Below are 214,363 nucleotides of genomic sequence, written 5' to 3'. Positions count from 1 at the left end.
CTTTCCCGATTCACCAGGACCAACCCTGATCCGTATTCAGTTTTCGCTTTCCGTCAGCCTATCCGACTCGTTTTTCCGCTGTCAAATCGGCTCCAGTGAACCGGATTCGCCCAGCAGAAAACCCCACCGTTTCGGCTTTTGGTTTTACGCTGTTGTGATCCGAGAACCCGCGACAAGCCGACTCCGTCGGAGTCCTTGCTGCTGGGGATCTCGCATCAGCGGACACCCACTCTACCACATCGTGGGAGCTTGGTTCGTGTCCATCGCCAGGCAGCGTCCCCGGTGGCCTTCCGGCCGGTGGGCCCGCTCCGCGCTGGCAGAGAGAAAGGTACGCAGCACCGCGCCCAAAGTCAAATCACCTGGTCAGCGGCTTGCGCAAGATCCGATGACGGTGCCGGGCCCGGCTGGGCGGACGGCGACTGACCCGATTGCGGCTGGGTGGGCCTGGTCCTCGGGCGCAGCCACAGCGTTGTCGACCGGGTCGGACCGACCAGTTCCATCACCTGCTCGGGCGTGGCCGGCTGCCGGGCCCCCAACGGCACCAGGTCGTAGCCCCAGGTGCGGAACTCGCGCAGCACGGTGATCGGGTCGTCGCCGAACGACTCCGTCGCCGCCGCGGCGAACTCCAGCAGCACGTGCGGGCGGTCCCGGCGCAGCAGCCGGACCAGTCCGGCCAGCGCGCGGTGGCCGCGGCCGGGCACGTCGATCCGCACCACGGACAGCCGCAGGTCGCGCGTGCTCGCCAGGTTCTCCAGCTCGCGGTCCAGCCGGATGGCCACGACCTCGGTCCCGGCAGCGCCGGCCGGTGGGGGCGTGCCCGGCTCGGCGTGCACGGGTTCGCTCGCCTCGATGTGCGCCGGTGTTTCCCGTGCTTCGGATACTTCGAACACTTCGGGCGCTTCGGGGGTGGCGTTCGGCGCCGGGTCGGCGGGTGGAGCGGACGGATCACCCGGGTCGCCGAGATCACCGAGATCACCGGGGTCACTGGGGCCACCGCTGCCCTGTCCCGGCCGGACCGCCACTCCGCCGGTCAGTGCCGGTTCCACCAGCAGCCGGCCCGGGCTGTCCCAGGCCGCCGCCCGCAGCACCACCAACCGGCGCGCGATCGCGGCCGACACGTTCACCTCGACGTTGTGGTGCAGCAGCAGCGCCGCGGGCGCGCTCGGCTCCACCGCGACCACGGCACCGGAGGTGCCGAGTCGGCTGAGCACCCGGATCGTGTGGTAGCCGACGTAGGCGCCCACGTCCAGGAAGATCCCGTCCGGCTCCACCAGGGCGTCGATCAGCTCGGACAGCTCCGGTTCCCAGACACCGTGGCTGGACAGCAGCGGCAGCATCACCGAGTCCTCGGCGGGCAGCCGCAACAGGCCGGCATCGCTGAGCACCAGGGAACTGCGCACCCCCTCCACCGGTGGGCTGTGCCGCTCGTGTTCCCGCACCACGACCCGGCGCAGCGCGTCGGCCGTCTGCAACGCCTGGGTTGCCGCGCGCACCCCGCCGTCCAGCCGGGTGTCGCGTTCCCGCAGCACGTCGACGAGCTGGGACTCCAGGCCGTCGATCCGGTCCAGGGTGCGGTCCAGCGCCGTGGTGAGCCGGTCGATCCGCTCGGCCAGGGTGTCCACCTGCTTGGCGCGCTTGGCCGCCTCACCGACCACCGCGTCCTCCACCTCCCGCATCCGCCGACCCTGGCCGGCCAGGTCCGCGCGCACCCGGATCACGCCGTCGTCGATGCCGACGAGCTGGTCGTCGAGCTGGTTCTGGCGCTCGACCAGCTGCTCCAGTTGCGCCCGCAGTTGGTCCAGTTCGCCGATGCCGACGCCGACGCGCACGTCGTCCTGGCGGCGCAGCAGCTCCTCGGCGGTGCGCTCCACGCTGTCCACCAGGGTGGTCAACACGTCGCGCATGTGGTTGTCGTAGTGGCTGAGCACCCGCAGCACGGCCTTGCGCAGTGCCGGTGCCATCGGGGTTCGGCTGGCCACGCCGACGTCGGGGCGCCGCAGCAGGGCGTGCCTGGCCGCGTGCATCGCGTGCAGCGGATCGGGCACCTGGTCCGGCCGGCTCACCGCGCGCCGGGCCCGCCAGCCGCGGTAGACCTGCTCCACCCGTTCGCGCAGCGCGGCACCGACGCGGCTCACCGCCCTGGTGTCGAGCAGGTGTTGCCGGCCGGCGAGCCCGACCTCGTCGGCACCGCCCAGGTCGTCGGCGACGCCGCGCATGAGCAGCGCCGCGGCCTGCACGTCCGGTTCGGTTCCGGCGGCGTGGCAGGGCACCAGCAGCGCCGAGGACGCGTCGAACATCTCGGCCACCGCTCCGTGACCGCTGGCCAGCACCGGGACGCCGCGCATCGCGTACCTGGCCAGTGCCACGGCCGCGTGCTCCGAGCCCGCTGCCCGGTGCAGGGAGACCATGCAGTCCGCCGCGTCCAGCACGGCCTGACCGACCTCCGTGGACGGTTCCTCGATCAGCCGGATCCGCTGGTCGGCCACGGTGCCCAGGCGCAGCCGCTCGGCTGCCTCCGGGTGCGCGCGGACCCCGCTGACCGCCACCAGCAGCACCACGTCGGAGCGGTCGGCGAAGGCGGTCAGGAAGGCGGACACCGCGCCGAGCGCGTTGACCGCGCGTTCCCGCGAGTAGTCGGTCGAGTACTCGGCGACGCAGGCGAAGACCACGGCGTCGGCCCGCCGCTCCGGCAGGTCCAGCAGGGCGCGCGCGGCCTTCCTGGCCTCGTCGGTGCGCACCCCCTCGTCCGGCACGGGCAGCGGGAACACCCGCACCGGCTGGTCGGACTGCGCTAACCCGGCGCTGGAACTCTCCGAGGGCACCCAGATCTCGTTGGCCTGGGCCAGGTCGGCGTGGCCGGCGAGGTCCAGGCCGGTGTCCGGGTCGGTGGGCTGGCTGGCGTCGAAGGCCACCGAGATCAGGTACCGGTCGGCTGGCGCTGGTGCGCCCGGCGAGCAGCGCAGCACCACCGGGTAGCCGGTGCCGGTCGAGGTGGGCAGGCCGGATGCCACGGCGGCCGCGCGCATCAGGTCGGCGACCGGGCCGTCGCCGACGACGGACACGCCGAGCTGGTCGCGCAGGGCCTCCTCGGTGGCCCGCGCCCCGGGCACGGCGGCGACGGGCAGTCGGGCGGCGGCCACCCCCGGCCCGGCGCACCAGTCGCGGAAGGCGGCGAAGTCCGCGCCGAACGGGTCGGGGTAGTCGCGGCGCAGGCCGGGGTCGTCCCGCCACACCGCGGCGGCCCAGCGGGTGCTGCCCGGCAGGTCGGGGTCTGGCTGGCAGGCCCACTCCAGGAAACCGGCGGGACCGGCTGGGCTGAACGCCGACGGTGGCGCGGCCTGCTCGGCGCGTTCGGCCGCCACGCACTCCTCGTGGTAGGCGGCGCGCAGGGCGGGGGGCAGGAGGGTGCCGTCGGCGAGGCGGTCGAACCGGTAGTCCACCTCCTGCAGGCTGTGCCCGGCCTCGACCAGTGCGGCGCGGTAGGCCGCGCACAACTCGGCGACCAGCGGGTACTCCGACAGCAGCACCCTGGGTCGGTCGGTGATCCGGGCGGTCAGCAGCCAGGGCCGACGCGGGTCGAACCCGGTGAAGTGGATCGTGCGCAGTGGTTCGCCGAGCAGGGTGAGCTGGCCGTCGGGGCCGCGGAACAGCTCGCGTTGGGCGATGTTCCAGTAGGACAGGCCGAAGCAGGTGTGGCGCAGCAGGTGGTGGGCGACCAGGGCCGGTGCCACGTCCAGGAAGTTGTCGGCCTCGGCTGGCACGCGGCGGGCCTGCTCGGCCCAGGACCGCACGAACTCCTCGGCGCCGGGTGCCACCGCGAGCAGGCCGGGTTCGTAGATGCCGGCCTGGAACAGTTCGGCCTGGGTGGGGCGCAGGCCGTCGTCCGGCAGTGGCCGCAGCACCCTGGGCAGCAGCACCAGCGGGCCGTTGGCCAGTCCGGCGAACACGTCGGTGGTGATGGGGCTGAGCACGTAGACCGAGGGGTCGAGGTAGAGCACCGGCCGGCCGGTGATCAGCAGCCACTCCAGCAGTCGTGGGCGCAGCACCGCGCAGAGCTGGCTGGCCGTGCAGGCGGTGGCGAGCTGGCCGAGTTCCTCCTCGGACAGGCCGATGTCGTGGGGGGTGAGCACGCCGCGTTCGGCGTGGCCGGGTTCGGCGTCGACGATGAGGGCGACGAAGCGCGAGTCGGCGTGGTGGGCCAGGAACGACGACTCCAGCACGCGCACGGCGGGCAGCTCGGCGCGGGTGGCGACGGTGCAGACCGTGGGCACCACGGGCAGCGGCACCGAGGCGGTGGGCCCGCTGGGGTCGACCAGGATCTGCTGGCCGGTGTTCGACTGGCTGGCCGACTGGTCATCTGTCACGGGTGCAGAACCTAGTGCCGCGCCCGGACACGTTCACGCGTGGAGTGCGAAACCGCTGGTGGGGTGCTTGTGGAGGAGAGGAGCCCAGCCCCCACCCTCTCCGGGGGGCGTCCCCTGGACCAGCCTACCGGTGGGTGGGGGGATGGCCAGGGTGGTGGGCGGCGGGTGTGGACAGGTGGGGGTGCTGTGGACAGGTGGGCACCCGGACGGGTGGTTTTCGGGCAGCTGGGGTGGTGGGGGTGTATAGGGCCGGGGGCGGTCGCAGGTGGTTGGGCGGTGTGGGGTGCGGGCCGTCCAAGCGCAGCGGGTGGCGCGGCGGTGGGGGCACGGGCTGGGCGGTGTGCGGGTGGTTGGGGGTGGGCTAGTTGGGGAGGGTGGGCTAGTTGGGGAGGGTGGGCTAGTTGGGGAGGGTGGGCAGGTAGGTGGGGGCGCGGCGGGCCGGGTGGGTGTGTTCGAAGGCGGCGGCCAGGGACAGCAGTTGGTGGTCGGCCCAGCGGGGGCCGAGGAAGGACACGCCGATGGGGAGCGCGCCGACGAATCCGGCGGGGACGGTGACGGCTGGGTAGCCGGCGACGGCGGTGGGGGTGGCCGAGCCCAGGGTGTCGCCGTCGCCGGCGGTGTAGTCGGTCAGCCAGGCCGGGCCGTTGGTGGGTGCGACGATCGCGTCGAGGTCGTACCTGGTCAGCGGGTCCTCAAGGCTGTAGCGGGCGAGGGCGCGCGCGACCGCGCGCTGTTCGACGTATTCGGGGTCGTCGGTGGTGGGCGCGCGCAGCGCGTACTCGAACAGCTGCTGGCCGAACAGGGACAGCTCGACCTCGTCGTCCCAGTTGAACCTGATCAGCTCGGTCAGGTTCTGCGGGCAGTCCGGCCGGGTCTTCAGGTAGGTGTGCAGGTCCCGGCGGAACTCGCTGAGCAGGGCCGGCAGTTCGCGGTCGGTGATCTCGTCCTGGTGTTCCAGGTCCACGTCGACCACGGTGGCCCCGGCGGCCACGAGCGCGGCCACGGCGGACTGGAACACCTCGGCCACCCGGCTGTCGACCTCGGGCAGGTGCCACACCCCGATGCGGGCGCCGCGCAGTGCGGTGGTGGACAGCTCGGTGGCGGGATCGTCCGGCCGTTCGAAGGTGATCGGGTCGTCCGGGTCGCGGCCGCCGAGCGCGGCCAGGGTGAGGGCGGCGTCGACCACGTGCCTGGCCAGTGGGCCGGGGGTGTCCTGGTCGCGGGACACCGGCACCAGGCCGGACCGGCTGACCATGCCGACCGTGGGTTTGTGGCCGACCACGCCGTTGACGCCGGCCGGCACCAGGATCGACCCGTCGGTCTCGGTGCCGATGGCGACCTGCGCCAGTGCGGCGGCCACCGCCACGGCCGAGCCCGAGGACGAGCCGCACGGGTTGCGGTCCAGCACGTGGGGGTTGCGGGTCTGGCCGCCCAGCGCCGACCACCCGGAGGTGGACCGGGTGGACCGGAAGTTGCCCCACTCGCTGATGTTGGTCTTGCCCAGCAGCACCGCGCCCTCGGCGCGCAGCCGCCGCACCAGCCAGGCGTCCCTGGCCGGGCGCCGGCCGGCCAGGGCGCGCGACCCGGCGGTGGTGGCCAGTTCGCTGGTGTCGATGTTGTCGTTGAGCAGCACGGGGATCCCGTCGAGCAGGCCGCGCCTGCGGCCGGCCGCGCGCTGCCGGTCCTGGTTCTCGGCTTCGGCCAGTGCGTTGGGGTTGACCGTGAGCACGGCCCGCAGCAGCGGGTCCACCGCGCTGATGCGGTCGAGGTAGTGCCTGGTCAGGGCCACTGCGGTGAGGTCGCCGGCGGCCATGCGCGCGTGCAGTTCGGGGATGGTGGCGCGGTCGAGGTCGAAGCCCAGATCGCTGGGTAACCGCGCCGGGTGGGGTGCCGCGCCCGCCGTGGGGGGATGGTGGGTGGCGGCGGTGGTGTCGCGGGCGGCTGGGCTCTCATTGGGCACCGGGTGACCCCGTTCGGGAATGCAGGTGGGGAGGGGGTTGATCGGGCTCGGCGGGGTGGTCGCCGGCCCGTCGTGGAACAGATCGCTGGTTGGGCCGCCAGGGTTTCAGCACGTGGCGGCTGGGATCTGGGATTTCGCGAGTTCCGGCCGGGCGGGGGGGGCGGTCTGCCGGCTGGCGGGGCCGGGATGGGCATCGGCCACGGACGGCTGGGCGCGGGGTCGCGCGGGTGGTGGGGCGGGGTGCCTGGGTGACTCGGTGGGTGGGTTGTCGTGCGGTCCCGGGCGACAGCGACGCGGCAGTGCCTGCGGCAGTGCCTGCGGCAGCGACTGCGGGGGTGGCCGCGGCGGTGCCGCGAACGGCTGTCGCCCGGGGCGGGTGGCACGGGACGGGGCGGGCTGGCGCCCCGCTACCGGGGCGGCTGGGACCGGGTGGAGCGGCCGGTCACAGCACGGGCAGCAGGGTGCGCAGCTCGTAGGGGGTGACGCTGCGCCGGTAGGCGTCCCACTCGGAGTGCTTGTTGCGCAGGAAGAAGTCGTAGACGTGTTCGCCGAGGGCTTCGGCGAGCAGTTCCGAGTTCTCCATCTCCACCAGTGCCTCGCCGAGGTTCTGCGGCAGGCTCTCGTAGCCGGCGGCCTTGCGCTCCTGCTCGGTCAGCGACCACACGTCGTCCTCGGCGGCCGGGGGCAGCTCGTAGCCCTCGGCCACGCCCTTCAGGCCGGCGGCCAGGATCACCGAGTAGGCCAGGTAGGGGTTGCACGCCGAGTCGAGGCTGCGGACCTCGATGCGGCGCGAGGACGCCTTGCCCGGTGAGTACATCGGCACCCGGACCAGGGCGGACCGGTTGGCGTGGCCCCAGCACACGGTGGTGGGGGCCTCCGCGCCGACGATGAGTCGTTTGTAGGAGTTGACCCACTGGTTGGTGACCGCGGAGATCTCCCTGGCGTGCCGCAGGATGCCGGCCACGAACGCCTTGCCGGTGCTGGACAGCTCGAACGGGTTCTCGTCGTCGTAGAAGGCGTTGCGGTCGCCCTCGAACAGGCTGAGGTGGGTGTGCATGCCCGAGCCGGGCTGGTCGCTGAACGGCTTGGGCATGAACGAGGCGCGCACGCCCTGGGTGATGGCCACTTCCTTGATCACGTACCGGAAGGTCATCACGTTGTCCGCCATGGTGAGCGCGTCCGCGTAGCGCAGGTCGATCTCCTGCTGGCCGGGGGCGCCCTCGTGGTGGCTGAACTCCACGGAGATGCCCATGGCCTCCAGCGCGTCGATGGCGTGCCGGCGGAAGTGGGTGGCCGTCTCGTGGCTGGCCTGGTCGAAGTAGCCGCCGTTGTCGGCGGGCTCCGGTTCGCTCCCGTCCGAGGGCAGGTTGCGGAGCAGGAAGAACTCCATCTCCGGGTGCACGTAGCAGGTGAAGCCGGCCTCGCTGGCCTTGGACAGCGAGCGGCGCAGCACGTGCCGGGGGTCGGCCCAGGAGGGTGACCCGTCGGGCATGGCGATGTCGCAGAACATGCGGGCGGAGTAGTGCGAGCCGTCGGGCGTCTCCCAGGGCAGCACCTGGAAGGTGGCCGGGTCGGGCTTGGCCACCATGTCCGACTCGTAGACGCGGGCGAAGCCCTCGATGGCCGAGCCGTCGAACCCGATGCCCTCGCTGAACGCCCCCTCCAACTCGGCCGGTGCGATCGCCACGGACTTGAGAAAGCCGAGCACGTCGGTGAACCACAGCCGGACGAACCGGATGTGGCGTTCCTCAAGCGTGCGCAGCACGAACTCCTGCTGGCGGTCCATACCCGGAAGCCTAAGCAGAACGGGTCGTCCGCACACCGCCGGGCAGGGCCACTGCCGAGAAGATGACAGTGGGTGCCGGCGGTGTGACGCGCGATGACCGGGCCGGGTCGGCCGCCCCTCCTGGTTAGCCGCGTTCGGGCTGGTGCCAGCCGGCCCAGGACTCCAGCATGCGGCCGGCGATGGACACCCCGCCGGGCAGGATCAGCCCGGGCAGTTGGCCGCCGGCGGCCAGTGCCTGGCGCACCTGGGCCCTGGACACCCACTTGGCGTCCTCGATCTCGCCGTCGGCGAGCTTGAGCGGCGCCCTGGGGTCGGCGACCGCGGTGAAGCCGATCATGATCGAGCGCGGGAACGGCCACGGCTGGCTGCCCAGGTAGCGCACGGAGTGCACGGCCAGGCCGACCTCTTCGGCGACCTCCCTGGCCACGCACGCCTCCAGGGACTCACCGGCCTCAAGGAAGCCGGCCAGGATCGAGTACCGCTCGGCCGGCCAGAGGGGTTGGCGGGCCAGCAGCACCAGGTCGCCGCCGTCGTGGACCAGGCAGATCATGGCCGCGTCGGTGCGCGGGTACTCCTCCCGACCACAGCCGGTGCAGTGCCTGGCCCAGCCGGACCGCACCTGCTCGGTGGGGGCGCCGCAGACCGCGCAGAACCCGGCGTGCCGGTGCCAGTTGAACAGGGACACGGCCGTGGTGAGCAGGCCGGCCTCGGTGTCGCCGAGCAGGCTGCCGACCGCGCGTAAGTCGAACCAGGTGGGGCTGGTGGTCCGGGCCGGGTCGGGGCCCTGACCCCAGCCGGGGTTGGCGGTGGCGGCGTCGTCCGGGGCGGTGCCGGGCACCGCCCACCACATCACCCCGTCCTGTTCACCGAGCAGCACGGCGGTGGCCGGGGGCCGGTCGCCGAAGTCGGTGGCCGGCCGGTGGCGCAGCGCGCTGCCGCCCGGTGCCACCTCGGTGCGGCCCCGCTCGTCCACCACGATCACGCGCGCGGTGGGCCAGGTCTCCAGCAGCCGGTGGGTGTCGTCGCGCAGCGGCTCCTGCCGGTCCACTGTGGACCGGGACAGGGCGGGCAGCGCGGCGAGCTGGAAGCCGGCCGCGCCGCCCCTGGTTGTGTCGGCGTCGGTGGAGTCGGTCACGGCAGGGTGACACCGCCCAACGCGTGGAACTGCGGTGCGAGCCGGCCGGCGTCGCCGACCACGACCCCGGTGAACGCGCTGGGCGCGAAGAACTCCAGTGCGGCCTGGGCCACCTGCTCGGCGGTGACCTCGGCCAGCCGGGTCGGGTAGCCGCGCAGCCAGTCCACGCCCAGTCCGGCCACGGCCAGGTTGGCCAGGAACGAGGCGAGCCCGGCCTGCGAGGAGGTGGCGGTGAGCAGCGAGCCCACCGCGTAGCGGCGCGCTGTCTCCAGTTCCTCGCCGGCGGGCGGCACCAGGCCGAGCCGGCCGAGTTCGTAGCGGGTCTCCAGCACGGCCGCGGCGGTGACCTCGCTGGCGGTGTCCGCGTCCACCAGCAGGGTGGCGCCGCTGGGGGTGAACTCCAGGTAGGAGCGGGCGCTGTAGGTGTAACCCTTGTCCTCGCGGATGTTCTCCACCAGCCGGGAGGAGAAGAACCCGCCGAAGACCATGTTCGCCAGTTGCAGCGCCGGGTAGCGCGGGTCGGTGCGGGCGATGGCCTGGCTGGACAGCCGGATCTGCGACTGCACCGCGCCGGGCCGGTCCACCAGCAGCAGGTCGCCGCCGACCACCGGGGGCAGCGGGGACAGTTCCCTGGCCGCGTCCTGGCCGGCCCAGCCGGACAGCGCGCCGCCGACCTGGGCCACCACCCGCTCCGGGTCCACGTCGCCGACCAGCACCAGCACCGAGCCGCGCGGCAGGACCGAGCCGCGGTGCAGGTCGCGCACCTGCTCGGCGGTGACCTGGGCGACCAGCGCGGCCTCGGGCACCTCCACGCTGAACGGGTGGTCGCCGTAGCGGCGGCGCTGCAGTGCCTCGCGTGCGATCACGCTGGGCTGGGAGCGGGCCAGGGTGATCCGCTCGACCAGCCGGTCGCGTTCCCTGGCGGTCTCCTCGTCGGAGTGCACCGCGCCGGTGAGCACGTCGGCCAGCACGTCGAGCAGCGTGTCCAGGCCGCTGGCCAGGGCGCTGCCGCCGATGCTCAGCCGCTCCGGGTCGACGACCGTGCCCAGATCGCCCCCGACCAGGGCCAGGTCGGTGTCCAGCTGCACGCGGTCGCGCCGGGCCGTGCCGGTGAGCAGGGTGTTGGCCAGCACCTCGGCGCGGGCGGCGTGTCCTGGCGCGTCGGCCGCGCTCGGGCTGCCGAACGGGATGCGCAGCCGCACCTCGACGATGGGCACGGCGGCGCGGCGCACCGCGATGACGCGCAGCCCGTTGGGCAGCACGGTGTCCACAGAGGACAGTTCGCCGGCCGGCCGCTGCTCACCCAGTGGCGGGAGCGGGCGCGGGCCCAGCGGGGTCCGGCCGATCTCCTCGGCGGTGCGGTGCGGCGGCACGGGTTGGGTCGTGACGGTGTCGGTCACGCGGCACCCCCAGGCAGGTCGGTGGTGGAGTCGGCGGAGGCGGCGGGCGCGACCGTGAGCACGGCCCTGGCGTCGGGCCGGAGGGCCTTGGCGGCGGTGACCACGTCGGACTCGGAGACCGCGGCGATCCGCTCGGGCAGTTCGTAGAGCAGTTCGGGTGAGCCGAAGAGCAGTTCGGTGGAGCCGAGCCCGAGGGTGCGGCTGACCATCCGGTCGTGCTCCTTGTGCAGGCTGGCCGCCCAGCGGGCGGTGACCTTGGCCAGTTCCTCGGCGCTGGGGCCGGCCTGGGCGAGCTTGTCCAGTTCCTCGTCCAGCGCGGCCAGCACCCGGTCCGGCTCGACCTGGTCGGAGTGGATGGCGGTGACCGTGAACGTGTCCGGGTCCCTGGCCTCCAGCGGGCCGAACAGGCCGCAGCCGGAGCCCACGTCGGTGACCAGCGCGTCGCGGTGCACCAGGCGCTGCTGCAGCCGGGCCCCGTCACCGTCGGTGAGCAGCCCGGACAGCACCAGGTAGGCGAGGTAGCCGTCGAGGTCGGTGGCCGGGTCGGGCAGCCGGTAGCCCACGGCCAGCGCGGGCAGTGGCGCGTGCGGGTCCTTGTGCACGCCGCGCAGCTCGCTGGTGGGCGGCGCCTCGGCGAACGACGGGCGGGGCGCGACCTGCCTGGCCGGCACGTCACCGAAGTGCCGCTCGACCAGTTCCCTGGCCTGCTCCGGGGCGAAGTCCCCGGCCACGGTCAGCACGGCGTTGCTCGGCGCGTAGTAGGTGTCGAAGAAGGCCGCGCAGTCGTCGACGGTGGCCTGTTCGAGGTCGGTGAAGTCGCCGTAGCCGTTGTGGGCGTTGGGGAAGCTCTTGTAGAGCACCGGCGGCAGCCAGATCCACGGGAACCCGCCGTAGGGCCGGTTCAGCACGTTGAGCCGGATCTCCTCCTTGACCACGTCGATCTGGTTGCGGAGGTTCTCCTGGGTGAGCTTGGGCGCGCGCATCCGGTCGGCTTCCAGGAACAGCGCCCGCTCCAGCGCGGCCGAGGGCAGCACCTGGTAGTAGTCGGTGTAGTCCGGGTGGGTTGACCCGTTGAAGGTGCCCCCCGAGGACTGCACGTGGCGGAAGTGCGCGAGCTTCTCCAGGCTCTCGCTGCCCTGGAACATCAGGTGTTCGAACAGGTGGGCGAAGCCGGTGCGGCCCTCCGGTTCGGATCGAAAGCCCACGTCGTAGTGCACGCTCACCCCGACGACCGGGGCGCTGCGGTCCGGCGCGAGCACCACCCGCAGGCCGTTGGGGAGCGTGAACCTGTGCAGTTCAGGTGCGGCCATACCAGCAGCCTACGGCGTCTGGGCCAGTGCCCGACCGGGTGTGCGGCGATCAGGAACGCAGGGAGCGGAGGTGGCCGGCCTCGGCGAGTACGCCGTCCAGGGTGCGCAGGAAGATCGGGAACCGGGCGGCGAACCGGCGCAGGTCGTGCCGGCCGTCCTGGCCGGTCCCGTCCTGTTCGCCGAACCAGTACAGGCCGGGCGCGCCGTCGGCGTCGGCGTCCAGTTCGGCCCAGGCGGCCAGCCAGTGCTCGGCCGCGCCGAGCACCACGGCGTAGGGCAGTGACCGGGAGAACACCAGTTCCCGGTCGGGTTCGGGGATGTCGGTCGGGGACACCACGTGCAGGTGCTCGCGCAGCCCGCGCACCTGTTCCAGCAGGGCGCTGCCGCGCCGGGTGCGCGCCGGCATCCACCGGGCGCCCACGGCGAGCGCGGCGCCGGCCACCACCACGGCCAGCCCGAACAGGGCGTGCCCCGCGGTGAGGGCGAGCACGGTGGTCAGCGCGGCACCGGCCACCCCGAGGCCGATGCCGGCCCACCACCACAGGCTGCGCTCGGCGTCCGGCCGGCGGGCGAACCACTGCCTGGCCACCACGTCCTGGTACAGCTCGGTGCGCACCTCGGCCAGGTCCAGCCGGCGGCCCCGCAGTTCGGACAGCAGCACCTGGTCGGTGCCGTCGGGCAGCAGGGCCCGGTAGACCGCGCGCTCGTAGCCGGTCAGCGCGTCGTCGGCGGGGTTGCGCCGGACCACGCGCCAGTCCAGCGGCTCGCCGACCTCCTCGATCCACAGGTAGTTGCGCACGGCCAGGTCGATGACGGTGGCGGTCACGTCCACCACGTCCACGTGTTCGTCGACGACCGTGCCGACCTGGCCGGGCAGCACGCCGTCCGGGGAGGCGAAGGCCACCCGGGGCGCGCCGCCGGGCTGGTCGGCCGGCAGGTCCACGAGCAGCCGCACCGGGGCCACGTCACCGGCCATGGCCCGCACGTCCCGGCCGCGCGCGTACCAGAGCAGCACCACGCCGCCGAGCAGCACGACCAGCAGGACGGCCAGGCCCACCCCGGTGAGCGGGGTCAGCGCGAACGCGGCGGCCAGGCTGAGCGCCTGCTCGACGCGGGCGTTGGCCGGGACGGTGTCCTGGGGCAGGGCCACGGCCAGGTCCACCCGCTCACCCTCGGCCAGGCTGATCTCCCGCGCCCTGGCGTCCTGTCCCTCGGTCAGCTGCGCCGCGGTGCACGGCTGGCTGGAGTTGGGCGGGCCGGCCAGGCAGGTGACCGCCTTGGGCGGGTTGGGCGCGATGAGCGAGGCGGTCACCGAGTCCAGTGGCACGTCCCAGCCGCTGGCGACCTGCCAGCGCACCTCCTGGCTGTCGGGGAACTGGGCGACCGCGCCGTCCACCGTGTAGACCAGGGTGGACCGGCCGGCGGGCAGGCTGACGGTGAACTCGTCGTCGCCGGCCCGCGCGCTGCCCCCGCCGTCGACGGAGCCGACCTGGACGCGGTAGACGCGGTCCAGGTCCTGGCCGGCGGCGATGCGCAGCGGCACCCTGCGGTGCGCGGTGCGCCCCTCGGGCACGGACACGGTCTCGGTGACGGTGAGCAGGCCGTCGCGCTCCAGCTTGAGCCGGACGTCGGTGCTGACCGTGCCGGGCAGGCCGGTCTGGCTGGTGGGGGCGGCCGGTTCGCTGGACGGCGGCGGGGGTGGGGGTGGCGCGGCGTGGGCCAGGGGATCGGCCCAGCCGATGGCGGGCAGCGCGGCAGTGACAACGGCCGTGGCCACGGCCACTCCCCACTTTGTCAACACGGCCGCGGAGAATAGCGGAGCGGCCCTATGCTCTTGTGCCGATTGAAGAAGCGTTCGCGTTCTGGACGCCGTGTTCTCGACGTGCAGGGGGATTCGGGCAGATGACGCAGCCACCGCCGGCGGGTGGGCCCCACCAAGGCTGGCCGCCACCCCGGCCGGTCGCCCCTCCCCCGGCGGCCCAGCCGCTTCGACCCAACCCCGCCCAGCGGCCACCGGCGGGCATGCCGCCGCCCGGTCCGCGTCCGGGACACGCCGGTCCCGGTCCCGGGCCTGGTTCCGGTCCTCGTCCGGTCGGCCAGCCGGGCGGGCCCGCTGGGTATCCCGCCGGCCCGCAGCCCCGGCCGGTGATGCCGCCACCGCAACCCCTGCCGGCGCAACCCGTGCCGGGCCCCGGCGGACCGCGGTTCGGGCCGGGACCGGCCGCGGGATGGCCGCAGGGCGGGCCGCAGCAGGGTGGGCCACAGCAGGGTGGGCCACAGCAGGGTGGGCCACAGCCGCAGGTGGCGCCGTGGGCCCAGCCGCCCGGCGGCTACCAGCGTCCGCCCGTGGTGCCGCGGCGCCGGTCGAACACCGGGCTGATCGTGGCGGGCGTGCTGGTCGTGGTCGCCGTGCTGAGCATCGGCGGGATCGGCCTGGTGGCGTCGATGAACAGCGCCAACCGGGTCGCGGACAGCGGCTACACCGCCATCCCCAGCTACACCAACACCCACACCACCAGCGCCCGCCCCAGCACCACGACGACCACCACCACGACCACGACCCCCAGCCGCGCCACCAGCAGCGCCCGGCCCACGACGTCCACGCCGAACACGCCGGCCGGGCCGCGCGCGGTGATCGCGCTGGGCGACAACCCGATGAACGCCGAGGGCCTCGGCGCCATGGCGGCCACCTGCGACCTGCCCAAGTTCAACACCTCGCCGCAGGGCCAGGACGCGTTCTACCGGGCCGCGCTGCCCTGCCTGGAACAGGCGTGGGCGCCGATGCTGCAACGGGCGAACCTGCCCTACCAGCCGGTCCAGCTGCAGACGATCACCTCGGACGTGTCCACCCCGTGCGGCAACCGCAGTGCCCTGCAGGAGACCGCGCTGTTCTGCGACGGCGTGATCTACATGACCGCGCGGTACTACAGCGAGACCGAGGGGCTGGGCGCGCACCCGGGCAAGTACCTCGGGGTGCTGGCGCACGAGTACGGGCACCACGTCCAGTGGCTCAGCGGCACGCTCAAGGCCTCGGTGCAGGCCCAGTACGACGCGGGCGGCTGGGACACCGAGAAGGGGCTGGAGATCAACCGCCGCAAGGAGTTGCAGGCGAGCTGCCTGGGCGCGATGTTCATCGCCGCCGCGGTCGGCCGGGGCTCGGTCAACCAGACCATCGCCCAGGAGGCGATCGAGGACGAGAGCCAGCGCGGTGACTGGCCCAAGTACCCGTACCGCGACCACGGCAGCCCCGAGCTGAACAAGGCCTGGGTGCAGCAGGGCTACCAGACCAACCGGACCTCGGCGTGCAACACCTGGCTGGCCAGTTCCGCTGACGTGGCCTGAGCGCCGGCCGGCCCGGGTCGCCTCAGCCGGCGGCCGGCGCCAGTGGGGTCGCCGGCTGCTGGTCCTTCTTGCCGCGCTTGCGGGGTGCCTTGGGGGTCCTGGGTGGTTTCGGCGTCCGGGGGGTCGTCCGGCGCGCACTGGCCCGGCCGGGGCGCCAGCGCACCAGGAACGCGTACACCGCGCCGGCCAGCGCGCTGAGGAAGAACAGCAGCACGGTCAGTGGGCGCAGCAGCCCCGACCCGCCCGGGGTGACGCCGGAGACGCTGACCACGATCTCGCCGTCGGTCCTGGTCGGCACCTGGACCTCGACGATCTCGCCCTGGCTGTGGCCGCAGCCGTCCAGCTGCGCGTTGAGGGTCCGGTCGTTGACCTTGAGTTCCACGCCGTCCCTGGCGTTGGCCTGGTTGCACGGCGCCGAGCTGGTCACCGTGGCCTCGACCTTGGCGCCGCTGTCGGTGCTGGCCGCCTGCGGGGCGAGCACGTCGGGCAGCCGCCACACCACCGCGATCGCCGCCGCCACCGTGGCCAGCCCGATGCCCAGCACCAGCAGCGCCCACCGGCTCGGACGGGAGACCCGCTTGGCCGGTTTGGCCGGCTTGGCCGGTTTGGGTGGCTTGGCCGCCTGGACGGCTGTCGCGGGCGCGCCGGTGGGGCTGATCGGTGCGGCGGGATCCCACGCGGGGGGCGGCGCTGGCATTGGTGCTGGTGCTGGCGCTGGCGGGAACGTCGGCACCGGGGTCACGGCGGTGGCCGTGGACGGCACCGGAGCGACCAGCGTCCCGGAGCCGGGAGCGGCGGCCGGGGGCACCGGCTGGTCGGTGCTGACTGGCTCGGCCGGCGCCACCGGCACGGCCGGCAGCACCGGCTCGGCGGGCGCGATCGGCTCCGCCGGGTTGGCCGGGTTGGCCGGGTCGACCTCGGTGGGCACGGCCTGACCAGCACCGGTGCGGTCGACGGCCGGCGGCTCGGGCGCCACCTGGTCGGCCTGCGGTGCTGGGGAATCCAGCCCGGCCGCGTTGGCGGCGGCGGGCTCGCCCTCGTTGTTGTCGCCCTCGCGAGCAGATCTTCGGAGCCGAACAGCCACGGATGGATGGTGACAGACGAACGCGGCGCGTGTCGCGCACACCACCCGTGGCCTACGGCACGCTCAAGATCGACTGTCCGCCCGCGACGGGCACAGCGGCGGCCACGACCTCCGTGAACGTCGCGAAGCCCTTGGGGCTGAAGGCGAGGACGACCTCCGACCCGATCCCGCTGACCGTCAGCTCAGCGCTGCCGTCCTCCCGGCTGACCATGGCCTTGAACCAGGTGTCCTCGGTGGTGTTCACCCAGACCTCAACCGACCCCTGCCTGCTTCCCTCCGCACCGGATAGACCCTGACCAGGGAGAACACGCCAGGAGTAGATCGGTTTCAGCGCGCTGCGGCCCTTTGTGGCGCCTGCACCTACTACCACCACCCCGTGGGCACAGGACTCATGACGCGAGCGTACGAACAAGTGGAGAACTTGCTCTACCTCTGTTGACCGCCGCCAAGATCGATCCAAGATCGGCCCAAGAATCGCCGACTACGGTCGCCGCACCGGGGTCGGGGGGCGATCGAGGACGACAGCCGTGGTGTGCCGCTTCCCGCTGTCCGGCCCCGGCAGATGGCCGACGCGCACGGACATTGGGGGCGTTGTGGAGGACTGGGGCTGCCAACATGTGAATCCAACCGCGGGTGACCGACTCGCCACCCACCCGGCCGGACCGCTGGAACTCGGTGCGGTGTGGGTTTCCCCGCTGGTGCACCAGTCGTTCCGGCCGCGGCGGGCAGCGCGGTCGCGGCCCGGGGTGGACACCGACTGCTACACGGTGGCGTTGACGCTGCACCAGGCGGTGCGGGTCGACCAGGTGGACCGGGAGGGCGTGCTCGGTTCGGTGGATCTGGTGCTGCTGAACGGGTTCCGCCCGGGGATGGTGGCCGACGGCGCGGGCAGCGGGCTGATCGACGGGGTCGCGGCCCGCGTGCCCAAGGGTGTGCTGGCGCTGCCGCCCAGCCAGGTCGACCGGCTGGTGGCCAGGCGGCTGCCGGGTCGGACCGGGGTGGGCGCGCTGCTCAGCCAGTTCCTGCTGTGCCTGGCCACCGGCGCCAGCCAGTACCGGTCCTCGGACGCCACCCGGCTGGGCACGGTCCTGCTCGACCTGCTGACCGCGGTGCTCGCCCACGAACTGGACACCGACGCCGCGCGGTCGCCGCAGAACCAGCGGCAGAGCCTGATCACCCGCATTCTCGCGTTCGTCCAGGACCACCTGGCCGACGCGGGGCTGTCGCCGGCCAGCATCGCCGCCGCGCACCACATCTCCACCCGCTACCTGCACAAGCTGTTCCACAGCCAGGGGTTGAGCGTGGCCGGGTGGATCCGGCAGCGCCGGCTGGAGGCGTGCCGCCGCGACCTGTCCGATCCGGCGCAGCGCGGCCGGTCCACCCGGGCGATCGCGGCGCGCTGGGGGTTCACCAACCCCGCGCACTTCAGCCGGGCCTACCGCGCCGCGTACGGGGTGGCGCCCAGCGACCACCGGCGGCTGGTGGCCAGGACCGAGAGTGTGCGCGGATCGTCAACCGCTGGGCACGCGAGGCCAACGACATCCCGGCCGGTCGCCGGCACAGTGGGCGTCGTCCACTGAATCCCGTTGCCGGCGGGGGGGTGTTCCGGAGGTCTCTTCCGCGTCAGGTCCCGGACTCCCCACTGCCGTCGACGGGGTGGACCCGTGGCGCCCGGCCGGATCCGGCCGGGACAGCTGGGCGCGGGTTTCCCCAGTTCCCCACCGCGCCCAGCGGGCCCTTCACATCTGGCCGGGAAGGACGGCCGCGAACGCGGAACGCGGTGGACGAGCCGGCATGAGCGACGAGCCGCTGTCGGGTTCAGTCGCGCGGCGCGACCAGCGACCGCGCCACCCCCTCGCTCGCCACGGCCAGCCCGAACGGGTTGGTGGCGATGGGCAGCGAGGTGGCGGCCAGGTTGCCCAGCACGTGCCAGGTCGGGTCGGGCACCCCGGCCGAGGTGAGCCGGCCGGTGAGCGGCTCGGCGCACAGCCCGCCGGCCTGGTCCAGTTCGGCGCGGCCGTCGACGAGCAGCGCGCTGACCAGGGCGCTGGCTTGCTGGGGCGTGGCGAACGGGGCCGGGTTGACCGCGTTGACCACGTGGTCGGCCCGCCACCGGGACCTGGTGTCGGTGATGTGGAAACCCGGCTGGCCCGGCTCGATCTTGGTGACGCCCGGCACCAGGCGCAGTTGCCCGGAGTCGAGCAGCCGCAGCAGGGTCCGGGCGTTGCCCGGCACCATCGGCGAACTCAGGCCGCTGAACGCGCGGAACCAGGACTCGCGCAGCAGGGTCCGGTCCCGCTCCGGCAGCAGCCGCCACGCGGTCGGCCCGGCGACGCGGATGGCCAGCGTCAGCAGTCGGCGACCCAGGTGCGGTGAGTCGACGGCGGCGAGCTGGCGGCGCAGCCAGTCCGCGGAGTGCCCGGTCTCGGTGATCTCCTCGACGAACGAGTCGAAGTCCTGCCCCAGGTCGCGCAGTTCCGCGCGGATCAGCTCGACGAGCCGGTCGAGGGTGAGTTCCCCGGCCAGGGCCAGCACCCGGTCCCGGGTGAGGTGCCGGAGCTGGAGCGGGACCGGCCGCTGCTGGACGGGCGGCAGCATGCCGCTGCGGGACAGCAGGCTGATCGGTCCGGTGTGGCCGGTGGCGGCGAGCCCCACGGCCACGTCGACGGCGGTCAGGCCGCTGCCGATCACGGCGACGTGCCGGTCGGCGGGGATGTCGGTGAGGGTGCGCGCCAGCGGGTACGGCTCCAGCACGAACCCCGGGGCGCCGCTCAGCCCGTAGTGGTCGGCCGGGTAGCCGCCGCCGACGCACAGCACGGCGCGGTCCACCCGGTGCCGGCCGCCCTGGTCGGTGTGCAGCACCGCGTCGGCCCGGGAGTAGCCGGTGACCCGGGCGTTCACCACGTTCACCCGCCAGCCGGCGTGCCGCAGCCGGGTGCTGGCCGCGCGCGCGGTGTGTTCGAGGTACTCGCCGAAGACCGCTCTGGGCACGATCGGCTGGTCGAGCCCGGGGTCGTGGTGTTCCGCCAGGTCGGCGCGGTCCCGCAGCCACCCCGCGTAGTGGCGCGGGTCGTCGGCGCGGACGGACATGCTCTCCGGCGGCGCGTTGACCCGCACCGCGGGCAGGTCGGGCTGGTAGGGCCGGCCCCGCCAGAGCAGTGGCGTCGCCTCGAACACGGTGAGCCCACCCGGTGCCGCGTCCAGCCGGGACAGGGTGTCCAGCAGGGCGACTGCCGCCGCCCCACCCCCGATGATGCCGATCTCCACAGCTGCTCCCTCCGCCTCGCTCGGGTTCGTCGCCACTCACCCTCCGGGCCTGGCCAGCCGTTTCCCACCCCTCGTTTGCGGGGAATTCGCCGACCGGACCCCCGCAATCAGGGGGATTGCCAGCCGGACCGGGCCGGCGTGAGGATGGCGGCCATGCCCCGGACCGCCGCACGCCGCTCTCGGGACCTGGTGCCCAACGCCACCAGCCCGGACGCGCTGACCCTGTTCACCGACACGTCCGCGCGGCTGCGGCGGCTGGTCCCGTTCGACGCGGCCATCTGGCGCGCCACGGATCCGCTCACCGGACTGATCACCGCGCCCGTGCTGGTGGAGAACCTCACCGAGGGCGGCTGCACCGCGTACTGGGAGTGCGAGCTGCTCGGCGAGAACGTCAACCTGTTCCGCGATCTCACCAGCGCCCCGGTCCCCGTGGCCGGCCTGCGGGAGAGCACCGGGGACCGGCGGTCCCAGGGCGCGCTCTACCAGAAGTTCATGCGGCCCCGGGGTTTCGACGACGAACTCCGCGCGGTGTTCCGCGTGTCCGGGCGGCCGTGGGGACTGGTGAGCCTGTTCCGCGAACGGGGCCGCCCGCCGTTCGACCCCCAGGACATCGGCCTGGTCACCGCGCTGTCCGAACTGCTGGCGCGGCGGCTGCGCGGCTACGCCCAGCCGCCGTCCGCGCCGGTGTCCACCCCGGGCGGTGGCCCGGGCCTGCTGCTGTTCGACGCCGCCGGGACGCTCGTGTCGGTCAACGACGACGCCCGGCGGCTGCTGGCGGAGATGCCGCCAGGGCCGGCCGTGCAGACCCCGTTCGGGGTCGCGCTGCCCGCGTGGGTGCTCAACACCGCCGCGCACGCCCGGCTGGGCGGCGACAGCGTCACCGCCCGCGTCCGGGTCCGCTCCCGGACCGGCCGCTGGCTGATCTGCCACGGGTCCTGCCTGCGCGACCAGGACGGCCGGTCCAGCTCGACCGCGATCGTGATCGAGCCGGCCACGGGCTCGGAGATGGCCGCGCTGGTGACCGTGGCCTACGAGCTGTCCCCGCGCGAACTGGAGGTCACCCAGCTGATCGCGAGTGGACTGTCCACCCGGGAGATCGCCGCCCGGCTGCACCTGTCCCCGCACACCGTGCGCGACTACGTGAAGGCCGTCTTCGACAAGGTCGAGGTCACCAGCCGGGGCGAACTCGTGGCGAAGCTGTTCACCGAGCACTGCGCGCCGCTGCTGGCCGACCGCACCGTCCGGCGCCTCACCGGGTGATGTGGGCGGCGGTCAGTCGCTGCTGGCCGGGGTGACCTTGCGGACGTAGAGCAGCCGGTCGCCGGCCTCGATGGCGTCGGCCTCGGGCGCGTCCACCCGGTAGAGCCGGCCGCCGCGCACCAGGCCGAGCACGATGTCGGGCAGGTGCCGGGGCGAGCCGCCGATCTCGTTCGGCTCGACCTCGCGCTCGGCGATGGCCAGGCCGGTGTCCGGGGTGAGCAGGTCCTCGACCATGTCCACCACCAGCGGGGTGGCCGTGGCCATGCCGAGCAGCCGGCCGGCGGTCTCGCTGGAGACCACCACCGAGTCCGCGCCGGACTGGCGCAGCAGGTGCACGTTCTCGGCCTCGCGCACGGCCGCCACGATCCGGGCCTTGGGCGCCAGCTCCCGCGCGGTGAGGGTGACCAGCACGGCCGTGTCGTCCCGGTTGGCGGCGACGACCACCGCCCTGGCGCGTTCCACCCCGGCCACGCGCAGCACGTCGTTGCGGGTGCCCGAGCCCTGCACGGTGACCAGGCCGGCCGAGGAGGCCGCCTCCAGCGCGGTCTGGCTGGTGTCCACCACCGCGATGCGGCTGGGCTCGACACCGTCACCGAGTAACGCGCTGACCGCGGAGCGGCCCTTCGTGCCGTACCCGACGACGACCACGTGCTCGCGCACCTTGGCCCTCCACTTCTGAATCCGGAACGCCTGGCGGGAACGTTCGGTGAGCACTTCCAGTGTGGTTCCGACCAGGACGATCAGGAACAGCACCCGCAGCGGGGTGATCACCAGGACGTTGACCAGCCTGGCCGCGTCGCTGGCCGGCGCGATGTCGCCGTAGCCGGTGGTGGACAGCGACACCGTGGCGTAGTAGACGCAGTCCAGCAGCGTCAGGCCGTCGCCGTTGGCGTCCCGGTAGCCGTCGCGTCCGATGTAGACGATGGCGACGGCGGCGGCCAGCGCCAGCGCCGCGCCGATCACCCGGCGCACGATCGCGTTGACCGGGCTGACCGAGACGTCGGGCATCCGGATCACGCCGACCAGGGTGTGGTCCGGCCGGTCGGTGAGCCGGGCGTTCGGGCTTGACCAGCGTCCGATCATGCTCGGTTCGCCTCCTGTTCCCGCCCGGGTTCGGGCCGCGCCGAACCGGCCAGCCCCAGCTCCGCGGTGATCCCGGCGGGTTCGGCGGCCGGGGTGCGCAGCCGGTCGGGCAGCAGCCGCCACAGCCTGGCGAGCGCCTCGGCACCACGCAGCAGCACGGGCAGCACCACCCGTTCGTTGGGGGCGTGAATCCGGTCATCCGGCAGGGTCGCACCGAAGTAGACGACCGGCACGTCCAGCCAGGCGTGCAGCAGCGCGGCCGGCCCGGACCCGCCGGTGCGGCTGAACAGCACCTCCTGGTCGAACGCGGCGGCCAGGGCGTCGCGCACCGCCAGGGTGGCCGGGTGGTCGATGTCCACCGCGTAGGGCGGCACGCCCGAGCCGTGGAAGACCACCTCGGCGGTGACGCCGGGTGGGGTGTGCTCGGCCACGAACCGGCGGATCAGCTCCTGGACCCGGTCCAGCTGCTGGTCGGGCACGAGCCGGCAGGTCAGGGCGGTGCTGGCCTGTCTGGGCACGATGGTCTTCACGCCCGGCCCGGTGTAGCCGCCGTGGATGCCGGTGATCTCGGCGGTGGGCCGCACCCAGGTGCGTTCCAGGGTGGTCCAGCCGGCCTCGCCGGTGGCCGCGGTGACCCCGTCGGCCGGGCCGGCCAGCCAGGCCGCCTCGTCAAAGGGCAGCCGGGCGAAGTGCTCGCGCTCCAGTGCGCTGGGTTCGCGCACGTCGTCGTAGAAGCCGGGGATGGCGATCCGGCCCTGCTCGTCGTGCACGGCCGCGACCAGCCGGGCCAGCGCGATGGCCGCGTTGGGCACGCCACCGCCGAAGCGACCGGAGTGCAGGTCGGAGTTTCCGCTGGTCATGGTGATGGTGGCGGTGATGTGGCCGCGCTGGCCGGTGCACACGGTGGGTGCGGAGCGGTCGAACAGCGGGGTGTCGGTGAACACCACCAGGTCGGCGCCGAGTTTGGTGCGGTGCTCGGCCAGCAGCGTGGCGATGTGCGGCGAGCCGGACTCCTCCTCGCCCTCCACCAGCAGCTTGAGCGTGACCGACGGCGCGGTCTGCCCGGTGGCGGCCAGGTGGGCGCGCAGCCCGAGCAGGTGCATGGCCACCTGCCCCTTGTCGTCGCTGGCGCCCCGGCCGAACAGCTCCTCGCCGCGCACCACCGCCTCGAACGGCGGGTGCTGCCAGTGCTCCACCGGGTCGACCGGCTGCACGTCGTGGTGGCCGTAGACCAGCACGACCGGCGCGGCCGGGTCCTCGGCGGGCCAGCAGGCGTAGACCGCGGGCAGGGCCGGACCGGTGTCCCAGACCTCGACGGTGGGCCAGCCGTCCCGGCGCAGGGCGGTGGCCAGCCACTCGGCCGAGCGGGCCACGTCCGCGTGGTGGGCGGGGTCGGCCCCGATCGAGGGAATGGCGATCCACTCGCACAGCTCGGCCACGAAGTCGTCGGCGAGCCCGTGCACGGCGCTGCGCTCCGGACTGGCCGGCTCCGAACTGGTCTGTTCTGGGCCGCTGGTCGGTTCTGGGCCGGCCTGCTCTGGGCTGACGGTCACGCAGGAGCAGGGTAATCGAACGGACCCGCGCTGACACCAGCGCGACACCGGCCACATCCCGGAAAACTGTACCGTCCAGACGGTATAGTTTCGGGCATGGCAACGACCAACGCGGTGATCCCGCACGTCCAACGCCGGTGGGCCGCCCTGGCCGTGCTGGTGGGCTCGGTCCTGCTGCTCGCGATCGACGGCACCGTGCTCCACCTGGCGGTGCCGGCCCTCACCCGGGACCTGGCGCCCACGGCGACCGAGGTCCTGTGGATCGGCGACGTCTACTCGCTCACCCTGGCCGGGCTGCTGGTGCCGGCCGGCACCATCGCCGACCGCTTCGGCCGGAAGAAGGTGCTGCTCATCGGCACCGCCGCGTTCGGGATGGCCTCGGCGCTGGCGGCCTTCTCCCCCAGCGCCGGCACGCTGATCGCCGCCCGCGTGCTGCTCGGCGTGGCCGGCGCGACGATCATGCCCTCGACGCTGTCGATCATCCGCAACCTGTTCCCCGACGCCCGCGAGCGCACCAGGGCCATCGCCATCTGGTCGGCCGGCTCTGGCGGCGGCCTGGCGCTGGGGCCGCTGGTCGGCGGCGCGCTGCTGGAGCACTTCTGGTGGGGCTCGGTGTTCCTGGTCAACGTGCCGGTGGTGGCCGTGTTCCTGGTCGCGGGCACCCTGCTGCTGCCGGAGTCGCGCGACCCGGCACCGGGCCGGTTCGACCCGCTCTCGGCCGGCTTGTCGATCGCGACCGTCACCCCGCTGGTCTACGCGGTCAAGCACGCGACCGGTTCCGGCCTGGACGGCTGGACGCTGGGGACCGCGCTGGTCGGCCTGGCCGCCGGCACGCTGTTCGTCCGGCGGCAGCGCCGGCTGGCCACCCCGATGCTCGACATCGGGCTGTTCCGCAACAGCGCGTTCAGCGGCGCGGTGCTGGCGGACTTCATCGCCGTCTTCGCCCTCACCGGCCTGCTGTTCTTCTTCTCCCAGTACCTCCAGCTGGTGCGCGGTCTCGACCCGCTGGCGGCCGGGCTCACCGAGCTGCCGGCGATGATCGCCGCGATGCTGGTCGTCGCCGTGGTCGGCGTGGTCGTCACCCGGCTGGGCACCGGTCGCGCGGTGGCCACCGGCCTGGCGCTGGCCACGACCGGCCTGGTCCTGGTCTCCCTCGCCGAGGGCGCCCAGGGCTACCTGTGGCTGGTCCTGGCCCTCGTACCGGTCGGACTGGGCGTGGGGCTGGCGATGACGCTGACCGCCGACGCGGTGGTCTCGGCGCTGCCGCCGCGCCGCGCCGGCGCCGGCTCGGCCATCCACGAGACCGCCTACGAACTCGGCACCGCGCTCGGCATCGCGGTGCTGGGCTCGGTGCTGACCCTGTTCTACCGGGCGGGACTGGACGTGCCCGACGCGGTGCGCCCCGAACTGGCCGACTCGGCGGCCTCGGCGCTGGCCGTGCTCGACCCGACCTCCGAGCTGGCCGAGGCGGTGCGCACGGCGTTCACCTCGGCCATGCAGACCACCGCGCTGATCGGCGCGGTGATCACCGCCGCGGCGGCCCTCGTCGCCTGGCGCGCCATCCCGTCGGGTAGGAAAGGGCCCTCGGCGGGCGGTGGGAGCGCGCCAGAAGAGGAGTGAGACATGGCGCGCAAGGCCGGGCGCACACCGGAGGAGACCCGCCGGGCGCTGCTGAACGCGGCCAGCGCCGTGATCCGCACCCGGGGGATCTCCGCCAGCCTGGACGAGATCGCCCGCGCGGCCGGGGTGTCCAAGGGCGGGCTGCTCTACCACTTCGCGACCAAGGACGACCTGGTGCGCGCCCTCGCCGAGGACCTGATGGAGTCGTTCCGGGCCGACGTGGTCGCCGCCGTCGACCCGGCCGACCAGGCCCCCGGCCGGCTCACCCGCGCCTACATCAGGGTCTCCCTGGCCGGCCAGCACGACGAGACCGCGGTGCGGGAGAGCGTCGCCCTGGTCACCCAGCTGCACAACTGGCCGGAGATCGTGGACCTCGCGCGCGCCGACGCCCGCCGCTGGACCGAGGACCTGCGCGCCGACGGCCTGCCCGACCACGTGCTGTCCCTGGTCATCGCCGCCGCCGACGGCGCGAGCGCCACCCCGCTGTGGGGCGGTGCCATCCCCGAGGGCGCGGCTCACCTGCTGGAGCGCCAGCTCCTCCGGCTCACCCGGGACCAGCGGCTCTGGCAGCACCTGGAGCTGGACCCCGCGGCGGGGTAGCCCGCGCCGGCGGCGACGCCCCCCGGGGGACGGGATCGGGCGGCGGGTGCGCGGATGCGCCGGTGCCGGTGCGGCTGAGCAGCGAGCACTCGGCAAAGTCCGATTTTTACGCGACTCTGAGTTGCCCAGGGACCACTCGAACGAGTGGGTCACTACACGGTGGGCTGAGTTCTGCAAACGATCGGCCGGCGAGCACCGAAATCCTCATGTGCGGACACCGTCGATCCCGGTCCGGAACCGGGCCACCCAGCACCCCCGCCAACGTCCCTGCCGGCGACCGCCCCGGCATGGCCGAACAAGGAGGACGCCAGCATGACCACCGGCCATGTGTGGTGGTGTTCAGCCATGGACGGGCTGGCCCACGCGATCCCCGCCGACCAGACAGCCGGCACCGAGGACGGGTTCTACCAGACCGCGTGCGCCCTGCTGCTCACCGAGACAACGGTGATGAAGGGGGGCGGCCAGAGCGTGTGCCCGGCCTGCCGGGCCGCCGTGGCCGGTGACCCGGCCGGTGCCGGCGGCTAGTCCCGGCCGGTAGGCCCGACTCAGCAACCCGACTCAGCAGGCCGGCCCGGTAGGCCCGGTCCAGCAGTCCGATTCAGCAGGCCGGCCCGGTAGGCCCGGCTCAGCAGCCCGGCCCAGCAGTCCCGGCTCAGTAGTAGAGAACGTCCCAGTGGTTGCCCTCGTCGCAGTACAGGTTGCCGGACAGCGCCTGCCACTGCCCGTAGCCGTCGGCGCGCCGGCCCACGTAGCTGAAGCTGCCGCGGATGTAGTTGTCCAGGCAGGGGTTCTTGCTGAGGTCGAGCTTGTAGCCGGCCCAGTGGCTGTGCGGGTTGGCCAACGAGTGGCCGGCCTCGGTGCCGCCGCTGACGTTGACCGGACAGCCGCTGGCCTCCTTCAACGTGATCACGCCGTCGATCGTGCCGGAGTTGACCTGGTCGAACGAGGTGCACGCCGGGTTGTCGCGGTCGGTGCAGCCGCCGGTGGAGTTCCAGGTGACGCCGGCGTCGAGGAGCCGCTCGACCGCCTCCTCGTGGGTCAGCTTGTCGCCGCTGGCGCTCGCGGCGGGTGCCAGCGCGAGCACGGTGCCCAGCCAGGTGGCGGCGGTCAGGCAGCTGGCGGCGGTCAGGGCGGGGGTGGCGGGAATCGCGTGCGCGCTCATCCGATCTCCGTCCGTTCTCCGTGGTTCGGCGGGTCAGCGGCACGGAGACCCGGAAACCGGGTACCGGCGCAACCGCGGCGCGGATTTCACTCCTCCGGCGGTCACCGCATCAGGCGGGTTGACCAGCCGGATGGGAAAGATCACAGGCCGACCGCACCGCAGGAAAGGCGTGCACGTGACAGCGGTTCCTCCCGGCATCGGCCCCGCTCAGCCGGGTCGGACGGGCCCCGGAGCCGCCCCGGGGCGGCACTCGTCGCAATCGCGGCGATGCAGGGACTTATTCGTAATCTGCATATGAGGTATCCAGCGCGACCACTACGCTGAGCACCGGCAGGAACACGTACCGCCCGTTCGTTGTTCAGCAAGCGTCGTTGAATCTGCAACAAAATTAGGATGCCGAGTGCAACCGCTCCTGAAGCAGGCCGTCGCAGCCCTTGGCTGGCGCGGGCTCCTCGTGCCCGACGTCGCCGTGCTCGGCCAGCAGGTGTCCGCCGTGGTGCGGCTTCGCCGGGACGTGCACACCTGGCGCAGCCGCAACGGCTGGCCGCCCCAGGCTGACCCGTCCTGGTTCCGCTCCTGGTTCGAGCCCGACCGGCACCGCCACCTGCCGGTCGCCGCCGTCGAACTGGTCGGTGTGCTGGTCAACGCGCCCGCCGCGGACCGCGCGTTACAGTCCTGCGGCACGCTGATGACGCTCGCCCCGTGCGTCGTGGTGCTGCCGGAGACCCCGCCGGTCGGCTCGTGGTCGGTGATCGAACTGGACTACTACGGGGTGGGTGTGGTGGCCGCGGACCGCGCGCGGCGCTCGGCCAACCTGGTGGTGCCACCCGAGGACCGGTCGGCCGAGTTCGGCCCGTCGCTGTTCGGCCGGTGGCTGCTGGAGGTGCTCTACGACCGGGTGGTCGAGGCGCAGCCCACCGACGTGACCACGCTGGCCAGGGAACTCCGCGCGCGCCTGACGGCCGAGGTCAACGGCCCCGAGGTCACCGCGCAGGGGACCAGCGCGCCCGGAGTCGACGCCTCAGGGGTCAACGCTCCGGAGGTTCCGGCCCCGGGCGGCGGCGCGCCCGGGGTCAACCGGCAGGCCGAGGCCGGTCACAGCTCCGGCTGGGTCGGGTAGGTCAGCCGGTAGGCGTCCCAGCGCAGTTCCTCGGCGTCCCACTCCACGCCCTCGCCGGGTTGCAGCGCCCGCACCACGCCGAACGAGTGCGGCCAGCGCCGCACCGCGTCGGCCAGTCGCACCAGCACGTACGCGTCCACCGACAGCTCGTCCTCGCCCGGGCCGACGAACGAGAAGCCCTCGTCGTCCCGCTGCACGTCGGTGAGCAGCGCCTCGCCGGTGACCACCGCCCGCTCGACCACGGCCGGGTCCTCGGCCGGCAGGTCCTCCGGCCAGGCGCTGTCCGCCAGGTCCGCGCAGCTCAGCTCGGCCTGGTTGGACAGCGGCGCGATGTGCCAGCCGTTCTCCGCCCAGTTCCACACCGCGGTCTCCCCCGGCTGGACCATCCGCAACACGGCCACGTGCGGCCAGGCCCGCACCACGTCGCCGAGGGTGATCTCCTCCACCAGCTCGCGGGCCTCGCCCGGCCCGTCGAAGCACCAGTCCCCGGCCTCGGTGCGGGTGACCCGGACCAGTGGTTCGCGCAGTTCGACGAGGTCCACGGCAATGCTGGCCGGGGTCTCCGGCGGACTGGCCAGCTTCCAGCTTGCAGGGCTGTGCATCGCCCGATCCTTGCACAGCCGCGCCGATCGCGGACCCCACCAGCCGTTCCCAGTCCACGCCTTGCCCGGCACCCCCGGCCTCCGCCCCCGCCGGCCTCAGTCCACGGTGGGCACGCCCCGGATCAGCGCACGCAACCCGTCCGCGTCGAGCAGGTCGGCCGGCCGCAGCGTGCGGTTGTGCCGCACGTAGTGGAACGCCGCCCGCACCGAGGACACCGGTGCCCCGGACAGCGCCGCCCAGGCCAGCCGGTAGGCGGCCAGCTGCACCGACAGCGCGGGCAGCCGGTCCCGGTCGGGCAGCGCGCCGGTCTTCCAGTCGACCACGGTCCACCCGCCGTCCGGGTCGGCGAACACCGCGTCCATCCGGCCCCGCACGGCGATGCCGTCCACCTCGGTCTCGAACGGCACCTCCACGTCGTGCGGCATCCGCTCGGCCCAGTCGCTGGCCAGGAACGCGGCGCGCAACCGGTCCAGCTCGCTGTCCGGGGCCGCGCCCTCGTCGGCCGCGCCGGGCAGCTCGTCGATGTCCAGCAACCGGTTGGCGCCGAAGCGCTTCTCCAGCCAGGTGTGGAACGCGGTGCCGCGCCGCGCCAGCGGGTTGGGTGGGAACGGCAGTGGCCGCCGCAGCCGGCGGGCCAGCGCGGCCGGGTCGGCGGCCAGCTCCACCAGTTGGCTCACGGACAGCTGGTCGGGCAGGGCCACCCGTTCCCGCCGACCCGCGCCGGCCCGCTCGGCCAGCAGCACGTCCACGTCCCTGGCCCAGCCCTCGGGGTCGTCCTCGGGCAGGTCGAGCCCCGGCGAGGTGAACTCCTCGGCCAGGACGGAGTCCCCGGGCGGGACGTCCCCGAGTGAGAGGTCCCCGAGTGAGAGGTCCCCAGCCACCACGTCGTCCGGGGGCAGGCCGTCGTCGGGCGGCTCGTCCGGGGGGAAGTCCTCGGGTGGCTCGGGCGGCAAGTCGGCTTCGGGCGGGTAGTCAGCTTGGTAGTCGTCCTCCGGCGGGTAGTCGTCGAACGGCTCCGGCGGGAAGTCCTCGGGCGGCTCCGGTGGTTCCGGCGGTTCCGGCGGCTCGGCCGCTGCGGTTTCAGCCAAGCTGGCGTCGGCCAAGCCGGCGGCGGGCCGGTCTGCGTCAGGCGGCTCGGCGTCAGGCGGCTCGGCGTCAGGCGGCTCGGCGTCAGGCGGCTCGGCACCGGGCGGCTCGGCGTCGGGCAGCTCCGCCAGGGCGGCCAGCACCAGGTCGGCGCCCTCGGCCACGGCGGCCCGGCGCGAGCCCAGCGGGTCCACCGGCCAGCGCGCGGACGTGGTCACCTCGGCCAGCGGGTTGGGCTCGCCCTCGACCGGCGCGTCGGCCCACACGTCGACCACGCCGATGTCGGCGGTGAGCGCGCCCCTGATCTCGGTGAGGAACGGGGACGGGCCGCGCGGGTGCTCGCCGGTCTCGCCCCACCAGTGGCCGGACATCAGCAGGGTGCGCTCGGACCGGGTCAGCGCGACGTACAGCAGCCGGCGCTCCTCGACCAGCCGGCGCTGCTCGAACTCCTCGGCGTGCGCGGTGAGCGCGTCCTCCAGCTCCTTGCGGTTCTCCGCGCCGGTGAGCCGCAGCTGGGGCAGGTCCTCGGCGTCGCCGTGCAGCTCCGCGGGCAGCTCGGTGACCGAGCGCAGCCAGCAGGAGGACTTGCGCCGCCCCGGGAACACGTCCTTGACCAGGTGCGGCACGGCCACCACCTGCCACTCCAGGCCCTTGGCCGCGTGCATGGTGAGCACCTGCACCCGGTCCTCGGCCACCTCGACCTCGCCCGGCTCCAGGCCGTCCTCGGCGCGCTCGGCCGTGGTCAGGTAGTCCAACAGGGACGGCAGGGTGGCGGACGGGCTGGCCGCGGCGTACTCGGCGACCACGTCGGCGAACGCGTCCAGGTGGGCGCGGCCAACGCCGCCCGGCCGGGCCATCGCCTCGATGTCCAGCAGCAGGGTGCGTTCCACGTCGGCGACCAGCTCGGGCAGCGGCTGGTCCAGCCGGCGGCGCAGCGCGGCCAGCTCCCAGCCCAGCCGGCGGATGCGCCGGTAGCCCTGGGCGGAGTAGCGCTCCGGCTCGCCCGGGTCGTCCAGGGCGTCCACCAGGCCGGCCTGTTCGGCGTGTTCGCCGGGCAGCGCCTGGGTCAGCGCCACCAGCGGATCGTCCACTCCGGACTCGTCCACTGTGGACCCGGTGCTGGTTCGGCCGCCGCGCCCGGCCAGTTCGCCGGCGCGCTGCCACAGCGCGGCCAGGTCGGCGGCGGACAGCCGCCAGCGCGACCCGGTGAGCAGCCGGGCCGCCGCCGTGCCGGCCAGCGGTTCCACCAGCACCCGCAGCGCGCTGACCAGGTCGCGCACCTCGGGCTCGTCCAGCAGGCCGCCCAGCCCGACCACCTCGACGGGCAGGCCGCGGTCGCGCAGCACCGCGGCGATGCCGGCCATGTCGGCGCGGCGGCGCACCAGCACGGCCGCGGTGGGTGGGCTGCCCTCGGCCGCGACCGCGGCGTGCCACCGGCTGGCCACGGCGTCGCCCAGCCAGTCCAGTTCGGCGCGCACGTCCGGCAGCAGCGCGCAGTGCACGTCACCGGGGCCGGCGCCGTCGCGGGCGCGCAGCTCGTCCACTTCCAGGCCGGCCGAGCGCAGCGGCCCGGACACGGCGTTGGCCAGCGCCAGCACCTCGGGCGGGTTGCGGAAGCTGGTGAGCAGCCCGTACCGGCGGGCCGGCACCACCTCGCCGGCCCTGGCCACCGGGAAGTCGGTGGTGAACCGGGGCAGGTTGGCGGCGCTGGCCCCGCGCCAGCCGTAGATCGCCTGCGCCGGGTCACCCACGGAGGTGACCGGCAGCGGCGGGTCGTCGGCGCCGCCGAACAGCGAGCGCAGCAGCACCCGCTGGGCGTGCCCGGTGTCCTGGTACTCGTCCAGCAGCACCGCGCCGAACCGGTCCCGCTCGCCGCGCACCACCTCGGGGTGTTCGCTGGCCAGCCGCGCGGCCAGGGACATCTGGTCGGCGAAGTCCATGGCGGCCTCGCGCCGCTTGCGCTGCGCGTAGGCGTCCAGCAGCGGCAGCAGCGCCGCCCGCAGCCGCTGCGCCGCGATGATCTCGCGCAGCCCCACCGGCAGGTCCGCGCGCTGGCGGGGGGCCCTGGGCGCGTTCTCGATCGTCTGGCACAGCCAGCTGGCGTGCGCGCGCAGCCGGTCCGGGTCGACCAGGTGCTCGCCCAGCTCACCGGCCAGCGCGAGCAGGTAGTTGGTGATGGTGGCCGGCACCTTGTCGGTGTCCAGGTCCTCGGTCCAGGTGCTCACCACCCGGTGCGCCAGCTGCCAGGACGCGGTCTCGGTGAGCAGCCGCACGCCGGGCTCCACCGGCAGGCGCAGCCCGTGTTCGGCGACCAGCCGGCCGGCGTAGGCGTGGTAGGTGAGCACGGTGGGTTCGCTGGTCAGCACGGCCGCGCGGCGCTCACCGCTGGGGTCGAGCCGGTCCAGCAGGCCGGAGCCGGCCAGCCGGCGCAGCCGGGCCCGCACCCGCTCGGCCAGCTGCCTGGCCGCCTTGCGGGTGAACGTCAGGCCCAGCACCCGGTCCGGGGTGACCAGGCCGTTGGCCACCAGCCACACCACCCGGGCGGCCATGGTCTCGGTCTTGCCGGCGCCGGCCCCGGCCACCACCAGGGCGGGTTCGGCCGGCGCGGCGATCACCGCCGCCTGTTCCGGGGTGGGCGGGTGCAGGCCGAGGGCCGCGGCCACCTCGGCCGGGCTGACCAGGGCGGGTTCGTCGCGCTCGTGGTGTTCATCGCGCTTGTCGGCGAGCAGTGTCACTGCGGCACCTGTCTCCCGGACGGGTGCAGCGGGCAGCTGGTGCGGGCCGGGCAGCGCGGGCAGTCGGGGTTCTCCACCGCGCTGTACTCCGGGCCGACGCACGCCGAGCCGGCCTGGCGGACCGTGGCCAGCCAGGTCTGGGTGCTGGCCTCGTCCAGTGCCGGTTGGACGCGCTCGGCCGCGCCGGTCCGGCGGTCGGCCTTGGCCACGTACAGCAGTCGGGCGCCACCCGGTTCCGGCGCCAGGCCCAGGCCGGTGAACGCGCCGAGCGCGGCGGCCAGCTGGTAGACGGCCAGCTGCGGGTGCGCCTCGGCCTCACCCTTGGTGACCGGGGTCTTGGCGGTCTTGATGTCCACCACCACCGGCCGGCCGGCCGCGTCGGTCTCCAGCCGGTCGACCCGGCCCTTGACCCGCAGCCACGGCCCGCCCGGCCGGCCGTCGGGCGTGGTCTCCGGCGGGATGTCCACGGACAGTTCCTGCTCCACCGCGACCTGGTCGAGTTCGCCCCGGCTGCGGTCCTGCCAGTCGAGGAAGGTGTCCAGCATCCGCTCCACCCGCTGGCGCTCCCGGCGGGAGAACCACGGCGCGCCCGCGTCCACCGCCGCCCACGCCTCGTCCAGCTTGGCGCGCAGCGCGTCCCGGTCGGCGCCGCTGGCCGCGGCCTGGGCCAGGGCGTGCACCAGGGTGCCGGTGATCGAGGCCAGTTCGGCCGGGTCCTGTCCGCCGTGCCGCTCCACCATCCAGCGCAGCGGGCACTTGGTCAGCACGTCGATGGTGGACGGGGACACGTTGACCCGCTGCCCGCGTGTCCACAGTGGAGTGTTGCTGGACGCGGCCGGCAGTCCGTACCAGGAGTTGGGGTGCGCGCCGGGCACGCCGGCCTTGGCCAGCCGGGCCAGCTGGGTGGCCGCGCGCCGCCGCCGGTCGGTGGGCTCGCCCGCGTCGCACACCACCCGGCGCAGCTCCCCGACGAGTTCGGCCAGCACCAGGCCGCGTTGCGGGGTGAACACCGGTCGGGGCGTGGCCTGCGGGTCGGCGGCCAGCCCGTCCAGCTCGTCCAGGAACCGCGACGGCTGTTCCTCGTCCCCGCGCACCGCGCTGACCAGCAGGGTGCGCCGGGCCCGGCTGGCCGCGACCAGCAGCAGCCGGCGTTCCTCGGCCAGCAGCGGCGCCGTGGCCGACACCGGCGTGGTCGCCGGGTCCACACCGGACAGCAGGTCCACCATGCGTTCGACGCCCAGCAGCGAGCCGCGCAGCCGCAGGTCCGGCCAGGTGCCCTCCTGCACGCCGGGCACGGCCACCACCGTCCACTCGCGACCGGCGGCGGCGTGCGCGGTGAGCACCGCCACCGCCTCGCCGATCGGCGCGGCCGGCGCCAGGGTGTCGCCCACGATGTCCTGCGCGGCCAGGTAGTCGGCGAACTCGGTGACGCCCGCGCCGGGCAGCCGGTCCGCGTACTTGGCGGCGGCGTCGAACAGCGCGACCACCGAGTCCAGGTCCCGGTCGGCCTGGGCGCCGCCCACCCCGCCCCGGCCGGCTTGGGCCACCCAGCGCGGTTCCAGGCCACTGGCCTGCCACACCCGCCACAGCACCATTTCCACGCCAAGGCCCTCGGCCAGCGCCTGCCTGGCCACCGCCAGCAGCCCGGCGATCCGGCGGGCCGGCTCGGCCTCGGCGTCCTCCAGCGCGGCCAGCACGTCCACCGAGGTCAGCACCTCGACCAGCAGGTCACCGCTGGCCCGGTCGCCGCCGGCGGCCAACTCCAGCCGGCGCAGGCCGCGCCGCAGCCGGCGCAGCGCCAGCGGGTCGGCGCCGCCGAACGGCGAGGCCAGCAGCATGGCCGCGGTGTCCTCGTCCAGCGCCTCGGGTTCGGCGGCGCAGCGCAGGATCGCCAGCAGCGGGCGCACCGCGGCCTGCTGGGCCAGCGGCAGTTCGTCGGCGGGCACCGCCACCGGCACGCCCGCGGCCAGCATGGCCCGGCGCAGCACCGGCAGGGTGTTCGCGGTGGACCGGACCAGCACGGCCATCTCCGACCACGGCACGCCCTCCAGCAGGTGCGCGCGGCGCAGCTGGTCCGCGATCCAGCTGGCCTCCTGCGCGGTCGAGGACAGCAACCGCACCTGCACGCTGCCGGTTCCAGTCTCCTGTGGACTGTCCGGGGTGGACTCCCGGGTGGGCGAGACACCGGGCAGCCGGGCGGCCAGCCGGCGCACCGCCGTGGCCACGTTCGGCGCCATCCGGTGGTTCTCGGCGAGCACCACCGTGCGGCCCGCGCCCGGGTCGGCCTCGACCAGCAGCCGGGGATCGGCGCCCCGGAAGGAGAAGATCGCCTGGTCCGGGTCGCCGGCCAGAACCAGTTCGCCGGTCCTGCCCTCGTCCCCGGCCAGGGTCCGGATCAGCGCGAACTGGAGCGGGTCGAGGTGCTGGGCGTCGTCCACCAGCAGGTGCCGCACCCGGGCCCGCTCGGCCGCCAGCAGCTCCTCGTCGTTGTCGAACGCCAGCAGCGCGCTGGTCACCAGCTCGGCCGCGTCCAGCGCCGGCCCGCTCTCCCGGCCGGCCTCGAACCCGGCGAGCAGCGTGACCTCCTCGTACTGCACGCCGAACGTGCCGGCCGCCACCCACTCGGGCACCCCGTGCCGCTCGCCGAGTTCCCGCAGGTCCTCCGGCCCGAGCCCGCGTTCGGCGGCCCGCAGCAGCAGGTCCCGCAGTTCCGCGGCGAAGCCGGGCAGCCCCAGCGCCGGCCGCAGCCGCTCCGGCCAGTGCGGGGCCCCCGCCTCGATGTCACCGGCGAGCAGTTCGCGGATCATGGCCTGCTGCTCGGGCGCGGCCAGCAGCCGGGGTGGCGCGGTGTCGCGCAGCACGGCCTGGGCGCGCAGCACCGCGAACGCGTACGAGTGGACGGTCCGCACCAGGGGTTGCCGGACGGTGCGCAGCGTGTCGCCGTGCTCGCCGTCCGCGTCCCCGGTCAGCAGCCGGGTGATCCGGGCGCGCATGGCGTTGGCCGCGCGCCGGCTGGCCGTGAGCACCAGCACGTTCTCCGGGTCGGCCCCACCCCGCAGCACCCGGTCGGCGGCCACCTCGGCCAGCAGCGTGGTCTTGCCGCTGCCGGGCCCGCCGAGCACCTTGAGGAACCCGCCCGGGCTGTCCAGCACCTGGCGGGCAGCCGCCGACCAGCGCGGCCGGGGCGAAGCGCCCACCGGCCGGCGGACCAGGAGCGGCGCCACAGTGGGCGCGGAAGCGGTGGGTGGCACGCGTGCGATAGAACCACGCTGCTCCGACAGCCCAGCGCCCGGGCACACCGCCCGACCCTCGTCGCGGGTTACCCGAGGGGTCCGCAAGGCCGCACCCGGACGGGCGCTACCCAGGTCCTAGCCAACGAATCGACCGATCAGGTAACGCACCACATCGCGAACCGGAACCTCGTCCTCAAAACGACCAGCCCGGTCCTCGAACAACATTTTCCCCAGATCTTCGGAAACAACCGCCGAGATCTCGCGGTCCCCGCACGAAAACGTCATCCACCAGTTCCACAACGCACCGGCCGGCGGCTCAGTCGCCGGTTCCACCTCGACGGTCACCCTGTTCTCGCCCATTTCGCGGACGGTGACCGAGGACAACCACTCGTCGCACAGCGCGGAGATCTCCGGGAGCTGCCGCCGCCACCTACCTAGCCCTGCCATGCCCGCCACACCTGGGCCCTGAGTTCCTCCGTGTAGAACTCCACCTCAAGGGCGGTGGTGTCAACGGTGAACCCCTCGCGTCCACTGTCCTGGTTCTTCCAGTACAGCAAACTGGAAAGCAGCGCGTTTCCGTACGTGGGTTCAACTCCCGTCGGCAGATAATATCCAATCTTGTCCAGCTCAACAGCGCAGAACTCAAGAGTTATCATCACGGGGATGCTGTCGTGTCGAAAGTCAAAGAATATCGACATGTGCTGCTTGCCCGGGAGGAACCGGATAGCCGTCACCGAGGCGTCATTCCGCAGATCGACGTCTCCCAACTCATCGAGTGTCACGTCGATGAGTGATGTTCCGCTCCGCAGTGGACTGATCCCCGAGAATCTCACCGGGCGCCACGTCTCAGCCAATGTTCGCTCCCTCACCCGCGTCAGAAGTTGGCATGCCGCCAGGGCAGCTCGTCCTCGCTGAACAGCACGGTGAAGACCGACGCGGGAACCTCTCCGTGCCAGGGACGGAACTCGGCCACCGTCGCCTCGACATCCGCGGCGCGCAACAGCGTCACCCCCGCATCCCGCAGGATCGCGAAGACGCGGGCGGCTTCCGGCGGGTTACCAGGCCACGGTCCGGTCCGCACGTGCGCGCGCTCGGCCAACTCACGATCGGGCGGAACGTAGATGAGCAAGGCGAACGGCCCGACCCCGGACAGCCACAACAACCACGTCCCCCCGCCGGGTCGCGGCGTTGTCAACGTGTAGGCGTAGCTGACGTCGTCGGGGCCGGTCCAGTCCTCCGCGCGCAGGAAACTCCGCAGCTGATCGATCGCGACACACCACGGCGGGAGGGCCGGCGTTTCGGCGTCGGCATCCTCGGGGTCAGTCCGCACGCCCAGCAGTGCCCACAGCCAGTCAAAGCAAGACCGATCACGCGGCGGGTCAACGAAGAAGCCGTAGTCGGGATTCTGGAGATCGCCGTAGGCGCGCCGCGCGTGCACCAGGATCTCCGCCAGGTCAACGCCCCCGGTCACCGGTGCCTCCACCGCCGAGGAGAGCGACGACGTCAGCCGCCATCCCCTGCTTCCACGCGATCAGGTCGCTCCGCCCCGGTTCGATCCGGGCCAGCCGAGCACGCAGCTTCCGGAGCCCGCTCCGGTCGAGCCCGCCCCCGTGCAATGCGGTGTGCTGGATGCCCGCCAGGTCGGCGTCCACTTCCACCAGTCGCGCCCAGTTCTCGAACTCGACATCGTCATCCGGTTGCGGCGGTGACGGCGCCCGCGTACCGCCGAACACGGCGGCCAGGACATCCACCCGATCGCTCATCAGAGCTACCTCGTCTCCAGTTCCGCCAGCAGTTCGCGGGCGTTCATGTCGCCCCAGGTGGCGCCGTGCTCCAGCACTGCTCGCGCCTCGTCGATCCGCCCCCGGTCGACGAGGAAGTAGCCGAGCGCATAGCTCCAGCCCTCCTCGTCGTTGTCGAACGCCGCCCAGAACTCGCGCTCGCACGCGGCCAGGTCCTCTTCGTGGTCCCAGAGGAACCACGCGTACTTCTGGTGCGCCCGTGGCGCGTCCAACTCGATCGCTCGCTGGAACAACTCGCCGGCTTCGCCTGTCCGACCCACCGCCGCGTAGGCGGCAGCGAGTGCCGTGTACACGGCGGGTTTGTCCGGAGCCAGGTACTTCTCGCCGACCTCGATCGCGGTTTCCGGGTCGTCCAGGTCGTCCTCGTAGAGGTGGATCAGGTTGCTGGGGGCCAGCACGTCACCGAAATCCGCGGACCTGCGCAGCACCTCGGCCGCCTCAACGAACCGCTTCTCGTCGCGGAGGAACACGCCGTAGTCGTTCAACGCGGACAGGTCACCGTGGCCGAGGGCTTTGCGATACGCGTCCTCGGCTGCTCTCGACTCATCGAGTTCCGACGCGATCGAGCCGAGCAGGCTGTACAGATCGGTCCGCCCGCGCCTGATCGCCCGCTTCACGACCTCCAACGCCTCACGCGGCTGGTCGCTACCGAGCAGGGCGTAGGCGAGTTCCCGAGGCGCCGAGCACTCACCGGCTGCGACCGCCGCGCGGAGCACCTCAATCGCCTCAGCGTGCCGGTCCGCGTGACGCAGGTCTTCGGCTCGACTCGTCAGCGGCTCATCCTCGTGCACGGCTGCCCCTGTTCCCCAGACTGACGCCCTGGGAATCATCGACGCCGATGCCCCGCCGCTCCAAGCGATTTCCCGCCGACCTGACCAGGGGCGATCCCGGGCGCCGGGACAGCGGGGCACGTGCCGGGTGGGAACCGGAGCTACCTAGGCGCCGGCGCGCGCCTTCTTGAGGACCTCGAACACGGCGAAGTAGTTCTTGTCGCCGTGGCCCTCGGCGATCGCCTGTTCCGCGATCTGCTGCGCCAGCCTCGGCAGGTCCACGTGCACGCCCTGTTCCACGCTGGTGCGCGTGATGTGCTCCAGCGCGGTGCGGTTCATCTCCAGCGAGCCGAGGTCGCCCGGGTAGTTGCTCCGGTCGAGTTCCTCGGCCTGCGCGAGCAGGGTGGCGTCCACGACCGTGGGCAGGAACCAGTTGACCGCCAGGTCGGCGAACGTGGCCGCGGGCACACCCGCCGAGCCGACCAGGGCGGCGGCGTGCAGGAACCCGTTGATGCTGGTGTACATCAGGTCGAGCAGGGCCGTGTTGTACAGCACCGCCCGGCCCGGGTCGGCGCCGAGGAAGCGCGGGTCACCCAGGGACGCCAGCGTCGGCCGGTGGGTGGTGAAGACGCCTTCGGGGCCGCTGTAGAGGAAGACCGCACCGGGGGTCCCGACCAGCGGCGGCGGCACCATGATCGCCCCGTCGAGGTAGTCGAAGCCGGTCCGCGTCGCCCACTCGTCAGCCGCGTGCGCCTCGGTGGGGGTGCCGGAGTTGAGGTTGATCAGGGCGCGGCCCCGCAGTGCCTCCTCGGCGCCGGCGAAGACCTGGTACATGGTGTCGTAGTCGTTGAGGCACGTGATCGTCAGCGGGCTGGCCAGCACGGCGTCCGCCACGCTCGCCGCCCGGTGGGCGCCCTTGGCGACCAGTGCGTCGGCCTTGGCCGCGGTGCGGTTCCACACGGTCAGCGGGTGTCCCTGGGCCAGCAGGGCCTCGGCGAGCGCCAGCCCCATCGGGCCGAGTCCGACGACGGTGACGGCGGCACGTTCGGTTGTCGACTGTGTTGTGGTCATGCTGGGACGCTAAGTTCTCACATCGATGTGAGAGTCAAACCTCGTCCTCATGGTGGTCGTCACATGCGCATCGGGCTGCTGTCCCAACGAACCGGAGTGAGTCAGCGCCTGCTGCGCTACTACGAGGAGCAGGGGCTGCTCAACCCCACGCGCCGGCCCAGCGGCTACCGCGAGTACGACGAGGAGGACGTGCGGCGGGTGCAGAACATCCGCACGCTGCTCGCGGCGGGGCTGGGCACCGAGAGGATCGCCGACCTGCTGCCGTGCATGACCGACGTGAACAAGCGGCTGGCGCCGGCGTGCCTGGGCGTGCTTCCCGGCCTGGAGGAGGAGCGGGACCGGCTCACCAACGCGGTGGCCGAACTCATCGCCGCCCGCACCGCGCTGGACGCCCTGATCACGGCCGCGCCCGAGGAACCGGACACGTGCCTGCTCGACGGGGACGAGCCGGGCGGCGCGACCGCGGACGAGCCGTTCGACGTGGACACGCCCGCCACGACCACCACCACGCCCAGGTCGGCGCTCCGCCTCCGCCGCTGATCCCCGGCCCCGGGCTACCTCGCCTCACTGCTCAGTGGGCCGCCAGCGACTGAACTGAACCGGGGGCAACTGATGTCCAGGTTGATCCAGCGCAGTTCCGCGGTGGCACCGAATCCAGGAATGCGAAGCTCCTCGTGGAGGGGCACACGCAGGAACCGGTATCCGGCGAGCAGAAAGCCGACCACGTGGTTGACGAGATCCACTTCTGACAGCGGGCTGCGCTTACCTGTTGACCGGCGCCCGGATTCGGCGTACCGCCGAGCAGGGCTCTCCGGATTGGCCTCGAACTCGTAAAGAACGCTGATCCCGCGCACTCGGTCGATGGACAGGAACCCCTGACTCTCTTCGCACGTGACGGTCAGCGTGGACGTCCTGCTGCCTGGCGGCTGGCCCCGCAGCTCCCGCTGTAGGACGGCTGGCGGATGTACAACGACGGTCAGCCGGCACTCGCGTGACAAACCGGCCATCGTGGCGTTGACGGTGGCAGCGAACGCCTCAACCCAGTGCCGCGACTGTTCGGCATTTGTTCGCTCCCGACAGCCCATCGGTTACCCATCGCTCCTGCAACGATGTGGCAGGAAGGCTTCCCATTCAATCACGCACGCCGCCGGAAGCCGGACTTCAACCGTGACCAGAGCAGCCTGAACCCCGGGCACAGCTCTGGCTCTCCCCACGGATCGGCGAATTCCTGCTCCCGGATCACTTCAGCTGCTTCGTCTGGCGGCAACCACCGAAGCCGCAGCCATTCGCCGTACCACTCCAGTTCTCCGGTAACTAATTCCGAGTAGGCATCTTCGCCCTCCGGGTATTCGACCTCGACGTGTTCCCACTGGTCATCGGCACCCTCCACCCGGCGAGCCAAGACCAAGTTCGCAACCTGCCCAGTGGGGCGGATATCTCCCACTTTCCTTACCAGAAGAGTCAAGCGCGGAACATCTCATATATCCCGAACATGAGCCCTGACCTCTTCCGCATAGAATTCAACTTCGAGCGTGGTCGTATAGAACGAGAAGCCTTCCCGACCCGTCTCGCTATGAGCCCAGTAGTCCAACGCCATAAGCACCGCATATCCACCTATCGGATCAACACCCCTTGGCAGGTAATACTCGACATCGGTCAGTTCAACGTCAACAAACTCAAGCGTTATTGACTTGGGGGCAGTTGCATACCGGAAATCCAGAAAGATCGACATGTGATCAAGGCCCGGAACAAAGCGGATGCCAACCACCCGAGCTTCGTTCTTCAGATCAACTTCCCCCAACTCATCCAGAGTGAAGTCGATATGTCCTGGCCTTTTCTGCAGAGCCTCCAGTCCAGAAAATATCACCAAACACACCTCATCCCCTGTTGACCGTGGCGGTACACACGATAGATATCGCACCACCCCACAGACGCGACCGGCCCGTCGTTACAGCAGAAACACCCGGTGGTCACGTTCGCGACAAATCGGGAAATGTGCTCGATTTCGCCCCGACGCCTGTCCACCGGGACCGCCACCCACCCCAGCGATTTCCCGAGCCCGTGACCCGGGTTGATCAGGTGTGTCAGGATCAGTGGGTCACTGCTCACGTCGTTGGTCTGCCACAACGGCCGGGAACCCACCGGCTGCCCGACCGCTGTCGGCGGATGCTGGGGAGGCGGCCATGACCGAGGCCAACCCGAGGGAAGTGTCCACTCCGGTCCCGGGCAGTCCGTGCTGGGTGGAGTTGGCGACCGAGAACCCCGCCGTGGCCCAGGACTTCTACCGCACGCTGTTCGGCTGGGAGTACGAGACCCGAACGGACGGCTGGGGCCGGCCGTACACCGTGGCCACGCTGTTCGGTGATCCGGTCGCCGGGCTGCGCCACCACTGGGGGCCGGTGCTGGACTGGACGCCCTACCTGGCCACCGGTGATCTGGCCGGGCGCGCGAAGACCGCGCAGCAGCACGGCGGCACGGTGCTGGAGAGCGAGCACGTGGTGCCGGGGGTGGGCACGAAGACGCTGATCGAGGACGCCAGCGGGGCCACGGCCGGGCTGTGCCAGCCCCACCGGGACTGGCGGTTCGCCGCGGGCATGCCGGGCATGCTGGTGTGGCTGGAGTTCGTGATCCGCCGGGCCACCCTGGCCGACCGGTTCTTCGGCGCGCTGTTCGACTACGGGCAGAAGCAGTTCGGTGACGGCCGGTACGTGGACTACATGGTCTGGTACGCGGGCGAGGACTCGGTGATCGGCCGGGTGCGGATGCCCGAGGACGCGCCGGCCAACACGCGGCCGCGGTGGATCGCGCACTTCGCGGTCGATCCCGACGTGGGCTTCGACCAGACCCTGGACCTGGCCCGGATCAACGGCGGGCGGCTGCGGTTCAAGCCGTACGTGTCCACCCTGGGCAAGGTGGCCGTGCTGGCCGATCCGCTGGGCACCCGGTTCGCCATCATCGATCCGAGCCAGGCCGCTGACTGGGACTACGCCTCCGCGGCCGACGACCCCTACGACGACTGAGCCGTCAGCGTCATCCGGGCCCGCCGGCGACGAACCGCGCTCAGCCGGTGTAGGTGGCGAAGATCCTGGCGAAGTCGTACGGCTGCTGGCTGATGTTGGTGCACTGGTAGAGCGCGCCGGTGCAGGCGTTGCGGTCCCGGGTGGCCTCCCAGAACGACAGCATGCCGATGTGCTGCTGCTTGGCGAAGTTCACCAGCTGCTGCGCGTCCTCCTGGTAGAAGATCTCGTTGCGCGAGTCGTTCACGCCGATCATCGGGGTGACGCCGACCATGGCCCACGCCTGCGCGTCGGTCAGTCCGGTGTAGACGGTCTTGATCTGGTTCTTGGTGCTGGTGGCCGCCTGGATGGCCTTGGCGCCCTGGTCGCCGGGGCCCTGGTAGTAGTCCATCGCCATCACGTTGACCTTGTCCAGGGTGATGCCGGCGTTCTTGGCCGAGCGCACCACGCTCAGGCCGCCGTCGGTCAACCCGCTGGGCAGCACCGGCAGGGTCACCGAGATCTTCAGGTTGGGGTGGCTGCGCTGCACCGCGGCCAGCGCCTGGGAGCGGCGTTCGATGGACGCGCTGTCCTGGCTGGCCGCGCCCTCGATGTCCAGGTCGATGTAGTTGGCCTGGTAGGCGTCGATCACCGCGTTGTACTCGGTGGTCAGCGCGCTGACCGAGCCGCACGCGAGGGCCAGTTCGATGCCGCTGGCGCCGCCGAAGGAGATCTTCACGTCCCCGCCGGCCGCGCGGAGCTTGGCGATCTCCTCCTTCTGCCAGCCGCTGCGCGGGTCGTAGGCGTTGAACCAGCTGGCCTTGCAGCCCGCGCCGGTGACAAAGCCCAGCGTGTAGCTCTTGACCCCGCTCGCCGCGGACATCGCGGACAGCGACGGGGTGGGCCACGCGCCCATGTCCACGTACGGGGCGACCGGCACGGCCGCGGCGGTCGTGGCCGGGGATCCAGCCGCGTCGGCGGCGGTGGCGGTGGCCGACGGGGCGGCCAGGGCGAACACCGCGGCGGCCAGGGCGGCCATCGGGGCGAGCCGGCGGGACAGTGGTGCCATTGCTGGGTTCCTCCTGTGGGGACTGGGGGTTCCTCGGGAGGCGGCGGCGGATCACCCATTGGTATAGACCAAATTTGGCAGCGGCGGACAGGGCCGTTCGGAGCAACGCGCACCTGCGCTGGCACCCTTGGCGTTGTGGAGGAACAGATACACGAGAAGATCCGCGCGGTCGTCAGGGCGATTCCCGCTGGTCGGGTCGCCACCTACGGCGACGTCGCCGACCTGGCCAAGGCGCCGTCGCCCCGGATCGTGGGCCGCGTGCTGGCCGAGGACGGCCACGACCTGCCGTGGCACCGGGTGTTGCGGGCCAACGGCAGCTGCGCGCCGCACCTGGAGCAGGAGCAGCTGGCCCGGTTGCGCGAGGAGGGCGTGCCCGTCACCGACGGCAGGGTCGACCTGCGCACCCACCGCTGGGAGGTGGCCCGACCGGACGAGGCCGACGAGCCGCCCGGCCTGTGGTGACGCTCGACCGCTCGCCCAGCGGTTGATCCAGCCGTCATCCTCCGGGGGCAGTCGTGATCACCCGGAGGGACCAGGAAATCGCTTGCCAGATCGGCGTTCGCGCTGACGCGCCACCGAGTGGTCCGCCCCTACCGTCATCGCCACCTCAATCCGGAGAATCTGGAGGAATCAGGCAGATGACAGGGAGAACACGAGCGGTGGCCGTGGCCGTGGTGGTCGCCGGCCTCACCGGCGGTGTGCTCGCGGGAGGTGCCACCGCCGCCGGGGCTTCCCCTGGCGGCGGACTGGCGTGGACGGAGTGCGCCGGCACGGACGTCCCGGCGGGCATGGAGTGCGCCACCCTGCGGGTGCCGGTGGACTGGGCCAAGCCCACCGGCCGACGGATCACCCTCGACCTGGCGCGGCTGCCCGGCACGAACCCGGCCGCGCGGATCGGCTCGGTCGTGGTCAACCCAGGCGGCCCCGGTGCCGACGGCATCGACGCGTTGAAGAGGTCCGCCGCCCGCTTCACCGCGCTGCGCGACCGGTTCGACGTGGTCACCTGGGAACCGCGCGGCTCCTGGTACACCTGGGGTGACGCGCTCACGCAGTGCGCCATGACCGGACCGGTGTTCGCCCTGCCCCACACCGAAGCGGAGTACCAGGCCAGGGCCGAGGCGAACCGGGCCGCCGTCGAGCAGTGCCGCGGCAGGGACCCGGAACTGTTCGACCACCTGGACTCGGCAGCGCACGCCAGGGATCTGAACGCGATCCGCGCGGCCGTGGGTGACCGGAGGCTGAACTTCCTGGCCAACTCCTACGGCGGGGTGATCGCGGCCAGCTACGCCCGGCTGTTCCCGGACCGGGTCCGCACCGTGGTCCTGGACAGCATCCCCGACCACGTCAGCACCGACCGGCTGCCCGAGGAGATCGACCGGTACCGCGACAAGGAGGAGGTGTTCGCCCGCTGGATCGCCTGGTGCCAGGCCGCCACCACCTGTTCGCTGCGCGGCCAGGACATCCCGGCCGTCTGGCAGCGGCTGCTCGCCGACGCCGACGCCGCCCCCATCCCGGTCGGCTCGACCGGGGTCAGCTACGACGGGTTCGACGTGCAGATGGCGATCGGCCCGTTCCTGTCCAGTGCGGAGCGCTGGCAGCAGCTCAGCGACGCGCTGGACGAGGCACTGCGCGGCGACGCCACCGGGTTGAGCGCGCCCGCCGCCGGCATGCCCGGCCGCAAGCCCGTGGCGCCCAACGCCGGCCTGGCCACGTCGTGTGCGGACGGCATGCGGGGTTTCGCCTCCTACGCCGACTACCAGGCGGAGGTGCACCGCGGTCGGGAGCTGTCCCCGAACTTCCCCGGCTACCAGGCCGCCATGCGGATGCCCTGCGTCGGCTACCCCGGGCCGGTCAGCAACCCGCCGAGCCCGATCAACCCACGCGGGCTGCCGCCGCTGCTGGGCGTCGCCGACCTGCCCAGCCTGAACGCCACCAGGAACGTGGCTGACCAGGTGCCTGGCTCAGTCACCATCGCCATCGACGGGCTGGAACACGGCGCCTACCTGAACTTCGGCAACCCGTGCGTGGTGGCCCACGCCAACCGGTACTTCGTCGACCGGGTGCTGCCGCCGGCCGGCGCCACCTGCCCGACGAGCTGACCACCGCCCGGGGACGCCCAGCCGCACGGCGTCCCCGGGCTATCACCGTCTACTGACGACAGTCCACACGGGAACGCCGTACCGGCCGGCGCCCGGGCTCAGCCCAGCACGCCCAGGTGGGTGCGGTGGTGCTGGGGCGTGTCCACCTCGTCCAGCACGGCGATGGCGAAGTCGGCGTAGGAGATCCGGTTGGCCATGTCCGCGCGCTCGCCCACCCGGTAGCCGCCGGTGCGCGCGCCGTCGTGGTCGAAGTCGCCGCACGGGCTCAGGTACAGCCAGTCAACGGCGTCGCCCTCGGCCCGCAACACGTCCAGCCCGGCCGCGTGCGCCAGGCAGAACTCGCGCGCCTCGGCCGGCAGGTCCATCGCGTCCACGAACCGCGTGCCCGTGTCGTCGGGCAGCAGCGCGCCGAGGCCACCCACCACCAGCCGACCGATCCCGGCCCGCGCCACCCCGGCCAGCAGGGCCCGCGTCGAGTCCACGAAGAACGCCGGCGGGTTGGTTCCCGGCCCGTACACCGCGGCCATGGACACCACCGCGTCGTGCCCGGCCACCAGGTCGGCGACGGCCGCGCCGTCGGTCACATCGCCCGCCTCGACCCGCACCCCGGCGCCGGCCAGCTCCGCGTACTTGGCCGGGTCGCGCACCACGGCGGTGACCTGGTGGCCCCGGCCGCGCGCCTCGGCCACCACCTGCCGACCGGCCCGGCCACCCGCGCCGAACACCACGATCCCGCTCATCGCGAACACCCCTCTCCGCCTCCGGTCGGGACGTGTTCCCGGCCGGTGGCCGGACCATAGGCGGCGGGGTGGTTTCCGATCGGATACCGCGATCACGGTTATCGTGGCGGGCGTGCGCAAGCCGCTTGCCCCCGACATGTTCGACGAACTGTGCCCGTCGGCGCTCTCCCCGTTCCGGTTGGTCGACAAGTGGGCGCCGCTGATCATCATGTGCCTGGAGGACGGCCCGCGCCGCTTCTCCGAACTGCGCGTCCCCCTGCACGGCATCACCGCGAAGACGCTCACCCAGTCGCTGCGCGGTCTGCAACGCGACGGCCTGGTCACCCGCACCGCCTACACCGAGGCCAGCCCGCGCGTGGAGTACGAACTCACCCCGCTGGGCCGCAGCGTGATCAAGCCGATGCTGACCATGTGCGCGTGGGTGAGCGAGCACTGGGACGAACTGCTGGATGCCCGCGAGGCGTACGAGCGGAACACGTCCCAGCTCGACCAGGCGGGCTGATCAGCCCAGGGACGGGAACAGGGCGAGCGCGTTGCCCCGGTTGATCCGGGCCCGCTGCGCCGAGGTCAGCGCCGGGTCGCTGTCCAGCGCCGCCGCCATGTCCAGCATCTGCTCGCTCGTGGAGTAGGGCCAGTCGGTGCCGTAGAGCAGGCTGGGCGCGCCCGCCGTGGCCAGCAGCGTCGGCGTGGCGTGCGGCGACATCGGCGCGGCCGTGTCGTAGTGGAACCGGCGCAGGTCCTCGGGCAGCAGCGCGGCGTCCATCGGCGGGGTCATGCTCGCGCCGGCCCGCGCCACCCGCGCGCTGATGTAGGGCAGGAACCCGCCGCCCTGCACCAGCACGAACGACAGCTGGCCGAACCGGTCCAGCGTGCGGTGCATCATCATGTTGATGGCGGCGCGGGTGGTCGCCAACAGGTAGTCGCACACCGAGCTGGGCAGTCCGGGCACGTCGGGGTTCTGCTCGCTGGCCCTGGTCAACGCGACCGGGTGCACCATCGCCACCGTGCGTTCGGCGTCGAGCTGGGTCAACAGCGGGTCGAAGACCGGGTCACCGAGGTAGCGGCCCTGCCCGTCGTGCGTGGGCAGTTCCACCCCGACCGCGCCGGCTTCCCGCCCGTACTGGGCCGACCAGCTCGCCCGGTCCAGGTTGTCCAGGTACGCCTGGGCGAGGAAGGCGAACCTGCCGGGGTGCGCCTCGGCCAGTTCGGCCAGGGCGTCGTAGGCCACCCGCAGGCTCTCCTGGTACTGCGCGTCGTCCGCGTAGGGCGCGTTCTGCGGCAGGCGCAGCGACACCACCGCGGTGGCGATCCCGGCTTCGTCCATCGTGGACAGTGTGGTGTTCGCGTCCCAGTGCGCCCACCACGGCACCTTGTTCCGGTCGGCCAGCCCCCGCGACTCCGCCCAGTCCAGCCAGGTGGGCGGGGTGCAGTGCTGGTGCACGTCGATCCGGCGGTCGCGGTTGTCCCGGTTGTCCCGGCCGGTCACGTCGTCGAGTGGGGCGGCCTGGCCGCCCGGGGTGGCGGCGAGCACGCCGGCCGCGGCAGCGGTGACCACGACCGCGCCCCTGGCCACGTCCCGTCGAGTCAGTGTTCGTTGCGTCGTCACCCATCCCAGTCTTCTGTCCCATGTGGACAGCCGCGACCGCAGGCCGGGATTTACCGCCGTTCGTGCGCCCGGGCCCGGCTCAGCCCAGGGACGGGAACAGGGCGAGCGCGTTGCCCCGGTTGATCCGCGCCCGCTGCACCGGGGTCAGCGCGGGATCGGTGTCCAGGGCGGTGGCCGCCGCCAGCACCTGCTCCCGGGTCAGCGCCGGCCAGTCCGAGCCGTACAGCAGGCGCGCCGATCCGACCGTGGCCAGCAGCGTCGGCGTGGCGTCGGGCGACATGGGCGCGGCCGTGTCGTAGTGGAACCGGCACAGGTAGTCCCGCAGCAGACCGGGGTCCACCGCCGGGGACAGCTGCCCGCCCAGCGTCCTGACCCGCGCGGCGATGTAGGGCAGGAACCCGCCACCGTGCGGCAGCACGAACGACAACCGGGGAAACCGGTCCAGCGTGCGGTGCATGGTCATGCTGAGACCGACCCGGGTCGTGGCCAACAGGTAGTCGCACATGAAGTTGGGCACGCCGGGGACCGCGGGCTGCTGCCTGGTGGTGCCGGGCAGATCAGCGGGGTGCACCACCGCCACCGCCGTCTCCGCGCTGAGTTCGGCCAACAGCGGGTCGAATGCCGGGTCACCGAGATAGCGTCCGCACAGGTCGTGGGTGTGGAACTGCACCCCGACCGCGCCCGCGCGCAGCGCGTACCGGGCCGACCACCGGGCCAGCTCCAGGTTGTCCAGGCGCACCTGGGCCAGGAACGCGAACCTGCCGGGATGCGCCGCCACCACCTCGGCCACCGACTGGTAGGCCACCCGCAGGCTCTCCCGGTGCAACGCGTCGTCCACCTGCGGATGAACGATCGGGGTGCGCACCGACATCACCGCCGTGGCGATGCCGGCGGCGTCCATCATGGACAGCGTGTCGGCCACGTCCCAGTACACCCACCAGCGCAGCTCGTCCCGGTCGAGCACGCCGCGCGCCTCGGCCCAGGCCAGCCAGGCCGGGGTGAGGCAGTGGTGGTGCACGTCGACGCGGCGATCCCGGTCGTCGTCGCCGGCGGCGGTCGCGCTCCCGTCACCGGCCAGGCTGAACACACCCGCCGTCGCGGCGGTGACCACGGCCGCGCCCTTGGCCGCCATCCGCCGACTCAGCACTCGTCTCATGATCACCCGAGACAGTTTTGGGTCGCGTGTGGACGGTCGCCACCGGAGGCCGGGAATTCCACCGATCGCGGAACCCGACCTCACCATGCGTGCGCACCGGGGATCCAGCGGTTTGACCGCACTGGCCACAAGGGATGAACAGCGGCTGTTCGGTGACGCTTTCCCAGTCGTGGGCGGGTTTTCCGCTCGCCCGATCGTGCGGTGATCTTCCTACCCCAACGGGTAGATGACCGGATACCTTGTCGGCTCATATGATTCTGCGACCAACGCGCATCTCGCGGGGCGGGGACATGATGCGCATCCGTGGCCGTTCGGGCGGGGTGTGTGGCACATGAGCCGTGACGAGATCAACGACCCACTGCTGTATCCCTTCGCCGACGGGCAGCAGCTGCGCCTGTCACCGCGCTACGCGGAACTGCGCCAGACCCCGGGACTGCCCAGGGTCCGGTTGCCGCACGGCGCCCCCGCCTGGTTGGTCACGCGCTACGAGGACGCCAGGTTCGTGCTCACCGACCGCCGGTTCCGCGCCAGGGTTCCCGGCCAGACCCCGGACACCCCGCGGATGACCCCCGATCCGCCGCCGCCCGAGGGCGACATCGTCCAGCACACCGGCGCCGCGCACATGCGGCTGCGCAAGGTGCTGGCCAAGGCGTTCACCGTCCGCCGGGTCGAGGCGCTGCGCTCGCGCACCACCGGGATCGTGGTCGAACTGATCGACGACATGGAGCAGCTGGGCCCGCCCGCCGACCTGGTCGCGCACTTCGCCCTGCCGCTGCCCATGTCCGTGCTCAGCGAGCTGATCGGCATCCCGCCCGAACACCACGACCAGGTCATGACCTGGTCCGGTGCCCTGCTCGGCCGGGAACTGACCACCGTGCCGCCGCACCAGACCGCCGAGCACGTCGCCGCGTTCACCGACTACCTCACCAACCAGATCCGCCACCGCCGCGCCACCGCCAGCGGCGGTGTGATCAGCGAACTGGCCCTGGCCTGCACCCGTGGCACGCTCAACGCCAGGGAGGCCGCGGTGCTCGCGCTCAGCCTGGTGCGCTCCGGCCGGGAGGCCACCACGGTCGCGCTCACCAACTTCGTCCACCTGCTGTCCTCCACCAGGCAGTGGAAGCGGCTGGTGGACGACCCCGCGCTGGTGTCCACCGCCGTGGAGGAACTGCTCCGGTTCACTCCGCTGAGCGCCGGTGCCCTGATCCCGCGCTGTGCCGTGGCCGACGCCGAGGTCGGCGGCCACCTGGTCCGCGCCGGCGAGTTCGTCATCGTCCCGTTCACCGCCGCCAACTGGGACGAGACCGCGTTCACCGATCCCGGCGACCTCGACCTGTCCCGCCGGCGCAACTCGCACATCGCGTTCGGGTTCGGGCCGCACCGGTGCATCGCGGCGGAACTGTCCAGAATGGTGCTCCAGGTCGCGCTGACCCAACTGGTGGAGCGCATGCCCGAACTGTGCGTGGCCGTGCGCACCGACGAGCTGCCCTGGCTGACCACCGGTCAGTTCCGGGGGTTCGCCAGACTGCCCGTGTCCTGGTAGGACCGCGGCAGGGGGAACGCGCAGCCGGCCGGGCTGGCCGGACAGGTGAAGTGCATCGACTCCAGGCGCGGGATCATGGCCATCGGCTGTCCTGCCGGGAAGACGGTTCCGGCGACGACGCCGTAGTACTCGCCCTCCATGGGCAGCCGTTCCCCGAACACGAGCTGGCTGGTCCAGCGCGCGCCGACCCGGTCGAGCCGTGGCGCACCCATGAAGTTGGGTCCGCACGTGGCGTCCGGCAGGAAGTCAACGGCCTGCCCGCAGTTGACCCAGATCTCGTTGAACTGCAGGGCCGGCCCCCGGTCCAGGATCACCGTCACCTGCCAGCGCGGCTGCCGGCCGTTGAGGTTGATCCGCAGGATGATGTCGAAGTCACCGATGAAGCCCTGCTCGAAACTGAAGTAGGTGGCGTTGCCCTTGCTCTCCGCGATGTAGCCGTTGATCCTGCGGTGACAGACCTCGACGTTCTCGCACCAGACGTCGTAGTCGTCCCCCTGGCGCAGCCCGTCCGCCACGGCGGGCGGGGCGCCACCCAACAGCACCGCCGCCAGCGCCGTCAGCGCCGTCAGCGCCACGCACACCGCTCGCCGCATCCGCGCCACCCCGGCGCGCCGCACACCGCCGTGATTCCGCTTTCCCATGAACCGAGTTTCCGTTCCCCGCCCACGGGAAGATCGGACTACCGAGTGGTTATCGCTGGAACGTGTGAGACGTGGTGGAGTCCGGAAAGCCACGGGAACTCCACCACACTCCTGTCTCAGGACACCGGGTTCATCACGGGAAGTAGCAGTTGTCCGTGCTGCCGTAGCAGTTGAAGCGCGGCGTCTCCACCATGCCCATGACGTACTGCGAGTAGCCGCTCGGCGTGAACCGCGCGGTGACCGCGCCGTAGTACTCGTCCGAGTTGTTCAACCGGTTCCCGAACAGCAGCTGGCTGTTGAAGTACGGGGACACCCCGTTCACCACGGGCGCGCCCGCGTAGTGGTTGCCGCAGTTGATGCCGGGAGTCATCGTGGTCTCCTCCCAGCAGTTCACCCACACCTCGTTGAACTGGATGGCCGGGCCGGTGTCCAGGATCAGGCTCTGCCGCCACTGCGCCTGCCGGCCGACCAGGTCGGTGCGCAGGATGACATCGTAGGTGCCGATCAGGCCGTCCTGGTTGCCGTAGGCGACGTTGCCCTTGGTCTCCTGCGTGTAGTTGCTGACGATCCGGTGGCAGGCACTGCCCGTCTCACACCAGTTGTCGTGGTCGTCCTGGGTGATCCCGGGTGTTCGCTCAGTGCTCGGCGCGACCGTCGGCGCGATCGGGACGAACCCGACTCCACTCGTGTTCTGAATGGTCAGCCCACTGGGCGTGCACACCCAGTTGGGCGCGTCAATGCGCAGCGCCGTGTCAATGCACGGCCGGAGGACCTGACTGGTCTGGTCGATCTTTCCAGCGTCCGGGTCGGCTGGCTGCGCCAGTGCCTGCGTGGTGCTGAGCGCCATCGCCGCCAGCGCCACGCCGGCTACCCGCCAAACCCGAGATGAACTGATCCGCTGTCCCATGACTGGCCTTTCCCCGTCGAGTGGTTCGGACGCCTGACGCCCCGGCTCGGTCATGTCCAGTTGAGCCGGGACGCCACGCTCGTGTCCTTCTCGCCGAGTTTCCGTCGGTCGCACACGGTCAGGCCGACTTACCCGTTGGTTATCGCCAGAACGTGTCACGTCGACGGATCATCCAGTCCACAGTAGACAAATCGATCACGTTCGGTTGGTGATCACTCCGCCGAGGCAGCATGGGTCGGGTGATCAACGATCACGGTCGGCGCGGACCGGCTCGACCCCGGCACGTAGACGATCGCGCATGCGGTTGAGCACGTGACGCATGGACCGCCCGGGCACGCTCGGCTTCACTGAAACCATGACCGACCAACAGATCCTGGTACTGGCCGCGACCGGCAAGACCGGACGCCGGGTGGTGTCCCGGCTGCGCGCCACCGGCACCCCGGTCCGCGCCGCGTCCCGGTCCAGCGACCTGCGCTTCGACTGGACCGACGAGTCCACCTGGGCACCCTGCCTGACCGGGGCGACCGGCCTGTACCTGGTCGTGCCGGACGAGCCCGCCCCCTTCGCCGACTTCATCGGCCAGGCCGTGGCCGCGGGCGTGCGCCGCATCGTCCTGCTGTCCGCCCGGGGCATCGTCCACTACCCGCCGAACACCATGTACGTTGCCGAACAGGCGCTCCGAGCGTCCGATGTGGACTGGACAGTGCTCCAGCCCAACTGGTTCAACCAGAACTTCGACGAGTACTTCCTGCGCGATCCCCTGCTCGCCGGGGAACTCGCGCTACCGGTGGGCAGCACGCCCGAACCGTTCATCGACGCGGACGACATCGCCGACGTCGCCGTCGCCGCACTCACCCAGGACGGCCACGCCGGCCAGACCTACGAGCTGTCCGGCCCCCGCGCGCTCAGCTTCGCCGAGGCCACCGAGATCATCGCCACCGCGAGCGGCCGGCGCATCCGATTCACCGACGTGTCGGGCGAGCAGTACGTGGCCGCCATGACCGACCAGGGCGCACCACCCGAACTCGCCACCTACCTCGCCGGCCTGTTCGACGTGGTGCGCCAGGGCCACATCACCACCGTCACCGACGACGTCGAACGCGTGCTCGGCCGTGAGCCACGCACCTTCGAGTCGTACGTGGCCACAGCCGTGCCCGCCTGGCGCTGAGCGGCGGTCAGTCGGTAGTCAGTGGGTCGGCTGCTCGGCCACAGCGGCGGCGAGGAACGCCCGCCAGTTCGCCGCGCTGAAGCCGAGCACCGGCCCATCTACGTTCTTGGAGTCCCGAACCGCGACAGCGGCCGGCCCGAAGGCCACCTCGACGCAGTTCTCCTTCTCGCTGTAGCTACTCTTCCTCCACCTCGAAGATCGGCAGGTCATCAGGTGCCCTCCCGGATGCGCTCGGCCCGGCCAGCTTCGCCAGGAACTCCCGCGATTCTGCCTCACTCAGGGCCAGTTCGGCGAGCCACTTGAACTCATCCCGGAAGCGGTCGATGTCGACCTTCTGCTCCAGGAACAGGCTGGCGACCGTGCACTCCTGATACGCCACCGGACTCCTTTCCGGAAAGTCCATCAGCACGAGGGGTTCATTGGGCGCGGCCAGGCCAGCCTGCTGAGGCACCACCCGGAGGGTCAGGCTCGGCCGGGGGCTCATGAACAACAGGTGCAGCAGCTGGTTTCGCATGGTCACGGGGTTTCTGGTCTGCCGCCGCAGCGCTACTTCAGAGACGTAGAAGAACGTGCGCGTCGGGTACGCGCCGGACAGGATGCGCTGCCGCTCCTGCTTGAGCTGCACCATCTGCTCCAGCCCATCCCCCTGGCTGTGCCCCCGGGCAAGTCCCAACTCCCGGGTGTACTCCGGAATCTGGAGCAGTCCGGGAACGAGCAGGGGTTCGTAGGTGTAGATGGTGTCGGCCTCCCACTCGTGCCGGATCAACACCTTGAGGTTCTCCCGCAGTTCGCCCCGGTACCGGTTCAGCATGTCGGGCTGGTTCGCCCCGGGCACCATCGCGAGTAGCCGCTCCCGCTCCTCACCCGTCACACCGCACACGGCCAGCCAGGCGATCACGTCCGTCTCGCGGAACCGGATCTTGCCCGACTCGAAGCGGGACACCTTGCTCATGTCCCAGCCGAGCTTCTGCATCACCTGCCTGCGGCACAACTTGGCGGCTTCCCGCCGTGCGCGGAGTTCGAGCGCGAGGTCTCGGCCCTGGACCGTTGCCGGCACTTCGCCCATGACGTGTCTCCCCCTTTCGGGTACTGACCTCTGGATCACGCAAACGGTAGGCCCGAAAAGGGGCGAGTTTGACCGGTAGACATGGATTTCGCCCGAAAGGTGGCGGGTGTGCACCACCGGCAAATGTGTTATCTACTCTCGGTGCAGAGTGCGCCGCCCACTCGGTTTCGATGCCGTTGTCGGCCGCCGGCGGATGGGTGGGTTGCGTTGGGGAAATGATTGATAAGTGTGGTCCCGTTGACTGCTGTTCCGACTGCAGCCAAGACTTCCGCATATGCAGGTCCGGTCGATCCCGGGTTGCCCTTCTGCCGTCAAGTCGCAGGGATAGAACACCCGTTCGAGTGATGAAAAGGGTGGGTGGGCTGCCTAACCTGGACATATGCAGGGGGAAACCGGGGGGCTGCTCGACACCATCGTCGAGTACACCAAAATGATCAACATCATCGAGGGCCTACGCATACAGGCCCTCGCCGAATACAAACACACCCACGAACAGCCGGAATTCGCCGCCGCCGAACTCGCCGTGGCCGCGCGGTGGACCCAACACCACGCCAACGCACAGTTGTCGTTGGCGACGGATCTGGTCACGCGGTTGCCGGCGACCCTGGCGGCGTTGCAGGCCGGGACCATCGACACCTACAAGGCCAAGGTGATCTCCGAACTCACCCTGCCCCTCGATCCTGAACAGGCTCGGCAGGTGGAGGCCGAGATCCTGGCCAGGGCGGCCGAGCAGAACAGCGCCACCCTGCGCCGCCGCACCCGCGAGGCCGTTCAGCGGGTGGACCCCGAGGGCGCGGAGCGGCGGCACCGCCACTGTGCCCAGGACCGGGCGGTGCGGTTGCAGACCGGCGACAACGGCATGGCCGAACTGTCCGCCTACCTGCCCGCCCACCTGGCGTTGGCCGTCTACGACCGGATCAGCACCGCCGCCTGCCAGGCCCGCACGCCCGACGACCAGCGCACCGCCGACCAGCGGCGGGCGGACGCGTTCGTGGACCTGTGCCTGGGCGAGGCCGGCTACCAGGCGCAGATCCAGGTGACCGTGGCGGCCAGCACCCTGCTCGGCGTGGACAACCAGCCCGGTGAGCTGGCCGGATACGGGCCGATCCCCGCCAGCGTGGCACGCGAGATCGCCGCCGAGGGCACCTGGCGGCGACTGCTCACCGACCCGGTCAAGGACACCCTGCTCGACTACGGCCGCCGGACCTACCGGCCACCCGCCGCGTTGGCCGACTTCGTGCGGGCCCGGGACAAGACCTGCCGGTTCCCCGGCTGCCTCCGCCCGGCCAACAAGTCAGACCTCGACCACCACGTGCCGTTTCCGCACGGCGACACCTCAGCACACAACCTGACCACGTTGTGTCGGCACCATCATCGGGTCAAGCACAGTGGCCGGTGGCAGTCCAAGCGCCGCGACGACGGCACGGTGATCTGGACCAGTCCGAGTGGCCGCCAGTATTCCCGGGAACCCGAACGCATTATCGGCAGTCAACCGGTAGCCGCCGACGATTCCCCACCACCCTTCTAAGTAAATCTCTGCAAAATGACAGCAGAAGGGCAAGCGGGCAGTCAACCGGCGGCCGATGCTGGCCAGTCTGGGATGCGGCCGGAACAGCAGCCAACCGGACCACACTACTCAATCATTTTTCCCAAGCCGACCACCCACGAACCGGTGTCCGCGTCGCCACCGCTCACTTTCGCACGCCGCCGATCGGAAATGCGGCGCGCATCTCGGACCGGTTGACGATGACCGCGGCTGGCACGAGGGCGAGCGCGCCCGCGATCTGCACCGCCACGAACCACGGCGGCAGGGCACCGGGAATGCCGCTGATGGCGATGATCGCGATCGGCACGACAACCGAGATGATCCGCACGCGCACGTACGCCCACCGCGCTCCCCGGGCGGCGAGCACGGTGAACCAGTAGGCCGCCGCCGCACTCCCGAGCATTCCGCCGGCGCGGCCCCACATGAACGATGTCACCTCGTGGCCCGCCACCGCGAGCGCGACGACCACGACGAACACCGCGACACCGACCACACCGTATGCGGTGACGAACTTCCGCACCCTGCCGAAGGCCTGTTGAACGTGCGGGTGATCGACGTGACCGGCCCCGGCACCCCCGGCACCCCCGCCAAGCCCGCCAGCCTCGGCACCCCCGCCGACCTCGGCAACCCCGGCACCGCCGGCACCGCCGGCAACCCCGGCCCCCTCGGCACCCCCGCCAACCTCGACCGTCTTCCGCGTACTGGTTTCCATGATCTCGACGCTAGGGAGCACCCACGGCGTGCGGTATCGGTCTGGACGCACAGGATGGTGGGGCTAGCCCCACTTCACCGCCGATCCGGCGCTGACCAGGCTCGACACGGTGCACAGTGGACGGCGGACACACCAAACCGTGCCGGCCGGATCGGAGGATCATGCGACAGCTGAGGTCGTGGGTGGTGGGCGCCTGCGTGGGATTCGGGCGAGCGTGCGTTGTGCTGCTCGTCAGCATGCTGGTGCCGGCCGTGTGGGCCGCTGCCGTGGGGCTGTGGCTCTGGTGGGGCGGCAACCCGTGGTCGTGGATCGCGCCCTTCGTGTGGGCGATTATCGGCACGCTCGCCCTGGCTCGTCCGGTGTGCCGGATGTTCCGTTCCCTCGTCGCGAAGTGGACGGGCCACACCATCCCCGCCGGCTACCGCGAACCAGGGCCGATCGTCCGGATGGCCAACGGGTACTGGTGGAACGGGTACTCCTACGAGCGCACCAGTCGGGACGCCCACCGGGACCAGCGGCTGCGCACCTGGTGGCACGATCCGGCTACCTGGCGTGATCTGCGGTTCGTCGCGCTCGCCCCGGTCACCGTGGGTGTGGTCGCGGCCATTCCGCCGGCCGGGGTCGTGGCGGCGGTCCTCGGGTTCAGCCAGCCAACCCTCGCCGCGCGCCTGGTCGGGGTGCTCGGCGTGGTCGTGGCGATCCGCAGTGCGCCGCACGCCTGGCGGCCCGTCGCGCCGGTGGCCGCCCGCTTCCTGGGCGCGTCCGCCGCCGTGGCGCTGGCGGACCGGGTGGACGAGCTGACCACGCAACGCGCTGACCTGACCGTGGCCCAGGCCGCCGAGATCCGCCGGATCGAGCGGGACCTGCACGACGGCGCACAGGCCCGGCTGGTCGCGCTCGGGCTGTCCCTGGCGACCGCCGAGAAGCTGATGGACACCAACCCCGAGCAGGCCAAGGCGCTGCTGCGGGATGCGCGTGTCGGCGCGGCGACCTCCCTGACCGAGCTTCGCGAACTGGTGCGGGGGATCAACCCGCCGGTGCTGACCGAGCGAGGACTCGTCGACGCCGTGCGCGTGCTCGCGCTGGACAGCCCGCTGGAAACAGAGGTCAGCGCCGACCTCCAGGTGCGCCTGGACCCGCCGATCGAGTCCGCCGTCTACTTCGGAGTTTCCGAACTGCTCGCCAACGCCGTCAAGCATGCCAGGGCGACCCACGCGCGGATCTCCATCACCCAGGACGACACCGGGCTCGTCGTGGTGGTCGAGGACAACGGCCGGGGCGGTGCCGAGGTGCGCCCCGGCGGTGGGCTCGCCGGGCTGCGCCGCCGCCTGGCCGTCTTCGACGGCACGTGCGAGGTCACCAGCCCGGCGGGCGGTCCGACCCGCGCGAGAATGGTGGTGCCATGCGCATCGTTGTAGCCGAAGACCTCTACCTGCTGCGTGACGGACTGGTCCGCCTCATCGAGGCGTACGGGCACCAGGTGGTGGCCACGCCGACCACCGGACCGGAGACGCTGGACGCGCTGCTGACCTGGCGACCGGATGTCTCCGTCGTCGACGTCCGCATGCCGCCGACCCAGTCGGACGAGGGCCTGCGGGCCGCGCTCGCCGCGCGCCGCGAACTGCCCGGCCTGCCGATCCTGATCCTCTCCCAGCACGTGCAACAGCTGTACGCCCGGGAACTGCTGGCCGACGGCGTCGGTGGCGTCGGCTACCTGCTCAAGGAGAGCGTGTTCGACGCCGACCAGTTCATCGACGCGCTGGAGCGGGTTGCCGGCGGCGGCACCGCGATGGACCCGGCCGTGATCAGCAAGTTGCTGTCCAGCGGGTCCGCCAGCCGCCGGCTCGACCGGCTCGACCGGCTCACCGAACGCGAGCACTCGGTGCTCGGCCTGATGGCCGAGGGCCTGTCCAACCAGGCCATCGCCCAGCGGCTGTTCCTCAGCGAGAGCGCCATCAGCAAGTACACCACCTCGCTGTTCGGCAAGCTCGGCCTCGGCGACGACGACAACAGCAACCGCCGCGTCCTCGCCGTGCTCGCCTACCTGAACAACGCCTGAGGCGCGTCCCGACCCGATGTGAGCAGCTCCAGACCAATCGGACAAAAAAATTTTTGTCCGGGCACGCAACTCCTGGCCGCGCCGCGCATCTTTTAGGGGGCAAGCGGTCAACAACAGCGACCGCAAGACCTGATGGGGGCAAAGAAATGTTCAGCACCATTGTTCGCAGAGGCCGTTCCCTCGCCGTGGCCGCCGGGATTTCCGCCGTCGTCGTGGCGCTCGCGGGTGGCACCGCACTCGCCCAGGATTCAGCCAGCCCGGCCACCGGGACGCAGGCGCAGGTGCTCGGCCCGAACGGGTACGGCAACCTCCAGTTGGGCATGAACCCGATGGCGGCACTGGCCACCGGGCAGCTCACCGACTACAAGGTCGGCTGGCCGGAGTGCAGCTTCGCCAAGCTGAAGGACCAGCCGGCCGCGCCGGACAGCATCGCGCAGAACTTCGTCGCGGTCGCGCTTGACCAGGGCGTTTCCGGCATCTCGGTGAGTGACCCGGCCGTGCGCACGCCCGAGGGCATCGGCCTCGGCTCCACCGTCGACCAGGTCAAGGCCGCCTACCCCGACAGCGCCGACCAGCTCCAGGAGGGCCTGGACAACCTCGGCCGCGGCTACGTCACCGTGCCGGGCAGCTCGCGGCCCGCCGTGTACCGCATCCACGCGACCAACAACACCGTCGACCAGCTCGCGCTGCAGCTGACCAACCAGAACTGCTACGAGTGAGCTGAGCAGAGCGCAGTTCTTTCTACCCGGTAAACGGGATTCTCCACCTCATTTTCGGTCAATTTTCACCTGGTTCCGCGCTGCCCAAAAACCGGCGCGCCAGATACGGGGGTAATCAGAATGTTCAAGTCAACTCTCCACAAGGGACGCTCGATCGCGCTGGCGCTGGGGGCGTCGGCCGTGGTGCTGGCGGTCGCGGGCGGCACGGCGGCCGCGGCGGACGACCCGGACGAGCCCATGCCGGGCGGGCCGGTGCACTCCTTCAACCCGGACGGCTACGGGCCGCTGCAGCTGGGCATGGACCCCAGCTCCGCCCTGGCGACCGACCTGCTGGCCGACTACAGCGACCCGGGCCCGGGCCTGTGCAAGTCGGCCGAGCTGAACGACCAGTACGCCAACGTGCCCGGCTTCCCCTCGCAGACCTACGTGCTCATCTCGCCGAACTACGGTGTCGTCGCGATCGCGGTGAACCGGGCGAGCGTGCACACGCCGGAGGGGATTCGGCTCGGCTCCACCGTCGACGAGGTCAAGGCCGCCTACCCGGCCAGCGCCGAGCAGTTCCAGGAGGCCGTGGACAACATCGGCCGCGGCTACATCCCGGTGCCCAACAGCTCGCGGCCCAGCGTGTTCCGGATCGGCGTGGACGAGAACACCCACGTGGTGGACCAGCTCGCCATCGAGCTGACCTACCAGGACTGCTACGAGTGATCGACGGGAGCTGAACGGAACAGCTCTCCCCCTCAAACCGCCACGCGCGACTTCCCACCCCACCCGAGCAACGAACTCGGTCCAGCTTCGCGCTGCCCGAAAACCAGCGCACCCGACCAGAACAACTCCACGACCACAGTCGGTCGTCAGAAACCAAGAGAGCTAACCAGAATGATCAAGTCCACTGTTCGCGCCGGCCGCACCCTCGCCCTCGCCCTGGGCGTCTCCGCCATGGTCGCCGGACTCGCCGGCGGCACCGCCGCGGCCGACACCGTTGACGAGCCCATGCCCGGCGGCCCGGTCCAGTTCCTCGGCCCCGACGGCTACGGCGACCTCAAGCTCGGCATGGCCCCCAGCACCGCCCTGCAGACCGGCATGCTCGTCAGCTACACCAACCCCGGCGAGGGCCAGTGCAAGTGGGCGGAACTCAACGACCAGTACACCGACGGCTCCTACCGGGAGAACTACGTCGCCATCTCCCCCATGTTCGGCGTCTCCGCCATCTCGGTGAACCGCTGGAACGTCCGCACCCCCGAAGGCGTCGGCCTCGGCTCCACCGTCGACCAGGTCAAGGCCGCCTACCCCGACAGCGCCCAGCAACTCCAGGACGGCCTGGACAACCTCGGCCACGGCTACGTCAACGTCCCCGACAGCACCCGCCCCACCGTCTACCGCATCCACGCCACCAACAACACCGTCGACCAGATCGCCATCCAGCTCGCCTACCAGGACTGCTACGAGTGATCGACGGGAACTGAGCCCGTGGCCAGGCGGTAGCGGCTGGCCACGGTGTTGATCAACGAGGGGTGGGCTCCGATGGGGGCCGCGACGAGGTCGGCGCCCGCCTCAGCCAGCGACGTGTGGAACACCCCGGGGGCGAGCAGCCAGGTCGCCAGCGCCACCCGGGCACCGGGCCGCTGTTCGCGGCAGGCGGCCACCACCTCACCCACCTTGGGCCGGGCCGTGCTCACGTAGCCGACGGGCACGGCCGCGCCGATCCGCTCGGCCAGCAGTTGGGCCGCGGTGTCCACATCGGACAGCGCGCGGGCGTCGGACGAGCCGGCGGCGGCCAGCACCACGGAGTCGCCGGGTCGCCAGCCGGCCTGGGCCAGCCGCTCGTGCACGGCGGTCACCAGCCCGGGGTCCGGGCCCAGCGGCGTGGTCAGCACCACGTCCTGGCGGCCGCTGGCGCTGATCTGCGCGGGCAGGTCGACCCGCACGTGGTAGCCGCTGGCCAGGAACGCGGGCACCACCACGGCCGGGCCGGTCACCTCGGCCAGCACCTCGGTCACGTTGGGTTGGCGCACATCCGCGTAGGCCACCCGAACGGGCACGGAGGGTAACCGCTCGCGCAGTGCGTCGGCCATCCGGTCCACTTCGACGACACCGGCGGGATCACGGGTGCCGTGCGCGGCCAACACCAGCATCAGGCAGTGCTCCTCGAATCGTCGGCCGGCCGGTGACCCCGCTCCATCCTGGCCAGCACAGTCAACACCAGCACAACACCAGCATCAGGCGGTGCCCCTCGGATCAACCGCCAGCCGGTAACCCCGCTTCACCACAGTGTGCACCAGCCTGGGTTCGCCGAGCGCCGTGCGCAGTCGGCCGACCGCGGTCTCCACGGCGTGTTCTTCACCACCCGAGGGCAGCGCGGCCAGCAGGTCGCGCCGGGACACCACCCGGCCACCGGCCGCGACCAGCGCGTGCAGGATGGCCATCGGTGCGGGCGCGACCGCCCGCGGTTCCCCGTCCACCAGCACGGCCTGGCCGCGCACCTCGATGTGCCTGCCGCCGATGCGCAGCCGGGTGGCGCGCTGCGGCAGCGTCACGGCGATCTGCCTGGCCAGCGCGCCGATCCTGGCCCGGTCCGGCAGGACCACGGGAACACCCTCGGCCACCAGCGGCCCGGCCGCGATCGAGCCGACGGCGGCGACCAGCACCCGTTCGCGCAGCGCCCTGGCCAGTGCCGGCCAGCGGCCGGTGTCCCGGGCGGTGCGCAGCACGGTGAGCGCGGCCGGCGCGCTGGTGAAGGCCAGCGCGTCCACCTGGCCGGCCAGCACCGCGTCCAGCAGTCGGTGCAGCGGGCCCGGGTCCTCCGGCCCGGTCCACCGGTAGACGGGCACCTCGACCACGTCCGCCCCGGCCGCGCGCAGCGCGCGCACGAACTCGGGCAGTGGCTCGCCGTGCAGTTGCAGGGCGACCCGCCGGCCGCGCACGCCCTCGGCGAGCAGCCGGTCCAGCAGTTCGGCGTTGGCCTCGGACGGCGGCGACCACGACTCGACCAGGCCGGCGGCCCGGACCGCGCCGGTGGCCTTGGGGCCCCGGGAGAGCACGGCCGCGCCGCGCAGCCGGTCCAGCAGCGGGCCGGCCAGGCCCCAGCCCTCGGCCGCCTCGATCCAGCCGCGGAACCCGATGCCGGTGGTGGCGACCACGTAGTCAACGGGTTCCTCGGCCAGTCGTTGGGTGGCGGCCAGCAGTTCGGCGTCGTCGGACAGCGGCACGATCCGGATGGCCGGGCCGTGCAGCACCGCGGCGCCCTTGCGGGCCAGCAGCGTGCCCAGTTCGTCGGCCCGCCGGGCAGCGGTCAGGCCGACGGTGAACCCGGCGAGCGGCGGAATCTCGGGGACCGTGCCGGTCCGCTCGTCCACCGGGGTGCCGGTCACGCCAACCCCACCTGCACCATTCCGTCGACCACCCGGACCGGGTAGGTGTCGAGCACGACGTTCTGGTCGTCCAGGCACACCCCGGTGCTCAGGTCGAAGGCCTGCTTGTGCAGCGGGGACACCAGCACCGGCACCCCGCCCCGGTCGCCGACGATGCCCCTGGCCAGCACCCCGGCCCCGGTGAACGGGTCGATGTTGGACACCGCGTACAGCTCACCGGTGAAGGTGCGCACCACCGCCACCTGGGTGAGGTCGGGCAGCAGCGCGGCCACCCCCTGTTCGGGCACCAGGTCGTCGGCCCGGCACACCGGCACCCACTGGGCGACGTCCTGGGCCGTGCGGGCCGGCTGGGCCGGCCCCGTGATCGTCGCTGTCATGGTCGTCGCTGTCATGGTCGTCGCTGTCATGGCCGTCGCTGTCATGGCCGTCCCTGTCATCGACGCTGTCATCATCGTGCCACCACCTCCGGGGTGCCGAGGGAGACCGGAACCCGCTGCCCGCGTTCCTCGCGGAAGGAGATGGTGGGGTCCGGCGTGCCCGGCGCGTTGACGAACGAACTGAACCTCGCGAGCTTCCTGGGATCGTCGAGCACACCGCGCCATTCGTCCGAATAGGACTCGATGTGCCTGGCCATGGCCTCCTCCAGCTCGGCGCAGATGCCGAGGCTGTCGTCGACGATCACGGCGCGCAGCTGGTCGAGGCCGCCGGCCAGGTTCTCGATCCAGGCCGAGGTGCGCTGGAGCCGGTCGGCGGTGCGGATGTAGAACATCAGGAACCGGTCGATCAACCGGATCAGCGTCTCATCGTCCACATCGGACGCGAGCAGGTCGGCGTGCCGCGGGGTGAACCCGCCGTTGCCGCCCACGTAGAGGTTCCAGCCCTTGTCCGTGGCGATCACGCCGAAGTCCTTGCCGCGCGCCTCGGCGCACTCCCTGGCGCAGCCGGACACCCCGGCCTTGATCTTGTGCGGCGAGCGCAGGCCCCGGTAGCGCAGTTCCAGCCTGATGGCCATGCTGACCGAGTCCTGCACGCCGTAGCGGCACCAGGTGCTGCCCACGCAGGACTTCACCGTCCGCAACGCCTTGCCGTAGGCGTGGCCGGACTCGAAACCGGCGTCCACCAGGCGCTTCCAGATCTGCGGCAGCTGGTCCACGGTGGCGCCGAGCAGGTCGATGCGCTGCCCGCCGGTGATCTTGGTGTAGAGGCCGAAGTCCTTGGCCACCTCGGCGATCACCATGAGCTTCTCCGGGGTGATCTCGCCGCCGGGGATGCGCGGCACCACCGAGTAGGTGCCGTTGCGCTGCATGTTGGCCAGGAACTGGTCGTTGGTGTCCTGCAGGCCGGCGCGCTCGCCCTCCAGCACGTGGCCGCGGCCAAGCGAGGCCAGGATCGAGGCCACGGCTGGCTTGCAGATGTCGCAGCCCCGGCCCCGGCCGTGCGCCTCGATGAGCGCGCTGAACGTGCTGATGCCGTTGGTGCGGATGATCTCGAACAGCTCGGCGCGGGACTGGCTGAAGTGCTCGCACAGCGCGGTGGACTGCTCCACACCGCAGTTGGCCAGCAGCTGCTTGAGCATGGGCACGCACGAGCCGCAGCCGGTGCCGGCCTTGGTGCACGACTTGATCGCGGCCACGTCCGTTGCCGCGCCCGAGGTGATCGCCTCGGTGATGGTGGCCTTGGTGACCGCGTGGCAGGAGCAGACCTGGGCGTCGTCGGGCAGCGCGCCCACGCCCACGCCGGTGCCGGCGCCGCCGGCCGGGGCGACCAGGGTGCCGGGGTCGGCGGGCAGGGGCCGGCCGACCAGCGGGCGCAGCGTGGCGTAGCCGCTGGCGTCACCTACCAGCACGCCGCCGAGCAGGGTCTTGGCGTCGTCGGAGATGACCAGTTTCTTGTAGGCGCCGGACACCGGGTCGTTGTGCACGACCTCCAGCGCACCCGGTGTGCTGGCGTGCGCGTCGCCGAAGCTGGCCACGTCCACGCCGAGCAGCTTGAGCTTGGTGGAGGTGTCCGCGCCCGGGAAGCTGGCCCGGCCGCCGAGCAGCTGGTCGGCCACCACCTCGGCCATGGCGTTGCCCGGCCCGACCAGGCCGTAGACCCGGCCGCCGACGCAGGCGCACTCGCCGACCGCCCAGATGTGCTCGTCGCTGGTGCGCATGGTGTCGTCGACGACAACGCCGCCGCGTTCGCCCACGGCCAGCCCGGCCGCCCTGGCCAACTCGTCGCGGGGCCGCACGCCGGCGGAGAACACCACCAGGCCGGTGTCGATCACGGTGTCGTCGGAGAGCACCACGCGGTGCACCGCGCCGTCCGGCCCGGCCTCGATCCGACTGGTTGACACTCCACAGTGGACGCTCAGGCCGAGGCGCTGGATCTGCCGGCTCAGCAGGGCGCCGCCGCCCTCGTCCACCTGCAGCGGCATCAGCCGGGGCGCCATCTCCACCACGTGCGCGGTCAGTCCGAGCAGCCGCAGCGCGTTGGCCGCCTCCAGGCCGAGCAGGCCACCGCCGACCACCACGCCCACCGGGCTGGTGGCCGCGCCGGCCCGGATGCCGTCCAGGTCCTCGATGGTGCGGTAGACGTGGCAGCCGGGCAGGTCGTGACCGGGCACCGGCGGCACGAACGGCCGCGACCCGGTGGCCAGCACCAGCGCGTCGTAGCCGTGCTCGACACCGGACGCGGTGCGCACCACGCGCCGCTCCCGGTCGATGGCCGCGACCGGGTCGCCCAGGTTCAGCTCGACCAGGTCGTCACCGGTGAAGTCCACGCCGGGCAGGGTGAGCGTGCCAGGGTCCCAGGTGTCCACATAGGAGGAAAGAGCCACCCGGTCGTAGGCCGGCCTGGCCTCCTCGCCGAGCACCACCACGCGCCACTCGCCCGCGGTGTCCCGGTCGCGCAGGGCCTGGACCAGGCGATGGCCCACCATGCCGTGGCCGACCACGACCAGTCTCCGTGTCATCGGCAATCCTCCTGATCGTTGATCTGAGGGAGTGTTCCGGTCCCCGGCGTCGGCCGCGTTCACCGTTGACGTTCCTGCCGAGCGTGTGTTTCATGCTCACCAGCGGCCGTGTCCGAGCCGGGTCGATCGCGTTGCGCGGACGTAACAGGATGCTCTCTGCGCAGGTCAGAACCTGTGCGGATGGTTTTCCCGCCGCACTGGCCGGTCAGCCGCCCGCGCCGGCCAGCCTGGCCGCTCCCGTCCCGGCCGGTGCCGACCGCAGGTACACCGCCCAGGTCAGCGCGAAGCAGACCGCGTAGAACACCAGGAATCCGACGAACGCCGGCACCCCGCTGCTCGCCGTGGCGAACGAGGACCGGAACGCCAGGTTGATGAACAGCCCGCCGAGCGCGCCGACCGCGCCGGCGATGCCGATCACCGCGCCGGACAGCCGCCGCGCCCGCGCCACGGCCTCGGCGCGGTCCTGGCCCGCCGCCACGGCCGCGGCCGCCTTGTCCTGGAAGATCGCGGGAATCATCTTGTAGGTGGACCCGTTGCCCACCCCGGAGAACACGAACAGCGCCACGAAGCAGGCCACGAACACGGCCAGCGAGTCGGCCGAGGACGCCACGATCGCGCCCACCGTGCCCAGCGCCATCAGCGCGAACGTGGCCAGGGTGACCCGGGCGCCGCCGAGCCGGTCGGACAGCCAGCCGCCCAGCGGCCGGGACACCGAACCCAGCAGCGGCCCCAGGAACGTCAACGCCGCGGCCTGCAACGGGGTGCGGCCGAACTGGGTCTGCAACACCAGGCCGAAGGCGAACCCGTAGCCGATGAACGAGCCGAACGTGCCGATGTAGAGGAACGACATCACCCAGCAGTGCGGGTCGCGGACCACCTCGCGCATGGCCCTGGTGTCGCTGCGGCCGGTGGCCAGGTTGTCCATGAAGAACACCGAGCACAGCGCGGCCACCACGATCAGCGGCAGGTAGACCCACAGCACCAGGCGGGGTGTTGCCGCGCCGGCCGTGCCCAGCACCAGCAGGCCGACCAGCTGCACCACGGCCACGCCCAGGTTGCCGCCGCCCGCGTTCAGGCCCAGCGCCCAGCCCTTGCGGTGCTCCGGGAAGAACATGTTGATGTTGGTCATGGACGAGGCGAAGTTGCCGCCTCCCACCCCGGCCACCGCCGCCACCAGCACGAACGTGCCCAGTGACGTGCCCGGCTGGATGACCAGCGCGGCCAGCGCGGCGGGCACCAGCAGCAGGGCCGCGCTGAACACCGTCCAGTTGCGCCCGCCGAACCGGCTCACCGCCAGCGTGTAGGGCAGCCGCAGCACCGCGCCGACCACCGTGGGCGTGGACACCAGCAGGAACTTGTCCGCCGCGGTCAACCCGTACTCCGGGCCCATGAACAGCACCATCACCGACCACAGGCTCCAGATGGAGAACCCGATGTGCTCGGCCAGGATGGAGAAGACCAGGTTGCGCCGGGCGATCCGGGCGCCGGTGCGGGCCCAGAACTCCGGGTCCTCCGGGTCCCAGTGCTCGATCCACCGCCCGCGCCGGGCCACTGCCCGGCCGCCGCCGGCCTCCTCCGCTACCGCCGTGCTCACTGGCGCCTCCTCGGCACGTTGTTCCAGGTGGTTGTCGGGCCACAGGAACGCCCTTGTTCCGCGCCACGGCCCGCGTCCGCCGCGGGGTAGAACGGCCCCGCGCGCACACGGGGGTCACGCTCAGGCCAGCACCGGCACCGGGTTCTGCTGGCTGCTCTCGTCGCTCTCGTCGCTCTCGCCCGCCGGCACCCCCGGGCTCTCCGGGCTCTCCGGGCCGCCGGCCGGCGCGGGCTGGTCCGGGGACTCCTGCGCGCTCAGCCAGTCGACCAGCCCGCACACCGCGTCCCGGCAGCCACCGCAGCCGGTGGTCGCCCGGGTGGCCGTGGCCAGCGCGTCGGCCGTGCGCGCGCCCTCGCGCCACGCGCTCACCAGCCGGCCCTTGCTGACCGTGTTGCACCGGCAGATCACCGCGCTGGCCGGCAGGTCACCGGCACTGGCCGCGGCACCGCCGGCCGCCGGCAGGGCACCGCCCAGCAGCAGCGCCAGCCGGTCCGCCGGGGCGGGCAGGCCCCGGTCGTAGAGGTGGGTGACGGTGGCGGCCGCGTCCGGCACGCCCAGCATGATCGCGCCGGCCACCCGGTCCTCGCGCAGCACGAGCTTGGCGTACCGGCCGCGCGCCGGGTCCTGCAAGCACAGCACCTCGGCGTCGGGCGCGTCCACGTCCACGTGCACCTCGCCCAGCGCGGCCAGGTCGATGTCCCGCGCCTTGAGCCGGGTGACCACGGAGGTGCCCCGGTAGCCGGCGTCCGGCGCGGCCTCGGTGAGCAGGTCGGCCACCACCTCGGCCTGCTCCCACGCCGGCTGCACCAGGCCGCTGACCGTGCCCGGGTGCTGGGCGCAGTCGCCGATCGCGTACACGTTGGGGTCGCTGGTGCGCAGCCGGTCGTCCACCACGATGCCGCGGTCCACGGCCAGGCCGGCGGCCACGGCCAGCCCGGTCTCGGCCCGCACCCCGGCGGAGACCACCACCAGCTCGGCCGGCACCGTGCTGCCGTCCGCCAGCTCCAGGCCGACGCCGGGCACGTGCCTGGCCGCGCCCACGCCCAGCCGGAACTCCACGCCGTGGCTGCTCAACACCTTGGCCAGCACCCGGCCGGCACCCGCGTCCAACTGGCGTTCCATCACGTGGCCCATCGGGTGCACCACGGTCACCCGCCGGCCCCGGCCGGCCAGGCCGCGCGCGGCCTCCAGCCCGAGCAGGCCGCCGCCGAGCACGGCCACCCGCCCGCCGATCCCGGTCGCCGCGGTGATCCGGGCGCAGTCGTCCAGCGTGCGGAACACGGCCACGCCCGGCTGGAGGCCGCCGTCCTCGGTGCACAGCCCCTCGATCGGCGGCAGCCAGGCGCGGCTGCCGGTGGCCAGCACCAGCGCGTCGTAGCCGACGCTGCTGCCGTCGGCCAGGCCGACCGTGCGGGCGGCCCGGTCGATGCCGGTGACGGCCAGCCCGGTGCGCAGGTCAACGTGGTGGTCGGCGGCCCAGCCGTCGTCGTGCAGGCGCACCGCCCACTCGCTCATGGTGCCGGCGAGCACGTTGGACAGCAGCACCCGGTTGTAGGCGGCGTGGGGTTCCGCGCCGACCACGGTCAGGTGCACCCGGTGCGCGTGCGGGTCGCGCGCGCGGATCTGCTCGGCCAGGCGCGCGCCGGCCATGCCGTAGCCGACGACGACCACCCGGAGGGCACCGGTCGTGGTGGGGGGCGGGAGAACTTCCGCGGTCCGAGTCATCAACCGCTTCCTTTCGGCACGGTCGGCGCGGAAGCCGGGGTGAGCCGCACCGCGCAGACCTTGAACTCGGGCATCCGGCTGGTCGGGTCGAGCGCCGGATTGGTGAGCAGGTTCGCCCGCTGCGCTGCGGGAAAGTGGAACGGGAGGAACACCACGTCCGGGCGGATGCTGGCGACGCACCGCACCCGGGCCTCGGTCTGCCCGCGCCGGGAGGCCACCACGGCGAGGTCGCCGTCGACCAGGCCGGCCCTGGCCGCGGTGTCCGGGTGCACCTCCACGTGCGCCTCGGGCGCGGCCTCGACGAGTTCGGGCACCAGCCGGGTCTGCGCGCCGGACTGGTAGTGCTGGAGCACCCGGCCGGTGGTGGCCAGCAGCGGGTAGTCCGCGTCGGGCCGCTCGGCCGGCCCCCGGTGGTCCACGGCCACGAACCGCGCGCGGCCGTCGGCGTGGGCGAAGCGGTCCAGGAACATCCGGGGCGTACCGGGGTGGTCGGCCTCGGGCACCGGCCAGTGCAGTGCCTCCCCGGCGCGCAGCCGCTGGTAGGTGACGCCGGAGTAGTCGGCGGGCCCGCCGGCCGAGGCGCGGCGCAGCTCGGTGAACACCGTCTCCGGGTCGGTGGGGAACCGCTCGGCCGGCTGGCCCAGCCGGGTGGCCAGGCCGTGCAGCACGTCCAGGTCGCTGCGCGCGCCCTCGGGCGGGGTGATGGCGCGCTGCCGCAGCAGCACCCGGCCCTCCAGGTTGGTCAGCGTGCCGTCCTCCTCGGCCCACTGGGTGACCGGCAGGACCACGTCGGCGGTCGCCGCGGTGTCCGACAGCACGAAGTCGGCCACGACCAGCAGGTCCAGCGCGGCCAGCCGGTCGGCCACCCGGCCGGCGTGCGGCGCGGACACCAGCACGTTGGACCCGAACACCAGCAGGGCGCGCGGCCCGTTCGGCTGGCCGAGCGCGTCCAGCAGCTCCACGGCCGAGCGCCCCGGGCCGGGCAGCGACTCGGCGGGCACGCCCCACACCGAGGACACGTGCGCGCGGGCCGCCGGGTCGTCGATCCGGCGGTAGCCGGGCAGCTGGTCGGCCTTCTGCCCGTGCTCCCGGCCGCCCTGGCCGTTGCCCTGGCCGGTGAGGCAGCCGAACCCGGAACCGACCCGGCCGGGCAGGCCCAGGGCCAGCGCCAGGTTGATCCAGCCGGACACGGTGTCCGCGCCGCTGGCGTGCTGTTCGGTGCCGCGCCCGGTGAGCAGGTAGGCGCTGCCGGCCTCGGCCAGCAGGCGCACGGCCCGCCGCTGGTCGGCCGCTGCCACCCCGGTCACCCGCTCGGTGCGCTCCGGCCACCAGTTCGCCGCGACCTGCCAGGCCGAGGTGAACCCGGTGGTGCGCTCGGCCAGGTAGTCCTCGGCCAGGTACCCCTCGGCCACGGCCACGTGCAGCAGGCCCAGGGCCAGCGCCAGGTCGGTGCCGGGTGCCGGCCGCAGGTGCAGCGCGGCCAGTTCCGCGGTGGGCGTGCGGCGCGGGTCCACCACGATCAGCCCGCCCGCGTCCGCGGCGTGCCGCAGGTGCTGGGTGAACGGGGGCATGGTCTCGGCCACGTTGGCCCCGGCCAGCAGCACGGCGTCCGCGGTGTCCAGGTCGGTGACCGGGAACGGCAGGCCCCGGTCCAGGCCGAACGCCCGGGTACCGGCGGCGGCCGCCGAGGACATGCAGAACCGGCCGTTGTAGTCGATCTGCGCGGTGCCCAGCGCCACCCGCGCGAACTTGCCGAGCAGGTAGGCCTTCTCGTTGGTCAGCCCGCCCCCGCCGAACACGGCGACCGCGTCCGCGCCGTGCGCGGCCTGGATGCCGCGCAGCCGCTCGGCGACCAGGTCCAGTGCCTGCGCCCAGCTGGCCGGCCGCAGCGGCTCGTCGCGGTGCCGGCGGACCAGCGGCGTGGTGAGCCGGGCCGGGGTGTTCAGCAGCGTCGCCGACGTCCAGCCCTTCTGGCACAGCCCACCCCGGTTGGTGGGGAACTCCCTGGGCCGCACGCTGGCCTCGCGCACCGCGCTGACCTGCTCGGATCCCAGGTCTGCCCGGTCGCTGCCCCGCGCGTCCGGGTCCCGCGCGTCCGGACCGGTCACGACCATCCCGCACTGGAGTGCGCAGTAGGGGCAGTGTGTCGCCGCCTCCCGCCGCTCTCGCCGCGGCCGGGTCACTGGCTCCGGCACGGTCAGCACGTGATCACCTCCTCGCGACAAAGGGTGCTCGCTTGACTCCGGGCAGCTACTGAATCGAGACCTGAATCACCGCGCGCATACATCACAGATCGGGCAAAGGGGTCCCAACCGCCGCCGATTCCACTCGTTCAGCCGACATTGGCGGACACTATGAAGCCCCTGTTACCCCGGCGTGGCCGCATGTTGCGGACAGGGGAAATTGCCTGCGCAGAGCCGGTGTCACCGCGGTGAACCGGGCGCGCCAAGCACGGCGAAGACCCAGGTCACCACCGGGTTCCCGCTGCTCGTGAGGCAGCCGGGCCGGGTGACCTTGGACGCGACTTCGTTCCGGGGGCTTACAAGAGGCGGGTGATCTGGTGCGCCGCCCGGTCCAGGCCGCGCAGGGACTGCGCGGTCGAACTGGGGTGCAGCGCGTGCACGGCGAGCCGGAACAGCAGGGCCCGCAACAGCGCCTGCGGCCACTCGGGCAGGTGCGTCCAGCGCAGCAGGATGCCCTGGTCGGCGCCGCCCCAGGCGAGCGCGTCCACCACGATCACGGCCGCGGCCCACTCGGCCGGCCGCCAGTAGGGCACGAAGTCGATGATGGCCGGCGGCGCCGACCCGGAGAACAGCACGTTGCCGAACAGGTCACCGTGCACGACCTGGGGTTTCAGCGAGATGGGCCGGCGGGCGGCGGCCAGCACGTCGAACAGCCGGCCACCCCGGTCGTGGTCGAGCGGCACGCTGGTCTCACCCCACGCGCACCGGTCGGCCAGCGCGAACACGTCGGTGCGGGCGGCCAGGAACCGGGGTCTGGGCAGGTCGGCGGTGGCCTGGTGGAGCCGAACGGACACGGCGACCACCTCGTCGTGCCTCGGCTCGGCGCGGCCGGACACGTACTTCATGGCCGCCCAGCCACCCACCACCCAGCGCCCGTCGGTGGACCGCACCGGGCGGCCGAGACGCAGGTCGGGCACGTTCAGGGTGTCCAGCGTGGTGGCCACCCAGGCGGCCTCGGCCGGACTACCGGCGGGCTTGAGCGCCACGTCACCGCACCGCCAGGCCGGCCCGCCGTCGATCAGCTCGGGCTCGGCCGCCCTGGCCCCGAACGCGGCCCGGACATGCGCCGGGGGCGGCACCGCAGCATCACTCACGCCCTCACCTCACTCGCCCGCGTCTTCGCGCGCGATCAGTGTCAGGGCGAGATCGCGCGCACCAGCCTCTCACGAGCGGGCACGCTACCGTGACCAGCGCCGCCACGGGTGGAGGACAACCCCAACCCCCCGCGAGTCGACTTTGCAAACCCCGCGAGTTGACACTTCACGCAGGCCCGAACGGGTGACACCACCCCGCCGCGGCCCGCCCCCGGGCGTCCAGGAGCGGGCCGGCGATCAGGGCGTGACCAGGCCGGGGATCAGCAGCCGGGGATCAGTACGTGGGCAGGCTGGGGTCGACCTCGCGGGCCCAGGCGAGCACACCACCGCCCACGTGCACCGCGTCCCGGAACCCGGCCCGGTGCAGCGCGGCCAGCGCCTCGGCCGAGCGCGCCCCGGACTTGCAGTGCAGCACCAGCGGCTTGTCCTGCGGCAGCTCGGCCAGTGCCTCACCGGACAGGATGCGGTCCTTGGGGATCAGCACCGAGCCGGGGATGCGCACGATCTCGTACTCGTGCGGCTCGCGCACGTCCACCAGCAGGAAGTTCTCCCCGGCGTCCTGCTTGTGCTTGAGTTCCAGCGGCGTGATCGTGTGGCCGGCCGCGGCCTGCTGGGCGTCCTCGGACACCACACCGCAGAACGCGTCGTAGTCGATCAGCTCCTTGATCGGCTCGCCGGCCGGGTCCTTGCGGATCTTGATCGTCCGGTAGGTCATCTCCAGCGCGTCGTAGACCATCAGCCGGCCGAGCAGCGGCTCACCAATGCCGGTGATCAGCTTGATCGCCTCGGTGACCATGATCGAGCCGATCGACGCGCACAGCACGCCGAGCACGCCGCCCTCGGCGCAGGAGGGCACCATCCCGGGGGGCGGGGGCTCCGGGTAGAGGTCGCGGTACTGCGGCCCGTGCTCCTCCCAGAACACGCTGACCTGGCCCTCGAACCGGAAGATCGAACCCCACACGTACGGCTTGCCCAGCAGCACGGCGGCGTCGTTGACCAGGTAGCGGGTGGCGAAGTTGTCGGTGCCGTCCAGGATCAGGTCGTAGTCCCGGAACACGTCGAGCGCGTTCTCCGAGGACAGGTGCACCTGGTGCAGGTTGACCTTGACGAACGGGTTGATCTCGGCGATCGAGTCCCTGGCGGACTCCGCCTTGGGCCGGCCGACGTCGGACTGGCCGTGGATGACCTGGCGCTGCAGGTTGGACTCGTCGACCACGTCGAACTCGACGATGCCCAGCGTGCCAACGCCCGCGGCGGCCAGGTACAGCAGGGCTGGGCTGCCGAGACCGCCCGCGCCGACCACGAGCACCTTGGCGTTCTTCAGCCGCTTCTGCCCGTCCATCCCGACGTCCGGGATGATCAGATGGCGGCTGTAGCGCGCGACCTCCTCCTTGGACAGCTCCGCGGCGGGTTCCACGAGCGGCGGAAGCGGCATCCCTGCTCCTTCTCGAAGTGGGCGGATCAGCCGGGCCTCCGGCTGGGAGCCCTCACCTGCTGGTGAGGTCCGTCGGTGGCCGACAGAACTTACCTATGGCAACGCCAGCGTGGCCGAACGTCTTCCGCCCGGAAAAACCGTCCCAGCAAGTGGACACACCCGGGGGTGTGGGCCGCCTCGGCTCAGTTCTGGCCCTGCGGCACCGGCCAGGCGTTCACCCGGCACGTCTTGCCGTCGTTGGGCACCGCGCCGGAGTTGGACGGATCCACCTGGTTGAGCAGGTACACGTAGTCGTTGGCCACGCCGAAGGTCTGCTGCATCATCACCGGCGCCAGGTCGCCGTCCTTCTTGCACGCCTCGTGGTAGTGGTTGAGCGCGTGCCCCACCTCGTGGTTGATGGCGTACCGGCGGTAGGTGTCCATGTCGCCGTTGAACGCCTTGGCGCCGCGCACCCACCGGGCCAGGTTGATGATCACCCGGCCGGTCTCCCGGGAGTTGCACGAGGCCGGGTACTTGATGTTGAACCCGCACAGGTCGGGCCGCTTGGTGGTCTCCGGCGTGGTCAGGCTGACCCGGAAGTCCGGCCGTTCCACGTTCGGGTCCACCCGCTCCAGCGACACGTCACCCGACGCGGTCCAGCCACGCGCCGGGTCGGACAGGGTCTGGTCGATCAGCAGGGCCAGGGCGTCGTCCCCGCCGTACTCGCCGGGGTTGATCCCGTCCTCCACCTCGATGGTGTACTTCTTCACCGGCCCGCCCGTGCCGTACTTGGCCTTGGTGCCGGGAATCACCCGCCAGGTGCTGTTGCCCTTCTGGGTGAAGTCGAAGCCGTCGGGCAGCTCCGCCGTGGGGATGTCCGGGCCGACCGGGGTGGCCGGGATCTCCGCGCCCAGCGGCGGCCCGCTGGTGGCCGGCTGATCGCCGCTCGCGATCGACCCGCCCAGCGTGCCGCTGCCCGGATCGCTGGACGTGCCGGTGGTGTCCATCACGACCAGCGCGGTCAACGCGACCAGCACCGGCACCGCGTACACCCGCCAGCCGTAGTGGGCCAGCAGCGCGCCGATGCCCCGGCGCCGCCGCTCCTCCTTGTCGCGCTTGGCCTGCCCGGCCGGCCGCCGGCCCGACCCGGTGTCGCGCTCCTGGTCCTCCAGCGGCCGCCAGGACGCGGCCAGCGGCTCCGCGCTGGTGCGCCGCGCGCCACGGCGGTAGCGGTCGGGGCCGCCGCGCGCGGTCGCGGGCCGCCGGGAGGTGCCGGAATCCTCGGCCGAGGAGCCGCGCCGCACCGCCGCGCCGCGCCCTCCCTGTCCTGATCCAGCTGAACCGCTCCGAGGACCACTCACGGATTCAGAGTGCCATCGCTGCTACTCACCGCACAAAACGGAGTGCGTCCCACGAATGTGGCCACCGGGTGTGCTCCACCGGACGCGGTCACCAGGCGCGCTCGGCCACGGCACCCCACATGCCCAGCACGGCACGCGCCACCGACACCGGCTGCTCCATCTGGGCGCAGTGGCCGGTGCCGGGCAGCACCAGCAGGCGGCCCCGGGGCAGCAGCTCGGCGGTGCGCGCCGCCTTGCGCACGCTGACCAGCCGGTCCCGGTCGCCCCAGACGACCAGCGCGGGCACGGACACCCTGGGCGCCACCTGCCACAGCGACCGCGCCCTCGGCACCAGCCACGCCCGGATCAGCCCGAGGGTGCTGCGGTTGATCGCGTCCGCCGCCCACGGCAGGCCCAGCCGGCCGGCGATCTCCTGGGCCGACTCCGCCACCCGGTGCTCGGGCACCCGGCCGGGGTCGGCGAAGCACAGCCGGATCATCTGCTCGGCCCGCTGCCTGGGGGTGAGGCTGGCCAGCTGGCGCCGCACCGGGCCGCCCAGCACCGGCAGGTAGGCCAGTGGCATCCGCGGGTCGGCCATCCGCCGCAGGTCCGGGCGCAGGTCGGGGACGGCCGGGGACACCAGGGTGAGGGTGCGCACCAGCTCGGGCCGCTCGGCCGCGACGAGCATGGCGATCGCCCCGCCCATGGAGTTGCCGAGCAGGTGCACCGGCCCCCGGTCCAGCCCGGCCAGGTAGTCGGCCACCACGGCGGCGTGCGAGGTCAGCGCGAAGTCGAAGCCGGCGGGCGGCTCGCTCTGGCCGAACCCGGGCAGGTCCACGGCCACGCCGTGGGCGCTGCCGGCGAGCAGGTTGGCCAGGTCGGTCCAGTTGGTGGCGGACCCGCCGAGCCCGTGCACGTACACGGCGGTCGGCGCGTCCGGGTGCGGGCCGGGGGTCTCCCGCACGTGCAGGGTGGCGCCGGCGAGGGGCACCTGCCGGCCGGGCCACGGCGGGATGCTGGTGTCCAGTTCCAGCGGTGCGGTGGACAGCGGCACGAACGTCAGCGGCACCCGAGCGGGCCGGGCCTGGCCGCCTCCGGTGGCGTGGGTCGAGTGGGCGTCCGTCACCGTTCCAGGATGCGCCCGCCCGCGCGGACCGCACCCGTCAGCGTCCGCGACCCCGCCGGCACGGACGCGCCGGTCGGGTGGACTCGCCGGTCGGGCGCCACCGAGAATTCTCGGTTCCCGACTACCGACGAGTAAGGTCAGGTGGTGGTGACCCGAGCCGACGGCCCGAGTGCAGGCGCGGCCGAGGCAGCACCACACGGCCACCGTTCGACCTGGCTGGAGGCACCATGACGGAAACGGCGGAACCGAGCACCACACAGGCCGGACGCGGCGTCCGGCTGCCCCGCACCGCCCGGCGCGCCCAGTTGCTCGCCGCGGCGCAGGACGTGTTCGTGGCCAACGGCTACCACGCCGCCGCCATGGACGAGATCGCCGAACGCGCCGGTGTCAGCAAGCCAGTCCTCTACCAGCACTTCCCCGGCAAGCTCGAACTGTATCTGGCGGTGCTGGAGACCCACGTGGACGAGCTGATCGCCCGGGTGCGCGACGCGCTGGAGTCCACCACCGACAACAAGCAGCGGGTGCAGGCCGCCGTGGGCGTGTTCTACGACTTCGTGGACCGCGAGGGCCAGGCGTACCGGATGGTGTTCGAGTCGGACCTGCGCGGTGAGCCGGCCGTGGCCGAGGCCGTGCAGCGGGCCACCTCGGACAGCGTCGACGCGATCACCGACACCATCACCGCGGACGCCGGCCTGGACGCCGACCGCGCCCGGCTGCTGGCCGTGGGCCTGGTCGGGTTGAGCCAGGTCACCGCCAGGGCCTGGCTGGACGGTGAGCGCAAGGTGAGCAAGGAGGAGGCGGTGGCGCTGATCTCCAACCTCGCCTGGAAGGGCATCGGCGGCGGGTTCCCACTGCAACACCCCTGAGTCAGACGCGGAATGAGCCCCGCGGGCGGTGCCGAACACCGGCCGCGGGCTCGATCCGCCTGGTCCTGCCGGTCAGGTCCTTCTTGCAGGTCCTACTCGCAGGTCCTACTTGCTGTCGAACGCGAAACCCACGCGCCGTGCGTCGCTGGGGCCGATCTCCACGTAGGCCACCCGCGACGAGGGGACGACGTAGCGCCTGCCCTTCTCGTCGACCAGGGTGAGCAGGCCCTTGGGGTTCTGCAGGGCGTCGGCGACCAGCGCCTCGACCTCGTCCGGGGTCCGGTCGCTGGACACGACGAGTTCCCGCGGGCTCTCCGCGACGCCGATCTTGACCTCCACGCTGACCTCCGCCTCACAACCAACGAAACGTACGAGGCAACCCTAGTCGAACCGAGGGTATTCCGAGGGGCTGGCGGGTCAGCCCAGGCCGAGCGCGGTCATCCGGCGGCTGTGCGACTGTTGCAACCGGCGGAACAGCCCGGCGATGCCGGCCAGGTCACCGGTGCCGCGCACGATCAGCTCGGCCAGCCCGTCCCGCTCCGCCACCACGTACTGCGCCTGGGTGAGCGCCTCTCCCAGCAGCCGGCGCCCCCACAGGGTCAGCCGGTCCCGCAGGGTGGGGTCGCTCTCACAGCCCGCGCGCACTTCGCGCTCGGCGAACGCCGAGTGGCCGGTGTCGGCCAGCACCTCCAGCACGATCTCCTTGGTCGGCTCGTCCAGCCAGGCGGCGATCTCCCGGTAGAAGTCGGCCGCCAGCCCGTCGCCGACATTGGCCTTGACCAGCGACTCCAGCCAGGAGCGGGGCGCGGTGGACTCGTGGAAGGCGTTGAACGAGCGCACGAACGGGCGCATCGCGTCCTCGACCGCGACCCCCCGTTCGGCCAGGCACTGCTCCAGCAGCTTGTAGTGGCCGATCTCGGCGGCGGCCATGGCGGACAGGGCGGCGCGGCCGGGCAGGGTGGGGGCGATCCGGGCGTCCTCGGCCAGCCGGTCGAAGGCGGACAGCTCCCCGTAGGCGAGTACGCCGAGCAGGTCGATAACGCCCGCCTCGATGCCTGGTGTGGTCGCCGTGGTTCGCTGGTCAGCCTCGCTCATGACAGCGAGCGTAGTGGGCGGGGACAACCTGCTGACAAGGTCGAAGCGGCCACTACCTGGCCGGTCCGGGTAGACTTGCGTGTTGACGCCTGGCGCTTGCCGTTGCGCGGCTGCCCTTCCCACCCGCTGGCCGGCCTCGCGGCAGCGACAGCGCTGGCGCACGACGCATGCGGCACCGTGCCGCTACATGGAGGGTGCGCGCCAACCTCGCCGGCCCTCCCGCGCGCTGCCTGGCCCCACGGCCCGGGCGTGGAAGCGCGGTCGAGCGGCCTGTCCAGGGCCGGGCGCGCTGGTACGAGAGAGGCGATCACCCTGACCGTCAGCAATCACGACACCGACACCGACACACCACGTGCGGCGGACGTCATCCACGAGCACGGCACCCACGAGCACGGCACCCACGAGCACAGCTCCCCGGCACCGGACTCCCCCGGGCTGGACTCCCCTGGGTTGGATTCCCCTGGGTTGGACCCGGTCGCGCTGGAGCACAGCGAGGCCGGCATCGACGACGCCGACACCTCCCACCCGCTGCACCCGCTCACCGCGAACGCGCCGGCCCACGCCGACTCCCCCCGGTTCGCCGACTTCAACGTGCGGCCGGAGATCATCCAGGCGCTGGCCGAGGCCGGCATCGAGCGGACCTTCGCCATCCAGGAGCTGACCCTGCCGCTGGCACTGGCCGGCGACGACGTGATCGGCCAGGCGCGCACCGGCACCGGCAAGACCCTGGCGTTCGGCGTGCCGCTGCTGGAGCGGATCACCACGCCGGGCGACGGCACCCCGCAGGCGCTGGTCGTGGTGCCGACCAGGGAGCTGTGCCTGCAGGTCACCCACGACCTCACCGACGCGGGCAAGTACCTGGGCATCCGGGTGCTGGCCGTGTACGGCGGCCGGCCCTACGAGCCGCAGATCCAGGCCCTGCGCAAGGGCGTCGACCTGGTGATCGGCACCCCGGGCCGCCTGCTCGACCTGGCCGAACAGCGCCACCTGGTGCTCGGCAAGGTGCGCGGGCTGGTGCTGGACGAGGCCGACGAAATGCTCGACCTCGGCTTCCTGCCGGACATCGAGCGGATCATGGACATGGTGCCCGAGCAGCGGCAGACCATGCTGTTCTCCGCCACCATGCCGGGTCCGATCATCACCCTGGCCCGCACGTTCCTGAACCGGCCGACGCACGTCCGGGCCGAGGAGACCGACGCCGGCGCGGTGCACGAGCGCACCAAGCAGTTCGTCTACCGGGCGCACGCGCTGGACAAGGTGGAGCTGGTCGCCCGCGCCCTGCAGATCGAGGACCGCGGTCTGGCCATGGTCTTCATGCGCACCAAGCGCACCGCCCAGAAGGTCGCCGACGAGCTGACCGAGCGCGGTTTCGCGGTCGCGGCCGTGCACGGCGACCTCGGCCAGGGCGCGCGGGAGCAGGCGCTGCGCGCGTTCCGCTCCGGCAAGGTCGACGTGCTGGTCGCCACGGACGTGGCGGCCAGGGGCATTGACGTGGACGGCGTCACCCACGTGATCAACTACCAGTGCCCGGAGGACGAGAAGACCTACGTGCACCGGATCGGCCGCACCGGCCGGGCCGGCCGCACCGGCGTGGCCATCACCCTGGTCGACTGGGACGAGGAGCCCCGCTGGCAGGCCATTGACCAGGCGCTGAACCTGGGCATCCCGGAACCGGTGGAGACCTACTCCACCTCCGAGCACCTGCGGACCGACCTGGGCATCCCCGAGGACGCCACCGGCCGGCTGCCGCTGAGCAAGCGGACCCGCTCCGGACTGGCCTCCGAGCCGTCCGACGAGCCGGACGCGCGGCAGCGCAAGCGCCGGCGGACCAGGCGCGGTGGCGGTGACGGGGCCGCGGAACCGACCGCGTCGACCGAGTCCGGTGCGACCGGTGCGACCGGTGAGACCGCCGCCAGCGAGTCCCGCCCCCGTCGCCGGCGGCGCCGCCGCGGCGAGGTGGTGTCCGGTGGCGAGGGTGCCGCTGAGGCGGCGACCGCCCGGCCGGAGACCACCGCGGACGAGGGCGAGGAACGGCCCCGGCGGCAGCGGCGTCGGCGGCGCGCCGGTGTGGAGGTGTCCAAGGCTGAGGTCGGCCAGGAGCGCCCGGGCGACGAGACCAGCCAGTGATCTGGGCCGAACCGGTGGGCACACCGGCAGCTCACCGGCGGCCGGCACACTAGACACCCAGGGACGAGGGGCGTGCTCACCGGATGTCGTGGTCGGCACGTCGTCGACGCGAGCACCAGGAGCAGGCCAGTGGGACGACCCGACCAGCCCGACCAGCCGGGGCAGGCGGATCAGCAGCGGCACGAGGCCGGCACGCCCGCGCAGTCACCCGAGGCGTCCGGCGAGGTGGACGGGCCGACACCCGACAGCCCGGCCGAGGCGGCGGCCAGCCCGGCCGCTGCCGGCGAGCCCGAGCCGGACAGCGCTGGCGAACCCGAGCCGGGGGCGGACGGGGCTCACCCGGACCACGACGTGGTGATCGGCGCCGAGGACGTGCTGGCCGCGCCCGCTGCCCCGGTGCCACCCGCTGCCGGCTCGGCCGACCCGACCCCGTCCTCCACGCCGCCACCAGCGGCTTTACCTCGCAGCTGGCGCCGACCAGCCGACTACGCCGCGGTGGCCGTGATCCTGGTGGCCGTGCTGGTCGCCGGCCTGACCGTGTGGTGGTTCAGCGACGCCAGGGCCACCACCCTGGTCACCGCCAGCGGGCCGGCCCCCACCCTGGCCCAGCCCGGCGAGGTGCCCGAGGCGCTGCACGAGGTGTGGCGGGCGGCCAGCGCCACCACCACCGCGCCGGTGGTGATCAGCTCCACCGTGGTCACCGCGGACAGCGGCCAGGTGGCGGATCGCGACCCGCTGACCGGACAGGTGCGCTGGTCCTACACGCGTGACCTGGAGCTGTGCACGGTCGCGCCGGCCTGGGGCCGGGTGCTGGCGGTGTACCGCAAGGAGACCAACTGCAGCGAGGTGACCGCGCTGGACGCCGGCACCGGGCAGCGCGGTGCGCAGCGCAACGGCAACGCCGAACTGGGCACCCGGCTGCTCTCCGACGGGGTGCACGTCACCGCCACCGGCCGGGAACTGGCCGAGGTGTGGCGATCGGACCTGGTCAAGTCGCTGGAGTACGGCAGGGTGCCGGCCATCGTCAACCCGGGCAAACAGCCGAGGACCGGCTGCGTCTTCGGGTCGTTCGCGGTCACCTCGGGCCGGGTCGCCGTGGTCGAGCGGTGCCCGGACCAGGACCCGAGCGACCGGCTCAGCGTGCTCAAGCCGAACCCGGAGGAGTCGGACAAGCCCGAGGTGATCTCCACGACCCTGCTGCCGACGAAGGGCGGGCGGGTGATCGCGGTGTCCAACACGCTGGTGGCCTCGGTCGTGCCCAACCCGGCGCGGCTGGTGGTGACCGAGGTCGAGAACGGCAACCAGGTCGCGGAGTACCCGCTGGACCTGGGCGCCGACGACCTGACCGGTGACCCGGCCGGCTGGACCGTCCCGGTCACCGCGGGCGCGGGCACGGCCTACTGGTTCACCGGCTCGCGCACGGTCGCGCTGTCCCTGGAGGACTTCCGCCCGCTGTGGACGGTGGAGAACACCCTCGGACCGGGCACGCTGCTCGCCGGGCGCCTGCTGCTGCCGGTCGCCGAGGGCGTGCGGGTGATCGACCAGGCCACCGGCGCCACCGAGCGGACCATCGCCGTGGACCGCCAGGGCTACCAGGGGCAGGTCGCGCTCGGCGTGGCCGGCCCGGTGGTGCTGGAGCAGCGGGGCGGCACGCTGGTGGCACTCGACTCGGGGGCGAGATAACACTCTCGTTGTCGGAACAAGCAGCGTGCTGACCGGTGCGGCAAACTCGAAATGTGACAGCGCAGCCAGAAACACCGCCGGTGCCGTCCCAACTGAGTCCACACCGAGCCGTCCGCACCGACCTGCCCGGACGGTACGGGCCGGTGGCCGCCCTGCACGCCCCGGCCTCGGCCACCTGCCCGGACCTGGGCGCGACCGCGCTGCTGGTGCCCGGCTACACCGGGTCCAAAGAGGACTTCGCGCCGCTGATCGACCCGATCTCCGACGCCGGCATCGAGGTCTTCGCCATCGACCTGCCCGGCCAGTACGAGTCGCCCGGCCCGGTCGCCGAGGCCGAGTACCGGCCGGCGCCACTGGGCGCGGCCCTGGCCGAACTGGTGGAGAAGCTGGCCTCGGAGGGCCGGACCGTGCTGCTGCTCGGCCACTCCTACGGCGGCCTGGTGGCCAGGGGCGCCGTGCTGGCGGGCGCGCCGATCGCCGGCCTGACCCTGCTCAGCTCGGGCCCGGCGGAACTGCCCGTTGGCGAGCGCCGGACCGCGCTGGACGTGGGCGAGTCCATGCTGCGGCAGCAGGGCATGGCCGCGGCGCAGCGGGTGCGGGAGTCGCTCGACGCGGCCAGCCCGCAGTGGGCCAGGCAGCCCAGGGCGGTGAAGGCGCTGTTCCGGGACCGCTTCCTGCGCTCGTCCCCGTCCGCGCTGCTGGGCATGGCCGACGGGCTGCGCTACGAGCCCGACCTGGTGCCCACCCTGGCCAGGGCGCTGCGCACGGCCGGCGTGCCCTGCCTGGTGGTGTGCGGCGAGGACGACGACGCCTGGCCGGTGGGGCGGCAGCGGGACATGGCCGAGCGGCTGGACGCGGACTTCGCCGTGCTGCCCGGCGCCAAGCACAACCCCAACATCGAGAACCCCGAGGCGCTGCTGGCCACCCTGCTGCCCACCTGGCGCGCCTGGCTGTCCAGCTAGCGCTCTCCCACCACCGGCTAGTTCTCGCTGGTCAGGCCCACCAGAAGAACCACAGCGCGGCGCCGCTGGCGGCCAGCACGACCAGGGCGCCCAGCGCGGCGGGCAGCCCACGGCGCCGGTCGGCCACCCGCTGCCCGACCACCGCGACCACGGCGGCCACCACGTGCGCGCCCACGTCCCACAGGCCGGGGCCGGGCTGGCCGTTGTTGCCGGCGTACACCTGCATGGCGATGAGGCCCAGGGCGAGCAGCACCATGCCCGCGGCCAGCGCGCCGGTCAGGTTGCGCCAGGTCGACGCCCCGCCCCTGGCCGCCGCGGGCGAGGCCGCACCGGCCGGTGCCGGCTCGCTCGGCCCGGACTCGGACAGCGCCACCGTCTCCGGCTCGGCCGGGCCCACCGCGTTCAGCGCCCCAACGCCCGACCCCACCGCGTCCGATCCCACCGCGTCCGACCCCTCCGCGTCCGACCCCGGCAGCTCCTCGTCGGCCAGCGGCTCACCCGGCTGCGGCCGCGGTCGCGCAGTCTCGGCCGGCTGTCCCGATGTCTGTCCCGGTGCCTGCCCCTTGGCCGGTGCCTGGTGTGGCTGACGCAGTGGTGCTGTCGGCGGTGTCCTCGGTGTCGCGAACCGCGCCTGTGGCACCTGCCGTGCCTGTTCCGCCCGGCGCTCCGACGGCAGCAGCACCGGTGTCGTGTTGGGGTCCGGTTCGCCGCCCTGATGCGGGCGCACCGGGGTCGTGTTCTGGTCCGGCTCGCCCGGCTGGGGCATCGGCCGGGTGGTCCCTCGGTCCACCTACAACTCCCTGTTGGATTGCTCGGCTCCGGTTTCACCGGGCTCTCGTCCGGCTCCGTGCGCCGATCCGCGCTCGCTCCGCTCGGTTCACCAGGTCACGCCTGGCGGCCCAGCGATGCTCACTCGCTGCCCGAACGGTTGTCATGCCACCCGCTTGTCCCGCCAGCCGTCCCACCGCCGCCGGGAATCCCACCACCCCAGATCCTGCCGTCCGGGATCCGGTCGGCCAAGGTCCGGATCCCGGACCCGGTTCCGCTGCCCGGCGTCACGGTGCGAGCATGGCCCACGGTTCGAGGTCGGGTGCGGCTGCCCTCCCCTCGGCGCAGCCGCGGCGGAAGTCGCACCACGAGCAATGCCTACCAGGGCTGGCGGGAAACAGCACGTCCGGATCACCGCCCGCGGCCAGCGTGTCCGTGGCCAGGCCGAGTTCCTCGGCCGCCTGCTCGGCCCTGGCCACGTGCCGGGCCAACGACTCGTCGGTGTGCTCCCAGGCCGCGACCGTACCGGTGGGCAGGTGGTGCAGCTCGACCCGGCGGCACCGGCGGCGCAGCGTCCGCCTGGCGGCCAGGGCGTACAGGGCCAGCGCCTGGGACCCGCGGGCGTCGTCAACGGTGAGCGCGTGCCGGCCGGTCTTGTAGTCGACGATCACCAGCTCGCCGTCCCGCTGGTCGATCCGGTCGACCCGGCCCTCGGCCACGATCCGCGCGGTCGGCGCGGACACCCACCGCTCCAGACCAATCGGGTCCGCGGTGGGGTCGATCTCGGCGACGTAGTCGGCGACCCAGTCCCGGGCCCGCTCCCGGTACCGCGCGGCCTGGTCGCCGTCCCGGAACCCGTCGGACTTCCAGTACCTGGTCACCAGCGCCGCTGCCGCTTCCGGCGTGCGCTCGGCCGCCGGCAGGTCGAACAGGGCACGCAGCGCGTTGTGCACCACCGCGCCCAGCGTGTTGTGCGCCCACGCGCCGCCCCGAGCGGGCGTTGGCCGGTCCAGGTAGGCCATCCGGTACCGCCGGGGGCAGTCGGTCCAGGTCGACAGCTTCGCCGGAGTAACCCGCACCAACTTCTGCGGCATGTTGTCAAAGCCGAGCTGCCCGGTCACGCGGTCAACGTTACGCACTCGGTCGGATACTCCCGTCGCCTCCCCCTGGCCGGCGGACCGCCCGCCCGAGCGCACCTCAACCGACCAGAACACTGCCACCGGTGGCCCGGTCCACCAGGTCCTCCAGCACCTCCGGCGCGGTCCGCTCCTGGCCGAGCCGAACCGTCTTGTTGGTGCCGTGGTAGTCGCTGGACCCGGTGGTCACCAGGCCGAGTTCGGCGGCCAGCCCCCGTAACCGGGCGCGTGTCGGCTCGTCGTGGTCGGGGTGGTCGACCTCGACGCCGGCCAGGCCGAGCAGGGCCAGGTCGGCGATCACGTCCTCGGTGACGATCCGGCCCCTGGACACGGCGAACGGGTGCGCGAGCACGGTCACCCCGCCGGCCGCGGCGATCATGGCGACGGCGTCGCGCACCGGGGTGTCCGCCCTGGGCAGGTGGTAGGGCCCGGCGTTGCCGAGGAACCTGGCGAACGCCTCGTTCACGCTGGCCACCACGCCGGCGTTGACCAGGGCCCTGGCCAGGTGCGGCCGACCGCCGGGCGAGTCCGGCGGCAGGCCGGCCATCAGGGCGTCCGGATCGACCGGAAACCCGTCATCGGCCATGCGCACCGCCATCTGCCGCAACCGGCTCCGCCGCTCCGCGCGCAGCCGCGACTGCTCGGCGATCAGCGCGGGCGAGGTCGGGTCGAACAGGTAGGCCAACAGGTGCACGGTGAGCCGGCCGCCCCGGCCGTCCGGACAGTCGCAGGACAGCTCGGCGCCGGGCACCAGCCGCATGCCGGCCGGCAGTGCCTGGGCTGCCTCGGCCCAGCCGGCCGTGGTGTCGTGGTCGGTCAGCGCGATCACGTCCAGGCCGGCGGCCGCGGCCGCCGCCACCAGTTCGGTCGGCGTGTCCGTGCCGTCGGATTCGGTCGAGTGGGTGTGCAGGTCGATGCGCACCCAACCAGTGTGACCGATCACCGCGCCAGCACCGGCGCGGCCATCAGCACCAGGGGAAGCACACCGAACGGGGTATCAGTACCAGCAGGACCGGGCCGAGCGGTCGGGCCGCCCGCGCGGCGGTGTGGTCAGGGCACCATCTTCTTGCCCCGGGCCGCCCGCTGCGCCTTGATCATCGAGAACCGCTCGGCCTGCGCCTTCTTGTCGCCAAAGACCAGCTCGGAGATCGCGTCGTAGACCTCCTCGGGATTGGGCAAGAACTCGATCTTGTTCAGGGCCTGGATCTGCCCCGCGGACTCCACCACGAGGGTGCCGTAACCGAACATGCGACCGAAGAACGACCGGTGGTAGGTCAGGTCGGTGACCTTGCCGATCGGCATCATGGCCACGTTGCTGGTGAACACACCCGAGGTGAGCATGAACCGCTTGTCGGTCACCACGATGCGCTCCACCCACCAGTCCATGACCAGGTAGGTGAAGCGCAGCAGCACCGCGAGCGCGCCGTACCAGAGGATCGTCTGGAGCAGCCACGCCGACTGGGGTATCACCTGGGAGATCAGGATGGCGCCGGCCAGCAGACCACACGCCTCGATGATCTCCCACGCCAGGTACGTCCAGTGCCGGCGCACACGGATGACCCGCCGTTCGGTTTCGAGCAGGTACTCGTCGGGATCCCTTGGTGCGAACACGGCTTCCCCGTCCCCTCGGCGTCCTCGCGACGGCGACTAGAACAAGTTCTGCACGAAGGTGATGAGCGCCTCGGCCGCGCTCTGCAGGGTGGTCAGGATGTTGGTGACCAGGCCCGCTGACGCGTTGGGCTGCGCGATCAGGAAGTACAGCAACAACGCGATCCCGGCCCAAGTGAGGATCTTCTTCAGGTTCACGTCGATCAACCCCGTCTGCTCGCACTCGATCAGGCGCCAGTGAGAACCGTTGTACCGCACTCTGCGGCACTAGAGGAGATTTGTACCGCACATGGGCCAGTCGGACGCACCGCCAATCCGGTGTGACTACGCTCCGTGCTTGTGACGGCAAGCAGCGCGGGGACGATCCGGTGTGTCGGCGCGGTTGTGCATGACTCCAATGGGCGACTCCTGCTCGTGCGGCGGGCCAACGAGCCAGGTCGCGGCCTGTGGTCGCTGCCCGGCGGCCGGGTCGAGCCGGGCGAGACCGACGCGGTCGCGCTGGCCAGGGAGGTGCACGAGGAGACCGGACTGAGCGTTGCCGTGGGCGAACTGGTCGGCTGGGTGACGCGCCCGGCCGCACGCGGCGTTTACGCCATTTACGACTACCGCTGCCAGGTGACCAGCGGAGATCTCCGTCCGGGTGACGACGCCTCCGATGCCGCCTGGGTGAGCGGTGCGATCTTCGACACACTTAACCGGGACAATATGGTTACGGAGCGTCTAGCACAGACTCTCGCGGAGTGGGACTGCCTGCCGAGGCCCTGATCCAGCCCAACCGGTGAACCCCCGCCGGAGCGGACCAATCCCCAACTACCCGGTGATACTGGACCGGTTCAGAACCCCGGGTCCGAGCGGGCCGAGCGCTGCCGTCACTGGGCCATCTTCACCCGCACGTTCACCCATTCATTCACTGTCATTCACCCGTATTCACCCGTTCGTGCCCCAAGTTGTCCACAGCCCCGCGAGTTGTCCACAGGCTGCCGTCACCGGCTATCTCCCACCGGGGTGCGCCAATAGGCTGGACCTGGGGTCGCCCCCCTGGGAGGGCGGGGGGTGCCCTGGGGCCGGTCGAACACCACCCGCCACCCGGGCCGGCCGACACCGCAGGGCTTCACCCAAGCCCAAGCCCAAGCCCCGCCACCCGCACCCCGCGCCCGGCCACGCCGCGCTCGCCGCCCCGCGCCCGCGCCTGTGTCCGTGTCCGGTGGGAGCCGACCGGACGGGAGCCGACTCGGCCCGCCGACCCCCACCCCACCCCACCCACATCCCCGTCCCCGGACACCGGTCGCGTGCCTCAGCCAGCCGGCTGCGGCAGCCAGGTCAGCCGCTGGCCGTGCGGCGCGGTGGTGGCCAGGGCCCGAGCCACCGGTTCACCGCGCTCCCAGCGGGTCAGCACCAGCACCCCGGAGTACTGCGCCTCGTCCGCGTCCGCCAGGTCGGCGCGGCCGGGCAGGACCAGGTGCGGGCCGGCCCGGTACCCCTCGTTGCACACCCACCACAGCGGCCGGCGCTCGGCCAGCCTGGCCAGCTCCTGGACGTAGGCCACCCGGCGTGGCTCGGACAGGTAGCACACGGCGTGGCTGTTGATCACCACCAGTGGCAGCTCCGCCGGCACCCGGTCGGCAGCCCGTGCCAGGTCGTCCACGGCGTCCCCGGCCAGCAGCTCCGGCGGGTGCTTGCGCCGCACCGCGGCGGCGGCACCGAGCAGCCGCAGCCGCTCGGGCTGGTCCGCCCAGACACACGCCTCCAGCCAGGCGAACTGGTCCTCGTCGCCCAGGTCGATCGGCCGGCGGTCCAGCCCCACCCTGGCGCGGACGGTCAGCTTCTTGGGCAGCACCGGCAGTTCGGCCCCGGGCGCCAGGGCCAGCGCGGCGTGCAGGCCCACCGCCGCCTTGGCCGGACCCACGCCGATCTGCCCGGCCTGCTCGGTCTGGTACCAGTACGCGTACCGGTCCAGGTTGAGCAGCAGCCCGGCGCTGGTCCCCACTTCGAGCAGCCCGACCGCGCCACCGGCCTGCTTGGCGGCCAGTGCCACGGCCGGGTAGATCATGGCGGCCCGGCGCACCTCGTTGGTCTGCGTGGTGTGCGTGCCGATCAGCTTGCGCGCCTGGTCGGCCCGACCGAGCAGGAACTCCCGGAACACCGGCCAGGTCTGCCCGTCCACCCCGTAGGTGCCGCCCAACGAGGGGTAGTAGTTGGCCAGCGGGTGGAACGGCTCCGCCTGGATCAGCCGGTGCGCCGCGGCGAACAGCAGCGTGGGCACGCGGAACTCGGGTTCGGCCGCGGCGAGCAGCCCGGCCACCTCCTGGTCCTCGGCGGCGTGCCGGGCCAGGTGCTCGTACAGCGGGGACGCGCCGGCCGCCTCGTCGGCGAAGGCGCGCAGCTTCTGCAGCAGTGGTGCTGTGTCGGTGTCGTCGCCCATGGTCAGCTGCCCGATCCGGTCGACTCGGGCACGGGCCGGCCGGGCTGGTCGCCGCCGCGCGCATCGCCGTAGGACCGCTTGGGCACCATGACCTTGCGGCGGAACACGCACACCACGGTGCCGTCCTGCTTGTAGCCCCTGGTCTCCACGTGCACCACGCCCCGGTCGTCCTTGGACTTCGACGGTGTCTTGGCCAGCACCTCGGTCTCCCCGTAGATGGTGTCACCGTGGAAGGTCGGCCTGATGTGCCGCAGCGACTCGACCTCCAGGTTGGCGATGGCCTTGCCGGAGACGTCCGCCACGGACATGCCCAGCAGCAGCGAGTAGACGTAGTTGCCGACCACCACGTTCTTGCCGAACTCGGTGGTCTCCGCCGCGTAGTGCGCGTCCAGGTGCAGCGGGTGGTGGTTCATGGTGAGCAGGCAGAACAGGTGGTCGTCGTACTCGGTCACGGTCTTGCCCGGCCAGTGCTTGTAGACCGCGCCGACCTCGAACTCCTCGAAGTAGCGTCCGAACTGCACGCGCGCCTCCTTGCGCCACCCCGGTGTGTGATCCGACCCTCGCCGGCCGGGACGCCAGTCTGGACTGTCAAGGAGTATTCTCGGCAACCGGTGTGTGAGCGAATCCACCGCTCAGCCACACCGCTGACCCGAGGAGGTGAGGACGCCATGAGTCGTGGGACTGACAAACCCCACCCATGCAGTACCACCGGCGTCCCCACCGGATGGGTCCATCTTTCCCGGTAGACCCAGTGGTACTGGTTGGGACGCTCCAGTGCCGGAGCAGCTGAACCCGCTCCGGTGCGTCGTCATTGCTCGCGACGTGATCCCTGGAGGCCCAGATGCCCGCTCTGCCCTCGCTCGGCGGTCTGCGTGACCGTTCCCGGCGGCGCAACACCACCGCCGGACAGCCCGGGATCGCACCCATTCCGGTGCCGGTGTCGGCGTACGTCGTGGACTGTGGCGTGTACGTCGAGGGCAAGCGCCTGCCCGGCCGGTGGACGCACGCCGAGGCCGTGGAAGAGGTGCGGCGGCGGCGCGAGGGTTTCGTCTGGATCGGACTGCACGAGCCGGACGAGGAACAGATCCAGAGCATCGCCGAGATCTTCGGCCTGCACGAGCTGGCCGTGGAGGACGCGGTCCACGCGCACCAGCGCCCCAAGCTGGAGCGCTACGACGAGAACCTGTTCATGGTGCTCAAGACCGTGCGCTACGTGGACCACGACTCGCCGGACACGGCCAACGAGATCGTGGAGACCGGCGAGATCATGGCGTTCCTCGGCCGCGACTTCGTGGTCACCGTGCGGCACGGCAACCACTCCGGGCTGGCCGTGGTGCGCCGCGAACTGGAGACCGACCCCGAACGGCTGGCGGTGGGTCCGGCCGCGGTGCTGTGGGCGATCTCCGACCACATCGTCGACAACTACCTCGAAGTCACCGAGAACATCGAGGACGACATCGACGAGATGGAGGGCAAGGTCTTCGCCCCGCGCGGGCGGGTCAGCGCCGAGCAGATCTACCTGCTCAAGCGGGAAGTCCTGGAACTGCGCCGCGCGGTGATGCCGCTGGCGCTGCCGCTGCGCCGGCTCGCCGAGGGCTACACGCCCATGGTTCCCGAGGAGGTGCGCTCGTACTTCCGGGATGTCGACGACCACCTCACCACCGTGTCCGAACGCGTCGCCAGCTACGACGAACTGCTGAACACCCTGGTCGACGCCACCCTGGCGAAGATCACGCTCCAGCAGAACACCGACATGCGCAAGATCACCTCGTGGGCGGCGATCGTGGCCGTGCCGACCGCGGTCGCCGGGATCTACGGCATGAACTTCGACAACATGCCCGAGACCCACTGGAAGTACGGCTATCCCATGGTGATCGCCGCGATCCTGGTGCTCTGCCTGATCCTGTACCGAATATTCCGCCGGAACGAGTGGCTGTAGCCGGCTGACCGCCGTCCTCGGCGCCCGGCCGGTGGCTCCGGCTCCGCTGGGCCGCCCCGGCCACCGGCACCGCCACCCCGCCGCTCGCCTGACCCGCTGTTCCCGCCTGTTGCTGACTGTCTTGTTGCTGACTGCCCTGCCTGCTTGACCGCTCTGCCTGTTCCGCTCTGTCCTGCCTGTTTTCCGCGCGACTCACTCGGGGGTAACCGAGATGCCTCGACTCCTGTCCAACCCACGGTTCTGGATCGTCGCCAGCATGCTTGGTTGGCTGGCCACGGTGACGCTGCTGATCGCCCAGCAGCCCTGACGACACGGGCCCGCCGCGTGCCCGATCAGTTCCAGGGCCGGCAGTCCCAGTGGAACGGGATGCCGTGCCCGCTGCCGGTGCCCAGGCGCAGGCTCACCCCGACCGGCCACAGCTTGAGCAGGAGGTAGAACCGGTAGGGAAAGCCGTTGTCGCTGTGGACAACGGAATTCCGGCTCGCGGGTTCCTCGCGGCCGGACCGCGAGTCGCCGGACCGCTGGTCGCCGGGCTGCTGGTCGCCGAACCGCTGGTTGGTGGACCGCTGGTTGGTGGACCGCTCGCCGCCGCTCCTGCGCGGTTCGTACACCAGCAGCGCCAGCGGGGACTGCGGGGTGGCCCTGGCCGCGGCCTCGGCGAGCACGGCCCGCCCCCTGGCCCGGTCGGCCGGTGACACGTACTGCCACACCACGGAATGCGAGACCACGGTGAGCACGTCCCGCTCGGCGTGGGCGAGCTGCTGTTCCAACCACTCCGGTCCGGAGGCCCTGGCCACCCGGACCGGGTCGCTGGCGGCCAGGTCCAGCGCGGCCCGCAGCCGGTGCCAGCGGTCCAGCTGGTCCGCCCAGACGAACGAGGACAGGTGCAGCTGACCGTCCTGTGTGGACACGTCCACCGGGTTGAGGTCGCAGCCCGCCCTGGCCACCACGCGCAGGTTCCGGCTCAGGTCGGCCTCGGGCAGCCCGGTCCACTCCGGGTCGAGCACGAACGGGCTGTTCGGGTCGCCGAGCACCACGTCGTGCCCGTTTCCCGCCATCCGGTAGGCGATCCGGTGCGGCCGCAGGTTCAGTCCGCCGCTGGCGCCCACCTCCAGCAGCCGCACCGGAAACGGGGTGCGCCGGCCAGCCGCCTCGGCCGCCTGCTGCGCGGCCGTGAGCAGCCCGCCGTACAGCGGCCCGTTGCGGCCGGGCTCATTGGTCTGCACCACGGTGGCGCGCACCCGGTGCCGCAGCTCGGCTGCGTTGTCCCGCAGTGCCGGCAGCGCGTCCGACCACAGCGTGTCCAGGTCCGGGCTGCCGCCCACGCTGGGGTAGTGCTTGGCCAGCGCGGGTGCCTTGCCCTCCAACACCATCCGGTGCACCGCACCGGCGAAGCGCAGCCCCGGCACGCTGCCCTGCCGGTCGCGTTCACACCCGGCCATGATCTCGCTGGTCACCCCGCCGGCTGTCAGATCGGCGGCGGCCCCGACCAACAACGCGTGAGTGAGTGGACTCAGGTTCCGGCAACCCAGCGCCGTGTCACTGAACAGCTTGGCCAGCACGCCACTGACGCTAGCTCTGGGAACCGAACTGGGACAGGGCCCTGCGAGTCTTTTCACCCGGTCCAGCCGCGCGTGATCGACGACAACCGGGCATCGGTCGCGTTTGGCTGACCTGTTCGGCGGGCTCCCGGGTCGCTGCGGATGCCGGGTGCAACGCCTAGCCTCGAAGCCGTGATCAGGGTGCTGGCCGTGGCCGACGAGGTCGTCGAGGAACTGTGGACCGACCAGGTCCGCCGACACCGGGTCGATCTCGTGGTGGCCGCCGGTGATCTGCCGTTCGACTACCTGGAGTACCTGACCTCCGCGTTGGACCGACCTTGCGTGTTCGTGCCGGGCAACCACGATCCCGACCTGTCCGGGTACTCCCGGAGGTGGGGGCTGTGGACCAAGGCCGGACTGCCGGTGCGGTGGCCAGGTCCGGCCGGCGCGGTCAACGCGGACGCCAGGGTGGTGGACGTGGCCGGGCTGCGCATCGCCGGGCTGGGCGGGTCGATCCGCTACCGCAACGGCCCCAACCAGTGGACCGAGCGGCAGCAGGCGCGCCGGTTGCGCCGGGTGATCCGGTTGGCCGCGTGGCGGCGACTGCGCGACGGTCGGGGCGTGGACGTGCTGCTCACCCACGCGCCACCAGCCGGCTGCGGGGACGAACCCGACCGGCCGCACCAGGGGTTCGCCTGCCTGCACCGGGCCGTGGCCCGGCTGCGCCCGGCCCTGCTGCTGCACGGCCACATCCATCCACATGGGACGGTCCGCCCGGACCGCCGGCTGGCCGGCACCGGGGTGGTCAACGTGGTCGGCTACCGGGTGTTGGACATTCCCACCAGTGGTGACCAGGGTGACCAGGGTGACCAGGAGGAGGTTCTGCGTGCGCCGTGACACCGGCTTTCCCGTGGCCGACTCGGAGAACGACTTTCTCAAGGTCCGGCGCAGCCAGGTGCTCTCCCGGCTGGCCGCGTGGCTGCGGCGGGTGCCCGACGACGTGAACATCATGCTGCCCTTCGACGAGGTGGTCGCCGCCCTGGGCTGGCAGGGTGAGCGCGTCCTCGGCCTGCGCGTGATCAGGCTCGCGTCGATCGTCGGCAGCGTGGACCGGACCAGGGACTTCGACCGCCGGTTCCGGCCGACCTCGGCGCGGGTGCGGGAACGCTGGCAGCGGATCGCGCTGGCCCAGCGGCGCGGGGAGGCCGTGCCACCGATCGACGTGTACCGGGTCGGGGAACTGCACTTCGTCCGGGACGGCCACCACCGGGTGTCCGTGGCCCTGGCGCTCGGCTCGGAGACCATCGAGGCCAACGTGACCGAGGTGCGCACCAGGCTGTCCGCCGAGGGCATCCGCCACCGGGGCGATTTGATCGTCAAGGGCTATCGGCGGCTGTTCCTGGAGCGGGTGCCGCTCACCGGTGCGGCCAGGGCGGCCGTGCTGGTCACCGACGCGTGGGACTACGCGCAGCTCGGCGAGCACGTGGAGGCGTGGGGTTTCCGGCTGATGCAGGACGAGGGCGTGTTCCTGGACCGGGCCACGATCGCGCGGCGCTGGTACGAGGAGGAGTACCAGCCGGTGGTGGGCATGCTGCGACAGGCCGACCTGATCGGCGACCGCACCGAGACCGAGGCGTACCTGTGGGTGGCCGCCGAGCGCTACCGGCTGATCCGCACCCACCACTGGACCGACGAGGTGATCGCCGCCCTGCGCGACAAGCACGACCGGGGCCGCCGCGCCGGCTGACCCCAACCCGCGAGTCGACTTTGCAAACCCCGCGAGTTGCACGTTCACGCAGGCCCAAACGGGTGAAGACCAAAGACCCACCAGGGCATTCGCCGTTTCCGCCGCCGGCCAGCCTGAACCCACGACAGGCACGACGGACCGGCCCACTGCGCGACCACCTGGTCGACGTCCACAACGGTGCGATCCTCGCCGGCTCCGCCGAGCCGACTCCGCCGAGCCGGCCCCATCGAGCCGACTCCGCCGACGCGCCGGCCCCACCGAGCCGGCGCCGACAACGCGCCGCAACAGCCCTCGCGACAGGCGCGCGTTGCGATCCTCGCCGGCTCTGGCGAGCCGGCGCCGCGCTGGACGGCCAGGGGTTGGTGCTCACCGACCAGGGGCTGGCCGGGCCGTGCTCGCAAGCCCCGGGACGACACACCACACCGCGGCTCGGAACGTCCCGCACCACGCTCGGGGCCACACCGGTGGACGCCGTGCCACGTCGTCCACAACGGACTCGGCCGCCCCTGTCAACCCCCACCTCGCCACGGCCACTGACCTAGCCGGCGAAATCCCCGGTGGGGCTTGGGGATTCACCCGTTTGGGCCTGCGTGAAATGTCAACTCGGGGGGTTTGCAAAGTCGACTCGCGGGGTGGGGAGGGGTTAGGGGAGCAGGCCGGTGGTGTGGAGGTGGTCGAAGAGGAGTTGGGCGACGGGTGAGAGGCGGTCGCGGTCGGCGTAGGTGAGCCAGACGACCTCGTCGATCTCGCTGGCGGGGGCGATCTCGCCGGTGTGGTCGGCGGTGTAGCAGGCCATCCGGACGAGCACGCCCTCGGCGCGGCCGTGGGCCTGGGCTTCGAAGGTGCCCACGTGGTGTGCCGTGGCCGGGTCGATGGTGACGGTGAGTTCTTCGGCGATCTCCCGCACCAGGGTGTCCACGTCGGTCTCGCCGGGCTCGCGCTTGCCGCCGGGGAGGTAGGCGGTGTCCTTGCCGCGCGAGCGGGCGCCGAGGACTCTGCCGTCCCGCACCAGCACCCAGGCGACCTTGTCGATCAGGCTCGGATTAACTGACACCCGGGCAGGATAGGTCGGGCGATCGGGTCAGCGGGTGTCGGCGCCTTCGGGCAGCGGGCGGGCGTGGTTCATGACCTGGTCGGCGTAGTTGTCCAGCAGCCGGGTGCCGACCTGCTGGGAGTAGCCGAGCAGCACCGCCCACAACTGCAGGCCGGACTGGGTGCTGATGCCGATCAGGCCCTGGGTGACGCCGGCGGCGATGGCCATCACGCCCACTGTGGCCAGGGCCGCGCCGAGCAGCACCTTGATCATCGCCTGGTAGCCGACCAGCACGTACGGGGACAGGCTGGGGCGCCGGCGCAGCAGCAGCACCACGGCGGCGATCACCGCGCCGAACCCGCCGAGCAGCTGGATCAGCCAGGCGTCGCCGCTGGGCGCGGCCTGGCCGGACGGGCACACGTCGGGCAGGTCGCGGATCGGCTGCTGCACGCACAGCGGGATCAGGTTGGGCCAGTTCAGCGAGAGCACGCCGAGCGCGGTGTTCACCACCACCAGCACGAACGCGGTGACCACCAGCTTGTTGCGCAGTGCACGGGCGGCGGCGTGGGCGTCGTCGGAGACGTCGAAGGCCGCGCGCAGGGTGTCCACCACCACGGCGCGCTCGGCCGAGGTGGCCGGGTAGTTGGGCCGCAGCTCCTCCAACGCGCGCCTGCGGTTGTCCTCCTCGGGCAGGTAGTTGGCGATGCGCTCGCGCAGCGCGGGCAGCCGGCCGGCCAGGTCGGGGTCGGCGGCGACCGTGGCGACCTCGGCCTCGTGCAGGGCCCGCCAGGCGCGCTCGATGCGCCAGCCCGACCACCACGCGGCCGGGCCGTGCCACCAGCTCAGCGGTTCGTCGAGGATCGCGTCCACCACGTCCAGGGACCGCAGCGCGGCGCGGCGGTCCTGCTCGGCCTGGTCGGACTCGGTGGGGTGGGTGGCGGCGAGCACCGCGAGGTCGGCGCGCACCCGGCGGGCCCTGGACTCCACCGCCAACTGCCAGTCGGTCACCCTCGGCCGGTGTGCCCTGGCGCTCGCCGGTGTGGCGTCCTTGGCGTTGTTCCGCTCCAACATCGCTGACCACCCCCTTGTGCCTGTCCTCGATGGTCCCACCGAGGTCCGACAAAAACCGCCGACCAAAAGGGGGGTGCGGGCGCAGGTCGCCCGTTGGGGTGACGCGGGTGTCGCGGCCGGGTCATTGTCCACTCAGGACGGAGGGAGTCCGGCCACCACCGAGGGGTGGCCGGCTCACCCGGGGTTGCGGGCCGTCAGACCCGCGGACCGTCAGACCCGCAGGCCGTCAGACCCGCAAGCCGTCAGATCCTCGGGCCGTCAGGCGGGCGCCGTCAGATCCTTGGGCCGTCAGGCGGGCAGCGAGGGTTCCATCAGTTCCTGCAGGCGCGGTGGCACCCGCTTCTCCAGCCCGAACGGCTCCAGGTGTGCCTGGAACACCCCGTAGAAGGCCCGCTCGACGCTGTGCGGGTCCCAGTTCTCCCGCTCCAGCACCGGCTGCTTGAAGTAGGGCTGACCGACCAGGTGCAGCTGGCGCCCCTTCATCCGGACGATCTGGCCGGTGATGCCCTCGGCGGAGTCGCTGAGCAGGAACAGCACCAGCGGGGCCACCCGGCTCGGCGACAGCTCGGCCGGGATCGAGCGCAGGGACCGCTCCGAGGCCCACACCATGCGGGTGTGCGCCACCGGGCAGACCGCGTTGACCCGGATGCCGCTGGTCTCCAGGTCCAGCGCCCAGGACAGGGTCAGCGAGGCGACCGCGCCCTTGGTTGCCGAGTACGTGGCCAGCTTGCGCTGGCCGAAGAAGGCCCCCGAGCTGATGTTGACGATCGACCCGCCGGTGCCCTGCTCCCGCATGGCGCGCATGGCCGCGGTCCCGCAGTAGATGGTGCCGAGCAGGTTGACCTCGACGGTGGCGCGGATGCGCGCCACGTCGTCGTCCCACGGTGCTGTCTCGTAGTTCAGCCCGGCGTTGTTGACCAGGCCGTCGATCCGCCCGAACTCGGTCACGCACACCTCGGTGAGCTGCGCGGCCTGCTCGGGGTCGGCCACGTTGTGCCCGCTGGCCACGGCCGTGCCGCCGAACGTGCGGATGCGCTCGGCCACCTGTTCGGCCAGTTCCACGTCGATGTCGTTCACCACGACCGAGGCGCCGGCCTGCGCGCTGTGCATGGCGTACGCCTCGCCGAGCCCTCGGCCGGCGCCGGTGATGACGACGGCCCTTCCCTGCAGAAGCCCCATGGGGCAAGTCCTCCCTGCCTTGCGGTTGGTGCTGCCCGGCACCCGACGTGGTGCGGGTTCCCCTTCCGCCACAAGCCTGCGGCGGGCCGGGACAGCGGTAGTGGTGTCAGTCGTCAAAGGGTCTGGTTGTTGCGCTGAACGGGGTAAGAAGTTCGTTCGCCAGGATGGGTTTCACCGATCAGGCGCCACCCCCGGTAGCACGCATCCGTGCGGCCGGTCGGATCGCGGGGGTTTGCCCCGACCTGGTCGCCGAACGCCTCGCCGAGCGCGTCACCGTTCACCGCCGCTCGGTGCCGCCGCCTCCGCGCACGTGTGCTCACCACCCTCCACGGGCATCGCGATCCGGAATGGGAATGACCGTCCCGACGCCCTGCTGCCGGGTGAGTGGTGGGACGGCACCGCCGCCAGCACGACGCGACACCGGACCGGTAACGCCCACTGGGGGATCGGGTACCGCCAGGTCACGCCGCCGAGCCGCGGCTGAGTGGGAGAGATGTAATCACAAAAGGATATGGGGCGACACTGATCCGGTAATGGGTCAACCCGATCCGGGAAATTGCGTACCCGTTTCGGGGCGGAAATCAGGTCAGCGAGTCAGATCCACTACGCAGCGCTGAAAAAAGCTCGGCCGTGCCCCGAATCGAGTGACACTGATTCGAGGCACGGCCGAGACGAGCAACCAGGGGGCGGCAACCCCGGTCAGGCGACCACGTGGGGGCGCTGCTCCGCGAAGTGGCAGGCGCTGGGGTGGCCGGCGGCCCGGTCCACCAGGGCGGGCTCCTCCTCCGCGCAGATGTCCTGCGCCTTCCAGCACCGGGTGCGGAACCGGCAGCCCGAGGGCGGGTCCACCGGGCTGGGCACGTCACCGGTCAACCGGATGACCTCCCGCTGGCCGCGCAGCTCCGGGTCGGGCACGGGCACCGCGGACAGCAGCGCCTGGGTGTAGGGGTGGGTCGGGTGCTGGTAGATCTGCTCCTCGGTGCCGATCTCCACGATCTTGCCCAGGTACATCACGGCGACCCGGTCGGACAGGTGCCGCACCACGGACAGGTCGTGCGCGATGAACACGTAGGACAGGCCGAACTCGCTCTGCAGCTCGCCGAGCAGGTTCATCACCTGGGCCTGGATGGACACGTCCAGCGCGGACACCGGCTCGTCGCAGACGATCACCTTCGGCCGCAGGGCCAGCGCCCTGGCGATGCCGATCCGCTGCCGCTGGCCGCCGGAGAACTGGTGCGGGTAGCGGTTGATGTGCTCGGGGTTGAGCCCGACCACGTCCAGCAGCTCCTGCACCCGCTGGCGCCGGCTGCCCTTGGGCGCGACCTCGGGGTGGATCTCGAACGGCTCGCCCACGATGTCGCCCACGGTCATCCTGGGGTTGAGCGAGGTGTACGGGTCCTGCAGCACGATCTGGATGCTGCGGCGCAGCCGGCGCAGTTCGGCGCCGCGCATCTGGAAGATGTCGCGCCCCTCGAACCGGGCCGTGCCCGAGGTGGGCGGCTCCAGCCGCATCAACACCTGCGCCAGGGTGGACTTGCCGCAGCCGGACTCGCCGACCACGCCCAGGGTCTCGCCCTGGTGCAGGTCGAAGGAGACGCCGTCCACCGCCTTGACGTGTCCGATGGTGCGCTTGACCAGCACGCCGACCGTGACCGGGAAGTGCTTGACCAGGTCGCGCACCTCCAGGATCGGCTCACCAGGGGACGTGGGGGTCGCGTCAGCCACGGCTGATCAACTCCTCGGCGAAGTGGCAGGCGCTGGTCCGCTCCGGGCCGAGCCGCACCGGCGCGGGCAGGTCGGTGCGGCACCGCTCGGCGGCCATCGGGCAGCGGGGGTGGAACGGGCAGCCGCTGGGGATGCGCAGCAGGTTGGGCGGCAGGCCCTTGATGGTGGTGAGCGTGCTGCCCTTGAGGTCCAGCCGGGGCAGCGACTCCATCAGTGCGCGGGTGTAGGGGTGGCCGGGCTCGCGGAACAGGGTGCGCACGTCGGCCTGCTCCACGATCCGGCCCGCGTACATCACCACGATCCGGTCGGCCACCTCGGCGACCACGCCCAGGTCGTGGGTGATCAGCACCAGGCCCATGTGTCGGTCCCGCTGGATCTCCGCGAGCAGGTCCATGATCTGCGCCTGCACGGTGACGTCCAGCGCGGTGGTCGGCTCGTCGGCGATCAGCACGTCCGGGTCCAGCGCCAGCGACATGGCGATCATGGCGCGCTGGCGCATGCCGCCGGAGAACTCGTGCGGGTACTCCCGCACCCGGCGCTTGGCGTTGGGGATCTTCACCAGGTCCAGCAGTTCGACGGCGCGCTTGCGGGCCTCGGCGCGGCTGACACCCCGGCGCACCCGCAGCTGCTCCTCGATCTGGAAGCCCACGGTGAACACCGGGTTCAGCGCGGACAGCGCGTCCTGGAAGATCATGGCCACGTTGTCGCCGCGCACCGCGCGCCGCCGCTCCGGTGACGCGGTGAGCAGTTCCTCGCCGCGGAAGCGCACCGACCCGCCGGTGACGAACGCGGGCGGGCTGTCCAGGATGCCCATGACGGTCTGCGCGGTCACGCTCTTGCCCGAGCCGGACTCGCCCAGCACGGCCAGGGTCTCGCCGGCCTGGATGTGGTAGCTGACGCCGTTGAGCACCTTGGCCACGCCGTCGCGGGTGCGGAACTCCACGTGCAGGTCGGCCACTTCCAGCAGCGGTGCCGCCGACGCCGGGGCCGGGTCCGCCCCGCCGGCCTTCTTGTCCACAGTGGACATCGTTTCCTCGGTTTCCCTGCGCCGCAACGGGTGTCAGCGCAACTTCGGGTCAAGGGCCTCACGGACGGCGTCGCCGAGCATCACGAAGGCGAGCACGGTCACGGTGAGGAAGCCGGCCGGGAACAGCAGCGCGTGCGGCGCCACCCGGATGTAGTCCTTGGCCGCGTTGATCATCACGCCCCAGGACACCACCGGCTGGCGCAGGCCCACCCCCAGGTAGGACAGGGTCGCCTCCAGGCCGATGAACGCGCCCAGCGCGATGGTCGAGTACACCAGCACCGGCGCCAGGCAGTTGGGCAGCAGGTGGCGCAGGATGATCCGGCGGGGGCTGGCGCCCAGGCCGCGCGCGGCCTTGACGTAGTCCTGCTGCTTGGCGGTGATCGCGGCGGAGCGCATGATCCGCATGGACACCGGCCAGGACAGCGCCATGATGGACAGCACCACCTGGGCCACGATCCGCACGGGTCCGGCGCCGCCCTCGGCGTTGAGCGTGGTCAGGATGACGATCGAGCCCAGCACGAAGGGCAGGCCGGCGAACACGTCGGCGCCCCGGGACAGGATCGCGTCCAGCCAGCCGCCGAAGTAGCCGGCCAGGATGCCGAAGGTGGAGCCGAGCAGCACGGCGCCGACGGTGGCCAGCACACCGACCACGATGGACGCCCTGGCCCCGTAGATCACCCTGGCGTAGATGTCGTAGCCCTGGTTGTCGTAGCCGAACCAGGCCTGCGCGGACGGCCCCTGGCGGCTGCGCGACAGGTCGCCGAAGGTGGGGTCGGCCGAGGTGAACAGCTGCGGGAACGCCGCCATCACCACCACCAGCAGGATCACCAGGGCGGAGATCCAGAACAGCGGGCGGTGCCGCAGTTCCACCCAGGCGTCGGAGAACAGCCCCCTGGGCTTGTCCGGCTGGCCCGCGCCACCACCGCTCGGGCCGGCGTGTTCGGCGGCGGTCACCTGGTCGGCCGCGCCCGCGGTCAGGGCCGCGCCAGCGGCGGCCACACTCGGGTCACTCATAGCGAATCCTCGGGTCCAGCACGGCGTAGAGCAGGTCGACCAGCAGGGTCATCACCAGGTAGGCGAGCACCAGCAGGGTGACCAGGCCGGTCACCAGCGCGCCCTCCTTGGTCTGGATGGACCGGAAGATCAGCCCGCCAACACCGGGCACGTTGAAGATGCCCTCGGTGACGATGGCGCCGCCCAGGAACGAGCCCAGGTCGGTGCCCAGGAAGGTGATCACCGGGATCAGCGAGTTGCGCAGCAGGTGCACGCCCACCACCCGGCGCTGCGGCAGGCCCTTGGCCAGCGCGGTGCGCACGTAGTCGGCGCGGCGGTTCTCCGCGATGCTGGACCGGGTCAGCCGGGCCACGTAGGCCATGGACAGGCTGGCCAGCACGAAGCCGGGCACGATCAGTTCGCCGAAGGTGGCCTTGGAGCTGACCGTGGGCGGGATGACGCCCCACTGGATGCCGAACACCAGTTGGATCACCGAGCCGGTGACGAACACCGGGATGGAGATCAGGAACAGCGTGGACACCAGCACCAGGCTGTCCAGGAACCCGCGGTTGCGCAGCCCGCTGACGATGCCGGCGGTGATGCCGATGACCGCCTCGATCACCAGGGCGACCAGGGCCAGCCGCAGGGTGACCGGGAAGGTGTCGGCGATCCGGTCGATCACCTGCACGCCCGACGAGGTCTCGCCGAAGTCGCCGCTGAGCAGGTTGAGCATGTACTTGCCGTACTGCACGATCACCGGGTCGTCGAGGTTGAACCGCTCGCGCATCTCGGTGATGTAGGCGTCCGGGCAGGCGCGCTCACCGCACTTGCCGGCGAACGGGTCGCCGGGCACCGCCCACACCATGACGTAGATCAGGAACGTGGTCCCCAGCAGCACCGGGACCATCTGCAGCAGCCGACGCAACACGTAACGGCCCACGAGAAACTCCCATCAGCGAGGCCGGCCCACGGGGTGCGTCCCACGTGGGCCGGCCGTGCCAGTCAGCTCATCAGCCGATCTCGACGCTGGACAGGACGAGGTTGCGCTGCGGGTCGGACTGGGCGTTCTTCAGCCGCTCGGACCGGCCGGCCACGTTCTTCTGCGTCCACAGTGGAATCGCCGGCATGTCCTCGGCGATCAGCTTCTCGGCCTCCCGGTACAGCGCGTTGGCCGCCTCCTTGCTCGGCGCCTGGTCGGCCTCGGCCAGCTTGGCGTCCACCGCCGGGTTGGAGTACAGGCCGTCGTTGGACGACGCGCCGGTGCGGTAGAGCGGGGTCAGCCAGTTCTCGATCGACGGGTAGTCGGCCAGCCACCCCGACCGGTAGATGCCGGTCATCTCGTGCGCGTTCACCTTCTGCCGGTGCTCGGCGAAGCTGGTCAGCGGCTCGAACACGCAGTCGACGCCCAGCGCGTTCTTCACGCTGTTGCACACCGCCTCGGCCCACTCCTGGTGCCCGCCGTCGGTGTTGGACTGCAGCTTGAGCTGGCCGGTGAAGCCGGACTTGGCCAGGTACTCCTTGGCCTTGGTCGGGTTGTAGGTGCAGTACTCGCCGCAGGCGCCCTTCTGGTAGCCGTCGGTCAGCGGGTGCACGAACGCGTCGGCCGGGGTGCGGGTGCCCTCGAAGATCCGCTGGGTGATCTCCTCGCGGTTGATCGCCATGGAGACCGCCTTGTGCAGGTCGGTGTTGTCGTAGGGCTTGACGTAGTACGGGAAGGTGACGCTCTGCAGCTGCAGGGTGTCCCGCACGATCGCCCGGTCACCCAGGTCGGCCTCGTACTTCTTGCCGGCCAGCGCGTTGGCCGGCAGCTCCTCCAGGTAGTCCAGGCTGCCGCTGACCAGGTCGGCGTAGGCGGACTCGCGGCTCTGGTAGACCTTGAGCACCAGGTCCTTGAACTTGACCTTGTCCTCGCCCTGGTAGTCGTCGAACCGGGTCAGCCTGATCTCGGTGCCCACCTGGCGGGACACGAACTTCATCGGCCCGTTGCCGATCGGGTGCGCCTCGAACGCCTTCTGGTCGGCGAAGAACGAGTCGGGCATCGGCGAGAACACCTCGTAGCCGAGGGTCACCGGGAACACCGAGAACGGCGCGGCCAGGGTGATCTCGAAGGTGTGGTCGTCGATCACCTTCAGCCCGGACATCTCCTTGGCGGTGGGCTCGGGTGCCGGCTGCGGCCCGTCCGCGCCGTCCGGGTCGTCCGGGTGCACGTCGCTGTAGCCCTGGATCTTGCTGAAGAAGCTGGCGCCCTGGGTGGCGTTGGGGCCGTAGGCGGTCCAGTTCCAGGCGTCGACGAAGTTCTTGGCCTTGACCTCGGTGCCGTCGTGGAACTTCCAGCCCTTCTTGAGCTTGACCGTGAACACCTTCGAGTCGGTGGTGTCGATCGACTCGGCCATGGCGTTGGACGCCGCGTAGGTCTGCGGGTCGTACTCGACCAGCCCGGTGAACATCGGGTCGAGCACGCGGCTGCCGCCCGCCTCGGTGGTGTTGCCGGGAACCAGCGGGTTCTCCGGCTCGGTCTCGTTGATCGTGATGGTGGCGTCCGCCGTGGCGGCGGCGTCACCGCCGGCGTTGTCGCCGCCACCACCGCCGCACCCGGTCGCGACCAGGGCCAGCGCAACGGGCATTGCCGACAGCGAGATCCAACGTGATCTCCGCATGGGTCCCCTCCCACAAGTACAGACCCACGGCCGAGCCGACAAGGCGGGCCGAGCGGGCCGGGGCGAGCCCGCCCCCAGAAGTGTGAGAGGACGTTAACTGGATGCAGTAACAGCGATCACGTGCTAATGGGTCACAAAGTCGTCACGATCGGTCACATGTCGTCCGTCTAGCCCCTTTTTTTCGTCCGCCTGATGCGGTATGGGCGGACACCAAGCCGTAACCGTCCGTTAGCGAGCGGAGGTTACTGCTGGGCGATCGAGAACGCGATGCCGTCCAGGATGTCGTGCTCACTGGTGACCAGTTCGGTGATCCGCGCCCGCCGCGCCAACTGCTCGGCCAGCACCCGCACGACGATCGCCCCACCGTTGATCACGTCCACCCGCCCCGGGTGGATGGTGGGGATCGCGGCCCGCTGCGCGTGCGTGGACCCCAGCAGATCGGACACTGTTTTCCGCAGGTCGTCGAGGGGAAGCCGGGCCAGGTGGGTCTGCTCGGGGTCGTAGGCGGGCAGGTCGCGGGCCACCGCGGTGAGCGTGGTGACCGTGCCGGCCACCCCGATCCAGGTGCGCGCCCGCTCCACCGGCACCGCGGCGAACGCCTCGGCCAGCGCGGCCTCGGCCACCTCGACCGCCTCGGCCACCTCGGCCTCAGCCGGCGGGTCGGAGTGCAGGCAACGCTCCGTGAGCCGCACGCACCCCACGTCCACCGAGCGCGCCGCGCTCACCGCCGCGGTGGTCCCGTCCCACGTGCCGAGAACCAGTTCGGTGGAACCACCGCCGATGTCGGTCACCAGGAACGGCCCGTCCTCGGGCGCGCAGTCGGCCACCGCGCCGACGAACGACAGCCTGGCCTCCTCGTCCCCGGTGATCACCTCGGCGGGCGCGCCGAGCACCGCCTCGGTCATGGCGAAGAACTCGTCGCGGTTGGCCGCGTCCCTGGTGGCCGAGGTGGCCACCATGCGCACCCGCTCGGCACCCCTGCGGCGCAGCACCGCCGCGTAGTCGACCAGCGCCGCCCTGGTCCGGGCCAGTGCCTCGGGCGCGAGCACACCGGTCGCGTCCACGCCCTGGCCCAGCCGGACGATCCGCATCTCCCGGTGCACGTCCCGCAGCCAGAACCCGCCGTCCTCGCGACCGGTGACGTCGGCGACCAACAGCCGGATGGAGTTGGTCCCACAGTCGATCGCGGCCACCCTGGCCATGCACGTCCTCCCACACTGCAACGACAAGCCGACACCGCAACGGTAGTCGCCGCAGCCGAGGTCAGGACGTGCCGGGCTGGACGCCCCCCGGTCGCTAGGACGCGACCGTGCCATTCAACCGCTCTCGCCCGGCTGCGCCGGCCGATCCGCGCGGTCGCTAGGACGCGACCGGGGACGAAGTCCTGGGCAGCTGGGTGGACGAGGACGGCACCGCGCTGCCGCTGACCGAGGTCTCCGGTGCGCACGGGTCGTCCGGCGCGGGCAAGCTGGGCGTGGTCTCGCCGGTGGGCGTGGTGCTCGGCGCGCTGGAGTCGGTCGGGTCGGGGCAGCTGGGCGAGGTGCTGGTGGACGGGCTCGAACTGGACGAGCTGCTCGGCGGCAGGGTGATCGTGGTGGTGATCGTCGACGGCGTGGTCGTCGTGGACGGGGTGCTGCCGGTGGTGGACGGCGTGGACGACGTGGACGACGTGCTGCTGGGCGGCGCCGACGTGGTCTGGCCCGGCTGCGACGTGGTGGTCGGCTGGGTGGTGCCGGCCGGCACCTCGGTGCCGGGCTGGGCCGGGGCCACCGGGTCGCCGTTGGACACCGGCAGGCCCGGGTTGGTCAGGTCGCCGGGCGCCTGGCCGTAGTCGCCGGGCAGCGGGGTCACCCCGGCCGCGTAGGCGTCGGCCCACACCAGCACGGTCCGCACGTAGCTGTCCGAGTGGTTGTAGCGGAACACCGCCCTGGCCCGCTGGGCCGGATCGCTCAGGTCGCCGCCGCCCGCGCACAGGTAGTAGCCGGCGGCCAGCGAGGCGTCGTAGATGTTGTGCGGGTTCTGCACGCCGTCGCCGTTGCCGTCGCTGGCGTAGCGGGCCCAGGTGGACGGGATGAACTGCATCGGGCCGACCGCGCGGTCCCAGGCGGTGTCCCGGTCGTAGCGACCGCCGTCGGTGTCCCGGATCGCCGCGAACTTGGGGCCACCGGACAGCTGCGGCCCGAGGATCGCCTGCACGGTGGTGCCGTTGGCGTCCACCCGACCGCCGCGGGCGTGGCCCGACTCGATGCGGCCGATGCCGGCCAGCAGCGACCAGCGCAGGTGGCAGGTGGGCACGTCGACGGCCATCCGCTGCTCGGCCCGGCGGTAGGCGTCCAGCACCACACCGGGGATGCCCAGCGGGCCGGCCGGCAGGTCGGCGGCGCCGGCGGCCAGCGCCGGGGGGTTCTGGGCCAGGTCCAACAGTTCCTGGCTGAGCTGGCCGACCTCGGGCAGGCTGCCGTTGGCGGCCAGCTCCGGGTCCTGCGCGCTCTTGGTGCGCAGCAGCCCCAGGATGTCGCCGGGCCCCGGCGGGTAGGCGTTGAGCGCGGTGCTGTCCGCGAGGTTGACCCAGTCCATCACGCCGGTGCCGAACATGGCCGGCGGCGCGAGCAGCGCGGTGGCCGCGGTGGCCGCGAGCCCCCACTGGCGGGGCGAGAGCCCACGCCGGCGCGCGGTGGCGCCGGGCGGCTGGGTCTGCGCTCCTGGCGACTGCGATGACTGCCCCGACCTGGTGGACTTGCGGTGCTTCCCGCTTCTCCCTCTCGGCACTGCCACGTCAGACCCACTCCTCACGCCGGTCGCCGCTGCCCACGCGCGACCCGGCCGCGTCCCGCTGCGCCGTATTCACTGCTGGTTGACCACGATGCCCTACTCGCGGCCGTCATGCCATACGCAACCGCACAGCAGGCTAAATCTTTGTGTGCTGGCAATCATTGCGTTGACCGGCGCGCGTGATGAATTCTCAGTGAATTCACAGGAAGCTACGCGCAGTCACCCTGGGGCCAACTGTCGGCCAACAATTCCAGGGTTTCGTCCCCGATTGGATTAATGCCGGGTCCGCACGCCAACGAATGCGCAACGTGAACATGCAGGCATTTCACCCGTCCAGGCATTCCGCCCGCGCTGACCTCGGTGCCCAGCGACTCGATGGCGTTGCGCTGCGCCAGGTACGAGCGGTGCGCGTCCAGGTAGGCCCGACCCAGGTCCGGGTCGGTGGCCAGCCGCTCGGTCATCTCCCGCATCACCCCGGTCGACTCCAGCCGGCTCACCAGCGAGCACAACCGGGGGCAGGTCAGGTAGTACAGCGTGGGGAACGGGGTGCCGTCCTCCAACCGGGGGTTGGTCTGCACCACGCCCGGGTGCCCGCTGGGGCAGCGGTAGGCGATGGCCCGGATGCCCCGGGGCGGCCGACCCAGCTGCTCGGTCACCACGGCGCGGTCGTGCTCGCTGACCGGCTCCAGCCCGCGCGACCCGGGCGGCTCGGCCGGCACCCGGGGCTCGCGCGGCCCGCGCGACCCGTCCTGCGGTCCGTGCGGTTCCCGCGGCTCGGCGGACTCCGGTGACTCGTTCACTGGCCGCTCCCGGTCACCGACGCCCACAGCTGCTCGTACCACGCCTTCTCCTCGGCCGGCTGCTGACTCGCCGGCTGCTGCTGGTTGTTCTGGTTGGCCTGGTCGGGGAACTGCACCACGTACGGGGTCTCCCCCGGCCGCACGTAGTGCAGCTTGTCCCTGATCTCGGCCTCGGCCTTCGCCGGGTCGGACAGCTGCTGCTTGCGCTGCTCCAACGCGGCCACGTCGTCACGCAGCTGCTGCTGGCGCTCGGTCTCCTCGCGCAGCTCGGCCCGCTGCGCGAAGTAGGTGCGCAGCGGCACCGCGATGCTCAGCACGAGCGCGCAGGCGACCATGGCGATCACGGCGGCCTGCCGGGTGCCCGACATGCCGAACGCGCCACCCGTGCCCACGCCGCCGCGTCCGGCCGGCCGGACCCGCGCCGCCAGCCGACCCGTCCGGGTGGGGGTGCGCCGGGCGCGCCTGGGCCGGCGCGTCGAGGAACCAGTCGACGAACCCGTGGTTCCCCGACGACGCCGATCCCGATCGTGCTCGCGTGCGGGCACCGTGGCTCAACTCTCCCGAATCGCCTGCTGCTGCGTCACTGCTGGGCGCCGGTCAGCTGCTGGCCTGCTCGGCCTCCGGGGTGAACCGGGGGAAGGCCAGCTCACCGGCGTAGCGCGCGGCGTCGCCCAGTGCCTCCTCGATGCGCAGCAGCTGGTTGTACTTGGCCACCCGGTCGGTGCGGGCCGGCGCGCCGGTCTTGATCTGCCCGGCGCCGGTGGCCACGGCCAGGTCGGCGATGGTGGTGTCCTCGGTCTCGCCGGACCGGTGGCTGATCATGCTCTTGTAGCCGTAGGAGGTGGCCAGGCTGACCGCGTCCAGCGTCTCGGACAGCGTGCCGATCTGGTTCACCTTGACCAGCAGGGCGTTGGCCGCGCGCCGGGAGATGCCCTCCTCCAGCCGCTCCGGGTTGGTGACGAACAGGTCGTCGCCGACCAGCTGCACCCGCTGGCCCACCTCGGCGGTCATCCGCACCCAGCCGTCCCAGTCGTCCTCGGCCAGCGGGTCCTCGATGGACACCAGCGGGTAGGCGTTGATCAGCTCGGTGTAGTAGCCGATCATCTGCTCGGCGCTGCGCTTGCTGCCCTCGAACGTGTAGGCGCCGTCCGCGAAGAACTCGGTGGCGGCCACGTCCATGGCCAGCGCGATGTCCCGGCCCGGGGTGTAGCCGGCCTTCTGGATCGCGGTGATGATCAGGTCCAGCGCGTCCCGGTTGCTGGACAGGTTCGGCGCGAACCCGCCCTCGTCACCCAGGCCGGTGGCCAGGCCCTTGCTCTTGAGCACCGACTTGAGCGCGTGGTAGACCTCCGCGCCCCAGCGCACCGCCTCGCGGAAGGACTCCGCGCCGATCGGGGCGATCATGAACTCCTGCACGTCCACGTCGGTGTCGGCGTGCGCACCGCCGTTGAGGATGTTCATCATCGGCACCGGCAGGATGTGCGCGTTCGGGCCGCCGATGTAGCGGAACAGCTCCAGTCCGCTGGACTCGGCCGCGGCCTTGGCCACGGCCAGGGACACGCCCAGGATGGCGTTGGCGCCCAGCCGCCCCTTGTCCGGGGTGCCGTCCAGGTCGACCAGCTTCTGGTCGACCACGCGCTGCTCAACGGCCTCGATGCCGGTCAGCTCCGGCCCGATCTCGTCCAGCACGGCGGTGACGGCCTTCTCCACACCCTTGCCGTTGTACCGGCCGGTGTCGCCGTCCCGAAGCTCAACCGCCTCGTGCTCCCCGGTCGAGGCCCCGGACGGGACCGCCGCCCTGCCCAGGGTGCCGTCGTCCAGCGCCACCTCCACCTCGACGGTGGGGTTGCCGCGCGAGTCCAGAATCTCGCGGGCGCCGACCTGCTCGATGACCGCCACGTGCGCTCCCTATCCAGCGTGGACAACCAGTCTTCCGGCACGAGCCTAGCCCGGCCGCCCGGAGTGCCGGGGCAGGTGGCGGCCTGTGGCGGGCGCGGCAGCGGGCGCGCGCTGAATCGAGGCAGTTGCCCCTGACCCGATCGGGGCAGCGGTTGCCGGCCATTCGGCGCCCCCGTCAGACGCCACGACAGCTGTGACACGCACCACTCAAAGGGGTGGACTGCCCTGCTTGGCGCACGACCGCGGCACCCGGTCGGTGGGGGTCAGCACGGCTGCGGCCCGCTCCGGCGGCGAGGATGGAGGACGGATCGAGCGAAGGGAGCCCCGTTGTGAGCATGGGACCGTCCTCGAACTCCGAGATCGGTGGCCAGCCGATGCCGGAGCAGCCCGAGGTGATCATCCCGGACCAGGCGCTGATCAGGGATCTGCTGGAGGAGAACGAGATCGACTACGTCGTCGACGAGGACGGCGACGTGTGCATGGCCCGGAAGGACTTCCGGATCTACTACCTGTTCCAGGACGACGAGCTGTACACGATCCGCACCTTCTACAACCGGCCCTACCCGATCGAGCGCAAGGCCGAGTTGCTGATGGCGGTGGACGAGTGGAACCGGGACACGCTGTGGCCCAAGGTGTACACCCGCACCCTGGACGACGGCACCGTCCGGGTGGTGGGCGAGGCCGCGCTGATCATCAGCGTCGGGGTGACCTACGACCACTTCGTGGGGACCACCGCCAACTGGGTGCAGGCGTCCATGGACTTTGACGAGTGGCTGGTGCAGCGGCTGAACATGCAGGCGAGCGCGGAGAACGACGAGGAGTGAGCCGCGCGCCGGGGTGTGGGCGGGTCCCGCCGTCCACACCCGGCCCGTTTCCGGCAACCGTTCGCTCTCGCCCCCGGTCACCGCACCGGTCGTCCCATTTCGACGGGTCGCAGTGGACGGTCCGCAGTGCACCGGCGAACCGCACCGAACGGTTACCCAGCGTTCGAGCCGGTCATTGTCGCTGGTCGTCCCGCCATCCAGACGGCGGTCGAAAAACCGGGAATGCGTGCGTAGCGTGGAAACAATGAATTCCGACGGCACGTTCGAAGCATTCCGTCGGGCCGAGGCCCTGCTGGCCCAGCGGCGTCCGTTGGACGCACTGCGCGAACTGGGCCCGGTGCTCGACGCGGAGCCCGACGCGAAGAGCGTGCTGCTCCTCGCCGGGCGCGCCTACCTGGGCTCGGCCCAGTTGCGGCGGGCCGAGCAGACGTTCCGGAAACTGCTCGACCGCGACCCCAGCGACCACTACGCCCGGTTCGCGCTCGGCCGAACCCTGCAACGCCAGGGCCGGCTGCCCGAGGCGCAGGCCCAGCTCCGGCTGGCGGCCACCATGCGCCCGTCCCCCGAGTACCAGGAAGCGCTCAACGAGATCACCGTCCGCATCGCGGTGCGCCGCGACCGCTGACCGGCTCCGCCGACCCCCCGGGGGGTGCCGGGCGCTGGGCCGGCGCTCCCGCCCGGCCGCCCCGCCCGTGCTGTGCCGGGCCGGCATCCGGCTGGATCCGGCGCGGCGCCAGGTGGTTCGCGACGGCAGTCCAATTCGACTGTCCAAAGAGGAGTTCGCGGTGCTGGAGGAGCTGCTGCTGGCCGACGGCGCCGTGGTCAGCACCGAGCAGCTGCTGGAACGGGCGTGGGACGAGAACGTCAACCCGTTCAGCAACGTGCTGCGGGTGACCGTCACCGGGCTGCGCCGCCGCCTGGGTGACCCGCCGGTCATCGAGACCGTCACCGGCGTGGGCTACCGCATCCCATGACCGGCCGGCCCCTGCGCGCCCGGCCCGACGCCGGGCAGGCCGGCCAGGAAGCTCCGCACCGCCGCGGCCAGCTGGTCGGGGTGGGTGAGGTACAGGTCGTGGCCGGCGTCGTCGATGGTGACCAGGCGGGTGTTGGGGCGGCGCGCGACCAGGGCCTCGGCCTGGTCGGGTGGGACCACCGGGCTGGCCCCGCCGCGCACCAGCAGCGCCGGCTGGCCGCTGCCGGTCCAGTCGTCCCACCACCGGCCGCACACGGCCCGCTTGGTCTGGTGCACCTCGGCGGCGTCCCAGAGGAAGCCCCAGCCGTGCTCGTCCTCGACCGCGCTCTCGGTGAAGTGCGCCACCTCGCCGAAGACCACGGCTGACGCGATCGCCGCGCGCAGCGCGGCCAGGGTGGGGAACCGCCTGGGCAGGTTGCGGATGGCGGTGTCCTCGGGCACGTCGATCTCCGCCCCGATGTCCACCACGACCACGGCGGCGATCAGGTCCGGCCGCCGGGCCGCCAGTTGGTAGGCGTTGATGCCGCCGAGGGAGTGGCCGAGCACGACGGCCGGTGCGAGCCCCAGCCGCTCGATGGCGCTCGCGGTGTCGTCCAGGTGGGCGTCGCGGCCGTAGTCGCCGGGGTGGTCGGACCGGCCGTGGCCGCGCTGGTCGACCGCGATCACCCGGTGGTCCGGGCCCAACCGGTCGGCGAGCGCGGCGAACGCCCGCGCCCGTCCGTAGGCGCCGTGCAGGGCGAGGATCGGCCGCCCCGGACCGCCGAAGTCCACATAGGACAGCCGGTGTCCCGCCGGCGTGCTCAGGTAGCTGGTCCGCGCTGGCTGGGCTGTGGTCATCACGTGCTCCTCCCGTTGGCCGTGCCGGGTGACTCTAATCGAGTGCACTCGATTAGAGGTAGCTACCATCACCGGTGACACAGAACGGCAGGAGGGTTCGTGCTGACGTTGTGCATCCTCGGGTTCCTCTACGAGCACCCGCTGCACGCCTACGACCTGCGGCAACGCCTCTCCGGGTTGAGCGGGCACATCCGGCCGGTCAGCGACGGCGCGCTGTACCCGGCGCTGAACCGGCTCCAGGCCGCCGGGCACCTCACCAAGCACACCGAACCAGGCGCGGGAGCCACCCCGAGGAACGTGCTGACGCTGACCGACAGCGGCCGGGCCGAACTGCTGCGCCGCCTGCGCGATCCAGCACCGGTCGAGATCACCGACCGGAACTCGTTCCTGACCCTGCTGGCCTTCCTCGGCCACCTGCCCGACCCGGCCGACCAGATCCGGGTGCTGCGGCGGCGACTGGAGTTCATGGACCAGCCGGCGAGCTACTTCTACGAGCAGGGCCGACCACTGCGGGCCCGGGACATGACCGACCGGTTCCGCCGGGGCATGCTGACCCTGGCCGGCGCCACCAGCCGGGCCGACCGGGCCTGGCTGGTGCGCACCATCGCCGAACTGGAGGCCGAACTGGCGGCCACCCCGGACCCGCCGACGCGATGACCGCGAGCGGGCACTGACGCCGGTCAGGCGGCCGGGTCGGCGGTGTAGTGGCCCTTGTCCAGGTCGTCGAGCAGGCCGGGGCCGGTGGGCTGCCAGTCCAGCAGCTCGCGGGTCAGCGCGTTCGAGGCCGGGCTGTCCACCCCGAGGAAGACGCCGAGCCAGCCGAAGTGCCCGCCCGCGTCCTCGGCGGCGACGGACACCACCGGGACGTCGAGCTGCCGGCCGATCACCTCGGCCACGGCACGGATCGCCACGCCCTCCTCGGCGGCCCCGTGCAGCACCGAACCCGCCGGCGCCCGCTCCACGGCCAGACGGAACAGGCGCGCGGCGTCCGACACGTGCACGGCCGGCCAGCGGCTGGCCCCGTCGCCGACGTAACCGGACACGCCCTTGGCGCGGGCGACGCCGGCCAGCTCCGCGATGAAGCCCCGGTCGCCCTCGCCGTGCACGGTCGGCGCGAGGCGCACCACGGACGAGCGGACCCCGCGCTCGGCGAGGGCGACCACCTGCTGAGCCACGCCGTGCCGGCCGCCCGCCGCCTCGGCCAGCTCGGGGCTGGGCTCGGTCCGTTCGGTCGCCACCTGCCCCGGCGCCAGCCCGAGCAGGCCGGAGGCGATGACCAGCGGCCGGTCAGAACCGGCCAGCACCTCACCGAACAGCTCCACGGCGCGCCGGTCCGCGGCCACGGCGCCGGGGAAGTCGCCGGAGAAGGCGATGTCGTGCTTGAACGCCAGGTGGATCACGCCGTCCGAGGCGGCGGCGGCATCGCGCAGGACGTCGAGGTCGTCGAGGCTGCCTCGGCGCACCTCGGCGCCGGCGGCGGTGAGGGCGGCGGCCGAGGCGTCCGAGCGGGCCAGGCCGATGACCTGGTGGCCGGCGCCGATCAGCTCGGGCACCAGGGCGGAACCAATCCAACCGGACGCACCGGTGACGAAAACACGCATGGGAAGAACTCCCGGTGATCGAGGTCGTCCCCGGCGCGGGGAAGCGGGCCGGGCGACTGATGTCAGTAACTGTCATCGCCGAGCCTAGCAGGGCATGTCAGTCGCTGTCATCAACTAGGATCGAACCATGGGTCGATGGGAACCGAACGCGCGGGACCGCCTCGCGCTGGCGGCGCTGGAGCTGTTCGGCGAACGCGGCTACGAACAGACCACGGTGGCCGAGATCGCCGGTCGGGCCGGCCTCACCGAGCGCACGTTCTTCCGGCACTTCGCGGACAAGCGCGAGGTGCTCTTCTCCGGCGGCGTCGACCTGCGGGGCCTGCTGGAGCGCGGCGTCGCCGAGGCGCCGGACACCGCCGGGCCGATCGACGCGGTGGCCGCGGCCCTGACCGCCATCAGCGCCGTCTTCGCGGAGCGCCCCGACTTCGTCCGGCAACGCCATGCCGTGGTCGAGGCCACCCCGGAGCTGCGCGAGCGGGAACTGATCAAGCTCGCCTCGTTCGCCTCGGCCCTCACCGACGCGTTGCGCCAGCGCGGCGTCCCCGCCCTGGCCGCGAGCCTGGCCGCCGAGACGGGCATGGCCGTCTTCCGGATCGCGTTCCAGCGCTGGGCCCAGCAGACCGACCAGAAGACGGACCTGGCCCGGCTCATCCACGACTCACTGGACGAACTCAGGGCCATGACCGCGGGCGCGGCGACCGAGGACCGGGTGGGCCACCGCCCGGGCCGGTAGCGCGATCCACCACGGCGGCACCGCCCCGGCGCCGAGTGGGGCGCTCCCGCCCGGGCCACCCCGGCTACTTCTGGGCGTAGTACCCCTCGACCGGGACCTTCGCCTCCTCGTACAGGTACGGCCCCTCGGTGGGCACCGGGCGGAACCGGCTGGACGTCATCGGCAGCGCGAACACCACGTGCCCGATCCCCGACCGCGCCAACGCACCCGCGCACATCCCGCACGGCTCGCAACTGGTGTACATCGTGGTCCCCGCCGCCGTGGCGGCGTCCAGCTCACGGGCCGCCCAGCGGGCCAGCTTCAGCTCCGGGTGCGCGGTGATGTCGTTGTCGGTGATGCTGGAGTTGCGCTCCTCCGCCAGCACGGTCCCGTCCGGGCCGACCAGCAGCGACCCGAACGGCGGGTTGCCGCCCGCCCGTGCCTCGGCCGCCAGCGCGATCGCCCGCCGCAGGTGTTCCTCGTTCATCCCAATTCCTTTCCAACCCATGCCTCGCGCACCGCGGCCAGCGCGCGCCAGGCGATCTCCGGGTGCGCGGTCCGCTCCGGAGCACCGGCGAACGGGTCCAGCACCACGGCCCGCGCCCCGTCCGCCCGCAACCGCTCCAGGTCGCCGACGACCTGTTCGAGGGTGCCCTCGCCGAGTCTGCGGTCCACGAGCGGCTCGGCGGTCAGCCGCAGCAGCACGCGCGGCGTCAGCTCGGGCAGGGGGCGTGCACGCGCGGTGGCGGCCGCCCGCAGGCGCGCCAGGGACTCCCGCCACCCCTCGGGCGTCAGCCACAGCGGGTGCCAGGCGTCGCCGAGCCGGACCGCGCGCCGCAGCGCGCCGTCGCTGTGCCCGCCCACCCAGATCGGGATGTGCCCCGCGCGGTAACCCGCGTCCCGCCACTCCTCGCGCACCGCGGTGATCAGCTCGTCGGTCAGCTTCCCCCGCTGGTGGAACTCCACGCCCAGCGCCGCGAACTCCTGGCGTGCCCAGCCGACCCCCACCCCGAGCACGAACCGGCCCCCGCTCAGCTCGCTCAGGTTCGCCGCCATCCGCGCGACCAGCAGCGGGTGCCGGTACGGCGCGATCAGCACGGTCGTGCCCAACGTGACCCGCTCGGTCACCCCGGCCAGCCAGGACAGCGTGGTGAACGGCTCGTAGAAGGGCGCCGGATACCGTTCGGCCACGTCGGGCGTCACCACGACGTGGTCGGACACCATCAGCAGGTCGAATCTCAGGCCCTCCACCGTCCGCGCCCAGTCGCGCAGCACGGCCGGGTTGGTACCAGGACCGAAGTTCGGGACGTTCACGCCAAGCAACACGTGATCAAGACTATGACGGCGATTCAGTCAACAGAAGAGAACATTCGCGGCGTTCAGTATCTCCAGCCGTGAATCCCACGGTATTTTCAGGCGATGGCCGAGACTTTGGATACCACCGACTGGGCGATCCTCGCCGAGCTGCAACAGGACGGCCGCGTTCCCATCACCGAACTGGGGCGCCGGGTCAACCTCAGCGCCTCGGCCACCGCCGAACGCGTCAGGCGCCTGGAGAACGCCGGGATCATCACCGGCTACCGCGCCACCGTCGACCTCGACGGAGTGGGCTACGGCGTGCTGGCCGTGGTGCGCCTGAAGTACCCCGGCAACCAGCACCAGCCGCTGCACCGGCTGCTCGCGGAACGCACCGAGATCCTGGAGTGCCTGCGCACCACCGGCGAGGACTGCTACACGCTCAAGGTCGCCGCCACCTCGATGCGGCACCTGGAACAGGTGATCGACGAGCTGACCGCGTTCGGCACCACCACGACCAACATCGTCTACCGCCAGACCCTGCCCTACCGGGGCGTGGGCACCCCGCCAGCCGAGCGCCCCTGCTGACCCGCACCCCGGGCACCCGCTCACCACCCGGGCGGCGCGAGCCGCACCGAGGGGCCAGCCCACCTCGGCTCAGTTGCTGCCGGTGCTGGCCTTGGCGTAGGCGTCGGCGCCGCTGAACACCTTCTGGCCGTACTCCACCGACCGGTTGTACGCCAGCACCGCGTCCCACCAGCCCTGGGGCGTGGTCATGTCGCCACCGCCGGCCGCGCACAGGTAGCGGGCGGCGGTCAGCGCGGCGTCGTCGATGTTCTGCGGGTCGGGCGGGGCGCCGTCGCCACTGGCCCGCGCGCCCCAGCGCTGCCAGGTCGAGGGCAGGAACTGCATCGGGCCGACCGCCCGGTCCCAGGTGGTGTCGCCGTCCAGGGCGCCGCCGTCGGTGTCGGGGATCGCCTTCACCCCGGGCGAACCGTCCAGCGGCACCCCCACGATCGGCGTGGACTCCCGGCCGTCCGCGCCGAGGCTGGCCCCGCCGTACTGGCCGTGGATCGACTCCACCCGGCCGATGCCGGCCAGGGTGCTCCAGCCGATCCGGCAGGCCGGGTCGCGGGCGCGCATCAGCAGTTCGGCCGTGGCGTAGGCGCGGACCGCCCGCACCGGGATGTCCGTGGCGTCGGCCACCCGGTTCACCCACGTGGTGAACGGGTCCGCTGTGGACAGTGGCTGGACCGCGCTTGCCTGCGGCTGGACCCCGCTGGCCCGGGGCTGGGCACTGGTCGAGGCCAGCGGGTCGGGCACGCCGCCCGCCCCGCCCGGCACCACCGATCTCGGCTCGACCTGCTGCTCCGGCACCACGAACCGGGGTTTGCCGGATCCGGCCCGGTCCGCGCCCGGCCGGCTGGCCAGCAGCAGCCCCCAGGCCGCGCCGGCCGCCACCACCAGCAGCACGGCCACCAGCGCCAACCGGCCGACCAGCCGGACCGCCCGCCGCGGTCGACGGGGCGGCCGGTCGGGTGCCGGGTCGGCCGCGGGCACGGCCGCTGGCCCGGACTCGGCGGACGGATCCGCGTCCGGCGTCGGGGTCGGCGACGATGCTGCTGTGGTCCCTGCCACGCCGTCCAGGCTACGGGCTTGATCGGATCGCCCCGGGCGGGGTAACGGTCCTGGTCCGCGCCCGTCCACTCAGGACTCCAGCGGGGGCAGCGGCGGCGGCACCGCGGCCGGGCGCTCGGCCAGCGCCTCCAGCGCCAGCCGCACGGCCGTGTCCAACTGCGGGTCGCGGCCGGCCGCCCGGTCCTGCGGCGTGATCACCACCTCCACGTCCGGCTCGACGCCGTGGTTCTCCATGCTCCAGCCGATGCCCTCGAACCACGGCGCGTACCGCGGCTGGGTGACCGAGGTTCCGTCGATCAGGTGGTAGCGGTTGTCGATGCCGATCACCCCGCCCCAGGTGCGCACCCCCACCACCGGGCCGATGCCCAGCACCTTGATGGCCGCGTTCACCATGTCGCCGTCCGAACCGGAGAACTCGTCGGCCACGGTGATCACCGGGCCGCGCGGCGCGTTCTGCGGGTAGCTGTTCAGCGCGGAGTAGCCGCGCGAGACGTCCCAGCCGATCACCCGCCTGGCCAGCTTCTCCAGCACCAGCTCGGAGGTGTGGCCGCCGCTGTTCTCCCGCACGTCGAACACCAGCGCCTCGCGCTGCAGCTCCACCCGCAGGTCGCGGTGCAGCTGCGCCCAGCCGGCCGCCATCATGTCGGGCACGTGCAGGTAGCCCACCCGGCCCTCGGACAGCCGGTGCACGTGCTCCCGCCGCCCGGCCACCCAGTCGTGGTAGCGCAGCGTCCGCTCACTGGACAGCGGCACGACCACCACCCGGCGCGCCGCGCCCCCGTCGGCCGGCCGCACGGTCAGCTCCACCGGCTTGCCGGCCGTGCCGACCAGCAGCGGCGCCGGCCCGGCCAGCGGGTCCACCGGCCGGCCGTCCACGGCCAGCAGCGCGTCCCCGGCGCGCACCGCCACGCCCGGGGCGGCCAGCGGCGAGCGGGCCGCCGGGTCGGAGGTCTCCCCGGCGATCACCCGGCCGATCCGCCAGGTGCCGTCCGCGTCCCGGATGATGTCCGCGCCGAGCAGGCCCTGCCGGTGGCTGGAGTCCCACCCGGAGTGCGGCGGGCGCACGTACGCGTGCGAGGTGCCCAGCTCGCCCTGCACCTCCCAGAGCAGGTCGATCAGGTCGTCGTGGGTGCCCAGCCGGTCCAGCAGCGGCCGGTAGGCGTCCAGCACGCCGGCCCAGTCCACGCCGCCCATGTCCGGCCGCCAGAAGTTGTCCCGCATCAGCCGGCCGGCCTCGTTGTAGGCCTGGCGCCACTCGGCCAGCGGCTCGACCGTGACCCGCACCCGGGACAGGTCCACGTCCACCCGGTCCTGCGAGTCGTCGCCGTCACCGGAGGCCCGGTCGGCCGGCAGCACCCGCAGCGAACCGCGGTCGCGCACCACCATGCGCTTGCCCTCGCCGGTCACCCACACCTCGTCCACGCCGTCCACCAGCGTTTCCGCCCGCAGCTTGACCAGGTCGAAGCGCTCCAGCACGGACCGGGGGCGGCTGGCGTCCGGGGAGGCCAGGGCGTCCCCGAGCACGCCGGTGGCCGGGTCGCGCAGCCACAGCAGCCCGTCCTTGGCCGCGCGCAGCGACGAGTAGCGGGCCGCGGGCACGGGCAGCGCGATCACCCGGTCGGCCAGCCCGTCCAGGTCGACCACGGTGGCCGAGTCGCCGTCCTTGCCCGATCCGCCGCCCTCGCCGTCGCCGTCGTCCAGGTCCTCGCCGATCGGCCGGCCAAGGCGCAGCGGCGCGAACGGCGACGGGGTGGTCGCGGCCAGCGGCACCAGGTGCGGCCGGCCGCCGGCGGGAAAGGCCAGGTCCAGCACGTAGGCGTCGTAGATCGGGTCGAAGCTGCGCACCGACAGGAACGCCAGGTACTTGCCGTCCAGGGTGAACACCGGGTCGGTGTCGGTGAACCGCAGCTGGGTGACGTCCACCGTGGACAGGCTGCTGACGTTGGCCATCCGGATCTGGCGCAGCGGCTGCGGCCCCGGGTGCGACCAGGCCAGCCAGGCCGAGTCCGGGGAGAAGGCCAGCCCGGACACCTCGGCGTTGTCGCTGCGCACCACCTGGCGGATCTCCCCCGAGTCGATCTCCACCAGCAGCAGCCGGCCGTCGTGGCTGGCCACGGCCACCCGCCGGCCGTCGGGCGAGGCGGCCAGCTCCAGCACCCGGCCCAACTGCCCCACGGCCAGCCGGCGCGGGGTGGCGCCCGCCTCCAGCCCGCCGATCGGGGCCACCTCGATGCCCTCCTCCCCCTCGGCGTCGGTCACCCAGGCGACCTGGTTGGTGTCGCCGAGCACCTGCGGCAGCCGGGCCCGCACTCCGGGCGTCACGGTCAGCGCGCGCACCGGGCCGTCCCGGTGGGTCACCCAGTGGATGGTGCCGCGCACCGCCACCGCGCTGGCCCGGCCGGTCTGGTCGGGTGCCACGTCGTCCAGGTTGCCGCGCACCCACAGCGGGTAGGGCTGCCGGTCGGTGCTCGGCCCGCACAGCCGGACGTCCAGCCGGCGCGGCGCCGCGTCCAACGAGTCGAGCAGCCACAGCTCGCCCCCGCTGTGGTAGACCACGCGGCGGCCGTCGGTGCTCGGGTTGCGCACGTAGAAGCGCTCCTGGCTGGTGTGTTTGCGCAGGTCACTGCCGTCCGGCAGGACCGAGTAGAGGTCACCGGTGCCCTCGTGGTCGGACACGAACACGATCCGGCCGTCGATCCACATCGGCGAGCTGAGCGAGGTGGTCAGGTGCTCCAGGATGCGGTGGAACTCGCCGTCGCCGGTCAGGTCCACCCACAGCTTGATGGCCTGGCCCCCGCGGTAGCGCTTCCACCAGGCCGGGTCGCGGTGGTGGGAGCTGGCCGCGACCACCTCGCCGTCCGGACCGAACGCCACCGAGCTGACCAGCCCGTAGGGCAACCGCTCGGCCGGGCCGCCCGTGGTCGACACGGCATACGCCCAGCTCCGGTCGGTCGCCGCCTGGTTGACCGAGGACACGGCGAGCACCCGCCCGTCCGGCGTCCAGCCGCGCACGGTCGTGACGGAGTCACCCCAGTAGGTGAGCCGACGGCTCGGGCCGCCCTCGGTGGGGGCCACCAGCACCTCGGGTGCCCCGTCCCTGGTGCTCGTCCAGGCGATCTGGCTGCCGTCCGGCGCGAACCTGGGAAAGCGCACCGGAACGTTGTCAGCGGAGACCCGCCAAGCGCGGCCACCATCGAGCGGCGCCAACCAGACGTCGTCCTCGGCGACGAAGGTGACGAGGTCGTCGTGCAGATGGGGAAACCGAAGATAAGCGGATGCGGTCACCCCTCTGACGTTACCGACAATCCGCTGACCCTCTGTACGTCTTGGATCGCTGCGTGCGACACACCGGGTCACGGTTTGGCCGGCACCGCCCCAATGGGCGCAAACCGGCCCTGCTGGGGCTAGCGGGGCCAGAAGCGGCGCCAGTCCGCCGCGGTCATCCCGGCCGGGTCCACCCCGGACCGCCGGGCGGCGGTCTCGGCGGCCCGCACGTTCGCGGCGAACGCGTTGGCCACCGCGCGCAGCTCGTCCTCCGGGTCCTGGCCGGCCAGCTTGGCGGTGGCGGCCAGGTGGAACAGGGCGGCGCCGAGGTCCGCCTCGCCCACCGAGGCGGGCAGCAGGTCGGCGGGCAGGCCGGCGCGGCTGGCCCGCTGCACCAGCTTGGCGGCCAGCGCCACGGCCGGCTGGCCGAGCGCCACACCGTCCACACAGGACTCGCGCTGCTTCTCGACCTGCTTGAGCTGTTCCCAGCGGTGCTCCTGGGTGGCGGCGTCGCGCACGGCCGCGTCGTCGGCGAACACGTGCGGGTGCCGGCCGACCAGCTTGGCCACCAGCCCCTCGGCCACCTCGTCCACGGTGAACGGGTCGTGCTCGTCCTCGGCGGCCACCCGGGCGTGGAACAGCACCTGCAGCAGCACGTCGCCCAGCTCCTCGCGGATGGCCGTGCGGTCGCCCTGCTCGATGGCGTCGAGCAGTTCGTAGGTCTCCTCGACCAGGTACTGGCGCAGCGACTGGTGGGTCTGCTCGGCGTCCCACGGGCAGCCGCCCGGCGAGCGCAGCCGGTCCATCACCGCGACCGCGTCCAGCAGCCGGGTGCCCGGCGGGTCGATCACCCGCAGCACCCGGGCGCCCGCCTTGACCAGCCGGGCCGCGGTCGGCTCGGCCTCATCGGCCGCGATCAGCACCACCGGCACCACGCCGGCCGCGTCCAGCAGCCGGTCGGTGTCCTCGGGCAGCGGCCGCACCCCCAGCGGCAGCCAGGTCTCCTCGGGCAGGTCGCCGGCCAGGAACACCGCGCCGGCCGCGCGCAGCAGCCGCAGCGCGGACGCGGGCAGCACCGGCTCGGTCAGCCGGGTGCCGACCAGCACCACGGCGCAGCCCGCCGCCAGGGGTTCGGTCCGTTCGGTCATGCGCCCGACTTCTCCCGCACCCGGGTCAGGTAGCCGTACTTCTCGTCCTTGCTCGGCGCGGTCTGCAGGAACACCTCGTCCCACACGCCGTAGCGGGGGTTGACCCGCACCCCGAGTTCGTCGGCGATCGGCTGCACCGCGCGCAGGCCGAGCCAGTACAGGACGTTGCTGTTCAACTGGTCGCCGGAGGCACCGGTGCCGGCCGTGATCTCGCGGGACCGCACGTGGGCCACCACCCAGGCGCCGCTGTCCTGGCCCGCCTGGAAGGCCACCACCGAACCGGCGCGCACGCCGTAGATCGGGCTGCCGAGGAACTGCTGGTCCTGCGCGGCGGTCATGGTGACGTCGGTGGCCGAGGGGACGTTCTGCCTGCGGTCCGCCTCGAACACGTCGGCGGCGTGCTCCGGGTCGGCCGCGATCCGGTCGGCCTTGGCCTTCGCCTCCTCCGGACCGTTGGCGATGGTGTAGTCGTAGGTGACGGTGAGCCGGTCCGCGTACCTGCGGCCCAGCTCGGTCAGCAGCAGCTGGTCGGTGGCCTGCTCGTCGCGGAACGCCTGCGCGTCCAGGAACGAGTTCTGCGACTGGATCATCGCCTCGGCGCCGCCGCCCGCCGCGATCAGCTCGTTGAGCTGCTGCTCGTCCACCTTGACGCCGTCGCGCTGGGCGGCCACCGCGACCAGCTCGTGCCGCACCCGGTAGCTCAGGATCTGCTCGGCCACCTGGCCCAACTTGTTCTGCTGCTGCAACTGCTGGCCCTGCTCGGGTTCCCTGGCCAGGTAGTTGTCCAGCCGCTGCTGGACCAGCTCCAGCGGGATGGCCACGTCACCGACGATGGCGGCGGCACCGGGCTGGGACGGGCCGGAACCGCAGCCGGCCAGCAGCAGCGCGGCGGTCACGCCGAGCGCGCCCAGCGCGCCGCGCCGCCGTGTCACCGCGGACGATGTCGAGGAATCCGGCCCGCAGGAATCGGATCCAGTGGAGTCCAGTCCAGAAGAATCCAGTCCAGAAGAGTCCAGTCCAGGAGATTCCAGCCCAGGAGATTCCAACTCAGTCCGCACGGCTGCCTACCCTCTCACGACTTCGTGGCCAAGGACACAGGTGTACCGGTCAGCGAATCAAGGAGTTTGGCACACCAGTCCAACAACTCACGGTCGCGCAGCAGCGGTGCGCCCATTCGGCCCCCGGCCGCTCCTTCGGTCGGGCGAGGCACGGACACGGTGTTGGTGGTGGACTTGTAGACCGCCTTCGGGTAGAGCCGGCGCATCCGCACCAGCTGCGAGTCCTGCAACGGCATGGGCGCGAACCGGATGGTGTTGCCCTGGGTGGCCACCTCGGTGACCCCGTGCCGCCGGCAGCTCTGCCGGAACGCGGCCACCGCCAGCAGGTGGTCCACCGGCCGGGGCGGCTGGCCGTAGCGGTCGACCAGTTCCTCGCGCACCGCGGCCAGCGCGTCCGCGTCCGGTGCCGCCGCGATCTTGCGGTAGGCCTCCAGCCGCAGCCGCTCGCCGGGCACGTAGTCGTGCGGGATGTGCGCGTCGATGGGCAGGTCCACCCGGACCTCGGCCAGTTCCTCGATCTCCTCGGTGGGTGCCATGCCCGGCTTGCCGAACGCCGCCCGGTAGGACTCCACGGCCTCGCCGACCAGCCGCACGTACAGGTCGAAGCCCACGCCGGCGATGTGCCCGGACTGCTCGGCGCCCAGGATGTTGCCGGCGCCCCGGATCTCCAGGTCCTTCATGGCCACGGCCATGCCCGCGCCCAGCTCGGTGTTCTGCGCGATGGTGGCCAGCCGGTCGTGCGCGGTCTCGGTGAGCGGCGCGTCCGGCGGGTACAGGAAGTAGGCGTAGCCGCGTTCCCGGCCCCGGCCCACCCGGCCGCGCAGCTGGTGCAGCTGGGCCAGGCCGAGCAGGTCGCCGCGCTCCACGATCAGCGTGTTGGCGTTGGAGATGTCCAGCCCGGTCTCCACGATCGTGGTGCACACCAGCACGTCGTGCTCGCGTTCCCAGAAGCCCTGGATGATCTTCTCCAGCCGGTCCTCGTTCATCTGGCCGTGCGCGGTGACCACGCGCGCCTCGGGCACCAGCTCGCGGATGCGCCGGGCCGCCTTCTCGATCGAGGACACCCGGTTGTGCACGTAGAACACCTGGCCGTCGCGCAGCAGCTCGCGCCGGATGGCCGCGGCCACCTGCTTGTCGTCGTAGGCGCCGACGTAGGTCAGGATCGGGTGGCGCTCCTCCGGCGGGGTGAGGATGGTGGACATCTCGCGGATGCCGGCCATGCTCATCTCCAGGGTGCGCGGGATCGGCGTCGCCGACATGGTGAGCACGTCCACGTGCGTGCGCAGCGACTTGATGTGCTCCTTGTGCTCCACGCCGAAGCGCTGTTCCTCGTCCACGATGACCAGGCCGAGGTCCTTGTAGCGGATGCCGGTCTGCAGCAGCCGGTGCGTGCCGATCACCACGTCCACCTCGCCGTCGGCGAGCCCGGCGATCACCTGCTCGGACTCACCCGGGTCGGTGAACCGGGACAGGCCCTTGACGGTCACCGGGAACGCCCGCATCCGCTCGGTGAACGTGTTCAGGTGCTGCTGGGCCAGCAGCGTGGTCGGCACCAGCACGGCCACCTGCTTGCCGTCCTGCACCGCCTTGAACGCGGCGCGCACCGCGATCTCGGTCTTGCCGTAGCCGACGTCACCGCAGATCACCCGGTCCATCGGCACCGGGCGTTCCATGTCCCGCTTGACCTCGTCGATGGCGCCGAGCTGGTCGGGTGTCTCGGCGAACGGGAAGGCGTCCTCCAGTTCCCGCTGCCACGGGGTGTCCGGCGCGAACGCGTGACCGGGCGCGGCCTGGCGGGCGGCGTAGAGCTGGACCAGTTCGGCGGCGATCTGCTTGACCGCCTTGCGCGCCTTGGCCTTGGTGTTCTTCCAGTCCGACCCGCCCAGCTTGTTCAGCGTGGGCAGCTCGCCGCCCACGTACCGGGAGACCTCGTCGAGCTGGTCGGTGGGCACGAACAGCCGGTCGCCCGGCTGGCCGCGCTTGCTGGCCGCGTACTCCAGCACCAGGTACTCGCGGGTGGCACCGGCCACGGTGCGCTGCACCATCTCCACGTACTTGCCGATGCCGTGCTGCTCGTGCACCACGTAGTCGCCGGGCTTGAGCGCCAGCGGGTCCACGGCGTTGCGCCGGCGCGAGGGCAGGTTGCGCCGGTCCCGCAGGGACACCGTGGACGTGCCGCCCCGGCCGCCGGTCAGGTCGGTCTCGGTGAGCACCACCAGGGCCAGCCCGGGCAGGGCGAAGCCGTCCTCCAGCGCGCCGCGGACCACGGTGACCAGGCCGGCCTCGGGTGGCTCCGCCAGGCCGCGCTCGGCCAGCCTGGCCGGCACCTCGGCCTCGCGCAGCTGCTCGGCGGCCCGGGAGGCGGTGCCCGCGCCGGGCACCACCAGCACGGCGGCGCCGCCGGCCGCGGTGTGCGCGCGCAGGTCGGTGAAGGCCCTGGCGATGTCGCCCCGGTAGGCCTCGACCGGCTTGAGGTCCAGGCCGATGCTGTCGCCGCCCTCGGCGGTCAGCTGGCTGAGCGTCCACCACGGGTGGTCGCCGGCCTGGGCCGCCTCGGCCACCTCGGCCAGGTCGCGGTAGGCGGACGCGCCCAGGTCGATCGGGGCGTTGCCGCCGCCGGCCGCGGCCATCCAGGACGCCTCAAGGAACTCCTGGCCGGTGCGCACCAGGTCGGCGGCCCTGGCCTGGATCTTCTCCGGCTCGGCCAGCAGCACGTGCGCGCCGGCCGGCAACGCGTCGGTGAGCAGTTGCAGCTCGTCCTCGCACAGCGCGGGGATCAGCGCCTCCATGCCCTCGCACGGCACGCCGCCGGCCAGCTTGTCCAGCATCTCGGCCAGCTGCGCGTCGGCCTGGTGCTGCGGGGCCAGCTCGGCCGCCCTGGCCTTGACCGACTCGGTGAGCAGCAGTTCCCGGCACGGCGGGGCCACGAACCCGGCCACCTCGCCGGGCAGTGAGCGCTGGTCGGCCACGGCGAACGCGCGGATCTCGCTGACCTCGTCGCCCCAGAACTCCACCCGCAGCGGGTGTTCCTCGGTGGGCGGGAACACGTCCAGGATGCCGCCGCGCACGGCGAACTCGCCGCGCTTCTCGACCATGTCCACCCGGGTGTAGGCCAGCTCGACCAGCCGGTCCAGCAGCTCGGCGAAGTCGTGCTCGCCGCCGACGGCCAGCCGCAGCGGGGCCAGCTCGCCCAGGTGCGGCGCCATCGGCTGGATCAGGCTGCGCACGGTGGCCACCACCACGCGCAGCGCGCCGGCCGGGTGCTCCTCGGGGTGGGCCAGCCGGCGCAGCACGGCCAGCCGCCGGCCCACGGTGTCGGCGCGCGGGGACAGCCGCTCGTGCGGCAGCGTCTCCCAGGACGGGAAGGTGGCCACCAGGTCCGGCCCGAGCAGGTCACCGAGCACCGCGCCCAGTTCCTCGGCCTCCCGCCCGGTGGCGGTGACCAGCAGCACCGGCCGGTCCGCGCCCCTGGGATCGGCGAGCGCGGCGGTGACCAGCGCTCTGGCCGCGGGCGGCCCCTGGAGCCGCAGGCTCGTGGTTCCGGCCGCGCTGACCACCCGCCGCAGTGCCGGGTCGGCCAGCGCGGCGCTGAGCAGACCGCCGAGCGGACCGGCGGCGGCGCGGTCGACATCAAGGCCGTGGGTCACGGTTAACCCCCTGGGAGAACGCGGATCACCTGGCGCGGCCAGGTGAGAGCCCTGGTGTTGCGGATCACCTGGCGGCCAGGTGAGCGCCCTTCTGTAGCCGATCACCAGGCATCGCCTGGTGGAGCCCCTTGGTAACGCAGGCACACCCCTGCCCGGGACGAGTCGCGCCAGCAGGGGTTCTCGCCTGTCAGCTTACGACCGGACAACACCGGTTTTTCGGTGACATCGCGCATGCCCACCCGCCACGGCCCGCTCGCCACCCCCGGTCAGTGTTGTCCCGGTGCTGTTCCGGTCAGCGGCGGATGCCCAGCTTGGGCTTGTGCTCCAGGTGGGACAGCCCCTTCCAGGCCAGGTTGACCAGGTGCGCGGCCACCTCGTCCTTCTTGGGCTTGCGGGCCTCCAGCCACCACTGGCCGGTCAGCGCGACCATGCCGACCAGCGCCTGGCTGTACAGGGCGGCCAGCTTGGCGTCGTAGCCGCTGGCGCTGAAGTGCAGGCCGAGGATGTGCTCCACCTGGCTGGCGATGTCGTTGAGCAGGCTGGAGAAGGTGCCGCTGGTGCTGGCCACCGGGGAGTCGCGGACCAGGATGCGGAACCCGTCGGTGGAGTCCTCGATGTAGTCCAGCAGCGCGCACGCGGCCTGTTCCAGCAGTTCACGGGGGTGGCCGCCGGACAGCGCCGAGACGATCCGGTCCAGCAGCCGCTGCATCTCCCGGTCCACCACGACCGCGTAGATGCCCTCCTTGCCGCCGAAGTGCTCGTAGACGATGGGCTTGCTGACGCCGGCCCGGTGGGCGATCTCCTCGATGGAGGTGCCGTCGAAGCCCTTCTCCGCGAACAGCGCCCTGGCCACGTCCAACAGCTGTTGCCGCCGTTCCTTGCCGGTCATCCGCACCCGGACCGCCGTTGTTCGGCGCGGGGTAGGGACGTCCTCCCTGGCCGTGCGCGCTCGCCGTCGTGCCATTCGGGTCAGCCTACTGTTCCGCGCCGGCCGGTGCTGGCAGGTGTGTTCCGGCAACCGCTTGGACACGCTGCGTCGCGTTCGGGTTACAGTGTGCGGGTCGCTGCCGAGGGGACTTCCCCGGAGTGCGCTCCGGTTAGGGTGGTCGTGGTGAACATGGGCGGTAGTCCATGCCATCATGTGCCGGCCCCTGAGGTGGCGGCACCGCCGCTCGATCCGCCGTGGTGTAAAGGCAGCACCTTGGATTTTGGTTCCAATGGTCCAGGTTCGAATCCTGGCGGCGGAGCGGAAGGGCCGATCGGTCGCCGGTCGGTCCCATGACGACCCGCTGGTGGCAGCTGGCCCGGGCGGGCCTGGCATCCGGGACGGGGGTGTGACGGCTGGGCGAGGAGCGTTCTCCCAGGTCACCAGCGCTTTCCGAGGTGTCCGACGCCTGGCTGGTCGGCCGGTCCCGTGAGCTGCTGGCGCAGGCGCAGAGCCAGACACCCGACCCGGACTACCTGCTCGCCACCAGCGACGACCTGCTCGCCGAGGCACGGCGGCGGGGCGAGCCCAGGATCGTGGCGCACCTGCTGCGCGCCGCGGCCGTGGTCCGGCTGGTCATCCCGGAACTGGCCGATCTGGCCGACCCCAAGCTCGACGAGATGCTCACCTACACCCGCCGGCACGGGCTGACCGTGCTGGAGGCGGACGCCCGGGCACTGCGGGCCCGCCGGGCACTGGCCACCGGGGCCGAGGACACCGCGCTCACCGAGGCCGCCTGCGCCCTGGCCATGTTCGACGAGGAACTGACGCCGGACAGCATGAGCGACCACCGGACCTACCAGCGCACCCTGGCCTTCGCGCTGGCCGACATCGGCCTGGTGCTCACCCAGCTGGGCGTGTACGAGCTGGCCGACCAGGTGCTGGCCAGGGCGCACGTGGCGGTGCGCGAGGGCGGCGGGCCGCACGAGATCGCCGTGCACATGCTCAACCGGGTCCGCCTGCTGCTGGGCTGGGGGCTGCGGCTGGAGCGGGTCGGCAAGTACGACCTGGCCAACCGGCAGTTCCGGGTGGCCGCGGACCTGGCCACCGCCTTCGAGGGCCCGTTCCGGGAGTCGCTGTTCCCCCGGGTGGAGGGTGTGCCAGCCGCCGACCAGGACCCGGTGGTGGGCGCGGCGCACGCGCTGGCCGAGCCGGGCCCCGGGCACATCGCCCGGCTGACCACCCTGCTCGACCACGCCAAGTACGCCCGCCAGCTGATCATCGTGGCCATCGCGCTGGCCCGCTGCCTTGAGCGGGCCGACCAGCCCGCCGAGGCACTGGCCGTGCTGCACCGGGCCAGGACCGAGGTGGACGGCGACACCTCCGAGCCCACCCTGATGCTGTGCCTGGTCCGCGAGTACGCCCGGCTGTCCGGTCCGAACGGGGGCGTGCGCACCTCGGGCGCGCTGGCCGAGTACGCCGCCGCGCTGGAGTCCGAGCTGTGGACCATGCGGGAAACCAAGATCACCACGTTGAACGCGCGGCGCCAGCACGAGCGGATGGCCAGGGCGCACGGCGCCATCGCCCAGCAGGCGCTGCAGGACCCGCTGACCGGCCTGCCCAACCGGCGCGCCCTGGACGCCCGGCTGGCCGCCCTGGTCAGCGCGCGGGACAGCGACCCGCTGTCGGTGGCGCTGGTGGACCTGGACGGGTTCAAGACCGTGAACGACCGGGGCTCGCACGCCGAGGGCGACAACGTGCTGCGGGTGGTCGCCGGCACCCTGCGCAACGCCGTGCGCACCGACGACCTGGTGGCCCGCTACGGCGGCGACGAGTTCGTGGTGCTGTTACCCGGCGCCACCCTGCCCGCGGCCGAGGCCGCGCTGGACCGGGCGGTGGAGGCGGTCGTGGACTTACCCGCGGTGCTCTCCAGGGGGGTCACCCTCTCGGTCGGGGTGGTGTCGCTGCGCCCCCACGAGTCGCCCAGCGAAGTGCTCTCCCGCGCTGACGCCGCCATGTACCAGGCCAAGCGCCAGGGCGGCTGCCGGGTGATCGCGGTGGCCGGGGACCGGCAGGAGACCAGCGCCGACGCGACCGGCACCACCAGCACCCCACGTCCCACGACCCGGGCGCTGCCCCGCTCGTCCCGCGGTGCCACCGCCCGCGCCACCCCCGATCCCGATTCCGGTACCGACACCGCCCCCGGCACCAACCCCGCGCCAGCGTCAGCGCCACCGGCCGGGCCCGCGCCCGCCCCGGCAGCCGAGCCCACCGCCGGGCCCACCGCCACCGGGCCAACCACCGCCGACCAGCCGGACCGCCCCAGCGAACCGGACCACGCCGGTGAACCGGACCACACCGGCGGTGTCCACCAGCCGGACCACGCCGAGGCCCCGGTCGACGCCACCGAACTGCTCGAACTGGGCGACAGCGCCGAGCCGACCCGGTTGCTCAGGCCGGTCGAGGTCGCCGATCCCACCGAACTGCTCACCGCGGTCGCCCCGGCTTCCCCGGGGGAACCGCCGCACGCGGGCGACCCGGCTGACGACGGCGCGGCCGACAACGGCGCGGCCGACGACGGCGCGGCTGATGACGGCGCGGCTGATGACGGCCCGGCTGATGACGGCCCGGCCGACGACGGCGGCGACGCCCTGTCCCGGTGTGGCCAAGATCGCCCAACTGCGCAGGTCACCGGCTGGAAAGGGCACTAGCCGAGAAGCACGTAGGATCGGCTTCCGGCGGGAGCCGGGACTCCCCGCTGCCGGCTTAGTGATCACCGGCCAGCCTTTGTTGAGCAGCCTAGGGAGAGCGCTGATGCTTGAGGGTGGCAACACCCCAACTCCTGCCAGCCACGCCACCTCCGATGGGTCGACCGCCTCGGGGCCCGCCGCCCCCACCGGTTCGGTCAGCACCATCGTCCTCGCCGCTGGCGAGGGCACCCGCATGCGCTCAGCGACACCCAAGGTGCTGCACCGGGTCGCTGGCCGCTCACTGGTGGAGCACGCGGTGCGCGCGGCAGCGGGAACCGGACCAGAGCACCTGGCTGTGGTGGTCGGGCACGGCAGGGAGCAGGTGGCCGAGCACCTGGACGAGGTGGCCGGGCGACTGGGCCGCAAGATCACCGTGGCCGTGCAGGAGCAGCAGCACGGCACCGGCCACGCCGTGGGGTGCGCGCTGGCCGCGCTGCCCGCCGACCTGACCGGAACGGTGCTGGTCAGCTACGGGGACGTGCCGCTGCTGGACGCGGCGACGCTGACCGCGCTGCTGGCCGAGCACAGCCAGGCCGGCAACGCCGTGACCGTGCTCACCGCCGTGGTGACCGACCCCACCGGGTACGGCCGGGTGCTGCGCGACCCACAGAGCGGCGCGGTGCGGGAGATCGTCGAGCAGAAGGACGCCACCCCGGAGCAGCTGGCCGTCACCGAGATCAACTCGGGGGTGTACGCGTTCGACGCGGCCGTGCTGGCCGCCGGCCTGACCCAGCTGTCCACCGACAACGCCCAGGGCGAGCTGTACCTCACCGACGTGCTCGGCATCGCGCGCGCCGCCGGCCACCGGGTGGGCGCGCTGATCTGCGGCGACCCCTGGCTGGTCGAGGGCGTCAACGACCGGGTGCAGCTGGCCAGGCTCGGCGCGGAGCTGAACCGCCGGCTGGTGGAGCGCTGGATGCGCGACGGGGTGACCGTCGTCGACCCGGCCACCACCTGGCTGGACGTGGACGTGGAGCTGGCCCGCGACGTGCTGGTCGAGCCGGGTGTGCAGCTGCGCGGCGGCACCGTGGTCGGCGAGGGCGCGGTGATCGGCCCGGACACCACGCTGACCGACTGCCGGATCGGCGCGGGCGCCAGCGTGGTGCGCACGCACGGCTCGGGCGCGGTGATCGGCGAGCGCGCGTCCGTTGGCCCGTTCGCCTACCTGCGGCCCGGCACGGTGCTCGGCGAGCGGGGCAAGATCGGCACGTTCGTCGAGGTAAAGAACTCCGAGATCGGCACGGCCAGCAAGGTCCCGCACCTGAGCTACGTGGGTGACGCCACCATCGGCGAGCACACGAACATCGGCGCGGCCAGCGTGTTCGTCAACTACGACGGGGTCGCCAAGCACCGCAGCGTGGTCGGCTCGCACTGCCGCACCGGCTCGGACAACATGTTCGTCGCCCCGGTGACCGTGGGCGACGGCGCCTACACCGGCGCCGGCACCGTGCTGCGCCGCGACGTGCCACCGGGCGCGCTGGCCGTGTCCGGCGGACCACAGCGCAACCTGGAGGGCTGGGTGATCAACCGCCGCCCGGGTACCCCTGCGGCTGAGGCCGCCCAACGAGCACTCGCCGTCGAGGGCCAACCGGCCGTCGGCGAGGTCGCCAACGACGGAAAGGGACGGTAACCGTGGCCCCGAAATCCGGTACCCCGAAGAAGAACCTGATGCTCTTCTCCGGGCGCGCTTACCCCCAACTGGCCGAAGAGGTGGCCAGCCACCTCGGTGTGTCGGTGACCCCGCAGGACGCCTACGCCTACGCCAACGGCGAGATCTTCGTGCGGTTCAAGGAGTCGGTGCGCGGCACCGACGCGTTCGTGATCCAGAGCCACACCAACCCGATCAACGACTGGCTGGTCGAGCAGCTGATCATGGTGGACGCGCTCAAGCGGGCCAGCGCCAAGCGGATCACCGTGGTCATGCCGTTCTACCCGTACGCGCGGCAGGACAAGAAGCACGGCGGCCGGGAACCCATCTCGGCGCGGCTGGTCGCCGACCTGTTCAAGACCGCGGGCGCGGACCGGATCATGACGGTCGACCTGCACACCGGGCAGATCCAGGGCTTCTTCGACGGGCCGGTGGACCACCTGTTCGCGCAGACCCTGCTGGCCGAGCACATCATGGCCACCTACCAGGACGCGGAGATCACCGTGGTGTCCCCGGACACCGGCCGCGTGCGGCTGGCCGAGAAGTGGGCCGAGCAGCTGGGTGGCCGGCCCATCGCGTTCGTGCACAAGACCCGCGACCCGAACAAGCCGAACCAGGCCGTGGCCAAGCGGGTGGTCGGCGAGGTCAAGGGCCGGCTGTGCGTGCTGATCGACGACATGATCGACACCGGTGGCACCATCACCAAGGCGGCCGACGTGCTGATGGCCGCGGGCGCCTCGGACGTGGTGATCGCCGCCACGCACGGCGTGCTGTCCGAGCCGGCCACCAAGCGCCTGGTCGAGTGCGACGTGCGCGAGGTGGTGCTGACCAACACCCTGCCCATCCCCGAGGAGAAGCGCTTCCCCGGTCTGACCGTGCTCTCCATCGCCCCGCTGCTGGCCAGGGCGATCCAGGAGGTCTTCGAGGACGGCTCGGTGACCAGCCTGTTCGACGGCAACACCTGAGCCGGCTCGGTCGCGGTCCGGCGGCGGCGCCCGTGGGTGCCGCCGCCGGCGTTTTTCCACCCTGTCCACCAGCGTTCCACCCGGTCCCGGCAACCCGGTTGACCCGACCGGTCACCGGTTTCACCCGATCGCCGCGACCCGCGCGGCCACCCCGATGGCAGGTAGATCCAACAGCGGCCTACACTGGTTGGGTTGCCTCGGCGAGGGCGGGCATCGCGCCTGGCGTGATCGACGCGGCGGCTGGGATGCCGCGCGTGTTCGCGTCTCTCGCGCCCGCCGCCGCAAGGTGTACCGCACCACGAGCCTTTCGCCTGTTTGATGCCGGATGTGTAACCATCCCGCCCGACGTAACAAGGAGAGCACCACCGTGTCCGAGGTCCGTCTCGCCGCCGAGCCGCGTACCGAGTTCGGCAAGGGCGCTGCCCGCCGCACCCGACGTGCCGGCAAGATCCCCGCGGTGCTCTACGGCCACGGTTCCGACCCGAAGCACCTGGCCCTGCCGGCGCTCGAGTTCGCCCGTGTCGTCCGGGAGCACGGCCAGAACGCAGTGCTGACGCTGGACATCGACAGCGCCGGCAGTGAGCTGGCCCTGACCAAGACCGTCACCACCCACCCGATCAAGAACTACATCGAGCACGTTGACCTGCTGCTGGTCAAGCGCGGCGAGAAGGTCACCGTGGACGTGCCGGTCGTGCTGACCGGTGAGGCCGCTCCCGGCACCCTGGTCACCCAGGAGGCCGACAGCGTCCAGGTCGAGGCCGACGCCCTGAACATCCCCGAGCAGTTCGAGGTGTCGGTGGCCGGTGTCCAGGCCGGTGCCCAGATCCACGCCAGCGACCTCAGCCTGCCCTCGGGCGTGACCCTGGTGACCCCCGCCGACCACCTGCTGGTCGTCGTGGCCGCCGCCCCGACCGCCGCGCAGATGGAGTCCACCATCGACGTCGAGGGCGCCGGTGTGGTGGAGCAGGCCTCCGAGAGCGGCGAGGCCGCTGCCCAAGGCTGAGCCAATCACGTCGGGTGAGCCTGACGGCACGCCGCCCCGGGACACCGGGGCCGGCGTGCCGTTTCGTTTTCCGGACGGGACGGCGGATCCGCGATTACCCGGGCCCGCGCCCGGGCCGGACACGTTTCCCCGGCACCTGTCCGGCAGCCTGGACGAGGTCGAGCCGCTGGACCCGGCCCAGGTGCGCCGGCTCCGGTTCGGCCGCCCCGGGCGCGGTGATCCCGGTTACGACCGGGACGAGGTGGCGGCCTTCCTGCACCGGATCGCCGACACCCTGGCCGGCCGCGACCAGCTGAGCGCCGCCGAGGTGCGCGCGGCGCGGTTCCACCGGGCCGCGGACGCCCGCCGGGCCTGGTCGGCCCGGGAGGTGGACGCGTTCCTGGCCAGGGCCGAGCAGGCCCTGGCGTCCGGCCGGGTCAGCCCGACCCGGCTGCGCACCGGCGCCGACCTGCGCGCGGTGCGGCTGCCCAGGGCCGGGCACGGATACGATCCCCTCGAAGTCGACGCCCTGCTCGCCCGCGCGGCGGCCACCCTGGACGGCCGGGGCACGGTGACCGCGTTCGAGGTGGCCAGCACCAGGTTCGGCACCACCTCGGGGCTGCGCCGGGGCTACCAGGTCAGGGCCGTTGACGAGTTGTTGGACGAGTTGGAGCAGGAGTTGCGGTCACGTGGTCGGTGAGGCGGGAGCGACCGGGGTCGGCGGCGGCATCGAGCACAGCGACCTGGCCCTGGTGGTCGGTCTGGGCAATCCGGGGCCGCAGTACGCCGGCAACCGGCACAACGCCGGTTTCCTGGTGGTTGACGAGCTGGCTGCCCGGCTGGGCGGGAAGTTCAAGGCGCACAAGGGCGGCGCCGAGGTGGTCGAGGGCCGGCTGGCCGGCCACCGGGCGGTGCTGGCCAAGCCGCGCTCGTTCATGAACCTCGCCGGTGGGCCGGTGGCCGGCACGGCCCGGTTCTACAAGATCACCCCGCAGGCCCTGGTGGTGGTGCACGACGAACTCGACCTGCCGTTCGGCACGGTCCGGCTGAAGTTCGGCGGCGGCGAGGGCGGGCACAACGGGCTGCGCTCGATCAGCAAGTCACTGGGCACCAGGGACTACTACCGGGTGCGCTTCGGCGTCGGCCGGCCGCCCGGTCGGATGGATCCGGCCGACTACGTGCTGCGCGACTTCGCCACGGCCGAGCGCAGGGAGCTGGCGCTGCTGGTGGACCAGTGCGCGGACGCGGTGGAGTCGCTGCTCACCAAGGGCCTGGAAGCCAGCCAGAACACGTTCCACTGAACACCGCCGTGATCAGCGCGTGATCGGTGTCCCCGGTTGGGGGTACACCAATCTTGTGAGCCGTCCCCAACACTTCCGGGGCGGTGACGGAATTACCGGCGCACTGGCCGGTCGCACGCAATTTCCCCCTTTTCCGGGGTACCGCTGAACACCCCCCGAATTGCTACGATGCGTTGATTTCGTTAAGGGGGACACAATGTCAGTGGACATTTCCGGCGTGCGGGCACTGCTCGGCGCGGTAACCGAAATCCTGCCGCTCGCCCTGGTGGAACAGCACCGGGAGAATGTGCACGAGGCGCTGGCGGTGATATCGCACGCGCTCCAGTCCACCGCCGATGCCGACGCCACCACGGCCATTCTCTTGATGGCACAATCACTCGACCGAATACGTGACGTCCTCGACCGGCTCACCGCCGCCATCGACCACCTCAACGCCTATGCCAGCACGATCTAGGCACCCGACATGGCGTCGCTCGGCGAGGTCATCGCCCGCGTTCGGGCCGCACTCGACCTGGTCCACCCCGACGACCTGACCGGCGTCGCCGACCAGCTGCGCGTCGACACCCTGCCCCTGCTCGGCCAACTGGCCCGGGAGAGCAACCGGCCGGAACTGGGCGACGCGGTCACCGCGCTGGCCCCGGTGCCCGACGAGATGGACCGGGTCGCCGCGGACCTGCGCACGGCCACCGCCCTGCTGCACGACTACCTCGCCCGCCTGGCCGGCACCACATCACCGGCCGACCCGCCACCCGCCGGCCCACCACCGGGCGTTCCACCCCGAACCGCGATCAGTCCGGCCCTGATCGATCCGGCCCCGGTCGATCCGGCCCTGATCGCCGAGGTGCAGCGCGCCGGGCACAAGATCACCCCGGAACGGGTGATCCGCATCGGCCGGGACCAGCGCGGCCGGATCGTCTGGCTGGAGGAGGGCACCCCGAAGTCGGGCGCCAGGCACATCCTGGCGGAGGACCGCGTTGGCGACTTCGAGAGGTGCGGTGTCCGTCAGGAGGACATCCTCGACGTGGTGTTCCGGGCGGTGACGGTCGGCAGACCGGTGGGTGTGCGCGGTCGGGGCCGAGTCGTCCACGCCCTCACCCACCAGGGCCGGTCCATCATGGTGGCGGTCAGCGTCGGTGACAACGGCTACCTCGTTGGCGCGAACCCGTTCAACAGGGGGAAGTTGAAGCCCCTGCCATGAGCACGGTCCACTCGAAGAGATTCCCGGCCAGCACACGCAGAAGGTGGAGATGACCGCGCCGCACCGCCTGGTGGTGAAGATTCGAAGCGACTGGCAAATCGGCCCGTTCTGGGTGTACCGCGACGAGGAGGCGGTTCCCGAACCGTATCTGCCGGAGGAGATCAGCGAGGTTCTTCCACTCGAACCGGAACTCATCGCCGAGATCGAGGCGTGGGACGTCAGCTTCCAGAACACCTTCCGACCGGACGATCCCGCGGAATCCGGCTTCCAGGACGCGCGGCAGATCCAGGAGTTCGACGCGCGGGGCCGCCTGCTCGCCCACAAGGTCAAGGCCGCGATTCCGGCCGACGTGACCGTGCGGTACGTGCCCCTGGCCGGCGACGGGACCGAGGAGATCACCGGCTAGCGGTGTTCGCGGGGCAGGGCGCGGCGCACGGCCGGCCCCGCCCCGCTGCTCGGGTCAGCTGCTCGGGTCAGCTGGTCGGGATCAGGTCGGCGGCGGCGGCGCGGCGCAGCTTGCCGGACGGGGTCTTGGGCAGGCTGCCCGGGGGCAGCACGGCCACGGCGTAGGGGCGCGCGCCCACCGCGTCCATGATCCGCGCGGTGACCGCCTTGCGCAGCGCGCCCTCGGCCTCGGCGTCACCGGCCAGCCGGGACTCCAGGGCCACGGCGAACCGCTCCCGGCGGGTGCCCGCGTCCAGCCGCACGGCCACGGCGTTGCCGGCGCGCACGCCCTCGACCGAGTCGGCGGCCCGCTCGATGTCGGTCGGGTAGATGTTGCGGCCACCCATGATGATCACGTCCTTGCGCCGGCCGCACACCACCACCTGGCCGTCGGCCAGGTAGCCCTCGTCCCCGCTGTCCAGCCAGCCCTGCTCGTCCTGGGTGGGCACCGGGCCGGCGGTGGTGAGGTAGCCGGGCGTGACCGAGCTGCCGCGCAGTTGCAGTGCGCCCACCTGGCGCTCGCCCAGCTCGTTGCCGTGCTCGTCGAGCACGCGCACCTCGATGCCAGGCAGCGGCGGCCCCAGTAACGGGAACGCCCTGGTCGCGGCACCGGCGCGGGCCGGAACGGCCCGGCGCGCCGACTCCAGCTGCTCGGCGTCCACCTCGTCCACGGCCAGCCCGGTGAACAGCGGCGCGAACGACACCGCCAGGGTGGCCTCGGCCATGCCGTAGGCGCACAGCACGCACTCCGGCGGCAGGCCGAACCGGGCGCCCGCGTCGGTGAACGCGGCCACCGCCTTGGGGTCGATCGGCTCGGCGCCGTTGAGCGCCACCCGCAGGGTGGACAGGTCGAACGCGTCGTCCTCGTCCACCCGGGCCATCCGGCGACCGGCGATGGCGTAGGCGAAGTTGGGCGCGGCGGTGAGCGTGCCCCGGTGCTTGCTGATCAGCTCGGGCCACAGCAGCGGGCGGGCCAGGAAGTCGGCCGGGGTGACCTTGACCAGTTCCACGCCGAACACCATCGGCAGGGTCAGGAAGCCGACCATGCCCATGTCGTGGAACAGCGGCAGCCAGGACACCATCACGTCCCGGCCCGGGTCGAGCTTGGCCATCTCGGCCATGGCGCTGATGTTGGCGATCAGGTTGCCGTGGGTGATCCGCACCGCCTTGGGGTCGGCGGTGGAGCCGCTGGTCAGTTGGAGCAGCGCGGTGGCGTCCTCGGCGACCTCGACCGGCGCGCCGATCGGCTGCTGGTCCGCGTCCAGCCCGTCCAGGGCGAGGTGGGCGATGCCGTTCTCGTCCAGCACCCCGGCCAGCCCGTCGAACGGGGCGCCCAGCAGCACCAGCCCGGCGTCGATCATCGCGAGGGTGCGCAGGGTGTCCTGGGCCCAGTGGGCCAGATCGGTGCGCGGGGTGGGCTGGTGCAGCATGGTGACGCTGCCGCCGGCCAGCCACACGGCCTGGATGGCCGGGGCGATCAGCGCGGGATCACCGGCCAGCACGGCGACCGCCTGCCCGGGGGTGACCCCGGCCGCGACCAGGGCGCCGGCCATGCGCCGGCCCACCTCGTGCACCTGCGCCCAGGTGCGCCGCATCGGCTGACCGGGTTCCCCGGTCGTCATCCCACTGATGGTGCCGCCCCCAGCAGCGGTGCTGAGCAGCGTGTCCACGAACCGACTCATGGGGTGAGCTTAGGACGTGCGGCACAGCCGTCCGTCCGGCTCTCGATCACTCCGACACCCGCCCCAGGACTCACCCTTTCTGGCCGTGCGGGATCCAGGCGGACGGGCGAGGATACAGGCGCCGGCACCGGCCAGCACTGGAGGAGTCATGGGCCTCGGTCCCGACGACGTGCACGAAGTGGTGTTCGCCAGGTCCGCCCCGGGGACACGCGGGTACCACATGGGGGAGGTCGACGCGTTCCTCGACCTCGTGGAGTCGACCCTGCGCGGTGGCACCGCGATCACCGCCGCGCAGGTCCAGCAGGTCACCTTCAGCCGCGCCCCGCTGCTCAGCCGCGGCTACCGGGAGGAGGAGGTGGACGCGTTCCTCGACCTGGTCACCGCCGAACTGGTGGAGCGGGAGGCCCAGGCCGGCGGCTCGACACCGGGCAACGGCCTGAGCGGCATCCCGCGGCCGGTGGGCCCGGACGACGTGCACAACGTGACGTTCTCCCGCCCCCGCGACGACCACGACTGCTACCAGGAGGACGAGGTGGACGCCTTCCTGGACCGCGTCGAGGCCACCCTGCGCGGCACCGACGAGCTGACCGCGGACGAGGTGCGGCACGTGCTGTTCAACCGCCCGGCCGACAACCGGCGCGGCTACGACGCCGACGAGGTGGACCAGTTCCTCGACCTGGTGGAGGCCACCCTGCGGTTCCACCAGCACAACGGGTACCACGCGGCAACGCACGGCTGGTGAGCAGAACCCCGAGCGGGGAGTCGGTTCAGCCGTCCACGAGTTCGGCCGCGGCCATCCACTGCTCCTCGACCGCGGCGGTCTCGGCGAGCACGGCCCGCAGCTCGGCGTCCAGGGCGAGCAGCCGGTCCGGGTCGGTGGCGGCCTCGGCCAGCGCGGTGTGCAGCTCGCTCTCCCGCTTGTGCAGGACGTCCAGCCGCCGCTCCAGCTTGGCCAGCTCCTTGCGGGCGGCCCGCTGCTCCGCGGCACTGGGCTGGCTGGCCGCCTCGGTGGTCACCGCGTCCTGGCCGCCGGTCTCCCGGGACTCCCGCTGCCGGCCCTGGCCCTGGGTCTGCTCGCGCTGGGCGTCCCGGCGGCGCAGGTACTCCTCGATCCCGCCGGGCAGGTTGGTCACCCGCCCGTCCCCGAACAGCGCCACCACCTGGTCGCACACGCGTTCCACCAGGTAGCGGTCGTGCGAGACGACCACCAGGGTGCCCGGCCAGGAGTCGAGCAGGTCCTCCAGCTGCTGGAGGGTGTCGATGTCCAGGTCGTTGGTGGGCTCGTCGAGCAGCAGCACGTTCGGTTCGGCCATCAGCAGCCGGGCCAGTTGCAGCCGCCGCCGCTCGCCGCCGGACAGGTCACCCACCGGCGTCCACTGCCGGTTGCCGGGGAAACCGAACCGCTCGGCCAGCTGCGAGGCGGTGAGTTCGTACTTGCCGAGCACCATCCGCCGGGCGACCTCCTCGACCGCCTCCAGCACCCGCAGGTCCGGTGGCAGGTCGTGCAGCTCCTGGGTCAGGTGGGCCAGCTTCACGGTCTGGCCCTGCACGCGGCGGCCGGCGTCCGGTTGCTGCTCACCGGCCAAGGCGCGCAGCAGCGTGGTCTTGCCCGAGCCGTTCACGCCGACCAGGCCGATCCGGTCACCGGGCCCGATCCGCCAGGTCACGTTGTCCAGCAGCACCTTCTCGCCGGCGGTGAGGGTGACGTCCTCCAGCTCGATCACGGTCCGGCCGAGCCGCCGCTTGGCGAACGCCAGCAGCTCCACGGTGTCGCGGGGCGAGGGCACGTCCTCGATCAGCGCCTCGGCCGCCTCGATCCGGTACCGGGGCTTGGAGGTCCTGGCCGGGGCGCCTCGGCGCAGCCAGGCCAGTTCCTTGCGGGCCAGGTTGCGCCGCTTCTCCTCCAGCGTCTCGGCCAGCCGGGCGCGCTCGGCGCGGGCGAACACCCAGTCCGCGTAGCCGCCCTCGTACTGCTCGACCCGGCCGCCGACCACCTCCCAGGTGCGGGTGCACACGGTGTCCAGGAACCACCGGTCGTGGGTGACCACCACCAGGGCGCAGCGCCGGGCGATCAGGTGCTCGGCCAGCCAGCGCACGCCCTCCACGTCCAGGTGGTTGGTCGGCTCGTCCAGCACGACCAGGTCCAGTTCGCGGACCAGGGCCGCGGCCAGCGACACCCGCCGCCGCTCACCCCCGGACATGCTGCCCACCACCGAGTCCAGGCCGAGCGCGGTGATGCCCAGGCCGTCCAGGATGGACCGGACCCGGGGGTCGGCGGCCCACTCGTGCTCGGCGGTGAACCCCAGCGGGTCGATCACCAGCTGGCGCACGGTCGCGTCCTCGGGCAGTTCGCTGCGCTGGGTGACCACGGCCATGCGCAGGTCGCGGATGCGGCTGACCCGCCCGCTGTCGGCCGGTTCGACGCCGGCGAGCACTTCGAGCAGGGTCGTCTTGCCGCCGCCGTTGAGGCCGACAACCCCGATCCGGTCCCCGTCACCGACGCCGAGGGACACCTCGTCCAGCAGGGCTCGAACCCCGAAGGACTTCGACACCGATTCCAGATTGACCAGGTTGGCCATCTACCCGCACTTTCGTCGTGATCATCGATGGTCGTGGCGGGCTGGTGGACCAGCCGCGACGACCAGGCGTTTCTACCAGGCGGCCAGGCGCGGCGGATCAGCCGCTCGCCCGGGCCGGCCCGGCGGCCGCCGCAGCCCGGCCGGCCGCGGTCAGGCGTGCACCTGCGGTGGCGTTGACCGGGGCAGGTCGTCGCCGGTGACCAGCTTGGCGCCGGGGACCGGCCCCTGGGCCACCCGCACGGTCCGGCACACGCCGGCGCCGGACAGCTCGGCGGCCACCCGCACCGCCGAGTCGGCGTCGCTGCACAGGAACGCGCAGGTCGGGCCGGACCCGGACACGATGCCGGCGAGCGCGCCGGCGTTCACCCCGGCGCGCAGGGTGCGCCGCAGCCCCGGACGCAGCGACACGGCCGCGGCCTGCAGGTCGTTGCCGAGCAGCAGGGCGAGCTGGTTGGGGTCGCCGGAGGCCAGCGCCTCCAGCACCGGTTCGGTGGACCCCAGTCGGGGCGGGTCGCCCTCGGCGCGCAGCCGGTCCAGTTCGGCGAACACCGCCGGGGTGGACAGGCCCTGCCGGTCGAAGGCCAGCACCCAGTGGAAGGTGTGCCTGGTCAGCACCGGCACCAGCTCCTCGCCCCGGCCGGTGCCCAGCGCGGTGCCCCCGTGCAGGGCGAACGGCACGTCGCTGCCCAGGGTGGCGGCCACCTCGGCGAGTTCGTCCCGGCCGATCTCCAGCCGCCACAGCGCGGCCAGGCCGACCAGCACGGCAGCGGCGTCCGCGCTGCCGCCGGCCATGCCACCGGCGACCGGGATGTTCTTCTTGATGATGACCCGGATCTTGGCGTCGTCGGGGTCGCGACCGACGTGGCTGGCCAGCGCGGTGACCGCGCGCCAGGCCAGGTTGCTCTGGTCGGTGGGCACGCTGTCGGCGCCCTCACCAGTGACCTCGATGCCGCTCTCCTCCGCCGAGGCGACGGTGACCTCGTCGGTCAGGGACAGCGCCTGGAAGACGGTGGCCAACTCGTGGTAGCCATCAGCACGGACGTCCCGCACGGCCAGGTGAAGGTTCACCTTGGCGGGGACACGGACGGTGACCGGGGGCGGTACAACGGCGAGCACACCATGCAGCCTACGGGCGTTACCGCTGAATGTGTTCTCCTCCCAGGTCAGCAGGGCGAAAACGGGCCTCGGACACAGCGGAACGGTCCGGCCGCCACCATCGCGACAGCCGGACCGTTCCGCGGTGCGCCCGGGGTCGGCTCAGGCCGGAATCACCGAGCCGTCGGTGAACCGCTGCTTGATGAAGTCCTTGACCTGCTGCGAGGAGAGCAGCTCGGCCAGGTTCTTGATCCGCGGGTCGTCCTTGAGTTCGGTGCGGGTCACCAGGCCGTTGGCGTACGGGTTGTGCTCCGCCTTCTCCAGGGCCAGTGCCTTCTCCGACGGCTTGAGGCCGGCCTCGATCGCGTAGTTGCCGTTGATCACCGACGCCTGGGTGTCGTCCAGGCTGCGCGGCAGCTGGGCCGCTTCCAGCTCGGTGAACTGCAGGTTCTTCGGGTTCTCCGCGATGTCCCGGATGGTGGCCTTCTCCTCGACCCCGTCCTTGAGCTTGAGCACGCCGTTGTCCTGCAGCAGCTTGAGCGCCCTGGCCTCGTTGGCCGCGTCGTTGGGCACGGCCACGGTCGCGCCGTCGGACAGCTGGTCCAGGCTGGTGATCTTGTTCGAGTACAGGCCGAGCGGCTCGATGTGCACCGGGCTGACCCAGGCCAGCTGGTTGCCGCTGTCCTGCTGGTACTGCTCCAGGAACGGGATGTGCTGGAAGTAGTTGGCGTCGAGGTCGCCGGCCACCAGCGCCGGGTTCAGCGTGGTGTAGTCGCTGAACTCGGTGATCTGCAGGTTCAGCCCCTTGTCCTTGGCCAGGTTGTCGGCCACGTACTTGAGGATCTCGCCGTGCGGCGTGGGGTTCACCCCGATCTTGAGCGGGGCGGACGGGTCGGCGGAGGCCCCGGCCGCGCCGGTGTCGCCCCCGCCGCAGCCGGCCAGGCCGACCACGCTGAGCAGGGCGCCAAGCACGATGGGCACGGCAGCACGGAGTCGCATCGGGCATTCCTTTCGATATCCACCCGCTGGTCGCGGGTGCTGGCGTCACAGCGGGTCCGCCCGCCCGTGACAGCGGTCACGCGCCACCGGCCGGTCAGCCGGGGGCGCTGGTCTGGGGTTGGCGCGCGGTTCGCGCGGTGGTCAGGCGCGGTGGCCGGGCGCGGTGGTCGGGTGCCGCGGCCGGGCGCGGTGGTCGGGTGCCTCGGCCGGACGCGGTGGCCAGGCGCCGCGGTCAGGTGGTGCCGCGGTCAGGTGCTGGCGTGGCGCCGGCGGTCGACCAGGCGCGCGGCCAGGTCGAACAGCAGCTGGATCACCGTGGTGAGCACGGCGAGCAGCACCACCGTGCTCCACAGCACCCGGTCGTCGAACCGCTGGTAGCCGATGCGCACAGCCACGTCACCGAGGCCACCGCCGCCGATCACCCCGGCCATCGCCGAGTAGCCGAGCAGCGCGATGGTGGTCACGCCGATGGCGTTGATCAGCGCCGGCGCCGACTCCCGCAGCAGCACGCTGCGCACGATCCGCAGGGTGGAAGCGCCCGTGGTCACGGCCGCCTCCACCACGGACACGTGCACCTCGCGGAGCACGTTCTGCACGAGCCGGCCGACAAAGGGCACCGCGCCGACGGCCAGCGGCACGATCGCCGCGGTCGGCCCGATGGACGTGCGCACCAGCAGCCGGGTCACCGAGGTCAGCGCGACCAGCAGCACCAGGAACGGCATGGCCCGGCCCAGGTCCACGACGGTGCCGAGGATCTTGTGCAGGACGACGTTGGGCCGCAGCCCGCTGGGCGCGCTCAGGTGCAGCAGCACGCCCAGCGGGATGCCCAGCAGGGTGGCGATCAGCGTGGACACGCCCACCATGTACAGCGTCTCGCCGGTCCCCACGCTGAGCAGTTCGAACACCTCGGACCAGGGGGTGGCCGCCCTCACTTCGCCTCCGCCCCGCCGCGGCCCGCGTCGGCGACCGCTCCGGCCGCCACCGCGCTGACCCGCACCTCGGTGAGTCCACTCCACCCCAGCTGGCAGGCCCGGCCGTTCCGGCCGACCTCCGCCTGACACCGCACTTGCTGTCCCGTCCCCACTGCTGCGTCACTGCCGCGAGCCCCCTGGGTGACCCCTGGGGGCTCAGTTCCGGCTCGTCCTGTTAGCACTGTCCTCAGTGGACCAGGTGCTGCCACCCGGTCCCGCTTTCCGTTGTCCCGCCCGACCTTGGTCCCGTCCTGTCTGTTCCTGTGCTGTCGTTCTCTGTCCTGTCGATCAGGCGGCCACGCCCTGCGGCCCCTTGGGCGTGCGCACGACCACCGCGCCGGTGTCGGAGATCCACTCCAGCGCGGAGTCGGCCCGCTCGCCGGTGAGGCCGACCCGGAACCGGGCGACCGGCGTCTCACCGAGCCGGGTCAGGCCGCCGCCGAGCAGGGCCAGTTGCACGTCGAACCGGCTGGCCGCCTCCGGCAGCAGCGCACCGACCGCGGCGAACCCGACCAGCACCACGTCGGCGACCCGGTCGTGGTTACCGGCCACGCCCGCCGACTGGTCCACCTCGGGCAGCAGCGTGGCCGCGGTGCGGCTGTTGGCGTCGGACACCAGGTCGAGCACGCGACCGTGCTCCACCACCCGGCCGTGTTCCAGCACGGCCACGTCGTCGCAGATGCGCCGCACCACGGCCATGTCGTGGGTGACCACCAGCACGGTGACCCCGAGTTCGGCGCGGGCCCGGTCCAGCACGGTGAGCACCGACCCGGTGGTCTCCGGGTCCAGTGCCGAGGTGGGCTCGTCCGCCAGCAGCACCGAGGGGTTCGCGGCCAGTGCCCTGGCCACCGCCACCCGCTGCCGCTGGCCGCCGGAGAGCTGGTCCGGGTAGTTGCCGGCCTTGTCGGTCAGGCCGACCAGGTCGAGCAGTTCCGCGACCCGGCTGCGCCGCTGCGGCGCGGGCATCCCGGCCGACTCCAGCGGGAGCGCCACGTTGCCGGCGGCGGTGCGCTGCCGCAGCAGGGAGTCGCCCTGGGGCACCACCCCGATCTGCCGGCGCGCGGCGCGCAGCCGGCTGCCGTCCAATCCGACCAGGTCGGTGCCGTCCACCCGGATCGAGCCGCTGTCCGGCCGCTCCAGCAGCGCGACGCAGCGCGCGAGCGTGGACTTGCCGGCACCGCTGGGGCCGACCACACCGCAGACCGTGCCGGCGCGCACGTCCAGCGTCACACCGGCCAGCGCGGTGACCGGACCACCTTGGCTGGGGAATGTCTTGGTCAGATTCTCGACAGTGATCACGTTTGCTCCACAGCAGCACACGGCGCGACGCCGGTGGGCGCGCGACAGTCCTCTTCGGACTCATCCGGGTGGGGTCGGCTCGGGGAAGTGCTTCGGTCAGAGGGGACGGCACGAACCCGGTTCACGGGTTCGGCACTTCACACGTGGCTCAGACAGCCAGTGGCGGTACGCCGACACTGGTCCACGCAGATCCTTCTGACCAGCCTCGGCCAGCCTGTGGGCATTCGTTCGGAGTGCACAAGTCCTCCATCGATCCTGGCGGTAGCACCTGCCCGTTGGCGGGTGGTTGCTGCGGCGTCAAAGAGCCAGGTCTCTCGGCCGCTCGGGATGGATGCCTAGGCAGTACACCTGACACGACCGGATGAACGCAAGTAGCTGGCGCCCGAAACGGAGGAACGTTCGGGATGTCACACTTTCGGCCGCACGACCAGCACTAATGACGGCGGCCAGTCGGCCCATTGCCCGGGGCGACACCCACCGCTAGCCACCCCACCAACCGCCCGATCGGGTGACACGCATCACCCCCGCCCCCGCGAGTCGTGTTTTCACGCACCGCGAGTCGACCTTGCAAACCCCCCGAGTTCGCTTTTCACGCACCGCCGTCCGAGTGACACCCCGCGCCGTTCACCCGTTCGGGTGGCAAGCCGCACACCTGGTGTTTCGCCAACCCTCAGTGCTCTCCATACGTCCTGTGGGTGACACACGACGGGGTGTTGCACCCGCCGACCCACGCCCCGGCCACTGGCCAGTTGCGGACACCGGCCGCCACGTCCGCCGCGCCGCCACAGCCGGGCGGGCCCAGATCCTTCACCTGTTTGGCGGTGCGCGAACGTGCAACTCGCGGGGTTTGCAAAGTCAACTCGCGCGGGTGCGGAGGTGATCAGGGGGTGGCGGCCTGGGCGATGCGGGCGAAGTCGGCGACGCTGAGCTGTTCGCCCCGGGCGGTGGCCGGCACGCCGGCGGCGGCCAGCACGCGCTCGGCCTCGGCCGGCGAGCCCGCCCAGCCGGCCAGTGCCGCGCGCAGGGTTTTCCGCCGCTGCGCGAAGGCCGCGTCGACCACGGCGAACACCGCGCCGCGGTCCACGTCGGCGGGCGCGGGCCGGCGGGTGAACGCCACCAGCGCCGAGTCCACGTTGGGCACCGGCCAGAACACCGACCTGGGCACGGTGCCGGCGCGGCGCATCTCCGCGAACCACGCGGCCTTGACGCTGGGCACCCCGTAGACCTTGTTGCCAGGGCCGGCCGCCATCCGGTCGGCGACCTCGGCCTGCACCATCACCAGGCCGTGGGCCAGCGAGGGCAGCTCGGCCAGCAGGTGCAGGACCACGGGCACGGCCACGTTGTAGGGCAGGTTGGCGACCAGCGCCGTGGGGGGCGGGCCGGCGACGCGCAACTGCTCCGCGCTGATCCGCATGGCGTCCGCGCCCACCACCGTCAGCCGGTCCGCCAGGCCCGGCGCCCGCTCCCCCACCGTGCGGGGCAGCCGCGCGGCCAGCACCGGGTCGATCTCCACCGCGACCACGGCGCGGCAGGCGGGCAGCAGCGCCAGCGTCAACGAGCCCAGCCCCGGGCCCACCTCCAGGACCACGTCGGACTCGGCAAGGCCGGCGCTGGCCACGATGCGGCGCACGGTGTTCGGGTCGTGCACGAAGTTCTGCCCCAGCTTCTTGGTGGGGCGCACGTCCAGTTCGGCGGCGAGCCGACGAACGTCGGCCGGACCGAGGAGCGCGCTCCCTGGTCCGGCCGAGGTGGGTTGGTCAGTCACAAGACGCCATCATCGCGGAACACGGCAGGTGGGGTGGGCGTGGGCTGCCCGACCAGGACCACGACGGCTCAGGCCAGGCCCAGCTTGGCGCGGCAGCCCGGCCAGGCCGAGTAGGTGCCGCCGCGGGCGTCGCGGACCTTGGTGGCGATGGCGATCTGCTCCTCGCGGCTGGCCTGGTGCGGGTAGGCGGCGTACTGGCCACCGCCGTAGGCGTCCCAGGTGCGCTTGTCGAACTGCAGGCCGCCGTAGTAGCCGTTGCCGTTGTTGATGGCCCAGTTGCCGGACGCCTCGCACTGGGCGAGCCGGTCCCACACCGCGCCGCCCTCCACCGTCGGGAGCTTGGTGCCGACCCGGACGATCTTGGGCTTGGCCTCGGTCTTGACGCTGACGCCCAGCTTCTCCCTGGCGGTCTCCACGCCGTTGCGCTGGGTGACCCGGTAGGTGACGATCTGCTCGCCGGGCGTGCCCTCGTCCTCGACCTTCTCCTCGCCCCGCATCATGTTCGGGTCCTGGATCTTCTGGACCGGGGGCTCGATCTTCTCCGGCTCGTTGATCACCATCGTGCCGGTGCGGCTGATGTGGATCTCGGAGCCGCTGACCAGCTTGACGTCCAGCCCCGGGTCGATGGAGTCCTCGGGGCCGAGGGTGATCCCCTGCGCCTGCAGCATCTCGCCGACGGTCAGCGCGGTCGTCTGGACCTGCTGGGCGGCACCGCCGCCGTCGAAGAGGGTGATCGTCTTGTTGCTCTTGACGTCAACGCTCATGCCCTCCAGCGGGATCTGCGCGTTGGCGTCGGAGGAGACCCAGGCGCCGTCGGTCTGCACGCCGAGCTGCTTGAGCGCCTCGCCGACGGTGTGCGCGCGGGTCCACGCCTCGCGCTGCTCGCCGTCCACGCTGACCTTGACCTGCCGGCCACGCTCCAGGGTGATCTTGCCGCCGTCGCCGATGGCGGCCTGGGGCGACGGGCTGAGCGCGTCGTGCGCGCCGACCTGGATGCCCTGGTCGGCCAGGACCTCGCCCACGGTCGACTCGTAGGTGCTGATGGTCTGCAGCTGACCGTCCACGTCCACGGTGACGGTCTTGTCCATGGCCAGCGCGGTGGCGCCACCGCCGGACAGGGTGACCAGGGCCGCCGCCACAGCGGCCTTGACGAACTTGCGCTTCCAGGAGGTGACGGCCTCCATCACCTCGGCCGGCGGCGCAGCCTGCGGCTGGTCGGCGGCCGGTGCCGCGGCGGGCTGCCCCTCGGCGGACTCCTCCTGGAAGAGGACCGCGGGCATCGGCGGCAACACCGTGGTCTCGGCGTTGACCATCCGGATCAGTTCGTCGATCTCGACGTTGACCGAGGCCAACAGCTCGTCGGCGTCCGGGCCGAGCACGTCGAGGACGTCCTGGGGGGTGACGCTCAGCGCGCTGAGCGGAAAGCCCCCTGGCGGGAAGCTGGGGTGGTCGGCCGGCGGGAAACCGTGGGGGCCACCAGCGGGGGCCGGGTGGTCGAGCACCCCGACGGCCGTTGCCGGCTGGTCACCGACCGGTCTGAACCAGTCCGTGGACTCGTCGAACGAGTGGCCGGCGCTGTCGTCAGGCCTACCGCGTCCAGTCACAGGGCCGATACCTCCCGAAGGCGGAAGTCACTCGCGCGGCGCGGTCGGTGTGGACGCGCGTGACGGCTGCCCGTGGTCCAGGCATCGACACCCATCCTCGTCTCCACTCCCGCGCGCGGGGCGCGTGACCTTCGTTCCGTGGCGTTCCGACTCCCGTAGCCAGCGCCATCCCGATCGGCTTCCTGCCCCGTCCACCGACCGGCCCCGACATGCACTGGATCTGACTTCGGGCGTTTCCCGGACTTCCTTGATCCGGGTACGGTCACGGGACCATAACGGAGCGCGGAGGGGTGGGCAAACACCCCGGTGAATGAAGTGATGTCGATCACAGCACGACTGGAGTAGTGCGGTGACTCGATCATCCCAACTTCGTCACGTCGTGCAATCGGAATACTCGCTCGGCATTGGAATTGACCACGCCAGCGAGGTCCTCGACCGCCATTCCACGGAGGGACGCCAAATCACGCACCGTGTACGCGGTGCAGTACGGCTCGTTCGGGCGTCCCCGGAACGGGTGCGGTGTGAGAAACGGTGCGTCGGTCTCCACCAGCACCTGGTCGAGCGGCACCAGCGCCGCGGCCTCCCGCAGCGCGCGAGCGTTGCGGAAGGTCACCGTACCGGCGAAGGACAGCACGTACCCCTCGTCCACGCAGCGCCTGGCGAAGTCGGCGTCACCGGAGAAGCAGTGGAAGACCACTGTGGACGGTGGCCCCTCCTCGCGCAGAATCCGCAGCACGTCGTCGTGGGCATCCCGGTCGTGGATCATCAGCGGCTTGCCCACGCGCTTGGAAAGCTCGATGTGCCAACGGAAAGCGTCCTGCTGCGCGGCTGGCGGCGAGTAGTCCCAGTAGTAGTCCAGCCCGGTCTCACCGATCGCCACCACGCGCGGCGCCTCGGCCAGCCGGCTCAGTTCGTCCATTTCGGACTGACCGAATTCCGCCGTCCTGGTGGGATGCAGCGCCACCGCGGCGAACAACCGATCGTCCCAAGTGGACGCCTCTACCACCCACCGCGCCGACACCAGGTCGTCGGCGACGGTGACCACCCGGCCCACCCCCACCGAGGCGGCCCGGTCCACCATCGCGGTCACCTGTTCGGCGTCCTTGGCGCCGCAGGCGTCCAGGTGGGTGTGCGCGTCGACCACCGCCGCCGGAAGGGGTTCCGGCAGCGGTGGTACCTCGTCGCGTCGACGACTCACCGTCGGTGACTCACTTCTGCTTCTCGTGGTTCCCGGTCCCGACGGCTCACTTCTGGACCGGCTGGATCGGCGCCCAGGACGGCCCGGTCTCCCCCAGCTCCGGGTCGAGCTTGGGGAACAGCGGGGTCGGCTTGTGCAGCGGACGGCCGACCGGGATCGGCGTGGACTCCCAGCGCGCCTGCTCCACGGTGTAGTCCCCGGTCAGGATCGGGTACTGCCGGTCGGGGATGTCCAGGTCGGTGACCTCGCGCAGCTCCGGCTGGGCCGCCCACACCCCGGTGCCGCCCAGCAGCTCGTGCACCTTCTGCGCGGCGTGCGGCAGGAACGGCGTCAGCAGCGTGTTGGCGTCCTGCACCACCTGCAGCGCGGTGTGCAGGATGGTGTCCCGGCGCTCCGGGTCGTCCTTGCGCTTCCACGGCTCCTGGTCGGACAGGTACCGGTTGGCCGCCGACACCACCCGCATGGCCTCGCCCATGGCCGCCTTGAACCTCGACCGCTGCAGGTGCCCGCCGACCACGGCGAACGCGTTGCGCGCCAGGGTCTTCAGCTCCTCGTCGGCCGGCTCGGGACGGGTCGGCTCGGGCACCGCGCCCACGTTCTTGGCGGCCATGGACACCGCCCGGTTGACCAGGTTGCCCCACTCGTTGGCCAGCTCGAAGTTGACCCGGCGGACGAACTCGTCCCAGGTGAAGTCGGTGTCCTGGTTCTCCGGCCCGGCCACCGCGATGAAGTAGCGCAGGGTGTCCGGCCCGAACTCGCGCAGGAAGTCGCGGATGTAGATGACCGTGCCGCGCGAGGTGGAGAACTTGGACCCGCTCATGGTGAGGAACTCGCTGGAGACGATCTCCCCCGGCAGGTTCAGCACGCCGTACTGGCCGGGCTGGCCGTCCTTGTCGCCCTGACCGTTGTGACCGAGCAGCAGCGCCGGCCAGATCTGGGTGTGGAAGGTGATGTTGTCCTTGCCCATGAAGTGGAAGCTGGGCGAGGCCGGGTCGTTCCACCACGCCTGCCACGCGTCCGGGTCACCGGACCGGCGGGCCCACTCCACGCTGGCCGAGAAGTACCCGATCACCGCGTCGAACCACACGTACAGCCGCTTCATCGGCTGGTCCCGCCAGCCGTCCAGCGGGACCGGCACCCCCCAGTCCAGGTCGCGGGTGATCGGCCGCGGCCGCATGTCCTCGACCAGGTTCTGGGTGAACTTCAGCACGTTGGGCCGCCACTCGGTCTTGGTGGACAGCCACTTGCCCAGGCTCTGGGTGAACGCGGGCAGGTCGAGGAACAGGTGCTCGGTCTCGATGAACTTCGGGGTCTCGCCGTTGATCCGGGACTTCGGGTTGATCAGGTCGGCGGGGTCGAGCTGGTTGCCGCAGTTGTCGCACTGGTCACCGCGGGCGCCGTCGTAGCCGCAGATCGGGCAGGTGCCCTCGATGTAGCGGTCGGGCAGGGTGCGGCCGGTGGTCGGGCTGACCGCGCCCGTGGTCGTCTTCGGGATGATGTAGCCGTTGCGGTGCAGGGCCAGGAAGAACTGCTGGACCACCTGGTAGTGGTTGCCGGTGGTGGTCCGGGTGTACATGTCGTAGCCGAGTCCCAGGCCCTGCAGGTCCTCGGCGATCACCCGGTGGTACTTGTCCGCGGTCTGCTGCGGGGTCGCCCCCTCGTTCTCGGCCTGCACCATGATCGGCGTGCCGTGCTCGTCCGTGCCGCTGACCATGAGCACCCGGTTGCCCAACATTCGCTGGTAGCGGGAGAAGACATCGGACGGCACACCAAAGCCGGAGACGTGTCCGATGTGCCGAGGTCCGTTGGCATATGGCCAGGTCGGCGCGGTAAGGACATGGGCGCTCATAACCGCATAGCCTACGGCCGGAAAGCTGGGACAACCGACCCGGCTCCGGGAAGGGGAATGCCAGGTGTCAGCGACGCGGTTGCTCGTGCTCGGCGTGGTCCGGATGCACGGACAGACGCACGGCTACCAGGTGCGTCGGGAACTGCTGTCGTGGTCGGCGGACAAGTGGGCGAACGTGCAGCGCGGCTCGATCTACCACGCGTTGAAGAAGCTGGCCAAGGACGGCCTGCTGCGCGCGGTGACCACCGAGGAGAGCGAGACCGGCCCGGAGCGGACCGTGTACGAGCTGACCCAGGACGGCGAGACCGAGTTCCAGGTGCTGCTCGCCAGGGGCCTCGCCGAAGCCGACGAGCGCGGCACGGACTGGTTGAGCGCGGCCATCGCGTTCATGACCGCGCTGCCGAGGCAGGAGGCGATCCGGCTGCTGCGGCACCGGCTGCTGGCGGTGGAGGCGCGACTGCCCGGCATCCGGCACTCGGTGGCCACGCTGTCCGGGGCGAGCGCGCCCGAGCACACCGGAGAGCTGGCCCGGCTGTGGCTGACGCACGCCGAAGCCATGCGGGACTGGGTGCGGGGCGTGCTGGACCGGCTGGAGGCCGGCCAGTACCGGATGGCCGACGACCCCGGCGAGCACTTCGGCCACCCCGGCGAGCACTTCGGCCACCCCGCCGCGCCCGTGCGGTCAGAAGACCCCGTGTAGTCAGGAGACCCCGTGCGGTCGGACGGCCCCTCGTAGTCAAGGGCCCCGTGCGGTCGGACGGCCCCGCGTGGCCAGAGGGCCCCGCGGTCAGAGGGCCCCGTGCGGTCGGAGAGGCCCGCATGCGGTCGGAGGGGCCCGCGCCGACGGGCGCAGCCGGGTGGACGATGACGCCGAATCGCGCCGCGCTCAGCCGAACGGGACCACGGGCTGGCGGCGCCGAGCCTCGGCAGGCAGCCCACGGGTCGCCCCAGATCTCGCCGTGGTTTCACTCCCGCCCCAACCCATCCCCCACCCTCTCCGGGGGGACGGCCCCTGGCCAGCCTATCCGTGCGGTGGTGGTGGGGACAGGGTTGTGGCGTGGGCTGTGGACAACTCCGGGGGGTGTGGACAACTGCGCGCCCGGTCGGGCGAAACCGCCCTGTAGTCAAATTTGACTCTGCTACGCGCAGCCCCCATGCTTCCGGTAGTCAAATTTGACTCATCCACCTGTCCCAGCAGTGCCCACGGAGGGAGCACACGTGATCAAGGCACGGGCGCTTGCCCGGCGGTTCGACACGCCAGCCGGACCGGTCGAGGCCGTGCGCGGTGTGGATCTCGACATCGCAGCCGGAGAGCTGGTCGGATTCCTCGGACCCAACGGCGCCGGCAAGACCACCACCCTGCGCATGCTCACCACGCTGCTCCGCCCCACCCAGGGCTCAGCCGTGGTGGCCGGTTGCGACCTGCGCGCCGACCCCGTGGGCGTGCGCCGCCGCATCGGCTACGTCGCCCAGGGCGGCGGCACCGGGCCGGACTACCCGGTCGACACGGAACTGCGCATGCAGGCCAGGTTCTACGGGCTGCCCCCGGCCCAGGCCGCCAGCCGGGCAGCCGAACTCGCCGAGTGGTTCGACCTCACCGACCTCATGGCGCTGCCGACCGCCGCGCTGTCCGGCGGCCAGCGCCGGCGCCTGGACCTGGCCATGGGTTTGGTGCACCGGCCAGCCGTGCTGTTCCTCGACGAGCCGACCGCCGGGCTCGACCCGCACAGCCGCGCCAACCTGTGGGAACGCATCCGCGACCTGCGCGCCGACCTGGGCACCACGGTCTTCCTCACCACCCACTACCTCGACGAGGCCGACGTGCTGTGCGATCGCGTGCTCGTGATCGACCAGGGCCGGATCGTGGCCCAGGGCAGCCCGGACGACCTCAAGCGGCAGGTGTCCGGTGACACCGTTGTGTTGACCAGCGCGCAGGCGGCCGCGGCCGCCGAGGTGGCCGGCCGGCTGCCCGGCGCGCACCAGGTCAGCGTGGCCGACACGGCCGTGCGGTTCCACGTGCCCGCCGGCGACACCGCCCTGCCCACCCTGCTGCGCGAACTGGACCAGGCCGAGGTCGAGCTGACCTCGGTCCAGGTGCACCGGCCGACCCTGGACGACGTGTTCCGCGCGCTCACCGGCCGGTCCCTCGGCCAGGACTGATCCCGGCCGTCCACGGCAGGAAGAGCACAAAGCACAGAGCACAGAGCACAGAGCACAGAGAGAAAACTGGAAGCAGAAGGAGAGCCGCTGTTGCGCCTCGTGTCCGACACCTGGTTGGTGTTCCTGCGCTCGATCAACCAGGTCATCCGCAATCCACTGTCGATCCTGATCGGCATGGCCCAGCCAGCGCTGTACCTGGTGCTGTTCGGCCCGATGCTGACCAGCCTGGCCGGGGTCGCCGGTTTCCCCGCCGGCAGCGGCTGGCAGGTCTACGTGCCCGGCCTGCTCGTGCAGCTCGCCCTGATGGGCAGCGGCATGGCCGGGTTCACCGTGCTGCCGGACATCCACACCGGCGTTGCCGAACGCATCCGGGTCACCCCGCTGAGCCGGTCCGCGCTGCTGCTCGGCCGGGTCGGCCAGCAGGTCGCCGTGTTCACCGCGCAGGCGGTGGTGCTGGTGCTGGCCGGCGTGCTGTTCGGGCTGCGCGCGCCGGTCGGCGGGGTGCTGCTGGGCGTCCTGCTCGCGGTCCTGCTCAGTTCGGCGCTGGCCGCCGCCTCGTTCAGCATCGCGCTGCGACTGCCCAACGAGTACCTGTTCGCCCCGGTGTCCACGCTGCTGACCCTGCTGCTGTTGCTGCTGTCCGGCGCGCTGCTGCCGCTCGACCTGGCCCCGGGTTGGCTGCGCGCGCTGGCCGCGGCCAACCCGGTCAGCCACGTGGTCGACGCGGAACGCGCCCTGTTCCTCGGTCACCTCGTCAGCTCGCGGACGCTGGTGGGAACGCTGGTCACGGTCGCGCTGGTGGCGCTGTGCTGGTTGTGGGGCATCCGCACGTTCCGCCGCGAGCACCGGTGAGCCACTGCCCTCGGCGACCCGACCGGTTCGTCTGATCAGACGTTGACCCTGGACATCTCCGTCTCGTCGTAGCGCGCGCCGGAGACCGCGTCGACGGGCACCGCCCGGTCGAGAGCGGCGAGCTGGTCCTCGGTCAACTCGATCGCGGCGGCGCCGGCGTTCTCCTCCAGGTAGCGCACCCGCTTGGTGCCGGGGATCGGCGCGATGTGCGGGTCCCTGGCCAGCAGCCAGGCCAGTGCCACCTGCGCCGGCGTCGCGTCGATCGTCTCGCCGACCTGTTCGACCCGCTTGACCAGCGCCAGGTTGCGGCGCAGGTTCAAGTGCTGGAAGCGGGGGTCGTGGCGCCGGTAGTCGTCCTCGGCCAACTGCTCCAGGTCGCGGACGCCACCGGTCAGCAAGCCCCGCCCGACCGGGGAGTACGGCACCACGCCGATGCCGAGTTCCTGGCAGGTCGGCAGCAGGTCGTCCTCGAAGTACCTGGCGAACAACGAGTACTCGCTCTGCAGCGCGGTGATCGGGTGCACCGCGTGCGCTCGCCGCAGGGTTCGTGAGTTCACTTCGGACAGTCCAATGTGGCGGATCTTGCCCTGCTCGACCAACTCGGCCATGGCTCCGACGGTGTCCTCGATCGGCACCCGGGGGTCGCGCCGGTGCAGGTAGTACAGGTCGATCACGTCCACGCCGAGCCGGCGCAACGACGCTTCGCACGCGGTGCGCGCGTACTCCGGGGTGGAGTTGACGACCCGTCTGCCGTCCGTGCCGGGCCGGCTGATCCCGAACTTGGTGGCCAGCACCACCTGGTCGCGCCGGCCCGCGATCGCCCGACCGACCAGTTCCTCGTTGTGGCCGTCCCCGTACACGTCCGCGGTGTCCAGGAAGGTGATGCCGAGGTCGAGCGCGCGGTGCAGGGTGCTGGTCGACTCGGTGTCGTCGGCCGCCCCGTAGACCGGGGACATGCCCATGCAGCCAAGACCAAGAGCCGACACCTCCAGGGTGCCCAGTGCCCGGGTGCGCATGGCGTTCTCCTCGCTGTTCGCCGCGCTGTTCGCCGCGGCCGTGGTGCTGGCCCCGGGCAGTCAAGCCGCTGGAGCGCGGTCCAGGTCAAGTACGGCGTTCGAGGCGCGACCCCGACCACATGGCCCAGTCGTGCTCACCGTGCGTGCCGAACGGCGTCGGCGGCGGAGCGATGGTGCCCGAATCGCGTGAACAATGAATTCACGATTCGGTGGAACATCACTGAAAAGCATTTTGCACCCCGACGGGCAGCAGGGGGTGGCACAGCTGCCGGCAATTACCCTGATGGGTACGTGACCGCGCTCGCCGTCCGCCATATGATGCCCTGACCAGGCACATCGTGCCTCCGGATGCGATGTGCACCCATACCGTTGCCGCGCGGGGTGTGTGACGAATGAGCACCGACACGGTCGTACTCGAATCGACCGAACCAATTGCCTATCCGTTCGGAAACGGGCGGCGGTTGATCCTTGAACCACATTACGAACAGGTTCGTGCCGCGCCCGGGCTGACCAGGGTGCGCATGCCGCACGGTGCGCCCGCCTGGCTGATCGCCCGTTACCGGGACGCCCGGGTGGTGCTCACCGACCGCCGCTTCGTCACCAGGGTCCCCGGCATGGACGCGGACGCCCCGCGCATGGCGGCCGCCCCGCCGAAGATCGAGGTGAACATCGCCCGCTACAACGGGCCGGAGCACCTGCGGCTGCGCAAGGTGATGGCCAAGGCGTTCACCGTGCGCCGCACCGAGGCGCAGCGGCCCCGCACCGCGCGGACCGTGGCCAGGCTGGTCGACGCCCTGCGCGCCGAGGGACCACCGGCGGACCTGGTGCGGCACTTCGCCCTGCCGCTGCCGCTCTACGTGATCAGCGACCTGCTCGGGGTGCGGCGCGAGCACGTCGACACGGTGATGACCTGGTCGAACGCGTTCCTCAGCAGTGGCGTGGCCAAGCTGACGCCGCAGCAGGTCAACGAGTACGCGACCGCGTTCACCGACTACATGACCGAGCAGATCCGCACCCGGCGGGGCGAGCCGGGCACGGTCATCGGCGAGTTGGCCGAGGCCGCCGCCAACGGTGTGGTCAGCGAGCACGAGGCCGCGCTGCTGGCCATCAGCCTGCTGCTCAGCGGGCGCGAGGGCACCACGGTCGAGCTGACCAACTTCGTCTACCTGCTCGACCACTTCGGACAGTGGCGGCGGCTGGCCGAGGACCCCGGTCTGGTGCGCTCCGCCGTGGAGGAGCTGCTGCGGTTCACACCGCTGAGCGCCGGCACGGCCGTGTCCCGCTGTGCCGTGGCGGATGTCGAGATCAACGGGCAGCTGGTCCGCGCGGGCGACCTGCTCATCGTGCCGTTCGCCGCGGCCAACTGGGACGCCAGCGTGTTCGACCGGCCCGGCGAACTGGACCTGACCCGCGAGCGCAACCCGCACCTCGCGTTCGGCTTCGGACCGCACCGGTGCGTGGCCGCCGAGCTGGCCCGGATGACGCTGCAGGAGGCGTTGTCGCAGCTGACCCGTGCGCTGCCGAACCTGCGGGTGGTGGTGCCGCCCGACGGCCTGGCCTGGTTGACCACGCGGCAGTTCCGCGGTTTCGCCGAACTGCCGGTGGGTTGGTGACGCCCCGATGGACGACGACATGAACTCAACCGGTGACCTGAACTCAACCGGCGACATGGACTCGGCCGGCGGCATGAACTCAACCGGCGACATGGACTCGGCCAGCGGCATGAACTCAACCGGCTCCACGGGCGCGGACAGCGGCATGGGCACGGCGCGCAGCGCCCTGTCTCCGGTGCGCTGGCGGGTTCACCTCGACCGGGACAGGTGCATCGGCAGCGGTCTGTGCCTCGGTGCCGCTCCCGAGCACTTCGACCTGGTGCGCGGCGAGACCCGGCCCCGGCTCGTCGAGATCACCCCCGACCCCACCGTGCTGGACGCGGCGCAGTGCTGCCCGTCCGAGGCGATCCGGGTGACCAGAGTGGACACCGGCGAGGTGCTCACCACCGAGTGAGCCGGGTCGGTCGGGCACCGCGCTCCGGAGACGCGCGGTGCGGCGCCACCGCGCGGTGCGGTGCCCACCTCGGCGTCCCGGATGCCGCCCGGTGCGACGTCGGCAACAGGACGGCAACCACTGACGGCCGGCTGAGCTACGAGCTGGACGCCGGAAAAGTTGCCCCAGCACAGCGGCAACTTCCCCCTGCCCCAGGTGCCTATCCAGGGGCATGGGTAGAGCGAACGCGCTGCTGGTTGGGCTCGCCGTGGGCGCGCTCATCGCACTGAGCTTCAGCTGTGTGGTCCTGACCGGCCTGTGGAACACCACTCCCAGCGCGGCCGGACCGCTGTCGAACCCGGCCCTCACGGTGTCGGCCATGGCCTCGGCCACCGCACTGTCCGATTCGGACGAGTCCAGTTCGGATCAGTCCAGTTCGGACCCGTCCGGTTCGGACAGTCAACAGCCCGACACCTCCGGTGCTGACCCGGCCACCCTCGGCAACGGGGCGACCCCCCAGCCCCGGTCCGCCCAACAGGACCTGGACCTGGACCTGGGCGCGGTCGCGGCCGGCGCCGAGTTCGGTGTGGCCGTGTGGGACCGCCGCACGTCCGGGATGGTCGTCGACCACCACGCCGAGGCGACCTTCACCTCGGCGTCGCTGGTCAAACTGTTGATCGCGCTGGAGGCACTCGACCACGCGAGCCCGGAAACCGCCAGAATCAGGCAGATGCTCTCGGCCAGTGACGACGCCATCGCCAGTGCGCTGTGGACCAAGTACGGCAGCACCGCGATCGTCACCAGGTGGGCGCAGCGGCTCCAGCTGGCCGACACCCGGCCGCCCAAGAGCCCCGGCCGGTGGGGCGACACCCTGGTCAGCGCCAGGGACGTGGTGCTGGTCTACCGCTACATCCTGGAGCAGGCCAGCGCGTCGACCCGGCAGCTCATCCTCGGTGCGCTCACCCGGTTCACCGCGGCCGGTTCGGACGGTTTCTCCCAGGAGTTCGGCCTGGCCGGCCTGGCCGGGTCAACACCGGTCGCGGTGAAGCAGGGCTGGGCGTGCTGCCTGCCCGACCGGGTCCTGCACACCAGCGGCGTGGCCGGCGCGGACGACCGGTTCATCGTGGTGGTGCTCAGTTCCCGGGCGCAGTCCGTGGGGTGGCCGATGGCGCGCAAGCAGGTGAACGCGATGGTGAGCGCACTGCGGCCGGTGCTGGTCGAGCAGCGGTGACGGCCGACGCGCGCCCCGCCCGGCGCGGCGGTCAGCCAACGGACACCGGCACGGCCCGGCGGGCACGTGGCTCACCCTCGGGCGGCGAGCACCGCGTCGTAGAGCGTCTTCTTGCTGATCCCGGCGGTGGCGGCGACCTCGGCGGCGGCCTGCTTCAACCGCTCGCCCGCGGCTACCCGATCGTTGACCTCGGCGACCAGTTCGTCCAGGTCCGGCGCGAGCTGCGCGGCACTCGCCCCGGCCAGCACCACGGTGATCTCCCCCCGCACGCCCTGCGCGGCCCACTCGGCCAGCTCGCCCAGTCCGCCGCGGCGCACCTCCTCGTAGGTCTTGGTCAGTTCCCGGCACACCGCGGCCTGGCGGTCCGGGCCGAGCACGTCCGCGGCGTCGGCGAGGGTGGCGGCCAGCCGGTGCGGTGCCTCGAAGAACACGCAGGTGCGCGGCTCGGTGGCGAGCGCGGCCAACCAACGCCGCCGCTCCCCCGGTTTGCGCGGCGGGAACCCCTCGAAGCAGAACCGGTCACACGGCAACCCGGACACGGCCAGTGCCGTGGTCACCGCGGACGGCCCCGGCAGGCAGGTCACGGTCAGGCCCTCGGCCACGCACGCGGCCACCAGCCGGTAGCCGGGGTCGGACACACTCGGCATGCCCGCGTCGGTGACCAGCACCACGGTGGCCCCGTCGTGCAGCGCGGACACCAGGCCGGGCAGTCGGGCGGTCTCCACCGAATCGTAGAAGCTGACCACCCGGCCGGAGAGGGTCACGCCCAGCGCGGTGGCCAGTGACCGCAGTCTCCTGGTGTCCTCGGCGGCCACCACGTCGGCGGTGGCCAGCGCCTCGGCCAGGCGGGGCGAGGCGTCCCCTGGGTCGCCGAGCGGTGTGCCGGCCAGGACCAGCCGGCCCGATCCAGATTCGGGATTCACATCACCCACCCTACGATCGGGGCCGTGAGTGTCCTCGTGCCGCAGTCCCCCGAGGCGACCCCGTCCGACTCGAACGCGGTGGTCGGCGTGGGTGAGCTGCCTCCGGTCAACCGGCCGCCCGGCGGCGGTCCGGAGGAGCGCGCGGCCAAGCTGACCGTGCCGCTGCCCCCGGACCGGGTGCGCGGCTGGTACATCACGCTCACCGTCACCCTGATCGGCGCCCTGGTCCGGTTCTGGAACCTGGGCATCCCCACCGACCGGGGCACCCCGGTCTTCGACGAGAAGCACTACGTGCCGCAGGCCGCGCAGGTGCTGCGCAACGGCGGGTACGAGGACAACGTCGGCTACGAACTGGTCGTGCACCCACCGCTGGCCAAGCAGCTCATCGCGATCGGCGAGTGGCTGTTCGGCTACAACGCGTGGGGCTGGCGGTTCGCCTCGGCCGTGGCCGGCACGGTGTCCATCCTGCTGGTGGTGCGGATCGCCCGCCGGCTGACCCGGTCCGACCTGCTCGGCGCGATCGCCGGGGTGCTGTTGATCTGCGACGGCGTCAGCCACGTGCAGTCCCGCATGGGCATGCTGGACATCTTCATGGCCGTGTTCGTGCTGGCCGCGTTCGCCTGCCTGCTGGTTGACCGGGACCAGATGCGGTCCCGCCTGGCCGTGGCCGTGCGCGAGGGGTGGGTCAACGTCTCGCCGTTCGGCCCGAGCCTCGGGTTCCGCTGGTGGCGCTTTGCCGCGGGTGTCTGCGTTGGACTGATGTGCGCGGTCAAGTGGTCCGGCTCGTGGTACCTGATGGCCTTCGGCCTGCTGTGCGTGTTCTGGGACGTCACGGCCAGGCGCACGGCTGGTGTGGCGCGGCCGTGGCTGGGCACGATCGTGCGGGACGTGGCGCCCGCGCTGTGGTCGCTGGCGGTCATCCCGATCCTGGTGTACCTGGGCACCTGGTGGGCCTGGTTCGCCAGCGAGACCGGGGTGGACCGGCACGCCGTGGACATGGTGGGCGCCAAGATCGGCCGCGACTCCTGGATCCCGGACGCGCTGCGGGCGCTGTGGTTCTACAGCGGCAACGTGCTGGAGTTCCACGAGCAGCTGGTCACCTCGGCGACCAACCGGCACCCGTGGGAGTCCAAGCCGTGGACCTGGCCGATGGGGCTGCGGCCGATGCTCTACTACTACGAGGGCAGCATCACCGGCTGCGGCGAGTCCAAGTGCGTTGGCGCGCAGATGCTGATCGGCACGCCAGCGATGTGGTGGTTGGCGTTCCCCATGCTCGGCTGGGGCCTGTGGCGGGTGATCGCCCGACTGGACTGGCGCTACGCCGCCGTGCTGGTCGGCTACTTCGCCGGGCTGCTGCCGTGGTTCCTGAACGTGGACCGGCAGATGTACTTCTTCTACACCACGCCGATGGCGCCGTTCCTGGTGCTCGGCCTGACCCTGGTGCTCGGCCAGATCCTCGGGCGGCTGGGCCAGGGCCGGGAGCGGCGCGGCACCGGGCTGCTGGTGGTGGCGCTGTACGTGGGTCTGGTGGTGGCCAACTTCGTGTGGCTGTGGCCGGTGCTCAACGGGGAACCGATCACCCCGGAGCGCTGGCAGGCGGAACTGTGGCTGCCGTCCTGGCGGTGACCACACCGCCGGCCAGCACGGCTGCTGCCGTCCACATCGGCGGGGGCTGGTCCTTGTCTGCCCGCCAGATCACACCCCCGCCCTCCCAGGGGGGCGTCCCCTGGACCAGCCTACCCAGTCCACCCCGCCGGTAGCGGCTCGCTGATGACGCCTGTGGACAACCAGCGGGGGTGTGGACAACCCCATCCACGATCGGGTGATCTCCGGTCGGGCCGGTGAACCTGTGCTAGAGGCCGCGCCAGGTGGTCCGGCTGAACGTGGATGGGGTCGCCCTACCTCGCTGTCACCGCGTCACGGCTCGTACTTGCGGGTCGGCGGGTGTTGCGGCGGCTCGTAGTGCCGGGTCGGGTTGGGCTGGCGCGGGTCGAACTGCTTGGTCGGGTTGGGGCGGTGCGGCGCGGGCGGGGTGTTCGGCCCGACCCGCTTGGTGGGGTCCGCCACCTGCGGGTCGCGCTGCCTGCCCGACTGCCCGAGCTGACCGGGCTGCCCAACCTGGCCTGGTTGGCTCGGCGGGCCAACGTGGCCCGACTGACCCGACTGACTCGGCTGCCCAACCTGCCCCGGCTGACCAACCTGGCCCGACTGACCCGGTTGACCCGGTTGGCCGGCAGGTCCCGAGTGGCCCGCCTGCCCGGTCTGGCCGGCCAGCACCGTCGGGCCAGCCGCACCGGTCGGGCCAGCGCCACCAGCCGGCGCCTGGCCAGCGGATGACGGGCCGGCGGCCACGGTGGTGTCGCCCGAGCCCAGCTTGGTGGTCTGCCGGTTGATCAACTTCGTGACCGGGCCGTTCTGCCGCTCGCCCGCCCTGGCCAGCCAGCCGTGCAGCTCGTCGCGGACCGTGGGCAGGGTGGGCCGCCGCCCCGGCTCCGGGCCGAGCGCGGCCACCAGCAGCCGGTGGTGGGCGCTGTGCTGCGGCAGCTGGGTGCACGGCTCACCTCGGGCCGCCGCCATCAGCGCGGCGATCGGGTTCTCCCGCTCCCCGCGCGGGGCGTGCCCGGTGAGCGCGTAGCTGACCGTGGCGGCCAGCTGCCAGGAGTCCGAGGACGGGCTGGCCTGCTCACCCCTGGCCACTTCGGGGGCCAGGTAGTCGGGGGTGCCCACCATCATGCCGGTGGCGGTCAGGCTGGTGTCGCCCTTGGCCCTGGCGATGCCGAAGTCGAGCAGGTGGGCGTTGCCCTCCTCGTCCACCACGATGTTGGACGGCTTCACGTCGCGGTGCAGCACGCCCTTGGCGTGCGCGGCGGCCAGCGCGTCGGCCATGGTCGCCCACAGCCGGGCGGCGTGCACGTCGGGCAGCGGGCCGGACTCGCGCACCACCTCGGACAGGGTGCGGCCCTCGATGTACTCCATGACGATGGCCAGGCCGTCGTCGTCCTGCACGATGTCGTACACCCGCACGCAGTTGGGGTGCCGGACCACGGCCAGCGCCCTGGCCTCGCGCAGCATCCGCTCCTCGGTCTCCTCGTCGGGAGCGTGCGCGAGCTTCACCGCGACCGTGCGGTCCAGCTGGGTGTCCCTGGCCAGCCACACCGTGCCGAACCCACCCCGGCCGAGCTGGCGAATCCGCTCGAACCGGCCCTGGCCGGGCAGTCGACCGGACGACTGGGTGCGCTGGGTGGTGCCACCCGTGCTGCCCGGGGTGTTCCCGGTCGCGCCCGCGGCGGCCGCACCGGCCAGCGCGCCCAGGCCGAACGGCAGCGGTCCTGGCGTGTCCGCCAGGTTGCCCTGCCCGGTGGGCGGGCCACCGGCCATGGACTGCTGGTCGGCCAGCAGGGTCCTGGGGTACTCGCGGCGGACCGGCGGCGGCTCGTAGGGCGGCGGCTGGTACGGCGGGATGTGCTGCGGCGGCTGGTAGGGCGGCGGGTTCTGCTGCTGCTGGGCCACCTGCCGGCGCTGCTGCTCTTCCCGCTCGGCCGCGAGGCGGCGCTGCTCTTCCCGCTCGGCGGCGAGGCGGCGCTGCTCTTCACGGCGCTGTTCCTCGCGTTCGGCGGCGCGGCGCTGCTCGTCGCGTTGGGCGGCTTCCAGGGCACGCCGCTGCTGTTCGGCGGCGAGCGCCTGGGCGGACTGCCGCTGCTCCTCGGCCGAGTCGGCGCCGGAGCGGTTGAGCGCTGCCGTGCTCACCCCGAACAGCCGGACCACCAGCGAGCCGACCACGGTCGCGGGCAGCATGCCCAGCAGCAGGTGGCTGAGCAGGGTGGCCGGCAGGCTGACGAAGCTCACCGCCAGGAACACCACGAACGCGGGCCAGAACACCCGGCGGGGCCAGTGCGGCCCGGTGCGGAAGGCCGAGCCGGCCTGCATCATCTGGAACAGCAGGCACAGCAGGCCCAGCACCAGGGCGATTCCGGCGGAGAGCACCGACAGCCAGCCGAGGCCCGACGTGGAACCGGACGCCAGCTCCGCCGTGGTTGGCGAGTACACGAGGTAGTCGGCCTGCTCGATGACCCCGCAGGTCGGCCCGAGCAGCGACCGGCCCTCCGGGCCAAGAGCGGCGCCACCGTGGCTGCCGGAGCTGAGCGCGGCCCGGATGCCCTCGAACAGCCACCAGGGCAGGGCGAGCCAGGTGCCCAGGCCGAGCACCACGAAGACCAGGCCGGCGCCGAGCCCGTAGTCGTTGCCGCTGATCCGGCGCACCACCAGCGCGGCGAGCGCGCCGAACATCGGGATCAGGCCGATGACCGCGCCTGCCGCGGTGGCCGTCCACGCCCAGTCTCCCGGGCACAGGGTGATCCCGAAGAAGCTGTGCAGCGACGACAGCAGGGAACCTGCCAGCCGCTCGAAGTCCACAACCACTCCTCACAGATCGGGTTGGTCCAGCCTATGTCGCCGCCCAGGATCCCGGTCGCGGTGTTCCGGCGAACCTCGCGGGTCCCGCCGAAACCCGGCGAATCCACTCCTCCGGCAGATTCTGTCCTGCCGGTGACAGCGGCGGCGGCAAGCCCCGGGAGTGTTGACCGGGGTGGCCTGCCCGAAGGACGGTCCAGTCCACGTCGTGGTTGCGTGAACGGGCTGTGAACCAGGTGGGAGGTCCCTGTGCGGCGCCGACGCGCGAGCACCACGGCGAGCGCGGAGCCGACCAGTCGACACCGGGTGCGCGGGGCCGGACCGGTGGTCGGCGTGGTCGTGGCGCCGCCACCCCACCGGTCCGGCCGTCCCGTCGCCCCGCCGGCCCGACCTGGGCTGATCTGCTGCCGCGTGGTCCGCGGCGCGGGGTCAGCCGACGCGGTCGGCGTAGAGCACGCCGCGGCCGTTGGTGCCCAGGTACACCCGGCCGTACACGCGCGGGTCGCCGGTGATGGCGTCCCCCATGTTGCCGTACTGGTGCTGGTCGTCGTTGATGCGCACCCAGCTGGCGCCGGTGTCGTCGGACCGGTACACGCCCCGGGTGCCGCCGACCGTGGCCACCGCGTACAGCGCCGGGTAGGTCCTGCCGGTGGCGGCCTTGCCGAAACCGATGTTGGTGGCGCCCTGCACGCTGGTCACCCTGGTGAAGCTGGCCCCGGAGTTGGTGGAGCGCCACAGGCCGGAGTCGCCGCCGGCCAGCCAGATGTCGCCCTCCCGACCGGCCACCGCCTTGAACTTGCCCGAGGTGGGCAGGCCGGTGGCGGCGGACGCGGTGAAGGTGGCGCCGCCGTCGGTGCTGACGTAGAACCTGCCGCCGGACAGGCCGTAGAACTTCTTCGGGTTGACCCGGTCGGCCTCCACCACCGCGCCGGCCGGGATGCCCGAGGAGGCCGTCCACGAACTGCCGTAGCCGACCGAGTAGTGCACGCCGGTGCCCTCGGGGCTCCACACGAACCGGCTGGCGTCCGCGGCCGCCGCCACCGTGCCGCCGCCGGTCACCCCGCTGGGCTCGGCGCCCTGCCACCAGTTCTGGCCGCCGTTGGTGGAGAAGGCCACGCGGTTGTCGTTGGGTCGGGCCGACTTGTCGAAGCTGCCGACCCGGACCAGGGACGCCGGATTGAGTTCGGCGTAGTCCAGGCTGGTCGTGCTGGTGAACACGGGCTGGGTGAACATGCTGGCCGGGACCTTGGTCAGGTCGTCGTGGCGGAACCCGCCGATGTCACCGAGCGCGCTGACCAGGGGCGGGCCCGACGGCGGGCTGACCAGGTCGAGCACGGCGGTCTCCTCCAGCCCGGCCACGGTCGGCCTGATGGTGATCTTGCCGCCGGTGTCCCACTGGGTGAGGTTGGTGGTGCCGTAGATGGTCGCGCCGGTGCCGTAGAGCATGCGGTTGGAGTTGAACGGGTCGATCTCCAGCGCCTCGGTCATCCAGCCCAGCTTGGGCGTGGTCTCCGGGGGCTGCGGGTTGGCGCCGAAGGTCAGCCACGGCACGGACGTGATGTCCTGGGTGTAGCGGGTGGTGCGGTTGGGGTAGCCGTTCCAGTCCCAGATCCGGGTCCAGGTGGCGCCGCTGTCGGTGCTGCGGAAGATGATGATGTCCGGCCACCAGGAGACCTGGGTGGCGACCATGAGGGTGCCCGGCTTCTGCCGGTCCACGGTCAGCCCGCTGTACCCGAAGTAGTCGTCGGAGCTGCTCGACGGGATCGGGCTGACCTGGGTCCACGCGCCGGTCGCGGTGTTGTACCTCCACACGTCGCCCTTGCCGCCGTCGTAGGGGCCGCCGGTGTCGCTGGTGGCCAGGTAGAGCAGGCCGTTGGTCTCGTCCAGCACGCCCTTGTGCGCGATGTAGCCGGTGGGCTGGCCGGCCAGCCGCTCCCAGCTGGTGCCGCCGTTGGTGCTGCGGTAGACGGTGTTCTGCTTGTCGGCCACGCCCACGTAGATGGTCTGGGTGGTGGACCCGGCGCGGCCGGTGCGCGGGTCGAAGGTCACCCACACCACGCCCTGGTTGTCGCTGTTGTAGCCGGAGCTGTCCCCGGGGTCGGCCACGTGGTTGCCCGGGTTGGGGAACGCGGTGACCTTCGACCAGGTGACGCCGGAGTCGGTGCTGCGCCACAGTCCGTTGCCGCTGGGCGCGCCCAGGTAGAGGACCTTGTTGTTGTTCGGGTCGACGGCCAGCCGCTCGCCCATGCCCCGGCCGGGCATGTTGCCGCCGAGCTTGAACGGCAGGCTGGTGCTCTGCCAGGTCCTGCCCCGGTCGGCCGAGCGCAGGACCGCGCCGTTGTTGGGGTCCCAGCTGTTGGTGTACATGCCGGCGGCCACGTAGACCCGGTTGGCGTCGACCGGGTCGGTGGCCAGGCTGACCACCCCGTTCCAGCCCCACTGGTTCCACCCCACCCAGTCGAGCAGTGGAATCCACCGGCTGGTGGCCTTGTCCCACCGGTAGGCGCCGCCGATGTCGGTGCGCGCGTAGCTGAGGTCGGCTTCCTTGCGGTTGAAGATGATGCCCGGGACGAAACCGCCGCCGGCGATCTCCACGTTGCGCCACGAATAGGTTTCCGCGGCGGCGGCCGGCGCGGCCAGCGGTTGGGCCCCGGCCGCGTTCGACGTCACCGCGCCCTGCGTCACCGCCACCGCGCCGGCCACGACCACGGCCGCCAGCGCGCTGGCCAACACTCTTCGCATCACGGCTTCCCTTCCGGTAATCCGGGCAGGCGCGCTTTTTCCCGACAGAACCGCGAATGCGCGGAATTTCAGAACAATTCCGCCGCCACACTTCGGGCAGCATTCATCCGCGCTCTGTCGTTGCTGGAAAAGCAACCTGAGGATCTGCCGCGCCCAGCTGAGATTCACATACCCGCAACAGCGGTGTCAACGATTCGACTTCGTATCGACTGGAATTCGACACGGCGACCGGAATTCGCAAGGCGGGTGCCGGGTTGGGGGTGGCGCGGCGGCCGGAAGGGGCTGTCGTGGCCGGCAGGGGGTGCGGTTGACGGGGCTGGACACCGCCGACGGGGCGGGTCACCGCCGACGGGGCTGGACACCGCGGCGCGCGAGCACCGGGGTGGTGGCAGCCCCGCCGGAGCAGTGGTTCACTTCATGGCCGACAGCTTCCGGTACGGCAGCACCTCGTCGATGATGCCGTACTCGCGGGCCTCCTCGGCGGTGAGGATCTTGTCCCGCTCGATGTCCTTGCGGATCTCCTCGACCGACCGCTTGGTGTGCTTGGCCAGCGTGTTCTCCATCTGGCGACGGACCCGCTGGATCTCGGTGGCCTGGATCTCCAGGTCGGACACCTGGCCGTAGACGCCCTCCATGGCGGGCTGGTGGATGAGCACCCGCGCGTTGGGCAGGGCCTGCCGCTTGCCCGGCGTGCCCGCGGCCAGCAGCACGGCGGCCGCGGAGTTGGCCTGGCCGAGGCAGACCGTGGTGATGTCCGGGCGGACGTACTGCATGGTGTCGTAGATGGCCATCAGCGCGGTGAACGAGCCACCGGGCGAGTTGATGTACATCTGGATCTCGCGGTCGGGGTCGACCGACTCCAGGTACAGGATCTGCGCCATCACGTCGTTGGCCGACGCGTCGTCGATCTGCACGCCGAGGAAGACGATGCGCTCCTCGAACAGCTTGTTGTAGGGGTTGGACTCCTTGACCCCGTAGCTGGTGCGCTCCACGAAGGAGGGCAGCACGTACCGGGACTGCGGGAGGTGAAGATGGCTCACTGTTGACTCCTGTGGTTCTGCGGACTCTGTCCCGGTCAGGCTCCCGGCCTCTGGTTGACCCGGGTGACGACGTGGTCGACGAAGCCGTACTCGCGGGCCTCCTCGGCGGTGAACCACCGGTCCCGGTCGGCGTCCTCGGTGATCCGCTCGATGGTCTGGCCGGTCCGCTCCGCGGTGATCCTGGCCAACTCCTGCTTCATCTTGCTGTAGGCGGCGGCCTGGATCAGGATGTCCGACGCCTGACCGCGCACACCGGCCGACGGCTGGTGCATCAGGATGCGGGTGTGCGGCAGCGCGTACCGCTTGCCCGGCGTGCCCGCGGTCAGCAGGAACTGGCCCATCGACGCCGCAAACCCCAACGCCCAGGTGGACACGTCCGGCTCGATCAGCTGCATGGTGTCGTAGATCGCCAGACCGGCCGTGACCGAACCACCCGGCGAATTGATGTAAAACGTGATGTCCTTCGTCGGGTCCTCGGCCTGCAACAGCAGCAGCTGCGCGGTGATCCGGTTGGCGACATCGTCGTCCACCTCGGACCCGAGGAAGACGATCCGCTCCCGGAGCAGCCGCTCGTACACCGAGTCGTTCAAGTTCAGCCCAGCGGTCGCCGACCGCATGAGCGGCATAGGGTGCTGCGTCACGTCCTGCCTTCCTTACTTACTCCCAAAAGACTTGAGTTGTCTCAAGACTTGAGCTTCTCACCCGCGACCCTAACGAAGCCCGAACCACGCTGACCGGCCACTGGTCCGCTGGGTCACGGGCCAACCGGGGTCTGGTCCACCCGGGTGACGACGTGGTCGACCAGGCCGTACTCGCGGGCCTCCTCGGCGGTGAACCACCGGTCCCGGTCGGCGTCGGCGGTGATCCGCTCGACGGTCTGGCCGGTCCGCTCCGCGGTGATCCTGGCGATCTCCTGCTTCATCTTCACCAGCGCCTCGGCCCGGATCACGATGTCCGACGCCTGGCCGCCGATGCCGCCGGAGGGCTGGTGCATCAGGATGCGGGTGTGCGGCAGCGCGTACCGCTTGCCCGGCGTGCCCGCGGTCAGCAGGAACTGGCCCATCGACGCCGAGAAGCCCAGCGCCCAGGTGGACACGTCCGGCTCGATCAGCTGCATGGTGTCGTAGATCGCCAGACCGGCGGTGACCGAGCCACCCGGCGAGTTGATGTAGAACGTGATGTCCTTGGTCGGGTCCTCCGCGGCGAGCAGCAGCAGCTGCGCGGTGATCCGGTTGGCGACATCGTCGTCCACCTCGGAGCCGAGGAAGACGATCCGCTCCCGGAGCAGCCGCTCGTACACCGAGTCGTTCAAGTTCAGCCCAGCGCCCGCCGACCGCATCTGGGGCATGGAACCCTGCGTCACGCCTGCCTCCTTCGTCGTCGTCTTCCGCGTTCGAGTGCTCGGTTCGCGCTCGGTGCGCTCCTCGGGCGGTCGTGCCCCACGATGCTCCCTCGCTTGACCTCGCTGGCCCGCCCGCCCGGTCCGGTGTTGTGCCCGCGCCCCGCCGCGGTGCTCCCCGCCGTCACCGTGCGGTGCGGATCTCAACATCGACCCTAACGAAGCCGGCCGACTCAGACTTCCCGAGAAGCACCGCGTTCGCTCATAGCGTCACCTTGTGATCGCGGTCTCGACTTTCCTCGCCGGGACGCCCGGCACCAGGGGGAATCCCACCTTCTCGGCGCTAGTTAGGTGAGCCTAAGCTTCGTTCATGCGAGTTCTGTCCGCGCGCCCCACCCGCGCCCGCCGCGCCCGTTCGGCGCTCACCGCCGCCACCCTGGCCGCCCTGCTGGTGACCACCGGCTGCGCCAGCGGCTCCGGCGATCCCGCCGCGCCGTCCGCACCGGCCGGTTCCAGCTCCTCGGGCGGCTTCCCCACCCAGGTGGCGCACCGCTACGGCAGCACCGAGATCAGCCAGGCCCCGCAGCGGATCGTCACCCTGGGCTTCACCGACCAGGACTTCGTGCTGGCCTTCGGCGTCGCCCCGGTCGCGGTCACCGACTGGTACGGCGGCTACGAGTTCGCCACCTGGCCGTGGGCCCAGGACGAACTCGGCGCGGCCCGGCCGGAGGTGCTGAACAAGGGCGAGTTCACCGGCTCGCAGAACTTCGACTACGAGCGCATCGCCGCCCTGGACCCGGACCTGATCATCGGCCTGAACACCGGGATGACCCAGCAGGAGTACGACACGCTGTCGCGGATCGCGCCGACCGTGGCGTCCTCGGCCGACTACCCCGAGTACGGCATGCCCTGGCAGGCGAGCACCCGCGTGGTCGGCCAGGCGCTCGGCCAGCCGCAGCGGGCCGAGGAACTGATCGCCGACGTGGCGGCCAGGTTCACCAAGGCGGCCGGCGAGCACCCCGAGTTCGCCGGCAAGCAGGCGCTGGTGGCCGAGGTGTTCGAGCCGGGCTCGTCGTTCACGCGCAGCGCCACCGACGCGCGCACGGTGTTCCTGACCTCGCTGGGGTTCAGCTACCCGGCCGACATCGGCGCGCTCGCCGGCGCCCAGGACGGCGCCAAGATCAGCGACGAGCAGATGAGCCTGCTCGACCGGGACCTGCTGATCTGGAACATCGGCGACAACCCGGCGCTGCGCGGCCAGATCGAGGCCAAGCCGCTCTACCCGCAGCTGAAGGCGGTCACCGAGGGCCGGGTGCTGTTCCTCGACGACCCGCTGGTGTCGGGCGCGCTGACCTGGGGCACGGTGCTGAGCCTGCCCTACGCGCTGGACCACCTGGTGCCCCAGCTGGCCGACACCCTCAACAACTGACCCACGGACGCCCCGGCGACGCGGGACGAGTGCGCAACACCTGGAAATAAGTCACGAATCTTGACTATCATGCTTCTTGACTAATTTCCCTCGGTCAGGAGCGCCCATGTCCCACCCCACCGCCGCCCAGCAGACCACCGCCGCCGCCGCCGGCCCGGGCCGGACCGTCACCCTGTCCGCCCGGCCCGAGCCGGTGCGGCTCGACCTGGCGCGGACCGCCGTGCTCGTGGTGGACATGCAGAACGACTTCTGCTCGCCAGGAGGCGCGGTCGACCTGCTCGGCCTGGACATCTCCGCGGTCCGGCGCACCATCGAGCCGGTCAGCCGGGTGCTGTCGGCCGCGCGCGGCGCCGGGGTCCGGGTGATCTACCTGCAGCACGGCTACCGCCCCGACCTGTCCGACCTCGGGCCGACCCACAGCAAGAACTTCCTGGTCCACACCACGGTCGGCACCACGGTGCCGACGCCGGACGGCGGCACCGGCCGGGTGCTCGTGCGCGACACCTGGAACACCGAGATCATTCCCGAGCTGGCCGTCCAGCCGGAGGACATCGTGATCGGCAAGAACCGGTTCAGCGGGTTCTTCAACACCACCCTCGACGCCACCCTGCGCGACCTGGACGTGCAGAACCTGGTCGTGACCGGCGTGACCACCAGCGTGTGCGTGGAGTCGACCATCCGGGACGCCATGTTCCGCGACTACGTGCCGGTGCTGCTGGCCGACTGCACGGCCGAGCCGCAGGGCCAGGCCAACCACGACGCGTCCCTGGCGCTGATCGAGAGCACCCTGGGCTGGGTGTCCGACTCGGCAGACCTGCTCGCCGCCCTGGCCGACACCGCCCAGCCGACCAACACCCAGCCAGGCAGCACCCAGCCAGCCGACACCCAGTCAGCCAACACCCAGTCAGGCAGCACCCAGCCGGCCAACGCCTAGGGCCGCAGCCCGGCGCAGGCGATGCGCAGGTAGCGGCGCCAGTCGCCGGAGCCGGTCCGGATGATGGCGGCCAGCCCGCAGGCGATCATGTTGAGGTCGGTCACCTCGACGTCCGCGCGGACCGCGCCCTGCGCCTTGGCCCGCGCGAGCAGGTCACCCGCGACGCGCAGCCCCTCGGCCTGGACCTCGCCGGTCGGCTCGGTGGAGCCGAACGCGGCCTCGACCGGCGCGGACAGCCCGCGGTCGGCGGCCAGCACCTCGCCGATGCGGTGCAGGTAGGCGGCCAGGCCCTCGGCCGCGTCGGACCGGGTGAGGCATTCGGCCCGGGCGAACTCGACGATCTCGGCGTGCCGCTGTTCGCCGGCGGCGGCGATGAGCGCGGTGCGGCTGGGGAAGTGCCGGTAGACGGTGCCGATGCCGACGCCGGCCGCCCTGGCCACGTCAGGCATCTGCACCTCGTCACCCCGGGCGGTGAACAGTTCGCGGGCCGCCGCCAGCACCCGGGCGCGGTTGCGCTCGGCGTCGGCGCGCGGTTTGCGGCTGGCCCCCCGGGCCGGGGCGCCGGATTCCGCTGACGGTGGTGGCACGGCACCGATCCTACTGCTACGGTGAACCGGAATCGGATTCCGATTCCAATTCCGTTCGACCGCCTCCCCACCGGAAGGATCCCCATGTCCACCGACCGCTTCCTGCTGCTCGACGCCACCCAGACGCGGCCGACCCGGGTGCCCCTGCCGCCCGGATTCGGCGTGAAGGCCGGCAGCGCCGACACCGAGGGGCGGTTCTCCGCCCTGGTGAACCAACTGGACATCGCCACCCCCATGCACGTGCACGAGCAGGCCGACGAGTGGGTCTACGTGCTGGACGGCGAGATGGAGATCGACTTCGACGGCCGGACCCACCGGCTGACCAGGGGCATGTCCGCGTTGCTGCCGCGCGGTGTCCCGCACGCCATGCGCAACGTGTCCCAGCCGCCGGTGCGCGCGATCCAGGTGTCCTCGCCGGGCGGGTGGGAGTGCTTCATGGCGGACGTGTTCGCCGCGGGTGACGCCGTGCGCACCGCGGACGGCCGGATGGACATGGCCAAGGTCAACGAGATCGGCGCCGCGTACGGCATGCGCTACACCGAGACGACCATGGGCATGCCCAGGCCAGCCTGAGCCGCTGCCCGAACAGCAGCGGCACCAACCGGCCCGGGTGGTCCACTGTGGACCCCGAGTTGGTGGCGATCGGCCGCGCCAGCACGTGGTCCACACCGGCAATGAACCGGAGACGTTCTCCGATCAGCCCCGGGCTACCATGAGGAGCCACGCTCCGGTTGACCGTCCGGCGGGAAGGTGCGCATGACCGACACGGCGCCAACGCGGCCGATGCGGGCCGATGCCCGGCGCAACTACCAACGCCTGCTCGACCAGGCGCGGACCGCCTTCGCCGAGCGCGGCACGGACGCGTCCCTGGACGAGATCGCCCGGCGGGCCGGCGTCGGCATCGGCACGCTGTACCGGCACTTCCCCACCCGCGACGCCCTGCTGGAGGCACTGCTGCGGGAGCGGTTCACCGGGCTGGCCACCCTGGCCGAGGACCTGCTCACCAGCGCCACGCCGCGGGACGCGCTGACCGCGTGGCTGCGCGCGTTCATCACCGGCGCCAGCACCTACCGCGGCCTGACCAGCACGCTGATGGCCACGCTGCGCGACGAGACCTCCGAACTGCACGCCGCCTGCCTGGCCATGCGCCAGGCCGGGGAACGCGTGCTCACCCGCGCGCAGCAGGACGGCCAGGTCCGCGCGGACGTCACCGCGCTGGAGCTGTTCACCCTCGCCAGCGGCATCGCCTGGGCCAACGAGCAGACCACCACCTCGGCCGAGGGCACGGTGGACCGGCTGCTCACCCTGGTGCTGTCGGGCCTGCTGCTCGACTGACCGCCCGCTTGCCCCGGGTCCGCCCCGCCGGACGTGCTCGGCGACGCCACCGGCCCGCTGCGCACGTCACACGGCCGGCTCCAGCTCCACGTCCGGCTGCCGGTTGGCGCGCACCACGTCGAGGTACTCGTTGATGGCGTCCCGGTTGCGGGTCAGGAACTCGATCCGCTCGGTCATCCGGTCGCGCTCGCGTTCCAGCGTGGCGAGCATCTCCGGGGTGGCGTCGGGGAAGTAGATCGTCCTGGGCTTGTCCAGGCAGGGCAGGATCTGCTTGATGATCCGGGTGGGCAGGCCGGCGTCGAGCAGTCCGCGGATCTGCTTGACCCGGTCGACGAACCGGTCGTCGTACTCCCGGTAGCCGTTGGCCGCCCGGGTCGCCACGATCAGCCCCTGTTCCTCGTAGTAGCGCAGCAGTCGCCGGGATGTGCCGGTGCGCGCCGCCAACTCGCCGATCCGCATTCGCCTGCCCTCACCGCCGTCACGACAACCATCACACCTGTGTGATGGTTGGAGCATAGCGCGGCTTGCCCCGCCCAGCGGTCTCTGCCTGGCGGTGTCCAGCGTCGCGTGCCGGTGACGGGCAGCGTCAGGCATGGGCTGGTCGAGGACCACCAGATGATCGCCGGCATCCTGGCCTCGGTCCACGACCTGGCCACCGAGGCGAGCACCGCGAGCCCCGAACGCCGCGAGTGGATCCGCGGTGAACTGGACGGGCTGTCCGCGATCGTGGAGTCCCACTTCGGCTACGAGGAACGACCGCGGTGTTGGCCGTTGTGACTTCCGCCACCCCTTGACTACACTGAGTGATCATCTGGTCGGCGGCCTCCGTCTGCCGCCAGTGCGGCGAGGTGGTGGACGCCGCCGCCGACCGTGCATCGCGACGTCCGGTTGAGCACGACCGATCCCCGGGGAGCGGACGAGGAAGCGGAGGGGAAGGACAGGGCGATGAGCCTCGATATCACCGAGGAGAACAAGTTCAGGGGCAGCGGGATCGTCGAGGCGTTCACCGGCCTGAACCAGGCCATCTCACAGGACACCGAGTCCGAGACCGAGCAGGTCCTGAACATCACGTTCGCCTCGATCGGTGCCGCCGGGATGACCGTGGCGTTCGCGGTGGATCCCTTCGGCACCCTGTTGGCCGCCGGAATCGGCTGGCTGATCGAGCACGTCTCGATCCTGCGCGAACCGCTGGACCAGCTCATGGGTGATCCGGACGAGATCCAGGCGCACACCGACGGCCTGAAGGAGTACGCCGCGCAGATCAGGGCCATCGCCGACGAACACCGCGCGGCGGTGGACGAGTTCCAGGGCTGGAGCGGGCAGGCCGCCGACGCCTACCGGGAGAGCATGCGGCAGTTCGCCGACGAGGTCGGCCAGCTCGCGGACACCACCGACACCACGGCGAAGATCGCGGCGGTCAACGGCGTGCTGGTGACCACCCTGCGGGACATCGTCCGGGACATGATCGCCATGTTGTTCGCCGAGCTGATCAAGGGCGCGCTGGTCGCGGCGGCGGCAGCGGTCGTGACCCTCGGCGCGTCGATCGCCGGATTCATCGGCTACACGGTCGGCCGGGTGGCGGCCCTCGGCGCGCAGATCGGCAGCAGGATCGCGGCCCTGCTCGCCGCCTTCGGCCGGCAGAGCGGGCGGCTGGCCCAGCTCAGCGGCGAAATGGGAAAACTGGCCAAGAACTTCGGCCGGTTCGCGACCGCCGGTGATGTCGGCGGGGTGGGACACGAGATGGCCAAGGCAGCCGACGCCTACAAGTAGGCACCGCGCGATTCGGACGAGGTCGCGGGGATCTGTGTGACGGGGAGGGAGCGGGCAGGCCATGCCACCGAGGTCGAAGCACGGGTCTGCGGGCGGGACCGGCAGACCCAGCCACCCGGATCTGAACGGGCCACCACGCACCGGGCAGCCCCCGGTGACCCCCACGGAGGGTCCCGGAGCCGCGATGAGCCTGGCTTCGATGCAGGCCAGGGCGGAACACCACGACCAGCTCGCCACCGCCGCCGACCACACCGCACAGGGACTGAGCAACCTGCGCGCCCCCGGAGCGCCGATCGCGGCGGCGATGAACGCCAGGGTAACCGAAACGACGACCCAGATCGGCCAGCAGGTGCGTGCGGTGGCCTCGGGACTGCGGGACAGCGGAGCAGGCGTGCGGGCCAGCAGCGAGACCCTGAGCCAAACCGACGACTCGGTCAGGTTGGCCTTCGAGAGGTTCCAGATCGACAGCGATCCGCCCCACGTCGGCTCCACCCCCGTGCCAACCACGACGGCCGGCGCCGGCCCGCGCAGTTCCCCTCCGGTGACCAGGCCCATCGCCCTGCCGGACGCACCGAGCTTCAGCCGGACCCGGGTGTCACCGCCGCCCAGCTCGCCGTCCTCGACCGAGTTGAGTTCCGTGGACTCGCTTTCACACGAGGTGGGCGACCTGCACCTGTCGGACGCCGCTGGGCCCTCGGATGCGGGGCGGAAACGGCCACGGGACGACGACGGTGATGACTCGCAGACGCAGCCGCTCTCCAAGCGCAGGCCGAGGCGCGAGGCGGCGCAACACCCACCGGGGTTCTACAACGTGGATGGCGCTCGTCCGACGCGTCGTTCCCACTACAGCGGTCCGATCAGCCGGAGCAACTTCACCGCGGCCACCCAGCAGGCTGTGCCCATCAACCCCGGCCAGCACCGCCGGCACGTCATCCCCAACCACCACATCGTCGACGCCTTCAACAGCTGGTACAGAAGCCAGGCCGAATCCAGCACGCCTGCGCAACAGCGGGATCTGGCGAGGTGGTTGCAGGAGTCGGAAAGGCAGATGAACAACCACACCGCGAACCTGTGGGCGGGCGACGGGCGGGACAACAGCGCGGCCGGAAGCCTGTCCGGCAACCTCGACGACGCGGCGACCCAGATCGAGCGGGGCGGCCTGACCGGCGGCCTGGCCTACGTGACGGCCGTGCCGCGTGGGGGATTCGAGCTGCAACGCCAGCAGGAGCTGGCCGAACCGGGACTGGACGCGATGCGGAACAATCCCGATCCCGTGGACGCGGCCGCCACCACCAGGGACATGGCCGACAGTGCCGACATCGACTGGCCGGGCGGGACCACCCAGCAGTTCCAGCAGTACATGGACGTGTACCACCGGCTCTCCAGCATCCGGAACACGCCGGACCAGTACAGCCGAGCGGAGGTGCAGCAGCTCATCAACGACTTCATGAACCTCCCGCGTCCCGGCACCGGTCCGGGTCCCTCGGGAAGCTGATCCGCTCCACACTGGACAGTCGGACTCCGGCCACCGCGCGCTCGATGCGCGGTGGCCGGGAAGGCTCACGCGAAACGCACCAACCGGTGGGGGTCCGGGGGCGAAGCCCACCGGGCGGGGTCCGGGGGTTGCACCCCCGGAAAACACGACGAGCGAGGCGGTTCGCGCTTTCCGCGAACAAACCTCGCTCACTCGTGAGTGGAGCTGAGGGGAATCGAACCCCTGACCTTCTCGATGCGAACGAGACGCGCTACCAACTGCGCTACAGCCCCGTGCCTCTCACTGGACCGGGTGGCCCGGTGATCGGTACGACAGGAAGCATAGCAGGCCTGCCGGAGGGGTCCTAAACGGACCCCTCACTCACCGACCACACGACGATAAGGCCTGGTCACGTGGGCTTCGAGTTCGTCGAAGATGGGGTCCTCGTCCTCGCGATCGACCACCACGGCGTTGGGCCGGACGGGACGGTGGTCGACCGGCGCCACGCGGCGGGTGGGCGGCTGGTCCGGCTGGTCGCGGTCGACCGGCTGCGGGGTGGGCCGCTGGCGGCCGGCGGCGGCCAGTCGGGCGGCGCGGCGTTCGCGGATCTCCGCCTCGATCCGCACCTGCCGGCGCAGGTAGACCAGGTAGCTGACCAGGATCAGGTCGATCACGCCGTGCGCCCACCACAGCAGCGGGCTGACCAGGGCGGCGGTCACCGCGCTCGCCACCGCGAGCAGCAGCATGAGCAGCACCACGCGCTGCCGGAAGGCGTACTTGGCCCGGGCCTGCCTTGCGGCGCTCTCCGGGTCGAAGCCGCCCCGGCCGGGCCGGTACGGCCGGGCCTCGCGCGGGGCGTTGGCCGGGTAGTCCTCGGGCTCGTCGGTCTCGTCGGTGTCGTCCACCCCGTCGGCGTCGACGCCCTCGTCGTAGTCCTGGTCGTAGTCGTCGTCGAACTCGTCGTCGGCCGCGAAACCGCCGTGCTGGTCGCTGGGCCGAGTGCGCGTCGGCGGGTCTTCGGGAGTCAGTTCCGGATCGGTGTTGTCCGTGCCAGCCATGGCGAACTCCTCCTCCCCCCTGCTCGTGCTGCCACTCCGTACCACTCTCGCGGCCAGGGCCGAGTCCGCCGTCCTGGCGACCTCCTGGCGCTTGCGCGCGACCATGGGGACGAGGACGACCAGCCAGGCGACCACCAGCGCGACGATGATTAACGAACTGGGCATGTCCTCGTCACCTCCCCCTAGCCGCGAGTCGCACGTCTGCTGCCGTCGCAACGCTAGTCACAACAGTCACACGAGTGTCGGAGGCACGCCGACCCGATCGGGTACGCGAATGTGCGCTACACCCCAATTTTCCCGGTCAACTTCCCGGGATGTGGGCGGCACCGGCCGCGACCAGCCGGTTGACCACGCCGTCGGCGACCTCTTCCTCGGTCAGCGCCAGGCACAGGTGGTCCCGCCAGTCCCCGGCGACGTCCAGGTAGCGGCGGAACAGTCCCTCCTCGCGGAACCCCGCCTTGGCCAGCACCCGCCGGCTGGCCGCGTTCTCCGGGCGGACCGTCGCCTCCAGCCGGTGCAGGCCGGCCCGGCCGAAGCAGTGGTCGACCAGCAGGGCCAGGGCGGCCGTGGCCACGCCGCGCCGGACCAGGTGGCTGTCCACCCAGTACCCGACCCACGCCGAGCGCAGCGCCCCGCGCACGATGTTGCCCACGGTGATCTGCCCGCCGAACTGTCCGTCCACCGTGATCACGAAGGGCAGTGCCTGACCGCGGCGGGCCATGGAGCGCAGCGTCGACCACTGGGCCGGCCACGCCAGCAGGGCGTTGCGCTCGGCCCAGCCGCTCGTGGTCGTCGGCTCCCAGTTCTCCAGGTGGTCGCGGTCCCGCAGGCGGATGCGGCTCCACGCGCTCGCGTCGCGCAGCCGGGGTGGCCGCAGCACCACCTGGCCCGCCGCGACCGTCAGCGGACCGAGGCGGGCCGGCCATCCCGGGTGCCGACTGGCCACCTCCCTGGCCAGACCTTCCCGGGACGGGCCGGTGCCGTAGCCAGGTCGGTTCATCGCACCCTCGTTCCCGCCGCCGTCCACCGCCGCACGGTCCCCACCGCCGCACCACGAGTTCATCCTGGCCGATCATGCCGGGCGGTCAACCGGTGCGGTTCTGGAAGCTCAGCCGGTTCAACCGCGTTGCGCCAGGAAGCTCACGGGCACCTGTTCGCCCGCGGCCACCTCGCTGACGTCGTCGTCGACCACGATGAGGCAGTTGGCCTCGGCCAGTGAGACGAGCAGGTGCGAACCGGAGGTGCCCAGCGGCTGCACCAGGTACTCGCCGGTGTCGGTGTCCCGCAGCAGCTGGCCGCGCAGGAAGCCGCGCCGCCCCTTGGTGGAGCTGAGCGGGGCCAGCAGCCGGGCGTTGACCACCCGGCGGAACGGGTTGGGCTTGCCGAGCGCGGTTCGGATCAGCGGCCGGATCAGCACCTCGAACACGACCAGGGCGCTGCTCGGGTTGCCGGGCAGCAGGAAGGTGGGCACCGCGTCCGGGCCCAGCCGGCCGAAGCCCTGCACCGACCCGGGGTGCATGGCGACCCTGGTCGTGTCGATCTCACCGAGGTCGGCCAGGGCGGCCCGGACCTGGTCCCCGGCCGAACCGCCCACCCCACCGGCCACCACCACGATCTCGGACAGCAGCAGCCGCCCCTCCACGACCTCGCGCAGCCGCCGCTTCTCGCTGCCGAGGATGCCGACCCGGCTCACCTCGGCACCGGCGTCGCGGGCGGCGGCGGCCAGCGCGTAGGAGTTGACGTCGTAGACCTGCCCCTGGCCCGGGTTGCGCTCGATGTCCACCAGTTCGACACCGACGGAGATCACCGAGACGCGCGGCCGGGGGTGGGCCAGCACCTTGGTCCGGCCCACCGCGGCGAGCAGGCCGACGTGGGCCGGACCGATCACCGTGCCCCGCCGCACGGCCACCTCACCGACCTGCACGTCCTCGCCGGTGCGCCGGACGAAGGCGGCCGAGGGCACCGGCTGGCGCACGGTGACCTTGGTCGTGTCCTGGGTGTCGCTGTCGGTGTGGCTGAGCGGCACCACGGCGTCGGCCAGTGTCGGCAGCGGGGCTCCGGTGACCACGCGCACGGCCTGGCCGGGCTGCAGCCGCCTCGGCTGCCGCGAGCCCGGGGTGATCTCGCCGACCACCGGCAGCACCACGGACTGCTCACCGGCCCCCTGCACATCCACGCTGCGCACCGCGTACCCGTCGACCGCCGCCTGGTCGAACCCGGGCAGCGCCCGTTCCGCGACGACCTCCTCGGCGCACAACAGCCCCTGTGCCTCGGCGATGGCGACCCGCACCGGGGCCGGTCGGACCGCCGTGGCGATCACGCGGGAAAGCTGCTCGTCCACTGACTTCATGGTGCTGACCTCGTTGCCGTTCAGGCGTTCCGGACGCGGTCCCGCAGCCACTCCGCCAAATCGGGACCGTAGTCAGGATGATCGAGGGCGAAGTCCACGGCAGCGCGGAGGAACCCGCCGGGATTGCCCAGATCGTGGCGTCCGCCACGGTGCACCACCACGTGCACCGGGTGACCCTCGGCGATCAGCAGCGCGATCGCGTCGGTGATCTGGAGTTCGCCGCCGGCGCCCGGGGTGATGCGCTTGATGGCGTCGAAGATGGCCCGGTCCAACAGGTACCGGCCGGCTGCGGCAAAGGTGGACGGCGCCTGATCGGCGGGTGGTTTCTCCACCATGCCGACGACCTTTTTCACGTCCTCGTCGCCGGTGTCGGCAACGTCGAAAACGCCGTAGGCGGAAATCTGCTCGCGCGGAATGTCGAATGCGCACAGCACGGTGCCGCCGTACTGCTGGCGCACCGCGGCCATCTTGGTCAGTACTCCGGTCGGCAGCACCAGATCGTCCGGCAGCAGTACCGCGACCGCTTCGTCCGCGTCGGTCAGATTCGGTTCGGCGCAGCCGATCGCGTGGCCGAGCCCCAATGCCTTGTGCTGCAGCGCGATCTCCACCTTGATCAGGTCGGGCGCGCGGCGCACCTTGGCCAGCAGGTCGGTCTTTCCGCGCTCACGCAGCGTGTTCTCCAGCTCCGGCTGCGGCTTGAAGTACTCGCCAACCGACTCCTTGTCCGGTGAGGTCACGATCACCAAACGGTCCGCGCCAGCCTCGGCCGCTTCGGCGGCGACGAGTTCGATTCCCGGGGTGTCCACCACCGGAAGCAGTTCCTTGGGCACTGCCTTGGTGGTGGGCAGGAAACGGGTACCCAGCCCGGCGGCTGGCACGATTGCTGTGTGGAAGGCGCTCGTCGAGCTCATGGTTTGCGAGCCTAACGGCGAGCGCTCAACCGGTCGCCTTGACGCCGGCTGGGAAATCGCTGTGACTGGAAAACCCGTGCCCGCGCCGGCCGGTTTGGTGAGTCCGGTGGAACGCGTCACGTGGACCAGACCACGATGGACACCGTGGTGAACAACGGGTCCGATGCGGACAACGGCGCTCGGGCGGACAAGGCGCGGCTGCGCGCCCGGTTGCTGGCCGCGCGGCGCGCCGTGCCGGACGGGGTGCGCGCGGCCGACGCGGCGCGGCTGGCCGACGGTGTGCTCGACGCGCTGGCCGCGCTGGGCGTGCCCGCCACCGGGGAGCCGGTGGTGTGCGCGTACGTGCCGGTGGGCGCCGAGCCGGGTTCCCTGGACCTGCTCGACCGGCTGGCCGGCGCCGGCTACCGGGTGCTGCTGCCGGTGGTGGTGGGCGCGGCACCGCTGGAGTGGTCGGTGTTCACCGGTGCGGCGGGGTTGGCGCCCGGCCGGCACGGGCTGCGCGAGCCAGCGGGCGTCCGGCTCGGCGCGGCCGCGGTCACCGAGGCGCGGGCGGTGCTGGTGCCGGCGCTGGCCGTGGACCGCGCCGGCGTGCGGCTGGGTCGGGGTGGCGGGCACTACGACCGCTCGCTGGCCCTGGCGCGTCCGGCCTCCCCGCTGGTGGCCGTGGTCCGCGACGACGAGGTGGTGGCCGAGTTGCCGGCCGAGCCGCACGACGTGCGGATGACCGCGGCGCTGACCCCGGGGCGGGGCCTGGTCCGGCTGTTGCCGTCCGCCCGCTGAGCCCGGCACGGCCGCGGCGCTGGCGACCGCGGGGCCGGCCCTGGACGGGCCTGGTCCGGCTCCGGCGGCTGGGCGCCGTGGCCTGGAAATGTGGCGTTGTGCAGGAATGTTGCGCGTGGTGTCCAGCGTGCCGCATCATCTCATTGGCACTCTCGGGTCGAGAGTGCCAATGCCGAGGGATTCCCTGTGGAGGGAGCGACCGTGCCCACCTACCAGTACGCCTGCACCGAGTGCGATCACCGCTTCGAGGCGGTGCAGTCCTTCTCCGACGCGTCGCTGACCGAGTGCCCCGAGTGCTCCGGGCGGCTGCGCAAGCTCTACGGAGCGGTGGGCATCGTGTTCAAGGGCAGCGGCTTCTACCGCAACGACAGCCGCTCGGACAGCAAGGGCGGCGCCAGCAAGTCGAGCAGCACCAGCAGCTCGGGTGAGGCCAAGAAGTCCAGCGACTCCTCGGGCTCGTCCAGCGACAGCTCCTCGACCAAGAGTTCCTCCGACAGCGGTTCCTCGTCGGCGAGCAAGCCGGCCGCCGCGAGCGCGGCCAGCTCCTGACCGGAGTTATCCACAGGCCACGGAAGTTATCCACAGGCCGACAACACCCTCTCGCCACCAGCGTCGAACCTGCCTAGCGTCGATTCCGACACCACGTGATCCGCCTCACCAGCGGATCACCACCGTGAAGGAGAAGACGTGACGAACACCACGAGCACGCCGCTGGCGCCCCTGTTCCACGACCGGTTCCGCCGACTGGGCGCCGGTTGGCTGGCTCGGCTGACGCTGCCCCGTCGACTGGTCGCGGCACTGCTCGCGCTGCTGGCCGTCGGCCTGGCGTTGTTCCCACCGGCCACCGCGTCCGAGGCGGCGGCCACCACGCTGGTCACGGCCAGGGATCTCGCCCCGGGCCAGACGCTGACCCGCGACGACGTCCGCCCGGTCGCCATGCCAACGCACCTGGTGCCGGCCGGCGCGCTCACCGAACCGGCCACCGCCGTGGGTCGGGTGCTGGCCGGCGCGGCCCGCGCGGGCGAACCGCTCACGGACGCACGCCTGGTCGGCGCGGACAGCGCCCTGCCCAGCGGCGCCGATCCCAACGCCGTGGCCGTGGCCGTTCGGCTGGCCGATCCCGCCGTCGCCGACCTGCTGCACCCGGGCAGCCGGGTGGACGTGGTGGCTGGCGACTCGGTCGGCACAGCCGGCGAGATCCTGGCCGACGGCGCCACCGTGGTCACCGTGCGTCCCGTCGACCGGTCGGAGCGCGACCACGGACAGCTGGTCGTGCTGGCCGTGGCCAGGGACGACTCCGCCGCGGTGGCGGGCGCCTCACTCCAGCACCCGGTGACAGTTACGCTCCGCTAACACTGTTCGTCGGGCGGCCACGGTCGGACCGTCCCCGGGGAGGCAAGGGACAAGGGATCGCACCATGCTGAGGGGCTTCAAGGACTTCCTGATGCGCGGCAACGTGATCGACCTGGCTGTGGCCGTGGTCGTCGGTACCGCGTTCACGGCGATCGTCAGCGCCATCACCACGCACCTGATCCAACCGATCGTCGACGCGATCGGGCCGGCGAGCACCGGGCAGCTCGGGCCGAGGATCGGCACCAAGCCGGACGGCACCCCGATCGTCATCGACTTCGGCGGCGTGATCACCGCGGCGGTCAACTTCGTGATCGTGGCGGCCGTCGTCTACTTCATCTTCGTGCTGCCCATGCGGGCGATCCAGGAGCGCCGCAAGCGCGGCAAGGAGGCTGGGCCGGCCGAACCGACCGACGTCGAGTTGCTGACCGAGATCCGCGACCTGCTCCGCGCGCAGCAGGCCGCCGCCGGGCACGGGCAGCAGCACGGGCAGGTCCAGCAGGCGACTCGGCCCCCGCGGGGAGGTGAGGCCCCGCCGCTGGTCTGACGACCGATCGCCGGTTCGCCCTTGTCCCGGGGAGCGCGCACCAGTAGCCAGATGTCGGTGCCATGACCGACGACGACAGGAGCGCTGCCATGACGAACCCACCAGCTGCCGGAACAGTCCTGGTCACCGGGGCTTCCCGGGGAATCGGGCGAGCCACCGCCCTGCTGTTCGAGGAACGCGGCTGGAACGTGGTCGCCACGATGCGCCGGCCCGAGGACGAGCAGGAGTTGGGCGACCTCGACCGCGTCCTGGTCACCCGCCTGGACGTCACCGACTCGGGTTCCATCACCGCGGCGGTGCGGGCCGGTGTCGAGCGGTTCGGCGGGATCGACGTGCTGGTCAACAACGCCGGCTACGGCGTGTACGGGCCGTTGGAAGCGACCCCGATGGACACGGTGCGGCGCCTGTTCGACACCAACGTCATCGGCCTGCTGGAGACCACGAAGGCGGTGTTGCCGCTGTTCCGCGCCAGGCGCTCCGGCGTGATCGTCAACCTGTCCTCGGTCGGCGGGCGGATGACCTTTCCGCTCGGCACCCTCTACCACGGCAGCAAGTTCGCCATCGAGGGCGCGAGCGAGGCACTGAGCTTCGAACTGGCCGAGGTCGGTGTCCGGGTGAAGATCGTCGAGCCCGGCGTCGTCCGCACCGACTTCGGCCGCACCATGGACATTCCCAACGACGAGAGGCTGGTGGAGTTCCAGGAGATCATCAGGAACGTGTTCACCGCTTTCGCCCCGATCACCGAACAGGCCGCCGAGCCGGCGCTGGTGGCTGAGGTGATCTACCGGGCGGCCACCGACGGCACCGACCAGCTGCGCTACCTCGCGGGACCGGATGCCGAGGAGACCATCGCCCGGCGCGAGGCCCAGGACGACCAGACCTTCCTGGCCGGGATCCGCGACCAGTTCGTCCGGGGCGACGACCCGGCCTGACCCGGCCGGGCCGGTCTCGGGGCCGGGGCGGGGTGGGGTGGTTCCGGGCGCGGCTGGACGGGCGTGTCAGCGGTCCTCGTGGTGCGGCGGCCGGTTCTCCCGGTACCAGGCTTCCCGGTCGGGGGTCTGCTCCCCCGGGTCGCGCTCGTCCCGGGTGGTGTCCGGCAGCACGTCACCGAACACCTCGGCGACCCGCCGCCGGTGCCGAGGCCGGCGGGACGGCTCCTGCTGTTGCTCACCCATGGCTCCATGGTGCCGCGTGCGCGCGACCACCGGGGCCAGGGGTGGGCCGGGAAGCACCACGAGCCCGGGGTGGAACGCGCGTCGAGCGCCCGAGGGGCGGGGGCGGGTGGGGACGAGGGCGTGACGGGGGCGGGGTGGGGGGGTGGGGGGGGGAGGGGCCCCCAGGCGGTCGCGGAGTGATCGGCGCTGCTGAGCCCGCGCGGGTGGGAGTGGCGCGGGCTCAGCGAGCTGGGCGGCTGCCGGGTGTTGGGGGCCCGCCGGTGCCGGGTGGCCGGTCAGGGGCCGGCCAGAGGTCGGACAGGGGCCGGTCAGGGGTGGGCAGCGGTCGGCTGGAGGCTGGTTGGCGCCGGTCAGAGGCCGGACAGTTCCTCGATGATGTAGGGCACCAGCGTGGACAGGGTGGCCATGCCGTCGCGCACGGCCGTGCGGGAGCCCGCGAGGTTGACGACCAGGGTGCTGCCGGACACGCCGACCAGGCCGCGCGAGATGCCGGCGTCCACCGCGCCCGCGGCCAGGCCCGAGGCGCGCAGGGCCTCGGCCACGCCCGGGATCGGCCGGTCGAGCACGCCCAGTGTGGCGTCGGGTGTCACGTCGCGGGGTGACACGCCCGTGCCGCCCACGGTGATCACCAGGTCCACACCGCCGATGACCGCGGTGTTGAGCGCGTTGCGGATCTCCACCGTCTCTCCGGCGACGGCCACGGTGCCGTCCACGATGAAGCCGGCCTCTTCCAGCAGCTCGGTGACCAGGGGGCCGGTGGTGTCCTCGTTCTCACCATGCACGACCCGGTCGTTGACGATCACGACCAGGGCACGCCCGAGGCGCTGCGCACTGCGTTCCATACGGCTCACCGTAGTCGTTTGGTCAGACGCGCCGGGCGGTGGCGGCCGGCTGGCGCGTTGTGCCACGTGTCGCGTCACCTCCAGCACCCGGGCCGGCGGCGCCGGGGGCCAGGGGTGACGCCACGTCAGCAGGGGTGGGCAGGCGCGATCACTGTGGTGTCACCCACCAGTACGGCGGATTAGCATCGGCCTGACCGCTTGTCCGGCTCAATCCGACCGATCAGATTCCGAACAGGAGCGGCCCCGTGCGCGACATCGCCGTCTTCAGCGGCAGTGCCCACCCAGAACTGGCCACGGAAATCTGCGCTCACCTCGGCGTTCCCCTGCATCCGGCGCGGGTCCAGCGGTTCGCCAACGACTGCCTGGAAGTCCAGTTGCAGGCCAACTGCCGGGAACGGGACGTGTTCCTGATCCAGCCGCTGGTCCGTCCGGTGCAGGAGAACCTGGTCGAGCTGCTGCTCATGCTGGACGCGGCCCGGGGCGCGTCGGCGGCGCGGACCACGGTGGTGATGCCGCACTACGCGTACGCGCGCTCGGACAAGAAGGACGCGCCGCGGATTTCCCTCGGCGGCCGGCTCGTGGCCGACCTGCTGGTCGCGGCCGGGGCCAGCCGGGTGCTGGCGATGACCCTGCACTCGCCGCAGGTGCACGGTTTCTTCGGGGTGCCGGTCGACCACCTGCACGCGCTGCGCGAACTGGCCGCCCACTTCCGCCAGTACGACCTGAGCAACACCACGGTGGTGTCGCCGGATCTGGGCAACGCCAAGGAGGCCTCGCACTTCGCCCGGCTGCTCGGTGTTCGGGTGGCGGCCGGCGCCAAGCAGCGGTTCGCCGAAGACCGGGTGAGCATCAGCTCGGTGATCGGCGACGTGGCCGACCGGGACGTGATCGTGCTGGACGACGAGATCGCCAGGGGCAGCACGGTCATCGAGCTGCTCGACCGGTTGCGCGAGCTGAACGTGCGGTCCATCCGGGTCGCCTGCACGCACGGGCTGTTCTCCGGCGGGGCGCTCAAGCGGATCGGCGACCAGCCCGACGTGCTGGAGATCGTCTGCACCAACACGGTGCCGATCCCGGTCGAGGAGCGCGTGCCCAAGCTGCGGATCCTGTCGATCGCGCCGGCGCTCGCCGAGGCCATGCGCCGCATCCACGACGGGGAGTCGGTCAGCGCGCTGTTCGAGCCCACCGGCCCCGGTCTGTCCGGTTAGGACGTTCCTGGCCAGGACAACCCGAGCCGGGAAGAGGCCCGACCCGAAGAAGTCCGGTTAGGACGGTGGCGGGACGGGAACAACAACCGGGACCGCACTCCAACGAGTGAGGGGGAACTCGTTGGTGTGCGGTCCCGGTCAAACCCGGCCCGGGGGCAACGGGCCGGGTGGCTCACGAGCGTCCACTGTAGACGTTATCGGCAGGTTCGCCCGGCTACTTGACGGTCACCGGTTGACTCCCCAGGGTGACTTCGACGGTCCTGTTCGTGCCGATCGTCATCTTCACCTTGTCGCCGGGTGCGTGCGAGCGCACCGCGGCGATCAACGCGTCCGCGCTGTCGATCCGGCGGTCGTCGACTTTGGTGATCACGTCACCGGCCTTGATGCCGGCCTTCTCACCGGCACCGCCGGAGCTGACGTCCACGATCTCCGCGCCGCTGTTGCCCTGGGTGTCGCGCACGCTCACGCCGAGCACGGTCTGGGTGGCCTTGCCGGTGTCGATGATCTCCTGGGCGGTGCGCCGCGCCTGGTTGATCGGGATGGCGAAGCCGATGCCGACCGACCCGCCCTGCGCCTCCTGGCCGGGCATGCCGCTGCTGGGGGTGTAGATGGCGGAGTTGATGCCGATCACCTGGCCCTGCATGTTCACCAGCGGACCGCCGGAGTTGCCGGGGTTGATGGCGGCGTCGGTCTGGATGGCGTCGAGCACCGTGGTCTGGTCGCCGCTCTCCCCGCCGGCCCGGACCGGCCGGTGCAGCGAGCTGACGATGCCGGAGGTCACCGTGCCGGTCAGCTCGTAGGGCGAGCCGATCGCCACCAGGCCCTCGCCGACCTGCAGGTTGTCCGAGTTGCCCAGCTCGACCACGGGCAGGTTGGACACGTTCTGCGCCTTGACCACGGCCACGTCCGAGGTCGGGTCCCGGCCGACGATCGTCGCGGGCACGCTGGTGCCGTCCTGGAACACGGCCTTGATCTCGCCACCACCGGTCGCGGCCGACTCGACCACGTGGTTGTTGGTGACGATCTGGCCGTCCGAGCTGATCACGAAGCCGGAGCCCTCACCGGAGCCGGTGCGGCTGGTCACCTGGAGCTGCACCACGCTCGGCAGCAGCTTCTGGGCCACCGCCTGCACGCTGCCGGCCGGGGCGTTCGCGGTCTGCTTGCCCGAGGTGGGCTGGCTGAGCGCGTTGCTGACCGACTGGTTGTCGCTGGCCGCCTGGTAACCGACGTAGCCGCCGATGCCGCCGGCCACCCCGCCGACCAGCAGCGTCAGCACCGCGACTCCGGCGACGATCCGGCCCCGGCCGCGCCCCCTGGGCCGGTGTCCGGCAAAGCCCGGCATGCCCGGCTGGCCGAACAACCCCGGCTGGCCAGGCTGCGCCCCCGGCTGGCCCGGATGTCCCGGCTGGCCAGGCTGCGCACCCGGCTGACCCGGCTCGCCCGGCTGGCCGTACTGGCCCGGCTGGCCGTACTGGCTCTGCTGCTGGCCCGGCTGCTGGCCGGGGCCCGGCACGGCGGACGGGTCGTAGCCCGGGCCGCCCGCAAGCGTGCCGCCCGGCTGGCCGCTCACCTGGCCGGCGCCGACCGCGGTGGCCCCGGCCGGGGTGGTGGCACCGTGGCCGGTGGGGCCGGCCGGCTCGGCCGGGCCGGACTGGTGGCTGCCGAGAAAGGGCTGGTGCTCCCCCGCGGCCGGCTGGGGCCGGGCCCAGGGGCTCACTGGTTCGGGTGAATTCCCCGCCGACTGGCCAGTGCCGCCGTCGACTGGCTGCTGGTGGCGCTCCGGCTCATCCCCTGGAGCCGCCGGGTGATTCTCGGTCATGTCACCACTGTGCGCCGTGGTCCTGAGAACAGCCTTAGATGTGCCTGGGCATCCTGTGTGGAATCCACCCGCGCGGGGGAAAACCGCAGCGGCGCGGTGACCAGGAACCTCACTCTGGGTTATTGTCGCTGGTCACCGCCTTGCGCGCATCAGCCGCGCAGCCGCTCGGCGATCTGCTCCGGGGTGACGTCGTTGATCCACACCGCCATGCCCGACTCCGAGCCGGCCAGGTACTTCAGCTTGTCGGCGGTGCGCAGGATCGAGAACACCTCCAGGTGCAGCCAGGCCAGGTCGCGGCCGGTGCGCACCGGCGCCTGGTGCCAGGCGGCGATGTAGGGCAGCGGCCGGTCGTAGAGCGCGTCGAGCCGGTGCAGCACCTCCAGGTAGAGGTGGGCGAACTCGTCGCGCTCCGCCGGGGTGAGCGCGGGCAGGTCGGGCACCTGGCGGTGCGGCACCACGTGCACCTCCACCGGCCAGCGCGCCGCGGCCGGCACGTAGGCGGTCCAGTGCTCGCCGCTGGCCACCACCCTGGTGCCGGCGGCTCGTTCGGCCGCGAGCACGTCGCCGAGCAGGGGCCGGCCGTGTTCGGCCTGGTACTCGCCGGCCACCTCCAGCATGCGGGCGGTCTTGGGGGTGACGAACGGGTAGCCGTAGATCTGGCCGTGCGGGTGGTGCAGGGTGACGCCGATCTCCTCGCCCCGGTTCTCGAACGGGAAGACCTGCTCCACCCCGGGCAGCGAGCTGAGCGCGGTGGTGCGGTCGGCCCAGGCGTCCACCACGGTGCGCACCCGGGCGGGGCTGAGCTGGCCGAACGAGGTGTTGTGGTCGGAGGTGAAGCAGACCACCTCGCACCGGCCCCGCCCCGGCGCGCGCGCCACCATGGACAGCCCGGGCACGGTGTCGCTGGTGTCGGGCACGGCCGTGGCGAACGACGGGAAGCGGTTCTCGAACACCACCACGTCGTAGCTGGACTCGGGGATCTCGGTGGGTCGGCCCGGCGCGCTGGGGCACAGCGGGCACAGGTCGGCCGGGGGCTTGTAGGTGCGGGTCTGCCGGTGCGCGGCCATGGCCACCCACTCGCCGGTCAGCGGGTCGCGCCGGACCTCGGAGTGCGGGGCCTGCGCGGGCAGGTCCCTGGTGTCCTCGGCGGTGCGGGGCGGCGGGTCGGCGCTGTCGTCGAAGTAGATGATCTCCCGACCGTCCGCCAACGTCCTGCTGGTTCGTCTCATGCCAGTTCCTCGCGACGGCCCGACGTGCTGGCCAGGACCAGCTCACCGACGTGTTCGGTGAGCACGCTCCTGGCTTCGCCGGGCAGGTTCTCGTCGGTCACCAGCACGTCGGCCTCGTCCAGGTCGGCGATGGTGGAGATGCCGACGGTGCCCCACTTGGTGTGGTCGGCGACCACGACCACGCGGCCGGCGGCGTCCACCAGCGCGCGGTTGGTCTCGCTCTCGTTCAGGTTGGGCGTGGTGAACCCGGAGCGCTCGGCCATGCCGTGCACGCCGAGGAACACCACGTCCAGGTGCAGCGACCGCAGTGCCTGCACGGCGACCGGCCCGACCAGCGCGTCCGACGGGGTGCGCACGCCGCCGGTGAGCACCACGGTCCGGTCGGTGCGCGCGCTCTGCTGGAGCACGTCGGCGACCCGGATCGAGTTGGTGACCACGGTCAGGTCGGGCACGTCGTCGAGGAACCGGGCCAGTGTCCAGGTGGTGGTGCCGGCGGACAGCCCGATCGCGGTGCCGGGCCGCACCAGGGCCGCGGCCATGCCGGCGATGGCCTCCTTCTCCGGCAGCTGGCGCACGGACTTGGCTTCGAAGCCGGGTTCGTCGGTGCTGCGGCCGGCCACCGAGGTGGCCCCGCCGTACACCTTCTCGACCAGGCCCCTGGCGGCCAGCACGTCCAGGTCCCGGCGCACGGTCATGTCCGACACGCCGAGGCGGACCACCAGGTCGCTGACGCGCACCGCCCCGGTGCGCCGCACCTCCTCCAGGATCACCGCCTGCCGCTGCCGCGCCAGCACTGTCACACCTCTTCTTCCCTGGGGTCTTCCCTGAGCACCACGACGTCGCCGGCCGGGACGGTCAGTTCGCCGGAGACCCGGGCCGAGGACAGCACGTCGACCCCGGACACCGGCACCTGGACGTCGCCGGCCGAGTGGTTGATCACCACCAGCCACGATACGGGCTGCCCGGCGTGTTCACCCCGGCGGCGCACCACCTCCACCCCTGTGGGGGCCGCCACCACCGGTTCGACGCCGGCCTCGGTGAGCAGGGTGTCCACCAGTTCGCGCAGCCCGTCCCGGTCCAGGCCGCAGGCCAGGTACCAGGCCACGCCTCGGCCGTGGGTGTTGCGGGTGAGCGCGGGCACCCCGGGCAGGGCGCCGTCGGTGTAGCTGGCCACGGCCTGGGCGCCGCGCAGGTGCACCCACTCGGTCCACACCGCGGCGGTGTGCCCGTTGTCCAGGTGCACGGTGTCCCCGCCGGCCAGCGGGAAGAACTCCTCGGTCCACACGCCGAGCAGGTCGCGGAACGCGCCGGGGTAGCCGCCGAGCCGGATGTGGCCGCGTTCGTCGCTGATCCCGGACATCCAGGTGATCAGGGCGTGCCCGCCGGCGGCCACGTAGTCGGCGATGCGCGCGGCGGTCTGGTCGGTGGCCGCGTACAGCGCGGGCACCAGCAGCAGCGGGTAGCGGCCCAGGGTGTCGGCGTCGGCGGTGGGCGGCACGAAGTCCGCGGTGACGCCGGCCTGCCACAGCGCGCGGTAGAGGCCGAACACGGTGGCCAGGTAGGAGAAGTCCTTGGTGGGGTGGGTTTCCTGCTCGGCGAGCCACCACGACTGCGGGTCGAAGACGATCGCCACGGAGGCGTCCACTGTGGACCCGAGGAGTTCGCTGGCGCGGCCGAACTCGGCGCCGACCTGGCAGACCTCGCGGAAGACCTTGGTGTCCGGACCGGCGTGCGGCACCATGCCGGAGTGGTAGCGCTCGGCGCCGGCCTTGGACTGGCGCCACTGGAAGAACAGCGTGCCGTCGGCGCCGCGCGCCAGGTGGGCGTAGGTGTGCCGGCGGGCTTCGCCGGGTCGCTTGGCCACGTTGCGCGGCTGCCAGTTGACCGCCGAGGTGGAGTGCTCCATCAGCAGCCAGGGGCGCCCACCGGCCAGGCCGCGGGTCAGGTCGGCGGAGAAGGCCAGCTCGATGTGCCGCTCCGGGTCCTCGGCGGCCACGTAGTGGTCGTTGGACACGAAGTCGACCTCGCTGGCCCACGACCAGTAGTCCAGCTTGTACAGGGCGCCGGCGACCATGAAGTTGGTGGTGATGGGCACGTCCGGGGTGATCGCGCGCAGCGCGTCCCGCTCGGCCTTGTACAGCTCCAGCAGCGCGTCCGAGCTGTAGCGGGCGAAGTCGATCTGCTGGCCGGGGTTGCGGAAGGTGGGGGTGTCGCGCGGCGGGAGGACCTGGTCCCAGTCGCTGTAGCGCTGGCTCCAGAACGCGGTGCCCCAGGACTCGTTGAGCCGGTCGAGGTCCTTGTCGTAGCGCTCCCGCAGCCAGTCGCGGAAGGCCACCGCGCAGTTGTCGCAGTAGCACTTCCACACGTGGCAGCCGTACTCGTTGTTGACGTGCCAGCCGGCCAGCGCGGGGTGGTCGCGGTAGTGCTCGGCCATGCGGGTGGCCAGGGCGACGGCCTTGTGCCGGTAGATCAGGGAACTGGGGCAGTATGACTGCCGGGAGCCCGGCCACAGCCGGGTGCCGTCCGAGCGGACCGGCAGCATCTCCGGGTGCTGGTGGGTCAGCCACGGCGGCGGCGCCGCGGTGGCGGTGGCCAGGTCGACCCGGATGTCGTTGGCGTGCAGCAGGTCCATGACCTCGTCGAGCCAACCGAACTCGTAGCGGCCGTCCTCGACCTCGATCAGTGCCCAGGAGAAGATGCCGACGCTGACGATGTTCACGCCGGCCTGGCGCATCAGCTTGACGTCTTCCCGCCACACCTCCGGCGACCACTGCTCCGGGTTGTAGTCGCCACCCCAGCCGAGACCTGACATACCAGTGGGCCAACTCGTCGTCACAGCACCACAGCGTGGCTGACGCGCCCGAGAACGTCAACACAAACAAACATCCGAGCTTGTTGGGCTCTGTTTGACCTGGCGGTCACGCTCCGCGACTTTTCTTCCGGCCGCGTCGCCAGGATGCCGCAATTCCTCCTACCTTCGGGGGGATCGACACGGTACCAGCTAGGTAACGAGACCTTGACAGCGCTGTGTCCCGGACCACACATTGTGCGCAACTTTGTTCGAGTTCGTTCACCACGCGTTTAGTTCTCGGCCTTGGTTGTGGGTACCCACTCTGGAGGAACAATGGCCCGTTTCTCGCCCCGCTCCCCGTTGTCCGACACCGCGGGGGTGCTCCCCCCACTGGGCCGGCGAAGCATGCTCAAGGGACTGCTCGCCACCGCGGGGGTGGCCGCGCTACCCGGTCTGGCCGCGTGCGGGTCGGGTGGGTCCGGTGGGTCCACCGACACCGTGACGTTCGGGTCCAACTACTCCGACGCGGTGCCCAAGGGCGCGGTCCAGTCGGTGATGGACGCCTTCACCAAGGCGCAGAACCTGAAGGTCACCGTCAACACCAAGGACCACAACACCTACCAGGAGCAGATCACCAACTACCTGCAGGGCCGCCCGGACGACGTGTTCTGCTGGTTCGCCGGCTACCGCATGCAGTACTTCGCCGGCCAGGGGCTGGCCAGCGACCTCTCCGACGTGTGGACCGACATCGGCGCCAACTTCAGCGCCGCGCAGAAGGAGGCGTCCACCGGCGCGGACGGCAAGCAGTACTTCGTGCCGTTCTACTACTACCCGTGGGCGGTGTTCTACCGGCCGAGCATCTGGCAGCAGCGCGGCTACGAGGTGCCCAGGACCTTTGACGAGCTGGTCGCGCTGGCCGGCCGGATGAAGTCCGACGGGCTGATCCCGATCGCCGTCGGCCAGAAGGACGGCTGGCCGCAGATGGCCACGCTGGACTACATCAACCTGCGCACCAACGGCTACGAGTTCCACATGAACCTGATGCGCGGCAAGGAGGACTGGCAGGGCGCCAAGGTCAGGGCGGTGTTCGAGAACTGGCGCCGGCTGCTGCCCTACTACCAGGAGAACGCGCTGGGCCGCACCTGGCAGGAGGCCTCGGACAGCCTGGAGAAGGGCGAGGCCGGCATGATGGTGATCGGCAACCAGGTGCTGGAGAAGACCAAGGGCCAACTGGACGACCTGGACTTCTTCGCCTTCCCCGAGATCGACCCGGCCCACGGCGTGGACACGGTCGAGGCGCCCATCGACGGGTTCATGCTCTCCCGCAAGCCGGGCAACCCGGACGGCGCCAAGAAGCTGCTGCGCTTCCTGGGCGGGGCCGAGGCGCCGGTGCTCTACACCAAGGCCAACCCGAGCGTGATCGCCACCAACGCGCAGGCGGACACCTCCGGCTACAACAAGCTGCAGCGGAAGTACATCGACTTCGTCGGGCAGGCCAAGCACCTCACCCAGTTCCTCGACCGGGACACCGATCCCCGCTTCGCCAGTGACGCGGCCACCAACGGGATCAACGCGTTCCTGAACAACCCCAACGACATCGACTCCGTCCTCAAAGGACTCGCCGACCAGGCGAAGACGATCTTCACCGGGTGAGGCTGACTCATGGCTGTGCTTGACCAACCCCCGGCCACCGCTCCCGCCACGGCCGACACCGCCGCCCCCGGGCAGCGGTGGCCGGGCCGGGGGCGGCGCCGCGCCACCTCGCTGAGCCGGGCCGACCAGCTCGTCCTCGGGCTGATGCTGGGTGTTCCCACCGTGCTGCACGTGGCCCTGGTGTGGCTGCCCACGCTGGCGTCGGTGGTGCTGTCGTTCTCGGAGTGGAACGGCATCGGCGGCATCGAGGACATCCAGTGGGTCGGCCTGGACAACTACGTGGACATCGTGTCCCGCTACCCGCGGTTCTGGCCGGCCGTGCAGCACAACCTGGTCTGGTTGTTCTTCCTGCTCGTGCTGCCCACCGCGTTCGGGCTGCTGCTGGCCGTGCTGCTGGACCGCAAGCTGCGCTTCGGCCGCTTCTACCAGACCTCGTTCTACCTGCCGATGGTGCTGTCGCTGGCCCTGGTCGGGTTCATCTGGCAGATGATGTACCAGCCGGACAACGGCCTGATCAACAACCTGATCGGGCGGGCCGAGGCCAACCAGATCAACTGGCTGGGCAACCCCGACCTGAACCTGTACGCGGTGCTCGTCGCGGCGGGCTGGCGGCACGCCGGCTACGTGATGCTGCTGTTCCTCGCCGGCCTCAAGGCGGTCGACCCCGCGCTGAAGGAGGCCGCCGCACTCGACGGGGCCAACGCCTGGCAGGCGTTCTGGCGCGTGGTGTTCCCGGTGCTCAAGCCGGTCAACATCGTGGTGCTGGTGGTGACGGTGATCGAGGCGCTGCGCGCGTTCGACATCGTCTACGTCATCAACAAGGGCCGCAACGGTCTTGAGCTGGTGTCGGTGCTGATCACCGACAACGTGATCGGCGAGTCCAGCCGGATCGGCTGGGGCTCAGCCCTGGCGGTGATCCTGCTGATCATCTCGCTCGGCTTCATCATCACCTACCTGTTCCAGGTGTTCCGCAGGGAGGAGCGGGCATGACCGCGCCGGTCCAGACCCCACGGCACGGCGGGAAACCCGCAGGGGGTGGCAGGGAACGCGCTTTCCGCGTTGCGCTGTACGTGTTCCTCACGGTGACCTCGCTGATCTGGCTGGCCCCGCTGCTGTGGGCGGTCTACACCTCGTTGCGCGACTACGAGGACACCGCGCGCAACGGGTACTTCTCGCTGCCCGAGTCGTTGACCCTGGACAACTTCGGCAAGGCGTGGACCCAGGCGGAACTGCCGCACTACTACCTGAACACGCTGCTGATCACGATTCCCGCGCTGGTGCTGGTGCTGCTGTTCAGCTCGCTGGTGGCCTTCGGCGTGTCCCGGTTCAACTTCAGGTTCAACCTGGCCCTGCTGATGCTGTTCACCGCGGGCAACCTGTTGCCGCAGCAGGTGATCGTGGTCCCGCTGTACCGGCTGTACCTGTTGACGCCGGTGCCGGAGTGGCTCAGCGACAGCGGGCTGCTGCTGGACTCGCAGCTGGGCATCGTGCTGATCCACGTGGCGTTCCAGTCCGGGTTCTGCACGTTCGTGCTGAGCAACTTCATGAAGACGATCCCGTTCGAGCTGTCCGAGGCGGCGCGGGTGGACGGTGCCGGGGTGCTGCGCCAGTACTGGCAGGTGGTGCTGCCGCTGTGCCGGCCGGCGCTGGCCGCGTTGGCCACCCTGGAGTTCACCTGGATCTACAACGACTTCATGTGGGCGCTGGTGCTGATCCAGACCGGCGACAAGATGCCGATCACCTCGGCGCTGGCCAACCTGTCCGGCCAGTACTTCACCGACTACAACCTGGTGGCCGCCGGCTCGCTGCTGGCCGCGCTGCCCACGGTGCTGGTGTTCCTCGTGCTGCAACGCCAGTTCGTCGGTGGCCTGACCCTGGGGTCGACCAAGGGTTGAGCCACCGGCGCCCGTCCGCGTCCTGCCGAGCGGGCGAACCGAGCGGGCGAACCGAGCGACTGAGAGGTGTTCGACGCGTCTTTCTCACTTCAGCTCAACCGGATGGGCCTTTCCACTTACCCTGCTAGCGTGGCGTCGAACTGGAAAGCACCGTCCACTTGCCGCCGCCGGGACGGCGGGGTGACAGACAGGATCGGCGAACGTGAACGAGATGCGCGCGGCCCGCTTCGACAGGTTCGGCCCACCGGAGGTGCTGTACGAGGGCAGGGCGCCGGTGCCGGTGCCCACGCCGGACCAGGTGCTGGTCCGGGTGCACGCCGCCAGTGTGAACGGCGGCGAGGTGTACTTCCGGGCCGGCAGGCTGCCGGTGCCGTTCGGCCGGCGCCCCAAGGCGACGGGCCTGGACTTCGCCGGTGAGGTGGTCGCGCTGGGCGCCGCCGCGGCCGGCCGGCCCGGCCCCCGGGTGGGCGACCGGGTGTGGGGCGGCCTGCCTCGGCGGTTCGGCAGCGCCGCCGAGTTCGTGGCCGTGCACCCCAGGCAGCTCGCGCTCAGCCCGGCCGGAGTCGACCTGGTGCAGGCCGCGGCCCTGCCCGGCGTCGGCTCCACCGCGATCATCGCCCTGCGCGACAAGGCACGGCTCCGGCCCGGCGAGCGGCTGCTGGTGCGCGGCGGGAGCGGTGGCGTCGGCAGCGCCGCCGTCCAGCTCGGCCACGCGTTCGGCGCCCACGTCACCGCGCTGGCCAGCGGGCGCAACCTCGACTTCGTGCGCGACCTCGGCGCGGACGAGGTCGTCGACTACCGCGCCACCCGCCCGGCCGAGCTGGGCCGGTTCGACGTCGTCCTCGACACCGTCGGCACCGACCTGCCCGCCTACCGGCGCCTGCTCGCCCCGGGCGGACGGATGGTGGCGATCGCCTTCGACATCAACAGAATCCTGTCCTCGGTCGGCTACCTCCTGGCGTCGAGCGCGTTCGGCCCTCGGCGGGCGCGGTTCTTCGCCGGCAACCCGACCCACCGGTTGTTCGCCGACCTGACCGGGTACGTGGAGAGCGGCGCGATCCGGCCGATCGTCGACACGGTGTACCCGCTCGCCGACATCGCCGAAGCGCACCGCCGACTGGAAGCCGGCGGTGTGCGCGGCAAGATCGTCCTCCGCGTCATCGACCCGCCGTCGGACAGCGCGTGAGCCCCACCGCTACCCGCCGAGGTCCACGGCCGAACTCCGCCAGACAACACCCCGGCTGAACCGCGAAGCTGATCACCATGAACAACATCAACGACAGGGTCGCGCTGGTCATCGGGGGAAGCCGGGGCATTGGCGCGGCAGTGGCACAGCGGCTGGCCGAGGACGGGGCCGACGTGGTGCTGACCTACCAGCAGGCCGCCGACCAGGCCGCGGCCGTGGTCGAGAAGATCGAGGGAACCGGCCGCCGGGCACTGGCGATCCAGGCGGACTGCGCCGACGTCACCGCGCTCACCGACGCGGTGGACCAGGCCGCGGCGGCGTTCGGCCGGTTGGACATCCTGGTCAACAACGCGGGCGCGTTCATCGTCGCGCCGCTGGAGGAGCTGGACTCGGCAGCCGTCGAGCAGACCCTGGCGGTGAACATCCGGGCGCCGTTCGTGGCCGCGCAGGCCGCCGCCCGGCACATGACCGAGGGCGGCCGGATCATCAGCATCGGCAGCAACGTGTCCGAGCGGACGCCCTTCCCGGGGTTCGCGCTGTACTCGATGAGCAAGAGCGCCCTCACCGGGCTGACCAAGGGGCTGGCGCGCGACCTGGGGCCACGCGGCATCACCGCCAACCTGGTCAACCCCGGCCCGACCGACACCGACGCGAACCCGGCGGACCCGGCCGTCAACCCCGGCGCCGACACGTTCCGCGGCTTCACCGCGCTCGGCCGCTACGCCCAGCCCGGTGACATCGCCGCCGTGGTCGCGTTCCTGGCCGGCGACGACAGCCGGTACGTGACCGGGGCGTCGATCAACGCCGACGGCGGGTTCGCCGTCTGAGGCGCCGCCGCCGGTCAGGGGACGGGCAGCAGCCGGTGGGCGTCCAGGGCCAGGGACAGCTCCACCACGTCGCGGGGACGGCTCAGCGACCGGCCGGTGAGCTGTTCGAACCGGCGCAGCCGGTTGAGCACGGTGTTGCGGTGGCAGAACAGCCGCGCGCCGGCCCGCAGGGCGGAGCCGTCGCTGTCCAGCCACGCGGCCAGCGTGGTGAGCAGCACCTCGCGGTCCACCGGTTCCAGGTCCAGGATCGGGCCGAGCACGCGGGTGGCCAGGGCGGTGGCGGTGTCCGGACAGGACACCACCATGGCCGCCGGCAGGTGGTCCTGGAACAGCACCACCTGACCGTCCTGGGCGCAGGTGCGCAGCGCGGTTTCCGCCTGCTGGCACGCGTTGCCCAGGGCGGTCAGCTCCGCCACCACCGGGCTGACGCCGATCCGGCCGCCCGGTGGTGGGGTGAGCGCGCCGGCCAGCTGCTCCACGCCGGTGTCGCCGAGCAGGGCGATGCCCCGCTCACCGTCGGTCCCGGTGTGCCAGACGATGCGCACACCCGCGACGGCCCCACCGTCCACAGTGACCGGTCGTCCGGTGCCGGCGACCACGATCACCGCGTACCGGCCGTGTTCGGGCAGGTCGAGCGCTGCCGCGGCGGCGGGCACGTCGGCGATCCGGGTGGTGCCGTCCAGCAGCGCGCCGACCAGCGCGCGCAACCGCTCCTCGTGCCGTCTGGTCAGCTGGCTCTCCACCCGGCGGTAGGCCTCGGCGACCAGGCCGCAGTGCTCGTCGACGAAGTTCCACACGTCCGCGGCCAGGTGCACCAGCAGGTGGAACTCGTCCGGGTCGTCGCGGGAGGCGATGTCCACCAGGCCCTGCCACACCATGGCGCCGCCCAGCCGGAAGGCGTGCAGCAGCGCGTCCAGCGGCATGCCCTGTTCGGCCCGCTCCGCGCCGATGCGCCAGGAGCACAGCCGCGCCGTCTCCCGGTTCTCCTTGGGGCGCATCAGGGACTGGACGTTGTTCTCCAGCGACTCGTGCACCTCCTGCCAGAGTTCGTCGGAGTTCACCGAGGCGTTGCGGTAGACCGGTTCCTGTTCCTGGAGCAGGCTCACCAGCCGGTCGGTCAGCCCGGGCAGGTCGGCCATGAGCGTGGCGGCGGTGCGGTGCAGCAGCGCCACCGCCCTGCCGTCGGCGCGCGGCCGGGTGCGCGGGCCGAGCGCGCGGGGGCCCGGGCCGGGCAGGTCGCGGGTTGTCATTCGGATGTTTCGGCTGTCCGGTCGGGTTCTGGTCACCGTTGTCCACCTCGACGTGTTGCGGGACGTGCTGCGGCGCGGTCGCGTTCGGGCCACGTCTCGGGCGTGCGGTGCTCGGCCGCGATGATCCGGGCCAGCTCGACCCGGGACCGGATGCCCAGCGCGGCGAAGACGTTGCGCAGGTGGTGGTCGACGGTGCGCGGGCTCAGCGACAGGCGGACCGCGACCTCGCGGTTGGTCGAGCCGGCCGCGACGCAGCGGGCGATGCGCAGCTGCTGCGGGGTCAGCTGGGTGGCCAGCGCGGGCCGGTCGGTGCGGGCGGTGCCGGCGGGGTCGACGCGGTCGGCCTGGCCGGCCACCCGCAGTTCGGCGCGGACCCGGTCGGCCCAGACGCGCGCGCCGCAGGCGTCGAAGGTCAGCAGGGCGCGGCGCAGGCGTTCCCTGGCCGCGCTGGGCCGCCGGCGCCGGCGCAGCATCTCCCCGTAGAGCAGGTGGGTGCGGGCGCGTTCGAACGCGGCGCCGGTCCGCTCGTGCAGGGTGAGCGCGCGGGCGAACAGCTGGTCGGCGGCTGCCGGCTCGGCCAGCATGGCCTGGCAGCGCAGCAGTTGGGCGGTCAGGGTCTGGTCGCCGGTGGCCTCGGCCCAGCGGCGGAACCTCTCCAGCGCGGGCCGGACCGGTCGCGGGTCACCGGCCAGCACCGCCGCCTCGACCAGGCACGGCACGGCCAGCGCGGCCACGGCGAAGTGGCCGTCCTCGGCCAGCAGGTGCAGTCGTTCCACGGCCAGTTGCGGCTGTTGGGCGGCGAGGTCGAGGCGGGCGAGGCTCCAGCCGGCCACGGCCACGGCCAGGCCGAGGCCGTGCGCCCGGCCGTGGTCGACGGCGACGGCGGCGTGCTGCTGGCAGGCGTGCGGGTCGCCCTGCAGCGCGGCCACCATGGCCAGTGCGGCGTGGTGGTGCACGGCGCGGTTGCGCTGCCCGGTGCGTTCGGCCGCGGCCAGCCCGGCCAGGGCGTGTTCACGGGCGCGGCCGTGCCGGCCGGTCCACAGTTCCGCGTACACCAGGTGTTCCAGGGCCTGGGGGACGACCGTGGCCAGGCCGAGTGCCCTGGCCCGGCCGACCGCGCGGGTGGCGGCGGCGCGGGCCACGTCCACCCGGCCGACCATCAGCGCGGCCAGCACCACCCGGTTCAGCGCCACCGGGTCGGCGTCCAGGTCCTCGCCGCCCCGGCCCTCCGGGGTCAGTGCCCTGGTCAGCGCGGTGACGCCGGTGGCGTGGTCGCCGGCGAGCGTGGCGGCCATGCCGGTGTGGAAGTCACGCAGCCCGGCTGGCGCGCCGGGTGCGCGCACCAGCTGGCGGGCGATGCGGCGGTAGCCGGGGATGTCGCCGGCGAGCCAGCTGGCCTCGGCCGCGCCGAGCAGGGCGGCCAAAGCCCGGGCCGGGTCGGTGCCGGCCAGCAGCCCGGCGGCGAGCAGCAGGGCTTCGCGGGCGTCCTCGACGATGCCGGCGCGCAGGTCGATGCCGCCGCGGACCAGTTCGATCCGGCCCAGCACGGCCGGGTGCGTGGCGCGGCCGCTGGCCTGGGCGAGCAGCGCGCGGGCCCGGTCGGGTCGGCCGGCCAGCCAGGCGTGGTCGGCGGCGTCGGCCAGCCGGGCGGCGCGGGTGTCCTCGTCGTCGGCGAGGGCGGCGGCCCTGGCCAGTGCCTCGGCGCGGTCCAGGTGGCTGTCCCCGCTGGTGGCGCTGCCGTCGAGGGCGGTGACGGCCGAGGCGAGTTCGTTGCCAAGGCGGCTGTTGGGGCCGGGTGCGCTGGCGGCCAGGTGGCGCAGCCGGCGCAGGCGCTGGCTCGGGCTGGTCAGCACCTCGGCCAGCACGGCGTGCGCGGCCTGCCGGCCGGCCAGTGGTTCCCGCTGGTAGATGGCCTGCCGCAGCAGCGGGTGGGGGAAGCGGACCAGGTCGGCGTCGGTGCGCACCACGCCGGCGCGTTCGGCTGGTTCGATCCGGGCGGGGTCGAGTCCGGCGTGCTGGGCGATGCGCAGCAGCAGGTCGGTGTCCAGGGTGTCGGTGAACTCCTGGGCGGTGGCGGCGAGCAGCACCAGCCGCTGGGTGTCGGCGGGCAGGTCGCGCAGGCGCGGCGCGTAGCGGCGCAGCAGTGCCCCGTCGGTGAACAGCCGGGGCGGCAGTGGCGCGCCGCCGGCCAGCTGCTCGGGGGTGAGCGCGTCGACCAGTTCGACGAGCAGCCCGGGCACGCCGGCGCCGGCGGCCAGCAGTGCCTCCCGCACGGCCGGGTCGAGTTGGCCGGGCACCAGGTCGGCCAGCAGGGCGGCGGCGTCGGCGTCGGCCAGTGGCGGCAGGGTCACCGCGGGGATGCCGGCCGGCCACTCCCCCGGCCCGTCCTCGGGTTCGGGTGCGCGGGCGGTGAGCAGGATGCCGACCCGGCGCACCGAGCCGACCCGGCGGGCGGCGAAGCCCAGTGCCGCCCGGGACGCGGGGTCGAGCCGGTCGGCGTCGTCCACGCAGCACAGCACCGGGTGCTCGGTGGCGAGCGCGCCCAGGGCGAACAGGAACGCGGACAGCACCGCGCCGGGCGCCGGCACCGCGACCCGGCCCAGCTCCAGCGCGCTGACCAGCGGGTCGGCTCGGCTGCCGAGCAGGGTGGGCAGCTGGTCGGCGACCGGACGCAGCAGGGCGTGCAGGCCGCTGTGCGGGACGTCCTGCTCCTCGGCGACGCCTCGGGTGCGCAGCACCAGGGCGCCGGGCAGCGCGGTGGCGGCGTGCTCGCACAGGGCGGTCCGCCCCATGCCCGGCTGGCCGAGCACCAGCAGGGCGGCGCCTCGGTGGCCGCGCGCGCTCCAGCACAGCTGGTCAACAGCGTTCTGTTCGGCACCTCGACCGCGGAACCGGAGGCCGAGCGCCGGGGCGGGCGTTCCGATCACGCGCACCAAGTTACGCATGAGTTAAGTACGTGCGAAAGAGGTGGGAGGTCGAACCGGTCGCCCTGCGCGACCACCCGCACCGCCCGCTCCCCGGCCGAGCGGACCGGGCGAACGCGCTGGTCAGCCGGGTTGTGGCCGGGGCGGTCGCGGACGGGTCGGCTGTGCTGGGGCACATGGGTGGTGACGGATTGGTGGGCAGGGGACCAGGCCCCGGCGCGGCCCTGGACGCCGGCGGCTACGGCTGGCCGCCGCCGGGTGCCTGACCGGGAAACGCCGCGCGCAGCTCGCGTTTCAGCACCTTGCCGCTCGGGCCCAGCGGCAGGCTGGACACGAACTCCACCAGGCGCGGGTACTTGTGCCGGCCGAGCCGCTCGGCCGCCCAGGACACCACCTGCTCGGCCGCTGGTGGCGCGGCCGGGTCGGCGGGCACCACCACCGCGCACACCTCCTCGCCGTGCACCGGGTGCGGCACCCCGATCACCGCCACCTGGGCGATGTCCGGGTGCTCCATCAGCACGTTCTCCACCTCGCTGGGGTAGACGTTGAACCCGCCGCGGATCACCACGTCCTTGGTGCGGTCGACCACCCGGACGAAGCCGTCGGCGTCCTTGGTGCCCAGGTCGCCGGTGCGGAACCAGCCGTCCACCACGGCGGCGGCGGTGGCCTCGGGCATGTTGTGGTAGCCGAGGAACACGTTGTGGCCGCGGACGACGATCTCGCCCAGCTCGCCGGTGGGCAGGAACTCGATCCGCTCGGGGAGATCGGGCCGCGCGATCTCCACCTCCACGCCCCACACCGGGTGGCCCACCGTGCCGGGCCGGGTGCCGAAGTGCGGCTGGTTGGTGGTGGCCGTCGGCGCGGTCTCGGACAGGCCGTAGCCTTCGAAAACCTTGGTGTGCAACAGTTTCTCGACTTCGTGCAGCACGGTCAGCGGCAGCGAGTCACCACCGGACACGCACATCCGCAGCGCCGGCAGCCGGTGCGGCTCGCGCTCGCGGGCGGCGGCGGCCAGCGCCACGTACATGGTCGGCACCCCGTGGAACACGTTCACCTGCCGCCGCAGCATCAGGTCCAGGGCGGCGTCCGGTTGGAAGCGGCGCATCAGGATCAGGGTGGCGCCCAGCCGGAACGTGGTGTTCATCGCCACGGTCTGGCCGTAGGCGTGGAACAGCGGCAGGCAGCCGAGCACCACGTCGTGCGGGCTGGTCTCGTTGCAGTCGAACGCGTTCACCGTGGCGTTGAGCACCAGGTTGAGCTGGCTGAGCACGGCGCCCTTGGGCTTGCCGGTGGTGCCGCTGGTGTAGAAGATCACCGCCGGGTCCTCGGCCTGCCGGCTCACGTAGGTGGGCAGGGCCGGCGCGCCCGCCGCGCTGTCCTCCAGCCGGGACAGCCCGTCGGCCTCGGCCGCGCCCACGGTCACCACGGTCAGCCCGGCCAGTGCCGCGGCCCGGGTGCCCGCCTCGGCCAGCACGCGGTCGCACACCAGCAGGCGCGCGCCGCTGTCCCGCAGCACGTGCGCCATCTCCTCGGGGGTGAGCAGCAGGTGCACCGGCACCACCACGGCGCCGGCCGCCAGGATCGCGTAGTAGGCGGCCGGGAACGTCACCGCGTTGGGCGCGATCAGCGCGACCCGGTCGCCCGGTGCCACGCCCAGCTCGCGCAGGCCGGCGGCCAGGGACAGGGACCGTGCCCACAGCTGCGCGTAGCTCACCTCGGTGGTGTCGTCGGCCACGGCGAGCCGTTCGGGGTGGCGGCGGGCCGTCTCCGCCAGCACACAGGCCAGGGACAGGGTCATCGGCACTCCTCGGGGGTTGACGAGCGCACCAGGCGCGGGTGGCCGACCGGTTCCGGGGTGGCGCGGCGCTCGGCGTCCCCGACGCACGCGCGGTGCCACCCCACGGAGCTGATCAACGACAGCACAGGCGCGGGGTGGCGGCCAGCCGGCGGCGGCAACTGGGGGCGGCTGCCCAACGCCGCGGGGTGTTGGCTGTGCCGGCACACAGACCGGCCCGCGCCGGCGGCCGGCCGGGGCAGGATCGACACCGCGGCGCGCGCCCGGCCGCACCGGCCACGCCGCAGGCCCGTTGACCCCGCACCCCGGAGGTGTCCGTGCAGACCGGAGAGACAACCGTGCAGACCTTCACCTCGTCCGACGGCCTGACCATCGCCTACCGCGAGTGGCCGGGCGAGGCCGACGCGCCGCCCGTGCTGCTGCACCACGGGTTCGCCGTGGACGCCGTGCTCAACTGGGTGTACCCGGGCCTGGTGGGGGCGTTGACCGCGGCCGGCCGCCGGGTGGTGGCCGTGGACGCCAGGGGGCACGGCGCCTCGGCCAAGCCCAGCACCGTGGCGCACTACGGCGAGCGGCGGATGGCCGAGGACGTGGCCACCCTGGTGGAGCTGCTCGGCGTGGCCGAGATCGACCTGGTCGGCTACTCGATGGGCGCGATCGTCTCGCTGCTCGTCGCGGCCGACCAGCCGTGGGTGCGCCGGCTGGTGGTCGGCGGCATCGGCGCGGCCGTGGTGGAACTGGGCGGGGTGGAGACCAGGGGCAGCGCGCCCGGCGAGCTGGCCGCGGCCCTGCGCGCGGCCGACCCGGTGGGCCTGCGGCCGGTGGTGGCCACGTTCCGCGCCTTCGCCGACCAGACCGGCGCCGACCGGTTCGCGCTGGCCCTGCAGGCCGAGGCGTTCAACACCGACCCGATCCCGCTGGACCGGATCACCGCGCCGACCCTGCTGCTGGCCGGTGACAGCGACCCGCTGGCCACCCGGCCGGAGGTGCTGCGCGACGCGATCCCCGACGCCCGGCTGCTGGTGCTGCCCGGCGACCACCTGAGCGTGGTCGGCCACCCCGAGTTCACCAGGGCGGTGACCGACTTCGTCAGCTGACCGGCCGGGGCCGGGTGGTGTGGCACAACGACGGCGCGGTTGCCGTGGGAGCGCGCACAGGGTTTGCCACCACCGGTCGCGGACCGGTGCTTTCGCCGATGCGGCCGGGGCACGGCGCGGCAAACACTCGGGACCCCCGTCTCACCTGGAGGTTCCCGTGCGGAAGCTGTTCACAACCCTGCTGGTCGGTCTGGCCGCGGCCGCCGCCGTGCTGCTCGGCCCGGCCGGTCCGGCCCACGCCGCCGGCCACACCCCGGTGGTGTTCGTCCACGGCTACACCGGCAGCACGTCCAACTGGGCGACGGCCATGACCGCGTTCCTCGCGGCCGGGTACAGCTCCAATGAGCTGTACTCCTACGAGTACAACTACAACGCGTCCAACCAGGCGAGCGCCGCCGGGCTGGCCACGTTCGTCAACCAGGTCCGCTCCCGCACCGGAGCATCCAAAGTGGACATCGTCAACCACTCGATGGGCGGCATGGTCAGCCGCTGGTACGTCAAGCAGCTCGGCGGCCACCAGTACGTGTCCCACTGGGCGTCCCTGGCCGGCGCCAACCACGGCACCACGTTCGCGTCCTCGTGCGTGATCTTCCCGTCGTGCGTCGAGATGCTGCCCGGGTCCAGCTTCCTCAACACCCTCAACTCCGGCGACGAGACACCGGGCAGCACCAGGTACGCGACCTGGTACTCCCCCTGCGACGGCGTGATCATCCCCTACACCAGCACCCGGGTCGACGGCGCCGAGAACAACCTGGTGGCCTGCCAGAACCACATCCTGTTCCTGACCGACCTGCTGGTGCTCTCCGACGTCCGGCGGTTCCTCGCCTCCTGACGCCCGCCCCGCCACCCCTCTCGGTCGCCCCGGGAGGGGTCCGGCGCGCCCGTCCACCGTCCTCAGTCCACTGTGCACAGTCCGATGTGACCAGCCCGATATACACAGTCCACTGTGCTCAGTCCGATGTGCACAGTCCACGTGCTCAGTCGGTGGCGAACCAGCGGTCGGCGAGCGCGTCCAGGGTGGGTTCGGCCGGCGCGGGCAGCCGCCGCAGCCAGGCCGCCAGGTTGGCGTACCGGTGCAGCAGGGTCCACGCCAGCAGCCGGCGCCGCAGTTCCGCGTCCAGCTCGCCGTGACCGTACCCGTACGCGGTGAGCGCGCGGCGCAGGAACCGGCTGTCCCCTTCGGACACGAAGCAGCCCAGCCCGACGAACTCGTACTCCCGGGCGCCGCACATGGCCGGCTCGAAGTCGATCAGCCCGGTGTACCGCCACGCACCGGTCGCGTCCCGGTCCACCAGCAGGTGCTGGCGCATGATCTCGGTGTGCAGCAGCACCGGCGGCCCGTCGCCCAGTCGGACCCGGTCCAGGAACGCGGAAAGCTGCGCCAGCCACGGCTCGGCCAGCCCGAGGGCCCGCTGCCGGGCCGCGCACTCCTGGCGCTGGGTGGCGACGAAGCCCGCCCAGTCCGCCGGCCACCAGTCGGGGATGTCCGGCGCGGGCAGCGCGTGCAGTGCCGCCAGGGTCGCACCCAGCTCGTCGGCCATGCGGTCCCGGTCGGCGGCCGTGGTCCGCTCCCACACCCGGTCCAGCGGCACCCCGGGCAGCCGGTCCATCAGCACGTAGCCCCACCCGTCGTGCTCGCCGGCCGCGTGCACGCCCGGCGTGGGGATGGGCAGCGCGCCGTGCACCGCGCCGAGCACCCCGGCCTCCACCCGGTACTCGGCCACGTGGACCTGCGGGAACAGCTTGAGCACCAGGTCGCCGACGGCGTAGACGGGCAGTGAGCCGGCCGGGAACCGGGTCAGCCCGGCCGGGTCGACGCCCAGCGCGCGGCACAGCCGGCGCACCCCGGGCCGCAACGCGTCCTCGTCCGCGCGGACCAGGTCGAACGCGTCCTCGGTCGCGGCCGGCGGCAGGGTGGGGGCAACGGTCACGGCGCGACGCTAGTGCCTCGGCCTAGACGATCAGCACCCGGCGGCCTCGGGTGTGGCCGGCCTGGCTGTCGATGTGCGCCGCCGCGGCCTCGGTCAGCGGGTAGGACTTGTCGACCGGGATGTGCAACTTTCCCCGCGAGATGAGGTCGACGGCCTCGGCCAGCGCGTCCGGCATGCTCCCGGCCACGCCGGAGAACCGGACACCCAGCTCCGGCGCACCGAGATCGGCGATGGAGATCACCTTCCGCGGGTCGCCGGTCAGTTCGACGAGTTCGCGGAGCACGCCCGAGCCGGCCAGATCCAGGGCCGCGTCAACGTGGCCGAGCTGGCGCACCCGCTCGACCCAGCCCTCGCCGTAGGTGGTGGCGAGGGCGCCCAGGCTGCGCAGGTAGTCCTGGTTGGCGGCGCCAGCCGTGCCGATCACCGTGATGCCCCGGTCCCGGGCGATCTGCAGCACCGCTGATCCGACGCCTCCGGACGCACCGCTGACCAGCAGCGTCTGCCCGGGCCGCACCCCGACCTCGCGGAGGATGCGCAGCGCGGTCTCCACCACGGAGGGGTATCCGGCCGCCTCCGCGAACGTCAGCCCCTCGGGCATCCGGGCCCACGCCGACAGCACGGCGAACTCGGCGTAGGTGTCCGATCCCTCGCCGAACACGTGGTCGCCGACCTCGACCCCGTCGACGTCCGGGCCGACCTCGTCCACGACCCCGGCGGCGTCCAGCCCGACTCCGGCGGGCAACTCGATCGGATGGGCTCCCAGGACCTGGCCTTCCCGGAGCCGCCAGTCGACGGGGTTCACGCCCGCCGCCCGCACGGCGATCCGCACCTGGCCGGGACCCGCGTGGGGTTCCTCGGCGTCCACCAGCCGCAGCACTTCCGGACCACCGAACTCGGCGAAGCTCACTTTCTTCATGCCGCGACCGTAGCACTAACGGTTAGCTTTTAAAAACCGTTAGTGCTTTGTACCTGTTAGGATCAGGCCGTGACCGTGCCGCCCGGACGCCGTGAGCGCAAGAAGGCCGCGACCCGCCAGAAGATCGCGGACACCGCCCTGCGGCTGTTCCTGGAGCACGGCTACGACGCGGTGGGCATCCGCGACGTGGCCGCCGCCGCCGACGTGGCCGTCACCACGGTCTTCTCCCACTTCGCCTCGAAGGAGGCCCTGGTGTTCGACCAGGACCAGGACTTCGAGCAACGCCTCGCGCGGGCGGTCACCGACCGGGCACCGGACGAGCCGCTCATCCCCGCGCTGCGCCGCGAGATCCACGCCCTGGTCCGACACTGCACGGGGGACGACGCCGCCCCGCTCTGGCGGATGATCGACGCCACCCCCGCCCTGCTGGAGTACGAGAAGTCGATGCGGCTGCGCCACGCGGAGTCGCTGGCAGCGGCCATCGCCGCCGACCCCGACCTGGCACGGACCCCAACGGCCTGCCGGACGATCGCGAGGTTCGTGATCGACGCCTACTCGCTGGCCCGGGAGGCGGACGACCCGGACGCCGCGGTGGACGAGATCTTCCGGATGATCGAGGCGGCCTGGGCGGCCACCAACCCCACCTCCTCGCTGGCCGCGCCCGGGCGGTGAACCAGCCCCTTGAGCCCCTTGAGCCCTTGAGCCCCTTGAGCCCGGCTGAGCCCGGTCCAGCTCAGTCCTGGCCGGGCTGACCGGGCAGCCGGATGGTCAGCAGCGCGCCACCCTGGGCCGATCGGGCCGCGTACGCGCCGCCGCCGTGCCGCTGCGCCACCTGCCGCACGATGGCCAGCCCCAGGCCCGAGCCGGGCAGGGTGCGGGCCTCGGAGGAGCGGTAGAACCGGTCGAACACGTGCGGCAGATCCGCCTCGGCGATGCCCGGGCCGGCGTCGGCCACGTTGATCACGGCGGTCCCGTCGCCCAGCTGCTGCAGCTCCACCCGCACGGTCCCGCCCGGCGGGCTGAACTTCACGGCGTTGTCCAACAGGTTCAGCACGGCGCGTTCCAGCGCGCTGGAGTCCCCGTACAGGGTCCACGGCTGGAGCACCACGTCGAACTCCACGTCGCTGGCCCGGCGGCGGGCCCGGTCCAGCGCCCGCTCCACCACCTCGACCAGGTCCACCGGCTCGTGCACCACGTCCGGCGGGTCCTCCCTGGCCAGTTCGACCAGGTCCCCGATGAGCGTGGTCAGCTCGTCCAGCTGGGCGCGCACGTCCTCCTGGATCTCCCGCTTGTCCTCTGCGGACAGTCGGGGCGCGCCGGGTTTCTCGGCGGCCAGCAGCAGTTCCAGGTTGGTGCGCATGGACGTCAGCGGGGTGCGCAACTCGTGGCCGGCGTCGGCGACCAGCCGGCGTTGTCGTTCCTGCGACTCGGCCAGCGCACCGAGCATGGCGTTGAAGCTCAACGTCAGCCTGGCCAGCTCGTCGTCCCCGGTGACCGGGATGGGCCGCAGGTCGATGGTGCGCGCCACGCGTTCGGTGGCCTCGGTCAGCTTGCGGATCGGCACCAGGCCGGCCGAGGCCGCGGCCGTGCCGGCCAGCGCGGCGATCAGCACTCCGGCGCCACCGATCACCAGGAACACGATGTTCAACCGGTTCAGCGTGGCCTTGATCGGCGCCAGGCTCTGGCCGAGCACCAGGGCGGTGCCCCGGGCGTAACCCACGTAGGGCACGGCCACCACGGTGGAGTCGGTCTTGCCGTCCACCCGGTACGAGTCCGCCTCCCGGCCCGCGGCCACGTCGATCTCGGTCTGGGTGATCTCGGCCTGGAGGGTTTCCGGCTTGGCCAGGGACTGGCCCCTGGTGTCGATCACGTTGAGCTGGAAGTCGGCCAGGGCCATCTCGTTGAGATCGACCCCGATCTCCCCACCGACCGGCGGCTTGCTCGCGATGTCGTGCGCCCTGGTCAGCAGGTTCTCCGCCGCCTGCGAGTACAGGCTGTCGCGCACGGTGATGTAGCTGCCCAGGGACACCAGCGCCACGGCGACCGCCACGCACAGCGCGGCCAGCAGCGCGATCCGGGTGCGCAGCGAGAAGCGCTGGGTGGGGACGCCGCTGGCGACGGTGGGGTCGGACTCGGCGGCGGTGGCGCCGGGTGGCGGCCCGAGTTGGGTCACGGAGGGGTCTCCCGCAGCACGTAGCCCACGCCCCGCACGGTGTGGATCAGCCGGGGTTCCCGGTTGGCCTCGGTCTTGCGCCGCAGGTAGCCGACGTACACCTCAAGGGCGTTGCCCGAGGTGGGGAAGTCGTAGCCCCACACGTCCTCCAGGATGCGGCTGCGGGTGAGCACCTGCTTGGGGTGGGCCATGAACAGTTCGAGCAGGGCGAACTCGGTGCGGGTCAGGCTGATCCACCGGTCGCCCCGGCGCACCTCCCTGGTGCCCGGGTCCAGCTCAAGGTCGGCGAAGCGCAGTGCGGCCGGTGCCAGACTGGCGGCATCCTCCGGGGTGGCGCGGCGCAGCAGCGCGCGCAGCCGGGCGAGCAGTTCTTCCAGGGCGAAGGGCTTGGGCAGGTAGTCGTCGGCGCCGGCGTCCAGACCGGTCACCCGGTCGGAGACGGCGTCACGGGCGGTGAGCACCAGGATGGGCAGGTCGTCGCCGGTGCCGCGGAGGCGCCGGCACACTTCCAGACCGTCCAGCCTGGGCATCATCACGTCGAGGACCATGGCGTCGGGTCGCTGGTTGGCCACCGCGTCCAGGGCCTGCTGCCCGTCGCCGGCAAGGTCGACCTGGTAGCCGTTGAACTGCAGTGAGCGGCGCAGCGACTCACGCACGGCCCGGTCGTCGTCGACAACGAGGATGCGCATAAAGCCAGTGTTACCTCTCGTCCTGAGAGCGACCTGAGAGCCGAGCCAGAATTCGATCAGCTTTTACCGGTCTGAGCTGGACTTTTGCCACTGAGCGGGCTTTTGCCCGGACGCTCGGCTCAGGGCGGCGGGCGCCGCGCGGTGGGCGCGTTCCAGTTCCGCCAGATCGCCAGCAGCCGCAGTGCCACCACCAGGACCGAACCCACCAGGGTGACCGGCACCTCGGGCAGCCGCAGTTCCGCGCCGCACACCACGACCACCGCACCGGCCAGCGCGGCCAACGCGTAGATCTCCCGCCGCAGCACCAGGGGGATCTGCCGGAGCAGGATGTCCCGCATGGCGCCGCCGCCGATGCCTGCGGTCATGCCCACCAGGCACGCGCTGTAGGCGGGCAGCTCGTGGGCGAGCGCGGTGGCCGTGCCCGCGGTCACGAACAGGCCGAGCCCCACTGCGTCGGCGACCAGCACCGACCAGCGCAGCCTGGCCAGCTGCGGGTGGAACCAGACCGCGATCAGCCCGGTGACCGTGGCCACCAGCAGGTAGGGCCAGGTGCGCAGGGTCTCGGGCGGGTGCACGCCCAGCAGCACGTCCCGGATGATGCCGCCACCCAGTGCCGTGGTCAGCGCGAGCACGACAATGCCGAACACGTCCAGCCGTGCCCGCACCGCGGCCAGCGCGCCCGAGGCGGCAAAGGCCACGATCCCAACCAGTTGCACCACGAACAGCAGCACAAATGCCCAGGTTAGCCCGGGTGTGTCAGCCCTGACCGCAGCAAACCGGCCCGATGTGCGCGACACCACCACCGGTGCGGTTTCGCCGCCCGTCGCCGACGCGGCCAGGCGGTGGACAGGTCACCCGGTGCGTTTGCGCGAGCCCGAGCCACGCTTCTTCGCGGCAGGGGGCTCGTCGGGGGTGGACCCCGTCCACAGATCGGCGACGCTGCCGCCCACGAGGGTCACCAGCGACCGCAGCGCCTCTTCGAGGTCGACGCCGTCCGGGTCCACGACCGACTGGAGGTGGATGCCCGTCACCGCCCCGGTGAGGATGATCGCGACCGCGCGCTCCTTCTCGGCCGCGACGGCGGGGTCCACTCCCTCGGGGCGCTGCGCCCGCAGCCAGCTCTCGACACCGCTGCGGCGCTGTTCGAGGAATTCCCGGTACTGCGCGTGCACGGCACCGCTGCTGTTCATCGCCTCGGTGAGGACGCTGAACATCAGCGCGGAGTTGCCGCTGCGCACCCAGGTGGCGTAGTCGTGGACGAGTTCGCTCAGCGAGGGGACCGAGTCATACCGGGCGGGCCCGAGGAACCGGTCGACGGCGCGTTCGACAACGGCCATCACCAGTCCTTCTTTGTTCTTGAAGTGCCAGGGGATGCTGCCCCGGCTGATGCCGGACCGCTCGGCAATGTCCACGAAGGACGTGCGCTCGAAACCGCGCTCGGCGAACAGTTCCTCGGCGGCGTCGAGGATGCGCCGACGGCTCTCGTCACCGATCTCGTCGATGCGGCGCCGCCCTGAGGAACTCACGGGGGTCATCATAGGGCGCGGACGCCCCTCCACTCATCAGGCCCGCGCGCCGTCCGGGCGCACGCTTCTCGCGGGTGCGATGCGCCGCCACACCGGCGATCCGATCGCGTGCACCGCGGCGGACGCGATCGCCGCGTAGACCGGAAAGGACACCGGATCGAACGCCGTCGCGTCCGCACCGGGTAGCACGAGCCGGAGACAGATGACCGCTCCGGCGGCGAACAGCCCGCCGAAGACGCCGCGCACGGCGGCCGGCCACCACCGCCGGTGCTCGCGTCCGGCGATGAAGGCCCCGAGCACGCCCAGGCCCTGCCACGTCCACCACGCCGCACCGGTCCACTTCAGGGTGATCGCCGCCACGACGCCGAACACCACCGGCACGACGACCACGGAAACGACCTGCCGGACACGGGAGAACTCGGCGAACAGCTCCGCGGAGCGGACCGGGCGATCATCCCGCTCCGCCGGTCGGACCTGCGCACGGTTTCCAGGAATCTTCCTCATCCTCCTGACAACGAGGGCCGCCGGGTGCAGCGACCCTGGGCAGAACAGCGAAGTCCACATTGGTCAACACACTGCGTGAGCCGGGATCAGGGGACGGAGTTGAGCAGCTGCTCCATCCGCATCGTGAGGTACGGACGCAGCCAGTCGTCGGTGTGGATCCACATCGCCTTGGTCTCCATGCCCGCGATGACCTTTTCGCCCACGGCGTCGATGCTCACGCCGGCCTTGAAGGCGGCTTCCGTCTTCGTGCGCTCGTCGTCGGACAGCGTCACGGTCAGTCCCGCATCCACCGACTCGGTGTGCTTCAGGATGTCGGTGTCCACATAGGCTGGACAGAGCACGCTCACGTCGATGCCGTACTCGGCCGCCGCCAGCCGCAGCGACTCCGACAGCCCGACGACCGCGAACTTGCTCGTCGTGTACAGCACGTTCGATCCCGCCGTCACCAGGCCGGCGCCCGACGCGGTGTTCACGACGTAGCCGCCCTCCCCGCGCGCGATCATGCGCGGCAGGAAGGTCTGCACCCCGTTGATGACGCCGGAGAGGTTGACGCCGAGCACCAGGTCCCACTTCGCGTAATCCAAACTCGACACTGACAATGCCGGCGCGATGCCCGCGTTGTTGAACAGCAGGTCCACCGGGCCCAGCTTCGCCTCGACCTCGTCGGCGACGGGGGCGAACGCCTCCCGGTCCCGGACGTCCAGCCGCCAGACCTCGACGTCCGTCACCTCGGACAGCTCCTCCTTGCTGGCGCGCAGGGCCTTCTCGTCGATGTCGGCGAGCGCGAGACGCACGCCCCGCTTGCCCAGTGCGCGCGCGATGCCGAGGCCGATCCCCTGGCCGCCGCCCGTGATGAAGGCGACCGATCCGTTCCAGTCCCTCATGCGAACCCTTTCTGTGCTGGCTTGTCATCTCTATGTTGGTCAGCATAGTACATGGCCGTGGTGAGGTTGTCCCCTTCGTCCGAGTCGGCCAGGGGGCGCGGGTCGATGACGGCGGCCTGCCGGAGGAAGCGGGAGAAGAGACAAGGGAAGGGGAGGGGAGGGAGAGGCAGGAGAAGAACACGCCCGGCCGCCGGGAGGCTTGTGGTCGCGTTGGGGAAATGAATGGTGGATGTGGTCCCGTTGGCTGCTGTTCCGACTGCAGCCAAGACTTCCGCATATGCAGGTCC

193 protein-coding genes, 2 tRNA genes, 1 pseudogene and 1 riboswitch are annotated in these 214,363 nt (G+C 72.1%); of the genes and pseudogenes, 75 read left to right on the top strand and 121 right to left on the bottom strand.

Annotation, left to right across the window (positions count from 1 at the left end; translation table 11 throughout):
- Positions 1-350 precede the first annotated feature (350 nt).
- The 7 genes from LX83_RS29135 to LX83_RS29105 form a co-directional block, all read right to left on the bottom strand.
- A complete protein-coding gene (locus LX83_RS29135) occupies positions 351-4,364 on the bottom strand; it encodes an FkbM family methyltransferase (RefSeq protein WP_253777082.1) in 4,014 nt (1,337 codons plus the stop codon).
- A gap of 397 nt (positions 4,365-4,761) precedes the next feature.
- Positions 4,762-6,324 carry an amidase gene (locus tag LX83_RS29130; protein ID WP_253777080.1) on the bottom strand — a complete coding sequence of 521 codons (1,563 nt, stop codon included), beginning with the start codon at positions 6,322-6,324 and terminating at the stop codon, positions 4,762-4,764.
- A gap of 442 nt (positions 6,325-6,766) precedes the next feature.
- A complete protein-coding gene (locus LX83_RS29125) occupies positions 6,767-8,110 on the bottom strand; it encodes a glutamine synthetase family protein (protein ID WP_253777078.1) in 1,344 nt (447 codons plus the stop codon).
- A gap of 124 nt (positions 8,111-8,234) precedes the next feature.
- On the bottom strand, positions 8,235-9,245 hold the full coding sequence (gene nudC, locus LX83_RS29120; RefSeq protein WP_253777075.1) for an NAD(+) diphosphatase: 1,011 nt from the start codon (positions 9,243-9,245) through the stop codon (positions 8,235-8,237).
- Entirely contained in the window at positions 9,242-10,645 is a 1,404-nt protein-coding gene (locus LX83_RS29115; protein ID WP_253777072.1) for a M16 family metallopeptidase, read from the bottom strand. Before LX83_RS29115 ends, nudC begins: the two co-directional genes overlap by 4 nt.
- Positions 10,642-11,955 carry a M16 family metallopeptidase gene (locus tag LX83_RS29110; protein ID WP_253777070.1) on the bottom strand — a complete coding sequence of 438 codons (1,314 nt, stop codon included), beginning with the start codon at positions 11,953-11,955 and terminating at the stop codon, positions 10,642-10,644. Before LX83_RS29110 ends, LX83_RS29115 begins: the two co-directional genes overlap by 4 nt.
- Before the next feature lie 49 nt (positions 11,956-12,004).
- Positions 12,005-13,732, bottom strand: coding sequence for a DUF2207 domain-containing protein (locus tag LX83_RS29105; RefSeq protein WP_253777067.1), 1,728 nt, complete (start codon positions 13,730-13,732; stop codon positions 12,005-12,007).
- Between the two features lie 569 nt (positions 13,733-14,301).
- On the opposite strand from LX83_RS29105, the gene LX83_RS38095 reads away from it, so the two are divergent.
- Positions 14,302-15,297: a neutral zinc metallopeptidase gene (locus LX83_RS38095; protein ID WP_308204071.1), complete on the top strand. Its 996-nt coding sequence runs from the start codon at positions 14,302-14,304 to the stop codon at positions 15,295-15,297.
- A 22-nt stretch (positions 15,298-15,319) separates the two neighbouring features.
- Here the strand turns inward: LX83_RS38095 and LX83_RS29095 are convergent, their stop codons facing one another.
- Together LX83_RS29095 and LX83_RS29090 are read right to left on the bottom strand one after the other, a co-directional pair.
- Complete coding sequence (locus LX83_RS29095) at positions 15,320-16,381, bottom strand: hypothetical protein (protein ID WP_253777065.1); 1,062 nt, start codon at positions 16,379-16,381, stop codon at positions 15,320-15,322.
- 52 nt (positions 16,382-16,433) lie between these two features.
- Positions 16,434-16,625: a hypothetical protein gene (locus LX83_RS29090; RefSeq protein ID WP_253777063.1), complete on the bottom strand. Its 192-nt coding sequence runs from the start codon at positions 16,623-16,625 to the stop codon at positions 16,434-16,436.
- 373 nt (positions 16,626-16,998) lie between these two features.
- Between LX83_RS29090 and LX83_RS29085 the strand changes: the two genes are divergently transcribed.
- Positions 16,999-17,961, top strand: a complete 963-nt coding sequence (locus LX83_RS29085) for a helix-turn-helix domain-containing protein (RefSeq protein WP_253777061.1) — start codon at positions 16,999-17,001, stop codon at positions 17,959-17,961.
- Between the two features lie 238 nt (positions 17,962-18,199).
- Here LX83_RS29085 and LX83_RS29080 read toward each other — a convergent pair whose 3' ends face one another.
- Positions 18,200-19,648, bottom strand: a complete 1,449-nt coding sequence (locus LX83_RS29080) for an FAD/NAD(P)-binding protein (protein WP_253777059.1) — start codon at positions 19,646-19,648, stop codon at positions 18,200-18,202.
- A gap of 153 nt (positions 19,649-19,801) precedes the next feature.
- On the opposite strand from LX83_RS29080, the gene LX83_RS29075 reads away from it, so the two are divergent.
- Positions 19,802-20,908: a helix-turn-helix transcriptional regulator gene (locus LX83_RS29075; protein WP_253777057.1), complete on the top strand. Its 1,107-nt coding sequence runs from the start codon at positions 19,802-19,804 to the stop codon at positions 20,906-20,908.
- A gap of 12 nt (positions 20,909-20,920) precedes the next feature.
- On the opposite strand, the gene LX83_RS29070 is transcribed toward LX83_RS29075, so the two are convergent.
- Both LX83_RS29070 and LX83_RS29065 read right to left on the bottom strand, forming a co-directional pair.
- Positions 20,921-21,991, bottom strand: a complete 1,071-nt coding sequence (locus LX83_RS29070; protein ID WP_253777055.1) for a potassium channel family protein — start codon at positions 21,989-21,991, stop codon at positions 20,921-20,923.
- Positions 21,988-23,544 carry a dipeptidase gene (locus tag LX83_RS29065; RefSeq protein WP_253777053.1) on the bottom strand — a complete coding sequence of 519 codons (1,557 nt, stop codon included), beginning with the start codon at positions 23,542-23,544 and terminating at the stop codon, positions 21,988-21,990. The genes LX83_RS29070 and LX83_RS29065 overlap by 4 nt, the downstream gene beginning before the upstream one ends.
- A gap of 96 nt (positions 23,545-23,640) precedes the next feature.
- Here LX83_RS29065 and LX83_RS29060 point away from each other — a divergent pair, with 96 nt between their 5' ends.
- The 3 genes from LX83_RS29060 to LX83_RS29050 all read left to right on the top strand — a co-directional run bounded on the left by LX83_RS29060 (position 23,641) and on the right by LX83_RS29050 (position 26,289).
- Positions 23,641-25,164: an MFS transporter gene (locus LX83_RS29060; protein ID WP_253777051.1), complete on the top strand. Its 1,524-nt coding sequence runs from the start codon at positions 23,641-23,643 to the stop codon at positions 25,162-25,164.
- Between the two features lie 3 nt (positions 25,165-25,167).
- Positions 25,168-25,764, top strand: a complete 597-nt coding sequence (locus LX83_RS29055) for a TetR/AcrR family transcriptional regulator (protein ID WP_253777049.1) — start codon at positions 25,168-25,170, stop codon at positions 25,762-25,764.
- A gap of 312 nt (positions 25,765-26,076) precedes the next feature.
- Positions 26,077-26,289 (top strand): hypothetical protein, encoded by a 213-nt coding sequence (locus LX83_RS29050; protein ID WP_253777047.1) that lies wholly within the window; start codon positions 26,077-26,079, stop codon positions 26,287-26,289.
- 127 nt (positions 26,290-26,416) lie between these two features.
- Here LX83_RS29050 and LX83_RS29045 read toward each other — a convergent pair whose 3' ends face one another.
- Entirely contained in the window at positions 26,417-26,926 is a 510-nt protein-coding gene (locus tag LX83_RS29045; protein WP_253777045.1) for a hypothetical protein, read from the bottom strand.
- 400 nt (positions 26,927-27,326) lie between these two features.
- Here LX83_RS29045 and LX83_RS29040 point away from each other — a divergent pair, with 400 nt between their 5' ends.
- Positions 27,327-28,046, top strand: a complete 720-nt coding sequence (locus LX83_RS29040) for a hypothetical protein (RefSeq protein ID WP_253777043.1) — start codon at positions 27,327-27,329, stop codon at positions 28,044-28,046.
- Here the strand turns inward: LX83_RS29040 and LX83_RS29035 are convergent.
- The 9 genes from LX83_RS29035 to LX83_RS28995 form a co-directional block, all read right to left on the bottom strand.
- Positions 28,022-28,648, bottom strand: a complete 627-nt coding sequence (locus LX83_RS29035) for a hypothetical protein (RefSeq protein ID WP_253777041.1) — start codon at positions 28,646-28,648, stop codon at positions 28,022-28,024. The two genes, LX83_RS29040 and LX83_RS29035, sit on opposite strands and share 25 nt — an antisense overlap.
- Positions 28,649-28,744: 96 nt before the next feature.
- Positions 28,745-32,470, bottom strand: coding sequence for an ATP-dependent helicase (locus LX83_RS29030; protein ID WP_407649690.1), 3,726 nt, complete (start codon positions 32,468-32,470; stop codon positions 28,745-28,747).
- Complete coding sequence (locus tag LX83_RS29025) at positions 32,467-35,721, bottom strand: ATP-dependent helicase (protein WP_253777039.1); 3,255 nt, start codon at positions 35,719-35,721, stop codon at positions 32,467-32,469. The genes LX83_RS29030 and LX83_RS29025 overlap by 4 nt, the downstream gene beginning before the upstream one ends.
- Positions 35,722-35,838: 117 nt before the next feature.
- The gene (locus tag LX83_RS29020; RefSeq protein WP_253777036.1) at positions 35,839-36,063 is read right to left on the bottom strand and encodes a hypothetical protein; all 225 of its coding nucleotides are present in this window, start codon (positions 36,061-36,063) and stop codon (positions 35,839-35,841) included.
- Positions 36,064-36,137: 74 nt separating this feature from the next.
- Positions 36,138-36,557: a hypothetical protein gene (locus LX83_RS29015; RefSeq protein WP_253777033.1), complete on the bottom strand. Its 420-nt coding sequence runs from the start codon at positions 36,555-36,557 to the stop codon at positions 36,138-36,140.
- Positions 36,558-36,577: 20 nt separating this feature from the next.
- A complete protein-coding gene (locus tag LX83_RS29010) occupies positions 36,578-37,174 on the bottom strand; it encodes a hypothetical protein (RefSeq protein ID WP_253777031.1) in 597 nt (198 codons plus the stop codon).
- Positions 37,158-37,466, bottom strand: coding sequence for a hypothetical protein (locus tag LX83_RS29005; RefSeq protein ID WP_253777029.1), 309 nt, complete (start codon positions 37,464-37,466; stop codon positions 37,158-37,160). The genes LX83_RS29010 and LX83_RS29005 overlap by 17 nt, the downstream gene beginning before the upstream one ends.
- A 5-nt stretch (positions 37,467-37,471) precedes the next feature.
- Positions 37,472-38,296 carry a tetratricopeptide repeat protein gene (locus LX83_RS29000; RefSeq protein ID WP_253777027.1) on the bottom strand — a complete coding sequence of 275 codons (825 nt, stop codon included), beginning with the start codon at positions 38,294-38,296 and terminating at the stop codon, positions 37,472-37,474.
- Between the two features lie 144 nt (positions 38,297-38,440).
- On the bottom strand, positions 38,441-39,346 hold the full coding sequence (locus LX83_RS28995) for an NAD(P)-dependent oxidoreductase (RefSeq protein ID WP_253777025.1): 906 nt from the start codon (positions 39,344-39,346) through the stop codon (positions 38,441-38,443).
- Positions 39,347-39,409: 63 nt separating this feature from the next.
- Between LX83_RS28995 and LX83_RS28990 the strand changes: the two genes are divergently transcribed.
- A complete protein-coding gene (locus LX83_RS28990; protein ID WP_308204070.1) occupies positions 39,410-39,886 on the top strand; it encodes a MerR family transcriptional regulator in 477 nt (158 codons plus the stop codon).
- A 14-nt stretch (positions 39,887-39,900) separates the two neighbouring features.
- Here the strand turns inward: LX83_RS28990 and LX83_RS28985 are convergent, their stop codons facing one another.
- From LX83_RS28985 to LX83_RS28975, 3 genes are all read right to left on the bottom strand, one after another.
- On the bottom strand, positions 39,901-40,431 hold the full coding sequence (locus LX83_RS28985) for a hypothetical protein (protein WP_253777024.1): 531 nt from the start codon (positions 40,429-40,431) through the stop codon (positions 39,901-39,903).
- A 50-nt stretch (positions 40,432-40,481) separates the two neighbouring features.
- Entirely contained in the window at positions 40,482-40,736 is a 255-nt protein-coding gene (locus tag LX83_RS28980) for a hypothetical protein (protein ID WP_253777022.1), read from the bottom strand.
- Between the two features lie 87 nt (positions 40,737-40,823).
- Positions 40,824-41,213 carry a hypothetical protein gene (locus tag LX83_RS28975; RefSeq protein WP_253777020.1) on the bottom strand — a complete coding sequence of 130 codons (390 nt, stop codon included), beginning with the start codon at positions 41,211-41,213 and terminating at the stop codon, positions 40,824-40,826.
- Positions 41,214-41,529: 316 nt separating this feature from the next.
- Here LX83_RS28975 and LX83_RS28970 point away from each other — a divergent pair, with 316 nt between their 5' ends.
- Complete coding sequence (locus LX83_RS28970) at positions 41,530-42,366, top strand: VOC family protein (protein ID WP_253777018.1); 837 nt, start codon at positions 41,530-41,532, stop codon at positions 42,364-42,366.
- A 40-nt stretch (positions 42,367-42,406) separates the two neighbouring features.
- Here LX83_RS28970 and LX83_RS28965 read toward each other — a convergent pair whose 3' ends face one another.
- The gene (locus LX83_RS28965; protein ID WP_253777016.1) at positions 42,407-43,411 is read right to left on the bottom strand and encodes a chitinase; all 1,005 of its coding nucleotides are present in this window, start codon (positions 43,409-43,411) and stop codon (positions 42,407-42,409) included.
- Between the two features lie 135 nt (positions 43,412-43,546).
- On the opposite strand from LX83_RS28965, the gene LX83_RS28960 reads away from it, so the two are divergent.
- Both LX83_RS28960 and LX83_RS28955 read left to right on the top strand, forming a co-directional pair.
- Complete coding sequence (locus LX83_RS28960) at positions 43,547-43,873, top strand: MGMT family protein (protein WP_253777014.1); 327 nt, start codon at positions 43,547-43,549, stop codon at positions 43,871-43,873.
- Positions 43,874-44,049: 176 nt separating this feature from the next.
- Positions 44,050-45,510 carry an alpha/beta fold hydrolase gene (locus LX83_RS28955; protein WP_253777012.1) on the top strand — a complete coding sequence of 487 codons (1,461 nt, stop codon included), beginning with the start codon at positions 44,050-44,052 and terminating at the stop codon, positions 45,508-45,510.
- 98 nt (positions 45,511-45,608) lie between these two features.
- Here the strand turns inward: LX83_RS28955 and LX83_RS28950 are convergent, their stop codons facing one another.
- A complete protein-coding gene (locus LX83_RS28950; RefSeq protein ID WP_253777010.1) occupies positions 45,609-46,250 on the bottom strand; it encodes an NAD(P)-dependent oxidoreductase in 642 nt (213 codons plus the stop codon).
- Positions 46,251-46,362: 112 nt separating this feature from the next.
- On the opposite strand from LX83_RS28950, the gene LX83_RS28945 reads away from it, so the two are divergent.
- Complete coding sequence (locus LX83_RS28945) at positions 46,363-46,752, top strand: winged helix-turn-helix transcriptional regulator (protein ID WP_253777007.1); 390 nt, start codon at positions 46,363-46,365, stop codon at positions 46,750-46,752.
- Here the strand turns inward: LX83_RS28945 and LX83_RS28940 are convergent, their stop codons facing one another.
- Positions 46,753-47,856 (bottom strand): amidohydrolase family protein, encoded by a 1,104-nt coding sequence (locus LX83_RS28940; RefSeq protein ID WP_253777005.1) that lies wholly within the window; start codon positions 47,854-47,856, stop codon positions 46,753-46,755.
- 79 nt (positions 47,857-47,935) lie between these two features.
- Positions 47,936-49,012, bottom strand: a complete 1,077-nt coding sequence (locus LX83_RS28935) for an amidohydrolase family protein (protein ID WP_253777120.1) — start codon at positions 49,010-49,012, stop codon at positions 47,936-47,938.
- A 331-nt stretch (positions 49,013-49,343) separates the two neighbouring features.
- Between LX83_RS28935 and LX83_RS28930 the strand changes: the two genes are divergently transcribed.
- A complete protein-coding gene (locus LX83_RS28930; protein WP_253777002.1) occupies positions 49,344-50,555 on the top strand; it encodes a cytochrome P450 in 1,212 nt (403 codons plus the stop codon).
- On the opposite strand, the gene LX83_RS28925 is transcribed toward LX83_RS28930, so the two are convergent.
- Positions 50,516-51,196 (bottom strand): hypothetical protein, encoded by a 681-nt coding sequence (locus LX83_RS28925; protein ID WP_253777000.1) that lies wholly within the window; start codon positions 51,194-51,196, stop codon positions 50,516-50,518. The two genes, LX83_RS28930 and LX83_RS28925, sit on opposite strands and share 40 nt — an antisense overlap.
- 133 nt (positions 51,197-51,329) lie before the next feature.
- Positions 51,330-52,058 carry a hypothetical protein gene (locus tag LX83_RS28920; protein WP_253776997.1) on the bottom strand — a complete coding sequence of 243 codons (729 nt, stop codon included), beginning with the start codon at positions 52,056-52,058 and terminating at the stop codon, positions 51,330-51,332.
- Between the two features lie 400 nt (positions 52,059-52,458).
- Between LX83_RS28920 and LX83_RS28915 the strand changes: the two genes are divergently transcribed.
- Positions 52,459-53,271 (top strand): SDR family oxidoreductase, encoded by an 813-nt coding sequence (locus tag LX83_RS28915; protein ID WP_253776995.1) that lies wholly within the window; start codon positions 52,459-52,461, stop codon positions 53,269-53,271.
- A gap of 18 nt (positions 53,272-53,289) precedes the next feature.
- On the opposite strand, the gene LX83_RS28910 is transcribed toward LX83_RS28915, so the two are convergent.
- The gene (locus tag LX83_RS28910) at positions 53,290-53,418 is read right to left on the bottom strand and encodes a DUF397 domain-containing protein (protein ID WP_308204069.1); all 129 of its coding nucleotides are present in this window, start codon (positions 53,416-53,418) and stop codon (positions 53,290-53,292) included.
- 28 nt (positions 53,419-53,446) lie between these two features.
- On the bottom strand, positions 53,447-54,337 hold the full coding sequence (locus tag LX83_RS28905) for a helix-turn-helix domain-containing protein (RefSeq protein WP_253776991.1): 891 nt from the start codon (positions 54,335-54,337) through the stop codon (positions 53,447-53,449).
- A gap of 379 nt (positions 54,338-54,716) precedes the next feature.
- Between LX83_RS28905 and LX83_RS28900 the strand changes: the two genes are divergently transcribed.
- Complete coding sequence (locus LX83_RS28900; protein ID WP_253776989.1) at positions 54,717-55,865, top strand: HNH endonuclease signature motif containing protein; 1,149 nt, start codon at positions 54,717-54,719, stop codon at positions 55,863-55,865.
- 163 nt (positions 55,866-56,028) lie between these two features.
- Here the strand turns inward: LX83_RS28900 and LX83_RS28895 are convergent, their stop codons facing one another.
- On the bottom strand, positions 56,029-56,595 hold the full coding sequence (locus LX83_RS28895) for a hypothetical protein (RefSeq protein ID WP_253776986.1): 567 nt from the start codon (positions 56,593-56,595) through the stop codon (positions 56,029-56,031).
- Positions 56,596-56,756: 161 nt separating this feature from the next.
- On the opposite strand from LX83_RS28895, the gene LX83_RS28890 reads away from it, so the two are divergent.
- From LX83_RS28890 to LX83_RS28870, 5 genes are all read left to right on the top strand, one after another.
- On the top strand, positions 56,757-58,013 hold the full coding sequence (locus LX83_RS28890) for a sensor histidine kinase (RefSeq protein ID WP_253776985.1): 1,257 nt from the start codon (positions 56,757-56,759) through the stop codon (positions 58,011-58,013).
- A complete protein-coding gene (locus tag LX83_RS28885; RefSeq protein WP_253776983.1) occupies positions 57,998-58,654 on the top strand; it encodes a response regulator transcription factor in 657 nt (218 codons plus the stop codon). Before LX83_RS28890 ends, LX83_RS28885 begins: the two co-directional genes overlap by 16 nt.
- Positions 58,655-58,839: 185 nt before the next feature.
- Entirely contained in the window at positions 58,840-59,373 is a 534-nt protein-coding gene (locus LX83_RS28880) for a hypothetical protein (protein WP_253776981.1), read from the top strand.
- A gap of 120 nt (positions 59,374-59,493) precedes the next feature.
- Positions 59,494-60,081: a hypothetical protein gene (locus LX83_RS28875; RefSeq protein WP_253776980.1), complete on the top strand. Its 588-nt coding sequence runs from the start codon at positions 59,494-59,496 to the stop codon at positions 60,079-60,081.
- A 171-nt stretch (positions 60,082-60,252) separates the two neighbouring features.
- Positions 60,253-60,825, top strand: a complete 573-nt coding sequence (locus LX83_RS28870; protein WP_253776978.1) for a hypothetical protein — start codon at positions 60,253-60,255, stop codon at positions 60,823-60,825.
- On the opposite strand, the gene LX83_RS28865 is transcribed toward LX83_RS28870, so the two are convergent.
- The 11 genes from LX83_RS28865 to LX83_RS28815 form a co-directional block, all read right to left on the bottom strand.
- A complete protein-coding gene (locus LX83_RS28865) occupies positions 60,816-61,508 on the bottom strand; it encodes a sirohydrochlorin chelatase (RefSeq protein WP_253776976.1) in 693 nt (230 codons plus the stop codon). The two genes, LX83_RS28870 and LX83_RS28865, sit on opposite strands and share 10 nt — an antisense overlap.
- Before the next feature lie 84 nt (positions 61,509-61,592).
- Positions 61,593-62,744, bottom strand: a complete 1,152-nt coding sequence (locus tag LX83_RS28860; RefSeq protein ID WP_253776974.1) for a uroporphyrinogen-III synthase — start codon at positions 62,742-62,744, stop codon at positions 61,593-61,595.
- Positions 62,741-63,121, bottom strand: a complete 381-nt coding sequence (nirD, locus tag LX83_RS28855; RefSeq protein ID WP_253776972.1) for a nitrite reductase small subunit NirD — start codon at positions 63,119-63,121, stop codon at positions 62,741-62,743. The genes LX83_RS28860 and nirD overlap by 4 nt, the downstream gene beginning before the upstream one ends.
- 71 nt (positions 63,122-63,192) lie before the next feature.
- Positions 63,193-65,700 carry a nitrite reductase large subunit NirB gene (nirB, locus tag LX83_RS28850; protein ID WP_253776970.1) on the bottom strand — a complete coding sequence of 836 codons (2,508 nt, stop codon included), beginning with the start codon at positions 65,698-65,700 and terminating at the stop codon, positions 63,193-63,195.
- Between the two features lie 205 nt (positions 65,701-65,905).
- Positions 65,906-67,294: a nitrate/nitrite transporter gene (locus LX83_RS28845; RefSeq protein ID WP_253776968.1), complete on the bottom strand. Its 1,389-nt coding sequence runs from the start codon at positions 67,292-67,294 to the stop codon at positions 65,906-65,908.
- A gap of 120 nt (positions 67,295-67,414) precedes the next feature.
- Positions 67,415-69,019, bottom strand: a complete 1,605-nt coding sequence (locus tag LX83_RS28840) for an FAD-dependent oxidoreductase (protein WP_253776966.1) — start codon at positions 69,017-69,019, stop codon at positions 67,415-67,417.
- The gene (locus tag LX83_RS28835) at positions 69,019-71,133 is read right to left on the bottom strand and encodes a molybdopterin oxidoreductase family protein (protein WP_253776964.1); all 2,115 of its coding nucleotides are present in this window, start codon (positions 71,131-71,133) and stop codon (positions 69,019-69,021) included. The genes LX83_RS28840 and LX83_RS28835 overlap by 1 nt, the downstream gene beginning before the upstream one ends.
- Before the next feature lie 425 nt (positions 71,134-71,558).
- Positions 71,559-72,356 (bottom strand): TIGR02569 family protein, encoded by a 798-nt coding sequence (locus LX83_RS28830; protein WP_253776962.1) that lies wholly within the window; start codon positions 72,354-72,356, stop codon positions 71,559-71,561.
- A gap of 274 nt (positions 72,357-72,630) precedes the next feature.
- Positions 72,631-73,791 carry an adenylyltransferase/sulfurtransferase MoeZ gene (gene moeZ / locus LX83_RS28825; RefSeq protein ID WP_253776960.1) on the bottom strand — a complete coding sequence of 387 codons (1,161 nt, stop codon included), beginning with the start codon at positions 73,789-73,791 and terminating at the stop codon, positions 72,631-72,633.
- Positions 73,792-73,973: 182 nt separating this feature from the next.
- Positions 73,974-75,131, bottom strand: a complete 1,158-nt coding sequence (locus LX83_RS28820) for a DUF3152 domain-containing protein (RefSeq protein WP_253776958.1) — start codon at positions 75,129-75,131, stop codon at positions 73,974-73,976.
- 88 nt (positions 75,132-75,219) lie between these two features.
- Positions 75,220-76,236, bottom strand: a complete 1,017-nt coding sequence (locus LX83_RS28815) for an alpha/beta fold hydrolase (protein ID WP_253776956.1) — start codon at positions 76,234-76,236, stop codon at positions 75,220-75,222.
- 227 nt (positions 76,237-76,463) lie between these two features.
- Between LX83_RS28815 and LX83_RS28810 the strand changes: the two genes are divergently transcribed.
- Positions 76,464-77,102, top strand: a complete 639-nt coding sequence (locus LX83_RS28810) for a TetR/AcrR family transcriptional regulator (RefSeq protein ID WP_253776955.1) — start codon at positions 76,464-76,466, stop codon at positions 77,100-77,102.
- 105 nt (positions 77,103-77,207) lie between these two features.
- Here the strand turns inward: LX83_RS28810 and LX83_RS28805 are convergent, their stop codons facing one another.
- Both LX83_RS28805 and LX83_RS28800 read right to left on the bottom strand, forming a co-directional pair.
- Positions 77,208-77,441 (bottom strand): DUF3107 domain-containing protein, encoded by a 234-nt coding sequence (locus LX83_RS28805; RefSeq protein WP_253776953.1) that lies wholly within the window; start codon positions 77,439-77,441, stop codon positions 77,208-77,210.
- Positions 77,442-77,519: 78 nt separating this feature from the next.
- Complete coding sequence (locus tag LX83_RS28800; protein ID WP_253776951.1) at positions 77,520-78,197, bottom strand: ferritin-like fold-containing protein; 678 nt, start codon at positions 78,195-78,197, stop codon at positions 77,520-77,522.
- A gap of 435 nt (positions 78,198-78,632) precedes the next feature.
- Between LX83_RS28800 and LX83_RS28795 the strand changes: the two genes are divergently transcribed.
- The 3 genes from LX83_RS28795 (at position 78,633) to LX83_RS28785 (ending at position 82,969) form a co-directional block, all read left to right on the top strand.
- Positions 78,633-80,324 (top strand): DEAD/DEAH box helicase, encoded by a 1,692-nt coding sequence (locus LX83_RS28795; RefSeq protein ID WP_253777119.1) that lies wholly within the window; start codon positions 78,633-78,635, stop codon positions 80,322-80,324.
- A 129-nt stretch (positions 80,325-80,453) separates the two neighbouring features.
- Positions 80,454-82,007 carry an Rv3212 family protein gene (locus LX83_RS28790; RefSeq protein ID WP_253776948.1) on the top strand — a complete coding sequence of 518 codons (1,554 nt, stop codon included), beginning with the start codon at positions 80,454-80,456 and terminating at the stop codon, positions 82,005-82,007.
- Between the two features lie 53 nt (positions 82,008-82,060).
- Positions 82,061-82,969 carry an alpha/beta fold hydrolase gene (locus LX83_RS28785; protein WP_253776946.1) on the top strand — a complete coding sequence of 303 codons (909 nt, stop codon included), beginning with the start codon at positions 82,061-82,063 and terminating at the stop codon, positions 82,967-82,969.
- Between the two features lie 31 nt (positions 82,970-83,000).
- Here the strand turns inward: LX83_RS28785 and LX83_RS28780 are convergent, their stop codons facing one another.
- The 5 genes from LX83_RS28780 to LX83_RS28760 form a co-directional block, all read right to left on the bottom strand.
- Positions 83,001-83,759 carry a hypothetical protein gene (locus LX83_RS28780; RefSeq protein ID WP_253776944.1) on the bottom strand — a complete coding sequence of 253 codons (759 nt, stop codon included), beginning with the start codon at positions 83,757-83,759 and terminating at the stop codon, positions 83,001-83,003.
- Between the two features lie 265 nt (positions 83,760-84,024).
- Positions 84,025-84,858, bottom strand: coding sequence for a RecB family exonuclease (locus tag LX83_RS28775; protein WP_407649689.1), 834 nt, complete (start codon positions 84,856-84,858; stop codon positions 84,025-84,027).
- Positions 84,859-84,934: 76 nt separating this feature from the next.
- Positions 84,935-85,795: a PHP domain-containing protein gene (locus tag LX83_RS28770; protein ID WP_253776942.1), complete on the bottom strand. Its 861-nt coding sequence runs from the start codon at positions 85,793-85,795 to the stop codon at positions 84,935-84,937.
- 128 nt (positions 85,796-85,923) lie between these two features.
- Positions 85,924-86,484, bottom strand: coding sequence for a PH domain-containing protein (locus LX83_RS28765; protein WP_253776940.1), 561 nt, complete (start codon positions 86,482-86,484; stop codon positions 85,924-85,926).
- Positions 86,485-86,520: 36 nt separating this feature from the next.
- A complete protein-coding gene (locus LX83_RS28760; RefSeq protein ID WP_253777125.1) occupies positions 86,521-86,739 on the bottom strand; it encodes a hypothetical protein in 219 nt (72 codons plus the stop codon).
- A gap of 81 nt (positions 86,740-86,820) precedes the next feature.
- Between LX83_RS28760 and LX83_RS28755 the strand changes: the two genes are divergently transcribed.
- Complete coding sequence (locus tag LX83_RS28755) at positions 86,821-87,246, top strand: NUDIX hydrolase (RefSeq protein WP_308204068.1); 426 nt, start codon at positions 86,821-86,823, stop codon at positions 87,244-87,246.
- Between the two features lie 529 nt (positions 87,247-87,775).
- Here LX83_RS28755 and LX83_RS28750 read toward each other — a convergent pair.
- Positions 87,776-88,903, bottom strand: coding sequence for a DUF2332 domain-containing protein (locus tag LX83_RS28750; protein ID WP_253776938.1), 1,128 nt, complete (start codon positions 88,901-88,903; stop codon positions 87,776-87,778).
- Between the two features lie 2 nt (positions 88,904-88,905).
- Positions 88,906-89,424 carry a MaoC family dehydratase gene (locus LX83_RS28745; protein ID WP_253776937.1) on the bottom strand — a complete coding sequence of 173 codons (519 nt, stop codon included), beginning with the start codon at positions 89,422-89,424 and terminating at the stop codon, positions 88,906-88,908.
- A gap of 320 nt (positions 89,425-89,744) precedes the next feature.
- Here LX83_RS28745 and corA point away from each other — a divergent pair, with 320 nt between their 5' ends.
- Positions 89,745-90,842, top strand: coding sequence for a magnesium/cobalt transporter CorA (gene corA / locus LX83_RS28740; protein WP_253776935.1), 1,098 nt, complete (start codon positions 89,745-89,747; stop codon positions 90,840-90,842).
- A 332-nt stretch (positions 90,843-91,174) separates the two neighbouring features.
- Here corA and LX83_RS28735 read toward each other — a convergent pair whose 3' ends face one another.
- Positions 91,175-92,404 (bottom strand): DUF2332 domain-containing protein, encoded by a 1,230-nt coding sequence (locus LX83_RS28735; RefSeq protein ID WP_253776933.1) that lies wholly within the window; start codon positions 92,402-92,404, stop codon positions 91,175-91,177.
- A 171-nt stretch (positions 92,405-92,575) separates the two neighbouring features.
- Here LX83_RS28735 and LX83_RS28730 point away from each other — a divergent pair, with 171 nt between their 5' ends.
- Positions 92,576-93,280: a metallophosphoesterase family protein gene (locus tag LX83_RS28730; protein ID WP_253776931.1), complete on the top strand. Its 705-nt coding sequence runs from the start codon at positions 92,576-92,578 to the stop codon at positions 93,278-93,280.
- Positions 93,270-94,130, top strand: coding sequence for a chromosome partitioning protein ParB (locus LX83_RS28725; RefSeq protein ID WP_253776929.1), 861 nt, complete (start codon positions 93,270-93,272; stop codon positions 94,128-94,130). The genes LX83_RS28730 and LX83_RS28725 overlap by 11 nt, the downstream gene beginning before the upstream one ends.
- Positions 94,131-94,773: 643 nt before the next feature.
- On the opposite strand, the gene LX83_RS28720 is transcribed toward LX83_RS28725, so the two are convergent.
- The 14 genes from LX83_RS28720 to eno all read right to left on the bottom strand — a co-directional run bounded on the left by LX83_RS28720 (position 94,774) and on the right by eno (position 109,286).
- Entirely contained in the window at positions 94,774-95,166 is a 393-nt protein-coding gene (locus LX83_RS28720; RefSeq protein WP_253777114.1) for an NUDIX hydrolase, read from the bottom strand.
- Between the two features lie 45 nt (positions 95,167-95,211).
- Positions 95,212-96,234 carry a hypothetical protein gene (locus LX83_RS28715; RefSeq protein WP_253776927.1) on the bottom strand — a complete coding sequence of 341 codons (1,023 nt, stop codon included), beginning with the start codon at positions 96,232-96,234 and terminating at the stop codon, positions 95,212-95,214.
- A 288-nt stretch (positions 96,235-96,522) separates the two neighbouring features.
- The gene (locus LX83_RS28710; protein WP_253776925.1) at positions 96,523-97,413 is read right to left on the bottom strand and encodes an SDR family NAD(P)-dependent oxidoreductase; all 891 of its coding nucleotides are present in this window, start codon (positions 97,411-97,413) and stop codon (positions 96,523-96,525) included.
- A gap of 113 nt (positions 97,414-97,526) precedes the next feature.
- Positions 97,527-97,694, bottom strand: a complete 168-nt coding sequence (locus LX83_RS28705) for a hypothetical protein (protein WP_253776924.1) — start codon at positions 97,692-97,694, stop codon at positions 97,527-97,529.
- 418 nt (positions 97,695-98,112) lie between these two features.
- Positions 98,113-99,138, bottom strand: coding sequence for an ABC transporter ATP-binding protein (locus LX83_RS28700; protein WP_253776922.1), 1,026 nt, complete (start codon positions 99,136-99,138; stop codon positions 98,113-98,115).
- A complete protein-coding gene (locus LX83_RS28695) occupies positions 99,131-100,165 on the bottom strand; it encodes an ABC transporter ATP-binding protein (protein ID WP_253776920.1) in 1,035 nt (344 codons plus the stop codon). Before LX83_RS28695 ends, LX83_RS28700 begins: the two co-directional genes overlap by 8 nt.
- 33 nt (positions 100,166-100,198) lie before the next feature.
- The gene (locus LX83_RS28690) at positions 100,199-101,179 is read right to left on the bottom strand and encodes an ABC transporter permease (RefSeq protein WP_253776918.1); all 981 of its coding nucleotides are present in this window, start codon (positions 101,177-101,179) and stop codon (positions 100,199-100,201) included.
- A complete protein-coding gene (locus LX83_RS28685) occupies positions 101,172-102,098 on the bottom strand; it encodes an ABC transporter permease (RefSeq protein WP_253776916.1) in 927 nt (308 codons plus the stop codon). Before LX83_RS28685 ends, LX83_RS28690 begins: the two co-directional genes overlap by 8 nt.
- Before the next feature lie 70 nt (positions 102,099-102,168).
- Positions 102,169-103,815 (bottom strand): peptide ABC transporter substrate-binding protein, encoded by a 1,647-nt coding sequence (locus tag LX83_RS28680; RefSeq protein ID WP_253776914.1) that lies wholly within the window; start codon positions 103,813-103,815, stop codon positions 102,169-102,171.
- Between the two features lie 242 nt (positions 103,816-104,057).
- Entirely contained in the window at positions 104,058-105,017 is a 960-nt protein-coding gene (locus tag LX83_RS28675) for a Ppx/GppA phosphatase family protein (protein WP_253776912.1), read from the bottom strand.
- 157 nt (positions 105,018-105,174) lie between these two features.
- Positions 105,175-106,590 (bottom strand): lytic transglycosylase domain-containing protein, encoded by a 1,416-nt coding sequence (locus tag LX83_RS28670; RefSeq protein ID WP_253776910.1) that lies wholly within the window; start codon positions 106,588-106,590, stop codon positions 105,175-105,177.
- A 206-nt stretch (positions 106,591-106,796) separates the two neighbouring features.
- On the bottom strand, positions 106,797-107,306 hold the full coding sequence (locus LX83_RS28665; protein WP_253777113.1) for a DUF501 domain-containing protein: 510 nt from the start codon (positions 107,304-107,306) through the stop codon (positions 106,797-106,799).
- Between the two features lie 77 nt (positions 107,307-107,383).
- Positions 107,384-107,779, bottom strand: a complete 396-nt coding sequence (locus LX83_RS28660; RefSeq protein ID WP_253776908.1) for an FtsB family cell division protein — start codon at positions 107,777-107,779, stop codon at positions 107,384-107,386.
- Positions 107,780-107,984: 205 nt separating this feature from the next.
- On the bottom strand, positions 107,985-109,286 hold the full coding sequence (eno, locus tag LX83_RS28655) for a phosphopyruvate hydratase (protein ID WP_253776906.1): 1,302 nt from the start codon (positions 109,284-109,286) through the stop codon (positions 107,985-107,987).
- Between the two features lie 335 nt (positions 109,287-109,621).
- On the opposite strand from eno, the gene LX83_RS28650 reads away from it, so the two are divergent.
- From LX83_RS28650 to LX83_RS28640, 3 genes and pseudogenes are all read left to right on the top strand, one after another.
- Positions 109,622-110,110 carry a YbjN domain-containing protein gene (locus tag LX83_RS28650; RefSeq protein WP_253777111.1) on the top strand — a complete coding sequence of 163 codons (489 nt, stop codon included), beginning with the start codon at positions 109,622-109,624 and terminating at the stop codon, positions 110,108-110,110.
- 244 nt (positions 110,111-110,354) lie between these two features.
- Positions 110,355-110,735 carry a tetratricopeptide repeat protein gene (locus LX83_RS28645; protein ID WP_253776904.1) on the top strand — a complete coding sequence of 127 codons (381 nt, stop codon included), beginning with the start codon at positions 110,355-110,357 and terminating at the stop codon, positions 110,733-110,735.
- Between the two features lie 28 nt (positions 110,736-110,763).
- Positions 110,764-111,084: pseudogene (locus LX83_RS28640) on the top strand (winged helix-turn-helix domain-containing protein); the annotation flags it as partial.
- Here LX83_RS28640 and LX83_RS28635 read toward each other — a convergent pair.
- Entirely contained in the window at positions 111,069-111,920 is an 852-nt protein-coding gene (locus tag LX83_RS28635; protein WP_253776902.1) for an alpha/beta fold hydrolase, read from the bottom strand. The pseudogene LX83_RS28640 and the gene LX83_RS28635 overlap by 16 nt on opposite strands.
- Positions 111,921-112,019: 99 nt before the next feature.
- On the opposite strand from LX83_RS28635, the gene LX83_RS28630 reads away from it, so the two are divergent.
- Complete coding sequence (locus LX83_RS28630) at positions 112,020-112,577, top strand: PadR family transcriptional regulator (RefSeq protein WP_253776901.1); 558 nt, start codon at positions 112,020-112,022, stop codon at positions 112,575-112,577.
- A 23-nt stretch (positions 112,578-112,600) separates the two neighbouring features.
- Here LX83_RS28630 and LX83_RS28625 read toward each other — a convergent pair whose 3' ends face one another.
- Entirely contained in the window at positions 112,601-113,521 is a 921-nt protein-coding gene (locus LX83_RS28625; RefSeq protein ID WP_253776899.1) for an SDR family oxidoreductase, read from the bottom strand.
- 127 nt (positions 113,522-113,648) lie between these two features.
- Here LX83_RS28625 and LX83_RS28620 point away from each other — a divergent pair, with 127 nt between their 5' ends.
- Entirely contained in the window at positions 113,649-114,254 is a 606-nt protein-coding gene (locus LX83_RS28620) for a TetR/AcrR family transcriptional regulator (protein WP_253776897.1), read from the top strand.
- A 64-nt stretch (positions 114,255-114,318) separates the two neighbouring features.
- Here the strand turns inward: LX83_RS28620 and LX83_RS28615 are convergent, their stop codons facing one another.
- Both LX83_RS28615 and LX83_RS28610 read right to left on the bottom strand, forming a co-directional pair.
- Entirely contained in the window at positions 114,319-114,720 is a 402-nt protein-coding gene (locus LX83_RS28615; protein WP_253776895.1) for a nucleoside deaminase, read from the bottom strand.
- The gene (locus tag LX83_RS28610; protein WP_253776893.1) at positions 114,717-115,559 is read right to left on the bottom strand and encodes an LLM class flavin-dependent oxidoreductase; all 843 of its coding nucleotides are present in this window, start codon (positions 115,557-115,559) and stop codon (positions 114,717-114,719) included. The genes LX83_RS28615 and LX83_RS28610 overlap by 4 nt, the downstream gene beginning before the upstream one ends.
- Positions 115,560-115,652: 93 nt before the next feature.
- Between LX83_RS28610 and LX83_RS28605 the strand changes: the two genes are divergently transcribed.
- Positions 115,653-116,117: an Lrp/AsnC family transcriptional regulator gene (locus LX83_RS28605; protein ID WP_253776891.1), complete on the top strand. Its 465-nt coding sequence runs from the start codon at positions 115,653-115,655 to the stop codon at positions 116,115-116,117.
- A 69-nt stretch (positions 116,118-116,186) separates the two neighbouring features.
- Here LX83_RS28605 and LX83_RS28600 read toward each other — a convergent pair whose 3' ends face one another.
- From LX83_RS28600 to LX83_RS28575, 6 genes are all read right to left on the bottom strand, one after another.
- Positions 116,187-117,167 (bottom strand): lysozyme family protein, encoded by a 981-nt coding sequence (locus LX83_RS28600; RefSeq protein ID WP_253776890.1) that lies wholly within the window; start codon positions 117,165-117,167, stop codon positions 116,187-116,189.
- Positions 117,168-117,236: 69 nt separating this feature from the next.
- A complete protein-coding gene (locus LX83_RS28595; RefSeq protein WP_253776888.1) occupies positions 117,237-120,452 on the bottom strand; it encodes a S41 family peptidase in 3,216 nt (1,071 codons plus the stop codon).
- A 119-nt stretch (positions 120,453-120,571) separates the two neighbouring features.
- The gene (locus LX83_RS28590; RefSeq protein ID WP_253776886.1) at positions 120,572-121,579 is read right to left on the bottom strand and encodes a MazG family protein; all 1,008 of its coding nucleotides are present in this window, start codon (positions 121,577-121,579) and stop codon (positions 120,572-120,574) included.
- On the bottom strand, positions 121,576-122,511 hold the full coding sequence (locus LX83_RS28585) for a SurA N-terminal domain-containing protein (RefSeq protein ID WP_253776884.1): 936 nt from the start codon (positions 122,509-122,511) through the stop codon (positions 121,576-121,578). The genes LX83_RS28590 and LX83_RS28585 overlap by 4 nt, the downstream gene beginning before the upstream one ends.
- A 140-nt stretch (positions 122,512-122,651) precedes the next feature.
- Positions 122,652-126,284, bottom strand: a complete 3,633-nt coding sequence (gene mfd / locus LX83_RS28580; RefSeq protein WP_253776882.1) for a transcription-repair coupling factor — start codon at positions 126,282-126,284, stop codon at positions 122,652-122,654.
- Between the two features lie 292 nt (positions 126,285-126,576).
- A complete protein-coding gene (locus LX83_RS28575) occupies positions 126,577-127,173 on the bottom strand; it encodes a TetR/AcrR family transcriptional regulator (protein WP_253777109.1) in 597 nt (198 codons plus the stop codon).
- Between the two features lie 287 nt (positions 127,174-127,460).
- On the opposite strand from LX83_RS28575, the gene LX83_RS28570 reads away from it, so the two are divergent.
- From LX83_RS28570 to LX83_RS28525, 10 genes are all read left to right on the top strand, one after another.
- Positions 127,461-127,531: transfer RNA gene (locus LX83_RS28570), tRNA-Gln, on the top strand.
- A gap of 136 nt (positions 127,532-127,667) precedes the next feature.
- Positions 127,668-129,920 (top strand): sensor domain-containing diguanylate cyclase, encoded by a 2,253-nt coding sequence (locus tag LX83_RS28565; protein ID WP_253776881.1) that lies wholly within the window; start codon positions 127,668-127,670, stop codon positions 129,918-129,920.
- 103 nt (positions 129,921-130,023) lie between these two features.
- Positions 130,024-131,589: a bifunctional UDP-N-acetylglucosamine diphosphorylase/glucosamine-1-phosphate N-acetyltransferase GlmU gene (glmU, locus tag LX83_RS28560; protein WP_301329053.1), complete on the top strand. Its 1,566-nt coding sequence runs from the start codon at positions 130,024-130,026 to the stop codon at positions 131,587-131,589.
- Between the two features lie 2 nt (positions 131,590-131,591).
- A complete protein-coding gene (locus tag LX83_RS28555) occupies positions 131,592-132,572 on the top strand; it encodes a ribose-phosphate diphosphokinase (RefSeq protein WP_308204066.1) in 981 nt (326 codons plus the stop codon).
- A 367-nt stretch (positions 132,573-132,939) separates the two neighbouring features.
- Positions 132,940-133,575 carry a 50S ribosomal protein L25/general stress protein Ctc gene (locus tag LX83_RS28550; protein ID WP_253776879.1) on the top strand — a complete coding sequence of 212 codons (636 nt, stop codon included), beginning with the start codon at positions 132,940-132,942 and terminating at the stop codon, positions 133,573-133,575.
- A 55-nt stretch (positions 133,576-133,630) separates the two neighbouring features.
- Positions 133,631-134,254 carry a DivIVA domain-containing protein gene (locus LX83_RS28545; protein ID WP_253776877.1) on the top strand — a complete coding sequence of 208 codons (624 nt, stop codon included), beginning with the start codon at positions 133,631-133,633 and terminating at the stop codon, positions 134,252-134,254.
- Positions 134,244-134,855 carry an aminoacyl-tRNA hydrolase gene (gene pth / locus LX83_RS28540; protein WP_253776875.1) on the top strand — a complete coding sequence of 204 codons (612 nt, stop codon included), beginning with the start codon at positions 134,244-134,246 and terminating at the stop codon, positions 134,853-134,855. Before LX83_RS28545 ends, pth begins: the two co-directional genes overlap by 11 nt.
- 196 nt (positions 134,856-135,051) lie before the next feature.
- Positions 135,052-135,309, top strand: a complete 258-nt coding sequence (locus LX83_RS28535; RefSeq protein ID WP_253776873.1) for a hypothetical protein — start codon at positions 135,052-135,054, stop codon at positions 135,307-135,309.
- A 9-nt stretch (positions 135,310-135,318) separates the two neighbouring features.
- Positions 135,319-136,053, top strand: coding sequence for a hypothetical protein (locus LX83_RS28530; protein ID WP_253776870.1), 735 nt, complete (start codon positions 135,319-135,321; stop codon positions 136,051-136,053).
- 49 nt (positions 136,054-136,102) lie between these two features.
- The gene (locus LX83_RS28525) at positions 136,103-136,459 is read left to right on the top strand and encodes a hypothetical protein (RefSeq protein ID WP_253776868.1); all 357 of its coding nucleotides are present in this window, start codon (positions 136,103-136,105) and stop codon (positions 136,457-136,459) included.
- A 67-nt stretch (positions 136,460-136,526) separates the two neighbouring features.
- Here the strand turns inward: LX83_RS28525 and LX83_RS28520 are convergent, their stop codons facing one another.
- Complete coding sequence (locus LX83_RS28520; protein WP_253776866.1) at positions 136,527-138,179, bottom strand: fatty acyl-AMP ligase; 1,653 nt, start codon at positions 138,177-138,179, stop codon at positions 136,527-136,529.
- A 148-nt stretch (positions 138,180-138,327) separates the two neighbouring features.
- Here LX83_RS28520 and LX83_RS38090 point away from each other — a divergent pair, with 148 nt between their 5' ends.
- Positions 138,328-138,921, top strand: a complete 594-nt coding sequence (locus tag LX83_RS38090) for a DivIVA domain-containing protein (protein WP_301329052.1) — start codon at positions 138,328-138,330, stop codon at positions 138,919-138,921.
- A gap of 25 nt (positions 138,922-138,946) precedes the next feature.
- Here LX83_RS38090 and LX83_RS28500 read toward each other — a convergent pair whose 3' ends face one another.
- The 10 genes from LX83_RS28500 to metG all read right to left on the bottom strand — a co-directional run bounded on the left by LX83_RS28500 (position 138,947) and on the right by metG (position 151,538).
- Positions 138,947-140,758 carry an ABC-F family ATP-binding cassette domain-containing protein gene (locus LX83_RS28500; protein WP_253776864.1) on the bottom strand — a complete coding sequence of 604 codons (1,812 nt, stop codon included), beginning with the start codon at positions 140,756-140,758 and terminating at the stop codon, positions 138,947-138,949.
- A 150-nt stretch (positions 140,759-140,908) separates the two neighbouring features.
- Positions 140,909-141,874, bottom strand: coding sequence for a 4-(cytidine 5'-diphospho)-2-C-methyl-D-erythritol kinase (locus LX83_RS28495; RefSeq protein ID WP_253776862.1), 966 nt, complete (start codon positions 141,872-141,874; stop codon positions 140,909-140,911).
- A 141-nt stretch (positions 141,875-142,015) separates the two neighbouring features.
- Complete coding sequence (locus tag LX83_RS28490; protein ID WP_253776860.1) at positions 142,016-142,852, bottom strand: MetQ/NlpA family ABC transporter substrate-binding protein; 837 nt, start codon at positions 142,850-142,852, stop codon at positions 142,016-142,018.
- Between the two features lie 248 nt (positions 142,853-143,100).
- Positions 143,101-143,784: a methionine ABC transporter permease gene (locus LX83_RS28485; RefSeq protein ID WP_253776858.1), complete on the bottom strand. Its 684-nt coding sequence runs from the start codon at positions 143,782-143,784 to the stop codon at positions 143,101-143,103.
- Entirely contained in the window at positions 143,781-143,918 is a 138-nt protein-coding gene (locus LX83_RS28480) for a hypothetical protein (RefSeq protein ID WP_253776856.1), read from the bottom strand. Before LX83_RS28480 ends, LX83_RS28485 begins: the two co-directional genes overlap by 4 nt.
- A gap of 193 nt (positions 143,919-144,111) precedes the next feature.
- Complete coding sequence (locus LX83_RS28475; RefSeq protein WP_253776854.1) at positions 144,112-145,122, bottom strand: methionine ABC transporter ATP-binding protein; 1,011 nt, start codon at positions 145,120-145,122, stop codon at positions 144,112-144,114.
- Between the two features lie 243 nt (positions 145,123-145,365).
- Positions 145,366-145,456, bottom strand: a riboswitch (SAM riboswitch).
- Positions 145,457-146,002: 546 nt separating this feature from the next.
- Positions 146,003-146,887 carry a 16S rRNA (adenine(1518)-N(6)/adenine(1519)-N(6))-dimethyltransferase RsmA gene (gene rsmA / locus LX83_RS28470; protein WP_253776852.1) on the bottom strand — a complete coding sequence of 295 codons (885 nt, stop codon included), beginning with the start codon at positions 146,885-146,887 and terminating at the stop codon, positions 146,003-146,005.
- 68 nt (positions 146,888-146,955) lie between these two features.
- Positions 146,956-148,491 carry a ubiquitin-like domain-containing protein gene (locus LX83_RS28465; RefSeq protein WP_253776850.1) on the bottom strand — a complete coding sequence of 512 codons (1,536 nt, stop codon included), beginning with the start codon at positions 148,489-148,491 and terminating at the stop codon, positions 146,956-146,958.
- A 358-nt stretch (positions 148,492-148,849) separates the two neighbouring features.
- On the bottom strand, positions 148,850-149,689 hold the full coding sequence (locus LX83_RS28460; protein WP_253776848.1) for a TatD family hydrolase: 840 nt from the start codon (positions 149,687-149,689) through the stop codon (positions 148,850-148,852).
- Positions 149,690-149,735: 46 nt separating this feature from the next.
- Positions 149,736-151,538 carry a methionine--tRNA ligase gene (gene metG, locus LX83_RS28455; RefSeq protein WP_253776846.1) on the bottom strand — a complete coding sequence of 601 codons (1,803 nt, stop codon included), beginning with the start codon at positions 151,536-151,538 and terminating at the stop codon, positions 149,736-149,738.
- A gap of 64 nt (positions 151,539-151,602) precedes the next feature.
- Here metG and LX83_RS28450 point away from each other — a divergent pair, with 64 nt between their 5' ends.
- The 3 genes from LX83_RS28450 to LX83_RS28440 all read left to right on the top strand — a co-directional run bounded on the left by LX83_RS28450 (position 151,603) and on the right by LX83_RS28440 (position 154,550).
- Positions 151,603-152,238: a PadR family transcriptional regulator gene (locus LX83_RS28450; protein ID WP_253776844.1), complete on the top strand. Its 636-nt coding sequence runs from the start codon at positions 151,603-151,605 to the stop codon at positions 152,236-152,238.
- A gap of 518 nt (positions 152,239-152,756) precedes the next feature.
- The gene (locus tag LX83_RS28445; RefSeq protein WP_253776842.1) at positions 152,757-153,698 is read left to right on the top strand and encodes an ATP-binding cassette domain-containing protein; all 942 of its coding nucleotides are present in this window, start codon (positions 152,757-152,759) and stop codon (positions 153,696-153,698) included.
- Between the two features lie 99 nt (positions 153,699-153,797).
- Positions 153,798-154,550, top strand: a complete 753-nt coding sequence (locus LX83_RS28440; RefSeq protein ID WP_253777101.1) for an ABC transporter permease — start codon at positions 153,798-153,800, stop codon at positions 154,548-154,550.
- Between the two features lie 35 nt (positions 154,551-154,585).
- On the opposite strand, the gene LX83_RS28435 is transcribed toward LX83_RS28440, so the two are convergent.
- Positions 154,586-155,566, bottom strand: coding sequence for an aldo/keto reductase (locus LX83_RS28435; protein ID WP_253776840.1), 981 nt, complete (start codon positions 155,564-155,566; stop codon positions 154,586-154,588).
- A 521-nt stretch (positions 155,567-156,087) separates the two neighbouring features.
- On the opposite strand from LX83_RS28435, the gene LX83_RS28430 reads away from it, so the two are divergent.
- From LX83_RS28430 to LX83_RS28420, 3 genes are all read left to right on the top strand, one after another.
- Positions 156,088-157,179, top strand: a complete 1,092-nt coding sequence (locus LX83_RS28430) for a cytochrome P450 (RefSeq protein WP_253776838.1) — start codon at positions 156,088-156,090, stop codon at positions 157,177-157,179.
- A 19-nt stretch (positions 157,180-157,198) separates the two neighbouring features.
- The gene (locus LX83_RS28425; RefSeq protein ID WP_253776836.1) at positions 157,199-157,573 is read left to right on the top strand and encodes a ferredoxin; all 375 of its coding nucleotides are present in this window, start codon (positions 157,199-157,201) and stop codon (positions 157,571-157,573) included.
- Positions 157,574-157,784: 211 nt separating this feature from the next.
- Positions 157,785-158,783 carry a serine hydrolase gene (locus LX83_RS28420; protein WP_253776834.1) on the top strand — a complete coding sequence of 333 codons (999 nt, stop codon included), beginning with the start codon at positions 157,785-157,787 and terminating at the stop codon, positions 158,781-158,783.
- Between the two features lie 71 nt (positions 158,784-158,854).
- Here the strand turns inward: LX83_RS28420 and rsmI are convergent, their stop codons facing one another.
- Complete coding sequence (gene rsmI, locus LX83_RS28415) at positions 158,855-159,706, bottom strand: 16S rRNA (cytidine(1402)-2'-O)-methyltransferase (RefSeq protein ID WP_253776832.1); 852 nt, start codon at positions 159,704-159,706, stop codon at positions 158,855-158,857.
- A 24-nt stretch (positions 159,707-159,730) separates the two neighbouring features.
- Between rsmI and LX83_RS28410 the strand changes: the two genes are divergently transcribed.
- A complete protein-coding gene (locus tag LX83_RS28410; protein WP_253776830.1) occupies positions 159,731-161,332 on the top strand; it encodes a dolichyl-phosphate-mannose--protein mannosyltransferase in 1,602 nt (533 codons plus the stop codon).
- A 291-nt stretch (positions 161,333-161,623) separates the two neighbouring features.
- On the opposite strand, the gene LX83_RS28405 is transcribed toward LX83_RS28410, so the two are convergent.
- From LX83_RS28405 to LX83_RS28385, 5 genes are all read right to left on the bottom strand, one after another.
- Entirely contained in the window at positions 161,624-164,119 is a 2,496-nt protein-coding gene (locus LX83_RS28405) for a protein kinase domain-containing protein (protein WP_253776828.1), read from the bottom strand.
- 426 nt (positions 164,120-164,545) lie between these two features.
- Positions 164,546-166,858, bottom strand: coding sequence for a WD40/YVTN/BNR-like repeat-containing protein (locus LX83_RS28400; protein ID WP_301329049.1), 2,313 nt, complete (start codon positions 166,856-166,858; stop codon positions 164,546-164,548).
- Between the two features lie 410 nt (positions 166,859-167,268).
- Complete coding sequence (locus tag LX83_RS28395; RefSeq protein WP_253776826.1) at positions 167,269-167,898, bottom strand: ATP-dependent Clp protease proteolytic subunit; 630 nt, start codon at positions 167,896-167,898, stop codon at positions 167,269-167,271.
- Positions 167,899-167,933: 35 nt separating this feature from the next.
- Entirely contained in the window at positions 167,934-168,524 is a 591-nt protein-coding gene (locus LX83_RS28390; RefSeq protein WP_253777099.1) for an ATP-dependent Clp protease proteolytic subunit, read from the bottom strand.
- A gap of 128 nt (positions 168,525-168,652) precedes the next feature.
- Positions 168,653-169,246 carry an ATP-dependent Clp protease proteolytic subunit gene (locus LX83_RS28385; protein WP_253777097.1) on the bottom strand — a complete coding sequence of 198 codons (594 nt, stop codon included), beginning with the start codon at positions 169,244-169,246 and terminating at the stop codon, positions 168,653-168,655.
- 361 nt (positions 169,247-169,607) lie between these two features.
- Between LX83_RS28385 and LX83_RS28380 the strand changes: the two genes are divergently transcribed.
- On the top strand, positions 169,608-170,666 hold the full coding sequence (locus LX83_RS28380) for an iron-siderophore ABC transporter substrate-binding protein (protein WP_253776825.1): 1,059 nt from the start codon (positions 169,608-169,610) through the stop codon (positions 170,664-170,666).
- A gap of 106 nt (positions 170,667-170,772) precedes the next feature.
- Positions 170,773-171,600: an isochorismatase family protein gene (locus tag LX83_RS28375; protein ID WP_253776823.1), complete on the top strand. Its 828-nt coding sequence runs from the start codon at positions 170,773-170,775 to the stop codon at positions 171,598-171,600.
- On the opposite strand, the gene LX83_RS28370 is transcribed toward LX83_RS28375, so the two are convergent.
- Positions 171,597-172,187, bottom strand: coding sequence for a TetR/AcrR family transcriptional regulator (locus LX83_RS28370; protein ID WP_253776821.1), 591 nt, complete (start codon positions 172,185-172,187; stop codon positions 171,597-171,599). The genes LX83_RS28375 and LX83_RS28370 overlap by 4 nt on opposite strands.
- An 84-nt stretch (positions 172,188-172,271) precedes the next feature.
- On the opposite strand from LX83_RS28370, the gene LX83_RS28365 reads away from it, so the two are divergent.
- Entirely contained in the window at positions 172,272-172,760 is a 489-nt protein-coding gene (locus tag LX83_RS28365; protein ID WP_253776819.1) for a cupin domain-containing protein, read from the top strand.
- Positions 172,761-172,943: 183 nt separating this feature from the next.
- Positions 172,944-173,522 (top strand): TetR/AcrR family transcriptional regulator, encoded by a 579-nt coding sequence (locus tag LX83_RS28360; RefSeq protein ID WP_253776817.1) that lies wholly within the window; start codon positions 172,944-172,946, stop codon positions 173,520-173,522.
- A 66-nt stretch (positions 173,523-173,588) separates the two neighbouring features.
- Here LX83_RS28360 and LX83_RS28355 read toward each other — a convergent pair whose 3' ends face one another.
- Complete coding sequence (locus LX83_RS28355; RefSeq protein ID WP_253776815.1) at positions 173,589-173,981, bottom strand: MerR family transcriptional regulator; 393 nt, start codon at positions 173,979-173,981, stop codon at positions 173,589-173,591.
- A gap of 114 nt (positions 173,982-174,095) precedes the next feature.
- Here LX83_RS28355 and LX83_RS28350 point away from each other — a divergent pair, with 114 nt between their 5' ends.
- From LX83_RS28350 to LX83_RS28340, 3 genes are all read left to right on the top strand, one after another.
- Positions 174,096-174,299 carry a hypothetical protein gene (locus tag LX83_RS28350; RefSeq protein ID WP_253776813.1) on the top strand — a complete coding sequence of 68 codons (204 nt, stop codon included), beginning with the start codon at positions 174,096-174,098 and terminating at the stop codon, positions 174,297-174,299.
- 168 nt (positions 174,300-174,467) lie between these two features.
- Positions 174,468-175,292, top strand: coding sequence for a WXG100 family type VII secretion target (locus LX83_RS28345; protein ID WP_253776810.1), 825 nt, complete (start codon positions 174,468-174,470; stop codon positions 175,290-175,292).
- A gap of 184 nt (positions 175,293-175,476) precedes the next feature.
- A complete protein-coding gene (locus LX83_RS28340; protein WP_253776808.1) occupies positions 175,477-176,787 on the top strand; it encodes a hypothetical protein in 1,311 nt (436 codons plus the stop codon).
- Positions 176,788-176,986: 199 nt separating this feature from the next.
- On the opposite strand, the gene LX83_RS28335 is transcribed toward LX83_RS28340, so the two are convergent.
- The 5 genes from LX83_RS28335 to LX83_RS28315 form a co-directional block, all read right to left on the bottom strand.
- Positions 176,987-177,059 (bottom strand) — tRNA-Ala (locus LX83_RS28335).
- A gap of 84 nt (positions 177,060-177,143) precedes the next feature.
- Positions 177,144-177,989 (bottom strand): divisome protein SepX/GlpR, encoded by an 846-nt coding sequence (gene sepX, locus LX83_RS28330; RefSeq protein WP_253776806.1) that lies wholly within the window; start codon positions 177,987-177,989, stop codon positions 177,144-177,146.
- A 136-nt stretch (positions 177,990-178,125) separates the two neighbouring features.
- Positions 178,126-178,824 carry a GNAT family N-acetyltransferase gene (locus LX83_RS28325; RefSeq protein WP_253776804.1) on the bottom strand — a complete coding sequence of 233 codons (699 nt, stop codon included), beginning with the start codon at positions 178,822-178,824 and terminating at the stop codon, positions 178,126-178,128.
- 117 nt (positions 178,825-178,941) lie between these two features.
- Positions 178,942-180,174 carry a molybdotransferase-like divisome protein Glp gene (gene glp / locus LX83_RS28320; protein WP_253776802.1) on the bottom strand — a complete coding sequence of 411 codons (1,233 nt, stop codon included), beginning with the start codon at positions 180,172-180,174 and terminating at the stop codon, positions 178,942-178,944.
- A 20-nt stretch (positions 180,175-180,194) separates the two neighbouring features.
- The gene (locus LX83_RS28315; RefSeq protein WP_253776800.1) at positions 180,195-181,085 is read right to left on the bottom strand and encodes a UTP--glucose-1-phosphate uridylyltransferase; all 891 of its coding nucleotides are present in this window, start codon (positions 181,083-181,085) and stop codon (positions 180,195-180,197) included.
- A 135-nt stretch (positions 181,086-181,220) separates the two neighbouring features.
- Here LX83_RS28315 and LX83_RS28310 point away from each other — a divergent pair, with 135 nt between their 5' ends.
- From LX83_RS28310 to LX83_RS28290, 5 genes are all read left to right on the top strand, one after another.
- The gene (locus LX83_RS28310) at positions 181,221-181,865 is read left to right on the top strand and encodes a 5-formyltetrahydrofolate cyclo-ligase (protein WP_301329078.1); all 645 of its coding nucleotides are present in this window, start codon (positions 181,221-181,223) and stop codon (positions 181,863-181,865) included.
- Positions 181,866-182,066: 201 nt separating this feature from the next.
- Entirely contained in the window at positions 182,067-182,414 is a 348-nt protein-coding gene (locus LX83_RS28305; RefSeq protein ID WP_253776796.1) for an FmdB family zinc ribbon protein, read from the top strand.
- Between the two features lie 138 nt (positions 182,415-182,552).
- On the top strand, positions 182,553-183,218 hold the full coding sequence (locus tag LX83_RS28300) for an SAF domain-containing protein (protein ID WP_253776794.1): 666 nt from the start codon (positions 182,553-182,555) through the stop codon (positions 183,216-183,218).
- 64 nt (positions 183,219-183,282) lie between these two features.
- A complete protein-coding gene (gene mscL, locus LX83_RS28295) occupies positions 183,283-183,762 on the top strand; it encodes a large conductance mechanosensitive channel protein MscL (RefSeq protein WP_253776792.1) in 480 nt (159 codons plus the stop codon).
- An 89-nt stretch (positions 183,763-183,851) separates the two neighbouring features.
- Complete coding sequence (locus LX83_RS28290) at positions 183,852-184,694, top strand: SDR family oxidoreductase (protein ID WP_253776790.1); 843 nt, start codon at positions 183,852-183,854, stop codon at positions 184,692-184,694.
- A 66-nt stretch (positions 184,695-184,760) separates the two neighbouring features.
- On the opposite strand, the gene LX83_RS28285 is transcribed toward LX83_RS28290, so the two are convergent.
- Together LX83_RS28285 and LX83_RS28280 are read right to left on the bottom strand one after the other, a co-directional pair.
- Positions 184,761-184,937, bottom strand: a complete 177-nt coding sequence (locus LX83_RS28285) for a hypothetical protein (RefSeq protein WP_253776788.1) — start codon at positions 184,935-184,937, stop codon at positions 184,761-184,763.
- A gap of 350 nt (positions 184,938-185,287) precedes the next feature.
- Positions 185,288-185,779: a MogA/MoaB family molybdenum cofactor biosynthesis protein gene (locus tag LX83_RS28280; RefSeq protein WP_253776786.1), complete on the bottom strand. Its 492-nt coding sequence runs from the start codon at positions 185,777-185,779 to the stop codon at positions 185,288-185,290.
- Between the two features lie 245 nt (positions 185,780-186,024).
- On the opposite strand from LX83_RS28280, the gene LX83_RS28275 reads away from it, so the two are divergent.
- On the top strand, positions 186,025-186,987 hold the full coding sequence (locus tag LX83_RS28275) for a ribose-phosphate diphosphokinase (protein WP_253776784.1): 963 nt from the start codon (positions 186,025-186,027) through the stop codon (positions 186,985-186,987).
- Positions 186,988-187,201: 214 nt separating this feature from the next.
- On the opposite strand, the gene LX83_RS28270 is transcribed toward LX83_RS28275, so the two are convergent.
- A complete protein-coding gene (locus LX83_RS28270; RefSeq protein WP_407649684.1) occupies positions 187,202-188,263 on the bottom strand; it encodes a S1C family serine protease in 1,062 nt (353 codons plus the stop codon).
- 45 nt (positions 188,264-188,308) lie between these two features.
- Between LX83_RS28270 and LX83_RS38800 the strand changes: the two genes are divergently transcribed.
- Positions 188,309-188,716, top strand: coding sequence for a hypothetical protein (locus LX83_RS38800; RefSeq protein ID WP_301329048.1), 408 nt, complete (start codon positions 188,309-188,311; stop codon positions 188,714-188,716).
- Between the two features lie 239 nt (positions 188,717-188,955).
- Here the strand turns inward: LX83_RS38800 and galT are convergent, their stop codons facing one another.
- Genes galT through LX83_RS28255 form a run of 3 tightly spaced genes read right to left on the bottom strand, consistent with a single transcriptional unit; the run spans position 188,956 to position 192,847 of the window.
- Positions 188,956-190,035: a galactose-1-phosphate uridylyltransferase gene (gene galT / locus LX83_RS28265; protein ID WP_253776782.1), complete on the bottom strand. Its 1,080-nt coding sequence runs from the start codon at positions 190,033-190,035 to the stop codon at positions 188,956-188,958.
- Complete coding sequence (locus LX83_RS28260) at positions 190,032-190,829, bottom strand: DeoR/GlpR family DNA-binding transcription regulator (RefSeq protein WP_253777093.1); 798 nt, start codon at positions 190,827-190,829, stop codon at positions 190,032-190,034. The genes galT and LX83_RS28260 overlap by 4 nt, the downstream gene beginning before the upstream one ends.
- A gap of 2 nt (positions 190,830-190,831) precedes the next feature.
- Positions 190,832-192,847, bottom strand: a complete 2,016-nt coding sequence (locus LX83_RS28255) for a beta-galactosidase (RefSeq protein ID WP_253776780.1) — start codon at positions 192,845-192,847, stop codon at positions 190,832-190,834.
- Positions 192,848-193,159: 312 nt separating this feature from the next.
- On the opposite strand from LX83_RS28255, the gene LX83_RS28250 reads away from it, so the two are divergent.
- From LX83_RS28250 to LX83_RS28230, 5 genes are all read left to right on the top strand, one after another.
- Positions 193,160-194,479, top strand: coding sequence for an ABC transporter substrate-binding protein (locus LX83_RS28250; protein ID WP_253776778.1), 1,320 nt, complete (start codon positions 193,160-193,162; stop codon positions 194,477-194,479).
- Positions 194,480-194,488: 9 nt separating this feature from the next.
- Positions 194,489-195,469: a carbohydrate ABC transporter permease gene (locus LX83_RS28245; protein WP_253776777.1), complete on the top strand. Its 981-nt coding sequence runs from the start codon at positions 194,489-194,491 to the stop codon at positions 195,467-195,469.
- Complete coding sequence (locus tag LX83_RS28240; RefSeq protein ID WP_253776776.1) at positions 195,466-196,374, top strand: carbohydrate ABC transporter permease; 909 nt, start codon at positions 195,466-195,468, stop codon at positions 196,372-196,374. The genes LX83_RS28245 and LX83_RS28240 overlap by 4 nt, the downstream gene beginning before the upstream one ends.
- A 211-nt stretch (positions 196,375-196,585) precedes the next feature.
- Positions 196,586-197,560: an NAD(P)-dependent alcohol dehydrogenase gene (locus LX83_RS28235; protein ID WP_253777092.1), complete on the top strand. Its 975-nt coding sequence runs from the start codon at positions 196,586-196,588 to the stop codon at positions 197,558-197,560.
- A 77-nt stretch (positions 197,561-197,637) separates the two neighbouring features.
- The gene (locus LX83_RS28230) at positions 197,638-198,387 is read left to right on the top strand and encodes an SDR family NAD(P)-dependent oxidoreductase (RefSeq protein WP_253776775.1); all 750 of its coding nucleotides are present in this window, start codon (positions 197,638-197,640) and stop codon (positions 198,385-198,387) included.
- A gap of 14 nt (positions 198,388-198,401) precedes the next feature.
- On the opposite strand, the gene LX83_RS28225 is transcribed toward LX83_RS28230, so the two are convergent.
- The gene (locus LX83_RS28225) at positions 198,402-199,637 is read right to left on the bottom strand and encodes a PucR family transcriptional regulator (protein ID WP_253776774.1); all 1,236 of its coding nucleotides are present in this window, start codon (positions 199,635-199,637) and stop codon (positions 198,402-198,404) included.
- Between the two features lie 32 nt (positions 199,638-199,669).
- The gene (locus LX83_RS28220; protein WP_253776773.1) at positions 199,670-202,564 is read right to left on the bottom strand and encodes an AAA family ATPase; all 2,895 of its coding nucleotides are present in this window, start codon (positions 202,562-202,564) and stop codon (positions 199,670-199,672) included.
- A 29-nt stretch (positions 202,565-202,593) separates the two neighbouring features.
- Here LX83_RS28220 and LX83_RS28215 point away from each other — a divergent pair, with 29 nt between their 5' ends.
- Positions 202,594-202,827 carry a hypothetical protein gene (locus tag LX83_RS28215; RefSeq protein ID WP_253776772.1) on the top strand — a complete coding sequence of 78 codons (234 nt, stop codon included), beginning with the start codon at positions 202,594-202,596 and terminating at the stop codon, positions 202,825-202,827.
- Here LX83_RS28215 and LX83_RS28210 read toward each other — a convergent pair.
- Complete coding sequence (locus LX83_RS28210; protein ID WP_253776771.1) at positions 202,800-204,359, bottom strand: long-chain-fatty-acid--CoA ligase; 1,560 nt, start codon at positions 204,357-204,359, stop codon at positions 202,800-202,802. The genes LX83_RS28215 and LX83_RS28210 overlap by 28 nt on opposite strands.
- 314 nt (positions 204,360-204,673) lie before the next feature.
- Between LX83_RS28210 and LX83_RS28205 the strand changes: the two genes are divergently transcribed.
- Positions 204,674-205,453: an alpha/beta fold hydrolase gene (locus LX83_RS28205; RefSeq protein WP_253776770.1), complete on the top strand. Its 780-nt coding sequence runs from the start codon at positions 204,674-204,676 to the stop codon at positions 205,451-205,453.
- 157 nt (positions 205,454-205,610) lie between these two features.
- Complete coding sequence (locus tag LX83_RS28200; protein WP_253776769.1) at positions 205,611-206,285, top strand: esterase/lipase family protein; 675 nt, start codon at positions 205,611-205,613, stop codon at positions 206,283-206,285.
- 145 nt (positions 206,286-206,430) lie between these two features.
- On the opposite strand, the gene LX83_RS28195 is transcribed toward LX83_RS28200, so the two are convergent.
- Positions 206,431-207,384 (bottom strand): phosphotransferase family protein, encoded by a 954-nt coding sequence (locus LX83_RS28195; RefSeq protein WP_253776768.1) that lies wholly within the window; start codon positions 207,382-207,384, stop codon positions 206,431-206,433.
- A gap of 22 nt (positions 207,385-207,406) precedes the next feature.
- Positions 207,407-208,300, bottom strand: a complete 894-nt coding sequence (locus LX83_RS28190) for an NADP-dependent oxidoreductase (protein ID WP_253776767.1) — start codon at positions 208,298-208,300, stop codon at positions 207,407-207,409.
- Positions 208,301-208,369: 69 nt separating this feature from the next.
- Here LX83_RS28190 and LX83_RS28185 point away from each other — a divergent pair, with 69 nt between their 5' ends.
- Positions 208,370-208,972, top strand: a complete 603-nt coding sequence (locus tag LX83_RS28185) for a TetR/AcrR family transcriptional regulator (RefSeq protein ID WP_253776766.1) — start codon at positions 208,370-208,372, stop codon at positions 208,970-208,972.
- A gap of 61 nt (positions 208,973-209,033) precedes the next feature.
- Here LX83_RS28185 and LX83_RS28180 read toward each other — a convergent pair whose 3' ends face one another.
- From LX83_RS28180 to LX83_RS28155, 6 genes are all read right to left on the bottom strand, one after another.
- Complete coding sequence (locus LX83_RS28180) at positions 209,034-210,473, bottom strand: sensor histidine kinase (protein WP_407649683.1); 1,440 nt, start codon at positions 210,471-210,473, stop codon at positions 209,034-209,036.
- The gene (locus tag LX83_RS28175; protein ID WP_253776765.1) at positions 210,470-211,162 is read right to left on the bottom strand and encodes a response regulator transcription factor; all 693 of its coding nucleotides are present in this window, start codon (positions 211,160-211,162) and stop codon (positions 210,470-210,472) included. The genes LX83_RS28180 and LX83_RS28175 overlap by 4 nt, the downstream gene beginning before the upstream one ends.
- 119 nt (positions 211,163-211,281) lie before the next feature.
- Positions 211,282-211,893: a trimeric intracellular cation channel family protein gene (locus tag LX83_RS28170; protein WP_253776764.1), complete on the bottom strand. Its 612-nt coding sequence runs from the start codon at positions 211,891-211,893 to the stop codon at positions 211,282-211,284.
- 120 nt (positions 211,894-212,013) lie between these two features.
- On the bottom strand, positions 212,014-212,688 hold the full coding sequence (locus LX83_RS28165) for a TetR family transcriptional regulator (protein WP_253776763.1): 675 nt from the start codon (positions 212,686-212,688) through the stop codon (positions 212,014-212,016).
- A 36-nt stretch (positions 212,689-212,724) separates the two neighbouring features.
- Entirely contained in the window at positions 212,725-213,078 is a 354-nt protein-coding gene (locus tag LX83_RS28160) for a hypothetical protein (protein ID WP_253776762.1), read from the bottom strand.
- 200 nt (positions 213,079-213,278) lie between these two features.
- Entirely contained in the window at positions 213,279-214,076 is a 798-nt protein-coding gene (locus LX83_RS28155) for an SDR family oxidoreductase (protein WP_253776761.1), read from the bottom strand.
- Positions 214,077-214,363 lie beyond the last annotated feature (287 nt).

It is taken from the genome of Goodfellowiella coeruleoviolacea, assembly GCF_024171785.1.
Classification (GTDB): Bacteria; Actinomycetota; Actinomycetes; order Mycobacteriales; family Pseudonocardiaceae; genus Goodfellowiella; species Goodfellowiella coeruleoviolacea.
Note: the sequence above shows the minus strand (reverse complement) of the source record. Positions and strands in the feature narration are given on the sequence as shown.

Coding starts and splice junctions, on each gene's coding strand:
- LX83_RS29125 (WP_253777078.1), bottom strand. CDS start 8,110: ATGGACCGCCAGCAGGAGTTCGTGCTGCGCACGCTTGAGGAACGCCAC.
- LX83_RS29110 (WP_253777070.1), bottom strand. CDS start 11,955: ATGGCCGCACCTGAACTGCACAGGTTCACGCTCCCCAACGGCCTGCGG.
- LX83_RS29075 (WP_253777057.1), top strand. CDS start 19,802: ATGCCCCGGACCGCCGCACGCCGCTCTCGGGACCTGGTGCCCAACGCC.
- LX83_RS29070 (WP_253777055.1), bottom strand. CDS start 21,991: ATGATCGGACGCTGGTCAAGCCCGAACGCCCGGCTCACCGACCGGCCG.
- LX83_RS29060 (WP_253777051.1), top strand. CDS start 23,641: ATGGCAACGACCAACGCGGTGATCCCGCACGTCCAACGCCGGTGGGCC.
- LX83_RS29055 (WP_253777049.1), top strand. CDS start 25,168: ATGGCGCGCAAGGCCGGGCGCACACCGGAGGAGACCCGCCGGGCGCTG.
- LX83_RS29050 (WP_253777047.1), top strand. CDS start 26,077: ATGACCACCGGCCATGTGTGGTGGTGTTCAGCCATGGACGGGCTGGCC.
- LX83_RS29045 (WP_253777045.1), bottom strand. CDS start 26,926: ATGAGCGCGCACGCGATTCCCGCCACCCCCGCCCTGACCGCCGCCAGC.
- LX83_RS29035 (WP_253777041.1), bottom strand. CDS start 28,648: ATGCACAGCCCTGCAAGCTGGAAGCTGGCCAGTCCGCCGGAGACCCCG.
- LX83_RS29020 (WP_253777036.1), bottom strand. CDS start 36,063: ATGGGCGAGAACAGGGTGACCGTCGAGGTGGAACCGGCGACTGAGCCG.
- LX83_RS29005 (WP_253777029.1), bottom strand. CDS start 37,466: ATGAGCGATCGGGTGGATGTCCTGGCCGCCGTGTTCGGCGGTACGCGG.
- LX83_RS28995 (WP_253777025.1), bottom strand. CDS start 39,346: ATGACCACAACACAGTCGACAACCGAACGTGCCGCCGTCACCGTCGTC.
- LX83_RS28990 (WP_308204070.1), top strand. CDS start 39,410: ATGCGCATCGGGCTGCTGTCCCAACGAACCGGAGTGAGTCAGCGCCTG.
- LX83_RS28985 (WP_253777024.1), bottom strand. CDS start 40,431: ATGGGCTGTCGGGAGCGAACAAATGCCGAACAGTCGCGGCACTGGGTT.
- LX83_RS28970 (WP_253777018.1), top strand. CDS start 41,530: ATGACCGAGGCCAACCCGAGGGAAGTGTCCACTCCGGTCCCGGGCAGT.
- LX83_RS28965 (WP_253777016.1), bottom strand. CDS start 43,411: ATGGCACCACTGTCCCGCCGGCTCGCCCCGATGGCCGCCCTGGCCGCC.
- LX83_RS28955 (WP_253777012.1), top strand. CDS start 44,050: ATGACAGGGAGAACACGAGCGGTGGCCGTGGCCGTGGTGGTCGCCGGC.
- LX83_RS28950 (WP_253777010.1), bottom strand. CDS start 46,250: ATGAGCGGGATCGTGGTGTTCGGCGCGGGTGGCCGGGCCGGTCGGCAG.
- LX83_RS28935 (WP_253777120.1), bottom strand. CDS start 49,012: ATGAGACGAGTGCTGAGTCGGCGGATGGCGGCCAAGGGCGCGGCCGTG.
- LX83_RS28930 (WP_253777002.1), top strand. CDS start 49,344: ATGAGCCGTGACGAGATCAACGACCCACTGCTGTATCCCTTCGCCGAC.
- LX83_RS28925 (WP_253777000.1), bottom strand. CDS start 51,196: ATGGGAAAGCGGAATCACGGCGGTGTGCGGCGCGCCGGGGTGGCGCGG.
- LX83_RS28915 (WP_253776995.1), top strand. CDS start 52,459: ATGACCGACCAACAGATCCTGGTACTGGCCGCGACCGGCAAGACCGGA.
- LX83_RS28905 (WP_253776991.1), bottom strand. CDS start 54,337: ATGGGCGAAGTGCCGGCAACGGTCCAGGGCCGAGACCTCGCGCTCGAA.
- LX83_RS28900 (WP_253776989.1), top strand. CDS start 54,717: ATGCAGGGGGAAACCGGGGGGCTGCTCGACACCATCGTCGAGTACACC.
- LX83_RS28895 (WP_253776986.1), bottom strand. CDS start 56,595: ATGGAAACCAGTACGCGGAAGACGGTCGAGGTTGGCGGGGGTGCCGAG.
- LX83_RS28890 (WP_253776985.1), top strand. CDS start 56,757: ATGCGACAGCTGAGGTCGTGGGTGGTGGGCGCCTGCGTGGGATTCGGG.
- LX83_RS28885 (WP_253776983.1), top strand. CDS start 57,998: ATGCGCATCGTTGTAGCCGAAGACCTCTACCTGCTGCGTGACGGACTG.
- LX83_RS28875 (WP_253776980.1), top strand. CDS start 59,494: ATGTTCAAGTCAACTCTCCACAAGGGACGCTCGATCGCGCTGGCGCTG.
- LX83_RS28870 (WP_253776978.1), top strand. CDS start 60,253: ATGATCAAGTCCACTGTTCGCGCCGGCCGCACCCTCGCCCTCGCCCTG.
- LX83_RS28865 (WP_253776976.1), bottom strand. CDS start 61,508: ATGCTGGTGTTGGCCGCGCACGGCACCCGTGATCCCGCCGGTGTCGTC.
- nirD (WP_253776972.1), bottom strand. CDS start 63,121: ATGACAGCGACGATCACGGGGCCGGCCCAGCCGGCCCGCACGGCCCAG.
- nirB (WP_253776970.1), bottom strand. CDS start 65,700: ATGACACGGAGACTGGTCGTGGTCGGCCACGGCATGGTGGGCCATCGC.
- LX83_RS28840 (WP_253776966.1), bottom strand. CDS start 69,019: ATGACTCGGACCGCGGAAGTTCTCCCGCCCCCCACCACGACCGGTGCC.
- LX83_RS28835 (WP_253776964.1), bottom strand. CDS start 71,133: ATGGTCGTGACCGGTCCGGACGCGCGGGACCCGGACGCGCGGGGCAGC.
- moeZ (WP_253776960.1), bottom strand. CDS start 73,791: ATGCCGCTTCCGCCGCTCGTGGAACCCGCCGCGGAGCTGTCCAAGGAG.
- LX83_RS28810 (WP_253776955.1), top strand. CDS start 76,464: ATGACGGAAACGGCGGAACCGAGCACCACACAGGCCGGACGCGGCGTC.
- LX83_RS28800 (WP_253776951.1), bottom strand. CDS start 78,197: ATGAGCGAGGCTGACCAGCGAACCACGGCGACCACACCAGGCATCGAG.
- LX83_RS28750 (WP_253776938.1), bottom strand. CDS start 88,903: ATGGGCGACGACACCGACACAGCACCACTGCTGCAGAAGCTGCGCGCC.
- corA (WP_253776935.1), top strand. CDS start 89,745: ATGCCCGCTCTGCCCTCGCTCGGCGGTCTGCGTGACCGTTCCCGGCGG.
- LX83_RS28715 (WP_253776927.1), bottom strand. CDS start 96,234: ATGTTGGAGCGGAACAACGCCAAGGACGCCACACCGGCGAGCGCCAGG.
- LX83_RS28710 (WP_253776925.1), bottom strand. CDS start 97,413: ATGGGGCTTCTGCAGGGAAGGGCCGTCGTCATCACCGGCGCCGGCCGA.
- LX83_RS28695 (WP_253776920.1), bottom strand. CDS start 100,165: ATGTCCACTGTGGACAAGAAGGCCGGCGGGGCGGACCCGGCCCCGGCG.
- LX83_RS28690 (WP_253776918.1), bottom strand. CDS start 101,179: ATGAGTGACCCGAGTGTGGCCGCCGCTGGCGCGGCCCTGACCGCGGGC.
- LX83_RS28680 (WP_253776914.1), bottom strand. CDS start 103,815: ATGCGGAGATCACGTTGGATCTCGCTGTCGGCAATGCCCGTTGCGCTG.
- LX83_RS28675 (WP_253776912.1), bottom strand. CDS start 105,017: ATGGCCAGGGTGGCCGCGATCGACTGTGGGACCAACTCCATCCGGCTG.
- LX83_RS28650 (WP_253777111.1), top strand. CDS start 109,622: ATGGGACCGTCCTCGAACTCCGAGATCGGTGGCCAGCCGATGCCGGAG.
- LX83_RS28645 (WP_253776904.1), top strand. CDS start 110,355: ATGAATTCCGACGGCACGTTCGAAGCATTCCGTCGGGCCGAGGCCCTG.
- LX83_RS28635 (WP_253776902.1), bottom strand. CDS start 111,920: ATGACCACAGCCCAGCCAGCGCGGACCAGCTACCTGAGCACGCCGGCG.
- LX83_RS28625 (WP_253776899.1), bottom strand. CDS start 113,521: ATGCGTGTTTTCGTCACCGGTGCGTCCGGTTGGATTGGTTCCGCCCTG.
- LX83_RS28620 (WP_253776897.1), top strand. CDS start 113,649: ATGGGTCGATGGGAACCGAACGCGCGGGACCGCCTCGCGCTGGCGGCG.
- LX83_RS28615 (WP_253776895.1), bottom strand. CDS start 114,720: ATGAACGAGGAACACCTGCGGCGGGCGATCGCGCTGGCGGCCGAGGCA.
- LX83_RS28605 (WP_253776891.1), top strand. CDS start 115,653: ATGGCCGAGACTTTGGATACCACCGACTGGGCGATCCTCGCCGAGCTG.
- LX83_RS28590 (WP_253776886.1), bottom strand. CDS start 121,579: ATGACCGAACGGACCGAACCCCTGGCGGCGGGCTGCGCCGTGGTGCTG.
- LX83_RS28575 (WP_253777109.1), bottom strand. CDS start 127,173: ATGACCGGCAAGGAACGGCGGCAACAGCTGTTGGACGTGGCCAGGGCG.
- glmU (WP_301329053.1), top strand. CDS start 130,024: ATGCTTGAGGGTGGCAACACCCCAACTCCTGCCAGCCACGCCACCTCC.
- LX83_RS28535 (WP_253776873.1), top strand. CDS start 135,052: ATGTCAGTGGACATTTCCGGCGTGCGGGCACTGCTCGGCGCGGTAACC.
- LX83_RS28530 (WP_253776870.1), top strand. CDS start 135,319: ATGGCGTCGCTCGGCGAGGTCATCGCCCGCGTTCGGGCCGCACTCGAC.
- LX83_RS28525 (WP_253776868.1), top strand. CDS start 136,103: ATGACCGCGCCGCACCGCCTGGTGGTGAAGATTCGAAGCGACTGGCAA.
- LX83_RS28520 (WP_253776866.1), bottom strand. CDS start 138,179: ATGAGTCGGTTCGTGGACACGCTGCTCAGCACCGCTGCTGGGGGCGGC.
- LX83_RS38090 (WP_301329052.1), top strand. CDS start 138,328: ATGGGCCTCGGTCCCGACGACGTGCACGAAGTGGTGTTCGCCAGGTCC.
- LX83_RS28500 (WP_253776864.1), bottom strand. CDS start 140,758: ATGGCCAACCTGGTCAATCTGGAATCGGTGTCGAAGTCCTTCGGGGTT.
- LX83_RS28490 (WP_253776860.1), bottom strand. CDS start 142,852: ATGCGACTCCGTGCTGCCGTGCCCATCGTGCTTGGCGCCCTGCTCAGC.
- metG (WP_253776846.1), bottom strand. CDS start 151,538: ATGAGCGCCCATGTCCTTACCGCGCCGACCTGGCCATATGCCAACGGA.
- LX83_RS28435 (WP_253776840.1), bottom strand. CDS start 155,566: ATGCGCACCCGGGCACTGGGCACCCTGGAGGTGTCGGCTCTTGGTCTT.
- LX83_RS28430 (WP_253776838.1), top strand. CDS start 156,088: ATGCCGCACGGTGCGCCCGCCTGGCTGATCGCCCGTTACCGGGACGCC.
- LX83_RS28425 (WP_253776836.1), top strand. CDS start 157,199: ATGAACTCAACCGGTGACCTGAACTCAACCGGCGACATGGACTCGGCC.
- LX83_RS28420 (WP_253776834.1), top strand. CDS start 157,785: ATGGGTAGAGCGAACGCGCTGCTGGTTGGGCTCGCCGTGGGCGCGCTC.
- LX83_RS28400 (WP_301329049.1), bottom strand. CDS start 166,858: ATGCGAAGAGTGTTGGCCAGCGCGCTGGCGGCCGTGGTCGTGGCCGGC.
- LX83_RS28390 (WP_253777099.1), bottom strand. CDS start 168,524: ATGCCGCTCATGCGGTCGGCGACCGCTGGGCTGAACTTGAACGACTCG.
- LX83_RS28385 (WP_253777097.1), bottom strand. CDS start 169,246: ATGCCCCAGATGCGGTCGGCGGGCGCTGGGCTGAACTTGAACGACTCG.
- LX83_RS28380 (WP_253776825.1), top strand. CDS start 169,608: ATGCGAGTTCTGTCCGCGCGCCCCACCCGCGCCCGCCGCGCCCGTTCG.
- LX83_RS28375 (WP_253776823.1), top strand. CDS start 170,773: ATGTCCCACCCCACCGCCGCCCAGCAGACCACCGCCGCCGCCGCCGGC.
- LX83_RS28365 (WP_253776819.1), top strand. CDS start 172,272: ATGTCCACCGACCGCTTCCTGCTGCTCGACGCCACCCAGACGCGGCCG.
- LX83_RS28360 (WP_253776817.1), top strand. CDS start 172,944: ATGACCGACACGGCGCCAACGCGGCCGATGCGGGCCGATGCCCGGCGC.
- LX83_RS28355 (WP_253776815.1), bottom strand. CDS start 173,981: ATGCGGATCGGCGAGTTGGCGGCGCGCACCGGCACATCCCGGCGACTG.
- LX83_RS28345 (WP_253776810.1), top strand. CDS start 174,468: ATGAGCCTCGATATCACCGAGGAGAACAAGTTCAGGGGCAGCGGGATC.
- LX83_RS28340 (WP_253776808.1), top strand. CDS start 175,477: ATGAGCCTGGCTTCGATGCAGGCCAGGGCGGAACACCACGACCAGCTC.
- sepX (WP_253776806.1), bottom strand. CDS start 177,989: ATGCCCAGTTCGTTAATCATCGTCGCGCTGGTGGTCGCCTGGCTGGTC.
- LX83_RS28325 (WP_253776804.1), bottom strand. CDS start 178,824: ATGAACCGACCTGGCTACGGCACCGGCCCGTCCCGGGAAGGTCTGGCC.
- glp (WP_253776802.1), bottom strand. CDS start 180,174: ATGAAGTCAGTGGACGAGCAGCTTTCCCGCGTGATCGCCACGGCGGTC.
- LX83_RS28315 (WP_253776800.1), bottom strand. CDS start 181,085: ATGAGCTCGACGAGCGCCTTCCACACAGCAATCGTGCCAGCCGCCGGG.
- LX83_RS28310 (WP_301329078.1), top strand. CDS start 181,221: ATGGACACCGTGGTGAACAACGGGTCCGATGCGGACAACGGCGCTCGG.
- mscL (WP_253776792.1), top strand. CDS start 183,283: ATGCTGAGGGGCTTCAAGGACTTCCTGATGCGCGGCAACGTGATCGAC.
- LX83_RS28290 (WP_253776790.1), top strand. CDS start 183,852: ATGACGAACCCACCAGCTGCCGGAACAGTCCTGGTCACCGGGGCTTCC.
- LX83_RS28285 (WP_253776788.1), bottom strand. CDS start 184,937: ATGGGTGAGCAACAGCAGGAGCCGTCCCGCCGGCCTCGGCACCGGCGG.
- LX83_RS28280 (WP_253776786.1), bottom strand. CDS start 185,779: ATGGAACGCAGTGCGCAGCGCCTCGGGCGTGCCCTGGTCGTGATCGTC.
- galT (WP_253776782.1), bottom strand. CDS start 190,035: ATGAGACGAACCAGCAGGACGTTGGCGGACGGTCGGGAGATCATCTAC.
- LX83_RS28255 (WP_253776780.1), bottom strand. CDS start 192,847: ATGTCAGGTCTCGGCTGGGGTGGCGACTACAACCCGGAGCAGTGGTCG.
- LX83_RS28250 (WP_253776778.1), top strand. CDS start 193,160: ATGGCCCGTTTCTCGCCCCGCTCCCCGTTGTCCGACACCGCGGGGGTG.
- LX83_RS28245 (WP_253776777.1), top strand. CDS start 194,489: ATGGCTGTGCTTGACCAACCCCCGGCCACCGCTCCCGCCACGGCCGAC.
- LX83_RS28240 (WP_253776776.1), top strand. CDS start 195,466: ATGACCGCGCCGGTCCAGACCCCACGGCACGGCGGGAAACCCGCAGGG.
- LX83_RS28235 (WP_253777092.1), top strand. CDS start 196,586: ATGCGCGCGGCCCGCTTCGACAGGTTCGGCCCACCGGAGGTGCTGTAC.
- LX83_RS28230 (WP_253776775.1), top strand. CDS start 197,638: ATGAACAACATCAACGACAGGGTCGCGCTGGTCATCGGGGGAAGCCGG.
- LX83_RS28225 (WP_253776774.1), bottom strand. CDS start 199,637: ATGACAACCCGCGACCTGCCCGGCCCGGGCCCCCGCGCGCTCGGCCCG.
- LX83_RS28210 (WP_253776771.1), bottom strand. CDS start 204,359: ATGACCCTGTCCCTGGCCTGTGTGCTGGCGGAGACGGCCCGCCGCCAC.
- LX83_RS28190 (WP_253776767.1), bottom strand. CDS start 208,300: ATGAAGAAAGTGAGCTTCGCCGAGTTCGGTGGTCCGGAAGTGCTGCGG.
- LX83_RS28175 (WP_253776765.1), bottom strand. CDS start 211,162: ATGCGCATCCTCGTTGTCGACGACGACCGGGCCGTGCGTGAGTCGCTG.
- LX83_RS28155 (WP_253776761.1), bottom strand. CDS start 214,076: ATGAGGGACTGGAACGGATCGGTCGCCTTCATCACGGGCGGCGGCCAG.